This is a genomic window from Massilia sp. Root133, assembly GCF_001426525.1.
GTDB lineage: Bacteria > Pseudomonadota > Gammaproteobacteria > Burkholderiales > Burkholderiaceae_D > Telluria > Telluria orientalis.
The window spans coordinates 1-208,007 of sequence record NZ_LMEW01000004.1 but is presented as its reverse complement, the minus strand read 5'-3'; the positions used below and the strand labels follow the sequence as shown (position 1 = coordinate 208,007).

Below are 208,007 nucleotides of genomic sequence, written 5' to 3'. Positions count from 1 at the left end.
GCGCGGCCGCGAGCGTCAGCCAGGATAGGAAGTGCTTGAAGCGAATCATGGTCAGGTCCTTTACTGGATGCTGAAGAGGGCCGGCGTGTACGCGATGCCGGCCTTGTTCGGGTTGGAGAAAGTGGTCGTCAGGGTGACGCTCTGGCCCGCGGCCAGGCTGGCGACGGGCAGCGCCATGTACGGCACGCCATCCTTGACGCCGGTCTGGGTGTCCAGCGTGACGCCGGCCGTCAGTGCCTGCAGGCGCAGATGCAGCGGACCCGTCAGCGCCTGGCCACCGGTGTTCGTGATCGTCACCGTACCCGTGTACTTGTTGGTGAAGCGGTTCACCGTCAGGCCCGAGCGCGCGATCGACACGGAGGAGGTCACGTCCGCCGATTTATCGATCGACACCGTCACCGCGTGTGCCTGTTCGGTGTTGCCCGCCCAGTCCGTGCTCCAGTAGCTCACCGTGTGCGTGCCGCTCGTGGTCAGCGTGACGGTGTTGCCCGTCTGCTGGGCACCGCCGTCGACCGTATAGTACGTTGCAGCGACACCCGAGCCGCCCTGGTTGTCCGTGGCCGCGAAGGTGATCGTCGCGTCCGTGGTCACCGTGCCTTGCGGCGCGGTGGCGGTGGTGCTGGGTGCGGTCGTGTCCGCGGCGTTCACCGTACCGTACAGGCGCAGTTCCGTCATGTTGCCGAACCAGGCGTTGGCGTTCGTCATGCGGATGTAGCGGTATGGCGTGGTGTCGGTGATCTTCAGCGACTGCCACTCCGGCGTATTCCCGGCGAAGGTCGAGATGTTGGTCCACGTCGCATTGTCATTGGAACCCTGGACGACGGTGCCGTTGATACGGCCCGAGTACTGGTTCTGGGGACCGATGACGTCGACGCGCGACAACACCGTGGTGACGCCGGGCCGGAAGTCGAACTTGACCCAGCCATTGTTGCCGCTGCCGTTGAGGCGCAAGTCGGTGTTCGTCGTCAGGTTGCTGTCGAACAGCAGTTTTGCGTTCTTGATCACGTCGGTCGCATTGCGGCCGTTGGAATCGGTGACGGTGGCGATGTCGAGCACGTTGTCGATGTAGTCCTTCTGGTCCGCGATCGACAGGGTCGACGAATCGGTAGTGAACAGGACGGGTTCGGCGGCGGTGCCGTCGGCGGTCTTGTAGTTGAGCAGCAACTTCACCGGTCCCGGTGCCATGGTGGCGTTGACGACTGTCGTCGCCGTCCAGTTCAGGTTATCGGTCGTGGTGATGGTGGCCGGTTCGCCCTGGATCGTCGCGCTCACGTTGTTGATCGGCTCGGACGACTGGAACGTCAGCTTGATCGTATTCCCCGGCACGACCCGGTTCTTCAGCGCCTGGTCGGAACCCAGCGACACGCTGGTCAGCTTGTTGACCGTTTCATAGCGGGTGCCGAAGATCCGGAATTCGCCGAGCTCGAGGATGTTATACGTCCAGAGATCATGGATCATCGAGAGCTTGTAGAAGCGGTAGCGCTTCGTGCGGAACTCGTCCGCCACGTTCAGCGTCTGCCAGCCCTCGATCCCGAGCGTCTCGTCGGGCGAGATCCGGGTCCAGTTCTCATTGTCGTTGGAACCGAAGATGGTCACGCCGCCGACGCGTTCCGGGAAGCTGGTGCGCGGCTGGAGCTGGAACTTGTTCGCAGCGACTTTGAAGCTGGGACCGAAGTCCAGCGTGAACGTGTGATTGGTGTCGCGGGCGATGGTAAACGCGATGAAGCTGTCGGTATTGTCATCGACGCCATTCGCCGCCCAGTCGCCGAAGTTCGTGACCAGGTTCGTCTTGAAGAACAGGTTCGTGTAGTCCATGCTGCCGTCCTTCAGCAGCGGGGTCAGTTCACGCAGGCCGGAGACCGCGTTGCGCAATGCCCCCAGCTTCTGGAAGTAGGTATCGTCGGTGCCTGAGCCGATCGTGTTCTGCATGTCGGCGTAGGCACTCTCGTAGGCCGTCTTCGTCGCGGTGACGTACAGCGTGTCCGGCTTGAACGGCGCGGCGACGGTCGCCACGGCAGCCTGCCGGTCCGCGGCAACTTCGACGATGACACGCCTGGTGGTTACCGAGGTACCGTCCGATGCTTCGGCGATGAACGTGTAGGTGCCGGCCTGCGTGGGCTGCCACGAGAACGCGCCCGTACTGGTATCGAACGTCGCGCCCTGCGGCAGGTTGTCCATATTGTAGGTCACCACGTCGCCCGCGGCCGGGTCGGTGGCCGACAGGTCGAGCGTCACCGGGATGGTGGCGCCGGCATACGTGTACGCCGTCGCGTCGCCGGTGCCGGACTTGAAGACCGGCGGGCTCAGCAGGGTGCTGGACTTGACGTTGATATGGTCGATGTCGACCGTCGTACCGGCGCCGGTGACCTTGAGCGGCAGGAAGTCGCCCAGGTTCAGCGGCACCACGACGTAACGCCACTGGCCCCGCGTATTCGGCAACGCGAGCGACAGGCCGTCGACGTCCATCATGGCCTGGCCACTGGTGCGGATGCGGAAGCCCATGTTGGGGATGGCGGCCCCGTTATAGCTGTACACGGCGATGCGCGTGCCTTCCGGCGTGGCTGTGGTTCTAACAAAACCGGTCGTGCCTTCGGTCTGCGCGACCGCATTGCCGTCGTACGCCGTGAACCGGTCTTCCACCTCGCGATACGGATCGACGATGGGGATGCCCAGGTATTTGCTGCCTTCCGCTTCGGCGGCCTTGGGAAGCGTCAGCCAGAAGTCGCCGCCGCCGTCGACGCCATCCCAGTTGTAGGCCTTGCGCTTGGCGTAGATCGTCGTATAGCCCGGTGCGAGCTGCTCCAGGTCGATGCCGCGGACGTATTTGTAGTAATAGAAGGCTTCCCAGGTGTTCTGGGAGAGCCGGCCTCGGTACGACGGATTCACGTTGTTGTACATCGCGCGGATGCTGCCATCCGGATTGACGCTCATGGCGACGGGCACCCATGGGATGTCGTAGCCGATCATGTATTTGCCCCACAGTTCGTGGACGGCCAGCAGGCGGTCGTCCATGAACTCGTACGGGCCGACGGCGTTGGATGCCGTCGACGGCGTGCCCGCCGCGGGATCGACCTTGGTACCCTGAGCCAGCATCAGGCGGGCGAGGATTTCCGAGTTGGTGAGGTCGCCGGCGCCGTGCGCCTGGTCGCGGCCCATCTCGACGTGCTGGATCTGCGGCGGAATCTCTTCGCCGGTGGCGNAGGATTTCCGAGTTGGTGAGGTCGCCGGCGCCGTGCGCCTGGTCGCGGCCCATCTCGACGTGCTGGATCTGCGGCGGAATCTCTTCGCCGGTGGCGTCATTGCGCGTCACCGTCCGGAATAATTGCTTGATCGAGCCAGTCCATGCGGGGTCGGGCGCATCCTTGTTGACGGTGAACCATTCGACGGCCTGGTTGTACCCGTCGCGGTCGCCCATGAAGATCGAACCGGACATCTTGGCGATGGTCGTGTACAGGTGCTGGTTCATGAACCGGCAGTTGCAGTTGTCGAAGGTCTGNCCCGTCGCGGTCGCCCATGAAGATCGAACCGGACATCTTGGCGATGGTCGTGTACAGGTGCTGGTTCATGAACCGGCAGTTGCAGTTGTCGAAGGTCTGGATCACGGGCGTGACCAGGTTCCTCGAGAAGTTGACCGTATCGTCCTCCGTCCACGCGAGCGCCGGCGTCTGGGTGCTCGTATAGCGCAGGATTTCCGCCGCCGCCGTCATGCGGCTCAGCGGGATCCCGGTATGGATGTGCGAGTCGACGAAATACACGTACTTCGACGGATCCATTTTCCCGTACAGGCGGATGATCCGCATGGCGTTGGCGCGATAGACGTCGTCGCCGGTCACGTAGTACAGGATCGCCTGTGTGTAGGCGGTCAGTGCGTCGTTGATGAACAGGCCGTTGGCGCCCTGGGAATCGATCCCCAGGATACGCGGCTGCGTCGGGTCGGCGCCATTGACGTTCGAGATGCCCACCGTACGCGACGCCTTGCCCGACTTGAGCATCATGTTGAAGTGGGTATTCCAGGGCTCCTTCTTCGCCAGGACCTGGGTCCGCATGGTTTCCAGGGTCGCCTTCGTGAGCCCGACCCCGGGATGCTTGAAGCCGTTCGCATCGATCGATTCGCTGATGACGGGCTGGTAGCTGGTCACCATCGTATCGATCGGGTCTGCGGCCATGGCGACCTGGCCCGGGTAAGGCACCAGCGTCGCGGCGATACCGATCGATACCGCCATGCAGGCGATACGCCTCGCCGCACGGTCGAGTTTGATTGCTCTCATGTTTGTCCCCCCCATTTTTCTACCTCTTCTCGTGTTTAGGTTACCGATAACATCTTGTGCCGGAGCCAAGGCCTGGAAAAATCCCAAAATCTCGCTCCAGAGGTTTTTAATGTATGAAATAGGCCAGTTTCCCAGCGGTATCGACAGCGCTACCGGTGCAAATCGGCCCGATTGACTGGACAGGAATGTACGTTATCGATACCATACAATTGTAGACCGAATCCCAACCGGCGGACACAAATTTTTAACGATCAGGACCATCTGCAACGGACATGCCCACCTTTCCCGAACATGAACTCTCCCGCTGGTGCGCAGTCGCACTGTCCGGCCTGCTCGCTGCTGCCATGGCGGGCCCTTGCCAGGCCGGCGACGGCGTCACCTGGGGCGACTGGACCCGGTGGGGCGATCTCGGCAACGGCCGCTATCGCAATCCCGTCCTGCCGGCCGATTACAGCGACCTGGATGCGATCCGCGTCGGCGACGACTACTACGCGATTACGTCGACGTTCCAGTTTTCTCCGGGGATGGCGGTGCTGCATTCGCGCGACCTGGTCAACTGGCGCACGGTGGGCCACGCGGTGCCCGACCTCACGCAGATCTCGCCGGAACTGGACTGGACACGGATGAACCGCTACGGCCGTGGCATCTGGGCCGGCGCCATCCGCCACCACGCGGGCCGGTTCTGGATTTATTTCGGCACCCCGGACGAAGGCTATTTCATGACGAGCGCGGAACGGCCGGAAGGGCCGTGGGCGCCGTTGCAGCACGTGCTGCGGGAAACCGGATGGGACGACTGCGCCCCGTTCTGGGACGATGACGGCAAGGGCTACCTGGTCGGCACGCACTTCAGCGACGGCTACAAGATCCATCTGTGGGAACTGAGCGCGGACAACCGCAGCCTCGTGCCCGGGACCGACCAGGTGATCTACCAGTCGAAGGGCAGCGAGGCCAGCAAACTGTACAAGTTCAACGGCACCTATTACCACTTCTTCAGTGAAGTGCAGGGAGACTCGCGCGTGATGATGATGCGGCGGGCGCCGTCGATCCGCGGACCGTGGTCGGCGAAACGCCAGCTGATGCAGGCGGACCGCGCCGCCATGGAGCCGAACCAGGGCGGGATCGTCCAGGGCCCGGACGGCAACTGGTATTTCTTCACCCACCACGGCAGCGGCGACTGGGCGGGACGGGCCGCGAGCCTGTTGCCGGTCCACTGGATCGACGGCTGGCCGGTGATCGGGCAGCCCGACCGGGCCGGCATCGGCACCATGGTGTGGGAGGGACGGATGCCGGGCATGCCGTCGGTCCGCCGGTTCCCGCAAGGCGGCGACGACTTCGATGCCGCCACGCTCGCGCCCGTCTGGGAATGGAATTATCAGCCGCGCAAGGACAAGTGGTCGCTGGCGGCCCGTCCCGGCCATCTGCGCCTGCACGCCTTTCCCGGCCTGGACGGCGCCAACCTCCTCAAAGTGGGCAATGTGCTGACCCAGCGCGTCGCGCGGACGGGCAGCCAGTCGTTCGCCGCGCGGATCGGGCTGGCGGGGATGGCCGACGGCCAGCATGCCGGCCTCGTCCACTTCACGGCACAGCCGCGCGCCGCCAATCCCGCCGAATCCACGGCGTCCGCGGGCATCGTGATGGTGGCGGGCGAGCGTTACCTCGAAGTGTCCCGGGACGGCAGTTATACCCGATTGCAGCCGTGGAAGCACGATGCGATCTGGCTGCGCTCGACGTGGGGGCTGGATGGCAAGACGACGCTGGCCGTCAGCGCGGATGGAGCCAGCTACGAGACCGTGCTGCCCGGCTTGTCGTTGACGTGGGGCGCGTATCGCGGCAGCCGTGTCGGCGTGTTCACGTTCAATCCGGCGGGAGAACATGGCTATGTGGACGTGGACAGGGTGACTTATCGCATCGACAATCAGCAGTATTAACTTGTCAACAAAGGGCAAATGGTCCACACTGGTTGTGTGATTATTTGTGATATTTCTCCTTGACTAGACATGAGTACCGTCACGCTGGACGCGGCCGTGCTGCTGGACATCATTGACATCCAGACCGAGATCGCCTGCCAGGGCCTGGATCTGGGCGGCGTCATGCAGCTGGTCAGCCAGCGCGCCGCGACGCTGTGCCGGGCCGAGGGCGCTGCGGTGGAATTGGCCGAGGGCAATGAGATGGTGTACCGCGCGGCAGCCGGGCTGGCCCGGGCGCAGTTGGGGTTGCGCCTGCGGCGCGAAGGCAGTCTGTCCGGCCTGTCCGTGGACAGGAATGAAATCCTGCGCTGCGACGACGCCGAGCTCGACCCGCGCGTGGACCGCGTAGCGTGCCGCAAGGTCGGCCTGCGCTCGATGCTCGTCGTACCGCTACGCCATGACGACCATTCGGTGGGCGTGCTGAAAATCGTGTCGTCGTCGGTGAACGCCTTCGGCACCTGGCATGCGCAGGTGCTCGGTCTGCTGTCGACGCTCGTCGGCGCGGCGATCTATCACGCGGTGCAGAACGCGTCGAACGACCTGTACTACCGCGCGACGCACGATGCCCTGACGAGTCTCGCCAACAGGGCCCAGTTCTACGACAGCCTGCGCCAGCAACTGGCGCGGGCGGCGCGGTGCCATGGGCACGTCGCCGTCCTGAACATCGACATGGATGGGCTGAAAGCGATCAACGACAGTCTCGGCCACCGCGCCGGGGACGCGGCGCTGTGCGAGATCGCCAGACGCATCGGCGGCGAGTTGCGCGCGGACGACATGGCGGCACGGGTGGGGGGCGACGAGTTCGGCGTAATCCTCGTCGGCGTGCGCGACCGGCCCAGCGTTACGGGCAAGTGCGATGCTTTGACTACGGCGATCGGTATGCCGTTCGACTTTGAAGGTCGCGCGCTGCCGCTGAGCGCCAGTATCGGGTTTGCGCTGTGGCCGGATGATGGCGAGGATATAGAGCACCTGATCGAACTGGCGGATCGGGATATGTATCGGGTCAAGCATGGGCGCCGACGACTGATCGGTCGGGGTGATCAATCGCCGATGGGTCAATGATATCGTGATAGGGGCGGTATAGATAGCGTTGGGAGCCGCTCAGGTCGCGTTATTTGTCGTCGAGTTCGGCCTGTCGCGTCCAATAATCCGGAGTGACGTGCTTGTGGTCTGGCGCACCGGAACCTTGGCGCCTTCCAGTTTGACGGGGATATTGATGGTGTACTTCGCAGAAAGATCAATCATCCATTCCCTCAGGCCCCTGATCGCCGTTGGCGAACGGTACTCGTCCATCTTGATCGATTCCCCGGGCGCTACGAACGTGAATCCATTGCGTAGCCAGAGACCCGCGGGCGCGTGCAAAGGCGCATCTTTTTATGCTGGCCATGGTCGAAGAAACGGCCAGGCGATCGAGTCATCAAAATATTGAAAGATAGACAAGTATTTTTCCAGATTTTTTGCAGGAAAAACCGCTCACCTTGCGTCCGGAGCCCTTTATCTCCGTATCATATTCATGGCATCCGCCAGCTGTCGTGAGATTGATATTTGCGTTCCTGTTCTTCTCCAGCATAGTGCGGAATTGGTTCGAGAGCCAGGGCCGTGCAGCTTCCGGGACAATATAAATAAGTTTGTCGTTCGTACCGCGCGTGAAGCCATCGGTATGCGTGAGCGGTTCGATTTCCGCGACAAGCGTCATGTAATCTGTGTGTCCTGGGACGCCACCATCGTATTCCGGAGTTCCGAACATTTCCCACCGGGCCGACTTTAGGTCGGCGGGTAGATCGACGAGTTGTTGCAATGCCTTGATATCGTCGGAAGCTTTGAGTTTTTTATCTTGTGGCGAGCAGCCGGAAACGCAGAGACCGGCTGCGGCAAGTAATATCCCCACGGTGAGACCAGTCTTGGCTGGCCTCAGCAGGTATACAGGGTGATTATGGACTCGCTTCAAGCAACACTTCATTATTTTCCCTTATTTGTGGAGCCATCGCCCCCGAACTCGCACATGACTTAGTTCGTTTTGGGGACGGTGCGTCCCTCACACATGTCGTCCTCAACGGCGCCGCCTGGTACTTTCATGTCAATACAAATCAGGGTTTGCTTGTTGTTTTCCGCCTTTCTAACATACTTATTCTGAATGGTGGCTGAACTTGTCGAAGAACCGCCCGGGCGCACTCCATTCCAGGCGAAAAGAGAGGCACTGTCGATAATTTTCATTAAAGGAACCGGTTCGGCCAGCGGTAATGGATTCTTGCTGCCGACAGCGCTTGCCCGCCAGATGTCATGCATGGTGGCAGTAGGAACCTCATACAAATAGTACGTGACGCCACTGAAGAATTTACCTGTTCTATACAGGAGCCGCGGACAGCTTTTCTGTATCACCGCGTGCTTGTCTGAAGCGTCGACAATCTGGCGGTTGTACCTTGGGCAAAGATTGCCGGGGTGTTTGGCTTGTCGATTTTGAATGCGTGATTGAAATTGGGGGTGCTGAAGTAAAGAAGCCCTTGCGCCGGCTCCAGTCGCATTGAGAATTTCGTACTCTTCGTTATCAGCATCTCCAGATCTGGGTTTTTCGTGGAGGTTGAATAGATCGGAATTTGCCAGCGAACCTGATCAGGCCCATCAGCCTTTATTTTGTTCTGCTCCGCGCGCGCCTCGCGCAGCAAGACATCTTGCGGGTCTTCTACGGTAGGAGTGTTTCCACACGGTTCGCTTGTGCACTGAGAGGACGTTGTCGAAATTTCATGGCTCCATGCCCGTTGGGAAGTGTAGCCGAGTATGGCGATGGTCAGTGCGATGATGGTTATGCGCATATGCGGCGCAAGCCCCGACCCGCACGCAAGGAATGTCCGGTCTAGCTTTATCGATTAGCTTCCTGAAAGAAGTTGTAAATAACCGATTGTTTATGCGTTCAAGATTAAAGCATTCACACATTTTGTTCTTTTTGAGCCGGCGTGAAGGGTTGGCCGCCCGTCCTTTCTGACGTCGTGTTTATAAATATTATGGACTGTCATTTGCGTTGGTGGACTGTCGCTCGGAAACGATCCCGTCCAATCAAACTTATACCCGTCTTTTATTCTTTTAATCGCTATTTCCGGCTCGGCAGTGGGGAATGGAATTGCGGTATTGATTTGTGTCGATGCCGACCATATTCCTCGTAAAGTATTTGTACTTTGATCGTAGATAAAATAGCCGGCACCCCTAAAAAGACGCTCCGGCCGATGCTCAGGTTTTAGACAAGTCTTTTATATTAACGCATAGCTAGGGGTGTCATCGATAACGCGAATAGTGGAGCCGCTGTCCGGCAGACCGAGCCTACGGCTGTCGGATAGGCGACTGTATTTCATTTCGAAAATATTTCAAAGACGAGTTAATTTTTAAAAAGGTGGTATCAATCGCCGATCGGACCTATCACTTCCCGTTGAGGGCGATATAAATAGCGCTGAGGTCCAGCTAAATCAATAAAGGTTTCCTGTTTTCCCCACTTGACTTTTTTCAGGTGTTCGCATATGTCATCGTCAGGATTGTAGGAGAACGGCTTAGATACAAAGGGCTTTGTGTCAGTAAAGTCAAGCATGATATAACGTCTCACGCAGTTACTCGTTGCGCCAACAGAAACGATCATCCTTTTCACATCACTCGGGCCGCTCTGATTACCTTTGCTGGAAGCCCAATCGATGACATTTGTGAAGCTGTCAAGCATGAGTGATTGTTCGGATCCTCCTTTGTCGGTAACGCCTTCTAAATTCACGATGGCTTTTCCGTTCAAGAGAATTTTGATTGCAGGGGTTCCCCGCTCGCCAGAACGGTCCAAAAACTCAAGCGTTCCCAGTCCGGTATGGTACGAATAATAATCGGAGCCTCGTTCATCCAACAAGACTTTTTGTTGTGCGTCAATCGGCCTTTTGGCATTTTCTGAGTGGCACAAACTTGCGACGGTGCAAAGCAGGATTGTAAAATAGAGCTTTTTCATTATTTATTGATGATTGATTAGCGAATAGCGATTGTAAGGTCAATAAGGTGGCGCGGGAGCGTGCCCTGTCTTGTACACATTTTGTCGAAAATTATGATCTTGTTGTCAATAAACTCGCCGAGCCAATTTCGATGGGCCTTGAGATAATCACCACCCGCCCGCTTTGCACGTATTTCCGCGCCTTCATCTTTGACCTGGGTTCTAAGAAGAAGCTCCGCCTTCTTTGCACTCATTGTATTATAAATGAAAGATATAGCATCATCTGCTCCGAGATGATGGGTTAAATATATCACTTTCGCCTTTTCCCCGTCTGGAATGCTGTCTACTTTTACGCCTTTAGACTTCAATATCTCGAGGTTCTGAAGGCCATAGTCAACGGCTGTATTGATCGCGCATTCGGGATCATACCGCAAATCGAGGAGATTCTGAATATTCTTATCACTCGACGTGGCCCATTTCTGTATAAACCTACGTGAAGAAAGTAATCTATCGAGGCTGGATTTCGGTGCGGAAGTGATGACTGTGCCGTCAGCCAAGTTGAATTGAGGATATGTTTTCTCCAATTTGTCTTTACCGCGCAGCACGGTCTTTGTCTTTTCAGTAATCCATCCCTCGCGTTTAGCGCGTTCGTACAAGAACGTGCCCTTGGTGAGGGCCAGGCTTATCCATGTGGCGTCAAGAAACTGTGTCATTCCTCTGGCAGACGATCTTGGATTCTCAGAACGAGGGTCCCACTCACCAGTATCGTATGTTTGCTTGATAAATACTGGCGTGCCATGTGCGTCAGTTTTTTGTTTGCCAGTTTTTTTGTCAATAACTGGCAATTTTTTTACGTTTATAATGCGAGCCGCCTCTGCGTTCATAATGGCAGCAATAGCATGAGGAGACAGTTTTGAACGTCGCGAGGCTCCAAGAATGATTTCGCGATACTTATGGTTGGCTTCCAGCCTCAGATTTTCAGGATTCGGACATTCCAATGCGACCTGCTGTACAGGATGGCCGTTCTGGCTCCGAGTAAAGGTAGTGCTTCCAATCTCTTGTCGGGTTGTTTCGACAGGTTTGGCAGGTTGACCTGGACCTTCATGTAATTTCTGTTCAGAAGTCCTTTTTATTTTTGGACTAACAACTCGCGCGTGTGTTGTGGGACCCGCTGGCTTTACCTCGGAAATGGTCTTCCATTCTCCGGCCAATGTCTTCACGGAAACCTTAATTTCGTCACTCGGCTCGAGGACGACAGCAGGGACGAATCCATCGCTGTCAGTTGAGTGATGCAATTTGTGTGCGCCAATCGTTAGATTGACGTGCATGCCTTCTATAGGCTCATTTGAGGCATCAATAAACTGGCAAGTAATAATCGAGAGATCATCGAGCTGCGGGAGTGGTAACGGACCGAGCTCTTCAGGTGTTACCTTAATAGCCAGACGCGGCAATATAAGTACTTGATCTATTTTAATGAGATTATGGTTGTGTATGTCGTTTAATGAGGCGAGTTCATATCGATCGACCTTTTCCCGGGCCGCAATACCGGTTAGGGTGTCGCCCTTTTTTACCACATATATCCTGTTCATTCTTCTGCCTCCAAATCCATCCAGTCGTCTGGTTCTAACGTCACGGGGTCCTGATCGGCAGTTATGTCGGTAACCCAATTTCCGCTTCCGACAAGGACGACGAATTCTTGCGGACGTTCTTGATCGGTTAGTCGCTGCGTCCTGCCATCGCCTTGCGTAGTGCCGGTATACGCAACCTCGAAGCTTTCGGTGTCAAAGACGTCGACATCGACGCCTTCCGCCGGCTTACCCGTGATAGCCGATGTCGCTGCCCAGCGTATGCTATATGGCTGTAGTATTGGTGTAACAAGACGATGCGGGAGCTCTTCCAATCGTGCGGCACCGAATGAACCTTCATCAAATACTTGTTGCGCGCCTTTAACGGAAAACCTGCCCGGACAAGCAAACGTAATGTCCTTCCCCTCCAGCGTGATCGACGCCTGCCCCGCCTGCAGCACGATCTTCTTGCTCGCCTTGACCTCGATCCCGTCGTTGACCGAGATGACGGTGACTTCCTTGTCTGCCAGGATCTCGAGCTGGTCCGTATGCGCCTGTACCGACACCGGCCCGTTACCCGCAACCGCCTGTATGCCGCCCTCGTGCGCATACAACGACGTCGCCTCGGCCGACACCGACGACGACGTGTACGCCGCCGTCACGTGCATGTCCGACTGTGTCGTCCAGTGCAGATGCTGGCCCGCGAACAGCACGGTCGACGCGGGTGTCGCCCAGTTGATGCCGGCTTGCGAATCCAGCAGCACGACCGGCGCGCCGAATCTCTCGACGGGCGACGACGGGTCGAGGTCGCGCGATCCGGGCGTCGGCTTCGCGGCGTCCTGGCCGTTCGCCGGGCCGGCGAACTTGCCCTTGTCGGCCGGATCGATTTGCGCGAGGAAATCCTTCTGCGCCTGCACGGCCGCCTTGCTGGTCAGCGCATGCTGTCCCGTCGCGGCGTCCAGCAGGGCTGATCCGAGCGATTGCGCCGCTTTCAGGCTCGCTACCGCTTCGGCCGCGTCCATCTGCGTCGAGCTGACGCCGGCGCCTTGCGCGGAGCGTGCGCGCGTCGTCAGCAGCACGCCTTCCGCGCCGCGCACGACGGCCCAGGCATCCGTGCGCAGTTCGAAGCCGCTGCCGCGGTAGTGGCCGCGCTGCGCGCCGCCTGGCGCCTGGCGGACGAGGTGCCCGAGATTGAGCTGCGTGGCCGCCGTGCTGGTGGCCAGGCGCATGCGCAGCTGGCCCTGCGTGTCGTCCAGCTGCCACTGGTTCCAGCCGGCGCCGTCGAACGTCTGCGTGTGGATGCCCGAGATCGTGCCCGCGTGGTCGACGCCGGAATCGACGCCCGCCGCGAATGGCGGCGCATCCGCGCCCGTGTACAGCTGCGCGACCACGAGGGGGCGGTCGATGTCGTTGTCGATGAAGTCGACCAGCACTTCGGTGCCGATGCGCGGCGTGAATTGCGACCCCCAGTTGGGGCCCGCCAGCGCTTCGGCCACGCGCACCCACGTACCCGAGCGGTCGTTGCCGGGGGCGCAGCCTGCGTCGTCCGTGTCGTGATCGAGGCCGCCGCGGTTCGCCGCGGCGCCGCGCTGCCAGGCGAACTGCACGCGCACCTGGTGGTCGCGAGTCGTGGTGGCGACGCTGTCCGGCAGGCCGACCACGAGCGCCGTCTGCGGGCCGAGCGCCGTGTGCGGCTGGGGCAGGGCGGTCGCGCGCGGGACGACGGCCACGGCGTCGCGCACGCAGCCGAACCGGTTGCGGTACGTGCCGGGCTCGACGCCGCCGCGGTCCACGGCCGCGATCTGCGCGCCGACGTTGTTGCGCGCCTCATGCTCGACCCACAGCACCTTGAAGGCGTTGTCGCCGTCGGGGTAGCGGTCGTGCTGCGTCAGCGTGAACGCGTGGCCGGCGGCGAGCCGGCGCGCGGCGCCTTCGCCTTCGAACAGCTTGTTGTCCAGTTCCAGCGCCTGCAGCATCAGGCGGCTGTGCAGGTCGGCCGCGCCGGCGTCGGTGGCGATGCGTTCGCCGGCGCCGTCGTACACCGTAAGCAGCGGCAGCGCGCCGGCGTCCAGGATCGATTGCTGTTCGGCGGCGGGCGCGCGGACCTGGGCCGGATCCCAGCTGCTGATCGAGACGGCGTTCGCCTGCACGCGCCGGCGCGCGCGGAAGCCGTCGATGGCGTCGTCGGTGTCGGTGGCGCGCACGCCGTGGAAACGGATGGCGGCGTCGCCCGGCGTCGCGGGAAACTCGGCCGCGCTGTCGAAAATGATCACGCGGTGCCGCGCCTGGCCGTCGTCGGCCGTGACGGCCTGGTCGTGCTCGAAGCGCCAGGAGAGGCCTTCCGATGCCATCAGGCGCACGAAGAAATCGTAGTCGCTTTCGCGGTACTGGGTGCAGATGGGGCGCGACGGCAGGTCCTGCGTGATGTCGAAGTCGAAGCGCAGTTGCGGGTAGTCCGCGAACAGCTCGGTGACGATGTCGCGCACGTTCTTGTCCTGGAAGATGTAGCTGTCGCGGCGCAGGCGCAGCAGCGCCAGCGCGGGCTCCAGGCGCAGCCGGTAGCGCGCGACGCCGCCGTCGGCGCCCAGCCACTCGGCCGCGGTGCAGATGCCGTGCCACGCGCGGCGCGACCCGTCGGGCTGCAGCAGGCCGACGGTCAATTCTTCGCCGATGAAGCCCGCGAGATCGAGATCCGTCGACGTGCTCAGTGCGTCGACGTCGAAACGATATGCATCGTTGACGGCTTCGCGGCCGCGCACGCTTTCCGCGAGCGGGGATTGCGGCAGCGCGGCGTCGTGCGCGCTGGCCAGCGTGATCAGGCGGGCGTGCTGGGACAGGCCGGTGCCGAAGCGGCGGAGTGCTTCGCTCAACGTTGCGAGATCCATGTCAGAACAGTGTCATTGTCGGGTTGGTGGATTGCGGAGGGCGCCCAGGCGTTGCGACAGCGCGGTCCTGGCCGCCCTGATATCGCCGGTTGCGCCTGCGCGATTGATGTCGGCGGACAGGTCTTTTTCGACCTTCAGCGCGCCGTCGTTCGCGATGGACGCGATGGCGACCAGCTGCTTGCTGGCGTCCGATCTGAACATGGAGATGTAGTACGTCGCGACGGGTACTACCGCCTGACTGGGCGAGCGCGCCAGCTGACGGAGTTCGGCGCTCTCCGCACCGCGTTCCTTGAGGAACCTGGCAACGTCGAGCTGCTGGGCGGAAGCCGGCAGGCAGCACGTCGCCGCGATGCTCAGGGCCAGGATCGGGGCAATGTTGTTCATGTCGGTGTCTCGCGGCGATCAGTCCGCGAAGGCGCTTTCAGAGAACTCGACCTTGTTGCCGCTCTGCGTGAATGCATACACCGTGCGGCCAGTCTTCTTGTCCGTGCGGACCTGCAGCGTCATCGGTACATTGTTGGCACTGAACGACGCGGGCAAGGTCGGCTCGTCGAACTGCGCCGCGACAGCCGCCGCGGAAAACGGCGAAGCGTCGTCCGGGTTCGCAGCATTCCGCGCGAGCGTTTTCATCAGCGGCGTCCAGCGCTGCTTGTCGGACGAGGGCTGCGCGATGTAGATGTAGCGATAGCCCTTGATGCTTTTCATGTGGGCGGCGAACTCGGGATCCTTGCCGTATTTCGCCAGCTCGGCGTCGAGCGAGGTTGGCGCCGTGTTCCTGACTTCGAAGCAGCAGGCGACGGTCAGCGTCGATCCGACGCCTTGCAGGCCGCTAAAGACGGCCGGCGCGGACAACTTCTGGTCGATCATGACGTAGACCGGCCGCGCGCTGACGTTGGCCCCGTCGGCCATGACGGGAATCTGTTCGACGATACCCGTGATGGGCCGGTCGTCGGCATGGCAACCGGCACAGGCCAGCGCGCTGAGGGGGAAGAAGAGATATTTTTTCATGGGCATCGATCAGTGTCCGGTGTCGGACCAGTGCATGTCTTCCTGTGGATAGTAGAGGACGCCATAGGTCGCGCCGATGTCGACCAGCGTCGAAAACCCTTTCACCTTGACGTCCTTGCCGTCGGCGTCCTTGACGGATTTGCCGACATAGGCGCTCAGGTTCATGTCCAGCGCGCCGCCGAAGTTGTGGCGTGAGCGCTTGGGACGGCCGACTTTTTGCGACTTCGAGTGCGGTTTGATCCCGTAGCCCTTGCACATGTCTTCCGCCGCCTGTTTGGCGGCCGCGAGATCCGGCTTGCCGTCGGAACCACGATGTGTCCAGTCGATGGCGACGTTCGGCCAGGGCGGGACGGTGGTCGGGTCGGTACCACGGCAGATCATGAACGACCAGTACATCAGGTAGGAGCGTTCGATCGGACGGAAGACGGCGTTGACCTTCACGCCGACGCCCGCGGCCTTGAGCGCGGCGATGAAGCGCGTCGCCTTCGGACGGAAGTCGGCATTCAGGCCCGCCAGCGTGTTATTGCCGAGGAACCGTCCGCACCACTGCTTGCCGCTGGCTTCCAGCTGGGGGCTGCTCAGTACCGTAATCGGATGATTCTTGTCGGTGCGCTGGCGGTCGACCTGGACGGCGGGTGCCGGGGAAGGACGTGGCTTCGGTTGCGGCTTCGGTGCCGGTTTGGCTGGCGCCGCGGCCGGCTTCGGGGGCGATGCCGGTTTCGGCGCGGGCGCGGTTGCCGCGGCCTTGCCGGGAATGCGCAGGTGCTGGCGCGCGAAGATCCGGTTGCGGTCTTTCAGCCCGTTCGCCGCGACCAGTGCATCGACGGTCACGCCCGGATATTTTGCGGCGATCGTGCCGAGGGTTTCCCCGCCCTTGACGATGTGGATCAGCGGCGCCGTCCTGGCCTTGGTCTCGTGGACCTCGGCATTGCTTTGCATCGCGAAGTACGGTGCGATGAACGTACACGCGTACCCGGTGCCGGTGTCGAGCAGATCGCCGATCTTGTCGCCCACGTAGTCGAGGTAGAGCGACAGTTTGTCCTCGAACAGCTTCGGGTACAACAGCGGCAGGGCGCCGCCGGCATCCGTCTTGACGGTGATCTCCTGCTTGCCGCCCCTCAGGGCGACCGGCTGCCCGGCCAACGGCTGCTGCAGCTTGTCGCGCAATTCCGCCGTCTTCGGTTTGCCCAGCGGGACGATCTTCCCGGGGATCCAGCCTTCGTGCTTCGCCATCGCCGCCGTCAGTTTCTTGAACTGGTCGTCGGTCAGCGCATCCAGGCGCGTGGACTTGTCGACGCCGGTCGCCTTGCTCACGGTGGCGATATAGCCGTCGGTGTCGTTCTCATTGCGCGGCGCGTACGCCTCGATCATCGATGCGATCGAGTTGTCGCCGTAGACCTCCTTGAGCAGGCGAATGCGCTCGGCATCGCCGGTCGCGCGGTCGGGAAAAATCAGGAAGAGGCTCTTCGGGTTGGATGTGCGCTGGGCATAGCCGATACTCGTGCTGACGACACGCTTGCCCGGTTTGGCCATGTTGCCGGGATTGTTGGTGCGCCACGCGAAGGAGCCGCCGATGTACAGCGTCTCTTCGCCGTTCTCGTCGAAGTAGTGGACGGTCTTCTTTTCGCGATAATAGGTCGCCCGTACGAACATCGGTTTACCCCTCAGCGGCCGAAGAATTCATGGCCGATCGCATCGCGTCCATCCACGTACTGGCCCTTCGAACGTTGCTTGCTGTCGCTCTTGAACAGCGGAATATCCTCGTTCTCGTTGAACCGGACGACTTCGAAATCGAACGGCGTCTTGCGCGCACCCTGCGCATCGGCGCTGGGCCCGACTTTCGTCGCCTGGACAGCGAACAGGTGATTTCCTTCGACGTAGAACGCAACGGCCTGCGTATTCGCATCGCCGGACTCGTAGTCGCGGAAGTTGTAGCCCAGGCCTTTCGGCGTGCTGGTCGTCACCTGCAGCCACGGATCGCCCACGCTGTCCGGCATCAGGTACACGGTGAACGTGTCGAAACTGCTCGCCGTGCCGTTGGCGACCATCCCGCGCACGATGCGCAGCGACATCTTGCCCAGCTTGACCTCGTTGACGCCGTAAGTGAGCTTCACCTCGTTGTGTGCCGGCGCCGCAACCGCCGGCGCATGGACGCCGACACAAAACCAAGCGGCAAGGGCGGCGGCTGCGTTACGCAGTACTTGCGTGCTCTTTTCCATAGTCAGGATAAAAACGCTCGACTACGCTGCACCGACAAAGCGCCAGACCGTCAATCCATAGGGTGACTTCAGATCCTGCATCGGTGCACCCTCTGCATAGACCGCCTGGTGGACGGGTACACCGATCGATTGCCAGTGTCCTCCGACGGGGCATGCTTCGCCCGCTTTCGCGCGAATTTCTGCAGCCAATTCGTTCGGCGCTACTGTCGAGCTTGCTGCGGTCGAGTTCCTGACATGATCAACCAGGTCGCGTGGATAGAACGGCAGGTCCCGATACGGTCGATCGTCGACATCCAAAGCAATCGTGATTGCTGCGGCTTCCCAGGCCCAATAGCCCATGAAAGACGAGCCGTTGGTGTGAGCGTCGTAATAAGGTTCGCGACGGCTCGCTTCGTACCAGCCCAACAGGTACTCCTTGATCAGTCCCGGGCGGTCGGATGGTCTTGCCTCGAAGATCGCCAACGCCGTGTAGTAGGGTAAATGGCGTGTGCATTCATTGGGCAAAGGATACGGGCGTCGGATGTAAAGCGACGCAATCCGTTCGAGCAGACCGTCGCGCACCGGGTTGTTGTAATCAAGTATTGCCATGATCCGGGGGATCAGTTTCGTTTGTCCAAGCAAGAGCGAGAAGCAGAGCAAGCGGTTAGCAATCTGGAATTCGACATCCTGCAGATGAACGGCCGGCGAATTAATTCTCGCTCCCTCGTCGGTTCGATTGAATGCCTGGGTATATAAGGCGTACTCGTCAAAATAGTCGACGATGTATGGGAAAAATTTCTCCAACTCCACGATGTTCGCCCCAGCCGAGTAGCTGATCGTCAGCAGGTCGAGCGCGTAATCGCAGCGTGCCTGGGTAAGACGTACCAGCGCGGCCTCGTCTTTGCCCGAGAGCCACTCTGCATCGTTCAGCTTCTTTTGGGCGTTGGGAATGCGCCTGGCGATGTCTTCTGCTTCATCGTTGTAGGCGTCATAGTCGAGTAAAGGCTCTCGTCTTGATTGTTTGAATTCGGACTTCGCTAGGATATGAATCATGGGTTTCTCGCAGATTGTTTTCAACGATCGCATACGTTACCGGGTCGCCACGGCAGCCGGTTTTAGCGGTTCAAGATATTGTCCGGAAGGTTCAACATGGTTTGCACCTGGTGAGTCTTGCCACCCGATTTTCTATGGGTCGTCAACTGCCGCCCGGTCACCAGCGAGATCCACCGGTTGTAGGGACAGTCAATGTCGCCATCCTCCCAATCGCGAATGAGTCGTATGAGGCGCTTGCCCTCGAGTGTCAGATGTTTGTCCTCTTCGAGGCTTCTACGGATCCAGAGGTGGCTCATCTGCGTAGCTAGGCTGGTCCTCTCGTTGGGTTTGGCGAGCCCTTTTCGGAGCTCGGCATCGGTAGTTTCATCGCTACCGACCGGCACCCGACGATTCGAGTACTGGTCGCGATCAGCGTTCTCGAAGATGTTCGGTTGCCCGTTCCTGGCCGGATTCGCCGCTTCGTCCGCGCGCAGAGCGTCGAAAGCCTGCTGCAGGTGTGCAGGCAATGCAGCCATCAATTTGAACGAATCGAATATGCTCGACTTGGTTTCGCCCACGACGAAGGGCCGCCCGGTCGTCATGTTGCGCCATAAATGATCGAGCCCGTTGTGTCCCTTGCTGTACTCCTCGATGAGCCGTCCGTCGTGATTCGCCTTGCGATAATGCGTATGTTTCCGACGCACGTAATAATCGGTGATATGCTCGGCAGGAATGCCGCTTATCCAGGGCTTCTCTTTCGTTTTGGCTTTTTTCTTTGTGCTGGTATGGGTCGAGTTGGGCGATAATTTTTCGCCCTTTTCCTGAGCGGCCCTTTTTTGCGCCAGCTTGCGTTCGCGCCGAACGGCCTCGAGCTCCTGTTCGGACGTCCGGACGGCGGTGTTTGCCGATACGGCCGGTCGCGTGGGGGTGACCGTCGCGGTATTCTTCGGCAGTTCATGTCCCAGCATCTTCTGATGCACCTGCCGAAGTTCGCCGAAGGCCTCGTCGATCATTGCGGGGCCGCGGCGCTCGAGCGCGCGCAGTTCCTGTGTAATCTGGGCCACCTCCGCGCGACCAGCGACCGCTTTGACGACCCAGCAATCGAGACCGTCGACGAACGCGTCGATGCTCCTTCCGAACAAGGTCTTGGATTGCGCCGCCAATCCTGTCCAATCAATTTTACTCATGAACTGTTCGACGTTGCCACGCAGTTTCGGCGATACGGCTTCCAGCACGCGGCCGAAAGGCACGCCTTTTCGCATCAGTTTGAACCCGACTTTCAACGCGTCGCCTGCGGCCGGGATGCAACCAATCAGCGTAATCACCAGTTCGATCCACACACCGACTGCGCCGGGCGTCTTCGCGACCGCGATGACACCCAGCACGAGGTCGCGCGCGTCCATGGCCTGGCCTACTCCGGGGACGACCCCCAGGATACCAGTGACGATGATGTGGGAGGGCGATGAGCCCGCGCCCGTCACGAGATCGGCCAGCCATGTACCGACACCATCGTCGACATCCTTGATGGCGCGGGACGACACGCTAACGGCACTCATGTTTGTGCCTCCTCGCCGTCCCGGGCGTCATCTCCGTGTTCGTCGTCGTGCAACTCGCGATAGGTGCGGACCAATTGACGGGAATCCGCAGTATCTTCGCCTTCGTAAAGGTAGTCGTCGTAATGGAATTCATAGTCGTGATCACTGCCGACGACCATGGTCTCGATTTCATCCGGAAAGTAGTTCTGTTTAAGGTGGGCGTCTTCTTGCGCGAAATATTGTTCCAACAATTCTTCTGCGTGCTCGGCGCTCGATGGCCTAGTGCCATGCAGCGCGTTTGGCTTCCAGGGGCGGCGCGGCCTGGCGTCGCGTTCGTCCTCTCCGAACATCACGGTGGCGCCAATCGCCGGTACGTTGTCCAGATGAGCGAATCCATTCTGGTCCAGCTTTCCTCGCCTGGTGACGCCGTTATCGAAAACAACCGTGTAAGGCGCGCCGACCATCGGTTGCATGTCATCCCACCTGTAATTCAGCTCAAGATAATTCTCGATATTCGCCGGGTGCGGCATGTATGGAAGCGAGGGGGTAGCGCTCTGTGGTCCAGTGAATTCTTTCATGCTTGCCTTGAAGGCGATTGTCCCGGGGCCATGCAGTTCGATGTCCCCGCCTGAAAGCCGGATATATGCACCCTGCGCCGTCAACAGCACATGATCCTTGGCTGCGACGTTGACGCTCTTCGCGATGCTCGCCACCGTGATCATCTTGTCGGCCGTCAGCCGCGTCTGGCCACTCTGGCTTTGCGTGCTGACTTTGCCGCTGGCCGCATGCATGCGGATGCCGGTTTCCTGACTCGGTTTGCTGTTGCCCGTCGCCTTACCGTACGTGAACAGGCTGACCCCGGCCTTTACCGAGTGAATGATGTTGCCTTGCGAGGCAAAGCCGATATCCTGTCCCGCCGTGATGCTGGTTGTCGTGCCTGAAGCAATGACGGTCGATGCCGGCGTGGCCGCTGCGATACCGGCGGGTGCGTAGAGTTGCAGTTGCGGTTGGCCGTACGCGGTCACGGCGCCGTCGATCGATGGCGTGGTCAGCGTCGCTGCGGCCTTGGCGAGCGCATCGATCGCCGGCAATTTGTCGGACGACGTTTCCCCGGCCATTCTGGCGTTGTGCTTGCCGGCGGTCTCGGCCAGTCCGTGTTGGAGTGTACGGCTCTGTTCGATCTGTGCTGCGGCCGGTCCGGATTCGAGCGCGCTTCCTTCAGCGGATGAGCGCTCCGTCGCGACCAGCAAGCCGCGCCCGGCGCGAATTGTCGCGCCGTGTTCCGTCTTCAGCTCCGCCCCCAGCCCCACGGCCCCCAGTCGCTGGTTATCCGTCTGATGCACCAGATGCCCGAGATTCAGCTCCGTCGTCCCCCGATGGGCCTTCGCATGCCGCTGCAGCGCCACGCGCGCCTGCCCCGGTGTGTCGTCGAACACGAGCTGGCTGTACGCGCCGGCACCGTTGCCGCTGGCCTGCATGGCCTGGCTTTTCAGGCCGGACAGCACCGCCGCATGGGCGTGTGCGCCCGCGGCGCCGGGAAACCACGCGCCCGCGTTGCCGGTCGCCGCACCCGGGCCGCCGACCACCGTGTTGTGCTGGGCGTCGCCGGCGCCCGCACCGTTGTAGACGGCGCCGATGACGACCGGCCGGTCGATGTTCCCGTCCAGGAAATCGATCAGCACTTCCTGGCCGACGCGGGGCAGGGCGTGGCTGCCCCAGTTGGCGCCGGCGACCGGTGCGAGCGGCGTCGCCACGCGCACCCAGGTGCCGGCGCGGTCGTCGGCAGGCGCGCCCGTGTGGCCCTCCGCGTCGGGATGATCGAGGCGGCTGTGGCTCGCCGCGCCGCGCTGCCAGTGGAACTGTACCTTGATGCGGTGGTCGCGGTCCGTGTGGATCGCCGTGCCGGGCGGGCCCACCACGATCGCCGTCTGCTGGCCCTGCACCGTCGGGCGCGGATGCAGCAGGCGGCCGTGGCCGTCCACCTGGCTGTCGCGGTACGGCGTCGCGGCGGGGATCGCGTCGAAGCTGTTGCGGTACACGGGGCGTTCCGCAACGCGCTTGCCGCGCGCATGCATGCTCGCCGACAGGATCTCGTCGTTGAGCGCCGCGACCGGATCGTGGCCCAGGTGACGGGCCAGCGTCGATGCGGTATCGGCATCCAGGTTGTTGTGCGCGAGGTGGCGCACGCGCACGAGCAGGAACGCATCGGCCGCGCTGTCCCAGGCATGGTCCGCGAGGGTGAACGTCGTCCCCGGCGTGAAGGTGCGCACGGTGCCCGCGCCCACGTGGACGACCTTGCCCGCTTCCAGTGCCTGCAGCTGGCGCTCGGCGATACGCGCACCGTGCTCGCGGCTCGTGTATGCGTACACGCCGGGGATGTCGCGGCTGGCCAGTTCGACCGGATCCTGCCCGGCCGCGCCGACGGCCCGCACTTGGCGCGCGCGATAGTCCCAGCTGCGCAGTTCGACGGCGTTCGTCGCGAGACGCGCCTCGGTGCGCCAGCGGTCGATACTGTCCTCGCGCATCACGGCGCCGGATTGCGTAAAGCGCACGAGCGCCTGCGTGTTCGGCTTGAACGCGTCGTTGCTGTCGGCGATGACGAGCGTGTGTGCGCCCAGCGTCGCGCCGTCCGGATCGCCCTCGTGCTCGAAAAAGGCAAACAGGCCTTCCTCGCTCATCAGGCGCCGCACGAACGCGAGATCGCTTTCCTGGTATTGCGTCGTCAGGCTGCGCCGCGGGTAGAGCGAGTGGTCGACCTGGAAGCGCCAGGCCGGCGCCAGCCTGCCCTTGCCGTCGTATGCGGAAAACACGGTGTCGATGATGTCGACGATCGTCTTGTCCTGGAACACGCGGCTGTCGCGGCCCAGTGCGAGGAACGCCGTCCAGGGTTCGATCGTCAGCGTGTACCTGGCCAGGCCGCCGTTCGCCCCCGTCATCTCGGCCGCCGTCACGTGGCCGTGGAACGGACGCACGCCCTGGAACGGGCCGGCCAGCAGCTCGAGCAGCACGGGCTGGCCCAACAGCGACTTGAGCGCCAGCCTCGCATCCGTCGACAGGGCCGAGACGCGCAGCCGGTAACCCGTCGCGATGGCTTCCTCGCCGTGCAGCGATTCGGCCAGCAGGACGTCATCACCCAGCGGCGTATGCAGGCGCAGCGCGCGGCTCGACTGGGTGAAGCGCGCGACGAGTGCCTGGATCGCCTGGACCGTCAGAGGAAGAGAGGATGTCAGCATACGCGGGGTTCTCGAAGTCGCATGGTTCAGGTGCCGATGAATGCCGCGCCCAACGCCTCCAGCGCGGACTTGAGCGAGACGTCGGGCCGCCTCAGGTGCCGGGACAGCTTGGCGACCGCATAGTCGGAGTCCACCTGGTCTTCGACCCAGTTCAGGTCGTCGAAGGCGATGTGGCGCTCGCTGGCTGCCTGTGGATCCATGACCGCCTGCAGCGTGTGCGCCGACGCCCCGCCGAAGCCGAGCACGAGGCGCGGCTGCGCGCCGAGGCGCGTGACGAACAGGGCGAGCTCGAAATCGGCGCGTGCGAGGAACGGGGCGATCGCATGCATCCAGTAGGCGCCGACGAGGCCGCGGTACAGCGGATCGGCCGGCAGCGGCAGCACCAGGCTTTTCTCCAGCCGGCTCGTGCTGCTGGCCAGGACCGGTTGCAGCAGCAGGCCGAGCCCCAGCAGCACCCGGCGCACCGATCCGGCGTAGCCGGCCTGCGCCAGCAGCGCCTGCAGCGTGTCGAGGGACTGCAGTTCGATGAAGTCGGCGAACGCCGGCGCGTGGGCGTGCGAGCGCAGGTCGAGTTCGACGACCTGGCCGGCGGCCGCGTGCAGCAGCGCGTCGGCGTCGGGGGCCGCCACCAGTCCCTTGCTGAGCGCTTCCAGGCGGTTCCACAGGACACCCAGCATCTGCGGTGCCGATGGGACGAACGCATCCGGTTCGGCCACGTCGAGCATGCCCGTCATGAGGAACGGGAAGCGCCGTCCGGATGCGTCGCTGCTGGCTACGATATGGCCGGCGATCGCGTGCCGGCGGCGCGGACCCGCGATGACGAAGTGCAGCGGGGCGACCGCGTCGTAGCGCGACTTCCACTGCGGGTCGGCCATCATGAGGTCCATGGCGCGCGCGAGCCAGTCGTCCAGCAGCTTGACGAGCGCCGGGTTGTCGGAACCCTTGACGAAGTCGCCGCGGCTGGGGATCTTGCCGAAATAGCCGATCGACACATGGGTGGACGTGCGGCTCATCCGACTGTGGCGGCAGCGGCGGCGCCGGCCGGACGGACCAGGGCGACGCTGCGATGGATCGGATCGTTGTTCGCGACGCACAGCACGGCGCCCGCGGCTTCCACCGCCTGGTGGCGGGCCAGTGCGAGCGCGGCCAGGAAGGCCACGGCACCGGATTGCCCGCAGGCCGGACCGGTGGTCCTGACGTCGATGCCGGCGTCGAGGTGCGGCAAATCGTCGTGGGCCAGTGCCATCGCCTCGAGGACGCGATTGCTGCGGTGGTCGGCATCCGCGAACAGCGCGGACACGGCGGAGGCATCGACGGCCGTCTCGGCGAGCAGCCGTTCCGCCAGGCGGCGCAGGTCGGTCGCGTCGGCGCGCGGCGTCGCGTCGGCCGATGCGCCGCGCGTGGTGCTCGCCGCCTGCAGCGTCGGCGCCGCGTGCGCGGCATGGGCCAGCAGGAGCCCGGCGGCGCCTTCGCCCGGCACCAGTCCCTGGGGATGGGCCGCCGTGAACAGCGTGCCCTCGGCGGCCATCCGGTCGACGCGGGCCTGGTCGATGCGCGAATCGAAAGCAAGGAGCAAGGTCAGCACCGGCTCGGTGACTGCCTGGCCGGCCAGTACCGACAACAGGGCACTCGCGGCGGCGGCGGGTTCGCCAGGCGGCGCGGGACTGACGGTCACCTTGTCCGCATCCCATCCCGCCTGCGCTGCCACGTGCGCGAGCCACGCGCCGGCCGCCGTGCGCTGCGCGGCGGTCCAGTCGGCCGGCGCCAGCGGGGCGATGCGCAGCAGCGTGCCGTCCGCGGCGTCCAGCGCGGCGCCGGCAAGTTCGTCCACGACACTGCTCGCCAGTGCGAGGGCGCGCCAGTGCGCTTCACCGAAGCGGGCGTCCGGGTGGCCCTGTGCGGCGAGCCACGGCTCGGCGCCGGCCCGCCACGCGGCGTCGGCGGCGGACGGCACGCGCACGGTCATCACGGGATAGCCGGCGTCGTCGACGAGTTCCGGGTCCGGGTCGGGGCGCGCGCGTTGTGCGGCTATCGTGGCGGCCAGTTCGTCGATCGAGTCGCCGTGGCGCAGGCGCACGGCCGCGTCGACCAGCGCCAGCGCGGGCAGGCGCGCGGCCGCGACGGGAACGGGAGTCGCCGGGGCAGCGGCAGCGGCAGCGGATGCGGATGCGGGCTCCGTGCGCGCGAGGCGACGGACGAGCAGCACGCCCGCCAGCACGGCGAGCGGCAGCGCGAACAGGTACGTGACCAGGTCGGAGGTCGTGGGCGCGCGGTCGGTGCCGCGCCAGGTGAAGATCGCGCCACCCCAGAAGGCGCCGAACGTCAGCATCGTCAGGATGCCGCCGCGGATCCATGTGCCCATCAGGTCCATCTCCGCATCCGGCTGCGGCGGCACGGGTTACACATGATCGACCGTCGCCTGCTGGCCGGCGATCAGCGTGGCGCCGCAGCCGGCCTTGTCCCCATGGCGGGCGGCGGCCTTGCCGTCCACGATGAACGTGGTGTCGCCGCTGACGATGGGCGAGCGGCCGTGGCGGGGACACACGGTCATGTCGCCCACGCGCGCGATGCCCTTGCCGTCGCAATCGCTCAGCGTCGACGCCTCGATCACGCTGCCGCCGTGCGAGGTCCTGTCACCCAATACGATCAATGGTCCTGCCATGTTTTTCTTCCGTCACCGTTACATATGTTCAGCATGCAATGTTACATGCAGACAATATTTTTCCCGCATTATAGCTGGGCAAAACGGTGTTCTTAATCACGGTTTGTAACAGTTATGCAGTTTCTTTCAGGCTATAGCGTAGCGCTTGTGATTAGCGTAAAGTTAAGTTTGTTAAGTATGGATGAGTTGGAGAGTGTGTCTTGCAGCAAGCTATGACCCAGGCGCTGGAAGCGCTGGCCGCCCTTGCCGGATTCGACAGCGTCACGCGCCTGTACGCGTTGCGGATCGGGGACGACGATACGGATTTGCCCGGCGGTGAACTGCTGGTCGAGGCGTTCGTCGCCGACGATGCGGTGCAGGGACTCGGCGTACGCGACGTGATCGCGCTGTCGACCAGCGCCGCGCTCGATCCATCCGCGCTGCTGGGCCGGCCGGCCGCCCTCGAAGTCACCCTGGCGGACGGCACGCGGGCCGACTTCGCCGGCGCGATCTGCGCGGCGGCGCAACTGGGCAGCAACGGCGGCCTGGCGCGCTACCGCGTCCGCATCGCGCACTGGGTGTGGCGCCTGGCCCACGTGCGCAATAGCCGCGTGTGGCAGGACAAGTCCGTGATCGACATCGTCGACGACGTCTTTTCCGCCTACGCGCCCGACGCGCGCTGGCGCTGGAGCGACGACGTCGGCCCGTTCATGGACGGCGCCAACCCGCGCAGCTACTGCTGCCAGTACCGCGAATCGGACCTCGCGTTCGTCGAGCGGCTGCTCGCGGAAGAAGGCCTGGCATGGCGCTTCGAACAGGCCAACGACGGCCCGCGCATGGTGCTGTTCGCGGACAGCCGCGATGCGTCCGCCGTGACCGACGACCCCAGCATCGACGCCGGCGGCGCGCGCTTCCACGGCGCGCACGCACGCGAAAAAAGCGACAGCGTGCAGGCGCTGGCGGCGCTGCGCGGCGTCGGCGCGTCCGCCGTTACCGTGCTCAGTTACGATTACAAGAGCAAGCAGGCGGTCGCCGCGAACTCGCCGTCGCGCCAGTCGAACGGCAGCCTGCCGTGGCTCGAATCGTTCGACACGCCTGGACAGTACGCGTATGCCGACAGTGCCCAGGCCCGCCGCTACGCCGACCTGCAGATGGAAGCGCGCGAGGCGCGCAGCCAGTCGTGGCGCGGCCGTTCGACCTTGCGCACACTGCGCGCCGGCACGCGCCTGACCGTGATCGGCGCCCCGGTGAGCGCGCTCGGCGCGGCGGCACCGTTCACGGTCCTGCGCGTGACGAGCGTCGGCGTGAACAACCTGCCGACGCGGGCGCAGGATGCGCTGGCCGAGTTGTTCGGTCCCATCCCCGAACTGCTGGAAGACACCATGCGCGACGACCTGCCGGAAGATTTCGGCCTGGCGCTCGCGCAGGCACGCGTGGCCGGCTACGCGAACTGCTTCGACGCCGTCGCCGCCGACGTCGTGTGGCGTCCGCAACTGGACGGCAGCGACGGCCGCAGCCACCCGCGCCCGACGGCGGCCGGCGCGCAGAGCGCGATCGTCGTCGGCGCCGACGGCAGCGACACGCCACGCGGCGCCGACGAACTGTATTGCGACCGCCTGGGCCGCGTGCGCATCCGCTTCCACTGGCAGGACAGCGGCGACGCCACGTGCTGGGTGCGTGTGGCGCAGCGCCTGGCGGGCGGCGGCATCGGCAGCCAGTTCCTGCCGCGGATCGGGCAGGAAGTCGTCGTCCAGTTCATCGAAAACGACATCGACCGCCCGATCATCGTGGGCGCGCTGTACAACGGCCAGGGCGAAGGCGGCGTGCCGCCGACCCCGGGCGGCGAGCACCGCGACGCCGGCACCGATCCGTTCGACGCCGCCCACGACCACGCAGCGTCCGGCCAGGGCAACCTCGCCGGCGGCAACAGCCCCGTGTGGCACGGCGCCTCGGCTGCCGTCGCGGGCCACCGCAACGCCGCGGCCCAGTGGGGCGTGCGCACGAAGGAATTCGGTGGTGCAGGCTACAACCAGCTGCTGTTCGACGACACCGACGCGCAGGGCCGCGTGCAGCTGCGCACGACGCACGCCGCGACGGAACTGAACCTGGGCCACCTGATCCACGGCGCCGACAACTACCGCGGCAGCCTGCGCGGCCAGGGCGCCGAACTGCGCACCGATGCCTATGGCGCGCTGCGCGCGGGCGCGGGTTTGCTCGTATCGAGTTATCGCATCGAGCACGATGCGTCGTCGCGCGAGCCGGTGGGCGACAACGTGGCCGGCATCGCGCTGCTGAAACAGGCCGTCAAGCTGGGCGAGACGTTCAGCGAGGCGGCGACGACGCACAAGACAGTGGGCCTGGCAGCGCACCTGGGTGCGACGAAGGCCGGCACCAGCGCGCTGGATGCGAAGGCGGCGCCGTTGCAGGCCATGTTGAATGCGGTGGCCGGGACGGTGGCGCTGGATGGCGCTGCATCGGGCGACGACAAGCTGCCGCACGTGGCGGCGCCCGTGATCGCTCTGTCGGCGAAGGCCGGGCTGGGCGTGACCGCGGCGGATGCGGTGCAGCTGTCGAACGGCGAGACGGTCAGCTTGATGAGTGGGCAGGACACGCAGTTCGTCACCGGTGGCGCCATGCGGATGCATACCGGGCAGGCGATCGGCATACTGGCCGGCGCCGTGAAGGCGGACGAAGGCGGCGTCGGGCTGCAGATGATCGCGGCGCAGGATGCGGTCGATGTGCAGGCGCAGGCCGGGACACTCGATGTGCAGGCGAGAGACGACGTGCATGTCGTCAGTGCGAATGCGCATGTGGATTGGGCGGCGGCGAAGCGGATCAGTTTGTCGACGGCGGATGGGGCGAATATCACCATCGAAGGCGGGAATATTACGGTGCAGTGTCCGGGGAAGATTGCGGTGCATGCGGGGAGAAAGAGCTTTGCAGGCGGGGCCCGGTCCAATTTCGCCATGCCGCACCTCCCTCGCGTCGAATTGAAAAAGGATGAGATCGAATTCCGTTATTTCACTGATTGGGGAGAAGTGATTGCTGGGCGTCCGTTCAAGGCATTTTTAAGTGATGGCACGGTCAGAAAGGGTACCCTTGATGCCGATGGCTATGCCCGACTCGGCGACGTACCGCTCGGTGTGACAGCTCGCGTGGAGTATCAGCGGGACACGAATCCAGCCAAGTCGCATGTCCGCGCGGAGCTCGACGACGACGTGAACGCGTTTTTTGCTGCTTCGATCAACAGGCTGCCAACGGATCCAGACGAATCGGATGGAAACACGGCATGAGTGAGCGCAAATCGATTGTCGACGATGTCTGGTCCAGTGCGATTGGAGGACTGGATTGGTTGAAATCCGTTTTATTCGGTGAGTTCGCGGACAATAGGCCGTTGTCGGTGATCGTTGCCGACATGCTGGTCAGTTTCGTCCCTGGGGTTGTAATCGTTACCAGCGCACGAGATGCCGTCGCAGTGATTGTCCGGCTTGCACAGCATCCTGAGAAGCGGGATGACACAATGGAATGGATCGTTCTCGCTGCCTGTATGATAACTCTGGCCTTGCCGTTGGCAATGGCCGCAGGTGGAGCAGTGGCGGCAGGTATCGGTGCCGTAGTTGGCGGCATTGCAGGCTCCGAGTTGGGCGCAGCCTTGCGTGCGGTTATGCTCTTGCTCATCAAAGAGGCTGCGAAGCTTGGTGATGTCATCAGGTTTCTCCAGAAATTTGTAAAAGGCGACTTGATCGGTTTTCTTAGAGCAATCAAGTTCGGGATCTATGAAAAAGCGTTGTTGCAGGCCTTTGAGAAGACAGTAAACAAGCTTATCGAAATTTGCAGGGGCTTACGTGCGCAACTTGAGCATTTCAAGTATTTTAGTGAGGCACGAAGAGCAATTGTGACATTGGGCGAGTGGGAGAGGAAGTTCTACGCCGTTCAGGCAGCCGCGATAAAGCAGCTGCCGGTGGCGTTGGTCGAGCTTGATGCGAGACTCGGAAGACTTCTCGCGCAGGTCGCACCAAAGGAATCGCACACGGTTATCCCAGCGGTAAAGGCAGCGCGTCCAGAGAAGGTTGAAATAGTTGCTCAACATATTAATGACACCGCTGGCAAACCTTTGAAGTCGGCCTCTTCCGAGTATTCCGGCAGCGGCGCCCGTAACGGTACGGCCCAGTCTAAAGCATCGTATGCATCCGAAAAAAATGGTGGTGCTAGTGGAGGGGATAACTCAGGAGCGCCTCCTCGCAAAGATTTGCCTGACCCTCCAGAGAAACCTAAAGAAGGTCCGAATTCCAAACGGCAAGAGGTGCTTGCGGAAGATTTTGCAGCCGTATATGCGAAAGCCCCCGCCGCGAAAGTTGAGATCGACGCGCTGGCGGATGAGATAGCAGCAAGATATGGTGGTCGAGTAGCCAAGGCGCCAATCAAATCCGAAAAGCGCGCCATGGAGAAAATCGTCAACGACTACGAGGGCGATCCCACACGAATCAAGGACTTGGCGAGAAATACGATTATCGTCCCCGGTGAGAAAATCGATGATGTAGTGCGCGACCTCAAGGAGGCCGGCGCAGCAGTAAAACGCATTGATCCTGAGACTGACCCGTTCGGATATAGTGGAGTCAACAGTAATTTGAAAACCAAGAGTGGTCTGATCGCGGAGATTCAGGTAAATTCGCCAGAAATGATTTATGCTAAGGAGTCTGAGGACCTTGCTCGCGGAATCTTGGGTAGCGATGTGTACGAAGAAATTGCAAGGAAGGTCACGGTTCCAGGCGGGCAAGGCCATTTGTTATATGAAATGGGCCGCTCATTGCCTCCGGAATCAGAACGCCTTTCTCAAATTGAGGCTGAGAGTAGGTCATACTACGAATCGATAAGAAGGCTAGCGAATGGGAATTAGTAAATCTGCGTTATGTAAAGATCGCGACGTATTTGTCGATTATGAACTTGAGGAGGTAATGTTCCGGTGGGATGCGCAATCGGGCCAGGTATTCCGGAAATTCTATGGTGCAGATAATGAGACGTTGCTGACTGATCATTCGAACCGCTTATTCAACGATGTGCTGAGATTTGGCGACGAAATAGATGCCGCGACTTACGCGCTCGGCAGGGCGCGGCGTTAGTTTTTTCCGATCGTTCTCGCCCAACAAGCCTGAATTGCGCCGTCTCGTGTGATCACGGGACGGTCCCGGTACAATCCTCTTGAGTACCATCCATCAGCACCCTCCGCTTGATCTGTCCATTGGCGATATACGGCATCTCCGGACAATAACGGCGCCCAGCCGTCGTATCGATCGGTTTCCACGCCGTGCTCTCCGTCCGCACGACCTTGAGTTCCCCCGCTCCGTCACGCTTCCAAATCGCGATGTCGCCCGACACATTGGGCAATGCCTGCGATTCGCAGCCGCTGAAGTCATCGAACGTCAACGTAAGGCGATCGCCGACCTGTTCCACCCGGTCGGGAAATTCGATACGCCCGTCCCGGGACTCGGGAATCGTGTAGCAATACAGGATCTTCTGGCCGACCAGCACCGGCAATTGCACGCTCGATGCCGTGGCGGCTTCCTTCAGGCGCCCACCATCCCAACGATACGTCGTCACGCCATGTTCGCAGCATCCGTTACGCCATTGCGAAACAATGGTTTTGAATTTCTTGTCGAACTCGGGTGAGGCAATCCCTAGCAGCGTTTCCGGTGCATCGACGAAGTGCTGCGTGCCCGGATCGAACAGCCAGGTTTGCTGCGGAATGTTCGGTCCCGCCGGCAAACTGAGCGCGATCGTCAGATCGGGGAAGCCATCGAAATTGGCGTCGACGAACGATGGAATGAAGACGCGGCCTGGCCCCTGGGAATCGGTCGGCAATTCCTGCGCGAGCCGGCCGTTTCGATAAATCCTGATGGCCGTTACGTAAGGCGCTGCGTCGCTGTCATCCGATTCTTTCGGCATCGCGTCGGCAACGAGGCGAAGCTCGAACGGCACCGGTTGCGTATCGCGCAGGTGCAGCGGAAACGTCTTCCTGCCATCGGGCGATGTCCAGGTTCCCGAGGCATTATCTCCGTCCAGGTTCACGGTCCAGCGGCCGGTCGCGATGTTCTTCGCAGACTGCGAATCGCGCTCGGCCAGCTTGAGCGTGTTGGCTTTCACCGTGCCGGTCAGCTCAAGCTGTTGTCGGGTCTTTTCGGAACAGGGCTCGTAGCAATACCAGCCCGACACATTCCCGGCGATGCGGGTCAGCGCCACATTGATCGGCTTTGTGCCGAGTGTGCCGGACAGTCCCCGTTCCCAGACAGGAAATTCGACGCGCGGCGGCTTCGCCTCCTGGGCAAAAGACTGTCCATGCGCGGACAGTAACGAACAAGCCATGATGAAAACGAAGATGTCGCGCATGTTGCTACCTGTGATCGGACCGCTCGAAGTCTACATGGAAACCCGAAGCATCAAAATTGCTATTGTTTGTATGGATCTTGATTTCGCCTAGCATCGCTACAATGCGTTTTTACACGGGACGAATCGATGGTACGAATGGATGAATCGCTGGTCGCATGGCTCGACGCGCATGCGGATAGCCTGGATGCGGACACGCTGCATGCGGATGCGCTGCCGGCCCGTCTGGCCCAGGCCGGCCTGTTCACGGCGGCCGTGCCTGAAGGCGAGGGCGGTGACGGCTGCGCCCTGAGCGCCGCCGCCGATGTCGTCGCGGGACTCGCCGAACACTCGCTCAGTGCCGCCTTCGTGTACTGGGCACAGCGTGCCGTCATCGCCTGCCTGCTGGCGAGCCCGAACCGCGACCTCGTGCGGCGGCTCCTGCCAGACTTGTTGCACGGCCGCCTTGCGGGCGCGCCCGGCTTGTCGAATGCGATGAAATTCCTGGGCGGCCTGGACCGGCTGCGCATCACGGGCACCGCCGCACCGGACGGCATGCGGCTGAACGGCACGGTGGCCTGGGCGACGAATGTGCGCAGGCAGGGGTTCGTCGCCGCGATCGCTGTCGGCGGCGAACATGGAGACAATCCCGCCGTGTTTGCGCTCCCCCACGACGCGCGCGGCGTGGTGCGCGAACCCGACCTCGATCTGCTCGCGCTGCGCGGCACCAACACGGCCGCCCTGCGCCTGGACGAGGTCGTCCTCGATGCCTCCTGGCAGATCCACCCGCAGGCACGGGTCTTCCTGCCCTCGATCCGTCCCGTTTTCGTCGGCCTGCAATGCGGTCTCGGGCTCGGACTCGCACGCGCATCGCTGGGGGCGGCGCGGGCGGCGCTCGACGGCAGGCCGTCGGTCCTGGCGGGCGACATCGACGCGCTCGATGCGGAGATCGCGGCGTGCCGGCAGACGCTGTGCGCCGGTCTCGATGACGGCAGCCTGCGCGAACGGCCGCGCGACCTGCTGACGCTGCGCCTGCGGATGGTCGACATCGCGGCGGCTGCCGTCGCGCTGGAGTTGCAGGCGCTGGGAGGACGGGCGTTGCTGCGCGCGGAAAGCGGCGGTTACGCCCGCCGTGCGCGTGAAGCAGCGTTCCTGGCAGTCGTGACGCCGACGGTGGCCCACCTCAAAGGCGACCTGGCCAGGCTGGCGTAGTCCGGATTTCACACACTTCACAAATGTTGTCTATACGAAATTATTTTCTTGCCAGAATGAGTAAATACCAGATAACATTTGCCTCAAGTCAACTTTGAGGGGCCGGCCTGCGGCTTCTGCGTGGAGTGAAGATGCTGAGCCGCCTGCCCGTGCTGTGGAAAGTCCTGTTGGCGCCGGCCATTGCGATGTTGTGCATGGGGGCTTACCTGACCTTCACGGCCATCGTCTTTAAGCAGAACAACCTGCGCCTGGCGGACGTGCGCGACGTGCAGTATCCGGTGCTCGATGCGCTGACGGAGAACACGGGCGCCCTGGACAAGATCATCGACGTGCTGAATTCGGCCGCCGCCGCCGGTGAACCCGAGCAGATCGCCGGCGCCGACGCCCTGGCTGCGAAGGTGGCGGACAACTACCGCCGCGTGCGCGCGCTCGACCAGGTCCATGAGGCGGACCTGGGCCGGCTGGCGCTGGAGTTCGACACGTATTACAAGACGGCCCGCGTGATTTCCGACGCCATGGCGAATCACAACGGCATGCCGGCCAAGGACAGGCTGCAGGCGATGGCTGCGGCGCTGGCGACCTATCGCAAGGATGTCGCGGGGTTCCGCACGGCGGCGCGCGACCGCTTCACTGGCACCGTGGGCGCGGCGACCGATTCGTCGAACCGGGCCGTGCTCGGCGGCGCCGTCACGGGCTTGCTGGGCCTCGTCGTCACGCTGGCCTTCGCGCTGCTCGTCGCGCGCACGCTGGTGCGCCAGTTGAACGAGGCGGTGCGGGTGGCGGAAACCGTCGCCGCGGGCGACCTGACCAGCATGATCGCCGTGGATGCCCAGGACGAGACGGGCAAGCTGCTGAAGGCGCTGCGGGACATGAACGGCAGCCTGGTGCGGATCGTCAGCGAGGCGCGCAGCGCCACCGACAACATCGCCGCCACCTCGGTCCAGATCGCGCAGGGCAATGGCGACCTGGCCGGGCGCACGGAACACCAGGCGCAGGCGCTCGTGCAGACGTCGTCGTCGATGGGCGCGCTCACCGGCACGGCCAAGGAAAACGCGGCGAATGCCGCGCAGGCCAACGAACTGGCCGGATTCGCCGCCAATGTCGCCACGCAGGGCGGCGCCGTCGTCGGGCAGGTGATCGCCACGATGGAGGCGATCCATGCGTCGTCGCGCGAAATTGCGGACATCGTCGGCGTCATCGAGGGCATCGCGTTCCAGACCAACCTGCTCGCGCTGAACGCGGCCGTCGAGGCGGCGCGCGCCGGCGAACACGGGCGCGGCTTCGCCGTCGTGGCGAACGAAGTGCGCAGCCTCGCGCAGCGTTCGGCCGCCGCGGCGAAGGACATCACGGCCCTGATCGGGCGCTCGGTCTCCCAGGTCGAACTGGGCACGACACTGGCCGACCAGACCGGCCGCACGATGGACGAGATCGTGAGCAGCGTCCGGCGCGTCACCGACATCATGGCCGCGATCGCCGAAGCGAGCAAGGCGCAGACCGCGGGCATCGAGCATATCAACGATGCCATCGCCCAGATGGACTTGGACACGCAGAGCAACGCCGGTCTCGTCGACGAGACCGCGGGCCTGGCGAGCGCGCTGCGCGAGCAGGCCGCCAGCCTGGCTGCCGTCGTGAGCGTGTTCACCCTGGCGCGCCAGGACGCCTTGCCGCAGCCGGCCGCGCGCGACAGGCTCGCGCTGCCGGCATCGAACAGTTCCGTCGCGCGGCGCCGCGCCTGACCCGCATCCTTTTCAACACCACACCATCATCATGAAGAGAGTCCTTCCCGCTGCGGCATCCGCCGTGGCGTTCGCGGCGTGCGCCGCGGCGCCCGCGCACGCCGAGATCAGCATCATCGTGTCCGCCCACTCGTCGCTGGCGCCGCCCGTGACGCAGGTATGCCAGGCGTTCCTCGGTAAGATCAAGTCGCCGACCCCGATCAACCTCACGGAAAAGAACCCGTTGCGCGACGAGTTCTTCGCCAAGGCGTGCAAGAAGGACCCGGTCCAGGTCCAGGCCATGTGGGGCAAGCTGATTTTCACGGGCACCGGCACGCCGCCCGCCGAGGTGGACTCGGGCGCGGCGATGCGCAAGGCCGTCGCCGCCGATCCGAACGCCGTCGGCTACATCGACAGGAAGGACGTTGACGCCACCGTCAAGGTCATCGCCACCGCCAACTAACCGATAAAAAGCATGAAGAAACTGATGATCGCCGCGCTGTTGTCCAGCGCCGGCATGGCACAGGCCAGCGACTTGAATATTTCGGGGTTCGCCACCGTCACCGCGGGCAAGGCCTATGGCGGTTCCGACGGGGAGTTCATGGGGCAGCCGTGTCCCTGCTTCATCGGCAATTACGAGCACGGCGCCGTCTACCACGGCAACGAATGGAGCCTCGCGCGCGAATCGCTGGTGGGCCTGCAGGCCAGCTACCGCTTCACCGGCAAGCTGTCCGGCACCGTCCAGGCGGTGGCGCGCGCGTCGGAGCACGGCAAGCCGGAAGTCGACTGGGCCTATCTCTCATACGACGTGGCGCCCGATACGACGGTGCAAGTGGGCCGCCGCCGGCTGCCGATCTACGCGTACTCGGACAGCGTCTACATCGGCTACACGCTGCCGTGGGCGCGCGTGCCGCAGGATATCTACGGCTGGGAGGTCGGCGCCTACAACGGCGTGAACGTGCGCCATTCGCGCAGCTTCGGCGACTGGGCCGTCACCGGCACCGTGTTCGCCGGCCAGGAGACCACGGAGAACAACACCGAGCAGCGCAAGATCTATTACGGCTACCGCGTCGACGACGACTGGAAGCACATCCTGGGCGGCTACCTCGACGTGTCCAACGAGGTGTTCGGTGCGCGCCTGATCTACATGCAGAACTCGATCGACCTGTCGATGTATCCGCCGGGCGAAGACCCGACGTTCGCCCGGGGCACGCGCCAGCGCATCGTGGGCCTGTCCGGCAGCATCGATTACGGCAACTGGATGGTGCGCGCGGAAGCCAACCGCTTCATGCGTCCCGCGCTGGACTACAAGTCGTCCAGCTGGACGGCGACGGTCGGCTACCGCATCGGCCAGTTCATGCCGATGGCCGGTTTTTCCTCGTACAAGGAAAAGCAGACCGCGACCTATACGGAAACGCAGAATGACAACACGCGCTTCGTCGGCGTGCGCTGGGACTTTCGCAAGAACATGGACCTGAAGGTGCAGTGGGACTCGGTGAAGGATTCGAGCGCGTACGATTTCACCAAGAACGCGAAGATGGTGACGGTGACCTGGGACGTGTTGTTCTGACCCATCCGGTTCCGTGCGACATCGACGGTGGGCATTCGTTATATTTAGATTAACAATGCTCACCCGCTGTCGAGAGGAACATGAAGGTATCGAGGAATCGCTTCATGCCGCGCCGCTGCGCCTGCGCGGTGCTGCTGGCGCTGGCCGCCGGCGCCGTCCTGGCGGACGACGATCCGCTGCAGGAGCCCGGACATGACGGCGACCAACGTCCATACAAAAGCTTTGGCGCCGCGGCGCTGGAAATCGCCACCTTCCAGTTGCTGCTGAACCGCGTGGATCACGCCTTCGTCCGCCCGGACGATTACGGCGTCAGCGTCGGCTCCATCCGCCGCAACCTGCACAGCAGCTGGGTGGTCGACCGCGATCCGTTCGAGATCAACCAGCTGGGCCACCCGTACCAGGGCTCCGTCTACTTCGGCCTCGCGCGCAGCAACGGCCTGACGTTCTGGGAATCGCTGGGCTTCGCGTTCGCCGGCAGCGCGGTGTGGGAAGTCGCGGGCGAGACGACGCCGCCTTCGCGCAACGACCAGATCACGACGAGCTTCGGCGGCAGCTTCCTCGGCGAATCCCTGTATCGCATGGCGAATCTCGTGCTGGAGCAGGGCTATGGCCTGTCCCCGCGCTGGCGCGAGGCCGCCGCGGCCGCGGTGTCGCCGCCGCTCGGCTTCAACCGCTACGTGCGTCCGGGGCGCGGGTCCGGGATCTGGCCCAGCAACAGCCCGGAGATCTACGCGCGCCTGCAGCTGGGCGTCGGCGGCGTCTCGCACAGGAACGTCGGGCCGTCGCAGGCGCCGCACCGCAACGAGGTGTCGGCCGACTTTGCGCTCGACTACGGCCTGCCCGGCAAACCCGGCTACACGTACCGCCGGCCCTTCGATTATTTCCTGTTCCGCCTGCGGCTGTCGAACATCCAGGGCATCGAAAGCCTCGCCTCGCGCGGCCTGCTGTGGGGCGCGCCGTATGCGCCGGGCCGCAACGTGCGCGGCATCGCGGGCCTCTACGGCAGCTACGATTACCTGGCGCCGCAGCTGTTCCGCGTGGCCAGCACGGGCCTGTCGCTGGGCACCAATGCGCAATGGTGGGTGGCCGACGGACTCGCGCTGCAGGGCCACGCATCGGCCGGCGTCGGCTACACGTCGACGGGCACCGTGCGCGCCAGCACGAGCGGCCAGTACAACTACGGCTTCGCGCCGCAGGCGATGCTGATGCTGCGCGTGATCGGCGGCGAGAAGATCGCGCTCGACCTCGCGGCGCGCGAATTCTTCAACGGTAAATTGACCAGTCCCGAGACCGGCGGCACGGACCGCGTGTTCCGGGGCGACGCCACGCTGACCTACCGCCTGAGCGGCCGCCATGCGGTCTCGCTCAAGTACATCACGTCGCGCCGCACGTTCGCGTTCGCCAACGTGCCGGAGCGGCAGCAGCGGCGCGACACCATCGGTCTTTACTACACCTGGCAGCCATTCCGCGGCTCCGGCGCCGTCGAATGGTAGGGCGCTCGCCACCGTTGTAAAACGTTTTACTTGAGGTTATATTGCAGCGGATAACCCTGGTGGAGAGAATATGGAGAAAAAACGTTTTACGCGCACGGCCATCGCCTGTGCGCTGATGGCGCTCGCGGGCGCGGCGCAGGCCGACGTGAGCCAGCGCGTGGAAGCGCTGTTGCGGCAGATGACGCTGGACGAAAAGGTCGGCCAGCTGAACCAGTTGTCGGGCAAGGACTTCAGCACTGGCCCGGGTTCCGGCAAGGTGCGCGACATCGAACGCGACATCCGCGACGGCAGGATCGGCTCCATGCTGAACATCCGCGGCGCGGCCGAGACGCGCCGGGTGCAGGCGCTGGCGCTGCAGTCGCGCCTGCACATTCCGCTGTTGTTCGGGCTCGACGTCATCCACGGCTACCGCACCGTGTTCCCCGTGCCGCTGGGCGAAGCGGCGTCGTGGGACCTCGACGCGATCGAGGAATCGGCCCGCATTGCCGCGCGCGAGGCCTCCGCGGCCGGCGTCCACTGGACGTTCGCGCCGATGGTCGACATCGGCCGCGATCCGCGCTGGGGCAGGGTGATGGAGGGCGCAGGCGAAGACACGTACCTGGGTTCGCGCATCGCCGCGGCCCGCGTGCGCGGCTTCCAGGGCACGAAGCTGGGCGGGCTCGAATCCGTGATGGCCACCGCGAAGCATTTTGCAGGCTATGGCGCCGCGCTCGCCGGCCGCGATTACAACGCCGTCGACATGAGCGAGCACCAGCTCTACGAGACCTATCTGCCGCCGTTCAAGGCCGCGGTGGATGCGGGCGTGGCCACGTTCATGAACTCGTTCAACACGCTGAACGGGATCCCGGCCACCGGCAACGCGATGCTGCAGCGGGACATCCTCAAGGGCCGCTGGGGCTTCAAGGGTTTTGTCGTCAGCGACTGGGGCTCGGTGCGCGAGATGGTCGTCCACGGCTATGCGAACGACTTGCCGGATGCGGCCGCGAAGGCCATCACCGCGGGGAGCGACATGGATATGGAAAGCAGCGCCTACGCCTCGTCGCTCGCGAACCTCGTGCGCAGCGGCCGGGTCGACGTGAAGCTCGTCGACGATGCCGTGCGGCGCGTGCTGACGAAGAAGTTCGAACTGGGCCTGTTCGACGATCCATACCGCTTTTCCGATCCCGCGCGCGAGAAGGCGGCGCTGGCGGATCCGCGCCACCGCGCGGCCGCGCGCCGGATCGCGGCGGAATCGATGGTGCTGCTGAAGAACGACGGCGGCGCGCTGCCGCTGCGCAAGGACGCGCGCTCGATCGCCGTGATCGGACCGCTGGCGGATGCGCGGCGCGATCTCGAAGGCGGCTGGATCGTGGACTCGAATGCGGCGACGATGGCGAGCCTCGTGGATGCCGTGCGCACGCATGCGGGACCGGGCACGCGCGTCGCGTACGCAGCCGGCTGCGACGTGGCCTGCCGCGGCACCGACGGCTTCGCGGCCGCGCTGGACCTCGCGCGCGCGGCCGACGTCGTCGTGCTGGCCGTCGGCGAAAGCTGGGACATGTCGGGCGAGGCGAAATCACGCGCCGATATCGGCCTGCCGGGCCGCCAGGCGGAACTGTTCGACGCGCTGAAGGCGATCGGCAAGACGCCCGTCGTCGTGATCATGGCCGGGCGCCCGCTGATCTTCGAGAACGTCGCGCAAGGGGCGAACGCCATCCTGTACGCGTGGCACCCGGGCAGCGAAGGCGGTAATGCGATCGCGGACGTGCTGTTCGGGGACGTGAATCCGTCGGCGAAGCTGCCGATGACCTTCCCCCGCAATATGGGGCAGATTCCGATCGGTTACCAGCAATACCAGACGGGCCGCCCCGTGCTGGACAACGGGAACAGCGTCTACCGGTCCGCCTACATCGATTCGCCGAACACGCCGCGCTACGCGTTCGGCCATGGCCTGAGCTATACGACGTTCGCGTATGGCGACCTGCGTCTCTCCAGCACGCGGATGACGCCCGACGGGAAGATCACCCTCCAGTTCACGCTGACGAACAGCGGACGCGTGGCCGGCGCCGAGGTCGTGCAGTTCTACCTGCGCGACCCCGTGGCGTCCGTCGTGCGGCCGGTGAAGGAACTGAAGGGTTTTCAACGTATCGCGTTGAAACCGGGCGAGCGCCGCACCGTCAACTTCACGGTCGACCGCGACACCTTGTCGTTCTTCGACCGCAAGCTGGCGTGGGGTGCGGAGCCGGGGACGTTCGAGCTGATGGTCGGCAGCGCATCGGACGACATCCGGCTGCGCCAGACCATCGAGCTGACCGGGCCTTGAGGCCCCCGGAGCGCCGTCGGAAGGCGGCGCTCGGGTTCACCGGGTCGCCTTGTCCTTATCAGAACGTGAGGTCGGCACGCACGCCGAAATAGCGGTGCCAGTCGCGCGGCGGCAGCCATTCGGTGGTGTTCACGGCATGCGGCGTGTTCGGCGCCTTCGGGCTCCACGTGCTGTTGGCGATGCTGTTGTTCAGCCCCGCCGCGTACTGGCGGTCGAACAGGTTGTTGATGAACAGCGTGGCCTTCCAGCGGCCGCCCCGGTCCGCGGCGCCGAACGTCAGGTTCGTGATGCTGTAGGCGCCCTGGATCGTGTTCGGATCCTGGTTCAGCGAGAACTGCGTGCGGCTCTGGTAGCGCGTGGTGGCCGCGATGAAGCCGTCGAAGGGCAGCGCGGGCAGCGGCACGTCGAGCTGGCCGCCCAGGTTCAGCTTGACTTTCGGCGCGTTCGGCAGCGTCTTGCCGGCCAGGTCCTGCACGTTCGTGTTGTTGAATTCGGGGCTCTGGTAGCAGCCCGGCCCCGGCACGGCCGCCGTACCCGCCGCGTTCAGCACGTTGTAGCAGGGGCCGTTGCGGAATTCGCGGATCGTCGCCTCGGTGTAGGCGAGGCTGCCGTTCAGCTGCAGCCGTCGCGTCACGCGCGCGCTGCCTTCCAGTTCCACGCCCTGCGTGCGCAGGCCGCCGATGCTGTTCAGCGCCGTGCGGAAGATGCCGTCGTAGTCGAAGAAGCCGGCCGACTGCTGGAAGTTGCGGAAGTCGGTGCGGAACGCGGCCAGTGAGAACATCGCGCGGTTGTCCCACAGGCTCTGCTTCCAACCCACTTCGTAGCTGCGCGCCGTTTCCGGCGCCACCGGCGGACGCGCCGCCAGCACGGCCGTGAAGCTCGACGTCAGGTCGTACGCGATGCCCTTGTGGCCCGTCGAAATCGTACCGTACACCATCGCGTCCTTGTCCAGCCGATGCTCGAGGCCCAGCTTCCACGTGCGGCTCGTGTTGCTGTCCGAGCGGGTATAAAACTCGGTCTGCGCGAACGCCTGCGGCGGCACCGTGTAGCGGCGGAAGTTGTAGCCCGTGTCCTCGTCGTTCAGCCGCGCGCCGACGATGACGCTCGTGTCGGGGCGGAAGTCCCAGCTGCCCTGGCCGTAGATCGCCTTGTTGATGTTCCAAGCGTCCGCGCCGTAGTTCGTGCCGTAGTTCTGGATCAGCGGGGCCTTGGCCAGCTCGCGATTCAGGTCGTTCTTGCCGTACCAGAGCCCGGCCACGTAGCGGATCGGACCGCGGTCCGGCGACGTGATGCGGAATTCCTGCGTCGTCGACTTCACGTTGAACACGCCGTACTGGTACAGGCCCCCGTGCATCTGCGTGGGCGCGCCGTTGGGCAGGGCGAGGAACTGCAGGATGTCGATGTCGGTGGCGTCGTTATCCTGATAGTCGTCCATGTGGTACTTGCTGTAGGACGAGATGGAGCTGAGCGTCAGGCCGTTCGCGAGGCCGTAGTCGATCTTGAGGCCCGTGCCCCAGTCGTGGAACTTGCCGCCCGTCGGGTAGTCGTTGCGCACGTCGCGGTTGGACGGATTGATGTTGATCCCCGCGAGGACGACGGACTGCGGCAGCTGCGGCGCATTGCGATACAGGCCGCCCGGCGTCATCGACGTGAACGCGGTCGTGCAGCAGAATTTCTCGGTGCGGTTGTAATGGGGCGTCAGCGTGAACGTCAGGTCGTCGGTCGGGCGCCATTCGAACTTCGCATTCAGGTTGTCGCCCTTGCTGCCATTGAGCTTGCCGCCCGTCGTCAGGTTGTTCAGCGTGCCATCGTAATTCGTCTTGCTGGCGGCGACGCGCATGCGGAACGTGTCGGACACGGCTCCCGACACGCTGACGCCGGCGCGCCATTCGTCGTCGTTCGTCGCGAGCAGGGTCGCCGTCGTCCTGACGGGGCCGCCGATCGGCTTCGTCGTGATGTTCAGCGCGCCCGCGATCGAGCTCTTGCCGAACAGGGTGCTCTGCGGCCCCTTCAGCACTTCGATGCGGTTGACGTCGGCGAGGTCCTTGAACGCGTTGGCCTGCATGCCGAGCGGGATGTCGTCGACGATCACCGCGACGTCGGCCTCGACGCCGATGCCCAGCGAGTACGTGCCGACGCCGCGCATGTTGATGCTGAAGTTGCCGGGCTGCGTGCCGTACGACAGCGTCAGTGCGGGCGACAGGGCGGGCAGGTCGTCCAGTTCGCGCACGTTGGAACGCTGCAGGACGGCGTCGCCAAGGACCGTGATCGACGCGGGCACGTCCTGCAGGTTCTGGGCGCGCTTGTTCGCGGTGACGACGACGGTTTCCAGTCTGGCGGGTTCGGGCTGCCGCGCCTCCTGGGCATGGGCGCTCATGGCGAGCAGGGCGATGGCGGCGGCCACGGGCTTGGGTGTGCCGGGGTAACGCATGTGAGTCTCCTTGTTATCGGTCTGGCCGGTGGCGTCACTCGATTGGCAACGTTTCCAATTCCGGCGAAATAAAAAGACGGTACGCTCCGTCCGTCTCAATCATGAAAGAAAACGATTGTCCAAAACAGGACAAGTAATCGCAGATACCTTGGAGTTACATGTCAGGTTAAACGTTTTCCGTCAAACGGCAAAATAACCTAACCGTGCGATAAAGACAAGGGATATGAATTCGGAATCGCGCCGGCGAGCGATCAATACAACACGAGCGGCACAATGTAACGGCGGGTCACATTCGTTGTTGCACGGATACATAAGCTGCCGGTATTGCATCGGATGCCGACCCGACGGGCAGGCGATCGCATACACTCGGCTGTTTGTCGAATCGTCGGGGTGGGTGTTGTTTCGTAAGGGAGCCAGTGCGTTGTTGCAGTCGCAAGCCGGACAGGCGGGGCAGGATCGTGTCGACGCGCTGGACGGCGGCCGCCGGCCGCTGAAGGTCGTCACGATCGCGCTGATCGCGATGGCGTGCCTGACCTCCGTCGCCGTCATGGCGTGGAGCGGCTATCACTCGCGCGCGCTGGAATTGTCCGGCGCGTCCATCTCCGCGTCCAACACGGCGCACACGCTCGCCAACCAGGCGAATTCCTCGTTCAAGATGGCGGACACGGTGCTCGTGTCGCTCGTCGACAAGGTCGAAGTGGAAGGATGGTCGGCCGCGAACATGGCGCGCCTGCGCGCGCTGATGATGAAGCACATGGCGGACATGCCGGCGCTGCAGGGGCTGTTCATCTACGACGAGGACGGCCGCTGGATCGTGAATTCCGCCGGCACGCGCTTCGACGGCCGCAACAACAGCGACCGCGCCTATTTCCAGTACCACAAGCAGCACCCGGCGCAGGGCGTGCACGTCGGTGGCCCGATCATCGGCCGCACGAGCGGCGCCTGGATCATTCCCGTGTCGCGCCGTATCGACCATCCCGACGGCAGCTTCGCGGGCGTGGCGCTGGCGACGATCAAGATCGACTTCTTCCGCACGTTCTACGAAGGCCTCGACATCGGCAGCGACGGCCGCATCCTGATGACGCTGGACGACGGCACCCTGTTGCTGCGCGTGCCGTTCGACACGGCCAGTATCGGGCGCGACACCCGGAAGGATCCCGTCTTCCGCCTGCGCGGACGCGACGCCGAGATCGACGGCGCGACGTTCATCCGCACCGAGTCGCGCGTCGGCGACTATCCGGCCCGGATCACGGTGCTGCGTTCGAAGGACGTGGCGCTGCGGCCCTGGCTGCACAGCGCGATCCTGTCGTACCTGGCGCTGTTCGTGCTGATCGCCGGCCTGCTGCTGCTCGGGCGGCGCGCCGTGCGCCAGATCGGGCTGCGCGACCGGCTGCAGCGCGACCTGCTGACCACGAAGGCGCTGCTCGAGACGGCGAATGCGTCGCTGTCGGCGATGGCCTATGTCGACGGCCTGACGGAGCTGTTCAACCGGCGCTACTACGAGCAGACCTGGGAGCGCGAGCACGGGCGCGCGTTCCGCAACCGGGCGTCGCTCGCGGTGCTGATGATCGACGTCGACCACTTCAAGCGCTACAACGACCGCTACGGCCACCTGGCGGGCGATGAATGCCTCAAGACCGTCGCACAGGCGATCCTGCGCGGCCAGCGGCGCAGTGGCGACCTGGCCGCGCGCTATGGCGGGGAAGAGTTCGTCGTGCTGCTGCCGGACACCGACCTGGCCGGCGCGCGCGAAGTCGCCGAAAAGATCCATGCCAGCGTGGCCGCGCACGCGCTGCGCCACGAGGCATCGCCGCTGGGCGTCGTCACCGTCAGCATCGGCGCATACGCCGCCGTGCCGGAGCAGGCGGACGACCCCGACCGCGCATTTGGCGCGCACGCGGACGCGGCCCTGTACCGGGCCAAGGAAGCAGGGCGCAACCGTACCGCGACCTGACCCTATAATGGGCGCCATGAACTCGGATTTGTGGAACACGCTGGCGGCGCGCCGCCATGTGGCCCTGCGCCGCCTGCAGGCGCCGGGCCCGGACGATGCCGCGCTGGCGCGGATGATGGACGCCGCCGCGCAGGCGCCCGATCACGGCTGCCTGCTGCCCTGGCGCTTCGTGCTGATCCCGCCGGAGCGGCGCGACGATCTCGGCGCCGTGTTCGAGGAAGCGCTTGCGCAGCGCGATCCCACGGCCGACGATGCAGCGCGGGCGTCCGCGCGCGCGAAAGCCTTGCACGCGCCGTGCCTGCTCGTGGCGGTCCTCGTCGACGCACCCGGCACCGCCATCCCGGTCGAGGAAAAACTGGTGTCGCTGGGCTGCGCGCTGCAGAACGTGCTGCTCGCGGCGCAGGCGCTGGGCTTTGCCAGCGGTCTCGCGAGCGGCGGGGCGCTCGACACGCCGGCCATGCGCCGCCTGCTGGCCCTCGACGCGCACGAGCGTGCGGTCTGCTTCATCGGCATCGGTACTGGAGAACCGAAAAAAACGCCCCGGGTGCGTCCGCAGCCGGGGCAGTTCTTCACGAGCCTGTAATTTCTACTGCACGAGCGGCGTCGCGCTCCCTTCCAGCGTGATGCCCTCGATGCGTGCGCGGCCCACGAGGATCTGCAGGTACTGGTGGATGCCCCGCTGCAGCGCGGCCGTCGCGAGCCATGCGGCGACCTGCGATTTCACCGTTTCGAACGGCAGCAGCGAGCCGTCGATGCGGCGCAGCACCTGGACGATGTGCAGGCCGAAGCGCGTCTCGATGGGGCGCGCGGCCAGCTCGTTTTCGCCGAGGCGGAACAGCACGTCGTCGAATTCCGGCACGCAGTCGCCGCGGCTCAGTTGGCCGAGGCTGCCGCCCACGGCGCCGGACGGGCAGTTCGAATACTGCGCCGCCAGTTCGCCGAAGCGTTCCGGCGCGGCCCGCAGCGCCGCCAGGATGTCCTCCGCCGTTTCGCGGACGAGGTCCAGGGGCACGGTCGGCGTCACCTGGAACAGGATGTGGCGCGCTTCGACCATTGCGCCGCGGGTGAACCTGTCCGGGTGGTTCCGGTAGTAGGTGAGGCACGCCGCCTCGTCGGCCTGCGGCACGCTGACCTCCTGCGTCAGCAGCGCCTCGACGCGTGCGTCGTCGTCGGCGCCGGCAATCCCGAGGCGGTCCGCTTCCTGCAGCAACACGGTGCGCAGCACGACTTCGTGCACCGATGCCTTCAGCGGGTTGGGGGTGCCCTTGTGGTGCGGCAGTTCCTGTTCGATCTGGCGGTCGTCGATCTCGACGCCGTTGACGGAGATACCCATGATTGCTCCTTAGCGCGGACGGACCAGCTGGAAGGCACGGCCCAGGTAAGTCACCGCGCCGAAACCGCTCCAGATGTGGACGAGGCGGGTGAACGGGAAGATGACGAACAGCGACATCCCCATGAACAGGTGCAGCTTGAACACGAGCGGCGCATCGAGGATGAAGCCGGCGGCGTCGCCGCGGAACGTCACGATGTGCTGGGCCCAGGTCATCAGCAGGACCATCATGTGGCCGTCCAGGTGACCCGCCGACACGAAGATCGACGACAGGCCGAGGAGCAGGGTACCGAGGATCCACAGCAGCACGATCTTGTCCTTGAACGTGGTGGCGGCGCGCAGGCGCTCGTTGCCGAGGCGGCGGGCGAGCAGCAGCAGGATGCCGAACAGGCACAGGGTGCCCATCACGCCGCCCGCGGCCATCGCGAACAGCTGCTTGGCGCCGTGCGTGACACCAAGCGTATCCCACACCCACACGGGCGTCAGCAGGCCGACGGCGTGGCCGCCCAGCAGGCCGATGATCCCGACGTGGAACAGGATGCTGCCCAGCCGCAGCTGGCCCCTGTGCAGCACTTGCGTGGATTCGGAGCGCCACGTGTATTGCTCGCGGTCGAAGCGGATCAGGCTCCCGAGCAGGAAGATCGCCAGCGCGATGTACGGGTAGATGCCGAACAGGAATTGATTTATATAGTTCATGCTGCCTCCTCCTGATGCACGGCAGGACGCGTGCCGCGCGGGTAAAAATTGATCGGTTGCGGGCCCGACGCCTGCGGCTTGAGCAGGGGCTCGACGCCGTCCGCGCCGGGGCCGAAGGTTTCCAGCGCTTCGTCCATGTCCTTGATCGGCGGCTCGGACAGTTCTTCCGCCGCGACCGGGGACAAGCCTTCCAGCACGTCGAACACGCCGGCATACGGGCTGCCGTTCGCGGCCAGCTTGCGGCCGATGAAGGCCAGCACGTGGACCGCGTCGCCCAGCAGGCGGCCGGCTTCCTGTTCATCCAGCTGCGACAGGAATTCGAGGAAAAGCGGCACGAAGTCCGGCAGCTCGTCGCCCTGCATTTCCAGGCCGTGCTTCTTGTACTCTTCCATCAGGTCGACCATGGCCTGGCCGCGGTCGCGCGATTCGCCGTGGATGTGCTCGAACAAATGCAGCGAGTGCGACGGCGTGCGGTCGAACGTCTGCACGTATTCCTGCTGCAGCGTGATCATGTCGTTCTCGGCCAGGTGCGCCAGCAGCGGCGCCACCCGGGCGCGCATCGGAAGCGGCAGGCCGTCTTCCAGCTCGGGCAGGGCGGCGACGAGGTCGCCCTCCGGGTAGAGCAGCAACGCGGACAGGATGCGGTAGTGGGTCATGTCAGGCTCCTTCCGTTTCTTTCTTCTTGCGCGATTTCGGCATCGAGATGAAGATCGTCGATCCCTGTTTCTTCTTGCCGAACAGCGAGGCGTCGCTGGTGCCGTCCGAGCAGCCGTTACCGAACGAGAAGCCGCACGAACCCTTTTCGTTGAAGCTGTCCTCGGCCATCTCCTTGTGGCTGCTCGGGATCACGAAGCGGTCTTCGTAGTTCGCGATGGCCATGATGTGGTACATGTCTTCCACGACCGCCTGCGACAGGCCCACCTGGCGCAGCACGTCGAGGTTCTCGACCTTGTCCACCGACTTCGAACGCATGTAGGCACGCATCGCCAGCATGCGGTCCAGCGCATGCACGACCGGCGCTTCCTTGCCCGCGGTGAGCAGGTTGGCGAGGTAGCGCACGGGGATGCGCAGGCTCTTCGTGTCTGGCAGGATGCCGTTCATGCCCATCTTGCCGCTTTCGGCCGCGGCCTGGATCGGCGACAGCGGCGGGATGTACCAGACCATCGGCAACGTGCGGTATTCCGGGTGCAGCGGGAACGCGATCTTCCATTCGACGGCCATCTTGTAGACGGGCGAGCGCTTGGCGGATTCGAGCCACGAGTCCGGGATGCCCTGGCGGCGGGCTTCCGCGATCACCTCGGGATCGTGCGGATCGAGGAACAGGCCGAGCTGCGCTTCGTACAGGTCCTGCTCGTCGGCGACCGAGGCCGCGGCTTCGATCTTGTCGGCGTCGTACAGCAGCACGCCCAGGTAGCGGATGCGGCCCACGCAGGTTTCCGAGCACACGGTCGGCTGGCCCGCTTCGATGCGCGGGTAGCAGAACGTGCACTTCTCGGCCTTGCCGGACGACCAGTTGTAGTAGATCTTCTTGTACGGGCAGCCCGAGATGCACATGCGCCAGCCGCGGCACTTGTCCTGGTCGATCAGCACGATGCCGTCGTCCTCGCGCTTGTACACGGAGCCGGACGGGCACGATGCCACGCAGGTCGGGTTCAGGCAGTGCTCGCACAGGCGCGGCAGGTACATCATGAAGGTGTTCTCGAACGTCGAGTACATCTCCTTCTGCACGTTGTCGAACAGTTTATCCTTGCTGCGCTTGGCGAATTCGCCGCCCAGGTCGTCCTCCCAGTTCGGACCCCATTCGATCTTGTCCATCTTCTTGCCGGTCAGGACGGAGATCGGACGGGCGGTCGGCGGCGTCTCGGACAGCGGCGCGTTCTGCAGCCGCTCGTAGTCGTACGTGAACGGCTCGTAGTACTCGTCGATCTGCGGCAGGTTCGGGTTGGCGAAGATGTTCGCCAGGATTTTCAAACGGCTGCCCTGGCGCGGTTCGATCTTGCCGGACGCGGTGCGTTTCCAGCCGCCGTTCCACTTGTCCTGGTTCTCCCATTCCTTCGGGTAGCCGATGCCGGGCTTCGTCTCGACGTTATTGAACCATGCGTATTCCACGCCGTCGCGGCTCGTCCAGACGTTCTTGCAGGTCACCGAGCAGGTGTGGCAGCCGATGCATTTGTCCAGGTTCAGCACCATGCCGATTTGTGCTCTGATTTTCATGTCTTTACCTCGTTATCTTTTCAAGCACCCTTCGGGCTGGCGACGCGTGCCAGCGCGGGTTCGCGGTCTTCCGTCTCGTGCTTCGGCGTGCCTGCCGGCCGTGCCGGGGCGGGGCGCGCCGGTTGCTGCTCGCCGTTCGGACGCGATTCGTCGCGGGCGCCTTCCATCCAGTTCACGTCGCGCATCTTGCGGACCACCACGAATTCGTCGCGGTTGGAACCGACCGTGCCGTAGTAGTTGAAGCCGTACGACAGCTGGGCGTAGCCGCCGATCATGTGGGTCGGCTTGGTCACCGTGCGCGTCACCGAGTTGTGGATGCCGCCGCGTTTCTTCGACATCTCCGCACCGGGCACGTTCACGATCTTTTCCTGGGCGTGGTACATGAGCGTCATGCCTTCCGGGACGCGCTGGCTCACCACGGCGCGCGCCGTCAGCGTGCCGTTCACGTTGAACACCTCGATCCAGTCGTTGTCCTCGATGCCCGCCGCTTTCGCGTCGATCTCGGACAGCCACACGTGCGGGCCGCCGCGCGACAAGGTCAGCATGCGCAGGTTGTCGGAGTAGGTCGAGTGGATGCCCCATTTCTGGTGCGGGGTGATCCAGTTCAGCGCCAGTTCCTTGTTCCCGTTCGGACGGCGGTTCATGATCGCTTCCGTCGTCTTGGTGTTGATCGCGGCCTTGTACACGCACAGTCCCTCGCCGAAGTCGCGCATCCAGACGTGGTCCTGGTAGAACTGCTGGCGGCCCGTCAGCGTGCGCCAGGGGATCAGTTCATGGACGTTCGTATAGCCGGCGTTGTAGCTGACTTCCTCGCTTTCCAGGCCCGACCACGTCGGCGACGAGATGATCTTGCGCGGCTGCGCCTGCACGTCGCGGAAGCGGATGCTGTCATGCTCGCGCGGAATGGCCAGGTGCGTGTGGTCGCGGCCCGTGATCTTCGACAGCGCTTCCCAGGCCTTCACCGCCACGTGGCCGTTCGTTTCCGGCGCCAGCGTGAGGATCATCTCGGCGGCGTCGATCGCCGTGTCCAGGCGCGGCTGGCCTTTCGACACGCCTTCCTCCAGCACGGTGCGGTTGATGCCGCGCAGGACGTCCACTTCATGGCCCGTCTTCCAGTCGATGCCCTTGCCGCCGTTGCCCACTTTTTCCAGCAGGGGCCCGATCGACGTGAATTTCTTGTGGATCTGGCGGTAGTCGCGTTCCACGACCGTCATCGACGGCATCGTCTTGCCCGGCACCGGCTCGCACTCGCCGAGGCGCCAGTCCTTCGGATCGAACGGCTGACCGAGTTCGCCCGGGGTGTCGTGCAGCAGCGGCGTGAGGATCAGGTCCTTGCGGGTGCCCAGGTGGGCGCCGCCGATTTCCGACAGCTTGGCCGCGATGCCCTTGTAGATTTCCCAGTCCGACTTCGCTTCCCACAGCGGCTGCACGGCTTCGGACAGCGGGTGGATGAACGGGTGCATGTCGGACGTGTTCAGGTCGTCCTTCTCGTACCAGGTCGCCGTCGGCAGCACGATGTCGCCGTACAGGCACGTCGTCGACATGCGGAAGTCCAGCACCACGAGCAGGTCCAGCTTGCCCTCGGCGGCCGGGCGCACCTTCACGTCGCGCGGCTTGACGCAGGCGTCTTCGTCGCTCATCAGCGCGTTCTGGGTGCCCAGCAGGTATTTCAGGAAGTACTCGTGGCCCTTGCCCGAGCTGCCCAGGATGTTGGAGCGCCACACGAACATATTGCGCGGGAAGTTCGCGGGGTTGTCCGGGTCGTCGCACGAGAAATTCAGCTTGCCGGCCTTGATCTGCTCGACCGCGTACTGCGCCGGGTCCTGGCCCGCGCTTTCCGCGGCGCGGACGACGTCCAGCGGGTTCGTTTCGAGCTGCGGCGCCGACGGCAGCCAGCCCATGCGCTCGGCCTTGGCGTTGAAGTCGATCAGCGCCATCTCTTCCAGCTTGCCGTCCGCCGTCGGGCACAGGATCTCGGACGTGTGCAGCTTCTCGTGGCGCCACTGGCTCGTGTGGGCATAGAAGAACGACGTGCCGTTCATCTGGCGCATCGGGCGGTTCCAGTCCAGTGCGAAGGCGAGCGGCGTCCAGCCGGTCTGCGGGCGCAGCTTTTCCTGGCCGACGTAGTGCGCCCAGCCGCCGCCGCTCTGGCCCACGCAGCCGCACATCATGAGGATGTTGATGATGCCGCGGTACGTCATGTCCATGTGGTACCAGTGGTTCAGCGCCGCGCCGACGATCACCATCGACTTGCCGCGGGTGCGGTCGGCATTGTCGGCGAATTCGCGCGCCACGGTCACGACGTCTGCGGCCTTCACGCCGGTGTGCTTCACCTGCCATGCGGGCGTGTACGGGACGTCGTCGTCGTAGCTCTTCGCGGCGTTCGGGCAGATGCCGCGGTCGACGCCGTAGTTCGCCATCGACAGGTCGTACACGGTGGTGACGAGCGCGGTGGTGCCGTCGGCCAGCGTGATGGATTTCACCGGCACGTTGCGCAGCAGGAGGTCCTCGGCGTCCTTGCCGCCGAAGTAGGGGAAGCCCACCGGGACGATGCGGTCATGGCCGTCCAGCAGCGACAGCTGCGGATCGATCGGATTGCGGGTGGCGCCTTCCTTCTGTTCGAGGTTCCACTTGCCCGACTCGCCCCAGCGGAAGCCGATCGAGCCGCTCGGCGCGACGATCTTGCCGGTCGCCTGGTCGATGACGAGGGTCTTCCATTCCGGGTTGTTGGCTTCGTCCAGGTTGTTCGCCAGGTGCGACGCGCGCAGGAAGTAGTCGGGAACCAGCGTGCCGTCGCGTTCCTTCAGCATGACGAGCATCGGGAAGTCGGTGTACTGCTTGGCGTAGTCGCGGAAGTACGTCGATTTGCCGGTGGCGTGGAATTCCTTCAGGATCACGTGGCCCATGGCCATGGCCAATGCCGCGTCGGTGCCCTGCTTGGGTGCGAGCCAGATGTCGCCGAACTTGGCCATCTCGCCGAAGTCGGACGACACGGCGACGGTCTTCGTGCCCTTGTAGCGCACTTCCGTGTAGAAGTGGGCGTCGGGGGTGCGGGTCATCGGGACGTTCGAACCCCATACCATCAGGTACGTGGAGTTGTACCAGTCGGCCGATTCCGGCACGTCGGTCTGCTCGCCCCACACCTGCGGGCTGGATGGCGGCAGGTCGCAATACCAGTCGTAGAAGCTCATGGCGACACCGCCGATGAGGCTCAGGTAGCGGGTGCCGGCGGCATAGCTGACCATCGACATGGCGGGGATCGGCGAGAAGCCGATGATGCGGTCCGGCCCGTATTTGCCGATCGTGTAGGCGTTGGCGGCGGCGATGATCTCGTTGACCTCGTCCCACTTGGCGCGCACGAAGCCGCCCTGGCCGCGCACGGATTTGTAGCTGGCGGCCTTCTGCGGATCGTTCGTGATGTAATCCCAGGCCGCGACCGGATCGCGGGTCGCGCGCGCTTCGCGCCACAGCTGCATCAGGCGGCCGCGCACCATCGGGTGCTTGACGCGCTGCGCCGAGTAGACGTACCACGAGTAGCTGGCGCCGCGCGGGCAACCGCGGGGTTCATGGTTCGGCAGGTCCGGGCGGGTGCGCGGGTAGTCGGTCTGCTGGGTCTCCCAGGTGATCAGGCCGTTCTTGACATAGACCTTCCAGCTGCACGAGCCCGTGCAGTTGACGCCGTGCGTGGAGCGCACGATCTTGTCGTGCTGCCAACGCTGGCGGTAGGCCTTTTCCCAGGTGCGGTCTTCGTTGACGACGGCCCCGTGGCCATTCGAAAACGTCTCGCTCGGTTTGCCGAAAAACTTCAGGCGGTCCAAAAAGTGACTCATGGTTTCTCCAACGGCGCGCCGGGGCGCGCTCTCGATATTCGGTGTGGTGCAGCTGTGTTCAGTCTACGGACCGGGCCGACTACGCGGTATTCGCAAGAAGTCGGTCCCGGCCCGGATTAGGGAGTAGGCCGTCTACTCCTTTATGACTAGCCGGAACGTCGCAAGCCTGCTGCGCGTTGCGCTGTCGTCCTGCGATGCTCGCTGTACGATTTGTACAGCTGCGCTTCTCGAACGACATCGCTGCCGCTCGCGACGGTTTGCGAGATCCCCGCTTTCAGCAGGTGATCTCGGCACCCTTGCGGGCATAGAACCACCAGGTGACGGCGATGCAGGTGACGTAGAAGCCGATGAAGCACCACAGGGCGGCGTCGGCGCTGCCCGTCAGGGCAATCGAGGTGCCGTAGCTCTTCGGGATGAAGAAGGCGCCGTAGGCGGCGATGGCCGAGGTGAAGCCGAGGACGGCGGCCGCTTCCTTGTTGGCGCTGGCGACGGCCTGCGCTTGTGCGCCTTCCGACTGGCCCTTGGCGGCGCGCTGGTGCAGGGTCAGGAAGATCACGGGGATCATGCGGAAGGTGGATGCGTTACCGACGCCGGTGCAGGCGAACAGCACGAGGAACATGCCGAAGAAGCCGGCGAAGCTGCCGGCGTGCAGGAAGTGCAATACGCCCAGCACGGCCAGGATCATGCACACGAACGTCCACACGGTGACGCGGGCGCCGCCCAGCTTGTCGGCGATGAAGCCGCCGGCCACGCGGGCGAGGGCGCTGACGAGGGGACCGACGAATGCGTACTGCAGCGGGTTCACTTGCGGGAACAGGGTGCTGGTCAGCAGCGGGAACGCGGCGGAATAGCCGATGAACGAGCCGAAGGTACCCACGTACAGCCAGCACATGAGCCAGTTGTGCTTGCGCTTGAAGATCACGGCCTGTTCGGCGAACGACGCCTTGGCCGACGCGAGGTCGTTCATGCCGAACCAGGCGGCCAGCGTGCTGACGATGATGAACGGCACCCACACGAAGCCCGCGTTCTGCAGCCACATCTGCTTGGTGGCCGCGGCCTTGGTCCACGTTTGCGCTTCGCCGCCGAACAGCGCGAAGGTGATCACGAGCGGGACGACGAACTGCACGGCGGAGACGCCCAGGTTGCCGAGGCCCGCGTTCATGCCGAGGGCGTAGCCTTTCTGCGCTTTCGGGTAGAAGAAGCTGATGTTGGCCATCGACGACGCGAAGTTGCCGCCGCCGAAGCCGCACAGCAGCGACAGCACGAGCATGGTCGGGTAGCTGGTATTCGGATCCTGCACGGCGAAGCCGATGCCGAGGGCGGGGATCAGCAGCGACGCGGTGGAGATGGCGGTCCATTTGCGGCCGCCGAAGATCGGCACCATGAACGAGTAAAAGATGCGCAGTGTGGCGCCCGAGAGGCCCGGCACGGCGGCCAGCCAGAACAGCTGGTTGGTGCTGTATTTGAAGCCGATGGCCGGCAGGTTGACGACGACGACGCTCCACACCATCCAGATCGCGAACGCCAGCATCAGCGCGGGGATCGAGATCCAGAGGTTGCGGCTGGCCGTGGGCTTGCCGCGGCTGTGCCAGAAGGCGGGAACCTCGGGTTCCCAGGTCGAGATGAGGTAACGACTCACGATGTTCTCCTGTGATTATTGAAGTGGTATCAAGCGGCCTTGCGCAACGGCTTGGTTGAGGAATGCGCCGGTGCGGCGACGGCCGCCCTGGTTTGCGGTTTGAACGAGAAATGCATCCAGACGAGGGACACGCACACGGTCCCGTACAGCAGCATGAAAGAGCTGGAACGGATGCCGGTGAGGTCGACGATGGCGCCGAACATGATCGGCAGGATGAAGCCACCGAGGCCGCCGGCCAGGCCGACGACGCCCGAGACGGCGCCGATGTTGTCGCTGAAATCGTCGGCGATGAAGCGGAACACGGATGCCTTGCCGATGGCCATCGCGACGCCGACGACGAACAGCAGCAGGGTGAAGGTCACGGGACCGAGGCCGATGTGCAGGTCCATGCTGCTGGAGACCGTCTTGACGCTCATCGTGGTCTGCGGATACGACAGGATGAAGAAGCACACCCAGCACACCCACATCACATACCAGGTGACCTTGTAGGCGCCGAACTTGTCGGAGATCCAGCCGCCCAGTGCGCGCAGCACGCCGCCCGGCAGCGAGAAGCATGCGGCCAGCAAGGCGGCTTCCTTGAGGCCGAAGCCGTATTCGCCTACGTAGTATTTCGTCATCCACAGCGCCAGCGCCACGTAGCCGCCGAACACGACGGAGTAGTACTGGCAGTAGCGCCACACGCGCGGATCCTTCAGCACGCGCATCTGCGCCGCGAAGCTCTCGCCGGAAGCGGATCTGTGCGACGGATCGGAATAGGTGCCGAACCAGAACAGCAGGGCGGTGGCGACCATCACGGCGGCGTACACCTTGGGCAACGCCTGCCAGCCGAGGGCGGCGATGATGGCGGGGGCCACGAACTTGGTCAGCGCGGAACCGGAGTTACCGGCGCCGAACACGCCCATCGCGAGGCCGCGGCGCTCCTTGCCGAACCAGCGCGCTACGTACGGCGTGCCGACCGAGAACGAGCCGCCGGCCAGGCCCACGAAGAGGCCCAGCACGAGGAAGTGCCAGTAGGCGGTGGCATGGCTGATCATCCAGATCGGCAGCGCGCAGGCCAGCATCAGCGTGAAGAACACGATGCGGCCGCCGTAGCGGTCGGTCCAGATGCCGAGCGGGACGCGCACGAGGGCGCCGCTCAGCACGGGCGTGGCGACGAGGAGGCCGAATTCCGTTTCGTTCAGGCCGAGTGACGTCTTGATGGGGATGCCCAGCACCGCGAACATCATCCAGATCGCGAAGCAGATCGTGAATGCGAAGGTACTGCTGACCAGGACCGCGAGGGGCCGTCTGTCGGTGCTCATTTTTGTTCTCCTGATAAAAGCACGTGGTGATGCCGGAAGCGTACGTGGCGGGGGCCAGCCCAACCATTGGCCGGAGGGGTGGGCGCGGCAGCGCAATGGAGCTAGGCGCCCTAGTCATAAAGGCGTAGGTCCGTGTACGATGGCGCTTATTGCCCCTATCGCCCCTATTGCGCCCCAGTCGCACGGAACCGCTTATGCCGCACGCACTCAGCCCCGAACAGCTCAGCAACATCATCGACATCGCCGAAAACGCCGTGATCTGCACGGACGAGCGGCAGAAAATCATCCTGTTCAACAAGGGTGCGGAACGGGTGTTCGGCTGGACGGCCGCGGAAGTGACGGGCCAGGACCTGGCGATGCTGATGCCGCCGCGCTTCCGTCCCGGCCACGCGGAGCGGGTGGCCGGCTTCCAGCACGGGGAGCGCACGGCCCGGCGCATGGGCGAGCGGGGCACCATCTACGCGGTGCGCAAGGACGGCAGCGAATTCCCGGCCGAGGCGACGATCTCGAAATCGGCGGCGGGCGGGCGCGTGATCCTCACGGCGATCCTGCAGGACATCTCGGAACGCAAGGCCTACGAGCGCGAGCTGGAACTGGCGCGCGACCGCGCCGAAGCGGCCATGCAGGCCAAGAGCATGTTCCTGGCCAATATGAGCCACGAGATCCGCACGCCGCTGAACGCCGTCATCGGCATGACGAGCCTCCTGCTGCACACGGACATCGACGACGAACAGCGCGACTACACGGAGACGATCCGCTCCAGCAGCGAGGCGCTGCTGGCCATCATCAACGACCTGCTCGATTATTCGAAGCTGGAAGTGGGGCGCCTCGACCTGGAGCGCCACGCGTTCGAAGTGCGCCGCTGCGTCGAGGAAGCGCTCGACCTGCTCGCGCCCAGCGCGAGCGACAAGAACCTGGACCTCGCGTACATGATCGAACCGGGCGTGCCGGCCACGATCCTCGCGGACGCCACGCGGCTGCGCCAGATCCTCGTGAACCTGCTGTCGAACGCGATCAAGTTCACGCACCACGGCGAGGTCGTCGTCACCGTGTCGGGCGAGCCGCGCGAGGAGGGCGGCTACCGTCTCGTGTTCGCCGTGCGCGACACGGGCATCGGCATCCCGCCGCACCGCCTGGACGACATCTTCCACTCGTTCACGCAGGTCGACGCGACGACCACGCGTAAATACGGCGGCACGGGCCTGGGCCTGACGATCAGCCGGCGCCTCGCGGAGATGATGGGCGGCGGGTTGACGGTGGACAGCGAGCCGGGACGCGGCTCGACGTTCAGCGCGGCCATCGTCGCCGACGCGTTCGACGACCAGCTGGCCGAACACGTGCTGCGCGACCGCGCGGCCACGGTGCGCGGACGCCGCATCCTGATCGTCGACGACAATGCGACCAACCGCCGCATCCTGATGAAGCAGGCGCTGTTGTGGGGCATGTCGCCGCTGGCCGCGGCGTCGGCCGTGGAGGCGCTGGACCTCGTGCGCGACGGCCACCCGTTCGACGTCGCGGTACTGGACATGCAAATGCCCGACATGGACGGCGCGCGCCTCGCGGGCGAACTGCGCAAGCATCGCGACAGGGCCGCTCTGCCGCTCGTGCTGCTGACGTCCGTCGGCCAGCGCCACACCGGTGCGGACGGGGACGCGGTGCGCGAATTTTCCGCGTGGCTGAGCAAGCCGATCAAGCCGGCCGCGCTGCTGGAGGCGCTGCAGCAGGTGCTGGGCGAGCGCCAGGCCGCGGCGCGGCCGGCGCCGGTGCCGGCCCGCGAAGAGACGGATCTCGCCATCCTCGTCGCCGAGGACAACACGATCAACCAGAAGGTGATCCGGCAACTGCTGCGCCACCTGGGCTACCGCGCGGACGTCGTCGGCAACGGCCTCGAAGCCGTGGCGGCGCTGGAGCGCCAGGATTATCCCGTGATCCTGATGGACATGCAGATGCCGGAAATGGACGGCCTGGAAGCGACGCGCCGCCTGCGCGAGCGCTTCCGCGGCGCCAACGCGCCCTACATCATCGCGATGACGGCCAACGCCATGCCGGGCGACCGCGAACGCTGCCTGGACGCGGGCATGAACGACTACGTGCCGAAGCCGATCGAGATGGACGTGCTGGACAAGGCGCTGGCCGCCGCGCGCGACCACGTGGCGGCGCGCCGCGCGGGACACGCCGTGCTGGACCCGGCCCGCATCGCGCAGCTGCGCGCCATCGACGACGATGCCTCACTGCTGGAGGACGTCGTGAACGCGTTCGTGGGCGAGGTGCCGCAACTGCTGCACAAGCTCGACCACGCAGTGCGGGAGCACGACGGGCAGCTGCTGGCGGTGACCGCGCACTATCTGTTGTCGAGCATCGATTTCGTCGGCGCGAACCGGATGCGGGTGCCGTGCACGAACCTCGAACTGATGGGGAAGGCGGAGAATTTCGAGGATGCGCAGGAGCAGATGGCGCTGCTCACCGCCGCGTATGAGGACGCGAAAAAGGCGCTGCTCGCGCTGCGCTGATCAACCCTGCCGATCCGGCCCGCTGCCGATCCCCTGCTCGACGGCGAACACCGCCGCCTGCACGCGGCTCGACAGGCCGAGCTTCTTGAGGATGTTCTGCACGTGGATCTTGACCGTGCTCTCGGCCAGGTCGAGCACGCGCGCGATCAGCTTGTTGCTTTCGCCGCGCGCCAGGCAGGCGAGGATCTCGCGTTCGCGCGGCGTCAGCTTGTCCAGGTCCGACGGCGGCGCCGCCGGCTTGGGTTCGCGCTGTTTCTGCAGCTGGGCCACGAGCTTGGCGGCCATCGATTCGGCCAGCACGGATTCGCCGGCGGCCGCGCGCTCGATGGCGCGCTGCAGGTAGTCGGCGTCGATGTTCTTGATCAGGTAGCCGCGCGCGCCCGCGTGCAGGGCGGTGGCCAGGTCTTCGCCTTCCTCGGACACGGTCAGCATGATGACGGCGGCCTCGGGCCAGCCCTGCAGGATCAGTTCGAGCGTCTCCACGCCGGTCATGCCGGGCATGTGCAGGTCGAGCAGGATCACGTCGGGTTTCAGTTGCATCGCCCGCTTCACGCCGTCGATGCCGTCCGACGCCTCGCCGACGACGGTGAAGCGCGGATTGCGCTGCAACAGCGAACGTACGCCGCTGCGGAACAACGTGTGATCGTCGACCAGCAGCACGCTGATCGGCTCGAGGGCTTCTTCCATACACAACTCCATTCGATTCAAGCGGCCCGCCGGTGCGCGCTGGGGACGTACAGGCGGACGGTGGTGCCGGCGCCGCTCCCGGATTCGATGGCCAGGTCGGCGTTGATATGCCGGGCCCGTTCGCGCATGATGTGCAATCCCACGTGGCTGTCGCCGGACGCGGGCACGGCGGCGGCATCGAACCCGACGCCATTATCGCTGATCGATAGAGAAAAGTCTTGGCCGTCGCGGACCTGGACGAGCACCTTGTCGGCATGGGCGTGTTTACGGATGTTCGACAACGCTTCCTGCACGATGAACAGGAGCTGCAGCTGTTCCTCGCGCGGGAACGGCAGGCCGCCGCCCCCTTCGGCCTTGAAGCTGGCCTCCACGCCCGTCTGGTCGCGGAACTTGCGCACGGCCTTGCGCAGGGCGCTGTTGAGGTCATCCTCTTCCAGCCGGCTGCGGAAATTCTGCAACAGTTCGCGCACGTCCTCGTAGCTTTCCTTGACGCCTGCGCGCAGCAGCGGCACGATCGCGGCCGCATCCTGCTGCTGCCCGTCGTGCAGCGACTGTTCCAGCATCTGCACCTGCAGGTTCAAGAAGTTCAGGCCCTGGGCGATGCTGTCGTGCAGGCCGCGCGCCACCATGTTGCGCTCTTCCGAGATGGCCATTTCGCGCTCGCGCGCCGCGAGCCGCATGTTCTCGATGGCAGTGCCCAGCAGCCGGCCCAGCGTTTCGAGCAGGGCGGTCTCGCGGTCGTTGAATGACGTCTCGCTACGGAAGTGCAGGCTGAATACGCCGAGGTGCTGGTCCTGGGCGAAAATCTGGAACACCGACACCGTCGCGAACCCTTCGCGCGCGCAGCGCGACACGTCGGGGCCGGGCACCGCGCGCAGCAGCCGCACGACGGGGAGCTTGCCCTGCGCCGCCTCGCCGCACAGGCAGTCGCCGACCGGCATGCAGCGTTCGGCCTTGACCATCTCGTCGGACAGGCCGGCCTGCACGATGAGATGCACCTTGTCCGTATTGGCGTCGATGAGCCGCACCGAGCCGCCGTCCGCGCCGAAGTAACGCATGATGCGCTCGACGAAGCCTTCGCACATCGGCTCCAGCGTCTGGCGCACCTGCAGGAAGGCGGCGCTGTCGTACAGCAGCGCCAGTTCGCGGTTCTGGCCTTCCAGCGCGGCCGTCTTCTCGCGCACCTTGTCTTCCAGGCTCGCGTAGACCTGTTCCACGCGGTCGGCCATCCGGTTGAAACCGGCCGCCAGCTGGCCGAATTCGTCCTGGCTGGCCACGTCGAGGCGGACGCCGAAATCCGTGTCCGCCATGCTGCGCATCCCCGCTTGCAGGCGCTCGACCGGGTCGACAATGAGGCTGAACATCAGGTACACGAGGACAACGGTCCCGCCCATCGCCAGCGCCATCAGCGCCAGCTGCGAGCAGCGCAGCCAGAACGTGCGCACCTCGTTGTCCCGTTCGATCAGGCCCACGATGGCGTCGATCTGGGCGACATAGGCATCGACCCGGCCGAGGAAGTCGCGCAGCGGCGGCAGGCGCTCGTCGCCGCGTGCCTGCAGCACCTGCAGCGCGAGCGGCCGCAGTTCGCGCTGCCAGCGCAGCGTGGCCATGGAAAAGCTGTCGCGGATGGCGGCCGTCGGCGGCAGGCCGAGGGGACGCTGCGGGTCGCCGCGGTCGATCAGCGCGAGGGTCGCATCGATGGACGCGATCTGCGCGCGCGCGTCGCGCGCGTAGCCGCCGCCGGGCGCGCGCACCTCGCGGCCGAGCAGCATCGCGAGCCGGTATTCCTGCTTGCGCACGCCGCCCGTTTCGTTGATGGCGGCCGCCGAGCCTTCCAGCTGCCACGACAGCCACAACGTCGTGCCGATGGCGGTCAGCGCGAGCAGCAGGAAGCCGACCAGGGCCCCGGCGATGCGGGTCGACAGGCGCAGGTGGCCCGGGATCGGCGGATAAGCGGGCGGCGTCGTCATGCCGCGGCGTCCAGCGGCTGGACGAGGTTGAGGAACTCCTGCTTGCGCGGGGAGTAGGCCAGTAGCTCGCCGGTCCCGATGTCGAAATACCAGCCGTGCAGCGCGACCTTGCCCGCTTCCACGCGCCGGCGCAGCCACGGGTAGGTCATCAGGTTGTCGAGCGAATGGAGGATGCTGGCCTGCTCGGCGGCGCGGCAGCGGGCGTCGTCGTGCTTGTGCGGCAGCGCGCGCAGCACTTCCGCGCGCACCGGCTCCGCGATGCGCATCCAGCGCGCGACGAAATCCGTCTCCTCGGTCACGCGCTGGCCCGACATCAGGGCCCGGATGCCGCCGCAGCGCGCATGCCCGAGCACGACGACGCGCGCCACCTCCAGGCCGCATACGGCGAATTCGATGGCGGAACTGACGCCGGCCGACGCGTCCGCGGTGCACGGCGGGACGAGGTTCGCGATATTCCGGACGACGAAAATGTCGCCCGGATCGCAGCCCGTCAGCAGGGCCGGGTCGACGCGCGCATCGCAGCAGCCGATGACGAGCGTGGACGGATGCTGGCCGTCGCGCAGCGAGGCGCGCACGACCGGCTCGCTCATGAAACGCTGCTGGAAGCGGGAAAAGCCGCGGATGAAGCGTTCGATGTCCTGCATGTCAGCCTCCCGTCTGCGACATGAAGCGCACGATTTTCTCGGGCCGCGCCGTGAAGTCGTGCTGGTGGGGTTTCAGTTCGATGGCGTGGCGGATCGCGGCTTCGAGCTCCGCGTCGCTGGCGCCGGCGCGCAGCAGCGGGCGGAATTCGAATTTCTCTTCCTGGCCCAGGCACAGGTACAGCGTGCCGTCCACTGCCAGGCGCACGCGGTTGCAGGTGGCGCAGAAATGCTGCGACATCGGCGTGATGAAGCCGATGCTGCTCCTGCCGTCGCGGGTGGCGAGGTAGCGCGCCGGTCCGCCGCCCAGTTCCAGCGCCTGCGGTACGAGGTCGAATCGTTGCTGGAGCCGTTCGCGCACGGGCTGCAGGTCCATGTAGGCCGCGTTCTGGCCGGTTTCTCCCATCGGCATCACTTCGATCAGGCGCAGCACGAAGCCGTGGCCGATGCAGAATTCCGCCATGCGCTCGATCTCGCCGTCGTTCACGCCGCGCATCGCGACCATGTTGATCTTGATGGGATCGAAACCGGCCTCCTTGCCGGCCATGATGCCGTCCAGGATGCGCGCGTGGCTGTCGCGGCCCGTGATCGATTCCATGCAGGTGCGGTCCAGCGTATCGAGGCTGACGTTGATGCGCGCGACGCCGGCCTTGCGCAGCGCCTCGGCGTGGCGGCGCAGGGTCGTGGCATTGGTCGACAGCGACAGGTCGTCGACGCCGGGGATGGCGGCGATACGGCCGGCCAGGTCGGTCACGTGGCGGCGTAGCAGCGGCTCGCCGCCCGTCAGGCGGATGCGGCGCGTGCCGAGGCGGGCGAACGCGCGCAGCAGGCGCTCGATCTCGTCGAACGTGAGCCAGTCCTCCGGCTCCTCGAACCCCTTGAAACCCGTCGGCATGCAATACGTGCAGCGCAGGTCGCAACGGTCCGTCACGGACAGGCGCAGGTATTCGATCGTTCGGCCGTAGCGGTCGCGCAACATTGCGGTTCTCCAAAGGGGTGATGGTGAAGATTGTAGAGACCGCGCGCCACTCTGGCTGTCGGCATGACGGATGACGGGAGCTAGTTCTTTCGGCGTATGTTGGGCCACGCAGGCTGCCGCTAGACTTGATTTCCTATCGGCAAGAATGTGTCGAAACGAGAGGAATTCATATGAAAATGTCAAATTTCAGGATTGGCACGCGCCTTGCCGCCGGCTTCGGCCTCGTGCTGGTGCTGCTCGCGCTCGTGGTCGCGGTCGGGCTGCAGCGCTTCCACGACGTCGGCCGGGCGACGGCGACGCTGATCGACGACGATTGGGCCAAGGCAGAAGCCGCCGCCACCATCGACACGATGACGCGGGCGAATGCGCGCCGCACGCTGGAACTGTTCATCGCGCCGGACGACGGCTACCGCACCCGGGTGCGCGAGAAAATCGCGTCGAACCGGCACGAGATCGACGGTGCGCTGGCCACGTTGCGCCGCCTCGTCGCCAGCGCAGAAGGCAAGGCCGTGCTGGCCCGGGTGACCGAGCGGCGCGAGGCGTACGTGGCCTCATTCACGCAGGTGAACGCCCTCGTCGACGCGGGCAAGCGCGACGAGGCGCAGCAACTGGTGCTGGCGGAAACCCTGCCGCGCCTGGACGTGTTGCAGCAGGCCGTGCATGACCTCAACGTGCTGCAGAAGGGGCGCGCGGTCGCCGCCGGCAAGACCGTGCAGGACCGGATCGCGTCGGGCCGGGTGCTGATGCTGGCGCTGGGCGGCGCCGCGCTGGCCGTCGGCCTCGTGTTCGCCGTCCGCCTCGCGCGCTCGATCGTGCTGCCGCTGCGCAGCGCCGTCGCGGTGGCGCAGCGCGTGGCCGGCGGGGATCTCACCAGCCGGATCGAGGCGGGTTCGAAGGACGAAGTCGGCGAGCTGCTCGGCGCGCTGGCGGCGATGAACGCGAGCCTTTGCACGATGGTCGGCGAAGTGCGACGCGGGACCGAGACGATCGCCACGGCGTCCTCGCAGATCGCGAGCGGCAACATGGACTTGTCGGCGCGCACGGAGATGCAGGCCAGCGCGCTGCAGCAGAGCGCCTCGTCGATGGAAGAGCTGACCGGCACCGTGCAGCAGAACGCGGACAATGCGCGCGCAGCGAACGCGCTGGCGGCGGCCACGGCGACGATCACCGCCGAAGGCAGCGACGCCGTCGCGCGCGTGGCGGCCACGATGGACGAGATCAGCGACGGCGCGCGCCGCATCGCCGACATCACCGGCATCATCGACGGCATCGCGTTCCAGACCAATATCCTCGCGCTCAACGCCGCAGTGGAAGCGGCGCGCGCGGGCGAACAGGGCAAGGGCTTCGCCGTCGTTGCCACCGAGGTGCGCAACCTGGCGCAGCGGTCGGCCGCTGCGGCCCGCGAGATCCGGCATCTGATCGACGATTCGACCGCGAAGATCGCGGGCGGCACCGAACTCACCGGCCGCGCGGCCGACACCATGCGGCGCGTGCTGGCCAGCGTGCGCCAGGTGACGGGCATCATGGCCGACATCACGGCGGCCAGCGACGAGCAGCGCATCGGCATCGAACAGGTCAACCAGGCCGTGGGCCAGATGGACAGCGTGACGCAGCAGAACGCGGCCCTCGTCGAGCAGGCGGCCGGCGCGGCGCAGGCCTTGCAGGAACAGGCGCATACGCTGAACGACACGATCCGCATGTTCAGGCTCGAATCCGCCGGGCGCGTCTAACGGTAGCCACGTTCGGCGCTTTGATCAACGGGAACGGCAACCTTACCTTCCAGATAAAACACGCAAGCGCCTTCCAACTCGACACGGTCGCCGACGAGCCGGCACGTCAGTTCGCCACCACGACGCGAAGCCTGGAATGCGCGGAGTTCGGTCTTTCCCAGGCGTGCACTCCAATACGGCGCGAGTCCGCAGTGAGCGCCGCCGGTCACCGGATCTTCAGGTATTCCTTTAGCGGGCGCAAAATAGCGGCTCACACAATCCCATCGCTGGTCTCCCCGAGCGGTGACGACGACGCCGGGGCGGTCGAGCCGCGCGATCGCGGCAATGTCTGGTGCCAGGCCACGGACCGCCTCCATATCCTGCAGTACTGCGATGTAATTAAAACCGTCGTCCAGCGTCTCCACTGGCTCGATTCCCAGTGCTTCGGTCAGCCTCTCTGGAAGTGGTATCGATCGCGGCACGCGTACCGGAAAATTCATCACGTACCGGTCGTCCATGCGCCTGACGGTCAAGGGGCCACTCGCCGAATCGAACGTCACCGTCGTGCGCCCTGGCTGCAGCCGCTCCATGACGACGGCAGCGCTTGCAAGCGTTGCATGGCCACACAGCGGCACTTCAACCGTGGGCGTGAACCAGCGCAGGCGGTAATTGTCACCGTCCGGTACCAGAAAGGCAGTTTCCGGAACATTGTTTTCGGCAGCAATTTGACGTAGGAGTCCATCGTCCGCAAACGTCTCCATCAAGATCACAGCGGCCGGGTTTCCCCCAAAAAGCTGGCTGGTGAATGCGTCGACTTTATAGAATGGCAAACTCGTTACTGAACGATTCATGGGCTTGCGTGTTAACAGTGGAGAGATTGCTTACGTCGCAGCAGCGCAACGATGGCGGTTGCGTTGATGTGCACTGCGCGTAGAAAGCGCAGCTTCTCAAGCCTTCCAGGGAATTCGAACGACTCTTCAGGAAAGGTGGCGATCACGGTCGCGCATCGTCTTGAGGTGTGCTCCAGAAATTTCCATTCTGCCGTTACTTTCCTGTGTGGGCGAGGTTGGCTCCCGCGAAGGCCATTATCTCAGCTGGGCAACGCCGCCAGCATCTCTGCCACCGCCTTTTGCGAATGCTCGTTCAGCTTGCGCGCAATTCTGAGATGAAGGACGGCCAGCCGTTCCGCCGCTTGCGCCTCAAGAATGAGTGGCCGCACCAGCCGTTCGGCCGCTTCGTGAAATTGCTGCGAGGTCGCGTCGAGCTGCCTGGTCAGTTCCTGGCGCGCGGTATCGAGCTGCGCGCGGAACACAGTCTCGAACTTTTCGCGCTGGTGGCCAATTTCGCCGTTCTTCCGTTCCTCCGGGTTCATCAACCACTTGATGACACCGGCAACGAGGACCGCGCCGCCGACGAAAGGCGCAACTGGCGCCACCAGTGGGATGACCGCGGAGGCGCCCAGAAAATACACCGCCGCACCCGTCCCCAAGGCAGTCCAGCCGCCGACCCTCAAGGTCGCCCCGGCGGCGCTCTCGGCGCCATTCTTGAAACGCGTGCTCCAGCGCAGTGCGGGAGCCGAACCTGCAAACTGGGTGTGATGCAGCCGTCTCAGCAGCGTGCTGCGGGACAGTGCCATCTCTTCCTGGAAGAGCCGCAGGTCTTCGTGGATTAGCCGGAGCGACTCTTCGCGCCGGGAGATGATCCGGTTGATTCTTCTCTCCAGCTCTTTACCAAACGTGGACCTGGCAATGCTTTCCCACACTATCTTGCGTTTCCACTGGTCCGTGCCAAGGCGTCCGGCGACTTCACGCTCGAATGCGTTACCGGCGTCGTGAATATATTCCTCGATGTCCTCGTCAAACGTCTCACGTTCAAACGCGATCCGCGCATCAGAGATCGCCAGACGCTGGCGCACCTGCTTTTGCAGCGCGTGCGCCGATTCGAGGAAGGCTGTGGACATTTCGCCGGTCGCTTCGATGTCCGCGATGCGCTGGTTAAACGCGCTGATCTCGTGGGTTGCACGCGCGCACGCTGCCGTCATACGCTGGGCCAGTTCGGCTTTATCGAGGGTGCCCTGTTCGAACTCGAGTACGGCGCCCGCGAGCGCGACGTCACCGGTGGCGCGCATGCATAAGTCCGCCAAATCGGCGTATTTGCGGCCCTTGAGCAGGCGTACCGAACCGATGCTCACTTTGTTCCAGATTGTTTGATCATCCGTCGGGAAACTATCAAGGTCGTTCGGCGGAAGTTGATAACGCAAGGCGCCAGCGAAACTTTTTGCCAGCTCCCTACCGCGCGTCCCTTGCAGCAACAGGAGCGCGCGGGCGGCCTCGAAGGCGGTCGAGGCGGTCGCTTGCCCGATGCTTTCGGACGCCTTCTCGAGCTCGAGGAAGGCGGCTTTCCAAGGCAGTGGATGTTCAATGTATTCCAGCAACACAACCTGTGCCAGGGCCGAATCGTTCAGCAGTGTCACGACATCGTCCAAGGCATTGAAATCTGCAACGTTGAGCACGCCGTCGGAGCTGGCAATCGCAGCCACTGCCTTCAGATATGCGGTGGGAAACGTGACGTCATTTGAGATGTAGTCCAGCAGTTCACTGTGCTGCGCGGCACCCTGCTGGCCGAAGTTCTCGAAACTTGCTGTGGAAGCGCTGGATGTCATTGGATGTGTTGGCGGCTTATGGTGTCTTGCTGGATATTATCATTTGGACTCTGTCGGGGTAAGGCAACGGTTGGACCGGCTCAGTGTACGCGGTTGTTGCTTCAATGGCAATTGCAGGGGGTTGTCAGGCGCTCCTAATGATCGTCATGCCGCATCAGCGCATCGATACCGGCCACCGTGCCGGCCATCGCCAGCGCCGCGACGCCGGCGCCGGCCCACGTGGCGATCCGATCGCCGGCCGCCCACTCCTGCCACGCCAGCACGGCGGGCATCAGCATCATCGGCGCCGTCATCGCGGTGGCGAGCCAGGCGTGGCGGCGCACGCCGGCCGACAGGCTCTCAACCACCGCAGCACCCGCCGCAGCAGCCGCCGCTCTTTTCCTTGCGCGCTTCGCCGTAGCCGGCGCCCAGCAGCGCCGCGGTGATGTCCTGCGTCGACGTGGCGTCCTCGTCGAACTCCACGTGCATCTCGCGGCCGCCCGGTTCGAGGTCGATGCCGCGCACGCCGGGCAGCGTGCACAGGGCGCTCGTGAGGCGTTCGATGTCGGCGAAGGCGAGAGGGGCCGAGAACTGGAAATCGTGTTGCATGGTGCTCCTTTTGCGTTGGGTCGTTGGTACACCGTCAGGGTAGGGCGGCGCGCCGCCCCTGTCCTTGAACCGGTTTCAGGTTTTACGAATCAGGCACAGCCGCCCAGGTAGTGGCACGACGTGCAGCGCGTGCAGCCGTCGACCTTGCGCAACGCCCGCGCGCCGCATTCCGGGCACTTGGCGCCCGTCTCTTCGACTGCCGCGATGCCCGGTGCCGGCACCTCGTCCGGCGTGCCGCGCCGTGCCAGCAGGCGGTCCAGCACGTCGGCGGACACCTGGTTGCCGTAGGCATCGAGGAAGCCGCGCCGGATCAGGATCCGCTGCAGCATGAAGGCGATCGCCGCCACTTCCGAATCGTGGTACATCGGTACCTGCACGCCGTCCGCCCGCGTCAGGTGGCCGCAGCGCACCGGTCCCTTCTCCCACACGACCGCGCGCATGTCGGCGAGGGCCTTGGCGATGGAACTGCCGGCGCGCGCGGCCAGCGACAGCAGGCGCATCGTGGAGGTGATCCACTGGTGGCCGTCGCTGCGCTGGTTGGCGGGCATGAAGAACTCGAACGGGCGCTCGATGGCGAGGTCGCGTCCGTTCAGCCGTCCTTCCACGCGCATGAAGCTGATGGTCAGATACACCGTCTTCTTGCCTTCCTGGGTCGTGTATTCGACCTTCGAGGTGACCGATTCCAGTTCGCCCGCCGGACGGCTTTCGAAGCGGCGGCGCAGCGGATCCACATCGCCCGGTGCTTCGGCCGCGGGCGGCGGCGCGACACTCAACACACTGCCCGTGACGGCGTTGGGCCGGTAGGTGGCCAGGCCTTTCAGGCCGGCGCGCCACGCCTCCGTATATAAATCCTTGAAGTCGTCGAACGGGTAGTCGGCCGGCACGTTGACCGTCTTCGAGATCGCGCCGTCCACGTACGGCTGCACGGCCGCCATCATGCCGAGGTGGTCCTGCGCGGACATCTCCAGCGCCGTCACGAACTGCGCCGGCAGTGCGGAGACGTCGTGGCCGAGGTGGCGGTACAGGCGCCACGCGTGGTCGGCCACCTCGTAGATGCGCGTACTGTCGTCCGGCATGCGCTTCTTGCGCTGGTAGACCCACGAAAAAGCGGGCTCGATGCCGTTCGAGGCGTTGTCCGCGAACGCGAGCGCGATGGTGCCCGTGGGTGCGATCGACATCAGGTGCGAATTGCGGATGCCGTGGCGGGCGATCGCTTCGCGCAGCTCGTCCGGCAGGCGCCGCGCGAATGCGCCGTCCAGGTAGCGCTCGGCGTCGAACAGCGGGAACGCGCCTTTTTCGCGCGCCAGCGCCACCGATGCTTCGTACGCGGCGTCGCGCAGGGCGCGCGTGACGTCGGCGGCGAACGCGCGGCCCTCGTCGGCGTCGTAGCGCAGGCCCAGCATGACGAGCGCGCTGCCCAGGCCCAGGAAACCGATGCCGATGCGGCGCTTGTCGCGGCCTTCCGCCGCCTGCTGGGGCAATGGCCATTCGGTGGCGTCGAGCGCGAGGTCGAGCATGCGCACGCCGACGGCCGTCACTTCGCGGAACGTGTCGAGGTCGAAGCGCGCCTCCGGCGTGAACGGCCGGCGCACGAACTTCGTGAGGTCGAGCGAGCCCAGGTCGCAGCAGCCGTACGGCGGCAGCGGCTGCTCGCCGCACGGGTTCGTGGCCGCCAGCGTCTCGGCGTAGTACAGGTTGTTTTCGCCGTTGATGCGGTCCAGGAACAGCACGCCCGGCTCCGCGTGGTCGTAGGTCGACCGGATCACCTTGTCCCACAGGTCGCGCGCCCGCACCGTGCGGTACACCCAGCTGCCGTCCGGGCGCAGGTACGCGCCGTTGGCCTGGTCGTCCGGCCCCGGCTCGGCCGCGTGGGTCAGCTCGACGGGATCGTCGTCCAGCACGGCGCGCATGAACGCGTCCGTGACGCCGACGGAGAGGTTGAAATTGCTGAACGCGCCGCCGTCCTTGGCGGCGACGAAAGCCTCGATGTCGGGATGGTCGATCCGAAGGACGCCCATCTGGGCGCCGCGGCGCGCCCCGGCCGATTCGACCGTGCGGCACGACGCGTCGAACACGGCCATGTACGACACGGGGCCGGACGCGCGCGACCGCGTGCCTTTCACGAGGCTGCCGGCGGGGCGGATCGCGGAAAAATCGTAGCCGACGCCGCCGCCGCGGCGCATGGTTTCCGCGGCTTCGGCCACGGCGCCGTAGATGCCGGGAATGGCGCCGTCGCGGCCGCTGATCGCGTCGCCGACGGGCTGCACGAAGCAGTTCATCAGGGTGGCCTTCAGGCCGACGCCGGCCGCCGAGTTGATGCGGCCGGCGGGCACGAAGCCGTGGTCCTGCGCCCACAGGAAGCGCTGCTCCATCTCCAGGCGCAGCGGCTCGGGTTCGTGCGCGGCCAGCGCGCGCGCCACGCGGGCGCGCACTTGCGCGACGGTCGTCTCGTCGCCCTTCGCGTATTTTTCCTGCAGTACGTCGGCCGACACGTCCTGCGTCGGCATGGATGCGGCAAAGAGGGATTCGTTGGCGTTCATGTCATCCTCGGTGATAGTCAGGCGTCCACTATCCCCGAGGCCCGCCGGCCCCGCCTTAAACTGGTTGAAGCATTCGGCGTTCCGCCGCCAGCAGGGCCACGTCGTCCGCCACCTCGCGCGCGACGGCGGCCGCTTCGGCCGGGTCGAACTGCATGTGGTAGCGCTTGCGCACGCCGTGTTCGGCCAGCTGGAAATGCAGGTCGGGCGTCACGCCGTGGCGCGCGAGGCAGTGGCGCGCGCATTCGAGCGGACAGCCGTCGATCGCGACGACGGGCCGCCCAGATTTCGCCAGCTTGACGAGCGACGGCACGTCGCCGCCCACGCCGGCGATGCAGGACATTTCGGCGACTTCCTCCCGGTCGAGCTCCAGGGCGATGTGGTTGGCCATCTGCGCCGCGCTGGAACAGCCGGAGCAGGAATAGACGAGGGGGAAAACGGTGCGATCACGGCCCATGAGGTTCTCCTGTCAACGGTCGATGGCGTCCAGCGTATTCTTGATGAGCAGACCCAGCTCCGTGTCGCCTTCCATCACGAGGCGGCGGCTGAAGAACAGCGTGTCGGGATCTTCGCGGCGCGTGGCGAGCAGGCCCAGGTCGTACAGGGTCGCGCCGATGACGACGTCCGGTGCAGTTTTCGACGTCACGGCCGCGAACGAGCGCCCGTTCCACGCGACGTCGAAAGTGACGCCCGCGTCCAGCACGGCCAGGCGCAGCCGCTTGCGCAGCAGCTGCGCGCGCGAGTCGTCGTCCAGGTGCGGTTTCAGGCCCGCGTTCAGGCCCGCCGCGAACAGCCACGCGCCGGGCCGGCCGGGCAACCGGGACAGGACGTGGCGGACGGGCGCCGGCAGGCGGTAGGGGGACGCGTTCATGCGGCCACCTCCTCGAGGCCGGGACGGCCGTGCCAGAAGCCGTTGCAGGCGGCCCCCGGCATCCACGCGCCCATCTGCGCGCGCGCCGCGGCCCCGGTCAGGGCGCCCGTCAGCACGCCGTGCACGCTGGCGACGATGTCCGCCATGTGGGCCGACTGCGGGCTCAATCGGACGGCGCCCACGCCCAGCGCGCGCATGGCGGGCAGCGCGTCGACGAGGTTGTACACCTTCGCCGACTGCGTCTGGATGCCGTTCAGGACGAGGAACGGCTTGCCTTCCTGCGTGTTCAGCACGAGGCCGTCCGGATGGTCCAGGCAGCTGAAGCGGCAATCGTCCTTGGGCAGGTTGCGGTGGCGCGCCGTGAAGCAGCGGGCGGAAAACGCGAGCGGCATGCGGCCGTAGGCGAACACCTCGGTCTCCACGCCGGCCGGCAGGGCGGCCTGCATGGCCGCGAGGCTGGTCGACGGCATCTCCAGCGGCGCGACCCAGCGCACGGCGCCGGCGCGGGCGAGCACGGCCAGCGTGGCCGGGTTGTACACGTTCAGGTGGGGGCCGGCGACGAACGGGCGGCCGTCGACGCAGTGCACGGCGCCCATGTCGTTGGCCTCGACGAGGAAGCGGCCGTTGCCGGCGACGCGGCGCAGGGTACTCAGGTCGGATGGCGATTCGATCAGTACCTGGGTCGACAGCACGACTTCCTTGCCGGCGCCGGCGAGGCGGTCGGCCAGCGTGAGCCAGTCGGAAGGACGCAGCTCGTGCCGGCGCGAGCAGACGGTTTCTCCGAGGTAGACGATGTCGACGGGTGTCTCCGCGAGCGCATCGTAGAACGCGAACACGGTATCGCGCGGCCAGTAGTATTGCAGGGGCCCGAGGGCAATCTTCATGATGGTCTTTCGGTACGGGGTCATTTCCAGGGGCGGTGGTAGGCACCCAGCGTGTGCTGGCTGCCTTCGGCGACGTTGTCCAGGCTCGTCATCCACTCGCGCCGGACCGTGTAGCGGCCGTGTTCCGCGAGGCAGGCGTCGATCGCGGCGCGCCACACCTTCGTGACCTGGGCCACGTACGCGGGGCTGCGCTGGCGGCCTTCGATCTTGACGGCGCGCGCGCCCACCGCCGCGAGCTTCGGCAGGATCTCGAGCGTGTTCAGGCTTGCCGGCTCCTCGATCGCGTAATACGTCTCGCCGTCCACGTCGAAGCGGCCCTTGCACAGCGTGGGGTAGCCGGCCTGCTCGCCGTCGCCGTAGCGGTCGATGAGGACGTCGTACAGGCGCGCATCCAGCGCGCGCGGCGTCCGCGTCCAGCGCACGGCCTTCGCGGGCGAGCACACGCCGTGCGTGTTGGGCGATTCCCCGGTGGCGTACGACGACAGCTGGCAGCGGCCCTCGGCCATCACGCACAGGCTGCCGAAGCCGAACACTTCGATCTCGACGGGCGAATGCTCGATGACTTTTTCCGCCTGGGCCAGCGACAGCACGCGCGGCAGCACGGCGCGCGCGATGCCGAAGTGGCGGTGATAGAAGGCAATGGCGTCGATGTTCGTCGCCGAGCCCTGCACGGACAGGTGCAGCCGCAACTGGGGATGCACGCGCGCCGCGTATTCCATCAGGCCCGGGTCGGCGAGGATCACGGCATCGATGCCATGCGTGGCGGCGCGGTCGAGCGCGCGCCGCCAGGGACCGTCGCCGCCCGGCTGCGGATAGGTATTCAGGGCAAGGAACACCTTGCGGTTGCGGTCGTGGGCATAGCGGATGCCTTCGGCGATGGCGTCTTCGGAGAAGTTCAGGCCGGCGAAGTTGCGCGCGTTGGTCGCGTCGCGAAAGCCGAGGTAGACGCAGTCGGCGCCATGGTCGATGGCGGCCTTGAGGGCCGGCAGGCTGCCGGCGGGACAAACGAGTTCGAGGGAGGGAGAGGTCATGGCGGGCGGGTGAACGGTAACGCAGGAAGCTTAGTCACGCGCCGCCCGCGGCGCCTTGAACGAGGATAAGTAAATCCGGGTTCAAGCAAATCGCACGGCGTCGCCTTCCGTGTCGAACGCGAGGAACCGTTCGATGGCGCCGCGGTGCACGGCGTCGATCATCATCTTGAGGCCGCGGTCGACGCCGGCCGCCTGCTGTTCGCCTGCCAGCGCCGCGACGAACACCATGTCCCACGGCTGGCCCGTCGCGCGCGACTCGGCGGCCAGCGCACCGAAATCCGCCAGCTCGTCGAGACCCTTGTCGACGCACATCACGGGCGCCAATGCGCCGCCGCGGCCTTCCTCGAAGCGGCGCGCCTGGCCCGGCGTGTGCGTCTGGGGCAGTTCGGCGACCGCGAACACGAACAGCAGGCGCTGCGCCTCGGGCTGGGCGCGCGCGGCGGCGAGGAAATCGGAAAAATTCGAGAGCTGCATGGGGAATCCGTGACAAAGGGGAGGATGGTCCGATTGTAGGCGGCTTCCCCGCGCGCGTAAGTCGGCACGATGGAGGACGCCGCCTAGTTCTTCCGGACTATCCCGCACGGCCGTCGTACGCGCGAGAATGGCGGCATCCCGACCATTTCATGACATCCCGCGACCGTGGCCACCATCGATCCCTGCACCTTCCTGCGCCGCCTGCCGCTGTTTTCCGACCTCGGCGAGGACGAGCTGCGCGCCGTCGGCGCGGCCGCCACCGAGCAGCACGTCGACCGCGGCCGCACCATCGTCGAGCGGGGCGACCCGTGCGAGGGATTTCATTCGATCCTGTACGGCCAGGTCAAGCTGGCCTTCATCTCGCCGCAGGGCCAGGAAAAGGTCATCGAGATCCTCGGCCCCGGCAAGACGTTCGGCGAGGCGGTCATGTTCATGGAAAAGCCGTACTTCGTGACGGCGACCGCGCTGGAAGACTGCCTGCTGCTGCACGTCCGCAAGGAAGCCATCTTCGCCGAGCTGGAACAGAGCGCGGCATTCGCCCGGCGCATGCTGGCCGGGATGAGCCGGCGCCTGCACGGCCTCGTCGCCGATGTCGAGGCGTACACCCTGCACACGGGCGGCCAGCGCGTCGTCGGCTATCTGCTGAAGGATGCGCCCGAATCCGGCGCGACGGTGCGGCTGTCCGTCAGCAAGCGCCTCGTCGCGTCGCGCCTGAACATCACACCCGAGTATTTTTCGCGCGTGCTGAACGATCTCACGCGGCGCGAACTCGTGCGCGTGGACGGGCGCGACATCGCGATCCTCGACGCGAACGGATTGCGCGCCTACGAGGGATAAGCGTCCGCGACCTGTTTCGTCTCGCGCGCGATCACGGCTTCCTCGTCGGCCGGCAGCGCCCACACGGCGACGGCGCTGTCCGGCGCGTGCAGGCGCGGGCCGTGGGTCGCATTGGCGTCCGCGTCGAGGCGCACCCCCAGCCACGCCGCCTGCGCGCACACGCGGGCGCGGATGTCCGCCGCGTGTTCGCCGATGCCGCCCGTGAACACGAGCACGTCGAGGCCACCCGCCGCCGCGGCCAGGGACCCGAGTTCGCGCGCGATGCGGTACACGAACACGTCGACCGCCTCGCGCGCGGCCGGGTCCGGGCTCGCGAGCAGGGTGCGCATGTCGCCGCTGATGCCGGAGAGGCCCAGCAGGCCGCTGTCGCGGTACAGCAGGCGTTCCAGCGCGTCTGGCGTCATCCGTTTTGCGCGCAGCAGGTGCAGCACGAGGCCGGGGTCGAGGGCGCCGCAGCGCGTGGCCATCGGCAGGCCGTCCAGCGCGGAAAAGCCCATCGACGTCGCGACGCTCCGGCCCCCGACCATGGCGCACATGCTGGCGCCGCTGCCCAGGTGGGCGACGACGACGCGGCCACGGGCGCGCGGCTCGATCGCGGGCAAGCTGTCGGCGACATGGGTGTACGACAGGCCGTGGAAGCCGTAGCGCAGCAGGCCTTCATCCGCGCATGCCCGCGGCAGGCCGTACAGGCGCGCGACCCGCGGGTTCCCGAGGTGGAACGCGGTGTCGAAGCAGGCGACCTGCGGCAGGCCCGGATGCAGGCGCGCCATCGCTTCCATGCCGGCCACGTTGTGCGGCTGGTGCAGCGGCGCCAGCGGGGCGAGGGCCTGCAGTTCGGCGAGCAGCGCCGGCGTGACGAGCGCCGGTCCCGCGTGGTTGTTCCCGCCGTGGACGACGCGGTGGCCGATAGCCGCGAGCCGGGCCGGCGCGAGATGGCTCTCGACCTGGCCGATGATGGTACGCAGTTGCGCGGGGCCGTGGCCCTCCACCTGGCCGTGCGCGGTCGCGACGAGGTCCGCGCCCCGTTCCACGTACACGGCGTACTTGATGCTGGACGAGCCGGCGTTGATGCATGCATATCCTTTGGCTGCGTTGTCCGTCATGGCGATCCGATCACGGCGGCGGCCGCCGAGTGGCGCACGAGCAGGGACGCCAACGCGCACGAGGCGAGGCGGGCCAGCGGCCCGTCCGCGCGGCTGGTGAGCATGATGGGCACGCGCGCGCCGAGCACGATGCCGGCCACCTGCGCCTCCGCCAGGTATTCCAGCTGCTTGGCGAGCATGTTGCCCGCTTCCAGGTCGGGCACGACGAGGATGTCGGCGCGGCCGGCCACCGGCGACACGAAGCCTTTCGTGCGCGCCGCTTCTTCCGACACGGCGAGGTCGAACGCCATCGGCCCGTCGATGATCGCGCCCTCGATCTGGCCGCGGTCCGCCATCTTGCACAGCGCGGCAGCCTCGATGGTCGACGCGATCTTCGGGGACACCGTCTCGAGCGCGGACAGGATCGCCACGCGCGGCGCCGCGATGCCCAGCGCGTGCGCCAGCTCGATCGCGTTGCGGACGATGTCGCGCTTGTCTTCCAGCGTCGGGTAGATGTTGATGGCGGCGTCCGTGAGGAGCAGCGGGCGCGGGTACGTGGGCACGTCCAGCGCGAACACGTGGCTGATGCGGCGGCCCGTGCGCAGGCCGGTGTCGCGGGCGACGACGGCGTGCATCAATTCGTCCGTGTGCAGCGCGCCCTTCATGATGGCGCCGACCTCGCCCGTGCGCGCCAGCGCCACGGCGGCGGCGGCGGCCGCGTGGCTGTGCGCCGTCGGCACGATGCGGTACGGCGCGAGGTCGACGTTCGCCTGCGCGGCCGCCTGGCGGATCTTCGCTTCCGGGCCGACGAGAACCGGTGCGATCAGGCCTGCGCGCGCCGCTTCGACGGCGCCCAGCAGCGACACCGTGTCGACCGGGTGGACGACGGCCGTGGGCACGCGCGGCGCATCCTGCGCTGCCGCCAGCAGCGCGCGGTAGCGGCCGCCGCGCTCGCGCAGGCGCACTTCCGGCAGCGCGATACGGGGCCGCGCGACCTTCTCGGTCGGCGCGATGACCTCCGCCGTGCCGCTCGCCACCTGCTGGCCGTGCTGGTTCGTCACCGTGCAATCGAGCGTCACGCGGTGCTTGTCCGGATCGAGGCGGGTGACGGTGAGCAGCACGGTCACGGTGTCGCCCAGGCCCACCGGCTCCAGGAAGCGCAGCGACTGGCCTAGGTAGATCGTGCCCGGACCGGGCAGCTGGGTGCCGAGCACCGTCGAGACGAGCGCGCCGCTCCACATGCCGTGCGCGATCACTTCATGGAACATGCTGCCGCGTGCGTATTCCTCGTCCAGGTGGGCCGGATTGACGTCGCCCGACATGACGGCGAACAGTTCGATGTCGGCGCGGGTCAGCGTGCGCGCGAGGCTCGCGCTGTCGCCGACCTTCAGTTCGGCGAACGTGCGGTTGCTGATCGTGTCCATCGTTCACCCCAGCACGTGGTAGCCGGCGTCGACGTATTCGACGTTGCCCGTCACGAGGCGCGCGCCGTCGCTCGCCAGGAAGGCGGCGAACGCGCCCACGTCGTCCAGCCGGGCCAGCATGTGCTCGGGCGCGCGCGACCAGGCGTCGCCGAGGAGCTCGTCGAAGTGTTCCAGGCCGGACGCGGCGCGCGTGCCCATCGGGCCCGGTGACACGGCGTTCACGCGGATGCGCCGGCTGCCCAGTTCCACCGCGAGCGCGCGCACCGACGCTTCCAGCGCCGCCTTCACGGGGCCCATCAGGTTGTAGTGGGGGACGACCTTCTCGCCGCCGTAGAACGTGAACGTCAGCAGGCAGCCGCCGTGCGGCATCAGCGGCTCCGCCAGTTTCGCGCAGCGGATGAAGGAGTGGCACGACACGTCCATCGCCAGCGCGAAGCCTGCCGCCGAGCAGTCGGCGACGCGTCCCTGCAGGTCGTCCTTCGGTGCGTACGCGATCGCGTGGATGACGAAATCGAGCGTGCCCCATGCGGTGTGCACCGCGTCGAACACGGCCTCGAGCTGGCCGGGCGCGCGCACGTCGCACGGCAGCACGAGCGGGCAGCGCAGCGCCTCGGCCAGCGGGCGCACGTGGGGCTCGGCGGCGTCGTCCAAATACGTTACGGCCAGTTCGGCGCCGCACGCGGCCATGACGCGCGCGCAGCCCCAGGCGATGCTGCGGTCGTTGGCGATGCCGAGAATGAGCCCGCGCTTGCCGCGCAGGTCGATGAGAGCGTTCTGCATGGGATTCTCCAGTGAGGGTTCAGCGTTCCAGCACGTAGCGGCCGGGTGCCGGACCGAGCGCGGCGCCCGGCGCGGGCGGCGCGGTGCGGCCCGTGCTGCCGGCTTCCAGCCAGTTGGCCCAGGCGGGCCACCACGAGCCGTCGCGCGCGGGTGTTGCGGCCAGCCAGTCGTCCGGGGCCACGTACGTGTCGCCATCGCTGCGGCGCGCGCGGCGGTAGTGCCGGCCGCGGTGCCCCGGTTCGCTGACGATGCCCGCGTTATGGCCGCCGCTCGTGAGCACGAACGTCACGTCGGCGTCGGCGACGAGGTTGATCTTGTAGACGGACTTCCACGGCGCCACGTGGTCCGATTCGGTGGCGACGACGAACAGTGGCGCGCGGATGTCGGCCAGTGCCACGGGCCTGCCGTCGATGCGATACCTCCCCTCGAACAGATCGTTCTTCAGGAACAGCCGGCGCAGGTATTCGCTGTGCATCTGGTACGGCATGCGCGTGGCGTCCGCATTCCACGCCATCAGGTCGTTCATCGGCTGGCGCTGGCCGAGCAGGTAGTCGTTGACGAGGCGCGACCACACGAGGTCATTGGAGCGCAGCAGCTGGAACGCGCCCGCCATCTGGCGCGTCTGCAGGTAGCCCTGGCGCCACATGATGTCTTCCAACAGATCCAGTTCGCTGTCGTCGATGAACAGCGACAGCTCGCCCGGCTCCGTGAAGTCGGTCTGGGCGGCGAACAGGGTGAGCGATTGCAGGCGCGCGTCGCTCCGGCCCGCCAGGTACGCGGCGGCGATCGCGAGCAGGGTGCCGCCCAGGCAGTAGCCGGCGGCGTTCACGCGCCGGTCGGGGACGATGGCGTTGACGGCGTCGAGCGCGGCGAGCACGCCCAGGCGCAGGTAGTCGTCCATGCCCAGGTCGCGGTCGGCCTCGCCCGGGTTGTGCCACGAGATCATGAAGACCGTGTGGCCGCGGCCGACGAGGTAGTTCACGAGCGAATTGTGCGGCGACAGGTCGAGGATGTAGTACTTCATGATCCATGCGGGCACGATCAGCACGGGTTCCGCATGCACGTCCGCCGTCGCGGGCGCGTACTGGATCAGTTCCATCAGCCGGTTGCGCAGGACGACGCGGCCCGGCGTGGCGGCCACCTGGCGGCCCGGCACGAAGTCCTCGGCGCCGGCCGGCGGGCGGTCCGTCAGCAGGCGCCACCAGTCGTCCGCGACATGCGCCAAGCCTTTCGCGACATTCATGCCGCCCTGTTGCGCCGTGGCCTGCAGTACCTCCGGGTTCGTCGCGACGAAGTTCACGGGCGACATCATGTCGAGCAGCTGGCGCGCGACGAACGACACGACCTGTTCGTGGTGCGGCGCGACGCCGCCGATGCCGGTGGTGACGTTGTGCCACCACTGCTGGTTGAGCAGGAAGCCCTGCTGGATCACGTTGAACGGCCACTGCTGCCACGCGGCGCCGTCGAAGCGGTGGTCCTGCGGCAGCGGCTGGATGCAGGGTGCCGCCGGTCCGGCTGCCGCGCGCGCGGCGTAGTCGCCGAAGCGGCCCGCCTTGCGCAAGGCCTTGTCGCACAGCCGGGCCCATTTGCCGGGCGACTGCGCCAGGTGCAGGCTCCAGTCCATCCACGCGAGCGCCAGCGCGGCGGGCGAGATGCCGAACGTCATGCGGCCAAGCGCGGCGTGCAGCATCCGGTCGGTCATGGTGGGAGGTTCGATATCCGCCCAGGGGTCGGTGGCTGGTGGGTTGAATTTGTCCATGCACCCACCTTACCGGTTTGATCGAATTCAGATCGTTGATCTAGATCAAAATCTTGAAATATGGTTAATCAGCGCGCAGTGCCTGCACCAGCTGTTCGTCGAGGCCGTAGATATCGTCGGCGAACAGGGCGCGGCCCTCGCGGTCCGTGAGCGCCGTCGCGTAGAACAGCACGACGGGGACCGGCTCCCGCAGCGGCACCGTGACCGTGCGGCCCGGCCGCAGCGCCGTGGCCACGGCGCCGGCATCCCAGCGCGCCGGATCCGCCAGTACGAATTGCGCGAGCGCGGCCGGATCTTCGACGCGGATGCAGCCATGGCTCAGGTCGCGCCGCGACCGGGTGAACAATTCCCGCGCCGACGTCGAGTGCAGGTAGATGTTCATCGGGTTCGGCATGGCGAACTTGACGGCGCCGAGCGCGTTCTTCGGGCCCGGCCGCTGCCGGACCCGCGCCGTGCCCGCGCGCAGGGAGGCAGCGGCAGCGGCGTCGGGCAGGACCTGGCCGGCGGCGGATACGGCTTCCATGTCGTTGCGAGCCAGGTAGCCGGGATCGCGTGCCAGCTTCGGGATGATCTCGGCCTTCTCGATGCTGCGCGGGACGTTCCAGTACGGATTGAATTCCAGGTAGCGCATCTGGCCGATGAACAGCGGCGTGGGCGTGCGCGCGGCCGCACCCACGATCACGCGCATTTCGAGGAGTTGCCCGGCCGGATCGCGGCCGTCGAATGCCCACAGGCGATAGGCCGGCACGTCCACGACGACGACACGGCCTTGCGGCGGACGCGGCAGCCAGCGCAGGCGTTCCAGGGTCAGTTCCAGCTGCGTCACGCGGCGGGCCGGCGGTACCGCCAGCGCGGCCAGCGTGCCCGCGCCCAGCACGCCGTCCTGCGCGAGGCCGTGGCGCGCCTGGAAGCGGCGCACGGCGACCGCCAGTTCGGGCGTGTAGACGTCGCCGGCGGGCGTATCGGCATCCGCGTCGCCGACCAGGCGCAGACGCTCGCGCACGAGGGCCGTGCCGGCATACCGCATGCCCGGTTCGATCCGCTTCGCCGGCAGCGGCGGCAGGTCCGGCCAATGCGGGCTGGCGGCGGCGAGGGCGCGGTAGCGGGCCAGCGTGGCCTCGACCCGGCGCACCATCGGGAACTGTGGCGACGCCGTGTCCACCGCTTCCGCCAGGCGGCCGGTGCGCAGCGCCTGGCGCAGGTGCTCCACGGGGTCGAAGGCGTCGTCGGACGGCAGGCGGTAGCCGGAGGCGACGCGGCCGAAGTGCAGGTCGGCCAGGTACTGGAGCATGGCGGTGCCGAGGTCCCGTTCCAGCGCGAGGGCGGCCACGTCGTCCGCGCCGGCAGCGAGCCGCGTGGCCAGTCGGTCGGCGTCGTAGCGCGCCGGGTCGAGCCCGTGCGCGGAGGCGTCGCGCAGCAGGCGCACGGCTTCGCGTGCACGGGCGCCGCCGTCGTCCAGCCAGGCGGGCGGTGGCGCAGCGCCGGCAAACAGCCGTGCCGTCAGCGCGCGGGCGTCGATGGGGCCGCGCGGCGTGTCCTGGACGGCGGCGGCGAGTGCGGGGACAAGGACGAACAGGAGGCAGCAGAGCCAGCGGGAGGCGATGACGTTCATGGCTGCACGATAGACCTCCGGTTGCCGCATCGTCATTGATGCAGGTCAAACTGCCTGTATGGGGCTTCAATTGACGAAACAACCGGACGTTTTGAGAAAGATTAATTTGTCATCAACATTTCATGATTGTTGCCTAGGCTAAAGCCTCGCTGAGCATCAAATCCGTCATTTCCGATAATCAACCTGGATGAGTCAAATGCAACTTTCTGATCTCGCGTTCCCCGTCGTCATGGTGCACGCATGAGCCGCCGCGGCTTCCTCCGCACGCTGGCCCAGGCCGGCGGCGCCAGTGCCGTCCTCGCTTCCTTCCCGCCCGCGATCCAGAAAGCGCTGGCCCTGCCGGCCAACCAGCGCACCCGCAGCCTGCAGGACGTCGAGCACATCGTCGTGCTGACGCAGGAGAACCGCAGCTTCGACCATTATTTCGGCACGCTGGAAGGCGTGCGGGGATTCGGCGATCCGTTCCCGATTCCTGTGATGGACCGGCAGAACCTCTTCACCCGCAAGACGGTCTTCGTGCAGCAGACGGTCGGCGGCGCGCCGGTGCCCGGCCGGCCCAACTGGCCGCAGAGCCGCGCCATCGCGCCGTTCCGCCTGAATACCGTGCAGGACTTCCCGGTCATGCGCGTGGCCGGCACGCCGCACGCGTGGCTGGATGCGCAGCTGGCATGGGACCACGGCCGCATGAACGACTGGTGTACCGTGAAGCAGAACCATTCGCTGGGCCATTACGCCGAGGCCGACGTGCCGTTCCAGTTCGCGCTGGCCCGCGCCTTCACGATCTGCGACCACTATCACTGCGCGACCCAGACCGGCACCAACACGAATCGCCTGTTCCTGTTCACCGGCCATAACGACCCGCTGGGCGCCGCGGGCGGCCCGTCGACCGACAACAGCCACGACGACTTCAATCCGGACCCGAACACCGACTACCGCTGGCCGACGTATCCGGAGCGCCTGGAAGCGGCCGGGATCAGCTGGCAGGTCTACCAGAACATGGCGGACAACTTCACCGACAATTCGCTGGCCGGCTTCCGTTCGTTCCGCAACGCGTGGTACCAGCGCCCGGGTTATTCGCCGTCGTTGCGCAACCGCGGCGTGAGCACGCGCGATCTCGACCTGCTCAAGGCGGACGTGCTGGCCAACCGGCTGCCGCAGGTGAGCTGGGTGGTCGCCACCGCGGAAGGGTCCGAGCACCCGGGGCCGTCGAGCCCCGCGTCCGGCGCCGACTACATCGCCCGCGTGCTCGATGCGCTGACGGCCAATCCGGAAAGCTGGAGCAAGACGGTCTTCATCATCAACTTCGACGAGAACGACGGCTTCTTCGACCACATGCCGCCGCCGGCCGTCCCGTCGTACACGACGTACAGCCCCGATCCGGCGCAGGCCCGGCTCGCGGGCGCGTCGACCGTCGACACGACCGGCGAATACCACCACATCCTCAACGGCGCCGACGCGCGCACCTTGCACCGCCCGTACGGCCTGGGCCCGCGCGTGCCGCTGTACGTCATCTCGCCGTGGACCAAGGGCGGCTGGGTCAATTCGCAGGTGTTCGACCACTCGTCGATCGTCCGCTTCATCGAGGCGCGCTTCGGCGTGCGCGAGCCGCTCATCAGCCCATGGCGCCGTGCCGTCAGCGGCAACCTGCTGTCCTGCTTCGATTTCGTGAACCCGAACGACAGCGCGGTCGCCTTGCCCGATACGGCCGCGCGGCGCGCGCTGGCGCTGAGCCTCGGCAGCACCAAGGTCCCGGCGATCCCGACGGCCCTGTCGGCACCGGTGCAGGCGGCCGGCGTGCGTCCGGCCCGCGCGCTGCCGTACGAACTGCAGGTACAGGCGCAGGTGTCCGCGACCGGCGGCCTGGTCGACCTCGCGTTCGAGAATGCGGGCGAAGCCGGTGCCGTGTTCCACGTGTACGACCGCCGCGCGCTGGACCAGATCCCGCGCCGCTACACGGTCGAAGCGGGCAAGCAGCTGACGGGCCGCTGGACCACGGGCGCCGCCTACGACCTGTGGGTGCTGGGGCCGAACGGCTTCCACCGCCACATCGCGGGCGACGTGCGCCGCGCCGCGGACGCCCCGCTGCCGGAAGTGGTCGTGCGCGCCGACCGTCGGGCCGGAGAGCTCGTCGTCGACTTCGTCAACAACGGCGGCCAGCCATGCACCTTCCAGCTCGTCGCCAACAAGTACACGACGATGCGGATCCCCGACGTGCGCGTGCCCGCGCGCTCGCGCAGCACGCTGCGGCTGTCGCTGGCGCAGACCGCCAACTGGTACGACTACGCGGCGCGCGTCGACGGCATGCCGGGCTGGCTGCGGCGTTTCGCCGGCCACCTGGAAAACGGCCTGCCGTCGATCAGCGACCCGGCGATGCGGGGCGCGGCGCAACTCGACCAGTATCGTATCGTTTGATCTGGAGACTTCCATGCATGTTCGCTTCCTCATGGCCGCCGCGCTGCTCGCCGCGGCGTGCAACAGCCAGGCCGCCGTCGTCTACGGCAGCAACCTCGTCGTCAACGGCGATGCCGAAGCCGGCCTCGCCGGCTGGACCGGCTACGCGGGCTACAGCGCCTTCCAGTCCGTGGACTACGGCAGCAACTGGGTGCTGCCCACGCAACCGGGGCCGGCGGACCGCGGCAACAAGATGTTCGCCGGGTTCGGCCAGTATGCCGTCGGCTGGCAGACGCTGGACTTCGGCACCGCGACGTCCGGCACGATCGCCTATTCGCTGACCGGCTGGCTCGGCGGCTGGCAGGACCAGGGCGACAACGCGCTGTTCTATGTGCAGTTCCTCGACGAATTCGACAACGAAGTCGGGAACTCGGTGCTCGGCCCCGTCACGCCGCAGGACCGCAATGACCAGACCGGCCTGATGTACCGCGAGACCGATGGCTTCGTGCCGACGGGCACCCGCAAGCTGTCGTTCTGGCTGTCGATGGAGCGGCTCGTCTCGGGCGACAACGACGGCTATGCGGACAACCTGTCGTTCGTCCTGCAGGCGCCGCCGGCGGGCGAGGTGCCGGAACCCGGCATGGCGGCGGTGTTCGCGCTGGGCCTCGGCATGCTGGGCTGGGCGCGCAGGTCAAGGCGCGAGGCTGTGGCGGTGGCGCAGCACGGGCGCCGCGAGGTCGAGCCCCAGTCGCAGGCAGGCCACGGCGAGCAACAGGCCGGCGGCTGACGCCAGGGGTGGCAGCGCGCACGCGGCGAGCAGCATCGCGACGGCCGCGGCGTGCCAGCGGCATTGCGTGCGCAGGCGGCCGGGGGCGATGAGTTCCGCGAACTTCGGCGCCGGAACGTGCGGCGGCAGGCGGGCGCGCAGGTGGTGCCACACGAGGAACGGGACGATCCGGTACAGCATGCCGTTCACGGCGGACATCGCGCAGCCCGCGAGGAAACAGGCGCCGACGAGGACGTCCGCCGCGCCGCCCGGCCACGCGAACAGCCATGCGGCGCCCGCCAGCGCCGCCAGCGACAGCAGCCAGTACGGCGTGCCGGCCGCCGTGCGCGTGCGTTCGCGCCGCAGCAGCAGGGAAGCGGCGAGGCCGGCATAGGCCGTGACGAGCGCGGCGCCGGCCAGCGCGGGCACGGCGCGCCAGGGCGCGTCCAGCCAGCGGCCCGCGACCCATCCGGCCAATGCGAGCAGCACGAGCGGCACGAGCGCGCGCGCGGCGAGCGGCGGAAACGGGTCGGTCGCCTGGAACATCGGGATCACCTGGAACGACACGGCCATCACGAGCGGCACCACCCAGCCGGCCAGGCCCAGCGCCGCGTGGGTGTCGACCAGCGGCAGCACGGGGACGGCCGGGCCGCCCGCGAGCCAGCTTGCAAGGAGCAGGCCGGCCACGACGCACGCCAGCAGCGCCGCGACGGCCGCGCGCATGCCGCCGGCGATGTGGGCGGTGGCCGCCGCGGCGCGGGTTCGTTGCCATAGCGAGGGCAGCAGGCAAGCCAGCAGCGCGCCGAACGCCGCCAGCAGCACGGCGCCCGCCAGCGCGAACAGCAGCGCATGCCCGGACAGGAACGCGGCCGCGAGCAGCGCCGCGCCGGCACCCAGCAGCGGGCAGCTCCAGACGGCGAGGCGGTACGTCCCGCGCAGCGGCAGGCCGGCCACGGCGGGCACCATCTGCAGCAGCGAGCCGGCCATCGTCATCGTCAGGAAGCCCAGTGTGACGAGGTGAACGGCGGCGAGCGCCGGCGCGGACCAGCGCGACGCGAACACGGCCGCGCCATGCCACGCGACGACGCCGCCCGCCGCCACCCCGAACCACGGCGCCGCGAGCAGGAACGCGAGCGGCACGGCGGGCGGCGGGAGGCGGGTGGTGTCGACGGCGCGCCGCATCAGGCGTTCCGCGCGATGGTCACGAGGCAGCCGTCGTCCTGCCACTCGGATCGCCAGCGGTAGCCGGTACGCGCGAGGATGCCGTACAGCGGGTGCGGTTCGCGCGCCAGCAGCACGCGCAGCCGCGCGCCGTCGGCGAGGGAATCGAGCGCGTCGAGCACGCGCTCCATGGGTTCGGGTGCGGGCAGGGCCCGCAGGTCGAGAAGATCGTTCATGATGGTGCGATGAGGCTGGACAGCGCAATGCCGTCCAGCGACTCGAGAAAACAGGCCGTCGCGCGGCACAGCGCCCCTTTCAGCACGCACGCCGGCGCGAGCGGGCACGCGCGGGCGCGGCCGTCCAGGCAGGCGACGAGGTTGAAATCGGGCTCGGTGTGGCGCACGACGTCGCCCACGGTGATGTCCGCGGGCGCGCGGGCGAGCCGGATGCCGCCGCAGCGGCCCCGCACGGTCTCCACGAACCCGGCATGTCCCAGCTCGTTCACGATCTTCGTCAGGTGATGATGCGAGATCCCGTGCAGGGCGGCCACCTCGCCGGTGGTGGCGAGGCGACCGCGGTTGGCGCCCAGGTACATCAGGACGCGCAGGGCATAGTCGGTATGTTCGGTGAGACGCATGTCCGCTCCGGTGCCCGTGGGTTCAGGCCTTGGTGGAAACGCGGGCCTTGGCGGCGGGCCGGCCGGCGATCTCGATCGGCACTTCCACCGGGACCGTGGCCGGGCGGGCCGGACGGCGCATCACCCGCAGCACGAACAGCGCGAGGAACAGGGTGCCCAGCGCGAACACGATGTCGCCCGGCACGCGCAGCCACACCATGTTCTCCATGAACGGGGAGTGGATGACTTCCGGCGAGCGCGCGAACCACATGCCCTTCGAGATGCTGGCCCAGGCCTGGTAGATGCCGGCCGGGACGAGCGCCATGAACACCATCATCGCGAGGCCGATGTTCAGCAGCCAGAACATCGGCTTGAGGAGGGCGTCCGACCAGGCCAGGCGGTCCGTCAAGCCGCGCAGGCAGAACAGCATCAGGCCCACGCCCAGCATGCCGTACACGCCGAACAGGGCGGCGTGGCCGTGCGCGGCCGTCATGTTCAGGCCCTGCATGTAGTACAGCGCGATCGGGGTGTTGATCGAGAAGCCCAGCAGGCCTGCGCCCACCGTGTTCCAGAAGCCGACGGCGATGAAGCACAGGATCGCCCAGCGGTAGCTCGCCACCCACGGCGCGGCCTTCATGCGCTGGTAGTTGCGGTAGGCTTCGATGCCGATCATCGACAGCGGCACCACTTCGAGAGCCGAGAACATGGCGCCGATCGCGATCACGGCGGTCGGGGTGCCGGTGAAATACAGGTGGTGCAGGGTGCCGAGGATGCCGCCGAACAGGAACACGATGGTCTCCAGCACGATGGCGGCGTTGGCGCTGGCCGCGCGGATCAGGCCCAGGCGGGTGAACAGCAGGGCGATGACGGCCGTGGCGAACACTTCGAAGAAGCCTTCGACCCACAGGTGCACGAGCCACCATCTCCAGTACTCGACCATGGCGTAGTGCGTGTGCTGGCCCCAGGTCAGCGACGTGGCGTAGAAGCCGCCGATGCACACGGCCGCGAGGAACACCATGGCGATCAGGCCGCGGCTTTCCGACGGGCGGCGCAGCGCGGGCCACAGGCCGCGGCCGAGCAGGAAGGCCCAGAACAGCAGGCCGACGAACAGCAGGTATTGCCACACGCGGCCCATGCTGGTGAATTCCAGGCCCTGGTTGCCGAGCCAGAAGCTGAAGTCGACGCCGCGGTGCTGCAGCGTGCCGAGCCAGCCGCACGCGGTCGAACCGGCGACGATGAACAGCAGCGCGTAGAACAGCACGTTCACGCCCAGCGCCTGGAATTTCGGCTCATGGCCGGAGATGGCGGGCGCGATGTACAGGCCCGTCGCGAGCCACGCGGTGGCGATCCACAGCACGGCGAACTGGGTGTGGATCGTGCGGCTGATCGTGAACGGCAGGATGTCGCCGAGCGGGAAGCCGAAGAAGCTGTGGCCTTCGACGGAATAGTGCGCGGTGATCACGCCCATGCCCACCTGGGCGAGGATCAGCGCGACGACGACGGCGAAGTACTTGCGCGTGGCCTTCATCGACGGCGTGGCCTTCAGCTTGAACAGCGGGTCGTCCTTGGGCGGCTTCGGATCGGCTTCTTCCGGCTGCGCGGAGTGGAAGAACACCATGCCGGCGATGGCGCCGATCATGACGATGATGCTGGCGACCGACCAGATGCCGGCGCCGGCCGTCGGGGTGTTGCCGACGAGGGGCTCGTGCGGCCAGTTGCTCGTGTACGACAGCGCGGTTTCGCCCGGACGGTCGGTGGCGGCCGCCCAGGACGACCAGAAGAAGAAGCCGGTCAGCGCGGTGCGGTCGTCCGCGGCGGGCAGGGAGCCGGCGCTCATCGCGTACTGCTCGCGCAGCTTGTCGAGCTTAGTATCGGTGCCGAACAGGCCCGCGTAATGGCTGGCGACGGCCGCGATGGCGGCGGTGCGCTCGGCGCTCAAGGTCAGGGTGCCGGTGGCGGCGTCGTACGTGTTGCGGCGCAGGGCGTCCTTGACCAGGGCGTCGATGCCGCCCCGTGCGGCCGCATCCAGCTGCGCGTACGGCTTGCCGTGGCCGCGCTTCGCGAGTTCGTCCTGCAGGGCGACGGCTTCGCGGTGCAGCCAGTCGGCCGACCAGTCGGGGGCGACGTAGCTGCCGTGGCCCCATACGGTGCCCAGTTGCTGGCCGCCGGCGGCGAGCCAGGCCTGCTGGCCCCGGGTGATCTGGTCGCCCGTCCAGATGACGTGGCCTTGTTGGTCGAGGACTTGTCGGGGGATCGGCGGGGCCTTCAGGTAGATCTCCCGGCCCACGAACAAGAGCGTGCCGAAGGAGAGTACGCAGATGATCGCCAGCCAGGTCCAGAGTCTGCGTGTAGCGTGCATGGCTTGTGTTCCTTCACTGTGATTGATCGGTGGCGCAGCGGGGCGCCTGGACCGCATTGTGCGGCGAAACACCGCAATAGTTGCATCGCAAATGCAGCTTTATTTGAAATGCTTGACCCAGTTTAGGAAAGCGCGCGGGACACGCCCATCGGCACGGCGGACTAGTCACTTTGGCCGATTGTCCGGCGCCCCGGCGGCTCATAACATGTAGCCGGGATACCACTTTAAAAAGGAGGCCGCCATGGCCCTCATGACCATCGAAGAAGCCCGGCCGGCGCCCGGCCGCGGCGCGCCGTTGTTCGCCCTCGGCTTCCGTCCGTTCTACCTGCTGGCCGCCGCGTTCGGCGCCCTCGCCGTGCCGCTGTGGATCGCGGCGCAGGCGGGCGTGCGCCTGCCCGTGCGCATCGACATGCTGTGGCACATGCACGAGATGGTGTTCGGCTTCGCGCTGGCCGTCGTCGTCGGCTTCCTGTACACGGCCGGGTACGCCTGGACGAAGCTGTGGACCCCGCGCGGCAAGGTCCTTGCCGCCATCGCCGCCGTGTGGGTGGCGGGGCGGATCGCGATGGTGGCCGCGCCGCCCGTCGTCGGTGCCCTGGTGGACGCCGCGTTCCTGCCGATCGCCGCGTGGCCGCTGTTCCGCGTGCTGAAGCAGGCGGGGAACATGCGCAACATGTTCCTCGTCGGCCTGCTCGCGCTGCTCACCCTGGCGAACGTGTGCTACCACGCGGCCGCGCTGGGCTGGATCCACGCCGATCCCCTGGCGCCCGTGCACGCCGCGATCCTCCTGATCGTCGTGATCGAGATCGTGATCGGCGGCCGCGTGATCCCCATGTTCACGCGCAACGGCGCGCCGGGCAGCCAGCCCGTGCAGGATGCGCGCCGCGACAAATGGGCGCTGGTGCTGACCGTGCTGGCGGGCCTGGCGTGGATCGCCGGCCTGCCGGCGCCCGCGACGGCCAGCCTCGCGCTGTTCGCCGCCGTCGGCCAGGCCGTGCGCCTGCTCGGCTGGCAGCCGTGGCGCACGTGGCGCAACCCGCTGTTGTGGATCCTGCACATGTCGTACTTCTGGATCCCGTTCGGCTTCCTGCTGCTGGCGCTGGCGCAGTACGGCGTCGTCACGGGGAGCGCCGCGCTGCACGTGCTGACGGTCGGCGCGCTCGCCGGCCTGATCATGGGCATGATCACCCGCACGGCGCTGGGCCACACGGGCCGTCCCCTGAAGGCCGGCCGCGGCGAGACCGCGATGTTCGTGCTGGTGCAGGCGGCCGTCGTGCTGCGCTTCGCCGCCGGCGTCGTGCCGGCCTGGCGCGACATCGGCCTGGTGCTCGCCACCGCGTGCTGGAGCGCCGCCTTCCTCGCCTACCTGGCGGTCTATGTGCCTTACCTGACGGCCGCCCGCATCGACGGCCGCGAAGGCTGAACCGGAGTGACCATGCATCCCACCATCGAATTCGACGCCGACCTGATCGCGCGCATGACCCAGCGCGGTCCGCGCTACACGTCGTATCCCACCGCGGACCGATTTACCCCGGCGTTCGGCGCCGGCGAGTTTGCCGCCGCTGCGCGGCCGGGCAAGCCGCTGTCGCTGTACGTGCACATCCCGTTCTGCGAATCGCTGTGCTACTACTGCGCGTGCAACAAGATCATCACGCACGACCGCGGCAAGGCGGTGAAGTACCTGGGCTACCTGCTGCGCGAGATCGACATGCAGGCCGCGCTGTTCGCGGACGGCGCCGTCGTCGAGCAGCTGCATTTCGGCGGCGGCACGCCGACTTACCTCAGCGACGCCCAGATGGGCGACCTGCTGGGCCATTTGCGCAGCCGCTACACGTTCGCGTCCGACGACGCGGGCGAGTTCTCGATCGAGATCGACCCGCGCACCGTGGACGCCGCCCGCATCCGCACGTTGCGCAGGCAGGGCTTCAATCGTTTGTCGCTGGGCGTGCAGGACTTCGACGAGGACGTGCAGCGCGCCGTCAACCGCATCCAGCCGGAAGCGCTGACGCGCGACGCCATCGCCGCCGCGCGCGAGGCCGGCTTCCGCTCCATCAGCATCGACCTGATCTACGGCCTGCCGCTGCAGGACGTGACGACGATGGCGGCCACGCTCGACAAGGTCGTCGCCGCGGCGCCGGACCGCATCTCGGTCTACAACTATGCGCACATGCCGCAGCTGTTCAAGTCGCAGAAGCTGATCCGCGACGAGGACCTCCCGGACGGCGCGACGAAGCTGGCGATGCTGGGCCTGTGCATCGAGCGGCTCGGCGCCGCGGGTTACGTGTACATCGGCATGGACCATTTCGCAAGGCCGGACGACGAACTCGCGCGCGCGCAGCGCGACGGCACCCTGCACCGCAATTTCCAGGGCTATTCGACGCACGCGGACATCGACATGGTCGCCTGCGGCGTGTCAGCCATCAGCGCCGTGAACGGCACGTATGCGCAGAACGAGAAATCGCTCGAGCGGTATTACACGCGCATCGACCGCGGCGAGCTGCCCGTGGCGCGCGGGCTGGCGCTGTCGGGCGACGACCTGCTGCGGCGCGAGGTGATCCAGAAGCTGATGTGCGACTTCGCGCTCGACCTGCGCGACCTCGCGGCAAGCCGGGACGTCGACGTCGCCGCGCGCTTCGCGCCCGAGCTGGCGCGGCTGGCCGACCTGGCGCGCGACGGCCTGCTGGCCGTGACGCCGGACCGCATCGACGTCACGCCGAAGGGCCGCCTGCTGGTGCGGAACATCTGCATGGTGTTCGATGATTATTTCGGCAAGCCGGCCGCCGTGCCGTTGCAAAGGATGCAGTATTCGCGTACGGTGTAGCGTTGCCAGGGCGTCCAGACTGTATTCGCAGGGACACAGTTTCCGCAAATATGTGAACATTCCGTGCGGCAATGTTCTATATTCTCGACATAAGGCTTGATTCCTCTCAAGCCGATCGAGTTTTGTCAAACTGCCATGAATGCAGCCACCTCACATCATCCCGCGCCCAGGGCGGCGCCGACGCCGCCTTGCCCGGAGGGCTATGTCGCGCTCGAATGGCTCGAACATGCGCCCGGCTTCGCCGCCTTCCTCGTCGGTCCCGACCTCGTGTTCGCCCATGCGAACGACGCGTACAAACAGCTGGTGGGGCGGGCCGACCTGATCGGCCTGCCGATGGGCGACGCACTGCCGGAGGTCGCGGAGCAGGGCGTCGTGGCACTGTTGAAAGCGGCGCTGACCACCGGCGAACCGGTCGTGCACCGTGCCTGGCCGGTGCAGCTGCCCGGTCCCGGCGGCGCGCTGCAGCAGCGCTACGTCGACTTCGTGGCGCAACCCGTGCCGCACAGCGCGGCGCAGGGCGGCGCCGGCCTGCTGATCCTGGGCAGCGACGTGACGATGGAGACGGTGTCCCAGCGCGACCTGCAATTCAGCCTGACGCACGACATGCTCACGGGCTTGCCGAACCACGCGCTGTTCCGCGACCGCCTCGAACACGCGCTGCGCCGCGCCGCGCGGGCCCAGCGTCCGGTGCAGGTGGCGGCGCTGCAGCTCGACCTGTTCAAGCGGGTCCATGCGCTGGTCGGCCACGAGGGCGGCGAGCGCATGCTGGTCGAGATCGCGCGGCGCATCGGGCGCGCCGCCGGGCCGGACGTGACGGTCGCGCGCGACGGTGCCGACAAATTCCTGTTGCTGCTGGAAGGGACGCAGCAGCCGCAGGTGACGGCGCGCATCGACGCGATCGTTCGTACCGTCGCGGCGCCGTTCGAACACGCCGAACACAGTGTGTACGTGACCTGTTGCGTGGGCGGTGCCGTGTTCCCCCTGAGCGGAGGGACGGCGGAAGACTTGCTGCTGGCCGCCGACCGCGCCCTCGCGTGCGCGCAGGAAGCGGGCGCCGGCACCCAGCGCTGGGACGAGACGCTGCCCGGCGACGGTGGCCTCGACCGGCTGCGGCTCGGCTTCGCGCTGCGCGAGGCGCTCGCGGGCGACGGCCTGTCGCTGCGCTACCGGCCGCGGGTCGACCTCGTCAGCGGCACGATCTGCGCCGTGGAAACGTCGGTGTGCCTGGACCACGACGGCGCCGCGGTGCCGGCCGCCACCCTGCTCGGCGTGGCCGAGGAGTGCGGCCTGGGCGGCGCGCTGGCCGACTGGGTGCTGCGCCACGCGGCCGCGCACGCGGCACAGTGGCGCGCGCACGGCCACACGGCGCTGCGCGTGGCCGTCAACCTGTCGGCGCGCCAGTTCTCGATGTGCGACCTGGAGGGGACCATCCTGCCCGCGCTCGCGGCCGCGGGCGTCCCGCCGACCTGCCTCGACCTGGAACTGGCGGAGAACCTGCTGGCGGACGACATCGACCGGCTGGCCGACTGCCTGCACGCCTTGCGCGACAAGGGCATCCGGCTGTGCCTCGACGGCTTCGGTACCGGCTCGTCGAGCCTCGTCAACGTGCAGCGCCTGCCGATCGACGTCCTCAAGATCGACGGCTCCTTCATCGCGCGCGTGCCCGACGGGGACGGCGCGGCGGCGGTCGTGGATGCGATCGTCACGATGGGGCACAGCCTCGGCATGCGCGTCGTCGCCGACGGCGTCGAGCGCGAAGGGCAGTGCGACTTCCTGGCGCGTCATATGTGCGATGCGGTGCAGGGCGATTTCGTCTCCGCGCCGGTGCCGTTCGACGCGCTGACCGCGCTGCTGCAGACGGGCCCCGGCCTGGCGCCGCGCCTGCTGCGTTTCAACCGCACGCAGCCCACGCTGCTGCTCGTCGACGACGAGCCGAGCATCGTGTCGTCGTTGCGGCGCCTGCTGCGCGGCGACGGCTACCGCATCCTGACCGCGAACAGCGGCAGCGAAGGCCTGAAGCTGCTGGAAGAACATACCGTCGACCTGATCGTGTCCGACCAGCGCATGCCCGAGATGACCGGCGTCGAGTTCCTGCGCAAGGTGCGCCAGCTGTACCCGGACACGGTGCGTATCGTGCTGTCCGGCTACACCGAGCTGCAGACGGTGACGGACGCGGTGAACGGCGGCGCGATCTACAAATTCCTCACCAAGCCCTGGGACGACGAGCAGCTGCGCAGCCACATCCAGGAAGCGGTCGCGTACGGCGCGATGGCCAACGAAAACCGCCTGCTCACGCTGGAAGTGCGCACGGCGAACCAGAAGCTCGCGGCCGTGAACCGCCAGCTCGAATCGGTGCTGGCGCGCCAGCGGAGCGACATCGAACAGGGCGAGATCAGCCTCGACATCGTGCACGAGGCGCTCGACAACGTGCCCGTGCCGGTGCTGGCCAGCGACGATACCGGCACCGTCGTGCTGGCCAACCGCGCGGCCCACGGGCTGTTCGCGACGCAGGGCGCGGTGCTGGGATGCGAGCTGCGCCAGCTGTTCCCCGGCCTGCCGGAGTCGTTGCCGGCCGACGCAAGCTTCGCGTTCGCACACCGGCTCGGCGAGCAAAGTGTCCATGCGCGCATGCAGCCGATGGGCAACGGCTCCCAGTCGCGGGGCTGGCTGATCGTGATCGAGGCGGCATGACGACGACCGCCGTGGAACTCACCCAGGTGGTGCAGCGCCTGCGCGACCTGCCGGCGCTGCCGTCCATCGTGCTCGACCTGATCAGTTCGTTCGGGCGCGAGGACGTCGACGTGACGACGCTGGCGGAAAAGATGTCGCGCGACCAGGCGCTGGCCGCGAAGATCCTGCGCCTGGCGAATTCGTCGTTCTACGGCCTGCCCGCCAAGGTGAAAACGGTCAAGCAGGCGATCGTCGTGCTCGGGTTCGACAGCGCGCGGGCGCTGGCCGTGGCGAGCACCGTCATCGACCGTTTCGGCGGCGCCGGCCGGCCCAGGGTCGACGTCGCGCACTTCTGGCGCCATTCGATCGCGACCGCGCTGTGCGCCCGCAGCCTCGCGCGCCAGGCGGGTCTCGACCAGGATGCCGCCTTCATCGGCGGCCTGCTGCACGACATCGGCCGGCTCGTGCTGGCGATCAGCTTTCCCGAACAGTATGCCCGGGTGATCGCCGAGTACGACGACACGGGCCTGTCCGCGCTGGAGCTGCGCGTGCTCGGCGTGGACCACGAGCATGCCGGCCAACTGCTCGCCGAGGCGTGGAAGTTCCCGCCCGTGATCCAGCGCGCGATCGGCCGGCACCACGCGCCGGCCGCGGCCGACCTGGCCGACATCCCCGGCGTCGTGCACGTGGCGAACGGGTTGGTGCACGCGCTCGATCCGAACGGGCGCATGGCCGGCGTGGCGGCGGCCAACCTCGGCCTGTTGCCGGAACAAGTGCAGGCCGTGTGCCGCGAGACGGAAGGGCAGTTCGAGGAAGCGTGCCGCCTTTTGATGCAGGATTAGCCATGAACGACATTATCGAGAGGGCTGGCGCCATGGAGGCTCAGTCATGAACACGTTTTCCGCCACCGCGCGCTCGGACGCGCCCGCGGCCACGATCCTGTGCGTCGACGACGAGCCGAACATCCTCGCCGCGCTGCGCCGCCTGTTCCGCCGCGAACACTACAAGGTCCTCGTCGCGGGCAGCGCCGCGGCCGGGTGGGCCGTGCTGGAAGAAGAGCACGTCGACATCGTGATCTCCGACATGCAGATGCCGGAAGTGAACGGCACCGAATTCCTCGAACGCGTGCGCCAGCGCTGGCCGGACACGCTGCGCCTGCTGCTGACGGGCCACGCCGACCACGAGGCCACCGTCGGCGCGATCAACCGCGGCGAGGTCTATCGCTACATCACGAAGCCGTGGAACGAGGAGGCCATCCTGCTCGTCGTGCGCGACGCGCTGGAACGGCAAGGGCTCCAGCGCGAAAAGCTCCGGCTGGAAGAACTGACGCGCCAGCAGAACGAGCAGCTGCGCGACCTGAACGCGAACCTGGAGCAGCGCGTGCGCGAACGGACGGCGGAATTGTCCGCGGCCCAGAAATCGCTGCAGGCCTCGCACGAGCGCCTCAAGAACAACTTCCTCACGCTCATCAAGGTGTTCTCGAGCATGGTCGAGACGCGCGCCGGCGCCGTGCCCGGCCACGGCCGCAAGGTCGCCGACCTGGCGCGCCGCATCGCCTTGCGCATGGGCCTGACGGCCCGCGAGGCGCAGGACATCTTCGTGGCGGGCCTGCTGCACGAAATCGGCAAAACCGGCTTTCCCGACGGCCTGATCGGCATTCCGGAGTCCGTGCTGAAAGGTGACAACCTCGGGCTCTACCGCAAATACCCGCACCTGGGCGAACAGATCCTGATGCCGCTGGAGGAATTGCGCGAGGCGGCGCGCATCATCGGCGCCCACCGCGAGCGCTTCGACGGCGCCGGCTTTCCGGAAGGCATGGCCGGCTTCGACATCCCGCTCGGCGCGCGCATCCTGGCGGTCGCCCACGATTACGAGGCGTTGCAGCGGGGCCTGCTCGCGCAGCGCCGCGCGGATGCTGCGCAGGCGACGGAACTGGTCGCGGAAAGCCGCGGCAAGCGCTACGACCCGGCCGTCGTCGAAGCGTTCTACGATATCCGCACCGGGCGCAGCGTGGCCGAGGTGATCGCGGAAGTCGCGATGGGCACGGCCCAGCTCAAGCCGGGCATGGTGCTAAGCCGCGACCTGTTGTCGCCGGAAGGGGCGCTGCTGCTGTCGGCCGACCACGTCTTGTCCGACCGGATGCTGAAGCAGCTCGCCGAATACGAGCGCCGCTCGTCGATCGAATTACAACTTTTCGTGAAGTCAGGGTCACCCGATGCGTCGCATTCTCATTCTTGACGACGAACCGTCCGTGCTGAGCGCATTGCGGCGCACCCTGCGCGCGGCATTCCCGCCGGACGACGTCGTGATCGAAGCGTTCGATGAGCCCGAGGCGGCCGTGCTCCGTGGCGGCGAACAGGACTTCGACGTCGTCATCTCCGACTACCGCATGCCCGGCCTGAACGGTGCCGACGTGCTCCAGCTCATGAAAGGCCTGCAGCCGGAAGCGGTCCGCATCGTCGTCTCCGCGACGAAGGAAATCCTCGAGGTGGCCGATGCCGTGAACCGCGCCGAAGTGTTCCGCTACCTGGCCAAGCCGTGGCAGCAGGAAGAACTGGTCGCGACGGTACGCGAAGCGTTCGCCCGCCGCGACCGCCTCGCGCCGCCGCGTCCGGCGCCGGACGCGGCGGACGGGCATGACGACGCGTTGCGCCGCCTCGAGCGGGACGAGCCGGGCATCACCCGCGTCGACTGGGACGAGGACGGCAATATCCGCCTGTTCTGACGCGGCATCCTGTCCGGATCGGCGGGAAATGGCGTTCCAGCGCCGTAAAATCAGAGATTTTATGTGGATTGAGTTGCCATGAGGCAATTTATTTGACACAATCCCGCCCATAACGATATTTACATCGGCACGGGGGCATGTCATGGGTTGGATTTCTCGTTTGATGGGCGGTTCGGACGGCGGCGCCAGCCCGTCCGCGGCGGCGGCCAAGGCCGGCGAGCAGAAACTGGAGCAGGCGCGCGAAGCCGAACGCATCGGCCACGACATCGATGCGGCGTATTACCGCTGGCTGACGGGCTCGGCCCGTTTCGATGCGGCGCCGGACGTGGAACAAGGCATCCTCGACGAGGTCCGGGCGCTCGCGGCCCGGCCCGGCGATGCGGCCGGGCTCGTGCCGCGCGTTCCCGAAGTGATCCCCCAGCTGCTGGGCAGGCTGGGCGCGGAAGACGTCTCGACCACCGACCTGTCGCGCCTCGTCATGCAGGATCCCGTGCTCGTGGCGGAAGTGATCCGCGAGGCCAACAGCGCGTTCTACCGCCCCATGACGAAGGTCGATACCGTCGAGGCCGCCATTAAGCTGCTGGGGCAGAACGGCCTGCGCATGGTGCTGGCGCGCGTCGCGTTCCGGCCCGTCATCAACATGGAGTCGGACGGCTTCGCGCGCCGCGTCGCGCCGCGCGTGTGGGACCAGTCGGAGCGGTGCGCGCTGGCCGCGAGCCTCATCGCGCCGGGCATCCCCGCCGGCGGCTTCGAAGCGTACCTGGCCGGCCTGATGCAGAACGTGGGCCTGATCGTCGCGTTCCGCCTGTGCCCGGACCGCGCCGTCCCCGGTTCCACCGGGTTCAGCAGCCAATTGCTGGCGCTGGGACGTCAGCTGTCGGCCGGCATCGCGCGCCACTGGGAATTTCCGGCGGAGGTGACCCTGGCCATCGAACAGGCGGGCGCGCCGGACGCGTCCAACCTCGCGCGGGCGCTCGCGCAGGGCGACCGCATCGCCAAACTGCGCCTGCTGATCGACGCCGGCACCGTGCCCGAGGACGATGCCCTCGTCACGGATGGACTCGACAGCTTCCAGCGCCGTTGCCTCGGCAAGCTGGCCCACCTCGAGACCTAATTGCATTACCCACACTCGTTGTGAGGAATGTCAATTTTTAGCAACAATATAACGATAACCGCTGTCGTTTAATTTGCGACAGAATTATCGAATTTGCGGTATTTTAAGATGCGCGTGGGCGATTTATTGCTAGAAATTTCATGAAATCCCTAGGTTTGGCCATTCTTGCTGCATGCCGAGCCTGTACATACGTCCATGCCACGCGCGATGGGACTGACACGCCGGCCGCAAGGTCCGCTAGGATCAGGCTCATGCGAAGAATGCCAGCGGTCGCCTGGTATCGCATCGACAGGAGATGAGCATGAATCCCTCCGCTTTTGCGCCCGAAGCGGCGTTGCCGGCCCGGCAACCGGCAGCACTGCAGGTTCTTGAATTCGATTGCCGGGGGCGACGCTTTGCCGTGCCGCTGGCGTCCGTGCGGCGGGCCGTGCTCAGTGCGCGGCCGGTGCCGCTGCCGGGGGCGTCCGACATCGTGCTCGGCGTGCTCGACGTGGGCGGCGAGACCGTCACCGTCGTCGATTTCGCCCTGCGCGCCACCGGCCGCCCGACAGTCATCACGCCTTCCCAGCAATTCCTCATCGTCGAGATGGACGGGGTCCTGTGCGCGCTCGTGGTCGACGCGGTCGTCGGCCCCGGCACCGCGGTGCCGGACAGCGGCTGGCCGGACGCCGCGGGCGCCGCCGATTACGTCGACGGCGTGGTGCGCCTGCCGGACGGCCTGTGCCTCGTGATCGATCCGGCCCGGTTCCTGTTCGAGCACGAACGGGTGCAGCTGACGCAGGCGTTGGGAGCGGTGGGTGAGCGCCATTGACGACATCGTCGTCGCCGACGTGTTCGACCTGGCGGCGCAGCGGGTCGAGGCCGCGACTGGCCTGACGTTCGCGGGCCTGCGCCGCCGCCAGTTCGACGCCGCACTGGAGCGGATGGCCGGCGCGCTGGGACTGCCGGGCGCCGCGGCGTGCGCGTCGTGGCTGCTGGCCGGGCCGTGGGACGATGCCCTCAGCGCCCTGTGCGCCCGCTTCCTCACCGTCGGCGAAACGTATTTCCTGCGCGAGCCGCGCGCCTTCGACCTCGTGTGCGACCAGGCGCGCGCGCTGCTGGCCCGGGGGACGGTGCGCCCGCTGCGCATCTGGAGCGCCGGCTGCTGCACGGGCGAGGAACCGTATTCGATCGCGCTGGCGCTGCGCCGCGACGTCCCGCAACTGCCGCCCGAACGCGTCGACATCCTCGCCACCGACCTGAACGACGCCTTCCTCGACGTCGCGCGTGCGGGCGTCTACCGGCGCTGGTCGTTCCGCCGCACCGACCCGGCCGAACTGGCCCCATTCATCCAGTCGCTCGGCGACGGCCGCTTCGAAGTCGACGCCACGCTGCGCGCCCAGGTCCGCTTCGCGCAGCTCAACCTGGCCAGCGGCACGTATCCGTCCGCCATGGACGTCATCGTCTGCCGCAACGTCCTGATGTACTTCGGGCCCGACCAGGCCGCGCGCGTCGTCGCGCGGCTGCGCGCCGCCCTCGTCGACGGCGGCTGGCTCGTCGTGAATGCGAGCGAGGCCTCGACCCGGCTGTTCCAGGGCTTTACCCCCGTGTACCTGGAGGATGCCGTGTTCTTCCGCAAGGACGCGCTGCCCGCGCCGGCGCCGGTGCCGGTGGAGTCCGCGCCGGCCGCGGCCCGGCCGGCGCCGGCGCCGCGTCCCGAACCGTTGCCGGCCGCGGCGCCGACCGCGCCGGTGGCGCCGGACGATGCGGCGATGGCGCGCGTGCACGCGCTCGCGCAGGCGGGTGGGCGCGAGGAGGCGCTGCAATGCCTGCGCCGCGCCGTCGAGGCCGAGGCGCTGTCGGCCCCGTTGCAGCAGCGTGCCGCGCTGTTTGCGCTGGAGCAGGGCGACCCGGCCCTCGCACGCCATTGCGTGCGGCGTCTCCTGTACCTCGAACCGGACAGCGCGTTCGGCCACTACCTGTGGGCGCTGATCGAAGACGCCGCGGGCCGGCGGCCGCGCGCGCGCAGCCTGCTGCGCGACTGCCGCAGGCTGGCGGGCGCCGCCGACGCCGAACTGGGCGGCGCGGCGGCGGCGTGGCTGGAGCGGATGTCATGACGGCCGCCTTCGACTGGGAAGCCCTGTCGCGCCGGCTCGAAGCGGCGGCCGCGGGCCTGGACGCGCTGGACCGCATCGACCCCGGCGCCCGCGAGCGCCTGCTTGCCGCGCGTGCCGCCGCGCTGGCCGTGGCGGGCGCCGCGCCGGAAGCCGTCGCGCCCGCGGGCATCGAGGTGCTGGCCTTCCGCTGCGGGGGCGAGCGCTATGCGTTCGACACGGCCTGGGTCGCGCGCGTGCTGCCGGCGCTGCCGCTTACCGCCTTGCCCGGCGTGCCCGACGTCATTGCCGGCATCACGATGTGGGAAGGCGAGGTGCTGGCCGTCGTCGACCTGCGCGTGCTGCTCGCGCTGCCGCTGACCGAACTGGCCGACCCCGGCGCGCTGATCATCCTGCGCGGCGAGGAGAGCCGGTTCGCCGTGCTGGCCGAGGCGATCGACGGCACCCGGTGCTTTCCGCACGACTGCCTTGGGCACGACCTGCCGATGCTGGCCGACCCGGACGCCAGCTACCTGCTCGGCGTCGCCCCCGACCGCACCGCGCTGCTGGACGCGCGGCGCCTGCTTGCCGATTCCACGCTCATCGTGAATACGGACCACCAATAACAAGAGGAGATTCCCATGCGCGCCCTGGCCGACTTTTCCACCCGCGCGAAACTGATGGTCGGTTTCGGATTGATCGTCGTGGCGATGGCGCTGTCCAGCTTCTCGTCGTGGAACGGACTCGCGCGCCAGCGGGCGTTGCAGCAACGTCTGTACAACGACGACCTGGCGATCACGATGAAGGTGCTGGAGCTGCGCAGCGCCATCAACCGCGAACGCGTGGCGCTGCTGTCGACGCTGGTGGCGGGCAGCACCGTGCAGGCGGGGTTCGGCCGCCAGCTCGAAGCCGAGGAAGGTGCGATCCGGGCTCTGCTCGGCGAGCTCGCCGCGCACAAGGACGCCGACCAGGCGTTTGCCGCGGACTACGCGCGTCTCGTCAACGCCTACCAGGAATACGGCGTCGTGCGCGACAACGACGTGCTGCCGCAGGTGCGGTCCGGACAGCGCGCGGCGGCAGGCGAAGCGGCGACCGGACGCTTGCAGAACACGTTCGACCGGCTCAGGACGGTCGCCGACGAGATCGCGGCGAAGCAGATGCAGGAAGCCCGCGCCCGGATGCGCGACGGCGAGGCGCTGGTGGAAACCGCGGGCGCGACGCTGATCATCCTGAACCTGGGGGTCGTCCTGCTGGCGTTCGCGAAGACGGTGTGGCTCAACCGCGCCATCGCCGTCCCGCTGCGCGAAGCGACCACCGTGGCCGCGCGCATCGCGGCGGGCGACCTGCGCGCCGACGTCCCGGCCGGCACGAGCCGCGACGAGGTCGGGCAGATGCTGCGCGCACTGGGCGACATGGTGCAGTCCTGGCGCACCGTCGCGGCCGAGACGACGCGCGGCGTCGCCACGTTGACGGGGGCCGCCGGAGAAATCCTGTCCAGCACCGCGCAGGCGGCGGCCAGCACGGCCGAGACGGCGGCCGCCGTCAGCCAGACCACTGCCACCGTCGAGGAGGTCAAGCAGACGTCGCTGCTGGCGTCCGAGAAGTCGCGCGCCGTGTCGGACGCGGCGCAGCAGGCTGCCCGCACGGCCGCGGAGGGCCGGCGCGCACTGGAAGACAGCATGAAGGGCATGGAGTCGATCCAGGAAAAGATGGAAGCCATCGCGTCCACCGTCGTCCGCCTGTCCGAGCGCAGCCACGCGATCGGCGAGATCACGGCGACCGTCGCGGGCCTCGCCGAGCAGTCGAACCTGCTGGCCGTGAACGCGGCCATCGAGGCCGCCAAGGCCGGCGAGCATGGCCGCGGCTTCGCCGTGGTGGCGCAGGAAGTCAAGAGCCTGGCCGAGCAGTCGCGCCAGGCCACGCGCCAGGTGCGCGAGATCCTCGGCGAGATCCAGAAGAGCGTGGGCGCGGCCGTGATGATCACGGAGCAGGGCGCCAGGACGGTGGCGCAGGGTGTCGAGCGGGCCGCGCAGGCCGGCGAGGCCATCCGCGGGCTGACGGACAACATGACGGAGGCGGCGCAGGCGGCGGTGCAGATCGCCGTCTCGAGCCAGCAGCAGCTGGCCGGCATGGACCAGGTGGTGCTGGCGATGGAGAACATCCAGCAGGCCAGCACGGAAAACGCCGCGGGCACGCGCCAGGCGGAGGCGTCCGCGCGCAATCTGCACGCGCTGGGGCAGTCGCTGCGCCAGACCGTGACCCGCTTCCAGTTCTGATCGCGCGATGACCGACGAAGCATTCCGGGAGCGGCTGCGCGCCATCTTCGGCGAAGAGGCGCGCGAGCACCTGGCCCAGATCGACGTGGGCCTGGTGGCGCTCGAACAGGCGGGCGGGGGCCAGCGCGACGCCCTGTTCGAACGCCTGCTGAAGGTGCTGCATACCCTCAAGGGCGCCGCGCGCACCGTCGACGAGATCGAGCTGGAGCGCCTGTGCCATGCGCTGGAAAGCATGCTGGGCGCGGCGCGCGCGGCGGGTTTGTCCGCGACGGCCGAACAGTTCGACCTGCTGCACAGGGCCGCCGCCGCCGCGCGCCAGGTCGTCGACGCGCCCGCCCTGCGCAGCCGCAAGGTGGCGGGCCTGCTGGCGGGGCAGCTCGAGACCGCCGCGGCCGAGCTGCCGGCGCAGGTGGCCGAGGCGCCGCTTCCCGACGAGGCGCCCGCGCCGGAAGGCCAAAATGAGCCGGACGCGCCGCCGGACGAGACGGAGCCGAACCGGACGGACGAGCGCATCCGGGTCGACGGCCGCTGCATCGATTCGATCCGCGCCCACGCGGAAGGCCTGCTGCCCGTCGAACTGAAGCTGCGCCACCACGTCGACGAATTGCGCGCTCTCGCGGCCGGGATCGCGACGCGGCGGCGCGAAGGCGTCGCCTCCTTCGACGACGAAGCGGCGCGCCTCGAGCTCGCGTGCGCCCAACTGGCCACGGGGCTGGAAAACACGGGCAAGGAATTGCATGGCGTGCGCGCGCGCCTGTTCGAGGCCGTGCTGGAAACGGCGCTGGTGCCGGCCGCCGCCGCGTTCGGCGAGCTGCCCGCGCTCGTGCGCAACCTGGCGCGGGGCCGCGGCAAGCAGGTGCGGCTGGAGACGCTGGGCGCCGACGTGGACCTCGACCGGCGCGTGCTGGGCGTCGTGCGCGAAGCGCTGATCCACCTCGTCACCAATGCCGTCGACCACGGCATCGAGACGCCCGACGAGCGCGCGCGCGCGGGCAAGGATCCGGCCGGGCGCATCGAGATCGCGGTGTCGCAGCGCGACGCGCGCATGGTGTGCGTGCGCGTGCGCGACGACGGCGCCGGCATCGACGCGGACGCGGTCGCGCGCCGTGCCGGCGTGGACGCGGCGGAACTCGCGCAGATGAGCGAACAGCAGCGCCTGCAGCTCGCCCTGAGGGCCGGCGTGTCGACCCGCACCGAGGTCACGTCCGTGTCGGGCCGCGGCGTGGGCCTGGCCATCGTGGCGGACAAGGTGGCGGCCAGCGGCGGCCAGCTGGTCGTGGGCACCGTGCCGGGCGCCGGCGCGTCGTTCGAACTGCTGCTGCCGGTGGGCGTGGCGAGCCTGCGCGCGCTGGTCGTGGAAGTCGACGGCCACCGCTACGCGCTGCCGCTGGCCGGCCTGGAGGCCGTGCGCAGCGCGGCGCAGGCGGCCGTGCGCACCGTCGAGGGCCGCGAGACCGTGCTGGTGGGCGGGCGCGTGCTGCCGCTCGTGCGCCTCGCCGCACTGTTCGGCACGGCGCGGCCCGGCACCGACGGCGACCAGGGCGTCGTGATCACCGCGCAGGCGGGCGGCCAGGCGTTCGGCGTGCTGGTCGACGCCATCGTCGCCGAGCAGGACCTGCTGCCCAAGCCCCTGGGGCCGCTGCTGCGGCGCGTGCGCTGGTTCAGCGGTGCGGCGCAGCTGGGCGACGGCACGCTTGCGCCCGTGATCGCGCTCGAGGACGTCGCCGGGCGCGGGCTCGCAGGGGCCGCCGCGGCGGCCGCGCCGGCGCCGGCGGCGGGACCGCGCAAGGTGCTCGTCGTCGAGGATTCCGTCACGTCGCGCCTGCTGCTCAAGCACATCCTCGAAGGCGCCGGCTATGCGGTGGACACGGCCGTCGACGGCCTCGACGCGCAGTCGCGCCTGCGCACCGGGCGCTACGACGTGGTCGTGAGCGACGTCGAGATGCCGAACATGGACGGCCTGGCGCTCACCGCCAGCATCCGGGCGACGCCGGCCACCGCCGAGCTGCCCGTGATCCTGGTGACGTCGCTGCAGACACCCGAGCAGCGCGAGGCCGGCCTGCGCGCGGGCGCGGACGCGTATTTCACGAAGGGCAGTTTCGATCAGGACCGCCTGCTGGCGACGGTGCGCCGGGTGGCGGGGATGGAGGCATCATGATCCGGGTACTGGTGGTGGACGACTCGAATTCGGTGCGGGCGCTGCTGATGCACATCCTCGGCACGGCCCCGGGCCTCGCGGTGGTCGGGTGCGCGGCGGACGGCGAGGAAGCCGTGAAGCTCGCGCGCGAGCTGCAGCCGGACGTGATCACGATGGACCTGCACATGCCGCGCATGGACGGCTTCGAAGCCATCCGCCGCATCATGCGCGAATGCCCCACGCGCATCGTCGTCGTCAGCGGCAGCGACGACCGGGCCGAGGTCGACGCCAGCTTCCGCGCGATCGAGGCGGGTGCGCTGGTGCTGGTGCGGCGGCCGCTCGGCATCGGCAACCCGGCGCATGCGGACAGCGCGCGCGACCTCGTGCGCACGGTGAAGGCGATGGCCGAGGTGCGCGTCGTGCGGCGCTGGAGCGATGCGCGGCGCGCGGCGCGTCCGCTGCAGGGAGCGCCGCGGCGGCTCGTGGCCGTCGGCGCGTCGACGGGCGGACCGACGGTGCTGCGCGACATCCTGGCCGAACTGCCGGCCGACTATCCGCTGCCGGTCGTGATCGTGCAGCATCTCGCGCCCGGCTTCATGGACGGCCTGGCGACGTGGCTGGGCGAGGCCAGCGGCTACCCGGTGGAGGTGCTGAAGGATGGCGCGCCGCTGGTGGGCGGGCGCGCCTGCCTCGTCCCGGAAGGCTGGCAGGCGACGCTGGGCCCGGGGCTCGTCGGCCGGCTCGTGCTGGCGCCGCCGGAACACGGCATGTGCCCGTCCGTGTCGCACCTGTTCCGCGCCATCGATCCCGAACTGCGTCCGGCCACCGCGGCCGTCCTCCTGACCGGCATGGGCAAGGACGGCGCGGCCGAATTGAAGCTGTTGCGCGAGCACGGCGCCCTGACGATCGCGCAGGACCGCGCGAGCGCCGTCGTCTACGGCATGCCCGGCGAGGCGTTGCGGCTGGACGCCGCGATGCTGGTGCTGGAGCCCGCGGAAATCGGCAAGGTGCTGGCACGCCTGCCGGCCGAGCCGTTTCCGTCCTCCGTTTTTCCAACCCTTGGGGACCTTCCATGAGCACCTCTCCCGACAATGTCGTCGAACGCGGGACGGATACCGCGAACGACATCGAGATCCTGGTGGTGGAGGACAGCGCCACCCAGGCCCGCCAGCTGGCGCAGCTGCTCGAAACCGTGGGCTACCGCGTGCGCATCGCGTCCGACGGCCGCGCGGGCCTGGAGGCGGCCCGACAGCGGCCGCCGACGCTCATCGTCACCGACATCAACATGCCGCGCATGGACGGCTTCGAGATGTGCAAGGCGATCAAGCAGGACCCGCACGTGCGCGACGTGCCGGTGATCCTGCTCACGTCCCTCTCCAGCCTGTACGACGTGATCAAGGGCCTGGACTGCGGCGCCGACAACTTCATCCGCAAGCCGTTCGAGGCGGACTACCTGCTGGGCCGCATCCGCTTCATCCTGGCCAACCGCGCGCTGCGCTCCAACGAGCGGGTGCAGCTGGGGATGAAGATCAACCTGGGCGGCCAGACCCATTTCATCACGGCGGAACGCCAGCAGATCTTCGACCTCCTGATTTCGACGTACGAGGAAGCGATCCACATGACGGAGCAGCTGCGCGCCCAGCAGGAGCGCATCGCCCATTCGTACCAGTCGCTGGAAGGGCTGTACCGGGTCGCGGAGGCGATCAATCCGGTGCTGTCGGAGCAGGACGTGGCCGAGCGCGCGCTCGACCGCGTGCTGGACCTGCCGGGCGTCACCGGCGCGACGATCCGGCTGCACGACCACGACGGCCGGCCCACGTTCGCCGTCGCGCGCGACGGCACCGGCGCGGTCATGGCGCCGTGCACCTGCGCCATGCCGGCGGGGCCGCAGCCGGCGGCCGTGATGCGGTCGACGTGCCGCGGCTTTCCCAGCCTGCGCGTCCCGCTGTCGACCGGCACGCGCAGCCGCGGCATGATGTGCCTGACCGTCGGCGACGGCCCGCTGGCCGAGGACGACCGCCAGGTACTGGAGACGGTCGGCAGCCAGATCGCCGTCGCCGTCGAGCGCGCGCACCTGTACGGCAACATGGAGCGCCTGGTCGACGAGCGCACGGCGGCGCTGGAATCGGAGCGTGCGCTGCTGGCGGCCGTCGTGAACCTGTCCGGAGCGCTGGTCTGCGTGGTGGACGGCGACGGCAGCATCCGGCTGTTCAATCCGGCCTGCGAGCAGACGTCGGGCTGGCGCGCGGAAGAGGTGCTGGGACGGCCGTTCCGCGACCTGTTCCGCCGCGCCGACAACGCGCCCGTGGAATTCAATGCGTCGCCCGCCGGGACAGTGCCCGTGCAGCAGACCGGCGAATGGGTCGCGCGCGACGGGTCCGTCCGCTCCGTGATCTGGTCGTCGACCATGCTGCCCCGCGCCGACGGCAGCGTGCAGTACGTCGTCACGGCGGGCATGGACGTGACGGAGCTGCGCCGCGCCGAAGAGAGCCTGCGCTATCTCTCCAACTTCGACCGCGAGACGGGCCTGCCGAACGACGTGCTGCTGCGCGACCGCGTGCGCCAGATGCAGGCCCGCGTCATCGACGGCAAGCCGCTGCTCGGCTACATGCTGCTGCGCCTGACGCGCTTGCAGGTGATCCGCGCCAGCGTGGGCGTGGAAGCCGAACAGGCGCTGCTGCGCCAGGCCGCGACCCGTCTCGGCGAGCTCCAGGACGCCGACCTCACGGTCGCGCGCACGGGCGAGCGCACGTTCACGCTCGCCGCCCTGCGCGCGAACGAGGCGGAGATGGCCGCGCTGGCGCGCCTGGTGCTGGAGCGCATGGACCAGGCGTTCGTCCACGACGGCGAGGACGTGCACCTGGACCCGTGCATCGGCATCGCCCTGTTTCCGAACGACGCCGACGACTACGACGGCCTCACCCAGGACGCCGAGGCGGCGCTGCAGCGCGCCCTGGCGAGCAAGGACGAGCGCTACGCGTTCTACCGGCCGGAACTCAACGACGGGGTGTACGAGCGCTACCGCTTCGAAAACGCGCTGCGGCGCGCGCTCGAACGCGACGAGCTGATCGTGTACTACCAGCCGCAGGCGAGTCTCGCCACGGGGCAGCTCATCGGCTTCGAGGCGCTGCTGCGCTGGCAGCATCCGGAACTGGGCCTGATCCCGCCGGGCCGCTTCATCGGCCTGGCGGAGGAGACGGGCATGGTCCTGCCCATCGGCGAGCGGGTGCTGCGGCTGGCCTGCGAACAGTCGATGGCCTGGCAGCGCGAGGGCCTGCGCGCCGTGCCGGTCTCGGTGAACCTGTCGGCGCGCCAGTTCTCGGAACGGATCGTCGACACGGTCGCGAAGACCCTCGCCGACACGGGGCTGGAACCGAAGCTGCTGGAACTGGAGTTGACGGAAAGCGCGTCGATGGAAGACCCGCAGAAGACCGTCGACATCCTGTGCAAGCTGAAGGAGATGGGCGTGCGCCTGGCCATCGACGATTTCGGCACGGGCTACTCGAACCTGAACTACCTGAAGCGCTTCCCCGTCGACCGCCTGAAGCTCGACCAGTCGTTCGTGCGCGACCTGACGTCCGACCCGGACGACCTGGCGATCGCGCGTGCCGTGATCGCGATGGGACACGGCCTGCGGCTGGACGTGATCGCGGAAGGCGTCGAGACGGAAGGGCAGCTGGCGCTGCTGGCGCAGCACGGCTGCGACGAGGTGCAGGGCTACCTGTTCGGCCGGCCCGCGGCGCCCGAGGATTGCGGCCGCATGCTGCGCGAGGAAAAGTCGCTCGCCCTGGACAAGCTGCAGCCGCAGCCCTACCACCGCACCCTGCTGTACGTGGACGACGAAGTGAACCTGCTGGCGGCGATCCGGCGCGCGATGCGCCAGAGCGGCTACCGCGTGCTCGTCGCGAGCAATGCGCGCGAGGCGTTCGAGATCCTCGCGACGAACGAGGTGGGCGTCATCGTGTGCGACCAGCGCATGCGCGGGATGAGCGGCACCGAATTCCTCGCGCGCGTGAAGCAGATGTATCCGCTCGCCGTGCGCATGGTGCTGTCGGGGTACACGGACCTGCAGTCGGTCACGGAGGCCGTCAACCGGGGCGCGATCTTCAAGTTCCTGACGAAACCATGGATCGACACGGAACTGGACGAGGCGGTGCGCGAGGCGTTCGCCGAATTCGAGTCGAAACGGCTGCACGGGAACCCGTGAAGGAGGCTCTGCTATCGCGCTTTTGGATACCGGCCCGGCCCATTTCATATAGCTGGGCGCGGGGAGGCTGGCTCATACTTGGGGTTTCACTTCTCATAACCATAACGACGAGACTATGACGCTTCTTCCCCGTTCCCTCACCATCGTTGCCCTCGGCGTCGCCATGCTGTGCGGCGGCGCCCATGCGGCCGACGTCCGCGAACGCCAGTCGTTCGACGCCGGCTGGCGCTTCACGAAAGGCGATCCGGCCGGCAGCGCGGCAGCGGACGCCGCCTCCCAGCCGGCCTTCGACGACGCCGCGTGGCGCAAGCTCGACCTGCCGCACGACTGGGGCATCGAAGGGCCGTTCAAGCAGGAATACCCGGGCGAGACGGGCAAGCTGCCGTGGTGGGGCGTCGGCTGGTACCGCAAGCACTTCACCTTGCCGGCCGGCGACGCGGGCCGCCGCGTTTACCTGGACATCGACGGCGCCATGTCGCACGCGAAGGTCTGGGTGAACGGTCAATACGTGGGCGGGTGGCCGTACGGCTATGCGTCGTGGCGCGTGGACCTGACGCCGTACGCGAAGCCGGGCAGCGACAACGTCGTGGCGATCCGGCTCGACAATCCCGAGAAGTCGTCGCGCTGGTATCCGGGCGGCGGCATCTACCGCCACGTCTGGCTCGTCAAGACGACGCCCGTGCACGTGGCCCAGTACGGGACGTTCGTGACGACGCCGCAGGTGTCGAAGGCGCAGGCCACCGTCTCCGTGCAGGCGACGGTGGAAAGCAACGGCCGCGCGGCGCAGGTACAGGTCGCGACCGAGATCTACGCGCTCGACGCGGCCGGCAAGCGCGGCGCCGCGCCGGTCGCGCGCCAGGCGGCCACGAAGGTCACCAAGGTGGAGGCGGATCGCCAGGCCCAGCTCACGCAGACGCTGACGGTGCCGCAGCCGAAGCTGTGGAGCATCGCGAGCCCGCAGCGCTACGTGGCCGTCACCACCGTCACGGAAAACGGCCAGGTGACGGACGTCGTCGAGACCCCGTTCGGCATCCGCAGCGCCGTGTTCGACGCGAACAAGGGCTTCCTGCTGAACGGCCAGCGCGTGCCGCTGAACGGCGTGTGCATGCACCACGACCTGGGCGCGCTGGGCAGCGCGATCAACGAGCGCGCCCTCGAGCGCCAGCTCGAGCTGCTGCGCGAGATGGGCACGAACGCGATCCGCACGAGCCACAACCCGCCGGCGCCGGAGCTGCTGGACCTCGCCGACCGCATGGGCTTCGTCGTGCTGGACGAGGCGTTCGACATGTGGCACGAGAAGAAGACGCCGAACGACTACCACACGTCGTTCGACGAATGGCACGAGAAGGACCTGCGCGCGCAGATCCGGCGCGACCGCAACCACCCGAGCGTGATCGCCTGGAGCACCGGCAACGAGATCCCGGAGCAGGGCAAGCCGGAAGGCTGGAAGCTGGCCGCGCACCTGGCCGAGATCGCGCGCGGCGAGGACCGCACGCGCCCGATCACGTCCGCATACAACCACACGGATTCCGGCTACAACGGCTTCCAGAACGTGGTCGACATCTTCGGCTACAACTACAAGCCGGGCGAGTACGGCAAGATGCATGCGTCCGCGCCCTACCTGCCGATCTACGGCAGCGAGACCGCGTCGACGATCAGCTCGCGCGGCGAATACTTCTTCCCGGTCAGCGACGACAAATCGAAAGGCGCCGCCAACTTCCAGGTCAGCAGCTACGACCTGACGGCGCCGCCGTGGGCGACGTCGCCCGACGTCGAATTCAAGGGGCAGGACGACAATCCGTTCGTGGCGGGCGAATTCGTGTGGACCGGCTTCGACTACCTGGGCGAGCCGACGCCGTACAACGACGACACGACGAACCTGCTGAACTTCACCGATCCCGCCCAGCAGGCGCGCGCCGCGCAGGAACTGGCGACGCTGAAGAAGATCGCGATGCCGTCGCGCAGCTCGTACTTCGGCATCATCGACCTGGCCGGCTTCAAGAAGGACCGCTTCTACTTGTACCAGGCCCGCTGGCGTCCGGAACTGCCGATGGCGCACCTGCTGCCGCACTGGAACTGGCCGGAGCGCGTGGGCCAGGTGACGCCGGTGCATTTGTACACGTCCGGCGACGAGGCGGAGCTGTTCCTGAACGGCAAATCGCTGGGACGCAAGAAGCGCGGCCCGCGCGACTACCGCCTGCGCTGGGACGACGTCGTCTACCAGCCCGGCACCTTGAAAGCGGTCGTGTACAAGAAGGGCAAGCGCTGGGCCGAGGACACCGTCGCGACGACGGGCGCGCCCGCGAAGCTGCTCGTGTCGGCCGACCGTGCCAGGCTGCGCGCGGACGGGAAGGACTTGTCGTTCGTGACGGTCACGATCGCGGACAAGGATGGCCGTCAGGTACCGCGCTCGCATGACCGCATCACCTTCAAGCTGTCCGGGCCGGGCGAGATCGTCGCGACGGACAATGGCGACGCGACCGACCTGGAAGCGTTCCAGTCGCCGCAGCGCAAGGCCTTCAACGGCCTGGCGCTGGCCATCGTGAAGACGAAGGCGGGCGAAGCGGGCAAGCTGACCCTGACGGCCAGCGCCGACGGGCTCGAAGGGGCGCAGGTGACACTGGACACCCAGGCGCAGTAAGCGCGCGGCGTCCAGGCTCCGGTTTGGCTGGAATCCTGCGCAAGGAGACCAGCCATGCCGGATGATTTCGACGCCTTTCTGCGCCAGCGGATCACAGCCTCCGACGCCTTCGTCGGCGGCAACTACGGTCCGCTCGGCGCAATTTCGACCGGCATTCGGACCGGCTGCCCGAGGACAAGCAACGAATCAGGGGCATTCCCAGAACCAGCACTCCACGGCCTGCCAGTAGACATGGCCGCCTTCACACGCGAGGCGGTGATGGTCGTCGTGGCAGATCAGGTCGATGTGCCCTTGCGGGTCGTACGGACCCCACAGGCCAACGAAGCGAATCACGCCGCGTCGGGTGCCGACTGAATCGTGCAGTCGCGCCGCTCCGAATTTTTCCGGTTCGCCCCAAATCGTGCACAGGTGATTTGCCAGTGTCTCCTGCTTGATTTCGATGAACTGGCCGCGGTATTTCCCAGCATCGATCTTCAGATACCCGGCCGGCAGGTGGATACCTGCACCATGGAGCGCGAGGCTCATGCGGATGGCGCAGGTGTTGCGCCACGCCGAGTCGAGTATCTTTTCCGTGTGCCCGATCCATCGCCATAGCTCTTCGGACGGCACGTTGTACGGATCGGGGAAGTGCATGCGCAGGAGCGCATAAGGTGGTGTGGGCACGCGCAAAGTATCCTCCCGGGTCAGGGGCAGCAGTGATCTGGCGGGCAAGGCCAGCGAATCTGCCACATGCGGACGAGATGATCGGATGCACGCTCCTTCCGCTGCGCGGCCGTCAGCTTGCGCAGGTAGGCCACCGCATCCGCACGCATGGCCTCGGGCGACTGCTTGTGCAGCTTCACATGAGTGCGGCCCGTGTAACACCATAAGCCGCTCTCCGTGGCGTCATACACGCCCTTGACGTACTCGACGGCGCTCGCATCGCCCTGCTCCAGTTGCCGCAGCAACTGCGCACTCGTGAGCCATGGCGCCGGCGCGGGAATGGTCTTGGCCGGCGTCCCCGGCATGATGAAGGGATGCTCGTCATCCGGGATCTGCGATGCCGGCACGGAAGCCGCCGCCAGCATCAGGGCGACGATGGCGACGGCGCGGTCAGCGCTCGACGGGGCCGCCATGTCACGCAACCCGATTGGTGGCAAGGTCCCAACCGCCAGCGGTATTGCCGCCGGCGCCGCCCATGATCCTCTGTTGGGTGTACCTCCACTTTACCTTGGAGAACTTCAGGCCGATGTGGTCCACCATCCCGATGCCGGCGGACACCGACTGCGCCACTTCGCCCACCACGACGTTATCCAGCTCGACCTCATAGTACTTGACGCGGGTGCCTTGGCCGTCCGCCCGGAAGAACTCGAACCTTGCCTTCGGGATCGTCTTGCCCATCGCGCAGTGTTGGGCCAGGATCGGCGAGGCGAGGTCGCACAGCTTCATGAAGGTCACGTCCGACAGCTCGGCGCGTTCGGCGGTGTGCCCGCCGGCCGTCGACGACGTCGCACTCTTGGGCTGATTCAGCTTCCAGTTGACCGAAAGGCATTCGAGCCAGCCCTGATGCTCGCTGTCAGCCGATTCGCCCTTGATTCCGTCGATCTGTAGATAAACGTCGATTGCCATTTGCGCCTCCATGATATTGATGCGACATCTTCGCCGGGTTGGGCCTCTGCGAACTGATTGCTGATCAATTGTTCGAGCTGCCTGAGGAATGTTTGCAATGGGGGAAGTGTTGTAATCAGGCGATAGCGACCGAAACTCTTGCATGCAAGAGTTTCAAGAAAGCCCCCACGCTCGGCGTTTCCTCCGGATAATGGAAATTCCGTAGATACGCCGAGCCAACGCCATGGAATTTGAAGTTTTCGAATCGCTATCGTCGAGCCCCGCGCCGGCCGAAGCCGCGTCGCCTCTGGTCCGGCTGCAATACCTGATCGACAACACGCCGGCGATCATCTACACCACCGTGCCCAGCGGCGACTTCAAGATGACGTTCGTGAGCAACAATGCCTACAACGTCCTCGGCTACCGGCCGGAAGAGATGCTGGCCGATCCGAACTTCTGGTTCGACCATCTCCACCCGGACGACGCCCCGACCATCTTTTCCAGCCTGGCCCAGCTGTTCGTGGAAGGCGAGCGCACCTACGAATACCGGTTCCGCACCGCGAGCGGCGAGTTCGTGTGGATGCACGACCGCCTGCGCCTGATCCGCGACGAGCACGGCACGCCGGTGGAGGTCATCGGCTCGCTGACGGACATCACCTCGCGCAAGAACATGGAGCAGAAACAGCAGCAGCTGATCGCGCGCCTGAGCGAGGCGCACGAGCAGCTGCTGCAGTCGGAAAAGATGGCGTCGATCGGCCAGCTGGCGGCCGGCGTCGCGCACGAGATCAACAACCCGATCGGCTTCGTCAACTCCAATATGGGGACGTTGGGGCACTACGTGGACACGCTGCTGAACGTGGTGGACGCGTACGGCGAGGCGGTGCAGAAGGCGGCGCCCGGCTCGGCGCTGACGGCGCAGATCGAGGCAATCAACCGCGAGGCCGACCTCGGCTACCTGAAGGACGACATCGCCGACCTCGTGAGCGAGTCGATGGACGGCCTGAAGCGCGTGAAGGACATCGTCCAGGCGCTGAAGGATTTTTCCCACGTCGGCCAGAACGACTGGCAGTACGCGGACGTGCACGCGGGCCTCGACACCACGCTCAACATCGTCGCCAACGAGATCAAGTACAAGGCGACGGTCGAGAAGCACTACGGCAAGCTCCCGGAAATCAAGTGCCTGGCCTCGCAGCTGAACCAGGTGTTCATGAACCTGCTCGTGAATGCCGCCCAGGCCATCAAGAGCAAGGGCGTGATCACGATCGCCACCGGGGCGAGCGAGGGCTGGGTGTGGGTGAAGATCAGCGACAACGGCTGCGGCATCCCGCAGGACAACCTGAAACGCATCTTCGAACCGTTCTTCACCACCAAGCCGGTGGGCAGCGGGACGGGCCTCGGCCTGTCGCTGTCGTACAGCATCGTCAACAAGCACGGCGGGCGTATCGACGTGGCCTCGAAGCCGGACGTCGGCACCGTCTTCACGATCAAGCTGCCGGTGGTGCCGCCGGCGTCCTGACGCTCATTCCTCGTGCAGGGTGATCGCCTGCTTCTCCTTCTCCGGCTTGTCCAGCCAGCGCCGGTGCAACGCCCGCTCGATGGGCTTGCCGCACACGAACAGGAGGAACACGAGGACGAGGGCGATCGCGGCGATCTGCCAGGAGCCCATGCCGCACAGGATGCCGAGGATGGCCGTGATCCAGATCGACGCGGCCGTCGTCAGGCCGCGCACGCGGTCGCTGCCGTTGTCGCGGATGATCACGCCCGAGCCGAGGAAGCCGATGCCCGTCACCAGTCCCTGGATCACGCGGCTGACGGCTGACGCATCGGCCTGGCCGTCGCCCGTGAGGAAATTGGCGCCCGCCAGGGTCAGCACGCAGGCGCCCAGGGACACGAGTCCCAGGGTGCGGATGCCGGTGGGCTTGCCGTGCAGGTTGCGGTCCAGGCCGATCAGGCCGCCGACGAGGACCGAGACCGTCAGGCGCAACAGGATGTCGAGGTAGTCCATGCGTCGGGTTGTTGTCGAGAGGACACTATTGTACCGGCGTTGGCCTGTCTCGCACGTCAATCAAGTGTCGTGCATATGCCACGGACTGACACATTCTGATAGAATTTCCACATGGAAATATGTAATGTTGGCCCACGCGCCCCATGAGGTCCATCATGTCTTACCGAATTCCGCACATTACTGCGCGCCGCTCCCGCGGCTTTACCCTGATCGAACTGCTGATCGTGGTGGCCATCGTCGGCATCCTCGCGTCCATCGCGCTGCCCGCCTACGGCAAATATCTCGTGCGCGGCAACCGCGCGGCGGCGCAGGCGTATCTGCTCACGCTGGCGCAGGCGCAGGCGCAGTATTTCGCCGACGCCCACGAGTACGCGGGCACGCCGACCGCACTCAACCTGCCCGTGCCGGCCGAGGTTGCGAGTTACTATGACGTCAGCATCGACGCCGCCGCCGGCCCGCCGCCATCCTTCACGATCACGGCCAGGCCGGTGATCGGGTCGCGCCAGGCCGGCGACGGCAATCTCACCATCGACAACAGCGGCGCCCGGACGCCGTCCAACGTATGGTAATGCGTGCGCGCGGCTTCACGCTGATCGAACTGATGACGGTCGTGGCCATCACCGCGATCCTGTCGGCCATGGCCGCGCCGGCGTTCAAGAGCCTCGTCGCGGGCCAGCGCGCGCGCACCGCCAGCACCGACCTGTACGCGGCCCTCGTGCTCGCGCGCAGCGAAGCGATCAAACGCGCTACCCAGGTGACCCTGGAACCCGCCGCCGACACCTGGCAGGCCGGCTGGCGCATCCCGAATCCGTCCGATACGGGCCACCCGGTCGCGAACCACGGCCCGGTGCAGGGCGCGACGATCACCGGCCCGGACGCCGTCGTGTACCTGCCCAACGGCCGCGTCGCGAGCGATACGCCGCCGTCGTTCGACGTCGCCGTCGACGGCGCGGAAACCCACCGCTGCGTGCAGGTGGACCTGAGCGGGCGTCCGCGCCTGCAGGCGTCGGGGTGCTGAATGCGGCGCGCGCGGACACTCCCCAGCGCGGGCCTGAGCCTCGTCGAAGTGCTCGTGACCGTCGTCATCCTCGCGTTCGGCCTGCTGGGTATCGCCGCGCTGCAGGCCAAGGTGCAGGTGGGGTCGATCGAGGCCTACCAGCGCGCCCAGGCCGTCGTGCTGGTGGATGACATGCGCGCCCGCATCCTCGGCAATTCGGCCCATGCGGCCGACTACGTGACGGCGGCGGCGCTCGGCAAGAACGACGACCAGCCCACCGACTGCACCACCCTGGCCATCGGCAGCGCGCGCGACCAGTGCGAATGGAGCCAGGAATTGAAAGGCGCCGCCGAGCAGACCGGCGCGGGCGCGGCGACCGGCGCGATGATCGATGCGCGCGGCTGCGTCGAGCAGCTGCAGGCGCCCGACCCGACGGCCGGCGTGTGCAAGCCGGGCATCTATCGCGTGAGCGTGGCGTGGCAAGGGCTGCATCCGACCAAGGCGTCGGGCCTCGCGTGCGGCGCCAACCAGTACGGACCGGACGCGAACCGCCGCGCGATCGCCGTGCAGCTGGCGATCGGCCTGCCGTCGTGTACCTAGGAGACGTGATGGTTGCCGTACCTCTGCCCAAGCGCCGGTCCGCCGGTTTTTCCCTGCCCGAGCTGCTCGTGTCGGTGACGATGGGCCTGTTGATCGTCGTCGGCATGGTCACGCTGTTCTTCCACAACAGCCGCGCCCAGGCCGAGATCGAGCGCGCCAACCGCCAGATCGAGAGCGGCCGCTTTGCCGTCGACCTGCTCGGGAACGATTTGCGCAATGCCGGTTTCTACGGCGAATTCGACCCGACGCTGCTGCCCGACCCGGCTGCCGTTCCCGACCCGTGCGCCGCCACCTTGGCCGCGTTGAAGGCCATGCTGCCGCTGCACGTGCAGGGGTTCAGCCCCGCCGACACGCTGCCGTCCTGCGTGTCCGACGTGCGCGCGGGCACGGCCCTCGTCGTCGTGCGCCATACCCGGGCCTGCGTCAACGGGGATCCGAACTGCAGTGCCAACGATCCGGCCGGACCGCTGTTCCAGGCGTCGCTGTGCGGCGGCGCGGGCGAGCTGGGTTCGGGCGACCCGGCCAACTGGTATGCGCTGGACACCGATCCGGCCCAGCTGCTGCGTACCCGGCGCGACTGCACGACGGCGGCCGTCGCGCGCCGCTACCAGACGCATATCTATTACGTCGCCAACAACGACGAGCCGGACGACGGCATCCCCACGTTGAAGCGCGCCGAACTGCGCTACGTCGACAACACGTTGAAGTTCGTGAAGGTGCCGCTGGTGGAGGGCGTGGAAGACCTGCAGGTCGAATACGGCATCGACACGCATGGCGACGGGAGCGTCGGCGTCACGACGAGCGCGCCGGCCGGCGCCAACGGCTGCACCGCGCCGGCGTGCGCGGTCTCGAACTGGCGCAACGTGGTCGCCGTGCGCCTGCACGTGCTGGCGCGCAGCCCGAGCACGACGCCCGGCTGGACCGACACGAAGACCTACAATCTCGGCACGGCCGCCGACGGCAGCGCGCGCACGGCGGGGCCGTTCAACGACGGCTACAAGCGCCACGTGTTCCAGACGCTCGTGACCCTGGCCAATCCGGTGGGAAGGAAACAGCCATGAGGATCCCGCGCCGCGAGCAGGGCATCACGCTGGTGACCGCCCTGATCATGCTCCTGCTGCTCACGATGCTGGCGCTGGCCAGCGTCAACCTGGGCAATTCGAACCTGCAGGTGGTCGGCAACATGCAGCGCCGCGACCAGGCCCTGGCCGCGGCGCACGCCGTGCTGGAAGAGACGATCAGTTCGCCGACGTTCACGCAGACGCCGAACAGCGCGCTGTCGAACACGTGCGGCGCGCCGAACCAGCGCTGCGTCGATACGGACGGCGACGGCAAGACCGACATCAAGGTCACCCTCAGCCCGCCGCCCAGCTGCGTGAAGGTCCAGCCGATCAAGAATTCCGACCTCGACCTGAACCAGGACGAAGACATCGGCTGCGCCGTCGGCGCCTCGCAGATGCACGGCGTGGAAGGTGCGTCGGACGGCAATTCCGACTGCGACAACAGCGTCTGGGACGTGAGCGCGGTCGCCACCGACGACGCGACGCAAGCCTCCGTCAAGGTCGTCCAGGGTGTCGCCGTGCGCATCGCCCGCGACGACGTCGCCACCAACTGCCCGCAACCGTGAGCCAGCCCATGATCCGTTCCACACTCGCCCTGGCGCTCTGCGCGAGCCTCGCCGGCCTGCCAGTCGTCGCGGCCGCCGACGACATCGACATCTTCACCGGCGCCTCCGCCGGCAACAACATCAACCCGCGCATCCTGATCGTGCTCGACAACACGTCGAACTGGGCGCGCCAGAGCCAGCAATGGCCGGGCGGACTGCAGCAGGGCCAGTCGGAAGCGCGCGCGATCAGCAACCTGTTGACCACGCTGGACAGCACGGTCAGCCTGGGCCTGATGGAATTCGTCACGGGCGGCAATGCGAACGACGACGGCGGCTTCATCCGCTCCGCCATCCGCCCCCTCGACAACTCGGCCAAGACGAGCTTCACGAGCCAGCTCTCGACCATCTACAACGGCATCAATTCGCCGAACGAGAAGCGCAATTCGCACACGCCGTACGGCGACCTGATGTACGACGTCTATAACTACTTCGCCGGCGCCGACGCGTATTCGCCGGGCGGCGTCATCGCCAGCATCGCGGATGCCGCCGGCTACACGACGCCGTATTCCACGTTCCGCTCGCCGCTGACGGCCGCGAACACGTGCGGCAAGAGCTTCGTGATCTTCATCGGCAACCCGAACGCGAGCGGCCCGGCCAGCGACTCCTCGGCCAACACCGCGCTGCTCAACCAGCTCAACGGCAGCACCGTGAGCCAGTTGGGGCTGCCGAACTTCACGACGCAGAACGCGACGACGACCAGCAACCTGGGCGTCACGAACGCCTGCTACGCGAACCCCGCGGACGCGGCCGGCGAGGCCGACGCGTACGCGGCGCAGTGTTCGACGTTCACGGAAGGCTGCTCGATCGGCGCGGCGACGGCCAACGTGAACCCGATCGCCTGTCCGGCCGGCAGCCGCTCGTACACCGTGACGCAATCCGTCTACCATCCGGCGACGACGAGTCCGGGGCAGCCCGTGCCGGGCACGGTCACGACGGCGACCGGCACGACGACCGGCTATTACGCGACGGCGGCCGACGTCCCCACCGGCGACCACGGCGGCCTGACGTGCCCGGCCACGCAGACGACCACGAACGGCACCAGCACGACCACGACGACCTACAGCTGCGCGTACACGGTGGGTGCGGCCGTCGGCACCGCGACGACGGCGACGGACACCGCCACCGCCGCGCAGGACCCGGACGGGAAGGGCGCCGGCTGCTACACCGGCGTCGGCACGGCGGCCGGCAACTGGAATCCGGCCACGACGACGGACTTCGGCGGCCTGTCCTGCCCAACCAACAGCAGCTGCACGTATTCCGGCGAGCTGTCCAGCAATGCGGGCGGCTGCAAGGGCAACGGCTATCGCCAGGTGACGGTGAAGCAGACCGCCACCGCGAAGCGCCAGTACACGATCACGCAGACGATCTCGCCCACGTCGATCAGCAACACGACGACGCCGCCCTACACGACGACCACGAACCTCGGCATGACGTCCCAGTGCTATGCGACGCCGCCGGCGTCGACGTCGGACTACGCCGCGTCCTGCACGGGCACGAACATCAGCTGCACGTACAACAACACGCCGACCAGCACCACGCTGGCATCCTGCCCGGCCGGCACGAGCGCGTACAACATCGTCGGCACGAACACCGTGCTGACCGACGTCCCGACGGGCACCACGTCGACCGACACGGGGCCGCGCAACGCCGACGAATGGTCGCGGCTCCTGCACGACAAGGGCGTGCCGGTCCCCGGCTCGACGACCGTGCGCTCGCCCGTGACGACGTACACGATCGACGTCTACAACGCCCAGCCGAACGCCACCCACACGGCCCTGCTGATGAGCATGGCCAAGGCCGGCGGCGGCAAGTATTTCGCCGCCAAAAACGAGCAGGCGATCCTCGACGCGCTGCGCCAGATCATCATCGAGATCCAGGCCGTGAACACGACGTTCGCCTCGACCAGCCTCCCGGTCAACGCGACGAACCGCTCGCAGAACGAGAACCAGGTCTTCATCGGCATGTTCCGCCCCGATCCGGACGCGAAGCCGCGCTGGTTCGGCAACCTCAAACGCTACCAGCTGATCGCCAGCGGCGCCAACATCGAGCTGGGCGACGTCAACGGCAAGATCGCCGTGAACACGCTGACCGGCTTCGTCACGCCGTGCGCGGCGAGCTACTGGACGTCGGACTCGGGCACGTACTGGAGCGGGCTCGGTATCAATCCCGACCCGGCGGGCGCCTGCGCGCCGGACGGCGTGAGCGTCTATTCCGACCTGCCGGACGGTCCGCAGGTGGAGAAGGGCGGCGCGGCGGAGATCCTCAGGCAGGGTAACGTGGCCGGCACGTGGAGCGGCAACCAGGCCGTCAACCGCAACATGCTGACGCTGTCGGGCACCACGCTGGCCACGTTCAACACGGCCAGCACGGGCCTGGCCGCGAACCTCGTCAATTTCATCCAGGGCGCGGACGTCAACAACGAAAAGGGCGCGGGCGCCACGACGACGACGCGGCCCTCGATCCACGGCGACGTGATCCACTCGCGCCCGCTGCCGGTGAACTATGGCGGCACCACCGGCGTGCGCGTGTTCTACGGCGCCAACGACGGCGCGCTGCATGCGGTGAACGCGAATACGGGCGTCGAGGCCTGGTCGTTCGTCGCGCCCGAGTTCTTCGGCCGCCTGCAGCGCCTGATGGACAATTCTCCGCTCGTCAGCTACCCGAACCTGAGCAGCGCAATCTCGCCGGCGCCGGCGCGCAAGGATTATTTCTTCGACGGGTCGATCGGCCTGTACCAGAATGCCGACAACTCGAAGGTGTGGATCTTCCCCGCGATGCGGCGCGGCGGGCGCATGCTGTACGGCCTGGACGTCACCCATCCCGACCAGCCGGCGTACAAGTGGAAGGCGGGTTGCCCGAACCTGACCGACGACGTCGGCTGCACGGCCGGCATGTCGGGCGTCGGCCAGACGTGGTCGACGCCGAACGTCGCCTTCATCAAGGGGTATTCGACGACGACGCCCGTGCTGGTCGTCGGCGGCGGCTACGATGCCTGCGAGGACGCCGACACGGCGTCGCCGTCCTGCGGCAGCGGCAAGGGCGGCTTCGTGTACGTGCTGGATGCGAACACGGGCGCGGTGATCCGTTCGTTCGCGACCGACCGCGGCGTGGCGGCCGACGTGGCCCTCGTCGACGTCGACAACGACGGCTATCCCGACTACGCCTACGCGGCCGACCTGGGCGGCGGCATCTACCGGGTCGACTTCGTGGGCAGCTATGCGGGCCGCACGCCGCTCGCGTCGGAGTCGTGGAGCGCGCGCAAGGTCGCGTACACGGCGGGCGCCGGCCGCAAGTTCCTGTTCGCGCCGGCGCTGCTGGCCATCCAGGGCAAGGTCTACGTGGCGCTGGGCAGCGGCGACCGCGAGCATCCGCTGCAGTCGCAATACCCGTATGCCGACGTGACCAACCGGTTCTACGTCTACCTGGACGACCTGACGGCGGCCACCGGTACGCCCGCGACGGACATGGACGCGATGACGGACTACACGACCAACACGAATTGCGCCGCCGCGAAGGTGCTGCCGAATTCGGGGACGAAGGGCTGGTTCATGGACCTGAACCAGTACGGGCAGGGCGAGCAGGTGGTGACGTCGGCGCTGATCGCGAGCGGCATGATCACGTTCAGCACGAACCGTCCTATCCCGCCCGACGCGGCCAGCTGCTCGACGTCGCTGGGCGAGGCGCGCGGCTACTGGGTCAACCTGCTGAACGGTTCGGGCGCCATCAACGTGCCGGGCCTGTGCGGCGGCGCGCGCTCGTCGATCTTCGTGGGCGGCGGCCTGCCGCCGTCGCCGGTGAAGGCCAGCAGCGTGCCGATCGGGGGCAAGGCGGTGTCGGTCGTGCTGGGTGCCGTGCAGAAGGGCGGCGCGGCGTCGGCGGGGGCGAGCGTGTCGATCTCGCCGCAGCGGATCCGGCCGGCGATTGCGCAGAAGCGCAAGCGGGTCTATACCTACACTGCCGGGGACTAAAACGTCGTCGTCCCCGCGAAGGCGGGGATCCACCTTGCCAGCACTGCCGCGACGTGGTCAGGCCTTCTCGACCGCCTTGACCATGCACTTCGACAGCTTGTCGAAGTGCGCCAGCGCCGCCTGCGTGAGCGTCACCTGCTTGCGCCTCGTGTCCTCGGTGTCGGTCAGCATGATCCAGCCCTTCTCGCGCATCGACGTCAGGCGGCTGTGGACGGTGGCCGGTGCACCGAGTTCCTTCTTGGCCATCATGTCGCGCACGCACAGGCGTTCGCCATCCTGCATGGCGCGCGCGACGGTGCCGAGGATGCGTTCTTCCAGCGGGTCGAGCGAGGGCAGGGACGGCAACCCGCGCAAGGCTTCCGCGAGTTGCAGAAAGCGCAGATAGATATCAGCGGGACGGGTCGATTTGCTCATGCGCAGATTATAATGCGATAGCCACACGAACTCCATCACCTACAAACCTTCATGCCATTCCGTTTAACTCCTGGTAACCACGCTGGACCGGGCGTATCCGACCGCGCCGGTGTCGCCTGCGCGAGCGTCGTCGGCTCGGTGGTGTTCTACCTGCTGCTGGCGCGGTTGCAGGACTGGGTGTTCCCCAACGTCGAGTTCATGCGCGGGGTCGGCTGGATCTACCTGCCGGCAGGCGCACGGCTGCTGTGCCCGTTGCTGCTGGGCTTGCCCGGCGCCGTCGGCGTCCTGGTGGGGTCGTGGTGCGAATGCTTCTTCCACCTGTATCCGGACGATCCCGTGCGCTCCTTTGCCGGCGGCATCAGCTCGGCGCTCGCGCCCTACCTGGTGTATCAGTTCGCGCTGCGGGTGCTGGGCATGCAGGCGTCGCTGGCCAACCTGACGTCGCGCCGCCTGCTGCTGCTCGTGCCGCTGTTCGGCGTGGCCAGCCCGCTGATGCACCATCTGTGGTTCTGGATGCATGGCGACCAGGTCGACCTGGCGCAGGGCTTCGCCGTCATGGCGGCCGGCGACATGCTGGGCGCGCTCGTGGTCCTGTACGCGCTGAAGGGCATGCTGGGACTGCTGCCGACGCCGGCGCCCCGCCGCAAGGATCTTTAATGACGCTGCGGACATGATTCCGCCGCGGATTCATGAATCCCATTCATAAGGTCAAGCAATCCCGGCCGGTCCCACACGGCAGGTTTGCCGTTACCATCGTCGGCCTGCGATGCAAACGACAACCTTACGAAAGGATCATCCATGACCGTCAAGGCCTATGGCGCCCATGCCGCCGACAAGCCGCTCGAATCCCTGGACATCACCCGCCGCGCGCCGGGTCCGCACGACGTGCAGATCGAGATCGCCTATTGCGGCGTGTGCCACTCCGACCTGCACACGGTGAAGGCCGAGTGGGCCGGCACCCTGTACCCGTGCGTGCCGGGCCACGAGATCGTCGGCCGGGTCTCCGCCGTCGGCGCCCACGTGAAGGGTTACAAGGAAGGTGACCTGGTCGGCGTCGGCTGCATGGTCGACAGCTGCCGGCACTGCGCAGACTGCGAGGACGGCCTCGAAAACTATTGCGACGGCATGGTCGGCACCTACAACGGCCCGACCGCGGACGCCCCCGGCCACACGCTGGGCGGCTACGCCGAGCGCATCGTCGTGCACGAGCGCTACGTGTTGCGCGTGCGCCATCCGGAAGCGCAGCTCGCGGCCGTGGCGCCGCTGCTGTGCGCCGGCATCACGACGTACTCGCCGCTGCGCCACTGGAACGCGGGCCCGGGCAAGACGGTGGGCGTCGTCGGCATCGGCGGCCTTGGCCACATGGGCATCAAGCTGGCCCGCGCGATGGGCGCGCACGTCGTCGCCTTTACGACGTCCGAGTCGAAGCGCGCGGATGCCGAGGCGCTGGGCGCGCACGAGGTGGTCGTGTCGCGCGATGCCGATGCGATGGCCGCGCGGGCGAAAAGCCTGGACCTGATCGTCAACACGGTCGCCGCGCCGCACGACCTGGACGCCTACCTGAACCTGCTGAAACGCGACGGCACGATGGTGCTGGTCGGCGCGCCCGCGACGCCGCACCCGTCGCCGCAGGTGTTCAACCTGATCACGAAGCGCCGCGCGCTGGCCGGCTCGATGATCGGCGGGATCCCGGAAACCCAGCAGATGCTGGACTTCTGCGCGCAGCACGGCATCGTCGCGGACATCGAGTTGATCCGGGCCGACGAGATCAACGCCGCGTACGAACGCATGCTCAAGGGCGACGTGAAGTACCGCTTCGTGATCGACAACGCGACTTTGGCGGCCTGATGCAGCCTCAGGTCTCGCCGCTCCCGAACGGCGCGACGCAGGACGCGTCCGCCGCATGGGGCCCCGTGTTCGCGCTCGCCCTGGCCGCGTTCGCGCTCGTCGCTTCCGAGTTCATGCCCGTCAGCCTGCTGAGCCCCATCGCCTCCGACCTGCGCATCAGCGAAGGCCAGGCCGGGCAGGCGATCGCCGTCTCCGGCGCGTTCGCCCTCGTGACGAGCCTGTGCGTCGCGCGCCTGGCCGGACGCCTCGACCGCAAGGTGCTGCTGCTCGGCCTCACGTTGATGATGATCGTGTCCGGCACCATCGCCGCATTCGCGCCGAACTACGCCGTGTTCATGGCGGGGCGGGCGTGCATCGGCGTGGCGATCGGCGGGTTCTGGTCGATGTCGGCGGCGACCGCGATGCGGCTCGTGCCGGACCGCCTCGTGCCGCGCGCGCTGGCCATCGTCAACGGCGGTAACGCGCTGGCGACCGTCGTCGCGGCGCCCGCCGGCAGCTTCCTCGGCGCGCTGGTCGGCTGGCGCGGCGCATTCTTCGCGATCGTGCCTGTCGCGGCGCTGGCATTCACGTGGAAGTTTGTCAGCCTGCCTGCGCTGCCGGCGACAGCGGACGCACGGTCCGGCAGCGTGTTCGCACTGCTGAAGCGCCCGGCCGTCGCGTACGGCATGGCGGGCGTGAGCCTGTTCTTCATGGGGCAGTTCGCGCTGTTCACGTATCTGCGGCCGTTCCTCGAAACGGTCACGCACGCGAGCGTGACAACGCTGACCGGCATGCTGCTGGCGATCGGCATCGCGGGCTTCCTCGGCACGACGTGCATCGGCGCGGTCCTCGACCACCACCTGTACCGCACGCTGGCCGTCATCCCGCTCGTGATGGCCGTGCTGGCCGGCGCGCTGGTGGCGTTCGGCGGGTCGACGGCCATCGTCGCCGTGCTGCTCGCCGTGTGGGGCTTCGTCGCGACGGCGGCGCCGGTCGGCTGGTGGACGTGGCTCGCGCGCACCTTGCCGGACGATGCGGAGGCGGGCGGGGGCCTGATCGTGGCCGTCGTCCAGCTGGCGATCGGCCTCGGTGCCACGTTGGGCGGCGTGCTGTTCGACGCCTGGGGCTTCCGCGCGACGTTCGGGTTGGCCGCGCTGCTGCTCGTCATCGCCGCGGCGCTGGCCCGCAAGGCCGCGCGCGCACAGGTTTAAGTTTAGAATCGCGGCATGGCACGCGATAACCTCAGCGACATCCTCGTCTTCCTCGCGGTCGCGCGCGAACGCAGTTTTACGCGCGCGGCCGTAAAACTGGGCATGACGCAGTCGGCCCTCAGCCACACGATCCGCGCGCTGGAAGCGAGACTGGGCGTGCGGCTCCTGACGCGCACGACGCGCAGCGTGTCGCCCACCGAGGCCGGAGAACGGCTGCTGCAGAACGTGGCGCCGCGGCTGGAAGAGATCGACGCGGAGATCGCCGCCGTCAGCGAGCTCGGTGACCGGCCCGCCGGCACCGTCCGCATCACAGCCACGGACCACGTCATCGACAACGTGCTGTGGCCGCGCCTGGCCGCCGTGCTGCCGCAGTACCCGGACATCCACCTGGAGATCAGTTCCGAATACCGCATGGTGGACGTGGCGGCCGAACGCTACGACATCGGCGTGCGCTGGGGCGACCAGGTCGAGAAGGACATGATCGCCGTGCGCCTCACGCCCGACACGCAGACGATGATCGTCGGCGCACCCGACTACTTCGCGCACCGTCCCGTGCCCGCATCCATCGACGATCTCATGAAGCACGAATGCATCCGCCTGCGTCTCGCTGGCGGCGGCGTCTACGCGTGGGAGATGGTCGAGCGCGGCGCTGCCATCGACGTGCGCGTGCGCGGCCGCTACACGTTCAACGGTGTCTACCAGATGCTGAACGCGGCGCTGTCCGGCAACGGCCTCGCCTACATGACCGAAGACATGGCGGTACCGCACCTGCAGGCCGGCCGCCTTGTCAGTGTGATGGCGGACTTCTGCCCCAAATTCCCCGGCCTGCACGCTTATTATCCGAGCCGGCGCCATGCGTCGCGCGCCCTGGCCGTCGTGCTCGATGCGATCCGCCATCAAGGCTGATTTCTTCGGAGATTTTTCGTGCGTACCATATCTCCGAAGAGGCCGGCGCACGGTTGAAGCGAATACCTGAACGGATGGCCGGGATGTTCTAGAATGGGTCGCCAGCGGTGCCTGTCGCACGCCGCATGGAGGACCGCATGGACCTGCTCGAGGCAATCAACGATCCCGCCGCCTTGCGCGCGCTGCCCCGCGCACGCCTGGAGATGCTGGCGCGCCAGTTGCGCCGCTTCCTGCTCGACACGGTGGCGCGCACCGGCGGCCATCTCGCGTCGAACCTGGGGACGGTGGAACTGACGATCGCGCTGCACTATGTGTTCGCCACGCCGCAGGACCGCATCGTGTGGGACGTCGGCCACCAGAGCTATGGCCACAAGGTGTTGACGGGCCGGCGCACGCAGATGCACACCCTGCGCCAGGCGGGCGGCCTCTCGGGCTTCCCGCGCCGCTGCGAGAGCGTGCACGACTGCTTCGGCACGGCGCATTCGTCGACCGCATTGTCCGCCGCGCTCGGCATGGCGCTGGCCGCGAAGCTGCAGGGCGACGACCGCCATGCCGTGGCCGTCTGCGGCGACGGCGCGCTGTCCGCCGGGATGGCGTTCGAGGCGTTGAACAACGCCGGCGTCGATCCGTCGCTGCGCCTGCTCGTCGTCGTCAACCACAACGGCATGTCCATTTCGCCCGCCGTGGGCGCGCTGGACCGGCATCTGTCGGATCTCGCCGCCGGCCGCGTGCGCCCCGGCGCATCGCTGTTCGAGGCGCTCGGATTCGCGTACGCCGGCCCGGTGGATGGCCACGACCTCGACGCGCTGATTCCCGCGCTGGAGGCCGCGCGGGGCCGTGCCGGTCCGCAGGTGCTGCACGTCGTCACGCGCAAGGGCAAGGGCTATGCGCGCGCGGAGACCGCACCCACGCTGTACCACGGCACAGGGCGCTTCGACCCCGCGCAGGGCGTGGCGGACAGCGCCCGCGGCCGGCCCGCGTACACGGACGTGTTCGGCGACTGGCTGTGCGACATGGCCGCGCACGACCCGCGCCTCGTCGGCATCACGCCCGCCATGCGCGAAGGGTCCGGCCTCGTGCGCTTCGCCCGGCGCTTCCCCGACCGCTACGTGGACGTCGGCATCGCGGAGCAGCACGCGCTGACGTTCGCGGGCGGCCTCGCCGTCGAAGGCATGAAGCCCGTCGTCGCGATCTATTCCACGTTCCTGCAACGTGCCTACGACCAGTTGATCCACGACGTCGCGCGGCAGAACCTCGACGTGACGTTCGCGCTCGACCGCGCCGGCCTCGTCGGCGCGGACGGCGCCACCCATGCGGGCAACTACGATATCGCCTACCTGCGCTGCGTGCCGAACATGGTCTTGATGGCGGCGTCCGACGAGGCCGAGTGCCGGCGCATGCTGACGACCGCCTACCGCCATCCGGGACCGGCCGCCGTGCGGTATCCGCGCGGACCGGGTCCCGGGATCGTGCCGGCGGCCGAGCTGGACACCATCCCGTTCGGCCGCGGCGAGGTGCGCCGGCGCGGGTCCGGCATCGCGATTCTCGCGTTCGGCCCGATGCTTGCGCCTAGCCTCGACGCGGGCGCGGAACTGGGCGCGACGGTGGTCAACATGCGGTTCGTGAAGCCGCTCGACGCGGACCTCGTGGCGGCGCTGGCGCGCGACCATGCGCAACTCGTGACGGTGGAAGAGGGCGCCGTCATGGGCGGCGCGGGCGCGGCCGTCGCGGAGGCGCTGGCCGCGGCCGGCATCCAGCGGCCGCTGTTGATGCTCGGCCTGCCGGACATGTTCATCGAGCACGGCGACCCCGCCGCGCTGCTGGGCGCCGCCGGGCTCGACGCGGCCGGCATCGCCGCTGCCATCCGCCAGCGTTATCGTGCCGACGCTCCTTTGCTCGTAGCGAACAGTAGTTAGCGAGAGGTGCCCCATGCTTCCCGAAACGGATGCGCTCACCGTGCCTAACCACACGCCGGCCAGTTCGTTCGGCCTGGCCATGCGCCTGCTGCCGGCGCCGCGGCGTGCCGCGATGTTCGGCATCTACGCGTTCTGCCGCGCCGTCGACGACGTCGCCGACTGCCCCGCGCCGCCCCGTGAACGCCGCGCCGCGCTGGAACGGTGGCGGGCCGACGTCGACGCCGCGTACGCCGGCACCTGGGCCCCGCGCCTGCGCGCGCTGGCGCCGCACATCGCCGCGTACGGCCTCGCCCGCGCCGATTTCCATGCGGTGATCGACGGCATGTTGATGGATGCGCAGGACCGCCCCATCTGCGCGCCGCCCGCCGACACGCTCGACCTGTACTGCGACCGCGTGGCCGCCGCCGTGGGGCGCCTGTCCGTGCGCGTGTTCGGCCTCCCGGCGGACGACGGCATCCTGCTCGCCCACCACCTGGGCCGCGCGCTGCAGCTGACGAACATCCTGCGCGACATCGACGAGGACGCGGCCATCGGCCGCGCCTACGTGCCGCGCGAACTGCTGCTCGCTGCCGGCGTCGAAGCCCGCGTGTGCGCGGCCGGCGCGGACGACATCGCCGAGCATCCGGCGCTGCCGCGGGCGTGCGCCGACCTCGCTGCGCAGGCACGCCGGCATTACGCCGCGGCCGACTTCGTGCTGCGCCGCCACCGGGGCAGTGCGGCCCGGGCGCCGCGCCTGATGGGGGCGGTGTATGCCGCACTGCTGGTGCGGCTTGCGGCGCGCGGCTGGGGCAGTCCGCGCGCGCCCGTCCGGCTGGGCCGCCTGGCCAAGGTCGGCATCCTGGTGCGGCACGCGCTCCGGTAGCCACGGGGGATGTCATGCGCTACTCGTCCTTCCGGTCCATGGCGCAGGCCGGCGCCGTCGAGGCGGAGCGCACACTCACCCGGCGCGCACGCCTGGAGCCTGCCATCGATGCGGCGCTCGCGGCCGTGCTCGCCGACCAGCGCGACGACGGGCACTGGGTCTACGAACTCGAAGCGGACGTCACGATCCCGGCCGAGTACGTGCTGATGGTGCACTACCTGGGCGAGACGCCGGACACGGCCCTGGAGGGCAAGATCGGAACGTATCTGCGCCGGCGCCAGGGCGACCACGGCGGCTGGCCGCTGTTCCACGGCGGCGCCTTCGACCCGAGCGCCAGCGTCAAGGCGTATTTCGCGCTGAAGATGATCGGCGATTCGCCCGATGCGCCGCACATGGCGCGGGGGCGTTCGGCAATCCTGGATCACGGTGGCGCGGAGCGGAGCAATGTGTTCACGCGCATGCTGCTGGCGCTGTTCGGCGAGATGCCGTGGTCGGCCGTACCGGTGATGCCGGTGGAGATCGCGCTGCTGCCGCGCTGGGCGCCGTTTCACCTGTCGAAAGTCTCGTATTGGACCCGCACCGTGCTGACGCCGCTGCTCGTGCTGGGCGCGCTGCGGCCGCGGGCGCGCAATCCGCGCGCCGTGGGCGTCGCGGAACTGTTCCGCGCGCCGCCGGACGGCCTCGGGCTGGCGCCGCGCGCGCCGCACCAGGACCGCATGTGGTTCGCGCTGTTCCGCGCGCTGGAGTCGCAAATGCGGCTGCTGGCGCCGCGCCTGCCCGCGCGCCTGCGCCGGCGCGCGCTGGAACAGGCGGCCGCGTTCGTGCGCGCGCGCCTGAACGGCGAGCACGGCCTCGGCGCTATTTTCCCCGCGATGGTCAACGCCGTGCAGATGCTCGACGTGCTGGACTTGGCGCCGGATGCACCCGAGTCGTCCGCCGCGCGCCGTGCCATCGACCGGCTGCTCGTCGACCACGGCGCCGAGGCCTATTGCCAGCCCTGCCTGTCGCCCGTGTGGGACACGGCGCTGATGTGCCACGCACTGCTGGAGACGGGCACGCCGCGCGCGCTGGATGCGGCGCGCCGGGGCCTGGACTGGCTGCTGCCGCTGCAGATCCTCGACCAGCCGGGCGACTGGGCGGCACGCCGGCCGGACGTGCGCCCCGGCGGCTGGGCGTTCCAGTACGAAAACGCCTGCTATCCCGACGTCGACGACACGGCGGTCGTCGCAATGGCCATGCACCGGGCCGCTCACCTCGAACCGTGGCCGCTGCCGGACCGGTACGCGGACGCCGTCGCCCGCGCCCGCGAGTGGATCGTCGGCATGCAGGGCAGGCGCGGCGGCTGGGGCGCGTTCGAAGCCGACAACACCCACGACTACCTGAACCACATCCCGTTCGCCGACCACGGCGCGCTGCTGGATCCGCCGACGGCCGACGTGTCCGCGCGCTGCCTGTCGATGCTGGCCCAGCTTGAGCCGGGCGCCTGCGCGCGGCGCCGCTCGCCGGCCGCGCGGGCGCTCGGCTGGCTGCTGCGCCGCCAGGAAGCGAATGGCAGCTGGTACGGACGCTGGGGCGTGAATTATGTCTACGGCACGTGGTGCGCGCTGTGCGCCCTCGCGGCGGCCGGCCTGCCGCCGGAGGCGCCGCCTGTCGCGCGCGCCGCCCGCTGGCTCGCGTACGTGCAGAATCCGGACGGCGGCTGGGGCGAAGGCGGCGACAGCTACCGGCTCGACCACACCGGCCACGCGTGGGCGCCGTCGACGGCATCGCAGACGGCGTGGGCGCTGCTGGGCCTGATGGCGGCGGGCGCCGTCGAGACCCGGGCCGTCACGCGCGGCATCGCCTGGCTCGTGGACCACCAGCGCGCGGACGGCCTGTGGGACGAGCCTCAGCACACGGCCACGGGCTTCCCCCGCGTGTTCTACCTGCGCTACCACGGCTACGCCAGGTATTTTCCGTTGTGGGCGCTGGCCCGCTACCGCAACCTGCGGGCCGGCGGCAGCGGCCGGGTCGCGTTCGGGATGTAGACCATGCCTTCGGCGCCGGGCGTGCTCGTCGTCTGCGGCATGCCGTTCGAGGCGGCGATCGCGGACGGGCCCGGCGTCACCAGCGTGTGCGGGCCCGGACCGTGGCGTGTGGCGCAACGGCTGCACGGGATGCTGGACGGCCCCGGCGACTGGGCCGGCATCATCAGCTTTGGCTGTGCGGGCGGCCTGGATCCGGCCCTCGCGTGCGGCGACTGCGTGGTGGCCACGGCCGTGCTGACGCCGGACGGCCTCGTCGCGACGGACCCGGACTGGTCGCGCGCATTGCTGGACCGGCTGCCCGGTGCCCGTCCCGGGCTGCTCGCGGGGGCGGACGCGCCTCTCGCCACGCCGGCCGCCAAGGCCGCGCTGTGGCGTGACGCGGGCGCCGCCGCCGTCGACATGGAAACGCATGCGGCCGCGCTGGCCGCACGGCGCCACGGCTTGCCGTTCGCGGCCTGCCGCGTCGTGCTCGATCCGGCCTGGCGCACCGTGCCCGCGGCCGCGCTGGCCGGACTGGACACGGGCGGGGTCTGGCCCGTGCTGCGCGCTCTGGTGCGTGCGCCGGGGCAGATCGCCTCCGTGTGCGTGCTGGCGGGGGAGGCGTGGGTGGCGCGGCGTTCGCTGCTGCGGGCACGTGCGCGACTGGGGGCGGGGCTGGGGTGTTATTGCTTGCCGCCATCTTCCTTGTCGTAATCCGGCAGCGGCGTTTCCTTGCCCTCGTCGAGCTGCGTATGGCGGCGGCCCAGGTAGGCGTCGCGCACGAACAGATAGCGGTCGAGCGCGGCCTGTTCCAGCAGATTGGTCGCGTTCAGGTAACGGGCCCGCGTGCTGACGAAGTCGACGCCCCACAGCGTATTGCGCAAGGCCGGCTTCGCGTACGTGACGGGCGAGGCGTACTGGTCGACGCCGAAGCCCGCCGCGTCGCGGAACGTGCTCGGGCCGAACAGGGGCAGCACGAGATAGGGGCCGGCCGGCACCCCATAATGGCCCAGCGTGAGGCCGAAGTCCTGGTTGTGCTTAGCGATGCCGGCCGGCGTGGCGATGTCGAGCACGCCCAGCAGGCCGAACGTGGAATTCACGGCCACGCGCATCAGGTCGTTCATGCCGTCCATCAGGCGCAGCTGGGCGAAATCGTTGAGCATCACGGGGACATCGCCCAGGTTGGAAAAGAAATTGTCCACACCGGTGCGGACGAAGCGCGGCACGGTGCGGTTGTACGTGCGCGCGACCGGTTGCGCGATGTGGCGGTCGAGCGTGTCGTTGAAGCGGAACGTGGCGCGGTTGAGCGGTTCCAGCGGATCGGCCGGATCGCGCCCGGGGCCCGTGGCGCAGCCGGACAGGAGCGCGAGGGGCGTGAGCAGCAGGGTGGCAACGATCCGCGGCGGCGGGTGGGTCATGGCGGACCTCGTTCGGCAGGTGCCGGGACACGGGGCTGCCCCAGCAGGACGGGCTGGAAGAACACGGCGCCGATCAGGGTGCAGACCAGCGCCAGCACCAGCAGCTTGCCCATGCTCGCGGTGCCGGGGTGGTGCGACAGCCACAGGCTGCCGAACGCGGTGCCGGTGGTCGCCGCGCTCAGGACGATGGCTTGCGTGAGCGGATGCTCCAGCCGGGCCGGCTGCCCGGCGCGCCACGCCATGATGTAATAGATTTTGAAAGCGACGCCGACGCCCAGCAGCAGCGGCAGCGCGATGATGTTCGCGAAATTCAGGTGGATGCGCAGCAGCACGCAGGCCTCCAGCGTGACAAGGCTCGACACGAGCAGCGGCACCATCGTCAGCAGCACATCGCCCACGCGCCGGAACGCGATCCACAACAGCAGCGCGATGGTCGCGATGGCCAGCAGCGCCGCCTGCACGAACGCGGCGATGATGAGGTCGGCCGCGTGGCGCACGGAGATCGGGCCGCCGGCCGCATCCGGTGCGATGCGCAGGACGGCATCGGCAAAGCGGCCCAGCCGGCTGTCGCCGCCGAGGCTCGTCCCCGTGGGCCGCGTCGGACTGACGTCGACCAGCGCGCGGCCGTCGGGCGCGATCCAGTTGCGGCGCATCGCGGCGGGCAGGGTCGCCAATGTGATGGGTTCCGGCCGGAGGGCCAGCCGCAGGGCGTCCAGCGCGAGCCGCAGCGTACCCGCCAGCGCCTGGTCGGCGCGGTCGCGGGCGGCCGGCCCTGCGCGCGCCAGGGCAGCGAGCGCCCGCGCGAGCCGCGACGCCTCGGCCGCACCGGGACCTGGATGATCGAGCGCCGCATTGTGCAGCGCTTGCGCGGCCGTGCGCAGCGCGGCCGTGCGCTGCGCGTCCGACGCCGGTGCAATCGGCGCTCGCTCCAGTACGGGCAGCAGGCGCGCGGCGGCCGCGGCGATGGCAGCCAGTTTTTCCGGTTGCCGGTCGGGCACGAGGCTGGCGGCCGTCAGCGCATGGGCCACGTCGGGCAGGCGTTCCAGGCGTGCCGCCAGGGCCGCGGCCTGTGCCAGCGACGGGGCGAGTACCTGCACGTTGTCGAGTCCGATGTCGGTGCCGCGCGCGAGCGACGTCAGCGTGGCCATCGATTCGCTGCCGGGATTCTTGAGGTGCAGCGGATCGAAGTCGAATTCGAGGCGCCACAGCAGCGGAATGCCGGCCGCGACGAGCGCCAGCGTGACCGCGAGCACGGTCTTGCGGTGGGTCTGCAGCGCATGGTCGATGCCGGCCAGCCACGGGTAGCCGGGCGCGCGCGCCCCCGCCGGCGGATCGGCGATGCGTATCAGCGCGGGCAGCACTGTCAGGCAGGCGGGCAGGGCGACGCACAGGATGCCGATGCCCGCGATCTGCCCGAGTTCGGCCACGCCGCGGTACGCAGTGGGGAGGAAGGCGAGGAAGCCGAACGCGGTGGCCGTCGCCGCGAGGGTGAGCGGCAGCGCGAGCGCGCGCGCCGTCGCCAGCAGGGCGGTGCCGGTGCCGGGCCGGACGCGCCGCAGTTCGCGGAAGCGCATGCCGAACTGGATGCCGAAATCGATGCCGAGCCCGACGAACAGGATCGCGAACGCGATGGAGATCAGGTTCAGCGCACCCACCATCATGAGCCCGAGCGCGGCCGTGAGCGCGAGGCCGCCCAGCATCGTGATGCACAGTGCCAGCACGAGCGGGGTCGAACGCACCGCGCGCCACAGCAGCACCAGCACGATGGCGACGGGGATGCTGCCGACGAGCGGCGACCCTTCCTGCAGCGAGGCGAACTCGTCGTCCGACAAGGGCACCGGCCCCGTCAGCGTGACGTGGGCGCCGTAGCGCCCGGCCAGGCGCAGGTCGGCGGCGGCCGCGCGGATCGCGTCGCTGGACGCGGCGCCGGGCAGCAGGGCGGCATAGTCCAGGACGGGACGGACTTCCACGAGGCCGGGTTCGGCCGCCGCACCGTGGATGGCGAGATCCTGCCAGGACAGCGCGGTGTTTCGTCCGGAGAGGATGTCCTCGACCGTGGCGGCGCTGCGCGCCAGCAGCGGCGCCATCTGCGCGAGCGTGACCTGGCCCGTCAGCAGGGGCGTGCCCAGCGTGACCGCCAGCAGGTTCGCGACGCCCCGCAGCGACGGGTCGCGCGCGAGCGCATCGAGCAGGGGCCCTGCATCGACGAGGCGCGCCGCCAGCGCGCGGACCTCGTGCGCGTCGAGGTACAGCAGGCCGTTGCGGCGGAAGAAATCGGCACCCGCGCCGAGGTCCACCGCGCGGAACAGGGCGGGCTGCCGGCGCAGGCGGTCGGCCAGTTCGCGGGCCGCCTGCGCCGCGAACTCGGGCGCGGGGGCCCGGATGACGGCCAGCGTCGTGTCGCCCCGGTTCGGGAACGCGGCGGCGATGGCGGCGTCGCGCCGGGCCCATGGCGCATTCGCGTCGATCAACTGGCCGACGTCCGTATTGATCGCGAAATGGCGCGCGACATAAAGTCCGGATGCAAGTACCAGCAGCGCAAACGCCCCCAGCACCGCCCATGGGTGGCGGCACGACAGGTGGACGAGCCTGGCAATCTGGTGGGTCAGCATGGTGTGTTCATTAGAACGGATGCGGTGCGGGTGACCGTATGATCTGGCGCAGCCGTGCGCGGGAACACTGACGGCCGGACGACGGTCATATGGATGTGCCGATCGAGAATCCCATGAAACCGTCCTTATTTCTGCTTGCCCTGGCTTGTTCCATGCCGCCACCGGCCTGTGCCCGGCAGGTGGCCGAGCGTACGCCGGAGCAAACGTTGAAGAGCACGATCGACCAGGTCATGAGCGCCATCCGCAGCGACCCCGGCGCGCGCGCCGGCGACCCCGAACGGACCCTCGAGATCGTCCGCCGCGACTTCCTGCCATCCACCGACTTCATGCTGACCACGCAGTACGCGGTGGGCAGCGCGTGGGCACAGGCAACACCGGCCCAGCGTGAGGCGCTGTTCCGCGAGTTCCAGACCTTGCTGGCGCGGACCTACGCGATCCAACTGACGCAGATCCAGCAGGAGAACACGCAGTTCCGCTACGCGCCCGCGGCCCGCTCGGCCGCGAACGCCACCGATGCCGTCGTCAGGACGACCGTGGTCACGGGCGGCGACACGATGCCGATCGACTACCGGATGCACAAGACGCCCGCCGGCTGGAAAATCTACGACATCAACATGATGGGTGCGTGGATGATCCAGGTGTATCGGCAGCAGTTCGCCGCCCGCCTGGCGGCGGAGGGCATCGACGGCCTCATCCGATACCTGGCGGCTCATAATCGTGGTCCCTGAGCGCGCTCCCTGAGCGGACGCAAGCGGCGCATTTCGAACCAGTGCCACGAGACGAGGGCCGGCACGCCGGTCGCGAGCTCGCGCATCCGTTTGACGAGCGCCAGCGACAGCGCCACGTCCCCGCCCACGCCGGCCAGCTGGCCGAACAGCAGCACGGCCGCTTCCTGCACGCCCAGGCCGGCGGGCACCATGAAGCCGGCGTGGCGCACGGCTTGCGTCAGCGCCTCGATGGCGAGCGCGGCCTGCAAGCCGACGGGGTGGCCGAGCAGAGCCAGCGCATACCACGTTTCGAACGTGCCCAGCACGTTGGCCAGCAACGACCACGCCCCGGCGCGGGCGAGACGGCCGCGTTGCCGGAACAGGCGCACGACGGCCGCGTCGATGCCCGCGCCGTCCAGGTGCAGTGCGATGACGTTCTGCGGCCCGAGCAGGCGCAGTACCCGGCGCTCCAGCCGCGCGAACGGCGCGCCGTGGCGGAGCAGCCACCAGGCGAGCACGGGCAGCGGTAGCGAGAGCAGCAGCGCCCCCACGATGATCCCGACGAGGCCGGGCCCGCCCGCCAGCGTCAACATCAGCAGCGCGCCGGCGCCGCAGAACAGGTAGAGCACGACGATTGTCATCAACACTTCCACGACGACACTTGCCGCGACGCCGGCCGTATCGGGTATCCGCAGGACCGCGAGCCGCACGCCGGCGACTTCGCCGCCGATGTTCGCCACCGGCAGCAGCCGGTTGACGGCCTCGCGCACGAGCGCCACCCACAACAGGAACAGCGGCCCGGCCGCGCGCCCGGGGTCGAACGGCGCGAGCAGCACGCGCCATGCGCGGACGTCGAACACCTGTGTGACGACTCTTGCCGGCACGACGAGCAGCAGCGCCCAGCCGGCCCGCTCGAATGCGGCCACGATGCCGGTCCAGCCTTCGGCGGCGACGAGCGCCGCCACCAGCGCGAGCCCCGCGATCGATGCCGTCCAGGCCAGCCGGCCCATCGTGCGGGCGTGGCTCATGGGCCGTCGCGGTGGTCCGTGGTGCGCCCGGCGGCCGCGTTCCCGCGAAGGCATGGCGGTACGCCGGCCGGTGGTGTGTCCGGCGGCGCGTCCGCGTGGCCTGCCAAATGCCCTCCGGTGCCGCCTGTGCCCGCATCGTCGGCGCGGATGTCCGCCCCGACGGCGCGGATGTCCGCCCCGTCGCCTCTTGCGGCGACAAGGTCGGCAAATCCACCGAAGCGCCAGCCCTGCGCGCGCAGGGCGCCGCACACCGCACGCACATGCGGCGAGACGAGTGCCGCGAACTCGTCGGCGTGGCGGTAGCCGCGCATCGATGGCGCGATCTCCGCGCCCGATGCGAGCGCCGGATGCAGGTACAGCTCGCCGATGCCGGACGTCGGCAGGTTGCACAGTGCATCCAGCAGGGCCGCCTCGTCGAAGCGCCCGGACTGGCGGATCCCGGCCACGTAGTCGTTGTGGCCGATGCGGGCGGCGTCAAGCCTGGCTTCGAGCAGCGCCAACCAGGGCCGCAGCCAAGCAGGGGACGCTTTCCCCGGTGGCCCCGTCTCGCGCGGCAACCTGACGGCTTGCAGCCCGAACGCGCGGCCGATGTCGAGGATGAGCGTCAGGATCGTCGGGTGCAAATGAAAATGCTTGTGCGTGTTGACGTGGTCCAGCGGCAGGCCGCTGGCGGCGAACGCGTCGAACTGGGCGCGGATCTCCAGCGCCAGCTGGCGGCGTACCCGCGGCAGGCAGAGGTAGCGCGCGCCGTCGCGTGCCATGCGCCCCCCGAAGCGGCCCTGCGCGTCGACGAGGTCGGGGATGGCCCGCGGCGGCAGCACGGACGCACCGTCGGCCAGGACGAGGTGCAGGCCCACTCGCAGTCCCGGCGACGCACGTGCGCGGGCAATCGCATCCTCGGCGGCCGGTGCGCCCACCATCAGGCTGGCCGCGGTCAGGATGCCGTCCCGATGCGCGCGCTCGACGGCCGCGTTCACGCTCGGGTGCGCGCCGAAGTCGTCGGCCGTGACGATGAGGCCCCGTCCGCGCGGCGCGCTCATGAATGGGACGCGCCGTGGGCGCGCAGGAAGTGGAAGAATTCGACGCCTTCGCGCAGGCGGCGCCGGGTCATGTCCCAGCTCTGCAGCATCTCGCTGACGATTTCCCAGATCTTCGAGGGGCGGAAGTAAAAACTGCGGTAAAACTGTTCCACCCCGTGATAGATCTCGTCGCTCGACAGGTGCGGATAGCTGAGCGCGGCCAGTTGCACCCCGCTGCCGTCGACGAGCGGAATGGTCTTGTGGTCCGGTATCCAGTCGTTTTCCAGCGCCTGTTCGTACAGCCGGGTGCCCGGGTACGGCGCCGCCAGCGAGACCTGGATCGTGTGCGGGTTGATTTCCTTGGCGAATGCGATCGATTTCGCAATCGTCTCCCGTGTCTCGCCCGGCAGCCCGAGGATGAACGTGCCGTGGACGGTGATGCCGAGCGCGCGGCAGTCGGCAGCGAAGCGCCGCGCGATGTCGGTCCGCAAGCCCTTTTTGATGTTCAGAAGGATCTGGTCGTCGCCGGATTCGTAGCCCACGAGCAGTAGCCGCAAGCCGTTTTCCTTCATGATCTTGAGCGTCGAATAGGGCACGTTCGCCTTCGCATTGCACGACCATGTCACGCCCAGCTTGCCGAGACCCCGCGCGATCTCCTCGGCGCGGGGACGGAAGTCGGTGAACGTGTCGTCGTCGAACATGATTTCTTTCACTTCCGGCATGTTCGCGCGGATCCAGCGGACCTCGGCGAGCACGTTTTCCGCGGACCGGGTGCGGTAGCGGTGGCCGCCGACGGTCTGCGGCCACAGGCAGAACGTGCAGCGCGAGCGGCATCCGCGTCCCGTGTACAGCGACACGTACGGATAGTTCAGGTAGCCGATGAAGTAATTGCGGATGTTCAGGTCGCGCCGGTAGACGGGCGCGACGAACGGCAGCGCGTCCATGTCTTCGATGATCGCGCGCGACGGGTTGTGCCGGATCGCGCCCCCGGCATCGCGCCAGCTGATGCCGTCGATGTCCGCCAGCGGCCGGCCGGCGGCGACGTCGCGGCAGGTGTAGTCGAATTCCTCGCGCGCGACGAAGTCGACGGGAATGCCCGCCCGGAGCGCTCCGCCGGGATCGACGGCGACCCTGGCACCCACCATGCCGATGCGTATCGCGGGATGCGTTTCCCTGAGCATCCCGGCGAACCGTACGTCGCCCGGGAACGAGGGCGTGCTCGTGTGGATGATCACGAGGTCGTAGTCGCGGGCGATGTCCAGCGTCCGCGCCACGGTGAGCCCGTCCGCGGGCGCGTCGAGCAGCCGGCTGCCGGGCACGAGGGCGGCGGGCTGGGCCAGCCAGGTCGGATACCAGAACGAGCGGATTTCGCGCTTCGCCTGGTAGCGCGAGCCGGCGCCGCCGTCGAAGCCCTCGAACGACGGCGCCTGCAGGAACAGGGTCTTCAGCATTGCGGTATGCATCGCGGTGGTGTCCATGATCGTTATCGCCAGGATGGCCGGTCATGCGTGGCCGGCACACCGCAGGGCCGGTCGGGGGCCGCCGCCCGGCCCGTGTCGATGGGCAAACAGTGCTCCCGCCAGTGCGTCGTCGTGCCGGCAAACGCGCTCGCCCACTCCAGTACGAGCAGGCAGTCGCGCAGCGGCGCGAGCCAGGCGTGACCGGGTGCGGGGATGTCCGGCGCCGGCCTGCGCCAGTGCAGGCCGAGCCGCGCCGCCGCGCCGCACAATGCCAGTGCCACGTTCCACGCCGTCGGCGCGAGGCACAGGCCGAGCGCCAGCATCGGCAGGGTGAAGGTGATGAACGACAGGGCGTAGCCGAGCGGATTGAGCGAGCGGATCGTCTGCATCCAGCGCCGCTCCCTCGACCACAACGCGCGCAGGCCCGTTTCCGTCACGTCGGTCCCCACGTTCACGTCGGACAACACTGTCGCCAAGCCCAGACCGCGCACGAGTTCGCCGAGCCGGTAGTCGTCGGCCAGCCGGTTCTCCAGCACCTCGACGCCGCCGATGGCCTCGAGCGTCGCCGCGCGCACCGCGATCGTCGCCCCGAACGCGAAGGCACTGCTGCCGCCGCTGCTCGCGACCCGCACGGAGGGGGCGAACCACGTGTCGATGAAGAGTGCGCCGATCCGCGGCCAGACACCGTCCGGCGGCCGGCCGTGGTACAGGCACGTGACGATGCCGACCTGCGGCTCGGCCAGCGGCGCCGTCACGCGGGCGACGTACTCGGGCCCGACGGCGATGTCGCTGTCGGCCAGCACGAGCCAGGGATGGCGTGCGGCCTGCATCATGTTGATGAGGTTGCTCACCTTGAGGTTGCTGCCGTGGATGCGCGGATCGACGACGAGCCGCATGTCGACGGCGGGGAAGCGCCGGGCCAGGCGCCCGACGACGGCGACGGCCGGGTCGGCCGGATCGCGGACCCCGAACACGAGCTGGACATGCGGGTGCGTCTGGCTGCACAGGCCGGCGAGATTCTCTTCCAGCCGGGGCTCGTCACCGCACAGGGGCTTGAGCACGGTGACAGGCGTCCACAGCGGTGGCCGGACCGCGCGCGCGCGCCGGATGCGGCCGTGGCAGAGCAGCGCCGCCAGCGCGTAAAGCGTGGCCAGCACCGTCAGCGTCGAGCCGGCCAGCGTGACGAAGGACGGCATCATCGGGTTCCTCCATTCAGCCCGGCCTTGCGGCCCCGGATCTCGTCGAGACGGATGGCGACCTGCTGCGCATGCACGTGTTGCGCGGGCCGCTGTCCGCCCAGCGGAATATCCGGTGCCATCGGCCCGTCGGTGGCGACGCCCCGCAGCGCGACGCGGGCCGCCGCCAGGGGGCGGGCGAGCGTGTCCCGCACGGCGCTTGCCTCGTAGCCGCTGTGCACCATGCAATCCGCGCATTTCTCGTAGCGGCCCGTACCGTAGGCCTCCCAGTCGGTGTCGTCCATCAGTTCCCGGAACGATGCGGCATAGCCTTCGCCGAGCAGGTAGCATGGACGCTGCCAGCCGAATACGGTCCGCGTGGGATTGCCCCAGGGGGTGCAATGATAGGTCTGGTTCCCCGCGAGGAAGTCGAGGAACAGGCTGGACTGGCTGAACGCCCAGCGCCGCCCCCCTTCGCCGCGCGCGAATATGTCACGGAACAATTGTCTCGTCCGGTTGCGCGTGAGGAAATGCTGCTGTTCCGGCGCGCGTTCGTAGGCATAGCCCGGCGACACGGTAATGCCGTCGACCTCCATCGTCTTCAATGTATCGAAGAAGCTTGCCACCCGCTCCGGGCGGGCATCGTCGAACAGCGTGCAGTTGACGTTGACGTGGAAGCCCGCCGCCTTGGCACGCTGGATTGCGGCCACGGCACGCCGGTACACGCCCGCGCGGCAGACCGAACGGTCGTGCATGCCCTCGTCGCCGTCCAGGTGCACCGACCATGTAAAGAACGGGCTCGGGCGGTACCGGTCGAGCTGCCGTTCCAGCAGCAGCGCATTCGTGCACAGGTAGACGAACTTGCGGCGTGCGACGATGCCGGCGACGATCGCGGGCATGTCCTCGTGCAGCAGGGGCTCCCCGCCCGCGATCGAGACGACCGGCGCGCCGCATTCGTCGACGGCGCCGAGGCACTCTTCCACCGACAGGCGCTGGTCGAGGATCTCGGCCGGATAATCGATCTTGCCGCAGCCCGCGCACGCCAGGTTGCAGCGGAACAGCGGCTCCAGCATCAGCGCGAGCGGGTAGCGTCGTTCGCCGGCCAGGTGCTTGCGCAGCACGTAGGCGCCGACGAGAGCTTTCTGCAGGAGCGGGATGGCCATGCTCGTGTCCCTGTCGTCAATGTGTGCCGGCTTCCGGCCCGGCAGCGAGCGCGCGCGGCAGCCGGAATTCGATGTGTTCCTCGACCCCGTCCATCGTCGACACCTCGACGGGCGCGAGTGCGCGCAGGGCACCGATGACGTGCTCGACCATGGCCTCGGGCGCGGACGCGCCGGCCGTGATCCCGACCACCGCCGCGCCCGCGACCCAGGCGGGGTCGAGCTCGCTGCCGTCGGCGAGCAGCCAGGTCGGGGTGCCGGTCTCCGCGCCGATTTCGCGCAGCCGGTTCGAGTTCGAACTGTTGGGCGCCCCGACGACGAGCAGCACGTCGACCCGGCGGCACAGGTCGCGCACGGCGCGCTGGCGGTTCTGCGTGGCGTAACAGATGTCGCGCACGTCGGGTCCGACGATGTCCGTGAAGCGCCGCCGCAGGGCCGCGATGACGCCGCGCGTGTCGTCCACGCTGAGCGTCGTCTGCGTCACGTAGGCGACCGGCGTGTCGGGCGGCAGGTCGAGGTCCTCGGCCGCGCGCGCGTCGCGCACGAGCAGCACGCGGCCGTCGATCTGCCCCATCGTCCCCTCGACCTCCGGGTGGCCGGGATGGCCGATCAGGATCACCGTGCGGCCGCCGGCCGCATACTGGCGCCCCTGGATGTGGACCTTGGCGACGAGCGGGCAGGTCGCGTCCAGCACCCGCAGGGCGCGCGCGCCGGCTTCGGCCTCGACCGTGCGCGCCACGCCGTGCGCACTGAACACCGTCACCGCCTGCGGCGGCACTTCGTCCAGGTCTTCGACAAACACGGCGCCCTTGGCGCGCAGGCCGTCGACCACGGCCTTGTTGTGGACGATTTCGTGGCGCACGTACACGGGCGCACCATGCCGTTCGAGCGCGCGCTCGACGATCTCGATGGCTCGGACGACGCCCGCGCAAAACCCGCGCGGCTGGGCTAGGATCACGTGCATGACGGTTCTCTGCGGTGCTTTCCGTTCGGTGCAGATTGGAGTCTCCGCCGGCGCGCAAGTTCGCACGCGGCGTTTGATCCAGATGCGTATGCGCCTCGCATATCTGATTAGAATGCGCTGCAGATGGATGCCGGAAGGAGGCCATGGTGGCGGGAGGCGACCTCGTGCTGGTCACGGGCGCGGCCGGGTTCGTCGGCGCCGCCGTGGCGCGCGCGGCGCTGGAACAGGGGTATGCCGTCCGTGCCCTGGTGCGCGCAAGCAGTCCGCGCCGCAATCTCGCGGGGTTGTCCGCCGAGGTCGTCGCAGGTGATATGCGCGACGCGGCGGCGGTCGGGCGCGCGCTGGCCGGCGTGCGCTTCCTGCTGCATGTCGCAGCGGATTACCGGTTGTGGGCACCCGATCCCGGCGAGATCATGCGCAACAACCTGGAGGGCACGGCGACCGTGATGCGGGCGGCGCTGGCAGCCGGGGTCGAGCGCGCTGTCGTCACGAGCAGCGTGGCCACGTTGCGGGTGAGTCCGTCGACCGCGGCGGCCACGGAAGACGAACCGCTGGCGGAGCGCGAGGCCATCGGTGTGTACAAGCGCAGCAAGGTGGCGGCCGAGCGTCTCGTCGAGCGCATGGTCGCGCAGGACGGCTTGCCGGCCGTGATCGTCAATCCGTCGACACCGGTCGGCGCGCGCGACGTGCGTCCGACGCCGACGGGACGCATCATCGTCGAGGCGGCCCGTGGCCGGATGCCGGCATTCGTCGAGACGGGGCTGAACGTCGTCGACGTCGAGGATGTGGCGCGCGGGCATCTGCTCGCCCTCACGCGGGGGCGCGTGGGCGAGCGCTACATCCTCGGCGGGCAGAACGTGATGCTGCGCGAGCTGTTGGGCGAGATCGCGCAACTCGTCGGGCGCAGGCCGCCGCGCGTCAGATTGCCGGCCGCTCCGCTGGTGCCGCTGGCGCACGCGGCCGAGGCGCTCGCACGCCTGCGCGGGCGSGAGCCGTTCTTGACGGTGGATGGTTTGAAGATGTCGCGCAACCGGATGTTTTTTTCGTCGGACAAGGCGGAGCGGGAGCTCGGCTACCGGCCGGGACCGTACGTTGCCGGCGTGCGGGCGGCGGTCGCGTGGTTCGGGCGGGAAGGGTATCTGGGGGAAGGCTATCTGGCGTAGGTGCGGTAGGCGTGCCGTGACACGCGGCATTGGTCCCGGCGCGGGCGCGGGGTGTGGTTTAGGCTCTTGCGATACCCCGGCTCCATGCCGCCAGGGACGACGCTGACCATGCTGACGACGCGGACGGCGCAGATTCAGCGCCCGCGCCCGAACAGCCTGGCCAGCCGCAGCACGAACCGGGCCAGGCGCGGCACTGTCCGCGGCCGCAGCAGCCGTTCGTCATAACCCGCAAAGCGCCGGTCGTTTTCTGCAAGGCAGAGGGCGAGCAGGTCGCGGACACCGGCGCCATCGTCCGCGACCGATTGCGCCCCGTGCAGCGTGAAATTATTGTCCTGCGTGCGCGCGCCGTCCGCGTCCATGGCGCGTGCGAGGCCGATCCGCTCCCACGCGAGGAACGCCCACACGGCGGCGACCTTCGCTTCGAAGCGCACGCGGCGCAGGAACGACAGGCGGGCGCGGTGCCAGCCGGCCCAGTTGGCGAACAGCAGGATGTGCCGGCACTCTTCCTGCATCACGGGCTCGAACGTGTCGACGAGCGACGGCGGGAACAGGCCGGAACGCCGCGCCAGTTCGAACAGGCCGAAGGCGAAAAAGCTGTCGATGCATTCGCTATAGCCGGTGACGAGGTACCCCCACTCCGGATCCCGGGGCGGGTGCTGGACGGGTTCGGGCGCGAGGTCGATGCCGTACGCCGCGACCATGCGCGCGAGCACGTCCTTGTGGCGTTGCTCTTCCCACGCGTTCAGCGCGAGCGCGTCGCGCATGGCGGGATCGTGCAGGGTGCCGGCGTAGGCCGCCATGCGCAGGCGCGCCTTGCCTTCGGTCTGGACCGCGATGTCCCAGATCGGCAGCGCGACGATGCGGTCGCGCACCGCCGGTTCCAGCACGGGCCAGTCCAGCACGGCGGGGCGGTAGGGATTGAAGGTGTCGCGGAACATGCGGCACGTGGCGTCGCCGTGCCGGTCCGAGCCGGGGACCAGGGGGCCGTCGGCCGGCTCGCGCCAGTGCCGCACGCGCGCGTCGGCCGCGGCCAGTTGCGCATTGTCCTGGGCCGGTGCGGGCTGCGGCGGCGGCCGGAAGCCCGGCACCAGCCCGGCAACGTCGAAGGTATCTGTGGCGTGGCCGTCCATGCGCGTTCTCCCAGGCGTCGATCACACCAGGGTATCGACCGGCTCAGACGGCAGAGGTTCCCGCCGCCAGGCACACCAGCTTGATCTCCATCTGCAACGCCACCAGCAACGTGGTCTGGACGAACCCCAGCTCCCCCCTGACGGGATGCCGGAACCGCCGCTCCCCGCCTTCCCGGTGCAGCACGTCCTGCTTGTCCCAGCATTGTGCGAACAACGTGCTGTCGCGGCACAATTGTTCGACCAGCGCCTGCATGTCCCCATCCGCGGGCCGCCGGTGGAAATCGGCCCGGAATTCCGCCGCCAGCCGCCGGGCCCGCGTGTCCCAGTCCACGATGAGCTCGCGCGCGGCCGGATGCAGGAAGACGTAGCGGAGCAGGTTGCGGTCGGGCGCGTCCGCGTCCAGCCAGCCGACGAACAGTGCGGTGGCGGCGTCGTTCCAGGCGCGTGCCGTCCACGTGTGGTCGAGCAGGTAGGCCGGCGCGGCCATCAGCGCCGGCAGCGCCAGCAGCGCCGGGGACAGGTCGTCGGCGTGGTCGGGCAGGGCGCGCGGGTCTTTCTTGCCGGCGAGGTCGAACAGCGACGCCCGCTCGGCCGCGGACAGCTGCAGCGCGTCGGCCAGGCGCGACAGCGCGGCGACGGACGGCTGCACGTCGCGGCCCTGTTCCAGCCACGTGATCCATGTGACGCCGAGACCGGCCGCGTCCGCGAGTTCCTCGCGCCGCAGGCCGGGCGTGCGCCGGCGCGTGCCGGGCCGGGCGGGCGTCAGGCGCGCGCGGTGGGCGCGGATGAAGGCGCCGAGCATCTGGCGCCGGTGTGCGTCGGTCATGGTGCTCCTTATACCAGGATAAACAGGCTCCTTGTAACAGGAAAACGCCTCGCAGACAATGACCAAACGACCAACCCAGGAGCCAATATGCACAACCACGATGCCACCGTCCTCGAACAATACGATTCCCGCGCCGAGGCCTATCTCACCAGCGCCGTGCACGCGGCCGGCGCGGACCTGGAGCGGATGGCGGACCTGATCGGCCGCCGTCCGGATGCCGTCGCGCTGGACATGGGTTGCGGCGGCGGCCATGTGGCGTTCCGCATGGCGGGCCAGGTCGGCAAGGTCGTCGCGTACGACCTGTCCGCCGCGATGCTGGACACGGTCGGCACGGAAGCGCGTAGACGCGGGCTGGACAATCTCGTCACGAAACAGGGCGCGGCCGAAGCGCTGCCCTGTCCCGATGCGTCGTTCGACGTCGTCGCCACCCGCTACAGCGCGCACCATTGGGGCGCCTTCCGCGACGGACTCGCACAGATGCGCCGCGTCGTGAAGCCGGAGGGTCTCGGGTTGTTCATGGACGTCGTCTCGCCCGGCGTGCCGTTGCTCGACACATGGCTGCAGACGCTGGAGCTGCTGCGCGATCCGTCCCATGTGCGCAACGCGTCGGTGGCGGAATGGCAGACGGCGCTGGCGGCCGTCGGCTTCGCGGTCGACGACGTGGTCACGTACAGGCTGCGCCTGGAATTCGCGTCGTGGATCGCGCGGATGCGCACGCCCGACGTCCACGTGGCCGCGATCCGTTCGCTGCACGCGCGCGCAGCGAGCGAAGTGAAAGACTATTTCCAGATCGGGGAGGACGGCAGCTTCACGGTCGACACGGCCCTGATCGTGGCCCGTCCGGTTTAAGCGCGCAAACGGTCGACGCGCAGCCGCTGGCGGTCGTCGCCGAGGGCCCGCACGGCCAGCATGGCGGCGCCGACGGACGCCAGGCCGCTCGCGCCGGCCAGCAGGAACATCAGCAGGATCTGGTATTTGACGGCCTCGATCGGGTCCATGCCCGCGAGCAGCTGGCCCGTCATGATGCCGGGCAGGGTGATGATGCCGGCGGCCGACATCTGGTTCGCGACGGGGATCATGCCGCGCCGCGTCGCGTTGCGCACGAGCGGGCCGATGGCTTCGCGCAGCGGCGTGCCGAGCGCGAGCCGCGCCTCGATGCGGGCGCGCTCGCGCACGACGCCGTCGAGGATGCCGTCCAGCGCGAGGCTGGCGGCGTTCAGCACGCTGCCGAGGACGATGCCCATCAGCGGGATCGCGTAGCGCGGTTCGTACCACGGCGTCGGGCGTACGGCCGTCGTCAGCGCCAGCAGCACGGTCGCGACACCGGTGCAGGACACGACGGCGGCGCCGATCTGGTAGTTCACGTGGCGTTTCAGGCGCTGCTTCGGGCGGGTCGCGACCTCGCGCGCGGCGGCGGCGATCATGAACACGACGACGGCCAGCGTGGCCGCCGCGGAGCTCGTGGCGAACACGTGGCGCAGCACGAGGCCGACGATGGCCAGCTGCGCCACCATGCGCACGGCCGCGACGAGGATCTGGCGATGCAGTCCGAGGCCCAGCGCGAGCGACAGCGCGGCGTCCAGTACGATCAGTAGCGCGGCCGCGAGCAGGTCCCATGTGCCCAGGTGGATCGCATTCATGTCGTCGTCAGCTTTCCCTGTTCGAGCCGGAAGATGCGCTGCGCGAGGCGGCGCGCCTGTTCGCCCGCGTGCGTGACGACCAGTATCGCCATGCCGGCCGCCAGCTGATTGCGCAGCAGCGCCTCCACGCGCGCGACGCCGTCGGGATCGAGGGCGCCCGTCGGTTCGTCGAGCAGCAGCACGCGCGGACGCCGGGCCAGCGAGCGGACCAGGGCGAGGCGCTGGCGTTCGCCCGTCGACAGGCGTTCGATCTCCGTGTCCAGCAGGGCCGGGGCCAGGCCCAGCGCGGCCAGCGTGGCGTCCATGAACTCACGGCCGGCGTTTGCGAAGTGCGCGCCGGCCGTCGCTTCCCACCATGCGGGTTCGGCCGCCTGGTAGACGACGGCGGCGCGCCAGTCGGGCGCGGACATCGATGACGCGGGCCGCCCGTCCAGCAGGGCGTCGCCGTCGTGCGGATCGAGGTCGGCCAGCATGCGCAGCAGGACGCTTTTACCGGCGCCTGACGGTCCCTGGATCGCGATGCATTCGCCCGCGTGCACGTCGAAGGTGAACGGTCCGCCGAACGGCGAACGCAGATCGCGTGCCGACAACAGGACCGTCGCGCTCAATCCAGCCACGCGCGTAACACGTCCGCGCTTTGCGTCATGCCCGATTTCAGGCGGCGCTCGGCCTGCGCGGCGCATTGTTCGGGCGTGCCGGCGCCCTGGTCGGACGCCTTCATCGCCATCGCCCTGGCGGCGATGCCGAAGGCCAGGATCGCTTCGTCCCAGGCGAGGCCCGAGGCCAGCGCGTGTTCGACGACGTGCGCCGTCAATGCGCCGAGCCGGTCGACCCGCGCACGGTCCATATTGTCCAGTGTTAGCATCGCTCGTTCTCCCTGGCTATCGTTGACCACGTTGTAGCAGGTCGGCGGCGGCGCGTCCGTGCGGTGGCGATCACGAACGGGCGGCGGCGCGGATCAGGTCGAAGGGGGAAATGTCGCGCACGGCCGAGCGCGAGTTCAGCAAGTTGTTGTCGAAGTGGCCGAAGCCGCCCGGCACGCCGGCGCGGTCCTGCCAGTGGCGCAGGGGCGTCTCGTCGGCGCCGAACTGGGCTTCCAGCTCCAGCTGTTTCACCCGGGCGGTCAGGGTGGCGACGGTGCTGCGCAATTCGGCCAGTTCGCGGTCGCGCTCGAGCAAGGCCTGCTCGTGGGCGGCGCGCAGCAGGCGCATGCGCTCGTCGAAGTCGGCGTGCAGGCGGTCGGCCACTTCGTCGACGAGGGCGTGCAGGGCGCGGCCCGTGTCCTCGCGGCGCATGCCCGGCACGGCGTCCGCGCCGCCGTCTTCGGCGCGCAGCTCCTTCAGGTATTTGTGGATGGTCGACTTGGACCCACTGTCGCCGAGTGCATGGCGTACCGCGTCGACGGAGGGATGACGGCCCTCCGCGAGCAGCCGGTCGCGGGCTTCCCTGACCTGTGATTTCGTGAGTCCGCTGCGCGCCATGTGTCATCCACCTTCGTCGAATCCGATCAGGAACTGGCCTGATTCACCAGTCCGCGGTGCCGCACGCGATGCAGTTTCGGATGCACGACCGGGACAGTCAGCATTGTACTGCCGACGGCCATCAAAAGCAGCGCCGTGAACGTCTCGCTCGTGATGATCTGCTTGTCGAGCAGGATGTTGGCGAAGATGATCTCGGTGAGACCCTTCTCTGCGGCAGCCAGCCGACGATGGAGGCTTCGCCGTCCTTCCATTTCAGGACCTTGGCGGCGATGTGGGCGGCGGCCAGCAGGCCGCGGGCCACCGGGACAAGCCGAGCCACGCGCTCCCACCGTCGCAGCGTCTTTCCATGATTGCGAGTGGACACGTTCAATCACGTTTGGTTCGACTGGAGTCATGCTCCTACGCGGCGGCGGCGTGTCGTCCGATTGGGCGGGATGCGGTGCGGTCCCATATGGCGTGTATTGTCGTTACGCCAAGGAGCACATCATGACGGATCAGAAACGCGGCGATCCCAGCCGCCATACGAACTTTCCGGCCGCGTCGCCAGAAAGCAACGTGAACCCGCCGGGCGCGCCGCAGAGCAGCCACGGCAGCGCGACGGAACCGATTCCCGGCGTCGACCGGGGCAACCGCCAGAGTGGCGAGGCGCAGACGCCGGACGATGCGGCCGCAACGGCCGACCGCGGCACGAGCCGCCGTGACGGATAAACCAACGGTAATGCTCCGGTAATAAAAAATACGGGGTCCGCGTTCCGTCCCGTGCGTGAGGATGCTCTACAATAGTTGTAAAGCATCAGGAACACGGATCACATGTTTCACCTGCACATTTCGGTCGTCCGCCGCGCGCTGGCGATTGCCGGCCTGGCCCTGCCTCTCGCAGGGTCCGCCGCCTCGTCCGTCACCCCCGGCGTCTACCTCGAAGAGATGACGTCGCCGGAATTGCGCGACCGCATCGTGGCCGGCGCCACGACGGCCCTCGTACCCATCGGCGGCACCGAGCAGAGCGGCCCGCACATCGTCCTCGGCAAGCACAACGTCCGCGCCCGCGTGCTGGCGGGACGCATCGCCGCCAAACTCGGCGATGCCGTCGTCGCCCCCGTCGTCGCCTACGTGCCGGAAGGGGCGATCGCGCCGCCGGCCGCGCACATGCGCTTCGCCGGCACGATCTCGATCCCGGACGCCGCGTTCGAGGCGCTGCTGGAGTCCACCGCGAAAAGCCTGTGCCAGCACGGCATCCGCGACGTGTTCTTCCTGGGCGACCACGGCGGCTACCAAACGAATGAAGCCAGGGCCGCGGCGCGGGTAAATCGAAGCAACGGCGGTGCCGGCGGCTGCCGCGCTCACGCACTGGGCGCCTATTACGATGCCGCCACGACCACGTTCAACGCCGACCTGAAACAGCGCGGCTTCACGGACGCCGAGATCGGCACGCACGCGGGCCTCGCCGACACGGCGCTGTCGCTGGCCGTCGACCCGGCGCTCGTGCGTCCGGCACAGGTCGCGGCCGGCGCGCGCGGCGGCGTGCGCGCGGGCGTGCATGGCGATCCGACCCGTGCCACGGCGGACCTGGGCCGCGTCGGCGTCGAGCGCATCGTCGATGCGTCCGTGGCCGCGATCCGCGCCGCCCGCGCACCGTCTCCGAATTCCTCCCATCGAAAGTAAAGAGTCATCGTGTCCTCCAAAACCACCATCGGTGCCGTCCTGGCCCTGGCCGTCGTGGCCGGCGGCGTCGTCGCGTCGCGCTTCGTCGATGCGACCGCGACCGCGTCCGCGACCGCGCCTGCGCCCGTCACCAAATCTCCGGCCGTGGTCTCCGTGCCCGGCATGCCGCGCGTCGTCGATCCGCACAACGTCTACAGCGAGATCACGCAGCTGAGTCCCGTCGTCAAGGGCGACCTGGAACGCGTGTACGTGCCGAACCTGCGCTCGAACGACGTGTCCGTCATTGATCCGGCGACGCTGAAGGTCGTCGACCGCTTCAAGGTGGGCCGCAGCCCGCAGCACGTGATCCCGTCCTGGGACCTGCGCACCCTGTGGGTCGCGAACAATGCCGAGCGCACGGGCGACGGCAGCCTGACGCCTATCGATCCGCGCACCGGCAAGCCCGGCGCGAACGTCCCGGTCGACGATCCGTACAATATGTATTTCACGCCGGACGGCAAGTCGGCGATCGTCGTGGCGGAAGCGCGCCACCGCCTCGACTTCCGCGATCCGCACACGATGGCGATGCAGTACGCGATCGAGGTGCCCAAATGCGGCGGCATCAACCATGCCGAGTTCTCGATCGACGGCCGCTATGCGCTGTTCACGTGCGAATTCGACGGCAGCCTCGCGAAGATCGACCTCGTGGAGCGCAAGGTGCTCGGCTACCTGAAACTGACGATGCCGTCCACGCGCTTCCGCGAAGGCGTCGACCCGACGGCGCCGGGCGCCAGCGAGATCTGCACGTCGAAGAAGGGCATGCCGCAGGACGTGCGCATGTCGCCGGACGGCAAGCGCTTCTACATCGCCGACATGGACGCGGACGGCGTGCACGTCGTCGACGGCGACAACCTGACGCAGATCGGCTTCATCCCGGTCGGCATCGGCACGCACGGCCTGTACCCGAGCCGCGACGGCAAGTTCCTGTACATCGCGAGCCGCGGCACGCACCGCATCCACGGCAAGCCGAAGGGCAAGGGCAGCGTGGCCGTGCTGGACTTCGCCACCGGCAAGATCGTCGCCAATTGGCCGGTGCCGGGCGGCGGCAGCCCGGACATGGGCAACGTCAGCGCGGACGGCAAGTGGCTGTGGCTGTCCGGCCGCTTCGACGACGTCGTCTACCGCATCGACACGAAGACGGGCGCCATGCAGAAGGTGAAGGTCGGCGGCGAACCGCATGGCCTGACGGTCTGGCCGCAACCTGGCCGCTACTCGCTGGGCCACACGGGCAACCTGCGCTGATCCGCGCGCAGGCCGCACCAGTCTGGCAACGCTGCGTTGCAGATTGGCGACGGCGGGACGAAATCTGATTAATTGGTGCCTAGTTCATTTCCACTAGGCACTAATGGTTTCTATAATTAATCGGATCAACCAACGTCCTGCCCATCATGCTAAAAAATATCACTATTAAAACGCGCCTGATCTTCGTGATCGCGCTCCTCGGCCTGGAATTGATCGTGGGTGCCACGGTCGGCCTGGTCAGCCTCGGCCACGCCAACGGCCAGATGCAATCCATGTATTCGGACGGGCTCGTCTGTGTGGGCGAGCTCGACAAGATCGTCCGCGCCATGGACGAGAACCAGGTCAACCTGTCGCGCGCGCTGACGGCCGAGCCGGGCAAGGTCGCCGGCCTCGTCGACGACATCGCGCGCAATGATGCAGTCATCGACACGCAGTGGAAGGCGTACATGGCCACGGCGATGACCGGCCATGAACAGCAGGAAGCCCAGCGCTTCATGCAGCTCAAGACGAAGTTCGTCGACGAGGCGCAGCAACCGATCGTCGCCGCCGTGCGCGCCGGCGACACGGCGCGCGGCACGGCGCTCGTGCACGGTCCGATGGTCGAGCTGTTCCGCCCCGTGAAGGCGTCGATCGACGCGCTGATCCAGATCCAGCTGGACGAGGCGGCCGCTGCCAACCAGCGCTCGCGAACGATGTACGAGATCGTGCGCTTCGTCTGCCTGTCCGGCATGGTGCTGGGCCTGATCCTGGCCGGCTTCGTGGGCGCCATGCTGATCAAGAGCATCGTGCGGCCGCTGGACAAGGCCGTGCGCATCGCCGGCGCCGTCGCGGACGGCGACCTGACGCAGGATATCCCTGTCCGCGGGCGCGACGAGACGGGTCAACTGATGCGCGCGCTGAGCGAAATGAACGCGGGCCTCGCGCGCATCGTGGGCCGCGTGCGCACGTCGACCGATACGATCGCCTCGGCCTCGGGCCAGATCGCGAGCGGCAACCTGGACCTGTCGGAGCGCACGGAGCAACAGGCCGCGTCGCTGGAACGCACGGCCACGTCGATGGAACAGCTGACCTCCACCGTGCGCCAGAACGCGGACAACGCGCGCCAGGCGAACACGCTGGCGCAGTCGGCGTCGGAAGTGGCGGCCAAGGGCGGCACGGTGGTGACGCAGGTCGTGGCGACGATGGGCGCGATCAACACGTCGGCGACCCGTATCGCGGACATCATCGGCGTCATCGACGGTATCGCGTTCCAGACGAATATCCTCGCGCTCAACGCGGCCGTCGAGGCGGCCAGGGCGGGCGAGCAGGGCCGCGGCTTTGCCGTCGTGGCATCGGAAGTGAGGAATCTGGCGCAGCGCAGCGCCGCCGCCGCGAAGGAAATCAAGTCGCTCATCGACGACTCGGTGCGGAAGGTGCACCACGGCTCGGCACTGGTCGATCAGGCCGGCGCCACCATGGGCGAGATCGTCGGCAGCATCAACCGCGTGACGGACATCATGTCGGAGATCATGGCGGCCAGCGAGGAGCAGTCGTCCGGCATCGAGGAGGTGAATCACGCCATCGTCCAGATGGACCAGGCCACGCAGCAGAACGCGGCCCTCGTGGAGCAGGCGTCGGCGGCCGCGCAGCAGCTGCGCGAGGAAGCCGACAGCCTGGCGCTGGCGGTCGGCGCGTTCCGCCTGAACGTGCAGGCCGGCGCCGCCGCGCGCCCGGCGGCCGCGCAGCTCGCGCTGCGCTGACCGCCCGGGCGCTGCCGCAGATCAGGACTGGCGGCGCTTGCGTGCGGCCGCGAGGCCGGCAGCGCCCAGGCCCAGCAGCATCAGCGACGCCGGTTCCGGCACCTGGCCGCCGGCGGTGTCGGCCGCGCGCTGGATGACGTTCGCCGTCAGGTTCAGCGTCAGGTTATAGCCCTTGCCCAGGGTGTCGGACGCATAGGTGCCGTCCGGCGTCGCGTCGGCCAGGGTCAGCTGGTAGGTTGCCGTGTTCTTGCCCAGGACGGTCGCGAGGAACGATGCCGTGTAGCCGTTGGAACCGCCCTGCACCAGGTTGTCGAACAGCGCCAGGCTGGTGCCGAACACGTTGTTCGCGTCCGTCTCCGCGAAGTTGGTCAGCTTCAGGCCCACGCGGTCGTTATCGGCCAGGTTGGCGATCGAAAAGTCCTTGGCCTTCACCGTGTCGTTCAGGTAGACATTGCCGAAATCGAGCGTCAGCTCGGTGACCGCCGACTTGCCGTCGAACGACTGTGCCGCGTGCAGCAGGTAGCTGTAGGTTGCGCTCAGCTCGCCTGTCCAGTTGATCGTCGACGTCGTGGTGGCGTCGGTGAGGAACTGGTTCGACGTCGTTTCCGCCGTGTTCGAGACCGCGAGCAGGTCGGCGAGGAAGCTGCCGCTGCCGACGTAGGCATTCAGCGCCGTGCCCTTCACCGTCGTGCTGTTGTCGACCTGCTTTTCGCTGACGCCATCGCTGCAGCCCGTCTTGATCTTGCCGGTGAAGGTACAGGTGTCCTTGATGTCGCTTTGCGATGCGCTCGCGCCCGTGACGCCGGTCGGAATGCCGAGGCTGATCGAGCTGCTGGCCGTGCCCTTGGCCGTGAACGTGCCGTCGTTGTTCCCGCCGGTGCCGCCGGTGCCGACGGTGACGGTCGTCGTCTGCTTGTACTTCGACACCAGGTTGACGGTGGCGCCCGTCAGCACGCCCTTGCTCTTGTCGAACTGCGCGACTGCGGCGGTCTTGAGGGTATCCATGTTCGTATTCGCCTTGCCGCTGCTCGCGCCGTCGGAACTTGTCTTTCCGCCGCCGAGCGTGTCCGTCACAGTATTGCTCACGTCGAACTTGGTCGTCGTGGTCGGGGCCAGAAGCGTCGCGTGGGCGAGGGTCGGGACCAGGGCGCTCATGGCGGCGAGCACGGCAGCATTCAGGGTAGTCTTCAGCATGTTGTTTCCTTTGGGTTGATCAAACGATGAGGTTGTCTTGTGACATTTTTTGTTTTGCTCATCGACTTAACGCAAGGAACGTGCCAAAAACTATAACTATCTGTTCTGTAAGGAAATCGATTTTGAACAAAAATCAATGTCGCGGCGTCATGTAAAGATTCTCGACAGAAATAAAAATTTCCTGTGGAAACATCGTGACATTGATCGTTGTCTAATGCAGGTGGGCCGGCACGCGTTGTGGCCGTGTACCCGGCGGCAGTGCCTGGCGCGTGGCGGCGGCCACTTCCGTGCCGGCATCCCACGGTAGCGACAGCACGGCCTCCAGCGCATCGGCGACCTGGCGGCCCAGGCCGACATCGCCGCCCTCGATCTGGGGCAGTGTGCGGTGCAGGGCGCACAGCACGACGGCGTAGTCGGCCCGGCGCGGGTGCAGCGCGGCGTCGCCGAGCCGTTCCAGCAGCGCTTCCTCGCGGCGGAAATCGGCTTCGACAGCCGCCACGACGGCGGGGAAATCCTGGACGAAGGCGTCGTCCGGCTGCGCCTGCAGGGCGGCGACACGCGCGCACAGCCGCGCCCGGCTCGTGCGCAGGGCCGCGCAAGCCGCGAGCGGATCGGCGTCGGGATGATGGAAATGCATGATCTACCTCACTCTCGTCGATGATGACGAGCAGTGTCCGGGCGACGCGGGGTTTTTCGTTTGATCTGCCTCAAAAGCTAGGGATTCCCTCTCCGGTAAATCGGCGCCGCACCGTCTCAGTGCGCGAGGAGGAGCGGCGCACGGGACCTTTTCAGCAGCTCGCGGGTGACGCCGTCGGCCATCCACATTCATTTGATTCGTGTTAAATCAAATTAAAAATGACACGCATCCGAATTAACGACGCGGGCTGAATGATCGCAATTCAATTGGTGGTGAATATATTTGGAGAAATACTTTTGTAGATAAATAAATTCGTTTTTGCATCATATTATCTTGTCTGTGGCACGCGTGTAACTTATTGAATTGACGAGCAAATGATTGGAAAACGCATCCATCGTCGCTGATTTTTTCTATTTCATATCATCGCGATAATTCTTTTAGGTAATTCGTTGCCGGTGCGCGACTCATAATTCACGATTTATTGATTTTATCGATTTCCTGTCGGGAAATATCCTAAACTAAGTGGATTCTTATTAGCCGCCCGGAATTCTCGTGAACCGTATTTATCGCATCGTCTGGAATGCAGCAAAAAACATTTGGCAGGTCGCGTCGGAACTCGGTTCCAAGTGCGCCAAATCGTCGACCGGGCGTGCGCGCCGGCGCCGCCAGCTGGCGTTGATGGCGCTGGCCGCCGCCGCCGCGGGCGCGCATGCCGCCGATCCGTTGCCGGCGGGCGGCCACGTGACGGCCGGGCAGGCGACGCTGAACTATGCGGGCAAGACGCTCACGGTCAACCAGGGCAGCAACAAGGCCGCCATCGACTGGACCGGCTTTTCGGTCGGACAAGGCCATACCGTCAACTTCGTCCAGCCCTCGGCCAACGCCGTCGCGCTGAATCGCGTGCTCGGCGCGGACGCGTCGATGATCCAGGGCGCCCTGAACGCCAACGGCCACGTGTTCCTGCTGAACCCGAACGGCGTGCTGTTCAGCCCGACGGCCCAGGTCAACGTCGGCGGCCTGCTGGCGTCCACGCTGGCCATGAGCAACGACGACTTCCTCGCCGGGCGCTACCGCCTGCAAGGCAGCAGCGCGCAAGGCGTCCAGAACCAGGGCGTGCTGCGCGCCGGCAACGTCGCACTGGTGGCGGCGCGCGTCGTTAACACGGGCGAGATCGTGGCCGACAGTGGCAATGCGCTGCTGGGCGCGGGCAGCGACGTCGTCGTCGACTTCGGCGGTCCCGTCAAGCTGCAGGTCCGGAAGGGCGCACTGGACGCACTCGTCGACAACGGCGGCGCCGTGCGCGCGGACGGTGGCACGGTGCTGATGACGGCGAAGTCGGCCGGCGAACTGTCCGGTGCCGTCATCAACAACAGCGGCATCGTGCAGGCGCGCACGCTCGCGACCGGCGCGCAGGGCCAGATCCTGCTGCTGGGCGACATGCAGACCGGCACCGCCAACGTGGGCGGCACGCTCGACGCGAGCGCGCCGGCGGGCGGCAACGGCGGCAACATCGAGACGTCGGCCGCGCACGTGACGACGGCGCCGGGGCTGACGGTGAATGCCGGCGCGGCCGCGGGCAAGGGCGGCGAATGGCTCGTCGACCCGTACGACTACACGATCAACGCGGCCGGCGCCGCGACGATCTCGAATTCGCTGAACCAGGGCACGAGCGTGACGGTGACGACGCAGTCGAGCGACACGAGCTTCGGCACCGTGAGCGGATCGAACGGCAACGGCGATATCACGGTGGCCAGCCCGATCGCCAAGACGGGCGGCAGCGATGCGACCCTGACCCTGCGCGCGGACCGCAACGTCATCGTCGACAGCGCCATCACGGCGACGGGCGGCAGGCTGAACTTGACGCTGTCGGCTGCGAACGCGGCCGGCGCGACGGTCGGCGGCGTCGACGTCAACGCGAACCTGGCATCGAACGGCGGCACGATCCTGATCGGCGGCAACGGCGGCAGCGCATCTGGGGGCATCGGCTTCGCCCGCAACGCGAACACCACCCGCACGAGCGCGGCGGTCACGATCGAACGCAACGTCTCGATCCTCTCCAGCGGCGGCAACATCACGATCAACGGCAAGACCAACCTTGCGCCGCAGGGCGGCAGCGTGGACGGCACCAAGGGCGGCATCTTCATTAAGCAAGGCGCCACGATCCTGGCCGGCACCGGCAACCTGCAGATGACCGGCGAGAGCATCGGGCACATCAAGGAATTCGGCATCGGCTTCGAGGCAGGCTCGGGCACCGTCACGACCGTCGGCAGCGCGCCTGGCGCCGGTACCGTACTGATCAACGCCAACAACACGACGCCGGGCGCCAACTACACGAGCGACGATCGCGACGCCGGCGCCATGGGCATGGTGAACTACGGCAGCCGCGAGCAGGTCGTGTTCCAGGGCCCGTCGGTCGCGCACTGGCTCATCTATATCAACGGCGCGCCGCGGCCCTCCGCGTACACGCAGGCGCCGCAGCTGTCCGGTTGCCTGAATCCGTACCCCAACTGCGGCTACCTGCTCGTGACGGGCCGGAACAACAGTTACCTGTACGCGACCTACCAGGCCGTGGACATGTCGACCAACCCGATCTACGTGCTGGGCGCCAGCGGCGGCACCAAGGTGTACGACGGCACCACCCTCGCGACGGGCATGAGCTTCTCGTCGGTCGGCGGTCCCGCCGGCTTCACGCCCGCCAGCCTGTCGCCCGCGCCCGTGTTCAACACGAGCAGCAAGAACGTGGGCACGTACGGCACGCTGACGCCGGGCGCGACCAACCCGCGCAACGTCACGTCGGGCGGCACCACGTACGCCGTCGGCTATTTTTATAACGGCGATTACGCCATCACGCGCAAGGCGCTGACCCCGAGTGCGGCGGACAAGGTCTACGACGGCACGACCACGGCGGCCGTGTCCATGTCCGGCGCCATCGCAGGCGACAACGTCACGGCCAGCGGCACCGGCAGCTTCGGCTCGAAGAACGTGGGCACCTATTCGGTCAGCATCAGCAACATCACGCTGGGCGGCACGGACGCGGGCAACTATACGCTGGCGGGGAACTCGGCCAGCGCCACGGCCAGCATCACGCAGCGCACCGTCACGCTCGATGCGAGCAAGACGTACGACGGCACCAACAGCTTCTCGACCGTCGACCTCGGCAACCTCGTGGCGGGCGAGGACCTCGTCGCCTCCGGCATCACGGCCAACAGCGCCGACGTCGCGGACGCGCGCTACGTCAGCGCCATCGCGCTGGCGAACGGCGCCACGGGCCTCGCAAGCAATTACCGCCTGCCGGGCCTGACCGCGGCCGGCGCCGGCAACACCGCGGCGATCACGCCGAAGGCGCTGACCCTCACGGGGCTGGCGGCCTCCGATAAGGCCTACGACGGCACGACGACGGCCCAGGTGACGGGCGGCACGCTGTCCGGCCTCGTGGGCAGCGAGACGCTGAATGTGTCGAACCTGACCGGCGCCTTCGCCGACAAGACCGTCGGCGCCGGCAAGGCGGTGACGCTGGCCGGCGGTACGCTGGCCGACAACACCGGCCGCGCATCGAACTACACGCTGGCGCAGCCGGCCGGCGTCACGGCCTCCATCACGCCGAAAGCGCTCACCGTATCCGGCATCACCGCCTCCGACAAGACGTACGACGGCACGACGGCGGCCACCGTGTCCACGACCGGCGCCACCTTGCAGGGCCTCGTCGCCGGCGACACGGTCACCGTCGGCGCGACGGGCGCGTTCGCCGATGCGGACGCCGGCACGAACAAGACGGTCGCCCTGGCCAGCACGCACGGCGGCGCGGATGCCGGCAACTACACGATCACGGACCAGGCGTCCGCCACGGCCGCGATCACGCCCAAGGCGTTGACGATCACCGGCCTCGGCGCCGCGACCAGGACGTACGACGGCACGACCACGGCCCAGCTGACGGGCGCCACCCTGTCCGGCCTCGTGGGCAGCGAGACGCTGAACCTGTCCGGCCTCGCCGGCGCGTTCGCGGACAAGAACGCGGGCACCGGCAAGACGGTCGCCGTGTCGGGCGGCACGCTCGCCGACGGCACGGGCCGCGCGGCCAACTACAGCCTCACGGTGCCGGCAAGCGTCAGCGGCACGATCACGCCGAAGGCCCTCACGGCGTCCGGCATCACGGCGTCGGACAAGGAGTACAACGGCACGACGGCGGCGACGGTGTCGGTCGCCACGGCGACGCTGGGCGGCGCCATCAGCGGCGACGACATCGCCCTGGGCGCCAGCGGCGCATTCGCCGACAAGAACGCCGGTAGCGGCAAGACGGTGGCGCTGACCATGGGCCTGTCCGGCCAGGACGCCGCCAACTACACGCTGGGTGGCCAGACGGCGGCGCTGGCTGCCATCACGCCGAAGGCGCTGACGGTGTCCGGCATCACGGCCGAAAGCAAGGCCTACGACGGCACGACGGCGGCCACGGTGTCCACGAGCGGCGCGACGCTGCAGGGCCTCGTGGCGGGCGACACGGTGAGCGTCGGCGCAACCGGCACGTTCGCCGACGCCAACGCGGGCACGGGCAAGACGGTCACGCTGGCCAGCACCCACGCCGGCGCGGACGCGGGTAACTACACGATCACGGACCAGGCTTCCACCACGGCCGCGATCACGCCGAAGGCGCTGACGCTCACGGGCCTGACGGCATCCGACAAGGTCTACGACGGCACGACGGCGGCCCGGCTGACGGGCGGCACGCTGTCCGGCATGGTCGGCAACGAAACGCTGAACCTGGGCGGCCTGACCGGCGAGTTCGCGGACAAGAATGTCGGCACGAGCAAGGCCGTCACCGTGTCCGGCACCATCGCGGACGGCACCGGTCTCGCCTCCAATTATGCGATCGCGACGCCGGCGGGACTCTCGGCCGCCATCACGCCGAAGGCCTTGACGGTGGCCGGCATCACGGTATCGGACAAGGTCTACGACGGGACGAACTCGGCCACCGTGGCCACCGGCGCCGCCACGCTGGGCGGTGCGATCAACGGCGACGACATCGCCCTGGGCGCCAGCGGCGCGTTCGCCGACAAGAATGCCGGCACCGGCAAGACGGTGGCGCTGACCACGGGCCTGTCCGGCCAGGACGCGGCCAACTACACACTGGGCGGCCAGACGACGGCGCAGGCTGCCATCACGCCGAAGGCCCTGACGGTGTCCGGCATCACGGCGGCCGACAGGGCCTACGACGGCACGACGGCGGCCACGGTGTCCACGAGCGGCGCGGCGCTGCAGGGCCTCGTGACGGGCGATGCGGTGACCGTGGGCGCAACCGGCACGTTCGCCGACGCCAACGCGGGCACGGGCAAGACGGTCACGCTGGCCAGCACCCACGCCGGCGCGGACGTGGCCAACTACGCGATCACGGACCAGGCGTCCACCACGGCCGCGATCACGCCGAAGGCGCTGGCGCTATCCGGCCTGACCGCATCCGACAAGGTCTACGACGGCACCACGGCGGCCCGGCTGACGGGCGGCACGCTGTCCGGCATGGTCGGCAACGAGACCTTGAACCTCGGCAGCCTGACGGGTGCGTTCGCGGACAAGAACGTGGGCACGAGCAAGGCGGTGACGGTGTCCGGCACCATCACGAACGGCACCGGCCTCGCATCCAACTATGCGATCGCCACGCCGGCGGGCCTGTCCGCTTCGATCACGCCGAGAGCGCTCACCGTGTCCGGCATCACCGCGGCCAACAAGGTCTACGACGGCACGACAGCGGCGACGGTGTCGGTCGATGCGGCGACCCTGGGCGGCGCGATCGGCGGCGACGACATCGTCCTGGGCGCGAGCGGCGCGTTCGCGGACAAGAATGCCGCGAACGGCAAGACGGTCGCGCTGACTACGGGCCTGTCCGGCCAGGACGCCGCCAACTACACGCTGGGCGGCCAGACCACGGCGCTGGCTGCCATCACGCCGAAGGCGCTGACGGTGTCCGGCATCACGGCCGAAAGCAGGGCCTACGACGGCACGACGGCGGCCACGGTGTCCACGAGCGGCGCGGCGTTGCAAGGCCTCGTGACGGGCGACACGGTGACCGTGGGCGCGACGGGCACGTTCGCCGATGCCAACGCGGGTACTGGGAAAACGGTGACGCTGGCCAGCACCCACGGCGGCGCGGACGTGGCCAATTACGCGATCACGGACCAGGCCTCGACCACGGCCGCGATCACGCCGAAGGCGCTGACGCTCACGGGCTTGACGGCATCCGACAAGGTCTACGACGGCACCACGGCGGCCCGGCTGACGGGCGGCACGCTGTCCGGCATGGTCGGCAACGAGACGCTGCACCTCGGCGGGCTGACGGGCGCGTTCGCGGACAAGAACGTGGGCACGACCAAGGCGGTGACGGTGTCCGGCACCATCACGAACGGCACCGGCCTTGCGTCCAATTATGCGATCGCCGCGCCGGCGGCACTGTCCGCTGCGATCACGCCGAAAGCGCTCACGGTGTCCGGCATCACGGCCTCCGGCAAGGTCTACGACGGCACGACGGCGGCGACGGTGTCGGTCGCCACCGCGACCCTGGGCGGCGCGATCGCCGGCGACGACATCGTCCTGGGCGCCAGCGGCGCGTTCGCCGACAAGAACGCCGGCAACGGCAAGACGGTGGCACTGACCACGGGCCTCTCCGGCCAGGACGTGTCCAATTACACGCTGGGCGGCCAGACGACGGCGCTGGCTTCCATCACGCCGAAAGTATTGACGGTGTCCGGCATCACCGCCGCCAGCAAGACCTACGACGGCACGGCGGCGGCCACGGTGTCGACGTCGAATGCCGAGCTGTCCGGCCTCGTGGCGGGCGACTGGTTGACCGTCGGCGCGAGCGGCACGTTCGCCGACGCGAATGCGGGCGCGGGCAAGACCGTTACGCTGACCAGCATCCACGGCGGCGCCGATGTGGCCAACTACGCGATCACGGACCAGGCGTCCACCACGGCCGCGATCACGCCGAAGGCGCTGGCGCTGTCCGGCCTGACCGCATCCGACAAGGTCTACGACGGCACCACGGCGGCCCGCCTGACGGGCGGCACGCTGTCCGGCATGGTCGGCAACGAGACCTTGAACCTCGGCGGCCTGACGGGTGCGTTCGCGGACAAGAGCGTCGGCACGGGCAAGGCCGTCACGGTATCCGGCACCATCACCGACGGCACCGGCCTCGCATCCAATTATGCGATCGCCGCGCCGGCGGCACTGTCCGCTGCGATCACGCCGAAAGCGCTCACGCTGTCCGGTATCACCGCGGCTAGCAAGGTCTACGACGGCACGACGGCGGCGACGGTGTCGGTCGATGCGGCGACCCTGGGCGGCGTGATCGGCGGCGACGACATCGGCGTGAGCGCCAGCGGCGCGTTCGCGGACAAGAATGCCGGCAACGGCAAGACGGTGGCGCTGACCACGGGCCTGTCCGGCCAGGACGCCGCCAACTACACGCTGGGCGGCCAGACGACGGCGCTGGCTGCCATCACGCCGAAGGCCCTGACGGTGTCCGGCATCACGGCCGAAAGCAAGGCCTACGACGGCACGACGGCGGCCACGGTGTCCACGAGCGGCGCGACGTTGCAGGGCCTCGTGGCGGGCGACACGGTGACCGTAGGCGCAGCCGGCGCGTTCGCCGATGCCAACGCGGGTACTGGGAAAACGGTGACGCTGGCCAGCACCCGCGGCGGCGCGGACGTGGCCAATTACGCGATCACGGACCAGGCCTCGACCACGGCCGCGATCACGCCGAAGGCGCTGACGCTCACGGGCCTGACGGCGTCCGACAAAGTCTATGACGGCACAACGGCGGCCCGGCTGACGGGCGGCACGCTGTCCGGCATGGTCGGCAACGAAACGCTGAACCTCGGCGGGCTGGCGGGCGCGTTCGCGGACAAGAACGCCGGCACGAACAAGGCGGTGACGGTGTCCGGCACCATCGCGGACGGCACGGGCCTCGCATCCAATTATGCGATCGCCACGCCGGCGGGACTGTCCGCCGCCATCACGCCGAAAGCGCTCACGGTGTCCGGCATCACGGCCTCCGGCAAGGTCTACGACGGCACGACGGCGGCGACGGTGTCGACGGCGCAGGCGCGGCTGGCGGGCCTCGTGGCGGGCGACACCGTCACGGTCGGTGCCACCGGCGCCTTCGCCGAGGCCGACGCGGGCAGCGCCAGGACCGTGCTACTCGCCAGCGCGTACGGCGGCGCCGATGTGGGCAACTACGCGATCGCGGGCCAGGCGGCGACGCAGGCGGCGATCACGCCGAAGACGCTGACGCTGGCCGGTCTCGCGGCCGCGGACAAGACCTACGACGGCACGACCGCCGCCACACTGGCGGGCGGCACGCTCGTCGGCCTCGTCGGCGGCGAGACGCTGCGCGTGGCGGGCCTGGCGGGCACCTTCGCGGACCGGAACGCGGGCCAGGGCAAGACCGTGACGGTCGGCGGCGGCACGCTCGCCGACGGCACGGGCCGCGCCGCCAACTACAGCCTGGCGCAGCCGGGTACCGTGACGGCGTCGATCGGCCAGAAGGCCGCGACCGTGACGGGCATCACGGCGTCCGACAAGGTCTACGACGGCACCACGGCGGCCGCGCTGGGAATGGGCGGCGTGGTCGTGCAAGGCCTCGTCGCGGGCGACGACGTGCAGGTCGGCGCCACCGGCACGTTCGCGGACAAGAACGCGGGCGGCGGCAAGGCGGTGACGCTGGCGAACACGTTCGGCGGCCGCGACGCCGGCAACTATGCGATCACGGGCCAGTCCACGGCCAGCGCCGCCATCACGCCGAAGGCATTGACGGTGTCCGGCATCACCGCCGCGAACAAGACCTACGACGGCACGACGGCGACCACGGTCAGCGGCGCGAACGCGACGCTGGCGGGCCTCGTGGCCGGCGACACCGTGACGGTGGCCGCGACCGGCGCGTTCGCGGACCGGAACGCGGGCAACGGCAAGACCGTCGACCTGGCCGGCACCCTGGGCGGCGCGGACGCGGGCAACTACGCGGCCACGATCCAGCGCACGGCGGCCGCGGATATCGCCCGCAAGGCGCTGACCGTGACCGGCGCGGCCGTCGCCGGCAAGACGGCGGACGGCACGAAGACGGCGACATTGACGGCGCCCGGCACGCTCGAGGGCACCATCGCGGGCGACAACGTGGCCGTGAGCGGCAGCGCGGCCACCGCGCAGTTCGCGCAGGCCACGGCCGGCACGGGTATCGCGGTGGACGTGAACGGCCTCGCGCTGACCGGCGCCGACGCGGGCAACTACGCATTCGAAGGCCGCACGGCGACGACCGGCACCATCATCGCCGCCGCGACGCCGACGCCGACGCCGACGCCGACGCCGACGCCGGTCCCGACGCCGACGCCGGAGCCCACCCCCATCCCGGCGCCGACGCCCGAGCCGACACCGGTCGTGGTGGTACCGGCGCCCGAACCCGCGCCCGTCGTCGTGACGCCGGCGCCGACCCCGACGCCGGTCCCGACGCCGGCACCGGCACCGGTCCCCGCGACCGCCTCGGTGGTGGCGGCCACGATCGCGCCGCAATCGCTGGGCCTCGCGCCCGTGCTGCCGGCGCCGGCCGTCGGCGGCCTCGCTTACGTCGCCGTCCCGGAATCGGGCGCGGCGAGCGGTGGCGGCGCGGCGGCGGCGGACGGGCAGGGCGGCGGCGATTCGGCCGTCGGCGCGACCAACCGCCGCCAGTCGTCCAGCCAGGCGCTGGCGGCGGGCCGCGACGTCAAATTCCTGAACGTGCTCGTCGTCTCCGGCGGCATCCGCATGCCGGGCGCCGGCAACGACCAGTCGGGCGGCAAGGACGCCACGACCCCGTAACGAACCCGGACAACGCATGACATACCACCTGAAACTCCTGCCGCTGGCCCTGCTGGTCGCGGCGTCCCTGCCGGCCCTCGCGCAACAGCCCTCGCTGCAGGAAAACGCGCGGCAGCTGCCGCAGCCCCGCACGGGCGCCGCACCCGCCGTGCAACCGGCGCCCGCCGGCGCTCCCATGCAGGCGGGCGGCCAGCAGGCGACCCTGCGCCGCGTCGTCATCAGCGGCAATACGCGCATCGGCAGCGAGGCGCTGCTGGCGGCCATCGGTCCCGTGGACGGCAAGTCGTTCGACTTCGCCGGCCTCGCGGCACTCGCCGCGCGCGTGACCGCGCATTACCAGCAGGCCGGCTATCCGTTCGCCCGCGCCTACCTGCCGCAGCAGGACCTGTCCGGCGGCGACCTGCGTGTCGAGGTGCTGGAAGGCCGCTACGGCAAGGTCACCGCCCACGGCGAACCGGCGTTCGTCAAAGGCGCGCAGGGCTTCCTGTCCGCGCTGCCGCACGGCGACATCATCGAAAGCGGCCGCCTGGAGCGCGTCACCCTGCTGCTGGACGACCAGCCGGGCGTGCGCACGGTGCCGCTCGTGCGGCCGGGCGCCGAGGTCGGCACGGGCGACCTGCTCGTCGAAGTGAAGCGCGACCACCGCTACAAGGGCGAGGCGGGCCTCGACAACTACGGCACCCGCGCGACGGGCCGCACGCGCGCCCACGCGAGCGTGGACGTGGACAGCCCGTTCATGCTGGGCGACCAGCTCGCCGCGCAGGCGCTGTACACGCAAGAGGGCATGTGGTTCGGCTCCCTCGCGTATGCGGCGCCGCTGGGCTACAGCGGCCTGCGCGGGCGCGCCAGCTACACGCATTCGTACTACGACCTGGCCGGCGGCTTCGCCGCGCTGGGCGCGCGCGGCACGGCGGACGTGGCGAGCCTGGGCCTGTCGTACCCGATCGTGCGGTCGCAGGTGCGCAACCTGATCCTGTCCGCCAGCGTCGACCACAAACGCCTGCACGACCGCCAGGACGCCACGCTGACGGACACGCAGAAATCGAGCACCGTCGTCCCCGTGACCCTGTCGTTCGACGTGCGCGACCAGTTCCTTCACGCCGGCATCACGTTCGGGGCGCTGAGCTGGACCCGCGGCAAGCTGGGGATGAATGGCGACACGCAGGCCGTCGATGCGACCAGCGCGCGTTCGGCGGGCAGCTTCAACCGCTTCAACCTGGACCTGGCCCGCATCCAGTCGATCAACGACCGGCTGGACGTGTACGCCCGCGTGTCGGCGCAGTGGACGGGCCACAATCTCGATTCGTCGGAAAAGCTGGGCCTGGGGGGCGTGAACGGCGTGCGTGCGTATCCGAACGGCGAAGGCTATGGCGACATGGGCTGGGTGGCGCAGACGGAAATCCGCTATGCCGTCGGCGCTGTGGTGCCCTACCTGTTCTACGACGCGGGCCGCGTCACCTTGAACAAGTCGCCGTGGACCACGCTGGACAACCATCGTGCCCTGGGCGGGGGCGGCATCGGGGTGCGCCATGCGCGCGATGCGTGGACAGCCGGCGTCACGGTGGCCTGGCGTTCGCACGGCGGGGCATCGCAGACGGACGAATCCACGCATTCGCCGGCCGTGCTGGCGAACCTTGCCTACCGGTTCTAGGCACAGCCTTTAAGCATAGTTCAGACCGGCGGAACGGCAAATTGATTCTGTCAATGTCGTACCGCCGCGCGATCGAAAAAATCATCGGCAGAGCGCGCCGCACAAGCATATGCTTAAGTTGCATATACATATAGCGGAGACAACGATGAAATTCGGAATGCAACCCGGCCGCGTAAAAGCTCACCTGCACCTGTCGCACATCCACCGCCCGCATTTCCACATGCCGCACATGATGCACCGCGACTGGCATGCGTTCGAGCCCGTCCTGCGCGTCGCGCAGATCATCCTGCTGGTCGTGCTGGCCCTGCCGTTCGCGCAATTCGTCGCGAAAACGATCGTGTGGGCGTTCAGGTCGCTGTTCGGGTGAATCGATCAGCGAATTGATCCGCGCAAACCGTGCGGCTGCTTTAGCATGAACCGGATCTGACCACGATCCGGACCATCATGCCATTGCTTCCTTCCGCCCGTCGCCGTTTCATCCTCTCGTTATTGTCCGTTCCGCTCTGGAGCCACGCGGCGCCGGACGGCAAGCGCGTGTCCATCCTCGACACCGGCGCCGTCGCCGACGGCGCCACGGTCAATACGCGCGCCATCCAGGCCGCCATCGACCGCCTGGCCGGGCAGGGAGGGGGCACCGTCGTCGTGCCGGCGGGCGTGTTCGTCAGCGGCGCGCTGTTCCTCAAGCCGCGCGTCCACCTGCGCCTCGACAAGGGCGCCGTGCTGCGCTGCTCGACGGACATGCGGCATTTCCCGGTCCAGCGCACGCGCATCGAGGGTCACTTCGAAGAACGCTTCAATCCGGGCCTGGTCAACGCGTCCGGCTGCGACGGCCTGACGATCACGGGTGAAGGCACGCTCGACGGCGCCGGCCGCCCGATCTGGGACCAGTTCTGGAAACTGCGCAATGCGTCGAAGGAGAAGGGTAACTTCCGCAACCTGGACGTGCCGCGCGCCCGGCTGGCCGTCATCGAAGGCTCGCGCGGCGTGACGATCGCCGGTATCACGTTCAAGGATTCGCAGTTCTGGAACCTGCACCTGTACCGCTGCCGTGACGTGGTCGTGAAGCATGCCAGCTTCGAGGTGCCGGACGATTACAAGCAGGCGCCCAGCACGGACGGCATCGACATCGACAGCTGCCAGGACGTGCTCGTCGACGGCTGCCGCTTTTCCGTGACGGACGACTGCATCGCCGCGAAGGGCACGAAGGGACCGCATGCGCTCGATGACAAGGACAGTCCACCGACGGAACGCATCCGCGTGCGCAACTGCACGTTCCGCCGCGGCCACGCGCTGTTCACGTGCGGGAGCGAGGCGACCGTCGTGCGCGACGTCGTCGTCGAACGTTGCCGCGTGCAGGACGTGGGCGCCATCGCGCACCTGAAACTGCGGCCGGACACGCCGCAGCGCTACGAAGACATCGCGTTCCGCGACCTCGTGCTGGACTCCGGCAAGGGCGAGATCGTGGCGATCCGCCCGTGGAGCCAGTACTTCGACCTGCAGGGCGAGGCGCCGCCGCATTCGTTCGTGCGCGGCCTCGTGCTGGACGGCCTGCGCGGCCGGTTCGGCGCCTTCGGCATCGTCGCACCGAACCCGGGCCAGACCGACATCGGCGGGATCGTGCTGCGGAATATCGATGTGCAACTAACCGACGAGCGGCTGCAGGTAAAAAACGCGGGCAAGCCGGTGGTGGAGAACGTCGTGGTCAACGGCAAGCCCTGGGTCGTGTAGGGCCTGCCGGCGTCCGGTGTCAACGTACCAGGCAGGGGCGTTTGTTGTCGAACTTCCAGCCCGGGATCAGGAACTGCATCGCGACGGCGTCGTCGCGCGCGCCCAGGCCCATGTTTTTATACGCCTGGTGCGCTTTTTCCAGTTCCGTTTCGTCCAGTTCGATGCCCAGGCCCGGTTTCGCCGGGACGTGCACGAGGCCGCCCTCGATCTTCAGCGGTTCCTTCGTCAGGCGCTGGCCGTCCTGCCAGATCCAGTGCGTGTCGATCGCCGTGACCTTGCCCGGCGCCGCCGCGCCCACGTGCGTGAACATGGCGAGCGAGATGTCGAAGTGGTTGTTCGAGTGCGAACCCCACGTCAGGCCGAACATCTGGCACAGCTGCGCCACGCGCACGGCGCCCTGCATCGTCCAGAAGTGCGGGTCGGCGAGCGGGATGTCGACGGATTGCAGCTGGATCGAGTGGGCCATCTGGCGCCAGTCCGTTGCGATCATGTTGGTCGCGGTCGGCAGGCCGGTGGCGCGGCGGAATTCGGCCATCACTTCGCGGCCCGAGAAGCCGTTCTCGGCGCCGCACGGGTCTTCCGCGTACGCGAGGACGCCGTGCTTGTCGCGGCACACGCGGATCGCCTCGGCCAGCGACCAGGCGCCGTTCGGATCGAGCGTAATGCGCGCGTCCGGGAAGCGCTCGTGCATCGCGATGACGGCATCCATCTCTTCGTCGGCCGGCAGTACGCCGCCCTTCAGCTTGAAATCGTTGAAGCCGTAGCGCTCGCGCGCGGCCTCGCACAGGCGCACGACGGCGTCCGGCGTCAGCGCTTCTTCGTTGCGCAGGCGGAACCAGTCGTTGCCGGCGTCCGGCTCGGCGCGGTAGGCGAGGTCCGTCTTCCCGCGGTCGCCGACGTAGAACAGGTAGCCCAGCATCTCGACGGCGTTGCGCTGCATGCCTTCGCCCAGCAGTGCCGCGACCGGCACACCCATGAACTGGCCCAGCAGGTCGAGCAGCGCGGATTCCACCGCCGTGACGGCGTGGATCGTCGTGCGCAGGTCGAACGTCTGCTGGCCGCGGCCGCCCGCGTCGCGGTCGGCGAACGCGCTGCGCATCGCGTTCAGGACGTTGTTGTACTCCCCCAGCGTCTTGCCGACGACGAGGGGGCGCGCGTCTTCGATGGTCTGGCGGATCTTTTCGCCGCCCGGCACCTCGCCGAGGCCCGTGTTGCCCGCACTGTCCTTGAGGATGACGATGTTGCGGGTGAACCAGGGGCCGTGGGCGCCGGAGAGGTTCAGCAGCATGCTGTCCTGGCCGGCGACGGGGACGACGCGCAGTTCGGTGACGACAGGGGCGCTGGTAACGATGGTGGTCATGTTGGCTGTATCGGTTGGGGGATAAATCGTGCCCCATGATATCTTTCGATCGATTCAGCAGCAAACTAAATTAGGAAGGCAAGTATTCAACAATTGAATCTATGGCGTCCGAAACGTCGGCAGAACCTGCTCCAGGAAGAGTTGCAGCACCGGGTTGTCGTGATTGCGTCGATAGGTGCATACCGTCTCGACGGGCTCGGTCACCATCCGGCGCATCACGATGCCGTCGAATTTCAGGCGGGCGGCCCCTTCCGCGATGAGGGCGGCGCCGATCCCCGCGCGGACCAGCGCCAGCATCGTGTGCACTTGGCCGATGTGCTCGACGACGTCCGGCACGACGCCGGCACGGGCGAAGCGCTCGCTCAGCATCTGGTAGAAGGGCCGCGCCTCGTACGGCGAATACATGACGAACGGCCGGCCGTGCAGGTCGGCCAGCGTGGGTTCCTGGGGCCACTGGTCGGCGTCGCGCTCGTGGATGGCCAGCATCAGGGCTTCCGTGGCGATCAGCTGACTGTCCAGGTCCGCGCTGACGGGGTGGGGGCGCATCAGGCCCAGGTCCAGGTCGCCCGCGTTCAGCGCTTCGACCTGGGCCGTGCTGACGAGTTCCTTCAACGTCAGCGTCACGCCCGGCGAGCGCTCGCGCAGGCGGCGCACGACTTCCGGCAGCAGGCTGTAGCCGGACGCCGACGTGAAGCCGATGGCGATGCTGCCCTGTTCGCCCTTCGCGGCGCGGCGGGCGGCAAACATCGCTTCCTCGGCGATCCGGAGGATGCGTGCCGCTTCGGGGAAAAACGCCTTGCCGGCGGCCGTCAGCCGGACCGTGCGGCTGTTGCGCTCCAGGAGCTGGGCGCCGACGTGGTGTTCCAGCAGGCGGATCTGGCGGCTCAGCGGGGGCTGCGTCATGTTCAGGCGCTCCGCGGCGCGGCTGAAATGCAATTCCTCGGCGACGGCGACGAAGCAGCGGAGCTGGCTGATCTCGAACATGGATGTCCTGGGCGATGGTTGGGCGACCGCAATTATGACCGATGCGCCGCCCAACCGGCCGCCCGTGGTATCGTCGGGCAGTGTCAAGGACATGCACAGGAGGGAACGTCATGGGTTTCGACCAGCGCACCGCCATCGTCACCGGCGCATCCGGCGGCATCGGCCGGGCCACCGTGCGGCGCCTGCTGCAGGACGGGGCCGCCGTGATGCTCGCGGGCCTGCACCTGGACCGCCTCGACGCCACGCGCGCCGACCTCGGCAAGGAATTCGACCCCGCGCGCATGGCCACCATCGCCTGCGACGTGTCGTGCGAAGACCAGGTCATTGCCGCCGTCGACGCGACGATCGGGCAGTTCGGCGGCTGGGACTACGTCGTCAACAACGCGGGCACGATGCTGTTCAAACCGATCGAGGAGCAGACGGAGCAGGACTGGCGCGGCATCCTCGACGTCGACCTGCTGGGCGCCTTCTTCTTCACCAAGCAGGCTTTCCTGCGCATGCGCCGGGGCGGCGCCATCGTCAACGTCTCCAGCGTCCACGCCGTCGAGACGGAACCCCTCGTCGCGCCGTATGCGGCGGCGAAGGCGGCGCTGCTGTCGCTCACGCGTTCGGCCGCGCTGGAAGGCAAGGCCAAGGGCATCCGCGTGAATGCCGTGCTGCCGGGGGCCGTCGACACGCCCATGTTGTGGGATAACCCGAACGTGAAGGCCGGCGTCGAAGTCATCGACAAGGCCGACGTCGGGGCGCCCGAGGACCTTGCCGCCGCCATCGCGTTCCTGCTCACGGACGAGGCCCGCTTCGTCGACGGCGCGTCGCTGCGGGTCGATGGCGCGCGGCTGGCGCGCCTGTAGCCGCGCCGCGGGTGTCAGTACCAGCGCACCGGCATCAGCATCTTCGACCGGAACCAGCGCGCCAGCAGGTTGCCGCACATCCGCACGAGGCCCAGATGGCCCATCACGTGGCGCTGGTACGTGAGACCGTACATCGCCAGCGCGAACGGCCCTTTCACATGCAGGTGGCGGTTGCCGATCGCGCGGCGCAGGATGCCGACCGCGCCCGCCTGGCCCAGCGACACGAGCGTGCCGTAGTCGCGGTACTGGAAGCCCGGCAGGGCGTCCGGCGCCTTGTGCGCCAGCAGCGTCGCCAGGTAGATCGCCTGCTGGCGCGCGGCCTGGGCGCTGGGCGGGGCCATCGCCGTCTTGTCCGGATTGAGCAGGGTGCAGCAATCGCCCATCGCGTGGATCTCGGGATCGGTCACGCTGCGCAGCCGGCTGTCCACGACCACCTGGTCGTTGCGGTTCAGCGCCACGTTCAGGCCCGCGCTGAAACGCGGACCCTTCACGCCGGCCGCCCACACCGTGATCGCGGCGGGGAACACGCGGCCGTCGGTCGTCGTCACTTCGTCCTCGCGCACTTCGGCGATCGCGGTGTCGGTGCAGATCTCGATGCCCATCGCGCGCAGCTTGCGCACGGCCAGGTTCGATGCTTCGGCGTCCAGCGACGGCAGCACCTGCGGCCCGCGCTCGACGATGCGGATGTGCACCTGGTGCGGCGACTCGAGACCCGCGAGGCCGTAGTGGGCCAGCGTGTCGACCGTGTGGCGCAGGTCCGCCGCGAGTTCGATGCCGGTCGGGCCGGCGCCGACGATGACGATGTCCAGCAGCGGCGCGCCGGCATCCGTGCGGGCATTGCGGCGCCGTCCCGCCTGGGCGCACAGGCCGAGGAAGCGCTGGCGGAACGCTTCCGCACCTTTCACGCTGTCGAGCGCCAGGCAGTGTTCCTGTGCGCCGGGGATGCCGAAGAAGTTCGTGACGGAGCCGTAGGCCAGCACGAGGCGTTCGTAATCGATGACGGTATGCGCATCCGGCGCATCATCGAAACGGCTGCGGACGGTCAGGGTGCGGCAGGCGCGGTCGACGTGGACGACTTCGCCGCAGACGAACGTGAAGTGGTTGTCGATGGCCTGGCGCGCATAGTCGATCATGTGGTCGGCCGGGTCGATGGTGCCGGCGGCGACCGCGTGCAGCAGGGGTTTCCAGAAGTGGGTGGGGGCGCTGTCGATGAGGATCACGCGTTCCCGGTGGCGGGCGCCGAGGCGGCGTCCCAGGCGGGTGGCGAGTTCGAGGCCGGCGACGCCGCCTCCGACGATGACGATGGACTGCATGGTGTGCTCCCTTCTTTTTTCGAATCGATGCGGCACCGGGGGCTCCCCGCGCCGCGCTGCGTTCGCGCATCCGGCGGGAGCAGCGCCCGCGGATGCCGGGAAGACTGCTTCAGTGGGTCGTGGCCTGCATCGCTACCTTGCGCATGACGATCGCCTTGGGCGTGCGTACGCCGATGCGCGCGGTGCGGGCGGCGGCGATGGCGCGCGGCGACGTCGTCACGGCCAGCGCTGCGTCGGGCTGTACGCCCAGCTGGTCCAGGACGACGGAATACGGGGCCTTGTGGCCGCGCGCTTCGAAATCGGCGCCCGTCAGCACGACGGAAAAGATGTGGTGCGCGGTGTCGCCGAAGCGGCGGCGCAGCTGTTCTCCCGCCTCCTGGTGCGGCAGTTCGGAGATCAGGGCGCACGGCAGGCCGTCTTCGATCGCCTGGTCGAGCAGGCGCTCGGCGTCGGCGGGGATGTCCGTCGAACGGAATGCGGATAAGTCGAAGATGAACGCTTGTGCCGTCATGATGATCTCCTTTTGCAGGTCGTTGTCGCTTGAATTGTTTTTACTATACGGCTGGGCGGGATAAAATAAAAATAAATCTTTTTTAGAATTCGATAAGGTATAGCTTATGTATCCAGCCAGCTTCAAACAACTGCAGGCGCTGATGCTCGTGGCGCGTCACCAGAGCGTGTCGCGCGCGGCCGAGGCGATGCACGTGACGCAGCCGGCGGTGTCGCTGCACCTGAAACTGTTGGAGGAAGCCGCCGGCGTGCCGCTCACGCGCCGCCAGGGCCGCAACATCCAGATGACGGCCGCGGGCGAGCTGCTGGTGGGGTACGCGGAGCGCATCCTGGGCCTCTGGGAAGAGGCGGGCGACGAGATCGCGGCGCTGAAGGGCGTCACGTCCGGTACGCTGCGCATCGGCGCGGTGATGACGGCGGAGCACCTGCTGCCGCCGATGCTGGTGCGCTTCACGACGGGCCGCCCGCACGTGCGCATCAAGCTGCAGGTGGGCTCGCGCCCGGAGGTGATCGGCATGCTGTCGCGCGACGAGATCGACCTCGCCATCATGGGCACGCCGCCGCGCGAATTCCCGACCAGCGCGAGCCGTTTCGCGCGCCACCCGATGGCGTTCTTCGTCGCGCCCGGCCATCCGCTGCTGGAGAAGGAGAACGTGACGCTGGCCGACATCGCGGCCCACAACCTGCTCGTGCGCGAACGCGGCTCCGGCACGCGCGCGGCGATCGAGCGGCGCTACGAGGAAGAGGGCGTGGCGCTCGCGATCGGGTCCGAGTTGTCGAGCAACGAGGCGATCAAGCAGATGACGGCGGCGGGCCTCGGCGTCGCCTTCCTGTCCGTCCACGCGTGCACGCTGGAAGTGCGCAACCGGCTGCTGGCCGTGCTGCCGGTGCCCGGCGTCGTCGTGCAGGGCGAATGGCACGTGATGCACAAGGCGGCGCGCGCGATTCCGACGGTGGCCGCGTCGTTCCACGAATTCATGGTGGAGCACGGGCAGCAGGTCATTTCGGACGAGCTGGAAAACATCGCGTGGCGAACCTGAATCCTGTTGCCGCCACGCGCGGCGCAGGCAATCAGCGCGCCGATTTGCGGCGAGCCGCGGCCAGGCCGGCGAGGCCCAGTCCGAGCAGCGTCAGGCTGGCCGGCTCGGGCACCTGGGCGACGTCGAAGTCGACGTTGTCGATGGCGATATAGCCATCCGAAGGCGCGCCGGAGAAGGTGACGGACGTGACGTTCTTCAGATTCGCGAACTGGTAGCCCTGGTAAGCATTGCCGAGCGAGATCGTGTCCGTGCCGTTGAGCGTGAGGTCGAACGCGTTCACCGACGTGTACCAGCTCAGCCCCGCGTCGAATCCGTTGAGAGTGAAGGTGCCGCCGCCGGTCCTGGTGATGGTCACCGTGGCGTCGAGGCCGTAGATCAGGTTGTTGGTGCCGTTGTCGGCCTTGCCGCCGCCGGCCGTCCAGACGTAGGCGTAGCCGCCCGAGGAGGTGAACGTCAGCCCGCCGGCGGACACCGGCAGTGTCGACGTACCCGCCTGGTCGTCGAAGGTGATGACGCTTGCCTGCGCCTGGCTTGCGCCGAACGCCACGAACAGCATTGCACCGATGAGTTTCAGAGTTGTGGATTTCATGTCGGTCCTTGAGGTTTATAGATATTGACGGACATAAAGCAATATTGATGCCACTTGATAATAATCAATGACTTATGGCAATCAATGTTGTTGTGTGTAAGTTTTTCCGACAGTGCTTGCGGCGCTGCATGGCTAGAATATATACTCCGTATATGGAACGTATATGAAAGGTAGGCATATGGGCATCGTGAATATCGAAGACGAGCTGCATGACCAGATCCGCAAGGCGAGCACGGTGTCGTGCCGCTCGATCAACGCGCAGGCCGCATTCTGGGTCCGCATCGGCATGCTGTGCGAGCTGAATCCGACGCAGAGCTTCAACGAGATCATGGCGCGCGAGTTGAGGGCGGCGGGCGTCGTGCCGCAGGCGCTCAAGGTGGCGTCATGACGAAGCGGCCGGAGGAAGTCGCGCTGATGGCGGCGGCCGGCAAGCTGCTGGCGGACGTCTTCGCGCAGCTCGACCGGCTCGATCTGGTTGGCATGTCGACCATGCAGGTGAACGACCTGGTCGACGACTTCATCGTGAACACGCTCGGCGCGCGCCCGGCCAGCAAGGGCCAGTACGGCTATGCGTTCGCGCTGAACGCGTCACGCAACGACGTCGTGTGCCACGGCGTGCCGTCGCCGGCGGACGTCCTGCAGAGCGGCGACATCGTGAACTTCGACATCACGCTGGAAAAGAACGGCTACATCGCCGACTCCAGCAAGACCTACCTGGTCGGCGCCGTGGCGGCGCCGGCGCAAAAGCTCGTGCAAGTGACGTACGAGGCGATGTGGAAGGGCATCCGCGCCGTGCGTCCCGGCGCGCGGCTGGGCGACGTGGGCCATGCCATCGAACGGCATGCGCGCCGCCACGGCTATGCGGTCGTGCGCGAGTACTGCGGCCACGGCATCGGGCGCGAGATGCACGAGCCGCCGCAGGTGCTGCACTGGGGCCGCCCGCAGACGGGCCTCGTGCTGCGCGAAGGGATGGTGTTCACGATCGAGCCGATGCTCAACGCGGGCCGCTCCGCCGTGCACACCGAGGATGACGGCTGGACGGTGCGTACGTGCGACGGCGCGCTGTCCGCGCAGTTCGAGCATACCGTGGCCGTGACCCGCAGCGGCGTGCGCGTGCTGACCTTGCGGGCCGGCGAAAAGATGCCCGGCTAATACGTTTCCGTGGGTCAATAGATACGTTACAACTTGATTTGTGGAATCTGACGTTTCCTGATGTTACTATCCGGGACTACGTTTGGAGGAAGCATGGTTGTGCGCCGGATATTATTGGGCCTGCTGCTCGTCTGCCAGGCGGCCGTGGCCCGGTCCGGCGACGTGCATGAAGACTTTACCCGCGATTTGACCGTTATCCGGGAAGAAGCGTACGTCATGCCGCGCGCGGCATTGCAGCGGCTGGATGCGCTGCGGCAGGCGCACACCGGCCGCGAACTGGGCCAGGTTCTCGTCGTGACCAGCCGCGCTTACTGGTGGATGAAGGACAAGAACCGGGCCGTCGATGCGGCCCTTGGGGCCGAACGGCTCGGCCGCGAGCTTCACGACGACGATTTGCTGGCGAGGGCGATGCTGAGCCACGCGTATGCCTTGTCGATGTTCGTGCACGACCAGGAAGCCGCGCGCCGGCTGATCCAGGGCGCAGCCCGGCTCGCGGCCGACTCCGCCGACCCCTATTTGAAAACCCAGGCACTCGTCACGCAGGGATTGCTGGTGGAAGAGGACGGGGACACGGCTGGCGGCATCGAATTCGTCACCCGCGCGGTGGACGTCGCGCGGGCCGGGGCCGATCCGGACGCCCTGCAAATGGCGTTGCGTGAACAGGCGCGCCTGCTGGCCATTGTGGGGAAGACCACGGAGGCGCTTGCCCGCACCGACGAGATGATCGCCGCCGCGCGGGCGCGCGGCATCGCCGGCCAACTCGCGCATGCGCGCCTGTCCGAATACGGGACGGCCGCGCGCGCGGGCAACCTGAAGCGTGCCGAGGCCGCGCTGAAAGCCGCGGTCGACATCCTGGAAAAACTCCATGCGCGGGAGAGACTGGCGGTGCCGCTGGCGAATCTGGCGGAGCTCTACATGCAGAGCCGGCGCTTCGGCGAAGCGGAACGGGCGGCCGTGGCGGCGCTGCGCATCTCGCGCGCCGTCGGCGACGACTACGGCATCCAGCTCGCCTCGTTCGAACTCGGACTCTCCCAAATCTACTTCCGCAATATCGCCGAAGGAAGGGCCATGGCGGACCAGGCGCTCGAGGCGCTGAAGAACGACGACCAGTACGTCCGCATGCTGCTCAACTACGGCCATGCGCTGGGCCAGGTCGGTTTTGGCGAGGCGGCGTTGACGATCTACGAAAAAGCCGGTTCCGTATCGCTGGCCGCGTGGCGCAAGGAAAAGCAATCGTCCTATGAAGCGTTGCAGCGGGCCTGGGACAACCAGAAGAAGCAGAGCGAACTCACCGCGCTCCACCACGAGAGCGTGTTGAAGGCCGCGGACCTGCAGAACGCCCGGCGCCAGCGGAGCCTGTGGGTGGCGCTGTGCGCGACGACCTGCATCGCCGTCGTCCTGATCGGCTTCCTGTACCGGCGCGTGGCGAAGGCGAACAAGTCGCTGCAACAGAAGAACGACCAGCTGTTCCTGCAAAGCACGCGCGATTCGCTGACGGGGCTCTTCAACCGGCACTACTTCTACGAACACGTCGTGCCCCATCACCACCGCAAGGCGGGCGCCGCGTCCGAACGGCGCGCCGGCGCGGAAGGGCGCACGGGCGGCGTGTTCCTGCTGATGGACATCGACCGCTTCAAGTCGATCAACGACACGCTGGGCCATGGCGCGGGCGACGTCGTGCTGAAGAACGTGGCCGCGCGCCTGGCTGCCACGCTGCGCGAACAGGATGTGCTGGTGCGCTGGGGCGGCGAGGAGTTCCTCGCCTACCTGCCGGGCATCGGCACGGACGAGGCGCGCCAGGTGTGCGCGCGCGTGCTGGCGGCCGTGGGCGGCACGCCGATCGCGCTGGACGACCGCGCGCTGGACGTGACGATTTCCATCGGCTTCTGCCCCAAGTCCCTGAGCCCGGGCGACGTCGATCCGGACTGGGAGCAACTGGTCCATCTCGCCGACTTGTGCCTGTACGCGGCCAAGCAGGGCGGGCGTAACCGGGCGGTGGGGATCGTGGACGCCGCCGCGCTGGCGCCGCACGTGATCGCCGCGGCGGATGCGGACCTGAAGCGGACGGCCGCCGACGACGTGCTCGCGCTGGCGACCGTCATCGGGCCGGCCGCGCCGCCGGTCCGGGCGGCGGCCTGACCGCCGGCGTCAGGACTCCCAATACCCCGGCGTGTTGTACACCGCCTTCAGGTGGTCGATGAAGTGGCGGATCTTCGCCGGCAGGTAGCGCTGCTGCGGGAACACGGCCTGGATCGGGTAATTCCCGACCGCGTAGTCGTCCAGCACCGTCACGAGCTCTCCGCGTTTCAGCTCGGCCTGGATCTCCCACGTGGAGCGCCAGCCGATGCCCAGTCCCTGTTTCACCCAGTCGAACAGCAGCTCGCCGTCGTTGCACGCGAGGTCGCCGTCCACGCGCACGGCGAACAGCTTGCCGTCGCGCTGGAACGTCCAGCCGCGCTGCTGGCCGCCCTGCAGGTTGAAGGCGAGGCAGTTGTGGCGCGCGAGATCTTCGGGCGCGCGCGGCACGCCGTTGCGCTCGAAGTAGTCGGGCGTGCCGCACACGACGCGCCGGTTGGGGAAGAGCGGAATCGCCACGTAGTTCGGGTCCGTCACTTCGCCGATGCGGATCGACATGTCGTAGCCTTCGCGCACGAGGTCGACGACGCTGTCGGTGAAGTTGAACGACATCTTGAGTTCCGTGTGGATGGCCCGGAATGCCGGCGCGTGCGGGGCCACGTGCTTGCGCCCGAACGCCGCCGGCGCCGACACGACCAGGTGGCCGCGCACCGTGCTGCGGCCCGCGCTGATGCTGTTCTCCGTGATGTCGAAATCGCGCAGCAGCTGGCGGCACGGTTCGATGAACTGTTCGCCCAGCGCCGTCAACGTGAGGCCGCGCGTCGAGCGGTGCATCAGGCGCACGCCGAGGCGTTGTTCCAGGGCGTCCAGGCGGCGGCCCATGACGACGGGCGTCACGCCTTCCGCCAGCGCGGCGCCGGCGAAACTGCCCTTTTCGGTGATGAGTACGAAGCTGCGTATTTCCGTGTAGCGGTCCATGCCTTTTATCCCATTCAATACTTAAAGTATCGACAGAGCCGATAATAGCAGCAATTCAACTTACCGTGGCTTATGGCTATGCTGGGTCATCAGTCCAAGACTAACCATAGCAACGGAGGAGAATATGGCCCGAATGAGAGCAATCGACGCAGCGGCGGAAGTGCTGCGCAAGGAAGGTGTGAGTACGGTGTTCGGCGTGCCCGGCGCCGCGATCAACCCGTTTTACTCGGCAATGAAGAAGAACGGCGGCTTCGAGCACGTGCTCGCCCGTCACGTGGAAGGCGCCTCGCACATGGCCGAGGGTTATACCCGCGCCAAGGCCGGCAACATCGGCGTCTGCATCGGCACGTCGGGTCCGGCCGGCACCGACATGATCACGGGCCTGTACTCCGCCTGGGCCGATTCGATACCTATCCTATGCATTACGGGCCAGGCCCCGCGTGCCCGCCTGTACAAGGAAGACTTCCAGGCCGTCGACATCGAGTCGATCGCCAAGCCGGTCACCAAGTGGGCCGTCACCGTGCGCGAGCCGGACCTGCTGCCGCGCGTCGTCCAGCAGGCCTTCCACCTGATGCGCTCGGGCCGCCCGGGCCCCGTGCTGATCGACCTGCCGTTCGACGTGCAGGTGGCCGAGATCGAATTCGACATCGACACCTACGAGCCGCTGCCGGTCTATAAACCCGCCGCGACCCGCGCCCAGGCCGAGAAGGCGCTGGCGATGCTGAACGCGGCCGAGCGTCCGCTGATCGTCTGCGGCGGTGGCGTGATCAATGCCGACGCCGCCGCGCGCCTGCAGGAATTCGCCGAGATCGTCGGCGTGCCCGTGATCCCGACCTTGATGGGCTGGGGCGCGATTCCCGACGACCACCCGCTGATGGCGGGCATGGTCGGCCTGCAGACGTCGCACCGCTACGGCAACGCGACGATGCTGGAATCCGACTTCGTGATCGGCATCGGCAACCGCTGGGCGAACCGCCACACGGGTTCCGTCGATGTCTACAAGAAGGGCCGCAAGTTCGTCCACATCGACATCGAACCGACCCAGATCGGCCGCGTGTTCGGGCCGGACCTGGGCATCGTCTCCGACGCGGCCGCCGCGCTGGACCTCTTGATCGACGTGGCCCGCGGCATGGCGTCCATCGGCGGCCTGCCGGACCGCAGCGCCTGGGCGGCGCAGTGCCAGGAACGCAAGCGCACGATGCTGCGCAAGACGCACTTCGAGAACAACCCGATCAAGCCGCAGCGCGTGTACGAAGAGATGAACCGCGCCTTCGGCAAGGACACGACCTACGTCAGCACGATCGGCCTGTCGCAGATCGCCGCCGCGCAGTTCCTGCACGTGTACAAGGAGCGCAACTGGATCAACTGCGGCCAGGCGGGCCCGCTGGGCTGGACCGTGCCGGCGGCGCTGGGTGTCGTCGCCTCCGGCGCCAAGACGGACGTCGTCGCGATCTCCGGCGACTACGACTTCCAGTTCATGATCGAGGAGCTGGCCGTCGGCGCGCAGTTCAAGCTGCCGTACCTGCACGTCGTCGTCAACAACGCCTACCTCGGCCTGATCCGCCAGGCACAGCGCGGCTTCGACATGGATTACTGCGTCCAGCTGGCGTTCGAGAACATCAACGCGCCGGACCTCGGCGCCTACGGTGTCGACCACGTGGCGGTGGCTGAAGGCCTGGGCTGCAAGGCGATCCGCGTGCGCCAGGTCGACGACATCCAGCCGGCCTTCGCCGAAGCCCGCAAGCTGATGTCCGAGCACCGCGTGCCGGTGATCGTCGAGATCATCCTGGAGCGCGTGACCAACATCGCGATGGGCCTGGAGATCGACGCCATCAACGAATTCGAACCGCTGGCCGACCATCCGGGCGATGCCCCGACCGCGATTCGCGTTTAAAAGTAAGAAGACTCAGGAGAACGACATGCCAAGATTTGCTGCCAACCTGACGATGCTGTTCAACGAACTGCCGTTCCTCGACCGCTTCGAAGCGGCGCGCGACGCGGGGTTCAAGGGCGTCGAATACCTGTTCCCGTACGGGTTCGAAAAGGAAGCGCTGGCGGAACGCCTGCAGGAATTCGGCCTGACGCAGGTCCTGCACAACCTGCCGGCCGGCGACTGGGACAAAGGTGAACGCGGCATCGCCGTGCTGCCGGGCCGCGAGGCCGAGTTCCGCGAAGGCGTCGCCCGCGCCATCGATTACGCGAAAGCGCTGAACTGCCGCCAGGTGAACTGCCTGGTGGGCATCGCGCCGGCCGGCGTCGACGAAGGCACGCTGCGCCGCACCGTCGTCGACAACCTGCGCTACGCCGCGACGCAGCTGAAGCAGGCCGGCGTCAAGCTGCTGATCGAACCGATCAACACGTACGACATTCCGGGCTTCTACCTGAACACGACGCGGCAGGCGCTCGACCTGATCGACGCGGTGGGCGCGGACAACCTGTTCGTCCAGTACGACGTCTACCACGCCCAGCGCATGGAAGGCGAGCTGGCGAAGACGGTCGAGAAGCACCTGGGCAGCATCGCCCACATCCAGGTCGCGGACAACCCGGGCCGCAACGAGCCGGGCACGGGCGAGATCAATTACCCGTTCCTGTTCAAGCACCTCGACCGCATCGGCTACGACGGCTGGATCGGCTGCGAGTACAAGCCGGCCGCCGACACCCGCGCGGGCCTGGACTGGATCGCCCGGCTGAACGCTTAATCAAACTACAAGGAGACACATCATGGCAAACATCGGATTCATCGGCCTGGGCATCATGGGTGCCCCGATGGCGGGACACCTCATCAACGACGGCCACACGCTGTTCACCAACACCGTCGGCCCGACCCCGTCGGCCCTCGTCGAAGCGGGTGCCCGCGTGTGCCTGAACGGCGCCGAAGTGGCCGCGCAGGCGGACATCATCTTCATCATGGTCCCGGATACCCCGCAGGTGGACGAGGTCCTGTTCGGCAAGGACGGCGTGGCATCGGCCCTGTCGGCCGGCAAGATCGTCGTCGACATGAGCTCGATCTCCCCGGTCGCCACGAAGGATTTCGCCAAGCGCATCAACGCGCTGGGCTGCGAATACCTGGATGCGCCGGTGTCGGGCGGCGAAGTGGGCGCCAAGGCCGCGAGCCTGACCATCATGGTCGGCGGCAGCGAGGCGGCGTTCGCGAAAGTGAAGCCGCTGTTCGACAAGATGGGCAAGAACATCACGCTCGTCGGCGGCAACGGCGACGGCCAGATCACCAAGGTCGCGAACCAGATCATCGTCGCGCTGACGATCGAAGCGGTCGGCGAGGCGCTGCTGCTGGCCGCCAAGGCCGGCGCCGATCCGGCCCGCGTCCGCGAGGCGCTGATGGGCGGTTTCGCGAACTCGCGCATCCTCGAGGTGCATGGGGAACGGATGGTCAAGCGCACGTTCGCGCCGGGCTTCCGCATCGACCTGCACCGCAAGGACCTGAACCTGGCGCTGACCACCGGCCGCCAGCTGGGCGTGGCGCTGCCGAACACCGCCACCGCGCAGGAACTGTTCAACACCTGCGCGGCGCACGAAGGCGGCAGCTGGGACCACTCCGCGATGGTGCGCGCGCTGGAGATCATGTCGAACTTCGAGATCGGCCAGAAGCAGCAGTAATGACGGCGACCGGACAGGAGACTACGATGACCACCATGACCCCACGCGAACTGCTCGCCAGCATGTTCACCGCCGCCGTCGACGCGGCCCAGCCTGCGCTGTGCATCCCGCGCAACCTGCCGGCGCCGCCGAAGGGCCGCACGGTGGTGATCGGCGCCGGCAAGGCGTCCGCCGCGATGGCGCAGGCGCTGGAGCGCAGCTGGCCCGGTCCGCTGTCGGGCCTCGTCGTCACGCGCTACGGCTATGCCGTGCCGTGCGAACGCATCGAGATCGTCGAAGCCGCCCATCCGGTCCCCGACGCCGCCGGCCGCGAAGCCGCCCAGCGCGTGCTGCGCACGGTGCGCGGCCTGTCGGCGGACGACCTCGTGATCTGCCTGATCTCCGGCGGCGGTTCCGCGCTGCTGCCGCTGCCGGGCGAGGGCGTCACGCTGGAAGACAAGCAGGCGATCAACCGCGCGCTGCTCGCTTCCGGCGCCAGCATCACCGAAATGAACTGCGTACGCCGCCACCTGTCCGCCATCAAGGGCGGCCGGCTGGCCGCGGCCTGCCACCCGGCGCGCGTGGTCAACCTCCTGATTTCCGACGTCCCGGGCGACAACCCGATGGACATCGCCTCCGGTCCCACCGTGGGCGACCCGACGACCTGCGCGGATGCGCTGGAAGTCGTGCGCCGCTACGGCATCGACCTGCCGGCGGGCGCGCGCCGCCTGCTGGAATCCGGCATGGGTGAAACCGTCAAGCCGGGCAACCGCCGCCTGGACCACGTCGACACGCACATCGTCGCGTCGCCGCAGATGGCGCTGGAGGCCGCGGCCGACGTCGCCCGCAAGGCCGGCGTGACGCCGCTGATCCTCGGCGACAGCATCGAGGGCGAGGCGCGCGACGTGGCCAAGGTCATGGCCGGCATCGCCCTGCAGGTGCGCCGCCACGGCCAGCCGGTCGCGGGACCGTGCGTGCTGCTGTCCGGCGGCGAGACGACCGTCACCATCCGCGGCAACGGCCGCGGCGGCCGCAACGTCGAATTCCTGCTGGCGCTCGCCGTCGCGCTGGACGGTGCGCCGGGTATCCACGCGCTGGCCGGGGACACGGACGGCGTCGACGGCGCCGAGGAAATCGCCGGCGCGTTCGTCACGCCGGACACGCTGGCGCGCGGCTGGGAACGCGGCCTGCCGCCGCGCGCGAGCCTCGAGAGCAACGATGCGCACACGTTCTTCCGTGCGCTGGGCGATTCCCTCATCACGGGGCCCACCTTGACCAACGTGAACGATTTCCGCGCAATCTACGTCGTTTAGTCAGTCGGGGTCAGAGCCCACCCGTGAACACCGGGCTCTGACCCCGAGAGAAGAGAAAGTCTTCCCTTTAACGGGTGCGCCGCGGCGGCGGCGTACCCGTTTTTTTTTAAGGATTAACCCATGCTACGCCAACGCCGCGCCCGCATCCTCGCCACTCTCGGCCCCTCCAGTTCCACCCCCGACCAGATCTACGCGCTCGCACTCGCCGGCGCCGACGTCTTCCGTTTGAACTTCAGCCACGGCAGCCACGACGACCACGCCGCGCGCTATCACACCATCCGCAGCGTCGAGCGCGACATCGGCCGGCCCATCGGCGTGCTGATGGACTTGCAGGGACCGAAGCTGCGCGTGGGCCGCATGGCGGGCGGCAGAGCCGTCCTCGAAACCGGCAGCCGCTTCCGCCTCGACCTCGACACGGCGGAAGGCGATGCGACCCGCGCCGGCATGCCGCATCCTGAGATCTTCGCCGCGCTGCGCCCCGGCACCGACCTGCTGCTGGACGACGGCAAGCTGCGCCTGCGCGTGGACGCCTGCGGCGCCGACTTCGCCCAGACGACCGTGATGGTGGGCGGCGCGCTGTCCGACCGCAAGGGCGTCAACGTGCCCGGCGTCGTGCTGCCGATTTCCCCGCTGACGACGAAGGACCGCGCCGACCTGGCGTTCGGCCTGGAGCTGGGCGTGGACTGGGTCGCGCTGTCGTTCGTGCAGCGCCCTGAGGACATCGTCGAGGCGAGGAGCCTGATCGGCGACCGGGCGTGGATCATGGCCAAGCTGGAAAAGCCGGCCGCGATCGATGCGCTGGACGGCATCGTGGCGCTGGCCGACGGCATCATGGTGGCGCGTGGCGACCTGGGCGTGGAACTCCCGCCGCAACAGGTGCCCGTGCTGCAGCGCCGGATCGTGCACGCGGCGCGCGCGGCCGGCCGCCCCGTCGTCGTCGCCACGCAGATGCTGGAATCGATGACGACGGCGCCGGTGCCCACGCGCGCCGAAGTGTCGGACGTCGCCACCGCCATCTACGAAGGCGCGGACGCCGTGATGCTGTCGGCCGAATCGGCGTCCGGCCAGTACCCGGTGCAATCGGTGGCCGTGATGGACAACGTGATCCGCGAAGTGGAGCAGGACCCGCGCTGGCGCGAAGGCCTGGATGCGAGCCACAAGCCGGCCGACAAGACGACCGCGGACGCCATCTGCTGCGCGCTGCGCCGCGTGACGAATTTGCTGGCGCCCGCTGCCACCGTCACGTACACCGCGAGCGGCGCGACGTGCCTGCGCGCGAGCCGGGAGCGTCCCACCGCGCCGATTCTCGCCTTGACGCCGAAGATGGCCATCGCGCGCCGCCTCGCGCTCGTGTGGGGCGTGCATCCGGTCCCGTTCGAGGAAGCGGAAGGCTTCGACCGCATGGTGGCGGACGGCGTCGCGGCCGCGCGTTTCCATGGCCTGGCCGATGCGGGCGACGACGTCGTCGTGGTGGCGGGCTTCCCGTCCGGGCGTCCGGGCCGCACGAACCTGCTGCACGTCGTGCGCGTGGGCGAGGAACCGGGCGTGTGACTATGTGCGCATCTTCTGCCGTGCGGCTCTGGTAACGTAGGGTTTCCACCACCGACAGGAGAAACGCATGAAGACCCAGCTGGAAAAAGCGCAGGCATTCGTCGACCTGCACCGCCGCGGCAACTGCTTCGTCATCCCGAACCCGTGGGATGCGGGATCGGCGAAGCTGCTGCAGCACCTGGGCTACCAGGCGCTGGCGGGCACCAGCGCCGGCTTCGCGTTCTCGAAGGCGAAGACGGATCCGACGATCACCATCGCGGAGATGCTGCCGCACCTGGCCGAACTGGCCGCGGCGACCGACCTGCCGCTGTCCGCCGACCTGCAATCCGGCTTCGGCGACGCGCCGGAAGACGCGGCCCGCACGATCGTCGAGGCGGCGGCGACGGGCATCGTCGGCGGTTCCATCGAGGACGCGACCGACGATCCGGACGCGCCGTTGTTCGACATCGGCCTCGCCACCGACCGCATCCGCGCGGCCGTGGAGGCGGCGCGTGGACTCCCCTTCAAATTCATGCTGACGGCACGCGCGGAAAACTTCCGCGTCGGCCGGCCGGACCTGGCCGACACCATCCGCCGCCTGCAGGCTTACCAGGAAGCGGGTGCCGACGTGCTGTTCGCGCCGGGTATCGCGAAACGGGAAGACATCGCGGCCGTCGTGCGCGCGGTCGACCGGCCCGTGAACTTCATGGCCGGTGCGCCGGGCCTGGGCCTGACCGTGGCGGAACTGGCGGCGCTGGGCGTCACACGCGTGAGCCTGGGCGCGTCGCTTGCGCGCGCCGCGTACGGCGCGCTCGTGCGCGACGCGAAAGAAGTCCTGGAGCAGGGCACCTTCGGGTATGCGGACGATGCGCTGCCGGCGGCTGAGCTGAACCGCGTGTTTACGGCGCCGTGATCCGTCGTTCCCGCGGAAGCGGGAACCCATGCTGAAATACAGAATTCGGTACGCCGGAACCATCGCGGTGCATTTCGCCAGGGCGACACCGGTCGCTCAGCATGGATTCCCGCCTGCGCGGGAAGGACGTTGGAACCATCACGCCGGCACCGCCCCCCCGAACTCCACGATCCCCAGCCGCGCCGCCAGGTGCATCAACCGGAAATCGTTGTCCGCCCCCAGCTTCTGGCGCACGGACGTGAGGGTGTTCAACACCGTCTTCGGGCTGACCGTGAGCTGGGCCGCGATGGCCTGCACGGATTCGCCGTGCACGAGCAGGCGCAGCATGTCGAATTCGCGCGGCGTCAGGCCGTCCAGGGGCGCCGGCGCCACTGCGGCCGCCACGTCGGACGACAGAATGCGCGTCCCGTTCATCACGGCGCGGATGCCCGTGATGAGTTCTTCCGGCTCGCTGCGCTTGGTGAGGTAGCCGTGCGCGCCCGCCTTCAGCGCCTGGGCGACATGGCCGGCGCTGTCGTGCATCGACAGCACCAGCACCCGCAGGCCGGGCTGGCGGGCGCGCATGCCGGCGATGGCTTCCAGGCCGCTGCTGCCTTTCAGGCTCAGGTCGACGATGGCGACGTCCGGCCGGACCTGCTGGACGAGCGCGTTCGCTTCCGGCGCGCTCGCCGCCTCGCCGACGACGTCGAAATCGGGTTCGGCGCACAAGAGCCGGCGGTAGCCGCTGCGGACGACGGCGTGGTCGTCGACGAGGACGATGCGGATCATGCCGGCACCTCCGTGGCCTCCGGCACCGGCAGCGGCAGCGTCGCCAGCAGGCGCAGGCCGCCCGCCGGGCCGGCCACGAGGCGCAGCTGGCCGCCCGCCATGGCGATACGTTCCGTGATGCCGAGCAGGCCGCCGTGCCACGTCGCGCCCTCCGCGGGGAGGCCGCGGCCGTCGTCGCGCACTTCCAGCACGAGGCCGCCGGTGCGCACCGCGAGCCGCACGACGCACAGCGACGCACCGCTGTGGCGGACCACGTTCGTCACGGCTTCCTGTACGACGCGGTAGACCGTCAGCGACAACAGCTCGCCCACGTCCGGCAGCTGCGTGGGCAGGTCGAGCTCGAAATCGATGTCCGTGTGGCGCGCGCGCCAGCCCAGGACCAGTTCGCGCAGGGTCTGCGCCAGGCCGGCCGCGTGCAGGCCGTGCGGGCGCAACGTTTTGAGCATCGCGCGCAACTGCTCGCCGCACGTGCGGATCTCGCGCCGCAGGTCGGTCGCGCATTCGGCCACCGCGTCGCGCGTCAGCATGTTCGCATGGCGCGCGAGATGGGTCGCGGTGACGTTCAGTGCCGTCAGCGTCTGGCCCATCTCGTCGTGCAGCTCGCGCGCCAGCACGCGCCGTTCGTCTTCCTGCACCGTGATCAGCTGGCGCGCCAGCGCGTGCTGCGCGCCGCGCGCGTCGGCCAGCGTGCGCGCGAGGTGGGTGATGGCGTCGGCCACGCGGCGGAATTCGCGCAGCGCGAACGCGGGCAGGGCGGGATCGGGTTCGCCCCGCGCCAGGCGGTGCAGGCCCGCCTCCAGCGCGCGCACGGGCGACAGCGCGCGGTCGGCGCACCACCACGTGACGGCCAGGGTTGTACCGGAAAAGAACAACAGGGTGATCCAGATTTGCACAGTGTCGTGCAGGCGCTCGCCGATTTCCGACTCGGGATTCGGCGCGATGTAGAGCAGTTGCCCGCCGATGCGTATCGCCCGCTCGCCGCGGTCCGGCGGGGCGAACCCCAGCCAGGCCGGAAGCGGGTGCGCGGCGCGCTGCGGCGGCGGTTCGTCCGCCGTGCGGATGCTCAGGTGGCGCAGGCCGGCGCCGGCGAGCAGCGCGCGTACGGCGCCCGCGTCGTCGGCGGGGGCGCTGCCGGCCGCCGCGAGCACGTTCACGAGGCGCGTGGACGCGTCCACCTCGGCACGGATGTCGCTCCGGAGCGAATACAGTTGTATCAGCGTGGTCATGGCCAGCAGGCTGCCCAACAGCAGGCAGAGCGAGCCGAGAAGGCGGCGGCGCAGGTCCATGTTCCCCTCGTGTGTGTTGTTTGCCCTCGTGTACGCAACTTCCATACCAGTCGGGAATTTTTCCCTGTCGCCGCCGCGGCGGCGCTGGAATAGTTCGTGCAAAAGAAAACACAAGGAGACATCGATATGACCCGCACCGCACTCGCCGCCGCCGTCGCGGCACTCTGTCACGGCATCGCCGCGGCCGAGCCGGCGCCCGCCATCGTGGAAATCGTCGGCACGACGCCGCTGCAGGGCCTGGGCGTCGCGCGCGAGCGGATCCCCGCGAACGTCCAGGCGCTGGATGGCGACGACATGAACGACCCGTCCGCCGCGACCTTGCCGGCCGCGCTGAACCGCCGCCTGGGCAGCGTGTTCGTCAACGAGATCCAGGGCAATCCATTCCAGCCGGACGTCAGCTACCGCGGCTTCACGGTGTCGCCGTTGCTGGGCACGCCGCAGGGATTGTCCGTCTACGTGGACGGCGTGCGCATGAACCAGCCGTTCGGCGACGTCGTCAGCTGGGACCTGATTCCGCGCGCGGCCATCTCCACGCTGAGCCTCATGCCGGGCTCGAATCCGCTGTTCGGCCTGAATACGCTGGGCGGGGCGCTGGCCGTCCGCACGAAGGATGGCCTGCACGATGCGGGCAGCGCCGTGCAGGCCCAGGCCGGCAGTTACGGCCGCGGCGAGATCGTGTTCGAGCACGGCGGCCACGACGACCGCGGCCTGCACTGGTACGTCACCGGCACGGCGTTCCGCGACGGCGGCTGGCGCGACGACTCGCCCACGCGCCTCGGCCAGATGTTCGGCAAGGCGGGCTGGCACGACGGCGTTACGGACGTGGCGGCGAGCATCGCGCTGTCCGGCAGCCGCCTGGCCGGCAACGGGCTGCAGGAGCAGCGGCTGCTCGACCGGGACTACGCGAGCGTCTACACGAAGCCGGACGTGACGCGCAACCGCGCCGTGCTGCTCAACCTGACGGGCAGCCGCAAGGTGGCGGACGATGTGCTGTTGTCCGGGAACGCGTATTACCGCCACATCCGCACGACCACGTTCAATGGCGACTTGAACGACGACGACGGGCTGTTCGACGCCATCGTCAACCGCACCGCGAGCACGCAGTCGAACCATGGGCTGAGCGGACAGGCCGAGTTCTCCGGCCGGCTGACGGTCGGCGCGGCGTACGACGCGAGCCGCGCGGACTTCCGCCAGGATGCGCAATATGGCGACTTGCATGCGGACCGCAGCGTCACGCCGGTGAATACGTTCGACGACGACATGGCCATCGACCTCGTCGGCCGCACGCGCACGTGGAGCGTCTTCGCGACGGATACCATCGACCTGCTCGACGACCTGCACGTGACGCTGTCCGGGCGCTACAACCGGACGGCGGTGCATAACCGCGACCGGATCCATCCGGGCGGCGGCAGCGGCTCGCTCGACGGCGACCACCATTTCGGCCGCTTCAATCCGGCGCTCGGCATCACCTGGGCGCCGTCGCGCACATTCAATGTCTATGCCGGCTACGACGAAGGCAGCCGCACGCCGACGGCGGTGGAACTGGGCTGCGCCGATCCGGCGAATCCCTGCAAGCTGCCGAACGCGATGGCGGGCGATCCGCCGCTGAAGCAGGTCGTCACGCGCACGTGGGAAGCGGGCGTGCGCGGCACCATCGGCCGCATGCACTGGAACGCCAGCGTGTTCCGCGCGACGAACGACGACGACATCCTGTTCGTCGCGGACGACGCGGCGGGCTTCGGCTACTTCCGCAATTTCGGCCGCACCCGGCGCCAGGGCGTCGAGCTGGGCGTCGACGGCCGCGCCGGACCGGTGACCGTCTCCGCGTATTACACGTACCTGCATGCGACGTTCGCAAGCGGCGAGACCGTGGGCGGCGCGGGCAACAGCAGCGCGGATGCCGACGGCAATATCGCGATCCGTCCCGGCGACCGCATCCCCCTGATGCCGCGCCACGTGTTCAAGGCGCGCGCGGAATGGCAGGTCACGCCTGCGTGGTCGGCGGAACTGGGCGTGCTGGCGGTCTCCGGCTCGACGGCGCGCGGCAACGAGAACGGCTTGCACCGCCCGGACGGCACGGACTGGCTGGGCCGCGGCGCCACGACTGGCCACGCCGTGTTCGACTTCGGCACGGCGTTCCAGGCGACGCCGCGCCTGCGCGTGTTCGCCCAGGTGGACAACCTGTTCGACCGGCGCTATGCGACGGCGGCGCAGCTCGGGACGACCGGGTTCGATGCGGACGGCGGCTTCGTCAAGGAAGACCGCGCACACTCGACGTTCTACGCGCCCGGCGCGCCGCGCATGGTACGCGTCGGCGTACGTTACACATTCAACTGAGCGTCGGCCGACGGGTCACACCCACAGCCGGTACATCCAGAACGATTCGTCCTCGGCGAAGCGGCGCGCGAACTCCGTCGGGGTGAAGCCGGTGATGCGGCGCACGGCGCGCGTCATGTGGGCCTGGTCGGCAAAGCCTTCGTCCAGCGCCATGGTGGCCCAGTCGAACGGCTGGCCGGCGTCGTGGCGGTCGCGCGCCGCGAAGAACAGGCCTTCCGTGCGCACGATGGACTGCCATTCGCGCAGCGAGCGGCCGCTGAACGACTTGATGCGGCGCTCCACGTGGCGCGGACTGTGCTCGCGCCGCCATTCGTGCGCCTGCCACGCGAGGCGCTCGACCCAGTTGCGGCCGAGCTGGCGCAGCGACGGCTGGTCCGTGGCGCGGCCGGACAGCGCCTGCCAGCGCCGCGCGAGATGGTGTTCGAACACGCCGACCATGTCTTCGTCGCGGCTCGCCAGCAACGCGTCCCACAGCGGCGTCCACTCGCGGCCCATGACGTCGGCGGCGGGCACGAAGCGGTCCTGCACGCGCGCGAGGTCCAGGCCGAACAGCGCCTGCGCGGCATCCGCCTGGAACAGGGCCATGCAGCCGTGGCCCGTCGTCGGCGCCCACGACGTGGTGGGATGCGCCTGGGTGCCGGCGACCACGCACGCCGTGCCGAACGGCCGCCACACCGGCACGCCGCCCTCCATGCAGACCTGGCCCGCGTCGATGTCGCGGTACCACGACAGCGACACGAGCTGCGACGACGGGAAGTGCGACAGGCGCTGGGCGTCGTCCAGGGTCACGTTGCGGACGTCGCGCCCGACGACGGCGACGAGCGCTCCCTGCAGCGACGCCGGCGGCAGACGGAGCCAGTCGGTCGGCGGGCCGTCGGGCGCGGCCCGCGGCGCGCGCGTCAGCGGATCGGGGCAGGCCGCCGTCATGCACCCAGCGCCGACAGGCCCGGCTCCTCGATCGCGGGCGCCGGCCGCGGACTATCCAGTTGCGCCGCGGCGAGCGCGCCGAGCGTGGCGATCGCCCCTTCGATCTTCGCATCCCAGTGGTGGCCGAAGTTCAGGCGGATGCAGTTGCGGAACTCGCCCCGCGCGGAAAACATCGGACCGGGCGCCACGCCGATATTGCGCAGGCAGGCTTCGCGCTGCAGCGACAGCGCGTCGACGCCGGCCGGGAATTCGACCCACAGGAAGTAGCCGCCTTCCGGCCGGCTGGCCCGGGTCCCGGCCGGGAAATGGCGCAGCACGGCGGCGGACATCGCCGTCTGCTGCAGCGCCAGCGTGTGGCGCAGCTGGCGCAGGTGACGATCGTAGCCGCCGCGCGCCAGGTAGTCGGACAGGCCTTCCTGCACGGGCGCCGCGACGGCCAGCGTGCGCGTGAGCTTCAGGCGCGCCACCTGTTCGCGGAACCGGCCCGGCAGCGCCCAGCCCAGGCGGTAGCCGGGCGCGAGGCATTTCGAGAACGACGAGCAGTGCAGCACGAGCCCTTCCTGGTCGAACGCCTTGGCGGGGAGCGGGCGGCGCGGCCCGTAATACAACTCGCCGTACACGTCGTCCTCGATCAGCGGCACGCCGTGCGCGGCCAGCAGGTCGACGAGGGCGCGCTTGTTCGCGTCGGGCATCAGGCTGCCGAGCGGATTCTGGAAGTTCGTCATGAGCCAGCAGGCGGCCGGCTTGTCGGCGGCGAGGGCCTGGGCGAGACGGTCCAGACAGATGCCGTCGCGCGGGCAGGACGGCACCTCGATCGCCCGCAATCCCAGGTTTTCCAGCGCCTGCAGCGCGCCGTAGAACGTCGGCGATTCGACGATCACGGCGTCGCCCGGCTGCGTCACCGCCTGCAGGCAGAGGTTGAGCGCTTCCAGCGCGCCGTTCGTGATGACGACGTCGTCCGGCTGGACGAGCGCGCCGTCGGCCAGGTAGCGCGTCGCGATCTGGCGGCGCAGCGTGGCGCTGCCGGGTGTGATGGCGTCCACCGTGGACCACGGGTCCATCGTTTCCGCGCCCCGCGCCAGCGAGCGGGCCAGGCGCGGCAGCGGGAACAGCAGCGGGCTGGGAAAGGCCGAGGCCAGCGGCACGACGTCGCGCGACCTGGCCGATTCCAGGATCGAAAATACGAGGTCATTGACGCGCACCGGGTGGGCGCCGGTGCTGCAATTGCTGTGGATGACCGGCTCGGGCGGCAGCCTCGTGTTACCCGCGGTGACGTAATAGCCCGACCGCTCGCGCGCCCGGATCAGGCCCCGCGCCTCCAGCAAATAATAGGCTTCGAACACGGTCGACACCGACACGCCCCGGCTCGTACTGATCTGGCGCACCGACGGCAGGCGGTCGCCGACGTCCAGCATGCCGCTCCTGATCGACGTGGCGATCTCTTCCGCCAGGAGCTCGTAACGCTTCATTGGATCCCTTCGGTCTGCATCTGATATGGAAAAACGCGCTGCAACTGAATCTGTTTTATGTCGGCAAAGTGCCCAATAATCGTCACCATGGCCTTTTTTGATTCAGCTCAATGAACATACCATGTCGACATCATCCGTAGCAATTTTTTCAAGCACAGCCATGGCACCCGATGGGGCGGAGCGGCTTGCCCGACTGGAAGACGAGCTCGCGCTCGCCCGCGCCGCCCTGGACGGCAGCGCCGAGGGCGTGGTGGTGGTCGACACCCGGACGTGGCGGGTCCGCCAGATCAACGCGCCCGCGCTCGTGCTGCTGGAGCTCGACGGCGCCGCGCTGCCCGGCATCGGCTTCGACGCCATCTGCCGGCGCCTGCGCACCGAGGACGGCAGCACGCCGACACCCGCCGCGCTGCTGCTGGCGCCGCCGGAGGACGGCGCGTATCGCTTCATACGGGCCGATGGCGGCGCGGTGCCGGTCGCGCTGCGCGCCACCCGCGCGCGCGTGGCCGGGCGCGACCTGCTCGTCGTGGCGCTGCGCGACGCGAGCGCGTGGGTGCGCACGGCCAGCGAACTGGGGGCCGCGAGCACCCGCTGCGGCATCACGTTCAGCCAGGCCGCCATCGGCCTCGCCCACGTCACGCTGGACGGCCGCTGGAGCCGCGTGAACGCGCGGCTCGCCGCCATCGTCGGCTATCCGGAAGCCGAACTCCTCGCGCTGACGGTGCGGCAGACCACCCACCCCGACGACACCGACAACGACGCGCTCGCGTACCGGCGCCTGCTCGATGGCGACATCCCGTACACGACGCGCGAAAAGCGCTACGTCAGGAAGGACGGGACGCCGGTCTGGGTGAGCGTCAACAGCTCGCTTGCGCGCGGCGCCGACGGCACGCCCCAGTACTTTATCGCGATGGTGGAAGACATCACGGAGCGCAAGCGGTCGGAGCGCCGCATCCGCCACCTGGCCACGCACGACGCCATGACGGGCCTGCCCAACCGCGCCGGCCTCCAGCAACACCTGGACGGCGCCCTGCGCGCCGCGCGCGCCGCCGGCCTGCGCGTGGGCGTGGCGTTCGTCGACATGGACAAGCTCAAACAGATCAACGACGCGCAGGGCCACGAGGCGGGCGACCTGGCCCTGGTCGACCTGGCGCGCCAGCTCAGGGGCCAGGTGCGGGGCGAGGACATGGTCGCACGCATCGGCGGCGACGAATTCGTCATCGTGCTGTCCGACGTCGCCGCGCGCGCCGACATCGCCGCGATCCTCGACCGCGTCGTGCGCGCGCCGGCCGCCGCCGCGTGCAGCATCGGCGTCAGCGTCTTCCCGGACGACGGCATGGACGCGCGCACGCTGCTCCGCCACGCCGACACCGCGATGTACCGCGCCAAGCAGGCCGGCGGGGCCGGCTACGCATTCTTTCACTCCACGGGCACGCCATGACCAACGACTCCCTTGACGACGTCCTGCGCGGAGGACGGCTTGCGGCCGTGTTCCAGCCGATCGCCGCCAGCCGCGATCTCGACATCGTCGGGTACGAAGGCCTGATCCGCGGCCCGGCCGGATCGCCGCTGGAGATGCCGGCGGCGCTGTTCGCCGCGGCGCGCGCCGCCGGCCGGCAGGCGGAGCTGGAACGGGCCTGCCTGCGCACGGTCTGGTCGCGCTTCGCCGCGCTGGCGTTGCCCGGCCGGCTGTTCGCGAACACCAGCGCGGCGACGCTGCTGGCGCCGCGCGCGCTCATCGGCGAGCTGGCCGGCCTCGGCATCGACGGCAGCCGGGTCGCCATCGAGCTCACCGAGGAACAGGCCGTGGGCGACTTTGCGCGCCTGCGCCGGGTCGCGCGCCGGCTCGGCCGGCACGGCTTCACGCTCGCCATCGACGACCTGGGCGCCGGCTTCGCGTCGCTGCGCCTGTGGCTCGAATTGCGGCCGGCCTGGGTCAAGATCGACATGGTGTTCGTGCGCGGCATCGACCGCGACCCCGTGCGGCAGGCGTTCCTGGCCGCGATCCGGGACATCGCGCGGGCCTGCGGCACGCAGGTGATCGCGGAGGGCATCGAGACGGCAGCCGAACTCGCGAAGGTGCGCGAGCTCGGCATCGACCACGTGCAGGGCTATTACCTGGCGCGGCCGGCCTGCGTGCCGCCGCGGTCGTTGCGGGCCGGCGCGGATGTGGACAGGCGCGCCGCCTGATCCGCCGCGCCGGCGAGCGGCGCCCACGCCGCGCGCGCCAGCAGCAGGTCCGACACCAGCGCGACGGCGAGGGCCGCGGCGCCGATCTCCATCAGCACCCGGTGGTCGCCCCCGGTCGCCGCGAAGATCCAGGAATACGCGTAGCCCGCGAGCGCCTGGAACAGGGCGAAGATCGTCGTCGCGCGGCTCCAGGCGGCACCCTGCGCGGGCACGTCCTGCGGCAAGGTGTGGCGGATGCGGCCGAGGGTCAGCGGGACGATGCCGGGCGGGTAGGTGCCGATGACGAACGTGGCCGCCAGCAGGCCGGCGAGGCCGTGCGCGAGGACCAGCACGCCCGCGGCGAGGATCTGCAGGACCAGCGCGATGCGCGTCGCGGTGCCGATGCCGAAGCGGTCGCCCAGCACGCCGTACAGCATCGGCCCGGCCGTCGCGCCGAGGCCGTAGACGACCCAGAACAGCGCCGCCGTATGGCTGCCCAGGTGCAGGCCGCGGGCGATGTAATCGACGAGGAACACCATCATGGGCACGAGGCCGACGGCCTTCAGCGCGTACTGCGCATAGATCAGTTTCAGCGCGAAGCCGGCGTGCGCGGGCGCGCGGCCGGCGCTGGCCGCGGGCGCGGCGGCCGCCGCTTGCGGCCACCAGCGCCAGCTGACGAGGGTGAGCAGCAGCGACAGCGCGCCCAGCCCGGCCCAGGTGGCGGCGAGGCCTTCGTTCAGCAGCAGCGGCACGACGGTGCCCGAGGCCGCGATGCCGAGCCCGAGCCCCAGGAAGATCGCGCCGCTGGCGACGCCGCGCCGCTCCGGCGGCACCTGCGGCAGGATGCTCAGCGCGGCCAATACCATGATGATGCCGCCGGACAGGCCCGACAGGAAGCGCCACCCGAAGAACCAGGCGACGGACAGGGGCAGGGCGCAGGCGAAGAACGCGAGCGAGGCGAGGGCCATCATCAGTTGCAGGGTGCGCCGGCTGCCCAGGCGCGCGGCGAGCGGCCGGCCCGCGAGCGCGCCCGCCAGGTAGCCGACGAGGTTGGCCGCGCCGAGGAACATGACGTCCTGCGCGGCGAACCAGTGCGCCTCGATCAGCGGCGGAATCAAAGGCGTGTAGGCGAAGCGTGCGAGGCCGATGCCGACCAGGCTGGCGCACAGGCCGGCGAGAATGGCGCGCGTGGCGGCGGCGCGGTCGAGGGTGGTGTCCATGCTGGATCCTTGTTGTGGGTTCATGTTTGACAGGTTAGTCAAACTTGACAGGGCTGTCAAGGATGCCGATAATCGAGGCATGGCAGGCACAAAACAATTCGATGAAGACGAGGTGCTCGACCGCGCGCTGCTGCTGTTCTGGCGGCGCGGGTTCGGCGCCACGTCCATGCAGGACGTCGCCCAGGCGACCGGTGTCCTGCGCGGTTCGCTGTACCACGCTTACGGCGACAAGCAGGCGCTGTTCCTGCGCGTGTTCGGGCGTTACCGCACGCGCTACCTGGACAGCCTGCGCGAAGCGCTGGCCGCGCCCACGGCCGAGGAAGCGCTGCGGCGCTACCTGCGCCTGGCGATCGACATGGTGACGGCCGTCGACGACGACGAGGTGACGCGCGGCTGCCTGACGACCAAGACCGCGACGGACGAGACGGCGATGGACGATGCGATCCGGGCCGCGCTGCGCGGCCTGCTGGACGATGTGCAGCAGGCATTGGCGGAGCGCCTGGGGCAGCCCGATGCCGCCGGCCGGCTCGCATTGCCGCCCGCCGCGGCCGCGCGCCTCGTCACGACGACGACGCGGGGCATGGTGGTGCTGGAGCGCGTGTACCGCGACGTCGCCCAGCTCGAGGCCGTGGCGGACGATCTGCTGCGCCTGATGTTTCCGGGCTAGTCAGCTCAGGTCGTGCAGGTCCTTGCCGAGTGCGGGGCCCAGCGTGAAGTCGCTGAACGCGACGGCGAGCCCCGCGCGCTGCGGCGTGCAGCACATCGGTCCCACCAGATAGCGCGGCGCGGCCGGGAAGGGCGCCAGGCGCAGCATCGGCCACGTCGTGCCGTCCGCCGAGTACTGCACGCGGATGACGCCGGCGCCGACGGTCACGCGCAGCCAGAAGCCGTCGGGCAGCGCCGGCGCCGGCGCGACGGCCCAGTCGGACGTCCCGTTCGTCAGCACGGTGCTGAGCAGCGCCTGGCCGTCCGAGAACTCGACACCTACCTTGATCCAGCGCTGCTCGTCGATGCGGACCATGAGGCCGGCCTGGTCGTACAGTTCGGCGAACGCCGCGCGTACGTGCACCTGGGCCGTGAATCCGTCGGCGGCGGGCGCGCCGAAGAAGTGGCCGTTGTCGCGGATGAAGCCATAGCCCGTGATGCGCCAGAAATCCGTGCGGTCGCCGGTGACGACATGCAGCGTGCCGTCTTCGATCCGGTGCGCCGGCGGTTCGTTGTGCCAGGCGCAGTGGGCGAATGGTGCGGTATCCATGTGAGTGCTCCTTTGATCGGGTGTTCAGGCATAGGCGATCGGCGCCGGCACGCGCAGCGTCCACGCCGTGCCGTCGCCGGGCGACGTCTGGACCGTCAGCGCCGCGCCCAGCGTGCGGGCGCGCTCGCGCAGGCCGGGGATGCCCCAGTGGCCGTCGCGCCCGCGTTCGAGGTCGATATCGTCCGGCAGGCCGACGCCGTTGTCGGCGATCGTGACGACCAGCGCCGACGGCGCGTACTGCAGCGTGACGTCGACCGCACGTGCGCGCGCGTGCGTGAACGCATTCCACAGCGCTTCGCGGGCGATGGCGAAAGCTTCGTCGGCGGCGGGTTCGCGCAGCCTGCGCGCGCGGCCGTCGGCATACAGGTGGAAGGCGATACCGGCGTCGCGGGCCAGCGGTTCGGCGAAGCGGCGCAGCGCGCCCGCCAGGTCGGCATCGGGCACGGCGGACGTGCGCAGGCCGGCCACGCGGTCGCGGCCCTCGGCCACGACGCCATTGGCGCGCGCCAGGGCGGCTTCCAGCGGCGCGCGCGCGTCCGCCGTCAGCCGGCTGGCCGTGCTCCAGAACAGCAGCATCAGCCCCTGGATCGATTGCAGCAGCGTGTCGTGCAGTTCGCGCGCGATACGCTCGCGTTCGGCGGTCCGTTCGCCCATGCGGACGGCGAGCCGGCGTGCGGTCCGGCGCATCCAGAACAACTGCAGGCGCCATGCGACGACCACCGCCGCCACGACGCACAGGACGCGGAACCAGGTGGTCTGCGTCAGGCTCGGGGCGATGTCGAACGCGAGCGCGGCGCCCTCCGTGTTCCACACGCCGTCGTCGTTCGACGCGAGCACGCGGAACCGGTAGCGGCCCGGCCCGAGATTGGTGTAGTGGGCGGACCGCTCGCCGCCGTCGCGCCAGTCGTGGTCGACGCCGTCGAGCCGGTAGCGGAAGGCCACGCGCCCGGGCTCGCGGTAGGAGAGCGCGGTGAAGTCCACGTCCAGCGTGTCCGTCCCCGCCGGCAGGCGCATGCCGGCGCGTGCCGCGAACGCGGCCGCGCCGGATTTCAGTCCCGTGATGACGACGGGCGGCACCAGGGTATTGCGCGGCAGCGCGGCCGGGTCGAAGCCGTAGACGCCGCCGATCGTGGTGAACCACAGCGTGCCGTCGTCGCTGCGGGTCGCGGACGGCACCGGGATGATCGCCCCGGCCGTGCCGCGCAGGCCGTCGCGGTAATCGAGCCGGCCGTAGGAGACGGCGTACCCGGGCTCGCGCAACACCTGTTGCTGTTCGGCCGGCGCGATGCTGGAAATGCCGCCGGCGCCGTTGAGCCACAGGGTGCCGTCGCGCGCGAACACCATCCCCGTGATGCCGGCGAACGGCTCGCCGTTGCGGCCCGCGACGGGCGTGAAGCGGGTGCCGTCGAAATGCATGAGCCCATTCTCGCCGCCGATCCAGGCGCCGGCGCCGGCCGGCAGGATCTGGACGACGGTGCCGACCGTGAGGCCGTCCGCGCGGCCGTAATGCCGTATCTGGCCGCCGTCGAGGAGGACGAGGTCGTCGCCGACGGAGCCGAACCAGACCCGCCCGCGCCGGTCCGCCGCGACGGTAGCCGCCGCGTAGGTCTCCAGTGCCGCGATGCCGCCCCCGGCGATCCACCGTCCCTCGCGCCAGGCCGCGACGCCGCGCCGGCCCAGCGCCATCCACAATGTGCCGGCGCTGTCCTGCGCCATCGCGTAGGTGGTGGCCGGGCCATCGATGCCGGGATGCAGGCGGCGCCATCCCGAGCCGTCTGGCCGCACGCTCCACAGTCCGCCGAAGCCGGCGGCCCAGACGTCGCCCGCCGGGCCCCGGTACAACGCGGTGATCGTGTCGTTCACGCCGGGCGGCGCGTGGCCGTAGTCGCGTGCGGGCGCGCCGGGGGCGGCGAGCCACGCATGGCCGGCCCATACGCCGGCGCCCGCGCCGCCCGCGAGCGGCAGCGCGTCCGACGCGGCATCGCCCGACAGCGCCTCGGCCCGCACGCGCGGCGCGCGGAAGCGGTCGAGGCCGCTCTCGGTCCCGACCCAGATGTTGCGTTCGCGGTCCTCGAACACGGCCTGCACCTTGCGTCCGGAGAGCCCGTGCTCGGCCCACATGCGCCCGAGCCGGCCGTCCGCTGCGCCGCGCACGATGCCCGCGCCGTCGGCCATCCACGCATGGCCGTCGCGGTCGAAGGCGAACAGGGTCGCGCCGTTCGGCACATCCCACGCGGACGGCGTTCCGCGCGCCGGGCCGGCCAGCATGCGCAGGGTGGAGCGCGCCTCGTCCGTCGCCCAGATGCTGCCGTCCGGGTGGGCGACCAGCGGCAACAGCGTCGACAGGGGTGTGAGCAATTCGAAGCGGGCGCCTCCCTTCGGCAGCACGAACACGCCGGCGGTGCCGCCGGCCCACAGCGTGCCGTCGCGGTCCGCCAGCAGGGACGCGAACCCGCTGTCGGGCACCCCGAGCGCGGAATCGCATGGCTGCCAGCGGCCATCGGCGCCCAGGACGAGCAGGCCGCGGCCGGTGGCGAGCCACAGGCGGCCGCCAGCGTCGCGCGCGGCGGCAAAGACCGAGCCGGCCGGTCCGCCCGCCTTGCCGCCGGGGTAGTGGCGCATGCGGCCGTCCGCCATCAGGCTCACGCCGCCGTACTTGTAGCCGACCCACATCCGGCCATCGGGCAGGACGCCGACGCCGGCCACGTTCGACGACAGCGGCGCCTCGCTGCCTGCCGCGCGCAGGAAGCGCACGCCATCGAATTTGTACAGGCCGGACGTGCTGCCGATCCAGATCCAGCCGTCCGGGGTCTGCGCGATGCCGGTGATGTTGGAGGGCGCGCCCTCGCGGGCCGTCCAGCTGGCGTGCGGCAGGTCGAGCACGGGTGCCTTGTCCACGGGCGCCGCGTGGGCGGGGTGGATGCAGGCGACGGCTGCCACCAGCGCCGCGACGGGTCGAAAGATTGACGTCATTCCCGACAGTATAGAAGCTGCCGGTTCGGCGTGACAACTGATCGTCGATGTCGTTTTCGTTCAATACCGGGTTCGCGCGCCGGGCCGAGAATGCCAGGCATGAAAACGACCACGCCCCCCTCCTGCCCCTTCCACGCCGGCGCCGCGAGCAGCGCGCCGGCATCCCATCCACCCGGCACCTGGCCTCCCGGACCGCCCTCCGGCCTGACGGGTTGGCGCTTCCTGCGCGCGATGTCGCGCGACCTGCTCGGCGCATTGTCCGCCTGGCGCGACGAGTACGGCGGCATGGTGCACCTGCGGATCTGGCCCGAGCACCAGATCGTCGTCACCGACCCCGAACGGGTGCGTGAACTGCTCGTCGACCATCACGACGCGCTGGTGCGCTGGGAGCGCGCCATCGAGGTGTTCGCGCAAGTGCATGGCCACAGTACGCTCACCACCGAAGGCGCCGCATGGCGCACGAAGCGGCACGCGTTGCAGCCGGCCTTCACGCCCAGGGCCGTGCAGGCCTTCCTGCCCGCGATGGCGCATGCCGCCGACGCCGCGTTCGCGCAGTGGCCGCGGTCCGACGCCGCCTGGGCGATCGAGAGCGCCTTCACGTCGCTGGGCATGGACGTGATCGTGCGGATGATGTTCTCGAGCGGGATCGTGGCGGACGCCCGCGACGCCGAACGGGCCGTGCACGACGTGGCCGTCGCCGGTAATGCCGAGATGTATTGGCCAAGGAGCTGGCCCGACTGGATGCCCTGGAAGGCAAGGAAGCGCCGCGCGCTCGCCACGCTCGACCGGCTGATCGACGGCCACGTGCAGGCGCGCATGGCGCTGCCGCAGGCCGACTGGCCGCAGGACCTGCTCACCCGCCTGCTGGCGCTGCACGTCGGCGACCCGGTCACGTGGCCCCTGAAGGCCGTGCGCGACGAGTGCATGTCGACGTTCCTGGCTGGCCACGAGACGACGGCCGCGGCCCTGACGTGGTGGTCATGGTGCATGGCCGCGAATCCGTCCGTTCAGGCGGCCGCGCGCGCGGAGGTCGACGCCGTCCTGCAGGGCAGGCTGCCCGCGGCCGCCGACCTCCCCGCGCTGGACTATCTGGGGCGCACGTTGCAGGAGACCCTGCGCCTCTATCCCGCCGCGCCCATACTCATCACGCGCCGGTCGGTGCGGCCGATCACGCTGGGCGGCTGGCAGCTGCCGGCCCGGACGATGTTCGGCATACCGCTGCACCTGATGCATCACGACGCCCGCTGGTTCCCGGAACCGGATGCGTTCCGCCCCGAGCGTTTCGCGCCCGGCGCGCCGGCTATCCCGCGCGGCGCCTTCATGCCGTTCGGGACGGGCCCGCGCGTGTGCCTGGGCCAGCATCTCGCGCTGGCGGAGATGACGCTGCTGGCCGCGATGTTCCTGCAGCGGTACATGGTCGAGGCGCCGGCCGGGATGGCGCCGCCGAAGCCCGTCTTCAACATCACGCTGAGGCCGGAGACGCCGCTCACGCTGCGCATCACGGCGCGCACCTGATGATCGCGCCGCGCCGCCTGCACCGGGCCGCGGGCGCCGTGCTCGCGGTGTTTTTGGTGGTGCACGTGGCGAATCACCTGGCGGCGCTGGCCGGCGTCGATGCCCATGTCCGCTTCATGGACGCCGCGCGCCGCGTGTACCGGCAGCCGGTCGTGGAAGCCGTACTGCTTGCATGCGTGGTGCTGCAGGCGGCGAGCGGGCTGCGCATGCTGTGGACGGGGCGGCAGCGGCGGCGCGGCGTGCTCGCGTGGCTGCAGGCGGGATCCGGCGCGTACGTCGCGCTGTTCCTCGCGATCCACGTGGCGGCCGTGCTGGCGGGGCGCGCGGGCGGGCTCGATACGAATTTCCATTTCGCGGCGGCCGGCCTGCACGTGTGGCCGTTCGTGCTGTTCTTCGTGCCCTACTATTTCCTGGCGGTGGCCGCGCTGTTCGTGCACCTGGGGTGCGCGTTGGCGCGGCGTGCCGGAGAACGGCGCGTGGTTGTCGCCGCGCTCGCAGCGGGCATCGGCGTCATCACGGCGGCCGTGATCGTGACGATCCTGGCGGGCGGTGTGTACCGGGTCGACATTCCTCAGGATTATCTGAAAACGTTTGTAGGCGCGTAGTGCTTAGGGTATTGCAATGAGGTACGTCAACTCACCTCAATAGGTCGTATGGCAATTTCTTGCGGAAATGCTTTTCTTGCGAAAGGTCATTCCCATGAAGCTGCCGAATTTCCCCAGGTTCGCCGCCATTCCCACCCAAGGAAACCGTCCGATTCGCCTGCGGGTATGGGTCAGGGACGCGGCGCTCGACGACGTACTGCTGGTCAAGCATGTCCACGGCCGCGAAGTGTTGTGCGGCGGCTTCGAGTATCGCCTGCTATGCGTCGCCACCCACGCGGGCTTGCAGTTGAAAGAATTTATGGCGCTGCCCGTCGAGCTGCAGTTCGTCACGGACCGGGGCGGCTTGCGATCGGTCTGCGGGATCGTAGCGAGGGCGTCCGCCGGGCGGAGCGACGGCGGGCTCGCAGCCTACGAGTTGGTGGTGCGTGATGCGCTGGCGCTGATGGAACACCGTGTCAACACGCGTATCTTCCGCGACTTGAACGAGGTCGATATATCGGAACAGCTCGTGCGCGAATGGCAGCACGCCAACCCGATCCTCGCGGCTGCCTTCGACCTCGATACGTCCGGCGTGACACAGCGTTATCCGGCGCGCGCGTACACGATGCAGCAGAATGAACACGATGCCGTTTTCCTGCGCCGGTTGTGGAAGCGGCGAGGCCTCGCGTGGTCCATGCGCCACGTCTCCGCCAGCGTGGCCGGCGGGACGGCCGTCCCTTTGCATACGCTCGTCCTGTTTGACGAGCCAGGATCGCTCCCACGCAGTGCCTCCGGCACGGTACGCTTTCATCGCGATGCGGGCACGGAGGCGCGCGATGGCGTCATCGACTGGAACGCGGTCCGTACGATGAAGGCTGGCAGCGTTACGCGTGCAAGCTGGGATTATATGCAGGGTCGGATGATGTCGGCCCAGGCGCCCACCACGATGCGGCAAGGCGAGGCGGGCAACCGGTTTGCCTCCAGCCTGGACGATTACCGGATCGACTCTCCACATGCGGGCGACGACGGTAACGATTATCGCACGCTGGGCGAACTGCGCATGGAGCGTCATGAATACGAAGCCAAGTGCTTCCATGGCGAGAGCGGCGTGCGCGATCTGTGTGTCGGCGAATGGTTTCGGCTGGAAGGTCATCCGGAGATCGATACCCACCCCGACGATGAACGCGAGTTCGTGGTCACCGAACTGGCGCTTGCCGCTGAAAACAACCTGCCCGAGATACTTGACGAACGCGCACGGCGCCTTGTTGACGATAGCGCGTGGCATGCAGGATCGGACCATGCAGCACTGGTACGGGCGAGTGAAGCACGCGGCGTCAAATTCACCAACCGGTTCACCTGCGTACGGCGCGGCATTCCGATCGTGCCGGCGTACGACCCCGTAGCGGACCTGCCGCACGTGCGGTTGCAGTCCGCTGTCGTCGTTGGACCGCCGGGCGAAGAAGTTCATTGCGACGAGCTCGGGCGTATCAAGATCCGGTTTCCCGGTACGCGCGAGCAGGATCATGCGCACGGCGCCGGCGCAAGCAACTCCGACCGGGATTCCGCCTGGGTGCGTGTCGCAAGCCATTGGGCGGGCGACCGCTGGGGAAGCATCAGTCTTCCCCGCGTCGGGGACGAAGTGCTGGTGGATTTCCTGGGCGGCGACCCGGACAAGCCGATCGTCGTGGGGCGGGTATTCGGCGGCAGGGCGCATCCCCCGGCGTTCAGTCATACAGGCGAGCTGCCCGGCAATCGCTTCCTGGCCGGCATCAAGAGCAAAGAAGTCCAGGGCGCGCGTTATAACCAGTTGCGACTGGACGACACGCCGGGGCAGATCAGCGCGCAACTGGCCAGCGAACACGGGCATAGTCAGCTGAACCTGGGCTGGTTGACACATCCGAGAACCGGTATGAACGGGCGCCCGCGCGGCGAAGGCGCGGAATTGCGCAGCGATCAATCGGTGGTGGTGCGCGCGGCCAGACTATTGCTGTTGACGACCCAGGCCATGCTCGGCGGGGCCGGCAAGCAACTGGAACGGGCGCCGTTACAGGCACTGCTCGAAGGGTCGCAGGCACTTCTCAAGGAACTGGGTGAATTCGCCGAGCAGCATCAGGCGCTGCCGGTCGATCTCGCGCCACATCGGCAACTGGAGGAAGACCTGAGGAATGCCGAGCAGGGCACCAATACCCAGGCGGAGGACAGCACCCACCGTGCTGCGCCGTTGATCGCGACATATGCGGAGGGCGGCTTCCTGAGCGCGACGCCGAACTCCAGCGTGAATTACAGCGGCGGACAGCAAAACATCGTCGCGCAACAGCACATCCAGGCGGTTGCGGGACAGCGCGTGAACATCCATGCAGGCAAAGGCATGTCGCTGTTTGCGCACTGGGACGGCATGAAGTACATCGCGCGCGCCGGCAAGGTGGAGATCCAGGCACAGCAGGATAGCATCGGTATCGCCGCGGACCGCGACGTGACGATGACCGCCAGCCAGGGCGACATCGTCATTGCGGCCAAGACGAGCATCACGTTGTCGTGTGGAGGTGCCTACATCAGGATCGCAGACGGCAAGATCGAGCAGGGCTGTGCAGGCGACTTCACGGTCAAGGCGGGAGCCCACAAATGGGAAGGTCCTGCCCGCAAGGAGACGGCGTTGCCGTTCTTTCCAGCGGCCGAGCACACCAGTTGGCTGAAGCTCGATCTGGATGGCTTCCAGGGACACCCGATGGCAGGCGTGCCTTACACGTTGCACTTCGCGGACGGCAAGCAAAAGAGCGGCATCCTGGATGGTAATGGCATGGCCGAAGAACGTAAGCTGCCGGAAGCCGTCACCAAGGTCGTGTATCACAACGCGCTTTCTGCCAGAGACGAGCCGCGGCCGACCGGGGCAGATCTGCTTGCAAAGGTCGATTCTCTTGTCAAAGGCGCGCCGGACAACGTCGCCACGTCCCGCAGAAAGGGAGGGAAATGATGGCGGCAAGCGACGATACCCTGGATGCGTTGAATGAAGTCCACGGCCGGGAAAAACCGGACGACATCGGTATTGGCGAATGGATCTGGGGTGCCCTTCAGGGCGACTTCAACCAGGAGCGGTCGGCGGGGCAGATCGGATTGGACATGGTGGTGTCGTTGTTCCCGATCGTCGACACCGTGTGCGACTTGCGCGACGTGTGCGCGAACATCCGGCAATACCGGCGCGACCCAGACAACAAGGTCACCTTGTTTTTCATTGCGACCACGGCCGTGGGTTTTTTCCCAGAAGCCGGGACGGTCGTCAAAAGTGCCTTGCGGCTCGTGTGGGTCTATCTGAAGCCCGTCATCAAGCATGCCGACGACATCCTGAATGTGAGCAGGTTGGTGACGGCGGCCAATCGCGCATGCGATGCGGCACTTCCGAAAATCACGGATTACCTGCAGCACAACCGCGTGCTGAAGTGGGCGACGGACGGCAAGATTCCGGATATGTACCGGTTCCTCGCGAAGACGATACGCGACATGTCGGAGACATTGAGCCCGGCGAAGCTGGGAAAGCTGTTGGACGAAAAGATCGGCGAGTTGAAGGCTTTGCTGCGCAAGATACGGCCGATTGTACCCACGACCGTTCGCGAAAACATTGATGATTTCATGAAGCTGGTCGATGCGAACCGGCGGGGTATGGGCAATGCCGTCCAGCAGTTCGTGCAGCCGGTGCGGGCCGTGCTGAAGGTTCTGGCCAAGCGCCTGGACGATCAGGCATGGCGTGTGCAGGTCTATCGGACTAATCGCGGGTGGATAGCGCCCATGTCCGAATCCGGGGCGGCAAGACTAATTAATGCCAACCCGCCGAAATGGGCGAAGAAGCGCCCTAACAGGATGAAGCATCCCCGTCTGAAACTGTCAGAGAAAAAGATGAAGGCACTGATGGAAGAAAATCCGGGGCATCCACCGCTCCAGGAGTGGCTTGTCAAGACCTTCTCTAGGAAGGAAGGCGGAATGAGGGCAGATAAAATCAAGGGGCCCGCGAAGCTCTATCGTATCGTCGATCCGTCCAACGAAGGAGCGGGAATATTTTGGATGACCGAGGAGGAGTTCAAGGCACTCAGGAATCGGGATGAGTGGCGAGAACGATTCGCTGTAAAGCCAGATTGGAATCAGAACGGATGGTTCGTCGAATATGAGATCAAGGACGGTGAGTCGTTGGCGGTCTGGCGAGGTCCAGCTGCTAGCCAAGAGCTTGCGGGAACAGATCGTTACCTGGAAGGGGGCGGAGAACAAATCGTGTTTTTCCTGAAAACCGGGATGAGATGATCCAGGCTTTGGCCAGGGTTGACAAGGCTACTGGGAAAGAATTAATGGATCAGGCCGGTGGCCTGGACCGGCGCGTCGAATTCACTGACGTAACCGGGGAAGCGGTTCCGACTAAGCTAAGTGTTTAGTTTCGTGCGATCATCTTCCTCGTCGTAGCTGGCCTTTGTTTCGTGCAAGGGCTATGCTGGGTGACTTGATTGCTGGGTTCAGCAGTCCCGG

At 67.8% G+C, this 208,007-nt stretch carries 162 protein-coding genes and 1 pseudogene; 77 read left to right on the top strand and 86 right to left on the bottom strand.

Annotation, left to right across the window (positions count from 1 at the left end; all coding sequences use genetic code 11):
* Positions 1-60: 60 nt before the first annotated feature.
* Both ASD28_RS33300 and ASD28_RS05565 read right to left on the bottom strand, forming a co-directional pair.
* Positions 61-2,466: an OmpL47-type beta-barrel domain-containing protein gene (locus ASD28_RS33300; protein WP_373994853.1), complete on the bottom strand. Its 2,406-nt coding sequence runs from the start codon at positions 2,464-2,466 to the stop codon at positions 61-63.
* Between the two features lie 1,031 nt (positions 2,467-3,497).
* Positions 3,498-4,268 (bottom strand): hypothetical protein (locus ASD28_RS05565; protein ID WP_229412379.1); only part of this gene is annotated, 771 nt, incomplete at its 3' end.
* A 272-nt stretch (positions 4,269-4,540) separates the two neighbouring features.
* Between ASD28_RS05565 and ASD28_RS05560 the strand changes: the two genes are divergently transcribed.
* Entirely contained in the window at positions 4,541-6,196 is a 1,656-nt protein-coding gene (locus tag ASD28_RS05560) for a glycoside hydrolase 43 family protein (protein WP_200948889.1), read from the top strand.
* A gap of 69 nt (positions 6,197-6,265) precedes the next feature.
* The gene (locus ASD28_RS05555) at positions 6,266-7,297 is read left to right on the top strand and encodes a sensor domain-containing diguanylate cyclase (protein WP_056125183.1); all 1,032 of its coding nucleotides are present in this window, start codon (positions 6,266-6,268) and stop codon (positions 7,295-7,297) included.
* A 39-nt stretch (positions 7,298-7,336) separates the two neighbouring features.
* Here ASD28_RS05555 and ASD28_RS05550 read toward each other — a convergent pair whose 3' ends face one another.
* From ASD28_RS05550 to ASD28_RS05490, 17 genes are all read right to left on the bottom strand, one after another.
* Entirely contained in the window at positions 7,337-7,528 is a 192-nt protein-coding gene (locus tag ASD28_RS05550; protein WP_056125181.1) for a hypothetical protein, read from the bottom strand.
* A gap of 124 nt (positions 7,529-7,652) precedes the next feature.
* A complete protein-coding gene (locus tag ASD28_RS31640) occupies positions 7,653-8,183 on the bottom strand; it encodes a hypothetical protein (RefSeq protein WP_156403834.1) in 531 nt (176 codons plus the stop codon).
* A 59-nt stretch (positions 8,184-8,242) separates the two neighbouring features.
* Positions 8,243-8,521 (bottom strand): hypothetical protein, encoded by a 279-nt coding sequence (locus ASD28_RS31635; protein WP_156403833.1) that lies wholly within the window; start codon positions 8,519-8,521, stop codon positions 8,243-8,245.
* Positions 8,522-8,610: 89 nt separating this feature from the next.
* Positions 8,611-9,045: a hypothetical protein gene (locus ASD28_RS31630; protein ID WP_156403832.1), complete on the bottom strand. Its 435-nt coding sequence runs from the start codon at positions 9,043-9,045 to the stop codon at positions 8,611-8,613.
* 578 nt (positions 9,046-9,623) lie between these two features.
* Positions 9,624-10,205 (bottom strand): hypothetical protein, encoded by a 582-nt coding sequence (locus ASD28_RS31625; RefSeq protein ID WP_156403831.1) that lies wholly within the window; start codon positions 10,203-10,205, stop codon positions 9,624-9,626.
* A 17-nt stretch (positions 10,206-10,222) separates the two neighbouring features.
* Entirely contained in the window at positions 10,223-11,773 is a 1,551-nt protein-coding gene (locus ASD28_RS30865) for a LysM peptidoglycan-binding domain-containing protein (RefSeq protein ID WP_082577363.1), read from the bottom strand.
* A complete protein-coding gene (locus ASD28_RS05540; RefSeq protein ID WP_229412157.1) occupies positions 11,770-14,619 on the bottom strand; it encodes a type VI secretion system Vgr family protein in 2,850 nt (949 codons plus the stop codon). Before ASD28_RS05540 ends, ASD28_RS30865 begins: the two co-directional genes overlap by 4 nt.
* Positions 14,620-14,646: 27 nt before the next feature.
* A complete protein-coding gene (locus tag ASD28_RS05535; protein ID WP_056125177.1) occupies positions 14,647-15,018 on the bottom strand; it encodes a hypothetical protein in 372 nt (123 codons plus the stop codon).
* Between the two features lie 18 nt (positions 15,019-15,036).
* The gene (locus ASD28_RS05530; protein WP_056125175.1) at positions 15,037-15,642 is read right to left on the bottom strand and encodes a hypothetical protein; all 606 of its coding nucleotides are present in this window, start codon (positions 15,640-15,642) and stop codon (positions 15,037-15,039) included.
* A 9-nt stretch (positions 15,643-15,651) separates the two neighbouring features.
* Complete coding sequence (locus tag ASD28_RS05525) at positions 15,652-17,295, bottom strand: LysM peptidoglycan-binding domain-containing protein (protein ID WP_056125172.1); 1,644 nt, start codon at positions 17,293-17,295, stop codon at positions 15,652-15,654.
* Between the two features lie 11 nt (positions 17,296-17,306).
* Entirely contained in the window at positions 17,307-17,756 is a 450-nt protein-coding gene (locus ASD28_RS05520) for a hypothetical protein (RefSeq protein WP_056125169.1), read from the bottom strand.
* A gap of 126 nt (positions 17,757-17,882) precedes the next feature.
* Positions 17,883-18,893 carry a PoNe immunity protein domain-containing protein gene (locus tag ASD28_RS05515; protein WP_056125165.1) on the bottom strand — a complete coding sequence of 337 codons (1,011 nt, stop codon included), beginning with the start codon at positions 18,891-18,893 and terminating at the stop codon, positions 17,883-17,885.
* 62 nt (positions 18,894-18,955) lie between these two features.
* Complete coding sequence (locus ASD28_RS05510) at positions 18,956-20,428, bottom strand: hypothetical protein (RefSeq protein WP_056125162.1); 1,473 nt, start codon at positions 20,426-20,428, stop codon at positions 18,956-18,958.
* Positions 20,425-23,640 carry a type VI secretion system Vgr family protein gene (locus ASD28_RS05505; RefSeq protein WP_082577360.1) on the bottom strand — a complete coding sequence of 1,072 codons (3,216 nt, stop codon included), beginning with the start codon at positions 23,638-23,640 and terminating at the stop codon, positions 20,425-20,427. Before ASD28_RS05505 ends, ASD28_RS05510 begins: the two co-directional genes overlap by 4 nt.
* 26 nt (positions 23,641-23,666) lie before the next feature.
* A complete protein-coding gene (tagF, locus tag ASD28_RS05500) occupies positions 23,667-24,653 on the bottom strand; it encodes a type VI secretion system-associated protein TagF (RefSeq protein ID WP_056125161.1) in 987 nt (328 codons plus the stop codon).
* On the bottom strand, positions 24,650-26,002 hold the full coding sequence (locus ASD28_RS05495) for a hypothetical protein (protein WP_156650882.1): 1,353 nt from the start codon (positions 26,000-26,002) through the stop codon (positions 24,650-24,652). The genes tagF and ASD28_RS05495 overlap by 4 nt, the downstream gene beginning before the upstream one ends.
* Before the next feature lie 36 nt (positions 26,003-26,038).
* Positions 26,039-26,302: a PAAR domain-containing protein gene (locus ASD28_RS05490; RefSeq protein WP_036228705.1), complete on the bottom strand. Its 264-nt coding sequence runs from the start codon at positions 26,300-26,302 to the stop codon at positions 26,039-26,041.
* A gap of 212 nt (positions 26,303-26,514) precedes the next feature.
* Between ASD28_RS05490 and ASD28_RS05485 the strand changes: the two genes are divergently transcribed.
* The gene (locus ASD28_RS05485) at positions 26,515-29,574 is read left to right on the top strand and encodes a type VI secretion system Vgr family protein (protein WP_082577359.1); all 3,060 of its coding nucleotides are present in this window, start codon (positions 26,515-26,517) and stop codon (positions 29,572-29,574) included.
* Positions 29,571-31,178, top strand: a complete 1,608-nt coding sequence (locus ASD28_RS33155) for a hypothetical protein (RefSeq protein WP_156403829.1) — start codon at positions 29,571-29,573, stop codon at positions 31,176-31,178. The genes ASD28_RS05485 and ASD28_RS33155 overlap by 4 nt, the downstream gene beginning before the upstream one ends.
* Before the next feature lie 275 nt (positions 31,179-31,453).
* Here the strand turns inward: ASD28_RS33155 and ASD28_RS05475 are convergent, their stop codons facing one another.
* Entirely contained in the window at positions 31,454-32,665 is a 1,212-nt protein-coding gene (locus ASD28_RS05475) for a hypothetical protein (RefSeq protein WP_056125153.1), read from the bottom strand.
* Positions 32,666-32,791: 126 nt separating this feature from the next.
* Between ASD28_RS05475 and ASD28_RS05470 the strand changes: the two genes are divergently transcribed.
* The 6 genes from ASD28_RS05470 (at position 32,792) to ASD28_RS05445 (ending at position 40,933) form a co-directional block, all read left to right on the top strand.
* Positions 32,792-33,853, top strand: a complete 1,062-nt coding sequence (locus ASD28_RS05470; protein WP_082577357.1) for an acyl-CoA dehydrogenase family protein — start codon at positions 32,792-32,794, stop codon at positions 33,851-33,853.
* Between the two features lie 131 nt (positions 33,854-33,984).
* Entirely contained in the window at positions 33,985-35,589 is a 1,605-nt protein-coding gene (locus ASD28_RS05465; protein WP_056125148.1) for a methyl-accepting chemotaxis protein, read from the top strand.
* 31 nt (positions 35,590-35,620) lie between these two features.
* Positions 35,621-36,031 (top strand): hypothetical protein, encoded by a 411-nt coding sequence (locus tag ASD28_RS05460; protein WP_082577356.1) that lies wholly within the window; start codon positions 35,621-35,623, stop codon positions 36,029-36,031.
* Positions 36,032-36,043: 12 nt separating this feature from the next.
* The gene (locus ASD28_RS05455) at positions 36,044-37,138 is read left to right on the top strand and encodes a hypothetical protein (RefSeq protein WP_056125144.1); all 1,095 of its coding nucleotides are present in this window, start codon (positions 36,044-36,046) and stop codon (positions 37,136-37,138) included.
* Positions 37,139-37,218: 80 nt separating this feature from the next.
* Positions 37,219-38,631, top strand: coding sequence for a DUF3943 domain-containing protein (locus ASD28_RS05450; protein WP_082577355.1), 1,413 nt, complete (start codon positions 37,219-37,221; stop codon positions 38,629-38,631).
* 70 nt (positions 38,632-38,701) lie between these two features.
* Entirely contained in the window at positions 38,702-40,933 is a 2,232-nt protein-coding gene (locus ASD28_RS05445; protein WP_056125140.1) for a glycoside hydrolase family 3 N-terminal domain-containing protein, read from the top strand.
* A gap of 58 nt (positions 40,934-40,991) precedes the next feature.
* Here ASD28_RS05445 and ASD28_RS05440 read toward each other — a convergent pair whose 3' ends face one another.
* Positions 40,992-43,364: a TonB-dependent receptor gene (locus ASD28_RS05440; RefSeq protein ID WP_056125137.1), complete on the bottom strand. Its 2,373-nt coding sequence runs from the start codon at positions 43,362-43,364 to the stop codon at positions 40,992-40,994.
* Between the two features lie 421 nt (positions 43,365-43,785).
* Here ASD28_RS05440 and ASD28_RS05435 point away from each other — a divergent pair, with 421 nt between their 5' ends.
* Both ASD28_RS05435 and ASD28_RS05430 read left to right on the top strand, forming a co-directional pair.
* Positions 43,786-45,318: a sensor domain-containing diguanylate cyclase gene (locus tag ASD28_RS05435; RefSeq protein WP_056125135.1), complete on the top strand. Its 1,533-nt coding sequence runs from the start codon at positions 43,786-43,788 to the stop codon at positions 45,316-45,318.
* 16 nt (positions 45,319-45,334) lie between these two features.
* Positions 45,335-45,901 (top strand): nitroreductase family protein, encoded by a 567-nt coding sequence (locus tag ASD28_RS05430; protein WP_229412156.1) that lies wholly within the window; start codon positions 45,335-45,337, stop codon positions 45,899-45,901.
* Between the two features lie 3 nt (positions 45,902-45,904).
* On the opposite strand, the gene ASD28_RS05425 is transcribed toward ASD28_RS05430, so the two are convergent.
* From ASD28_RS05425 to ASD28_RS05395, 7 genes are all read right to left on the bottom strand, one after another.
* The gene (locus tag ASD28_RS05425) at positions 45,905-46,651 is read right to left on the bottom strand and encodes a peptidylprolyl isomerase (protein WP_056125127.1); all 747 of its coding nucleotides are present in this window, start codon (positions 46,649-46,651) and stop codon (positions 45,905-45,907) included.
* 9 nt (positions 46,652-46,660) lie between these two features.
* The gene (gene narI / locus ASD28_RS05420) at positions 46,661-47,344 is read right to left on the bottom strand and encodes a respiratory nitrate reductase subunit gamma (RefSeq protein ID WP_056125124.1); all 684 of its coding nucleotides are present in this window, start codon (positions 47,342-47,344) and stop codon (positions 46,661-46,663) included.
* A complete protein-coding gene (gene narJ, locus ASD28_RS05415; RefSeq protein ID WP_056125120.1) occupies positions 47,341-48,000 on the bottom strand; it encodes a nitrate reductase molybdenum cofactor assembly chaperone in 660 nt (219 codons plus the stop codon). The genes narI and narJ overlap by 4 nt, the downstream gene beginning before the upstream one ends.
* Before the next feature lies 1 nt (position 48,001).
* On the bottom strand, positions 48,002-49,558 hold the full coding sequence (gene narH, locus ASD28_RS05410; RefSeq protein ID WP_056125117.1) for a nitrate reductase subunit beta: 1,557 nt from the start codon (positions 49,556-49,558) through the stop codon (positions 48,002-48,004).
* Between the two features lie 20 nt (positions 49,559-49,578).
* Positions 49,579-53,388: a nitrate reductase subunit alpha gene (locus ASD28_RS05405; protein WP_082579106.1), complete on the bottom strand. Its 3,810-nt coding sequence runs from the start codon at positions 53,386-53,388 to the stop codon at positions 49,579-49,581.
* Positions 53,389-53,662: 274 nt separating this feature from the next.
* Positions 53,663-55,027, bottom strand: coding sequence for a NarK family nitrate/nitrite MFS transporter (locus tag ASD28_RS05400; protein ID WP_056125115.1), 1,365 nt, complete (start codon positions 55,025-55,027; stop codon positions 53,663-53,665).
* Between the two features lie 29 nt (positions 55,028-55,056).
* Positions 55,057-56,328, bottom strand: coding sequence for a nitrate/nitrite transporter (locus ASD28_RS05395; protein WP_056125112.1), 1,272 nt, complete (start codon positions 56,326-56,328; stop codon positions 55,057-55,059).
* Between the two features lie 194 nt (positions 56,329-56,522).
* Here ASD28_RS05395 and ASD28_RS05390 point away from each other — a divergent pair, with 194 nt between their 5' ends.
* Positions 56,523-58,838: a response regulator gene (locus tag ASD28_RS05390; protein ID WP_056125109.1), complete on the top strand. Its 2,316-nt coding sequence runs from the start codon at positions 56,523-56,525 to the stop codon at positions 58,836-58,838.
* On the opposite strand, the gene ASD28_RS05385 is transcribed toward ASD28_RS05390, so the two are convergent.
* The 4 genes from ASD28_RS05385 to moaA are packed head-to-tail and all read right to left on the bottom strand — an operon-like array spanning position 58,839 to position 63,115.
* Positions 58,839-59,525, bottom strand: coding sequence for a response regulator (locus ASD28_RS05385; protein ID WP_056125107.1), 687 nt, complete (start codon positions 59,523-59,525; stop codon positions 58,839-58,841).
* A gap of 17 nt (positions 59,526-59,542) precedes the next feature.
* Positions 59,543-61,495: a type IV pili methyl-accepting chemotaxis transducer N-terminal domain-containing protein gene (locus tag ASD28_RS05380; protein WP_056125105.1), complete on the bottom strand. Its 1,953-nt coding sequence runs from the start codon at positions 61,493-61,495 to the stop codon at positions 59,543-59,545.
* Positions 61,492-62,139, bottom strand: a complete 648-nt coding sequence (locus tag ASD28_RS05375; RefSeq protein ID WP_056125103.1) for a carbonic anhydrase — start codon at positions 62,137-62,139, stop codon at positions 61,492-61,494. Before ASD28_RS05375 ends, ASD28_RS05380 begins: the two co-directional genes overlap by 4 nt.
* A gap of 1 nt (position 62,140) precedes the next feature.
* The gene (gene moaA / locus ASD28_RS05370; protein ID WP_056125101.1) at positions 62,141-63,115 is read right to left on the bottom strand and encodes a GTP 3',8-cyclase MoaA; all 975 of its coding nucleotides are present in this window, start codon (positions 63,113-63,115) and stop codon (positions 62,141-62,143) included.
* 170 nt (positions 63,116-63,285) lie between these two features.
* On the opposite strand from moaA, the gene ASD28_RS33150 reads away from it, so the two are divergent.
* Positions 63,286-64,845 carry a methyl-accepting chemotaxis protein gene (locus tag ASD28_RS33150; protein WP_056125098.1) on the top strand — a complete coding sequence of 520 codons (1,560 nt, stop codon included), beginning with the start codon at positions 63,286-63,288 and terminating at the stop codon, positions 64,843-64,845.
* On the opposite strand, the gene ASD28_RS05360 is transcribed toward ASD28_RS33150, so the two are convergent.
* The 10 genes from ASD28_RS05360 to ASD28_RS05315 all read right to left on the bottom strand — a co-directional run bounded on the left by ASD28_RS05360 (position 64,842) and on the right by ASD28_RS05315 (position 73,871).
* Positions 64,842-65,675 (bottom strand): PhzF family phenazine biosynthesis protein, encoded by an 834-nt coding sequence (locus tag ASD28_RS05360; protein WP_056125095.1) that lies wholly within the window; start codon positions 65,673-65,675, stop codon positions 64,842-64,844. The genes ASD28_RS33150 and ASD28_RS05360 overlap by 4 nt on opposite strands.
* 239 nt (positions 65,676-65,914) lie before the next feature.
* A complete protein-coding gene (locus ASD28_RS05355) occupies positions 65,915-67,486 on the bottom strand; it encodes a hypothetical protein (RefSeq protein WP_056125092.1) in 1,572 nt (523 codons plus the stop codon).
* Between the two features lie 134 nt (positions 67,487-67,620).
* On the bottom strand, positions 67,621-67,833 hold the full coding sequence (locus tag ASD28_RS05350; protein ID WP_056125090.1) for a hypothetical protein: 213 nt from the start codon (positions 67,831-67,833) through the stop codon (positions 67,621-67,623).
* Positions 67,826-68,074 (bottom strand): heavy-metal-associated domain-containing protein, encoded by a 249-nt coding sequence (locus ASD28_RS05345; RefSeq protein ID WP_056125087.1) that lies wholly within the window; start codon positions 68,072-68,074, stop codon positions 67,826-67,828. The genes ASD28_RS05350 and ASD28_RS05345 overlap by 8 nt, the downstream gene beginning before the upstream one ends.
* Positions 68,075-68,163: 89 nt before the next feature.
* Positions 68,164-70,614 (bottom strand): adenosylcobalamin-dependent ribonucleoside-diphosphate reductase, encoded by a 2,451-nt coding sequence (locus ASD28_RS05340; RefSeq protein WP_056125083.1) that lies wholly within the window; start codon positions 70,612-70,614, stop codon positions 68,164-68,166.
* 55 nt (positions 70,615-70,669) lie between these two features.
* Entirely contained in the window at positions 70,670-71,068 is a 399-nt protein-coding gene (locus ASD28_RS05335) for a putative zinc-binding protein (RefSeq protein ID WP_056125082.1), read from the bottom strand.
* Positions 71,069-71,080: 12 nt separating this feature from the next.
* Complete coding sequence (locus tag ASD28_RS05330) at positions 71,081-71,482, bottom strand: SCP2 domain-containing protein (RefSeq protein WP_082577352.1); 402 nt, start codon at positions 71,480-71,482, stop codon at positions 71,081-71,083.
* On the bottom strand, positions 71,479-72,366 hold the full coding sequence (locus ASD28_RS05325; protein ID WP_056125080.1) for a U32 family peptidase: 888 nt from the start codon (positions 72,364-72,366) through the stop codon (positions 71,479-71,481). The genes ASD28_RS05330 and ASD28_RS05325 overlap by 4 nt, the downstream gene beginning before the upstream one ends.
* 20 nt (positions 72,367-72,386) lie before the next feature.
* On the bottom strand, positions 72,387-73,397 hold the full coding sequence (locus tag ASD28_RS05320; protein WP_056125075.1) for a peptidase U32 family protein: 1,011 nt from the start codon (positions 73,395-73,397) through the stop codon (positions 72,387-72,389).
* 81 nt (positions 73,398-73,478) lie between these two features.
* Entirely contained in the window at positions 73,479-73,871 is a 393-nt protein-coding gene (locus ASD28_RS05315; RefSeq protein ID WP_056125074.1) for a hypothetical protein, read from the bottom strand.
* Between the two features lie 165 nt (positions 73,872-74,036).
* Here ASD28_RS05315 and ASD28_RS05310 point away from each other — a divergent pair, with 165 nt between their 5' ends.
* Positions 74,037-74,708, top strand: a complete 672-nt coding sequence (locus ASD28_RS05310) for a Crp/Fnr family transcriptional regulator (protein WP_056125072.1) — start codon at positions 74,037-74,039, stop codon at positions 74,706-74,708.
* Here the strand turns inward: ASD28_RS05310 and ASD28_RS05305 are convergent.
* From ASD28_RS05305 to ASD28_RS05285, 5 genes are all read right to left on the bottom strand, one after another.
* Positions 74,696-75,811, bottom strand: coding sequence for an acetate/propionate family kinase (locus tag ASD28_RS05305; RefSeq protein WP_056125069.1), 1,116 nt, complete (start codon positions 75,809-75,811; stop codon positions 74,696-74,698). The two genes, ASD28_RS05310 and ASD28_RS05305, sit on opposite strands and share 13 nt — an antisense overlap.
* On the bottom strand, positions 75,808-77,214 hold the full coding sequence (locus ASD28_RS05300) for a bifunctional enoyl-CoA hydratase/phosphate acetyltransferase (RefSeq protein ID WP_056125066.1): 1,407 nt from the start codon (positions 77,212-77,214) through the stop codon (positions 75,808-75,810). The genes ASD28_RS05305 and ASD28_RS05300 overlap by 4 nt, the downstream gene beginning before the upstream one ends.
* Positions 77,215-77,217: 3 nt before the next feature.
* Positions 77,218-77,979, bottom strand: a complete 762-nt coding sequence (gene fabI, locus ASD28_RS05295) for an enoyl-ACP reductase FabI (protein WP_056125205.1) — start codon at positions 77,977-77,979, stop codon at positions 77,218-77,220.
* Positions 77,980-78,013: 34 nt separating this feature from the next.
* A complete protein-coding gene (locus ASD28_RS05290; protein WP_229412155.1) occupies positions 78,014-79,696 on the bottom strand; it encodes an alpha/beta fold hydrolase in 1,683 nt (560 codons plus the stop codon).
* Positions 79,697-79,817: 121 nt separating this feature from the next.
* Positions 79,818-81,365: a murein L,D-transpeptidase gene (locus ASD28_RS05285; protein ID WP_056125060.1), complete on the bottom strand. Its 1,548-nt coding sequence runs from the start codon at positions 81,363-81,365 to the stop codon at positions 79,818-79,820.
* Between the two features lie 240 nt (positions 81,366-81,605).
* Here ASD28_RS05285 and ASD28_RS05280 point away from each other — a divergent pair, with 240 nt between their 5' ends.
* Together ASD28_RS05280 and ASD28_RS30855 are read left to right on the top strand one after the other, a co-directional pair.
* The gene (locus ASD28_RS05280) at positions 81,606-83,777 is read left to right on the top strand and encodes a phosphocholine-specific phospholipase C (protein ID WP_056125056.1); all 2,172 of its coding nucleotides are present in this window, start codon (positions 81,606-81,608) and stop codon (positions 83,775-83,777) included.
* A 13-nt stretch (positions 83,778-83,790) separates the two neighbouring features.
* Complete coding sequence (locus ASD28_RS30855; protein WP_200948886.1) at positions 83,791-84,543, top strand: PEP-CTERM sorting domain-containing protein; 753 nt, start codon at positions 83,791-83,793, stop codon at positions 84,541-84,543.
* Here the strand turns inward: ASD28_RS30855 and ASD28_RS05275 are convergent.
* From ASD28_RS05275 to ASD28_RS05260, 4 genes are read right to left on the bottom strand one after another with little or no spacing between them, the layout of a single operon-like run.
* On the bottom strand, positions 84,448-85,704 hold the full coding sequence (locus ASD28_RS05275) for a hypothetical protein (protein WP_056125054.1): 1,257 nt from the start codon (positions 85,702-85,704) through the stop codon (positions 84,448-84,450). The genes ASD28_RS30855 and ASD28_RS05275 overlap by 96 nt on opposite strands.
* Positions 85,704-85,919 (bottom strand): DUF2249 domain-containing protein, encoded by a 216-nt coding sequence (locus tag ASD28_RS05270; protein ID WP_056125051.1) that lies wholly within the window; start codon positions 85,917-85,919, stop codon positions 85,704-85,706. The genes ASD28_RS05275 and ASD28_RS05270 overlap by 1 nt, the downstream gene beginning before the upstream one ends.
* Positions 85,916-86,320 carry an Rrf2 family transcriptional regulator gene (locus tag ASD28_RS05265; protein ID WP_056125049.1) on the bottom strand — a complete coding sequence of 135 codons (405 nt, stop codon included), beginning with the start codon at positions 86,318-86,320 and terminating at the stop codon, positions 85,916-85,918. The genes ASD28_RS05270 and ASD28_RS05265 overlap by 4 nt, the downstream gene beginning before the upstream one ends.
* Before the next feature lie 22 nt (positions 86,321-86,342).
* Positions 86,343-88,658 (bottom strand): nitric-oxide reductase large subunit, encoded by a 2,316-nt coding sequence (locus ASD28_RS05260; RefSeq protein ID WP_056125046.1) that lies wholly within the window; start codon positions 88,656-88,658, stop codon positions 86,343-86,345.
* A 241-nt stretch (positions 88,659-88,899) separates the two neighbouring features.
* Here ASD28_RS05260 and ASD28_RS05255 point away from each other — a divergent pair, with 241 nt between their 5' ends.
* The 15 genes from ASD28_RS05255 (at position 88,900) to galB (ending at position 111,321) form a co-directional block, all read left to right on the top strand.
* Positions 88,900-90,081 carry an NnrS family protein gene (locus ASD28_RS05255; RefSeq protein ID WP_056125043.1) on the top strand — a complete coding sequence of 394 codons (1,182 nt, stop codon included), beginning with the start codon at positions 88,900-88,902 and terminating at the stop codon, positions 90,079-90,081.
* A 12-nt stretch (positions 90,082-90,093) separates the two neighbouring features.
* Entirely contained in the window at positions 90,094-91,479 is a 1,386-nt protein-coding gene (gene hemN / locus ASD28_RS05250; protein ID WP_056125039.1) for an oxygen-independent coproporphyrinogen III oxidase, read from the top strand.
* 135 nt (positions 91,480-91,614) lie between these two features.
* The gene (locus ASD28_RS05245) at positions 91,615-94,170 is read left to right on the top strand and encodes an EAL domain-containing protein (RefSeq protein WP_056125037.1); all 2,556 of its coding nucleotides are present in this window, start codon (positions 91,615-91,617) and stop codon (positions 94,168-94,170) included.
* On the top strand, positions 94,167-94,991 hold the full coding sequence (locus tag ASD28_RS05240) for an HDOD domain-containing protein (RefSeq protein WP_056125033.1): 825 nt from the start codon (positions 94,167-94,169) through the stop codon (positions 94,989-94,991). The genes ASD28_RS05245 and ASD28_RS05240 overlap by 4 nt, the downstream gene beginning before the upstream one ends.
* A 46-nt stretch (positions 94,992-95,037) precedes the next feature.
* A complete protein-coding gene (locus ASD28_RS05235; RefSeq protein WP_056125031.1) occupies positions 95,038-96,387 on the top strand; it encodes an HD domain-containing phosphohydrolase in 1,350 nt (449 codons plus the stop codon).
* Positions 96,365-96,874, top strand: coding sequence for a response regulator (locus ASD28_RS05230; RefSeq protein ID WP_082579105.1), 510 nt, complete (start codon positions 96,365-96,367; stop codon positions 96,872-96,874). The genes ASD28_RS05235 and ASD28_RS05230 overlap by 23 nt, the downstream gene beginning before the upstream one ends.
* 142 nt (positions 96,875-97,016) lie before the next feature.
* Complete coding sequence (locus ASD28_RS05225) at positions 97,017-97,988, top strand: HDOD domain-containing protein (RefSeq protein WP_056125023.1); 972 nt, start codon at positions 97,017-97,019, stop codon at positions 97,986-97,988.
* Positions 97,989-98,289: 301 nt separating this feature from the next.
* A complete protein-coding gene (locus tag ASD28_RS05220) occupies positions 98,290-98,799 on the top strand; it encodes a chemotaxis protein CheW (RefSeq protein ID WP_162252919.1) in 510 nt (169 codons plus the stop codon).
* Positions 98,786-100,084: a protein-glutamate O-methyltransferase CheR gene (locus ASD28_RS05215; protein ID WP_056125018.1), complete on the top strand. Its 1,299-nt coding sequence runs from the start codon at positions 98,786-98,788 to the stop codon at positions 100,082-100,084. Before ASD28_RS05220 ends, ASD28_RS05215 begins: the two co-directional genes overlap by 14 nt.
* Positions 100,081-100,686: a chemotaxis protein CheW gene (locus ASD28_RS05210; RefSeq protein WP_056125016.1), complete on the top strand. Its 606-nt coding sequence runs from the start codon at positions 100,081-100,083 to the stop codon at positions 100,684-100,686. The genes ASD28_RS05215 and ASD28_RS05210 overlap by 4 nt, the downstream gene beginning before the upstream one ends.
* A gap of 15 nt (positions 100,687-100,701) precedes the next feature.
* Positions 100,702-102,336 carry a methyl-accepting chemotaxis protein gene (locus tag ASD28_RS05205; RefSeq protein ID WP_056125013.1) on the top strand — a complete coding sequence of 545 codons (1,635 nt, stop codon included), beginning with the start codon at positions 100,702-100,704 and terminating at the stop codon, positions 102,334-102,336.
* A 7-nt stretch (positions 102,337-102,343) separates the two neighbouring features.
* The gene (locus tag ASD28_RS05200) at positions 102,344-104,494 is read left to right on the top strand and encodes a response regulator (protein ID WP_056125011.1); all 2,151 of its coding nucleotides are present in this window, start codon (positions 102,344-102,346) and stop codon (positions 104,492-104,494) included.
* Positions 104,491-105,549, top strand: coding sequence for a chemotaxis protein CheB (locus ASD28_RS05195; protein WP_082579102.1), 1,059 nt, complete (start codon positions 104,491-104,493; stop codon positions 105,547-105,549). Before ASD28_RS05200 ends, ASD28_RS05195 begins: the two co-directional genes overlap by 4 nt.
* Positions 105,546-108,680 carry an EAL domain-containing protein gene (locus tag ASD28_RS05190; protein WP_056125009.1) on the top strand — a complete coding sequence of 1,045 codons (3,135 nt, stop codon included), beginning with the start codon at positions 105,546-105,548 and terminating at the stop codon, positions 108,678-108,680. The genes ASD28_RS05195 and ASD28_RS05190 overlap by 4 nt, the downstream gene beginning before the upstream one ends.
* A gap of 115 nt (positions 108,681-108,795) precedes the next feature.
* Positions 108,796-111,321 carry a beta-galactosidase GalB gene (galB, locus tag ASD28_RS05185; protein WP_056125006.1) on the top strand — a complete coding sequence of 842 codons (2,526 nt, stop codon included), beginning with the start codon at positions 108,796-108,798 and terminating at the stop codon, positions 111,319-111,321.
* Between the two features lie 186 nt (positions 111,322-111,507).
* On the opposite strand, the gene ASD28_RS05180 is transcribed toward galB, so the two are convergent.
* The 3 genes from ASD28_RS05180 to ASD28_RS05170 are packed head-to-tail and all read right to left on the bottom strand — an operon-like array spanning position 111,508 to position 112,929.
* Positions 111,508-111,984, bottom strand: coding sequence for a T6SS effector amidase Tae4 family protein (locus ASD28_RS05180; RefSeq protein WP_162252918.1), 477 nt, complete (start codon positions 111,982-111,984; stop codon positions 111,508-111,510).
* Between the two features lie 20 nt (positions 111,985-112,004).
* Positions 112,005-112,436, bottom strand: coding sequence for a Rap1a/Tai family immunity protein (locus ASD28_RS32255; protein WP_056124999.1), 432 nt, complete (start codon positions 112,434-112,436; stop codon positions 112,005-112,007).
* 1 nt (position 112,437) lies between these two features.
* Positions 112,438-112,929 carry a type VI secretion system tube protein Hcp gene (locus tag ASD28_RS05170; RefSeq protein ID WP_056124996.1) on the bottom strand — a complete coding sequence of 164 codons (492 nt, stop codon included), beginning with the start codon at positions 112,927-112,929 and terminating at the stop codon, positions 112,438-112,440.
* A gap of 223 nt (positions 112,930-113,152) precedes the next feature.
* Between ASD28_RS05170 and ASD28_RS05165 the strand changes: the two genes are divergently transcribed.
* A complete protein-coding gene (locus ASD28_RS05165) occupies positions 113,153-114,424 on the top strand; it encodes an ATP-binding protein (protein ID WP_056124993.1) in 1,272 nt (423 codons plus the stop codon).
* 3 nt (positions 114,425-114,427) lie between these two features.
* On the opposite strand, the gene ASD28_RS05160 is transcribed toward ASD28_RS05165, so the two are convergent.
* On the bottom strand, positions 114,428-114,913 hold the full coding sequence (locus ASD28_RS05160) for an MgtC/SapB family protein (protein WP_056124990.1): 486 nt from the start codon (positions 114,911-114,913) through the stop codon (positions 114,428-114,430).
* Between the two features lie 155 nt (positions 114,914-115,068).
* On the opposite strand from ASD28_RS05160, the gene ASD28_RS05155 reads away from it, so the two are divergent.
* From ASD28_RS05155 to ASD28_RS05130, 6 genes are read left to right on the top strand one after another with little or no spacing between them, the layout of a single operon-like run.
* Positions 115,069-115,482, top strand: a complete 414-nt coding sequence (locus ASD28_RS05155; RefSeq protein ID WP_056124987.1) for a type IV pilin protein — start codon at positions 115,069-115,071, stop codon at positions 115,480-115,482.
* A complete protein-coding gene (locus tag ASD28_RS05150) occupies positions 115,476-115,931 on the top strand; it encodes a GspH/FimT family pseudopilin (RefSeq protein WP_082579100.1) in 456 nt (151 codons plus the stop codon). The genes ASD28_RS05155 and ASD28_RS05150 overlap by 7 nt, the downstream gene beginning before the upstream one ends.
* Positions 115,932-116,510, top strand: coding sequence for a hypothetical protein (locus ASD28_RS05145; RefSeq protein ID WP_056124981.1), 579 nt, complete (start codon positions 115,932-115,934; stop codon positions 116,508-116,510).
* Between the two features lie 8 nt (positions 116,511-116,518).
* Complete coding sequence (locus tag ASD28_RS05140) at positions 116,519-117,571, top strand: PilW family protein (protein WP_056124976.1); 1,053 nt, start codon at positions 116,519-116,521, stop codon at positions 117,569-117,571.
* A complete protein-coding gene (locus ASD28_RS05135) occupies positions 117,568-118,137 on the top strand; it encodes a PilX N-terminal domain-containing pilus assembly protein (protein ID WP_056124973.1) in 570 nt (189 codons plus the stop codon). The genes ASD28_RS05140 and ASD28_RS05135 overlap by 4 nt, the downstream gene beginning before the upstream one ends.
* An 8-nt stretch (positions 118,138-118,145) precedes the next feature.
* The gene (locus ASD28_RS05130) at positions 118,146-122,144 is read left to right on the top strand and encodes a pilus assembly protein (RefSeq protein ID WP_056124970.1); all 3,999 of its coding nucleotides are present in this window, start codon (positions 118,146-118,148) and stop codon (positions 122,142-122,144) included.
* A 57-nt stretch (positions 122,145-122,201) separates the two neighbouring features.
* Here ASD28_RS05130 and ASD28_RS05125 read toward each other — a convergent pair whose 3' ends face one another.
* A complete protein-coding gene (locus ASD28_RS05125; RefSeq protein WP_056125203.1) occupies positions 122,202-122,558 on the bottom strand; it encodes a hypothetical protein in 357 nt (118 codons plus the stop codon).
* A gap of 51 nt (positions 122,559-122,609) precedes the next feature.
* Between ASD28_RS05125 and ASD28_RS05120 the strand changes: the two genes are divergently transcribed.
* The 8 genes from ASD28_RS05120 (at position 122,610) to ASD28_RS05085 (ending at position 132,000) form a co-directional block, all read left to right on the top strand.
* Positions 122,610-123,215, top strand: coding sequence for a hypothetical protein (locus tag ASD28_RS05120; protein ID WP_229412154.1), 606 nt, complete (start codon positions 122,610-122,612; stop codon positions 123,213-123,215).
* A gap of 141 nt (positions 123,216-123,356) precedes the next feature.
* A complete protein-coding gene (locus ASD28_RS05115; RefSeq protein ID WP_056124966.1) occupies positions 123,357-124,406 on the top strand; it encodes an NAD(P)-dependent alcohol dehydrogenase in 1,050 nt (349 codons plus the stop codon).
* Entirely contained in the window at positions 124,406-125,596 is a 1,191-nt protein-coding gene (locus ASD28_RS05110) for an MFS transporter (RefSeq protein WP_056124962.1), read from the top strand. Before ASD28_RS05115 ends, ASD28_RS05110 begins: the two co-directional genes overlap by 1 nt.
* 15 nt (positions 125,597-125,611) lie before the next feature.
* Positions 125,612-126,502, top strand: coding sequence for a LysR family transcriptional regulator (locus ASD28_RS05105; protein WP_056124958.1), 891 nt, complete (start codon positions 125,612-125,614; stop codon positions 126,500-126,502).
* Between the two features lie 137 nt (positions 126,503-126,639).
* Positions 126,640-128,418, top strand: a complete 1,779-nt coding sequence (gene dxs, locus ASD28_RS05100; RefSeq protein WP_056124955.1) for a 1-deoxy-D-xylulose-5-phosphate synthase — start codon at positions 126,640-126,642, stop codon at positions 128,416-128,418.
* Between the two features lie 13 nt (positions 128,419-128,431).
* Positions 128,432-129,280, top strand: coding sequence for a presqualene diphosphate synthase HpnD (gene hpnD / locus ASD28_RS05095; protein WP_056124951.1), 849 nt, complete (start codon positions 128,432-128,434; stop codon positions 129,278-129,280).
* 14 nt (positions 129,281-129,294) lie between these two features.
* Positions 129,295-131,307 (top strand): squalene--hopene cyclase, encoded by a 2,013-nt coding sequence (shc, locus tag ASD28_RS05090; RefSeq protein ID WP_156403828.1) that lies wholly within the window; start codon positions 129,295-129,297, stop codon positions 131,305-131,307.
* 3 nt (positions 131,308-131,310) lie between these two features.
* Positions 131,311-132,000, top strand: coding sequence for a hypothetical protein (locus ASD28_RS05085; protein ID WP_056124948.1), 690 nt, complete (start codon positions 131,311-131,313; stop codon positions 131,998-132,000).
* Here ASD28_RS05085 and ASD28_RS05080 read toward each other — a convergent pair.
* Positions 131,970-132,704 (bottom strand): VacJ family lipoprotein, encoded by a 735-nt coding sequence (locus ASD28_RS05080; RefSeq protein ID WP_056124946.1) that lies wholly within the window; start codon positions 132,702-132,704, stop codon positions 131,970-131,972. The genes ASD28_RS05085 and ASD28_RS05080 overlap by 31 nt on opposite strands.
* Positions 132,701-135,316 carry an MMPL family transporter gene (locus ASD28_RS05075; RefSeq protein ID WP_056124944.1) on the bottom strand — a complete coding sequence of 872 codons (2,616 nt, stop codon included), beginning with the start codon at positions 135,314-135,316 and terminating at the stop codon, positions 132,701-132,703. The genes ASD28_RS05080 and ASD28_RS05075 overlap by 4 nt, the downstream gene beginning before the upstream one ends.
* Before the next feature lie 113 nt (positions 135,317-135,429).
* Between ASD28_RS05075 and ASD28_RS05070 the strand changes: the two genes are divergently transcribed.
* Entirely contained in the window at positions 135,430-136,044 is a 615-nt protein-coding gene (locus ASD28_RS05070; protein WP_056125198.1) for a phospholipid-binding protein MlaC, read from the top strand.
* On the opposite strand, the gene ASD28_RS05065 is transcribed toward ASD28_RS05070, so the two are convergent.
* The 6 genes from ASD28_RS05065 to ispH are packed head-to-tail and all read right to left on the bottom strand — an operon-like array spanning position 136,026 to position 142,829.
* Positions 136,026-137,051: a lysylphosphatidylglycerol synthase domain-containing protein gene (locus ASD28_RS05065; protein ID WP_229412153.1), complete on the bottom strand. Its 1,026-nt coding sequence runs from the start codon at positions 137,049-137,051 to the stop codon at positions 136,026-136,028. The two genes, ASD28_RS05070 and ASD28_RS05065, sit on opposite strands and share 19 nt — an antisense overlap.
* Entirely contained in the window at positions 137,048-138,091 is a 1,044-nt protein-coding gene (hpnK, locus tag ASD28_RS05060) for a hopanoid biosynthesis-associated protein HpnK (RefSeq protein WP_082577346.1), read from the bottom strand. Before hpnK ends, ASD28_RS05065 begins: the two co-directional genes overlap by 4 nt.
* Positions 138,088-139,518, bottom strand: coding sequence for a hopanoid biosynthesis associated radical SAM protein HpnJ (hpnJ, locus tag ASD28_RS05055; protein WP_056125194.1), 1,431 nt, complete (start codon positions 139,516-139,518; stop codon positions 138,088-138,090). Before hpnJ ends, hpnK begins: the two co-directional genes overlap by 4 nt.
* A gap of 35 nt (positions 139,519-139,553) precedes the next feature.
* The gene (gene hpnI / locus ASD28_RS05050; RefSeq protein WP_056125193.1) at positions 139,554-140,726 is read right to left on the bottom strand and encodes a bacteriohopanetetrol glucosamine biosynthesis glycosyltransferase HpnI; all 1,173 of its coding nucleotides are present in this window, start codon (positions 140,724-140,726) and stop codon (positions 139,554-139,556) included.
* On the bottom strand, positions 140,726-141,868 hold the full coding sequence (gene hpnH / locus ASD28_RS05045; RefSeq protein ID WP_056124942.1) for an adenosyl-hopene transferase HpnH: 1,143 nt from the start codon (positions 141,866-141,868) through the stop codon (positions 140,726-140,728). The genes hpnI and hpnH overlap by 1 nt, the downstream gene beginning before the upstream one ends.
* 16 nt (positions 141,869-141,884) lie before the next feature.
* Complete coding sequence (gene ispH / locus ASD28_RS05040; RefSeq protein ID WP_056124938.1) at positions 141,885-142,829, bottom strand: 4-hydroxy-3-methylbut-2-enyl diphosphate reductase; 945 nt, start codon at positions 142,827-142,829, stop codon at positions 141,885-141,887.
* Positions 142,830-142,972: 143 nt separating this feature from the next.
* Here ispH and hpnA point away from each other — a divergent pair, with 143 nt between their 5' ends.
* Entirely contained in the window at positions 142,973-143,992 is a 1,020-nt protein-coding gene (hpnA, locus tag ASD28_RS05035; protein ID WP_056124937.1) for a hopanoid-associated sugar epimerase, read from the top strand.
* Between the two features lie 134 nt (positions 143,993-144,126).
* Here hpnA and ASD28_RS05030 read toward each other — a convergent pair whose 3' ends face one another.
* Complete coding sequence (locus ASD28_RS05030) at positions 144,127-145,122, bottom strand: hypothetical protein (RefSeq protein WP_056124933.1); 996 nt, start codon at positions 145,120-145,122, stop codon at positions 144,127-144,129.
* 43 nt (positions 145,123-145,165) lie between these two features.
* The gene (locus ASD28_RS05025; RefSeq protein WP_056124931.1) at positions 145,166-145,948 is read right to left on the bottom strand and encodes a helix-turn-helix domain-containing protein; all 783 of its coding nucleotides are present in this window, start codon (positions 145,946-145,948) and stop codon (positions 145,166-145,168) included.
* Positions 145,949-146,035: 87 nt separating this feature from the next.
* Between ASD28_RS05025 and ASD28_RS05020 the strand changes: the two genes are divergently transcribed.
* Positions 146,036-146,797: a class I SAM-dependent methyltransferase gene (locus ASD28_RS05020; RefSeq protein WP_056124928.1), complete on the top strand. Its 762-nt coding sequence runs from the start codon at positions 146,036-146,038 to the stop codon at positions 146,795-146,797.
* Here the strand turns inward: ASD28_RS05020 and fetB are convergent.
* The 5 genes and pseudogenes from fetB to ASD28_RS04995 all read right to left on the bottom strand — a co-directional run.
* Entirely contained in the window at positions 146,794-147,588 is a 795-nt protein-coding gene (gene fetB, locus ASD28_RS05015) for an iron export ABC transporter permease subunit FetB (protein ID WP_056124925.1), read from the bottom strand. The genes ASD28_RS05020 and fetB overlap by 4 nt on opposite strands.
* Positions 147,585-148,205 (bottom strand): ABC transporter ATP-binding protein, encoded by a 621-nt coding sequence (locus tag ASD28_RS05010; RefSeq protein ID WP_229412152.1) that lies wholly within the window; start codon positions 148,203-148,205, stop codon positions 147,585-147,587. Before ASD28_RS05010 ends, fetB begins: the two co-directional genes overlap by 4 nt.
* Positions 148,193-148,453 carry a hypothetical protein gene (locus ASD28_RS05005; protein WP_156403827.1) on the bottom strand — a complete coding sequence of 87 codons (261 nt, stop codon included), beginning with the start codon at positions 148,451-148,453 and terminating at the stop codon, positions 148,193-148,195. The genes ASD28_RS05010 and ASD28_RS05005 overlap by 13 nt, the downstream gene beginning before the upstream one ends.
* A 70-nt stretch (positions 148,454-148,523) precedes the next feature.
* A complete protein-coding gene (locus tag ASD28_RS32405) occupies positions 148,524-149,069 on the bottom strand; it encodes a DNA-binding protein (RefSeq protein WP_056124919.1) in 546 nt (181 codons plus the stop codon).
* A 26-nt stretch (positions 149,070-149,095) separates the two neighbouring features.
* A pseudogene (locus tag ASD28_RS04995) lies at positions 149,096-149,361 on the bottom strand (cation:proton antiporter); the annotation flags it as partial.
* 194 nt (positions 149,362-149,555) lie between these two features.
* On the opposite strand from ASD28_RS04995, the gene ASD28_RS04990 reads away from it, so the two are divergent.
* From ASD28_RS04990 to ASD28_RS04975, 4 genes are all read left to right on the top strand, one after another.
* Positions 149,556-149,777: a hypothetical protein gene (locus ASD28_RS04990; protein ID WP_056124913.1), complete on the top strand. Its 222-nt coding sequence runs from the start codon at positions 149,556-149,558 to the stop codon at positions 149,775-149,777.
* 102 nt (positions 149,778-149,879) lie between these two features.
* Positions 149,880-150,731, top strand: a complete 852-nt coding sequence (locus tag ASD28_RS04985) for a creatininase family protein (RefSeq protein WP_056124910.1) — start codon at positions 149,880-149,882, stop codon at positions 150,729-150,731.
* Positions 150,732-150,740: 9 nt separating this feature from the next.
* Positions 150,741-152,012, top strand: a complete 1,272-nt coding sequence (locus tag ASD28_RS04980) for a YncE family protein (protein WP_082577344.1) — start codon at positions 150,741-150,743, stop codon at positions 152,010-152,012.
* Between the two features lie 146 nt (positions 152,013-152,158).
* Positions 152,159-153,751, top strand: coding sequence for a methyl-accepting chemotaxis protein (locus ASD28_RS04975; RefSeq protein WP_056124907.1), 1,593 nt, complete (start codon positions 152,159-152,161; stop codon positions 153,749-153,751).
* 21 nt (positions 153,752-153,772) lie between these two features.
* Here the strand turns inward: ASD28_RS04975 and ASD28_RS04970 are convergent, their stop codons facing one another.
* Positions 153,773-154,945 carry a PEP-CTERM sorting domain-containing protein gene (locus ASD28_RS04970; RefSeq protein WP_056124904.1) on the bottom strand — a complete coding sequence of 391 codons (1,173 nt, stop codon included), beginning with the start codon at positions 154,943-154,945 and terminating at the stop codon, positions 153,773-153,775.
* Positions 154,946-155,156: 211 nt separating this feature from the next.
* The gene (locus ASD28_RS04965; protein WP_056124899.1) at positions 155,157-155,582 is read right to left on the bottom strand and encodes a hypothetical protein; all 426 of its coding nucleotides are present in this window, start codon (positions 155,580-155,582) and stop codon (positions 155,157-155,159) included.
* 552 nt (positions 155,583-156,134) lie between these two features.
* On the opposite strand from ASD28_RS04965, the gene ASD28_RS04960 reads away from it, so the two are divergent.
* The 4 genes from ASD28_RS04960 (at position 156,135) to ASD28_RS04945 (ending at position 168,798) form a co-directional block, all read left to right on the top strand.
* Positions 156,135-165,419, top strand: a complete 9,285-nt coding sequence (locus tag ASD28_RS04960) for a YDG domain-containing protein (RefSeq protein WP_056124896.1) — start codon at positions 156,135-156,137, stop codon at positions 165,417-165,419.
* A gap of 16 nt (positions 165,420-165,435) precedes the next feature.
* Entirely contained in the window at positions 165,436-167,070 is a 1,635-nt protein-coding gene (locus ASD28_RS04955) for a ShlB/FhaC/HecB family hemolysin secretion/activation protein (protein WP_056124892.1), read from the top strand.
* 145 nt (positions 167,071-167,215) lie between these two features.
* Positions 167,216-167,437, top strand: a complete 222-nt coding sequence (locus ASD28_RS04950; RefSeq protein ID WP_156403894.1) for a hypothetical protein — start codon at positions 167,216-167,218, stop codon at positions 167,435-167,437.
* Between the two features lie 77 nt (positions 167,438-167,514).
* Positions 167,515-168,798 (top strand): glycosyl hydrolase family 28 protein, encoded by a 1,284-nt coding sequence (locus ASD28_RS04945; protein ID WP_082577473.1) that lies wholly within the window; start codon positions 167,515-167,517, stop codon positions 168,796-168,798.
* A 19-nt stretch (positions 168,799-168,817) separates the two neighbouring features.
* Here the strand turns inward: ASD28_RS04945 and gudD are convergent, their stop codons facing one another.
* On the bottom strand, positions 168,818-170,158 hold the full coding sequence (gudD, locus tag ASD28_RS04940) for a glucarate dehydratase (protein WP_056124882.1): 1,341 nt from the start codon (positions 170,156-170,158) through the stop codon (positions 168,818-168,820).
* Positions 170,159-170,257: 99 nt separating this feature from the next.
* Positions 170,258-171,142 carry a LysR family transcriptional regulator gene (locus ASD28_RS04935; RefSeq protein ID WP_056124879.1) on the bottom strand — a complete coding sequence of 295 codons (885 nt, stop codon included), beginning with the start codon at positions 171,140-171,142 and terminating at the stop codon, positions 170,258-170,260.
* A gap of 110 nt (positions 171,143-171,252) precedes the next feature.
* Here ASD28_RS04935 and ASD28_RS04930 point away from each other — a divergent pair, with 110 nt between their 5' ends.
* Positions 171,253-171,993, top strand: a complete 741-nt coding sequence (locus ASD28_RS04930; protein WP_056124876.1) for an SDR family NAD(P)-dependent oxidoreductase — start codon at positions 171,253-171,255, stop codon at positions 171,991-171,993.
* 14 nt (positions 171,994-172,007) lie between these two features.
* Here the strand turns inward: ASD28_RS04930 and ASD28_RS04925 are convergent, their stop codons facing one another.
* Both ASD28_RS04925 and ASD28_RS04920 read right to left on the bottom strand, forming a co-directional pair.
* The gene (locus ASD28_RS04925) at positions 172,008-173,306 is read right to left on the bottom strand and encodes an NAD(P)/FAD-dependent oxidoreductase (RefSeq protein ID WP_056124873.1); all 1,299 of its coding nucleotides are present in this window, start codon (positions 173,304-173,306) and stop codon (positions 172,008-172,010) included.
* 109 nt (positions 173,307-173,415) lie between these two features.
* Positions 173,416-173,817, bottom strand: coding sequence for a hypothetical protein (locus tag ASD28_RS04920; RefSeq protein WP_056124871.1), 402 nt, complete (start codon positions 173,815-173,817; stop codon positions 173,416-173,418).
* Between the two features lie 106 nt (positions 173,818-173,923).
* Between ASD28_RS04920 and ASD28_RS04915 the strand changes: the two genes are divergently transcribed.
* On the top strand, positions 173,924-174,856 hold the full coding sequence (locus tag ASD28_RS04915) for a LysR family transcriptional regulator (protein ID WP_056124866.1): 933 nt from the start codon (positions 173,924-173,926) through the stop codon (positions 174,854-174,856).
* 31 nt (positions 174,857-174,887) lie between these two features.
* On the opposite strand, the gene ASD28_RS04910 is transcribed toward ASD28_RS04915, so the two are convergent.
* Positions 174,888-175,445 carry a PEP-CTERM sorting domain-containing protein gene (locus tag ASD28_RS04910; RefSeq protein WP_082577474.1) on the bottom strand — a complete coding sequence of 186 codons (558 nt, stop codon included), beginning with the start codon at positions 175,443-175,445 and terminating at the stop codon, positions 174,888-174,890.
* Between the two features lie 178 nt (positions 175,446-175,623).
* Here ASD28_RS04910 and ASD28_RS04905 point away from each other — a divergent pair, with 178 nt between their 5' ends.
* The 3 genes from ASD28_RS04905 to ASD28_RS04895 all read left to right on the top strand — a co-directional run bounded on the left by ASD28_RS04905 (position 175,624) and on the right by ASD28_RS04895 (position 178,736).
* A complete protein-coding gene (locus tag ASD28_RS04905; RefSeq protein WP_056124858.1) occupies positions 175,624-175,833 on the top strand; it encodes a ParD-like family protein in 210 nt (69 codons plus the stop codon).
* Positions 175,830-176,597 carry a type I methionyl aminopeptidase gene (map, locus tag ASD28_RS04900; protein ID WP_056124854.1) on the top strand — a complete coding sequence of 256 codons (768 nt, stop codon included), beginning with the start codon at positions 175,830-175,832 and terminating at the stop codon, positions 176,595-176,597. Before ASD28_RS04905 ends, map begins: the two co-directional genes overlap by 4 nt.
* Positions 176,598-176,690: 93 nt before the next feature.
* Positions 176,691-178,736, top strand: a complete 2,046-nt coding sequence (locus ASD28_RS04895) for a diguanylate cyclase (RefSeq protein ID WP_156403895.1) — start codon at positions 176,691-176,693, stop codon at positions 178,734-178,736.
* A gap of 9 nt (positions 178,737-178,745) precedes the next feature.
* Here ASD28_RS04895 and ASD28_RS04890 read toward each other — a convergent pair whose 3' ends face one another.
* Positions 178,746-179,651, bottom strand: a complete 906-nt coding sequence (locus ASD28_RS04890) for a LysR family transcriptional regulator (RefSeq protein WP_056124850.1) — start codon at positions 179,649-179,651, stop codon at positions 178,746-178,748.
* Between the two features lie 124 nt (positions 179,652-179,775).
* Between ASD28_RS04890 and gcl the strand changes: the two genes are divergently transcribed.
* From gcl to ASD28_RS04860, 6 genes are all read left to right on the top strand, one after another.
* A complete protein-coding gene (gene gcl, locus ASD28_RS04885; RefSeq protein ID WP_056124847.1) occupies positions 179,776-181,545 on the top strand; it encodes a glyoxylate carboligase in 1,770 nt (589 codons plus the stop codon).
* A gap of 25 nt (positions 181,546-181,570) precedes the next feature.
* A complete protein-coding gene (gene hyi / locus ASD28_RS04880) occupies positions 181,571-182,350 on the top strand; it encodes a hydroxypyruvate isomerase (protein WP_056124844.1) in 780 nt (259 codons plus the stop codon).
* Positions 182,351-182,372: 22 nt separating this feature from the next.
* The gene (locus tag ASD28_RS04875) at positions 182,373-183,266 is read left to right on the top strand and encodes a 2-hydroxy-3-oxopropionate reductase (protein WP_056124841.1); all 894 of its coding nucleotides are present in this window, start codon (positions 182,373-182,375) and stop codon (positions 183,264-183,266) included.
* Between the two features lie 26 nt (positions 183,267-183,292).
* A complete protein-coding gene (locus ASD28_RS04870) occupies positions 183,293-184,558 on the top strand; it encodes a glycerate kinase (protein ID WP_056124838.1) in 1,266 nt (421 codons plus the stop codon).
* Between the two features lie 120 nt (positions 184,559-184,678).
* Positions 184,679-186,109, top strand: a complete 1,431-nt coding sequence (pyk, locus tag ASD28_RS04865; RefSeq protein WP_056124835.1) for a pyruvate kinase — start codon at positions 184,679-184,681, stop codon at positions 186,107-186,109.
* Positions 186,110-186,176: 67 nt separating this feature from the next.
* On the top strand, positions 186,177-187,001 hold the full coding sequence (locus tag ASD28_RS04860) for an oxaloacetate decarboxylase (RefSeq protein ID WP_056124833.1): 825 nt from the start codon (positions 186,177-186,179) through the stop codon (positions 186,999-187,001).
* Positions 187,002-187,139: 138 nt separating this feature from the next.
* On the opposite strand, the gene ASD28_RS04855 is transcribed toward ASD28_RS04860, so the two are convergent.
* Together ASD28_RS04855 and ASD28_RS04850 are read right to left on the bottom strand one after the other, a co-directional pair.
* On the bottom strand, positions 187,140-187,769 hold the full coding sequence (locus ASD28_RS04855; RefSeq protein WP_056124831.1) for a response regulator transcription factor: 630 nt from the start codon (positions 187,767-187,769) through the stop codon (positions 187,140-187,142).
* A complete protein-coding gene (locus ASD28_RS04850; protein ID WP_056124829.1) occupies positions 187,766-189,055 on the bottom strand; it encodes a sensor histidine kinase in 1,290 nt (429 codons plus the stop codon). Before ASD28_RS04850 ends, ASD28_RS04855 begins: the two co-directional genes overlap by 4 nt.
* A gap of 126 nt (positions 189,056-189,181) precedes the next feature.
* Between ASD28_RS04850 and ASD28_RS04845 the strand changes: the two genes are divergently transcribed.
* Entirely contained in the window at positions 189,182-191,392 is a 2,211-nt protein-coding gene (locus ASD28_RS04845) for a TonB-dependent receptor (RefSeq protein ID WP_056124826.1), read from the top strand.
* 15 nt (positions 191,393-191,407) lie between these two features.
* On the opposite strand, the gene ASD28_RS04840 is transcribed toward ASD28_RS04845, so the two are convergent.
* On the bottom strand, positions 191,408-192,319 hold the full coding sequence (locus tag ASD28_RS04840) for a helix-turn-helix domain-containing protein (RefSeq protein WP_056124823.1): 912 nt from the start codon (positions 192,317-192,319) through the stop codon (positions 191,408-191,410).
* Positions 192,316-193,788, bottom strand: coding sequence for a PLP-dependent aminotransferase family protein (locus ASD28_RS04835; RefSeq protein WP_056124820.1), 1,473 nt, complete (start codon positions 193,786-193,788; stop codon positions 192,316-192,318). The genes ASD28_RS04840 and ASD28_RS04835 overlap by 4 nt, the downstream gene beginning before the upstream one ends.
* A gap of 160 nt (positions 193,789-193,948) precedes the next feature.
* On the opposite strand from ASD28_RS04835, the gene ASD28_RS04830 reads away from it, so the two are divergent.
* Complete coding sequence (locus ASD28_RS04830) at positions 193,949-195,226, top strand: diguanylate cyclase domain-containing protein (RefSeq protein WP_056124816.1); 1,278 nt, start codon at positions 193,949-193,951, stop codon at positions 195,224-195,226.
* Positions 195,223-195,975 carry an EAL domain-containing protein gene (locus tag ASD28_RS04825; RefSeq protein ID WP_056124814.1) on the top strand — a complete coding sequence of 251 codons (753 nt, stop codon included), beginning with the start codon at positions 195,223-195,225 and terminating at the stop codon, positions 195,973-195,975. The genes ASD28_RS04830 and ASD28_RS04825 overlap by 4 nt, the downstream gene beginning before the upstream one ends.
* Here the strand turns inward: ASD28_RS04825 and ASD28_RS04820 are convergent.
* Positions 195,900-197,174, bottom strand: a complete 1,275-nt coding sequence (locus tag ASD28_RS04820) for a YbfB/YjiJ family MFS transporter (protein WP_082577476.1) — start codon at positions 197,172-197,174, stop codon at positions 195,900-195,902. The genes ASD28_RS04825 and ASD28_RS04820 overlap by 76 nt on opposite strands.
* Positions 197,175-197,253: 79 nt before the next feature.
* Here ASD28_RS04820 and ASD28_RS04815 point away from each other — a divergent pair, with 79 nt between their 5' ends.
* Positions 197,254-197,841: a TetR/AcrR family transcriptional regulator gene (locus ASD28_RS04815; RefSeq protein WP_056124812.1), complete on the top strand. Its 588-nt coding sequence runs from the start codon at positions 197,254-197,256 to the stop codon at positions 197,839-197,841.
* Here the strand turns inward: ASD28_RS04815 and ASD28_RS04810 are convergent, their stop codons facing one another.
* Positions 197,842-198,429: a DUF1349 domain-containing protein gene (locus ASD28_RS04810; protein ID WP_056124809.1), complete on the bottom strand. Its 588-nt coding sequence runs from the start codon at positions 198,427-198,429 to the stop codon at positions 197,842-197,844. It lies immediately after the preceding gene.
* 24 nt (positions 198,430-198,453) lie between these two features.
* Positions 198,454-201,402, bottom strand: coding sequence for a sensor histidine kinase (locus ASD28_RS04805; RefSeq protein ID WP_156403896.1), 2,949 nt, complete (start codon positions 201,400-201,402; stop codon positions 198,454-198,456).
* A 99-nt stretch (positions 201,403-201,501) separates the two neighbouring features.
* Between ASD28_RS04805 and ASD28_RS04800 the strand changes: the two genes are divergently transcribed.
* From ASD28_RS04800 to ASD28_RS04785, 4 genes are all read left to right on the top strand, one after another.
* Positions 201,502-202,917, top strand: coding sequence for a cytochrome P450 (locus tag ASD28_RS04800; RefSeq protein ID WP_056124805.1), 1,416 nt, complete (start codon positions 201,502-201,504; stop codon positions 202,915-202,917).
* Complete coding sequence (locus ASD28_RS04795; protein WP_056124800.1) at positions 202,917-203,522, top strand: hypothetical protein; 606 nt, start codon at positions 202,917-202,919, stop codon at positions 203,520-203,522. Before ASD28_RS04800 ends, ASD28_RS04795 begins: the two co-directional genes overlap by 1 nt.
* 94 nt (positions 203,523-203,616) lie before the next feature.
* Positions 203,617-206,472 carry a type VI secretion system Vgr family protein gene (locus ASD28_RS04790; RefSeq protein WP_082577478.1) on the top strand — a complete coding sequence of 952 codons (2,856 nt, stop codon included), beginning with the start codon at positions 203,617-203,619 and terminating at the stop codon, positions 206,470-206,472.
* A complete protein-coding gene (locus ASD28_RS04785) occupies positions 206,469-207,788 on the top strand; it encodes a hypothetical protein (RefSeq protein WP_056124795.1) in 1,320 nt (439 codons plus the stop codon). The genes ASD28_RS04790 and ASD28_RS04785 overlap by 4 nt, the downstream gene beginning before the upstream one ends.
* Positions 207,789-208,007: the final 219 nt, after the last annotated feature.

Bases quoted from the DNA above. Each gene is read 5' to 3' on its own strand.
- ASD28_RS04945 (WP_082577473.1), top strand. From the start codon at position 167,515: ATGCCATTGCTTCCTTCCGCCCGTCGCCGTTTCATCCTCTCGTTATTG.
- ASD28_RS04790 (WP_082577478.1), top strand. From the start codon at position 203,617: ATGAAGCTGCCGAATTTCCCCAGGTTCGCCGCCATTCCCACCCAAGGA.
- ASD28_RS05315 (WP_056125074.1), bottom strand. From the start codon at position 73,871: ATGCAGCTCTCGAATTTTTCCGATTTCCTCGCCGCCGCGCGCGCCCAG.
- ASD28_RS05510 (WP_056125162.1), bottom strand. From the start codon at position 20,428: ATGAGTGCCGTTAGCGTGTCGTCCCGCGCCATCAAGGATGTCGACGAT.
- ASD28_RS05135 (WP_056124973.1), top strand. From the start codon at position 117,568: ATGAGGATCCCGCGCCGCGAGCAGGGCATCACGCTGGTGACCGCCCTG.
- ASD28_RS30865 (WP_082577363.1), bottom strand. From the start codon at position 11,773: ATGAACAGGATATATGTGGTAAAAAAGGGCGACACCCTAACCGGTATT.
- ASD28_RS04785 (WP_056124795.1), top strand. From the start codon at position 206,469: ATGATGGCGGCAAGCGACGATACCCTGGATGCGTTGAATGAAGTCCAC.
- pyk (WP_056124835.1), top strand. From the start codon at position 184,679: ATGCTACGCCAACGCCGCGCCCGCATCCTCGCCACTCTCGGCCCCTCC.
- ASD28_RS05355 (WP_056125092.1), bottom strand. From the start codon at position 67,486: ATGACATCCAGCGCTTCCACAGCAAGTTTCGAGAACTTCGGCCAGCAG.
- ASD28_RS05385 (WP_056125107.1), bottom strand. From the start codon at position 59,525: ATGGAAGAAGCCCTCGAGCCGATCAGCGTGCTGCTGGTCGACGATCAC.
- hpnD (WP_056124951.1), top strand. From the start codon at position 128,432: ATGCTTCCCGAAACGGATGCGCTCACCGTGCCTAACCACACGCCGGCC.
- ASD28_RS05030 (WP_056124933.1), bottom strand. From the start codon at position 145,122: ATGGACGGCCACGCCACAGATACCTTCGACGTTGCCGGGCTGGTGCCG.
- ASD28_RS31635 (WP_156403833.1), bottom strand. From the start codon at position 8,521: ATGCATGACATCTGGCGGGCAAGCGCTGTCGGCAGCAAGAATCCATTA.
- ASD28_RS04910 (WP_082577474.1), bottom strand. From the start codon at position 175,445: ATGAAATCCACAACTCTGAAACTCATCGGTGCAATGCTGTTCGTGGCG.
- ASD28_RS04935 (WP_056124879.1), bottom strand. From the start codon at position 171,142: ATGTTCGAGATCAGCCAGCTCCGCTGCTTCGTCGCCGTCGCCGAGGAA.
- shc (WP_156403828.1), top strand. From the start codon at position 129,295: ATGCGCTACTCGTCCTTCCGGTCCATGGCGCAGGCCGGCGCCGTCGAG.
- ASD28_RS32405 (WP_056124919.1), bottom strand. From the start codon at position 149,069: ATGGCGCGCAGCGGACTCACGAAATCACAGGTCAGGGAAGCCCGCGAC.
- ASD28_RS04825 (WP_056124814.1), top strand. From the start codon at position 195,223: ATGACCAACGACTCCCTTGACGACGTCCTGCGCGGAGGACGGCTTGCG.
- ASD28_RS05455 (WP_056125144.1), top strand. From the start codon at position 36,044: ATGAAGAAACTGATGATCGCCGCGCTGTTGTCCAGCGCCGGCATGGCA.
- ASD28_RS05225 (WP_056125023.1), top strand. From the start codon at position 97,017: ATGGGTTGGATTTCTCGTTTGATGGGCGGTTCGGACGGCGGCGCCAGC.
- ASD28_RS05120 (WP_229412154.1), top strand. From the start codon at position 122,610: ATGCCATTCCGTTTAACTCCTGGTAACCACGCTGGACCGGGCGTATCC.
- ASD28_RS05110 (WP_056124962.1), top strand. From the start codon at position 124,406: ATGCAGCCTCAGGTCTCGCCGCTCCCGAACGGCGCGACGCAGGACGCG.
- ASD28_RS05130 (WP_056124970.1), top strand. From the start codon at position 118,146: ATGATCCGTTCCACACTCGCCCTGGCGCTCTGCGCGAGCCTCGCCGGC.
- ASD28_RS05105 (WP_056124958.1), top strand. From the start codon at position 125,612: ATGGCACGCGATAACCTCAGCGACATCCTCGTCTTCCTCGCGGTCGCG.
- ASD28_RS05155 (WP_056124987.1), top strand. From the start codon at position 115,069: ATGTCTTACCGAATTCCGCACATTACTGCGCGCCGCTCCCGCGGCTTT.
- ASD28_RS05550 (WP_056125181.1), bottom strand. From the start codon at position 7,528: ATGGACGAGTACCGTTCGCCAACGGCGATCAGGGGCCTGAGGGAATGG.
- ASD28_RS05330 (WP_082577352.1), bottom strand. From the start codon at position 71,482: ATGAACGCGTCCCCCTACCGCCTGCCGGCGCCCGTCCGCCACGTCCTG.
- ASD28_RS05475 (WP_056125153.1), bottom strand. From the start codon at position 32,665: ATGCGCGACATCTTCGTTTTCATCATGGCTTGTTCGTTACTGTCCGCG.
- ASD28_RS05145 (WP_056124981.1), top strand. From the start codon at position 115,932: ATGCGGCGCGCGCGGACACTCCCCAGCGCGGGCCTGAGCCTCGTCGAA.
- ASD28_RS05300 (WP_056125066.1), bottom strand. From the start codon at position 77,214: ATGGACACGATCAGCAACCGCACGTTCGCCGAACTGAAGGTCGGCGAC.
- ASD28_RS05190 (WP_056125009.1), top strand. From the start codon at position 105,546: ATGAGCACCTCTCCCGACAATGTCGTCGAACGCGGGACGGATACCGCG.
- ASD28_RS05245 (WP_056125037.1), top strand. From the start codon at position 91,615: ATGAATGCAGCCACCTCACATCATCCCGCGCCCAGGGCGGCGCCGACG.
- map (WP_056124854.1), top strand. From the start codon at position 175,830: ATGACGAAGCGGCCGGAGGAAGTCGCGCTGATGGCGGCGGCCGGCAAG.
- ASD28_RS04905 (WP_056124858.1), top strand. From the start codon at position 175,624: ATGGGCATCGTGAATATCGAAGACGAGCTGCATGACCAGATCCGCAAG.
- ASD28_RS05340 (WP_056125083.1), bottom strand. From the start codon at position 70,614: ATGAACGCCAACGAATCCCTCTTTGCCGCATCCATGCCGACGCAGGAC.
- ASD28_RS04820 (WP_082577476.1), bottom strand. From the start codon at position 197,174: ATGGACACCACCCTCGACCGCGCCGCCGCCACGCGCGCCATTCTCGCC.
- ASD28_RS31630 (WP_156403832.1), bottom strand. From the start codon at position 9,045: ATGCGCATAACCATCATCGCACTGACCATCGCCATACTCGGCTACACT.
- ASD28_RS05425 (WP_056125127.1), bottom strand. From the start codon at position 46,651: ATGGGTATCTCCGTCAACGGCGTCGAGATCGACGACCGCCAGATCGAA.
- ASD28_RS05320 (WP_056125075.1), bottom strand. From the start codon at position 73,397: ATGACCTCTCCCTCCCTCGAACTCGTTTGTCCCGCCGGCAGCCTGCCG.
- ASD28_RS05280 (WP_056125056.1), top strand. From the start codon at position 81,606: ATGAGCCGCCGCGGCTTCCTCCGCACGCTGGCCCAGGCCGGCGGCGCC.
- ASD28_RS05390 (WP_056125109.1), top strand. From the start codon at position 56,523: ATGCCGCACGCACTCAGCCCCGAACAGCTCAGCAACATCATCGACATC.
- ASD28_RS05265 (WP_056125049.1), bottom strand. From the start codon at position 86,320: ATGCGTCTCACCGAACATACCGACTATGCCCTGCGCGTCCTGATGTAC.
- ASD28_RS04970 (WP_056124904.1), bottom strand. From the start codon at position 154,945: ATGCTGAAGACTACCCTGAATGCTGCCGTGCTCGCCGCCATGAGCGCC.
- ASD28_RS05305 (WP_056125069.1), bottom strand. From the start codon at position 75,811: ATGACGGACAACGCAGCCAAAGGATATGCATGCATCAACGCCGGCTCG.
- ASD28_RS04950 (WP_156403894.1), top strand. From the start codon at position 167,216: ATGAAATTCGGAATGCAACCCGGCCGCGTAAAAGCTCACCTGCACCTG.
- narJ (WP_056125120.1), bottom strand. From the start codon at position 48,000: ATGACCCACTACCGCATCCTGTCCGCGTTGCTGCTCTACCCGGAGGGC.
- ASD28_RS04875 (WP_056124841.1), top strand. From the start codon at position 182,373: ATGGCAAACATCGGATTCATCGGCCTGGGCATCATGGGTGCCCCGATG.
- ASD28_RS05140 (WP_056124976.1), top strand. From the start codon at position 116,519: ATGGTTGCCGTACCTCTGCCCAAGCGCCGGTCCGCCGGTTTTTCCCTG.
- ASD28_RS04815 (WP_056124812.1), top strand. From the start codon at position 197,254: ATGGCAGGCACAAAACAATTCGATGAAGACGAGGTGCTCGACCGCGCG.
- ASD28_RS04890 (WP_056124850.1), bottom strand. From the start codon at position 179,651: ATGGACCGCTACACGGAAATACGCAGCTTCGTACTCATCACCGAAAAG.
- fetB (WP_056124925.1), bottom strand. From the start codon at position 147,588: ATGAATGCGATCCACCTGGGCACATGGGACCTGCTCGCGGCCGCGCTA.
- ASD28_RS05560 (WP_200948889.1), top strand. From the start codon at position 4,541: ATGCCCACCTTTCCCGAACATGAACTCTCCCGCTGGTGCGCAGTCGCA.
- ASD28_RS05235 (WP_056125031.1), top strand. From the start codon at position 95,038: ATGAACACGTTTTCCGCCACCGCGCGCTCGGACGCGCCCGCGGCCACG.
- ASD28_RS31625 (WP_156403831.1), bottom strand. From the start codon at position 10,205: ATGAAAAAGCTCTATTTTACAATCCTGCTTTGCACCGTCGCAAGTTTG.
- ASD28_RS04800 (WP_056124805.1), top strand. From the start codon at position 201,502: ATGAAAACGACCACGCCCCCCTCCTGCCCCTTCCACGCCGGCGCCGCG.
- ASD28_RS05470 (WP_082577357.1), top strand. From the start codon at position 32,792: ATGGTACGAATGGATGAATCGCTGGTCGCATGGCTCGACGCGCATGCG.
- narH (WP_056125117.1), bottom strand. From the start codon at position 49,558: ATGAAAATCAGAGCACAAATCGGCATGGTGCTGAACCTGGACAAATGC.
- ASD28_RS05490 (WP_036228705.1), bottom strand. From the start codon at position 26,302: ATGGCAGGACCATTGATCGTATTGGGTGACAGGACCTCGCACGGCGGC.
- ASD28_RS05080 (WP_056124946.1), bottom strand. From the start codon at position 132,704: ATGACCCACCCGCCGCCGCGGATCGTTGCCACCCTGCTGCTCACGCCC.
- ASD28_RS04810 (WP_056124809.1), bottom strand. From the start codon at position 198,429: ATGGATACCGCACCATTCGCCCACTGCGCCTGGCACAACGAACCGCCG.
- ASD28_RS04895 (WP_156403895.1), top strand. From the start codon at position 176,691: ATGGTTGTGCGCCGGATATTATTGGGCCTGCTGCTCGTCTGCCAGGCG.
- hpnH (WP_056124942.1), bottom strand. From the start codon at position 141,868: ATGGCCATCCCGCTCCTGCAGAAAGCTCTCGTCGGCGCCTACGTGCTG.
- ASD28_RS05260 (WP_056125046.1), bottom strand. From the start codon at position 88,658: ATGCACGCTACACGCAGACTCTGGACCTGGCTGGCGATCATCTGCGTA.
- ASD28_RS05205 (WP_056125013.1), top strand. From the start codon at position 100,702: ATGCGCGCCCTGGCCGACTTTTCCACCCGCGCGAAACTGATGGTCGGT.
- ASD28_RS05220 (WP_162252919.1), top strand. From the start codon at position 98,290: ATGAATCCCTCCGCTTTTGCGCCCGAAGCGGCGTTGCCGGCCCGGCAA.
- ASD28_RS05530 (WP_056125175.1), bottom strand. From the start codon at position 15,642: ATGAAAAAATATCTCTTCTTCCCCCTCAGCGCGCTGGCCTGTGCCGGT.
- ASD28_RS05005 (WP_156403827.1), bottom strand. From the start codon at position 148,453: ATGCTAACACTGGACAATATGGACCGTGCGCGGGTCGACCGGCTCGGC.
- ASD28_RS30855 (WP_200948886.1), top strand. From the start codon at position 83,791: ATGCATGTTCGCTTCCTCATGGCCGCCGCGCTGCTCGCCGCGGCGTGC.
- ASD28_RS05375 (WP_056125103.1), bottom strand. From the start codon at position 62,139: ATGCAGGACATCGAACGCTTCATCCGCGGCTTTTCCCGCTTCCAGCAG.
- ASD28_RS05555 (WP_056125183.1), top strand. From the start codon at position 6,266: ATGAGTACCGTCACGCTGGACGCGGCCGTGCTGCTGGACATCATTGAC.
- ASD28_RS04850 (WP_056124829.1), bottom strand. From the start codon at position 189,055: ATGGACCTGCGCCGCCGCCTTCTCGGCTCGCTCTGCCTGCTGTTGGGC.
- ASD28_RS04975 (WP_056124907.1), top strand. From the start codon at position 152,159: ATGCTAAAAAATATCACTATTAAAACGCGCCTGATCTTCGTGATCGCG.
- ASD28_RS05085 (WP_056124948.1), top strand. From the start codon at position 131,311: ATGCCTTCGGCGCCGGGCGTGCTCGTCGTCTGCGGCATGCCGTTCGAG.
- ASD28_RS05430 (WP_229412156.1), top strand. From the start codon at position 45,335: ATGAACTCGGATTTGTGGAACACGCTGGCGGCGCGCCGCCATGTGGCC.
- ASD28_RS05165 (WP_056124993.1), top strand. From the start codon at position 113,153: ATGGAATTTGAAGTTTTCGAATCGCTATCGTCGAGCCCCGCGCCGGCC.
- ASD28_RS04860 (WP_056124833.1), top strand. From the start codon at position 186,177: ATGAAGACCCAGCTGGAAAAAGCGCAGGCATTCGTCGACCTGCACCGC.
- ASD28_RS04805 (WP_156403896.1), bottom strand. From the start codon at position 201,402: ATGACGTCAATCTTTCGACCCGTCGCGGCGCTGGTGGCAGCCGTCGCC.
- ASD28_RS05460 (WP_082577356.1), top strand. From the start codon at position 35,621: ATGAAGAGAGTCCTTCCCGCTGCGGCATCCGCCGTGGCGTTCGCGGCG.
- ASD28_RS05020 (WP_056124928.1), top strand. From the start codon at position 146,036: ATGCACAACCACGATGCCACCGTCCTCGAACAATACGATTCCCGCGCC.
- ASD28_RS05025 (WP_056124931.1), bottom strand. From the start codon at position 145,948: ATGACCGACGCACACCGGCGCCAGATGCTCGGCGCCTTCATCCGCGCC.
- ASD28_RS05115 (WP_056124966.1), top strand. From the start codon at position 123,357: ATGACCGTCAAGGCCTATGGCGCCCATGCCGCCGACAAGCCGCTCGAA.
- ASD28_RS05335 (WP_056125082.1), bottom strand. From the start codon at position 71,068: ATGGGCCGTGATCGCACCGTTTTCCCCCTCGTCTATTCCTGCTCCGGC.
- ispH (WP_056124938.1), bottom strand. From the start codon at position 142,829: ATGCACGTGATCCTAGCCCAGCCGCGCGGGTTTTGCGCGGGCGTCGTC.
- ASD28_RS04930 (WP_056124876.1), top strand. From the start codon at position 171,253: ATGGGTTTCGACCAGCGCACCGCCATCGTCACCGGCGCATCCGGCGGC.
- ASD28_RS05160 (WP_056124990.1), bottom strand. From the start codon at position 114,913: ATGGACTACCTCGACATCCTGTTGCGCCTGACGGTCTCGGTCCTCGTC.
- gcl (WP_056124847.1), top strand. From the start codon at position 179,776: ATGGCCCGAATGAGAGCAATCGACGCAGCGGCGGAAGTGCTGCGCAAG.
- ASD28_RS05495 (WP_156650882.1), bottom strand. From the start codon at position 26,002: ATGGGCACATGGATCCGCGGCGGCATCCTGACGATGCTGACGTTCGGC.
- ASD28_RS04925 (WP_056124873.1), bottom strand. From the start codon at position 173,306: ATGCAGTCCATCGTCATCGTCGGAGGCGGCGTCGCCGGCCTCGAACTC.
- dxs (WP_056124955.1), top strand. From the start codon at position 126,640: ATGGACCTGCTCGAGGCAATCAACGATCCCGCCGCCTTGCGCGCGCTG.
- ASD28_RS04955 (WP_056124892.1), top strand. From the start codon at position 165,436: ATGACATACCACCTGAAACTCCTGCCGCTGGCCCTGCTGGTCGCGGCG.
- ASD28_RS33155 (WP_156403829.1), top strand. From the start codon at position 29,571: ATGAGTGAGCGCAAATCGATTGTCGACGATGTCTGGTCCAGTGCGATT.
- ASD28_RS05465 (WP_056125148.1), top strand. From the start codon at position 33,985: ATGCTGAGCCGCCTGCCCGTGCTGTGGAAAGTCCTGTTGGCGCCGGCC.
- ASD28_RS05230 (WP_082579105.1), top strand. From the start codon at position 96,365: ATGCGTCGCATTCTCATTCTTGACGACGAACCGTCCGTGCTGAGCGCA.
- ASD28_RS05070 (WP_056125198.1), top strand. From the start codon at position 135,430: ATGAAACCGTCCTTATTTCTGCTTGCCCTGGCTTGTTCCATGCCGCCA.
- ASD28_RS04830 (WP_056124816.1), top strand. From the start codon at position 193,949: ATGGCACCCGATGGGGCGGAGCGGCTTGCCCGACTGGAAGACGAGCTC.
- ASD28_RS04795 (WP_056124800.1), top strand. From the start codon at position 202,917: ATGATCGCGCCGCGCCGCCTGCACCGGGCCGCGGGCGCCGTGCTCGCG.
- ASD28_RS05505 (WP_082577360.1), bottom strand. From the start codon at position 23,640: ATGCTGACATCCTCTCTTCCTCTGACGGTCCAGGCGATCCAGGCACTC.
- ASD28_RS04840 (WP_056124823.1), bottom strand. From the start codon at position 192,319: ATGACGGCGGCCTGCCCCGATCCGCTGACGCGCGCGCCGCGGGCCGCG.
- ASD28_RS05515 (WP_056125165.1), bottom strand. From the start codon at position 18,893: ATGATTCATATCCTAGCGAAGTCCGAATTCAAACAATCAAGACGAGAG.
- galB (WP_056125006.1), top strand. From the start codon at position 108,796: ATGACGCTTCTTCCCCGTTCCCTCACCATCGTTGCCCTCGGCGTCGCC.
- ASD28_RS04915 (WP_056124866.1), top strand. From the start codon at position 173,924: ATGTATCCAGCCAGCTTCAAACAACTGCAGGCGCTGATGCTCGTGGCG.
- ASD28_RS05345 (WP_056125087.1), bottom strand. From the start codon at position 68,074: ATGCAACACGATTTCCAGTTCTCGGCCCCTCTCGCCTTCGCCGACATC.
- hpnK (WP_082577346.1), bottom strand. From the start codon at position 138,091: ATGAGCGCGCCGCGCGGACGGGGCCTCATCGTCACGGCCGACGACTTC.
- ASD28_RS05210 (WP_056125016.1), top strand. From the start codon at position 100,081: ATGACGGCCGCCTTCGACTGGGAAGCCCTGTCGCGCCGGCTCGAAGCG.
- ASD28_RS04990 (WP_056124913.1), top strand. From the start codon at position 149,556: ATGACGGATCAGAAACGCGGCGATCCCAGCCGCCATACGAACTTTCCG.
- ASD28_RS04855 (WP_056124831.1), bottom strand. From the start codon at position 187,769: ATGATCCGCATCGTCCTCGTCGACGACCACGCCGTCGTCCGCAGCGGC.
- hpnI (WP_056125193.1), bottom strand. From the start codon at position 140,726: ATGCCGTCCTTCGTCACGCTGGCCGGCTCGACGCTGACGGTGCTGGCC.
- ASD28_RS05525 (WP_056125172.1), bottom strand. From the start codon at position 17,295: ATGTTCGTACGGGCGACCTATTATCGCGAAAAGAAGACCGTCCACTAC.
- gudD (WP_056124882.1), bottom strand. From the start codon at position 170,158: ATGACCACCATCGTTACCAGCGCCCCTGTCGTCACCGAACTGCGCGTC.
- ASD28_RS05395 (WP_056125112.1), bottom strand. From the start codon at position 56,328: ATGAGCACCGACAGACGGCCCCTCGCGGTCCTGGTCAGCAGTACCTTC.
- ASD28_RS05150 (WP_082579100.1), top strand. From the start codon at position 115,476: ATGGTAATGCGTGCGCGCGGCTTCACGCTGATCGAACTGATGACGGTC.
- ASD28_RS04920 (WP_056124871.1), bottom strand. From the start codon at position 173,817: ATGACGGCACAAGCGTTCATCTTCGACTTATCCGCATTCCGTTCGACG.
- narI (WP_056125124.1), bottom strand. From the start codon at position 47,344: ATGAACTATATAAATCAATTCCTGTTCGGCATCTACCCGTACATCGCG.
- ASD28_RS05405 (WP_082579106.1), bottom strand. From the start codon at position 53,388: ATGAGTCACTTTTTGGACCGCCTGAAGTTTTTCGGCAAACCGAGCGAG.
- ASD28_RS05290 (WP_229412155.1), bottom strand. From the start codon at position 79,696: ATGACCGACCGGATGCTGCACGCCGCGCTTGGCCGCATGACGTTCGGC.
- ASD28_RS05255 (WP_056125043.1), top strand. From the start codon at position 88,900: ATGGCCCTCATGACCATCGAAGAAGCCCGGCCGGCGCCCGGCCGCGGC.
- ASD28_RS05270 (WP_056125051.1), bottom strand. From the start codon at position 85,919: ATGAACGATCTTCTCGACCTGCGGGCCCTGCCCGCACCCGAACCCATG.
- ASD28_RS05065 (WP_229412153.1), bottom strand. From the start codon at position 137,051: ATGAGCCACGCCCGCACGATGGGCCGGCTGGCCTGGACGGCATCGATC.
- ASD28_RS05075 (WP_056124944.1), bottom strand. From the start codon at position 135,316: ATGCTGACCCACCAGATTGCCAGGCTCGTCCACCTGTCGTGCCGCCAC.
- ASD28_RS05125 (WP_056125203.1), bottom strand. From the start codon at position 122,558: ATGAGCAAATCGACCCGTCCCGCTGATATCTATCTGCGCTTTCTGCAA.
- ASD28_RS05195 (WP_082579102.1), top strand. From the start codon at position 104,491: ATGATCCGGGTACTGGTGGTGGACGACTCGAATTCGGTGCGGGCGCTG.
- tagF (WP_056125161.1), bottom strand. From the start codon at position 24,653: ATGAGCCGCACGTCCACCCATGTGTCGATCGGCTATTTCGGCAAGATC.
- ASD28_RS32255 (WP_056124999.1), bottom strand. From the start codon at position 112,436: ATGGCGGCCCCGTCGAGCGCTGACCGCGCCGTCGCCATCGTCGCCCTG.
- ASD28_RS05325 (WP_056125080.1), bottom strand. From the start codon at position 72,366: ATGAAGATTGCCCTCGGGCCCCTGCAATACTACTGGCCGCGCGATACC.
- ASD28_RS05440 (WP_056125137.1), bottom strand. From the start codon at position 43,364: ATGCGTTACCCCGGCACACCCAAGCCCGTGGCCGCCGCCATCGCCCTG.
- ASD28_RS05485 (WP_082577359.1), top strand. From the start codon at position 26,515: ATGACCCAGGCGCTGGAAGCGCTGGCCGCCCTTGCCGGATTCGACAGC.
- ASD28_RS05360 (WP_056125095.1), bottom strand. From the start codon at position 65,675: ATGAATCGTTCAGTAACGAGTTTGCCATTCTATAAAGTCGACGCATTC.
- hemN (WP_056125039.1), top strand. From the start codon at position 90,094: ATGCATCCCACCATCGAATTCGACGCCGACCTGATCGCGCGCATGACC.
- ASD28_RS05285 (WP_056125060.1), bottom strand. From the start codon at position 81,365: ATGAACGTCATCGCCTCCCGCTGGCTCTGCTGCCTCCTGTTCGTCCTT.
- ASD28_RS05445 (WP_056125140.1), top strand. From the start codon at position 38,702: ATGGAGAAAAAACGTTTTACGCGCACGGCCATCGCCTGTGCGCTGATG.
- ASD28_RS04870 (WP_056124838.1), top strand. From the start codon at position 183,293: ATGACCACCATGACCCCACGCGAACTGCTCGCCAGCATGTTCACCGCC.
- ASD28_RS04835 (WP_056124820.1), bottom strand. From the start codon at position 193,788: ATGAAGCGTTACGAGCTCCTGGCGGAAGAGATCGCCACGTCGATCAGG.
- ASD28_RS05240 (WP_056125033.1), top strand. From the start codon at position 94,167: ATGACGACGACCGCCGTGGAACTCACCCAGGTGGTGCAGCGCCTGCGC.
- moaA (WP_056125101.1), bottom strand. From the start codon at position 63,115: ATGTTGCGCGACCGCTACGGCCGAACGATCGAATACCTGCGCCTGTCC.
- ASD28_RS04965 (WP_056124899.1), bottom strand. From the start codon at position 155,582: ATGCATTTCCATCATCCCGACGCCGATCCGCTCGCGGCTTGCGCGGCC.
- ASD28_RS04845 (WP_056124826.1), top strand. From the start codon at position 189,182: ATGACCCGCACCGCACTCGCCGCCGCCGTCGCGGCACTCTGTCACGGC.
- ASD28_RS33300 (WP_373994853.1), bottom strand. From the start codon at position 2,466: ATGGACGTCGACGGCCTGTCGCTCGCGTTGCCGAATACGCGGGGCCAG.
- ASD28_RS33150 (WP_056125098.1), top strand. From the start codon at position 63,286: ATGAAAATGTCAAATTTCAGGATTGGCACGCGCCTTGCCGCCGGCTTC.
- ASD28_RS05170 (WP_056124996.1), bottom strand. From the start codon at position 112,929: ATGGCAATCGACGTTTATCTACAGATCGACGGAATCAAGGGCGAATCG.
- ASD28_RS05535 (WP_056125177.1), bottom strand. From the start codon at position 15,018: ATGAACAACATTGCCCCGATCCTGGCCCTGAGCATCGCGGCGACGTGC.
- ASD28_RS05275 (WP_056125054.1), bottom strand. From the start codon at position 85,704: ATGCGGCGCGCCGTCGACACCACCCGCCTCCCGCCGCCCGCCGTGCCG.
- ASD28_RS05200 (WP_056125011.1), top strand. From the start codon at position 102,344: ATGACCGACGAAGCATTCCGGGAGCGGCTGCGCGCCATCTTCGGCGAA.
- ASD28_RS04985 (WP_056124910.1), top strand. From the start codon at position 149,880: ATGTTTCACCTGCACATTTCGGTCGTCCGCCGCGCGCTGGCGATTGCC.
- ASD28_RS05380 (WP_056125105.1), bottom strand. From the start codon at position 61,495: ATGACGACGCCGCCCGCTTATCCGCCGATCCCGGGCCACCTGCGCCTG.
- ASD28_RS05450 (WP_082577355.1), top strand. From the start codon at position 37,219: ATGAAGGTATCGAGGAATCGCTTCATGCCGCGCCGCTGCGCCTGCGCG.
- hyi (WP_056124844.1), top strand. From the start codon at position 181,571: ATGCCAAGATTTGCTGCCAACCTGACGATGCTGTTCAACGAACTGCCG.